Origin of the sequence: Vibrio sp. La 4.2.2 (assembly GCF_027586995.1) — a bacterium.
Taxonomy (GTDB): domain Bacteria; phylum Pseudomonadota; class Gammaproteobacteria; order Enterobacterales; family Vibrionaceae; genus Vibrio; species Vibrio mediterranei.
The window spans coordinates 1-230,686 of the sequence record NZ_JAPPTJ010000004.1 but is presented as its reverse complement, the minus strand read 5'-3'; the positions used below and the strand labels follow the sequence as shown (position 1 = coordinate 230,686).

The 230,686-nt window shown below is 43.8% G+C and carries 213 protein-coding genes and 1 riboswitch (1 of these 214 cut by a window edge); of the genes, 123 read left to right on the top strand and 90 right to left on the bottom strand.

Features of this window, described 5'->3' with window-relative positions:
* The 5 genes from OH456_RS10460 to OH456_RS10440 form a co-directional block, all read left to right on the top strand.
* Positions 1–672, top strand: partial view of an IucA/IucC family protein gene (locus OH456_RS10460; protein ID WP_270033423.1) — the end only. The gene continues 1,071 nt to the left of window position 1, outside the view; 672 of the gene's 1,743 nt are visible here — the last part of the coding sequence; its start codon lies off the left edge, out of view; its stop codon occupies positions 670–672.
* A gap of 15 nt (positions 673–687) precedes the next feature.
* A complete protein-coding gene (locus OH456_RS10455) occupies positions 688–1,533 on the top strand; it encodes a GNAT family N-acetyltransferase (RefSeq protein ID WP_236109341.1) in 846 nt (281 codons plus the stop codon).
* A gap of 3 nt (positions 1,534–1,536) precedes the next feature.
* Positions 1,537–3,315, top strand: coding sequence for an IucA/IucC family protein (locus tag OH456_RS10450; protein ID WP_270033422.1), 1,779 nt, complete (start codon positions 1,537–1,539; stop codon positions 3,313–3,315).
* Between the two features lie 11 nt (positions 3,316–3,326).
* Positions 3,327–4,664: a lysine N(6)-hydroxylase/L-ornithine N(5)-oxygenase family protein gene (locus tag OH456_RS10445; RefSeq protein WP_006070380.1), complete on the top strand. Its 1,338-nt coding sequence runs from the start codon at positions 3,327–3,329 to the stop codon at positions 4,662–4,664.
* A 185-nt stretch (positions 4,665–4,849) separates the two neighbouring features.
* Positions 4,850–6,985, top strand: a complete 2,136-nt coding sequence (locus tag OH456_RS10440) for a TonB-dependent receptor (protein WP_270033421.1) — start codon at positions 4,850–4,852, stop codon at positions 6,983–6,985.
* Between the two features lie 64 nt (positions 6,986–7,049).
* Here OH456_RS10440 and OH456_RS10435 read toward each other — a convergent pair whose 3' ends face one another.
* The gene (locus tag OH456_RS10435) at positions 7,050–7,295 is read right to left on the bottom strand and encodes a hypothetical protein (protein ID WP_270033420.1); all 246 of its coding nucleotides are present in this window, start codon (positions 7,293–7,295) and stop codon (positions 7,050–7,052) included.
* An 83-nt stretch (positions 7,296–7,378) separates the two neighbouring features.
* Here OH456_RS10435 and pcp point away from each other — a divergent pair, with 83 nt between their 5' ends.
* Positions 7,379–8,017, top strand: coding sequence for a pyroglutamyl-peptidase I (pcp, locus tag OH456_RS10430; RefSeq protein ID WP_236109345.1), 639 nt, complete (start codon positions 7,379–7,381; stop codon positions 8,015–8,017).
* Positions 8,018–8,074: 57 nt separating this feature from the next.
* On the opposite strand, the gene OH456_RS10425 is transcribed toward pcp, so the two are convergent.
* Entirely contained in the window at positions 8,075–8,572 is a 498-nt protein-coding gene (locus tag OH456_RS10425; protein ID WP_031494714.1) for a GNAT family N-acetyltransferase, read from the bottom strand.
* An 88-nt stretch (positions 8,573–8,660) separates the two neighbouring features.
* Positions 8,661–9,650, bottom strand: coding sequence for an endonuclease/exonuclease/phosphatase family protein (locus tag OH456_RS10420; protein ID WP_270033419.1), 990 nt, complete (start codon positions 9,648–9,650; stop codon positions 8,661–8,663).
* 83 nt (positions 9,651–9,733) lie between these two features.
* Here OH456_RS10420 and OH456_RS10415 point away from each other — a divergent pair, with 83 nt between their 5' ends.
* The gene (locus tag OH456_RS10415) at positions 9,734–10,921 is read left to right on the top strand and encodes an MFS transporter (RefSeq protein WP_006070386.1); all 1,188 of its coding nucleotides are present in this window, start codon (positions 9,734–9,736) and stop codon (positions 10,919–10,921) included.
* A gap of 76 nt (positions 10,922–10,997) precedes the next feature.
* Here OH456_RS10415 and katG read toward each other — a convergent pair whose 3' ends face one another.
* The 3 genes from katG to OH456_RS10400 form a co-directional block, all read right to left on the bottom strand.
* Entirely contained in the window at positions 10,998–13,202 is a 2,205-nt protein-coding gene (katG, locus tag OH456_RS10410; protein ID WP_242456578.1) for a catalase/peroxidase HPI, read from the bottom strand.
* A 370-nt stretch (positions 13,203–13,572) separates the two neighbouring features.
* Positions 13,573–15,048 (bottom strand): Na+/H+ antiporter NhaC family protein, encoded by a 1,476-nt coding sequence (locus tag OH456_RS10405; protein ID WP_006070388.1) that lies wholly within the window; start codon positions 15,046–15,048, stop codon positions 13,573–13,575.
* Positions 15,049–15,065: 17 nt separating this feature from the next.
* Positions 15,066–16,412, bottom strand: coding sequence for a glutamine synthetase family protein (locus tag OH456_RS10400; protein ID WP_270033418.1), 1,347 nt, complete (start codon positions 16,410–16,412; stop codon positions 15,066–15,068).
* Positions 16,413–16,759: 347 nt separating this feature from the next.
* On the opposite strand from OH456_RS10400, the gene OH456_RS10395 reads away from it, so the two are divergent.
* The 10 genes from OH456_RS10395 (at position 16,760) to OH456_RS10350 (ending at position 28,034) form a co-directional block, all read left to right on the top strand.
* Positions 16,760–17,506: a gamma-glutamyl-gamma-aminobutyrate hydrolase family protein gene (locus OH456_RS10395; protein ID WP_252039198.1), complete on the top strand. Its 747-nt coding sequence runs from the start codon at positions 16,760–16,762 to the stop codon at positions 17,504–17,506.
* Positions 17,507–17,522: 16 nt separating this feature from the next.
* Complete coding sequence (puuR, locus tag OH456_RS10390; protein ID WP_006070391.1) at positions 17,523–18,080, top strand: HTH-type transcriptional regulator PuuR; 558 nt, start codon at positions 17,523–17,525, stop codon at positions 18,078–18,080.
* Between the two features lie 26 nt (positions 18,081–18,106).
* A complete protein-coding gene (locus tag OH456_RS10385) occupies positions 18,107–19,591 on the top strand; it encodes an aldehyde dehydrogenase (protein ID WP_270033417.1) in 1,485 nt (494 codons plus the stop codon).
* A 31-nt stretch (positions 19,592–19,622) separates the two neighbouring features.
* Entirely contained in the window at positions 19,623–20,900 is a 1,278-nt protein-coding gene (locus tag OH456_RS10380) for an NAD(P)/FAD-dependent oxidoreductase (protein ID WP_088877992.1), read from the top strand.
* A gap of 78 nt (positions 20,901–20,978) precedes the next feature.
* Positions 20,979–21,845 carry an N-carbamoylputrescine amidase gene (gene aguB, locus OH456_RS10375; RefSeq protein WP_239913741.1) on the top strand — a complete coding sequence of 289 codons (867 nt, stop codon included), beginning with the start codon at positions 20,979–20,981 and terminating at the stop codon, positions 21,843–21,845.
* Positions 21,846–21,856: 11 nt separating this feature from the next.
* The gene (gene aguA / locus OH456_RS10370; RefSeq protein ID WP_062456067.1) at positions 21,857–22,939 is read left to right on the top strand and encodes an agmatine deiminase; all 1,083 of its coding nucleotides are present in this window, start codon (positions 21,857–21,859) and stop codon (positions 22,937–22,939) included.
* A 66-nt stretch (positions 22,940–23,005) separates the two neighbouring features.
* Positions 23,006–24,433 (top strand): NAD-dependent succinate-semialdehyde dehydrogenase, encoded by a 1,428-nt coding sequence (locus OH456_RS10365; RefSeq protein ID WP_006070396.1) that lies wholly within the window; start codon positions 23,006–23,008, stop codon positions 24,431–24,433.
* 32 nt (positions 24,434–24,465) lie between these two features.
* Positions 24,466–25,740, top strand: coding sequence for a 4-aminobutyrate--2-oxoglutarate transaminase (gabT, locus tag OH456_RS10360; protein WP_270033416.1), 1,275 nt, complete (start codon positions 24,466–24,468; stop codon positions 25,738–25,740).
* Positions 25,741–26,130: 390 nt separating this feature from the next.
* Positions 26,131–27,321 (top strand): mannose-6-phosphate isomerase, class I, encoded by a 1,191-nt coding sequence (gene manA / locus OH456_RS10355; protein ID WP_240206308.1) that lies wholly within the window; start codon positions 26,131–26,133, stop codon positions 27,319–27,321.
* 173 nt (positions 27,322–27,494) lie between these two features.
* Entirely contained in the window at positions 27,495–28,034 is a 540-nt protein-coding gene (locus OH456_RS10350) for a GNAT family N-acetyltransferase (RefSeq protein ID WP_006070399.1), read from the top strand.
* Positions 28,035–28,110: 76 nt separating this feature from the next.
* Here the strand turns inward: OH456_RS10350 and OH456_RS10345 are convergent, their stop codons facing one another.
* A complete protein-coding gene (locus tag OH456_RS10345; protein ID WP_031493992.1) occupies positions 28,111–29,031 on the bottom strand; it encodes an aminoimidazole riboside kinase in 921 nt (306 codons plus the stop codon).
* Positions 29,032–29,196: 165 nt separating this feature from the next.
* Between OH456_RS10345 and OH456_RS10340 the strand changes: the two genes are divergently transcribed.
* From OH456_RS10340 to OH456_RS10325, 4 genes are all read left to right on the top strand, one after another.
* Positions 29,197–30,204: a LacI family DNA-binding transcriptional regulator gene (locus OH456_RS10340; protein ID WP_038227360.1), complete on the top strand. Its 1,008-nt coding sequence runs from the start codon at positions 29,197–29,199 to the stop codon at positions 30,202–30,204.
* Positions 30,205–30,210: 6 nt separating this feature from the next.
* A complete protein-coding gene (locus tag OH456_RS10335) occupies positions 30,211–30,927 on the top strand; it encodes a GntR family transcriptional regulator (protein WP_270033415.1) in 717 nt (238 codons plus the stop codon).
* 199 nt (positions 30,928–31,126) lie between these two features.
* Entirely contained in the window at positions 31,127–32,488 is a 1,362-nt protein-coding gene (locus OH456_RS10330) for a PTS transporter subunit EIIC (RefSeq protein ID WP_270033414.1), read from the top strand.
* Positions 32,489–32,568: 80 nt separating this feature from the next.
* Positions 32,569–33,996, top strand: coding sequence for a sucrose-6-phosphate hydrolase (locus tag OH456_RS10325; RefSeq protein WP_198559189.1), 1,428 nt, complete (start codon positions 32,569–32,571; stop codon positions 33,994–33,996).
* 62 nt (positions 33,997–34,058) lie between these two features.
* On the opposite strand, the gene OH456_RS10320 is transcribed toward OH456_RS10325, so the two are convergent.
* On the bottom strand, positions 34,059–34,241 hold the full coding sequence (locus OH456_RS10320; protein WP_038227355.1) for a hypothetical protein: 183 nt from the start codon (positions 34,239–34,241) through the stop codon (positions 34,059–34,061).
* Between the two features lie 612 nt (positions 34,242–34,853).
* Here OH456_RS10320 and OH456_RS10315 point away from each other — a divergent pair.
* Positions 34,854–35,978 (top strand): carbohydrate porin, encoded by a 1,125-nt coding sequence (locus OH456_RS10315; protein ID WP_270033413.1) that lies wholly within the window; start codon positions 34,854–34,856, stop codon positions 35,976–35,978.
* Positions 35,979–36,434: 456 nt separating this feature from the next.
* On the opposite strand, the gene OH456_RS10310 is transcribed toward OH456_RS10315, so the two are convergent.
* Entirely contained in the window at positions 36,435–37,805 is a 1,371-nt protein-coding gene (locus tag OH456_RS10310) for a YjiH family protein (RefSeq protein WP_062456048.1), read from the bottom strand.
* A 299-nt stretch (positions 37,806–38,104) separates the two neighbouring features.
* Between OH456_RS10310 and OH456_RS10305 the strand changes: the two genes are divergently transcribed.
* From OH456_RS10305 to sigZ, 7 genes are all read left to right on the top strand, one after another.
* Positions 38,105–38,731: a hypothetical protein gene (locus tag OH456_RS10305; RefSeq protein WP_270033412.1), complete on the top strand. Its 627-nt coding sequence runs from the start codon at positions 38,105–38,107 to the stop codon at positions 38,729–38,731.
* Between the two features lie 123 nt (positions 38,732–38,854).
* The gene (locus OH456_RS10300; RefSeq protein ID WP_006070410.1) at positions 38,855–39,163 is read left to right on the top strand and encodes an isoamylase early set domain-containing protein; all 309 of its coding nucleotides are present in this window, start codon (positions 38,855–38,857) and stop codon (positions 39,161–39,163) included.
* A 138-nt stretch (positions 39,164–39,301) separates the two neighbouring features.
* Positions 39,302–40,618: a peptidoglycan DD-metalloendopeptidase family protein gene (locus OH456_RS10295; protein ID WP_006070411.1), complete on the top strand. Its 1,317-nt coding sequence runs from the start codon at positions 39,302–39,304 to the stop codon at positions 40,616–40,618.
* 27 nt (positions 40,619–40,645) lie between these two features.
* Positions 40,646–40,996, top strand: coding sequence for a hypothetical protein (locus OH456_RS10290; RefSeq protein WP_006070412.1), 351 nt, complete (start codon positions 40,646–40,648; stop codon positions 40,994–40,996).
* Positions 40,997–41,121: 125 nt separating this feature from the next.
* The gene (locus OH456_RS10285; protein WP_270033411.1) at positions 41,122–42,483 is read left to right on the top strand and encodes a DUF1800 domain-containing protein; all 1,362 of its coding nucleotides are present in this window, start codon (positions 41,122–41,124) and stop codon (positions 42,481–42,483) included.
* Positions 42,484–42,489: 6 nt separating this feature from the next.
* Entirely contained in the window at positions 42,490–43,623 is a 1,134-nt protein-coding gene (locus tag OH456_RS10280) for a DUF1501 domain-containing protein (protein ID WP_270033410.1), read from the top strand.
* A gap of 94 nt (positions 43,624–43,717) precedes the next feature.
* Positions 43,718–44,254 carry an RNA polymerase sigma factor SigZ gene (gene sigZ / locus OH456_RS10275; RefSeq protein WP_006070415.1) on the top strand — a complete coding sequence of 179 codons (537 nt, stop codon included), beginning with the start codon at positions 43,718–43,720 and terminating at the stop codon, positions 44,252–44,254.
* A gap of 31 nt (positions 44,255–44,285) precedes the next feature.
* Here sigZ and OH456_RS10270 read toward each other — a convergent pair whose 3' ends face one another.
* Positions 44,286–45,458, bottom strand: coding sequence for a MalY/PatB family protein (locus OH456_RS10270; RefSeq protein WP_270033409.1), 1,173 nt, complete (start codon positions 45,456–45,458; stop codon positions 44,286–44,288).
* Between the two features lie 317 nt (positions 45,459–45,775).
* On the opposite strand from OH456_RS10270, the gene OH456_RS10265 reads away from it, so the two are divergent.
* Complete coding sequence (locus tag OH456_RS10265) at positions 45,776–47,368, top strand: ATP-binding cassette domain-containing protein (protein WP_236109363.1); 1,593 nt, start codon at positions 45,776–45,778, stop codon at positions 47,366–47,368.
* A gap of 33 nt (positions 47,369–47,401) precedes the next feature.
* On the opposite strand, the gene OH456_RS10260 is transcribed toward OH456_RS10265, so the two are convergent.
* The 3 genes from OH456_RS10260 to OH456_RS10250 form a co-directional block, all read right to left on the bottom strand.
* Entirely contained in the window at positions 47,402–47,731 is a 330-nt protein-coding gene (locus OH456_RS10260) for a DUF4870 family protein (RefSeq protein ID WP_062456033.1), read from the bottom strand.
* Between the two features lie 139 nt (positions 47,732–47,870).
* Positions 47,871–49,031, bottom strand: a complete 1,161-nt coding sequence (locus OH456_RS10255) for an MFS transporter (protein ID WP_124941439.1) — start codon at positions 49,029–49,031, stop codon at positions 47,871–47,873.
* 306 nt (positions 49,032–49,337) lie between these two features.
* Positions 49,338–50,102, bottom strand: coding sequence for an AraC family transcriptional regulator (locus OH456_RS10250; protein WP_270033408.1), 765 nt, complete (start codon positions 50,100–50,102; stop codon positions 49,338–49,340).
* Between the two features lie 97 nt (positions 50,103–50,199).
* Between OH456_RS10250 and OH456_RS10245 the strand changes: the two genes are divergently transcribed.
* Positions 50,200–51,357 (top strand): multidrug effflux MFS transporter, encoded by a 1,158-nt coding sequence (locus OH456_RS10245; protein ID WP_270033407.1) that lies wholly within the window; start codon positions 50,200–50,202, stop codon positions 51,355–51,357.
* Here the strand turns inward: OH456_RS10245 and OH456_RS10240 are convergent.
* On the bottom strand, positions 51,354–52,226 hold the full coding sequence (locus OH456_RS10240; RefSeq protein ID WP_270033406.1) for a LysR family transcriptional regulator: 873 nt from the start codon (positions 52,224–52,226) through the stop codon (positions 51,354–51,356). The genes OH456_RS10245 and OH456_RS10240 overlap by 4 nt on opposite strands.
* Before the next feature lie 101 nt (positions 52,227–52,327).
* Between OH456_RS10240 and OH456_RS10235 the strand changes: the two genes are divergently transcribed.
* On the top strand, positions 52,328–53,293 hold the full coding sequence (locus tag OH456_RS10235; RefSeq protein WP_270033405.1) for a nitrilase family protein: 966 nt from the start codon (positions 52,328–52,330) through the stop codon (positions 53,291–53,293).
* A gap of 102 nt (positions 53,294–53,395) precedes the next feature.
* Positions 53,396–53,725 carry a 2Fe-2S iron-sulfur cluster-binding protein gene (locus OH456_RS10230; protein ID WP_038227331.1) on the top strand — a complete coding sequence of 110 codons (330 nt, stop codon included), beginning with the start codon at positions 53,396–53,398 and terminating at the stop codon, positions 53,723–53,725.
* A gap of 23 nt (positions 53,726–53,748) precedes the next feature.
* Here OH456_RS10230 and OH456_RS10225 read toward each other — a convergent pair whose 3' ends face one another.
* Positions 53,749–54,660: a DUF808 domain-containing protein gene (locus OH456_RS10225; RefSeq protein WP_270033404.1), complete on the bottom strand. Its 912-nt coding sequence runs from the start codon at positions 54,658–54,660 to the stop codon at positions 53,749–53,751.
* Positions 54,661–54,767: 107 nt separating this feature from the next.
* Positions 54,768–55,484, bottom strand: coding sequence for a GntR family transcriptional regulator (locus tag OH456_RS10220; protein WP_006070428.1), 717 nt, complete (start codon positions 55,482–55,484; stop codon positions 54,768–54,770).
* Positions 55,485–55,788: 304 nt separating this feature from the next.
* Here OH456_RS10220 and OH456_RS10215 point away from each other — a divergent pair, with 304 nt between their 5' ends.
* The 5 genes from OH456_RS10215 (at position 55,789) to OH456_RS10195 (ending at position 60,369) form a co-directional block, all read left to right on the top strand.
* On the top strand, positions 55,789–56,709 hold the full coding sequence (locus OH456_RS10215; protein ID WP_006070429.1) for a siderophore ABC transporter substrate-binding protein: 921 nt from the start codon (positions 55,789–55,791) through the stop codon (positions 56,707–56,709).
* 84 nt (positions 56,710–56,793) lie between these two features.
* Positions 56,794–57,753 carry an ABC transporter permease gene (locus OH456_RS10210; protein WP_006070430.1) on the top strand — a complete coding sequence of 320 codons (960 nt, stop codon included), beginning with the start codon at positions 56,794–56,796 and terminating at the stop codon, positions 57,751–57,753.
* The gene (locus OH456_RS10205; protein WP_270033403.1) at positions 57,746–58,696 is read left to right on the top strand and encodes an iron chelate uptake ABC transporter family permease subunit; all 951 of its coding nucleotides are present in this window, start codon (positions 57,746–57,748) and stop codon (positions 58,694–58,696) included. The genes OH456_RS10210 and OH456_RS10205 overlap by 8 nt, the downstream gene beginning before the upstream one ends.
* A 10-nt stretch (positions 58,697–58,706) precedes the next feature.
* The gene (locus tag OH456_RS10200) at positions 58,707–59,468 is read left to right on the top strand and encodes an iron ABC transporter ATP-binding protein (protein WP_270033402.1); all 762 of its coding nucleotides are present in this window, start codon (positions 58,707–58,709) and stop codon (positions 59,466–59,468) included.
* 217 nt (positions 59,469–59,685) lie between these two features.
* Positions 59,686–60,369 carry a DUF1868 domain-containing protein gene (locus OH456_RS10195; RefSeq protein WP_270033401.1) on the top strand — a complete coding sequence of 228 codons (684 nt, stop codon included), beginning with the start codon at positions 59,686–59,688 and terminating at the stop codon, positions 60,367–60,369.
* A gap of 60 nt (positions 60,370–60,429) precedes the next feature.
* Here the strand turns inward: OH456_RS10195 and OH456_RS10190 are convergent, their stop codons facing one another.
* The 9 genes from OH456_RS10190 to OH456_RS10150 all read right to left on the bottom strand — a co-directional run bounded on the left by OH456_RS10190 (position 60,430) and on the right by OH456_RS10150 (position 71,557).
* Positions 60,430–61,767, bottom strand: coding sequence for a glycosyltransferase family 4 protein (locus OH456_RS10190; RefSeq protein WP_062456000.1), 1,338 nt, complete (start codon positions 61,765–61,767; stop codon positions 60,430–60,432).
* Positions 61,764–63,365, bottom strand: a complete 1,602-nt coding sequence (locus tag OH456_RS10185; RefSeq protein WP_270033400.1) for a hypothetical protein — start codon at positions 63,363–63,365, stop codon at positions 61,764–61,766. The genes OH456_RS10190 and OH456_RS10185 overlap by 4 nt, the downstream gene beginning before the upstream one ends.
* A 30-nt stretch (positions 63,366–63,395) precedes the next feature.
* Positions 63,396–64,496, bottom strand: coding sequence for an ROK family transcriptional regulator (locus OH456_RS10180; protein ID WP_124941431.1), 1,101 nt, complete (start codon positions 64,494–64,496; stop codon positions 63,396–63,398).
* A gap of 117 nt (positions 64,497–64,613) precedes the next feature.
* The gene (locus OH456_RS10175) at positions 64,614–65,729 is read right to left on the bottom strand and encodes an extracellular solute-binding protein (RefSeq protein ID WP_006070807.1); all 1,116 of its coding nucleotides are present in this window, start codon (positions 65,727–65,729) and stop codon (positions 64,614–64,616) included.
* 39 nt (positions 65,730–65,768) lie between these two features.
* Positions 65,769–66,653 (bottom strand): ABC transporter permease, encoded by an 885-nt coding sequence (locus OH456_RS10170; RefSeq protein WP_006070810.1) that lies wholly within the window; start codon positions 66,651–66,653, stop codon positions 65,769–65,771.
* Positions 66,653–67,519 carry an ABC transporter permease gene (locus OH456_RS10165; RefSeq protein WP_038227318.1) on the bottom strand — a complete coding sequence of 289 codons (867 nt, stop codon included), beginning with the start codon at positions 67,517–67,519 and terminating at the stop codon, positions 66,653–66,655. Before OH456_RS10165 ends, OH456_RS10170 begins: the two co-directional genes overlap by 1 nt.
* On the bottom strand, positions 67,512–68,582 hold the full coding sequence (locus OH456_RS10160; protein WP_270033399.1) for an ABC transporter ATP-binding protein: 1,071 nt from the start codon (positions 68,580–68,582) through the stop codon (positions 67,512–67,514). The genes OH456_RS10165 and OH456_RS10160 overlap by 8 nt, the downstream gene beginning before the upstream one ends.
* 263 nt (positions 68,583–68,845) lie before the next feature.
* Entirely contained in the window at positions 68,846–70,207 is a 1,362-nt protein-coding gene (gene cpsG, locus OH456_RS10155) for a phosphomannomutase CpsG (protein ID WP_270033398.1), read from the bottom strand.
* 9 nt (positions 70,208–70,216) lie between these two features.
* On the bottom strand, positions 70,217–71,557 hold the full coding sequence (locus OH456_RS10150) for a glycosyltransferase family 4 protein (protein ID WP_236109371.1): 1,341 nt from the start codon (positions 71,555–71,557) through the stop codon (positions 70,217–70,219).
* Positions 71,558–71,839: 282 nt separating this feature from the next.
* Between OH456_RS10150 and OH456_RS10145 the strand changes: the two genes are divergently transcribed.
* From OH456_RS10145 to OH456_RS10100, 10 genes are all read left to right on the top strand, one after another.
* Positions 71,840–73,537: an alpha-amylase family glycosyl hydrolase gene (locus OH456_RS10145; RefSeq protein WP_270033397.1), complete on the top strand. Its 1,698-nt coding sequence runs from the start codon at positions 71,840–71,842 to the stop codon at positions 73,535–73,537.
* A 66-nt stretch (positions 73,538–73,603) separates the two neighbouring features.
* On the top strand, positions 73,604–74,953 hold the full coding sequence (locus OH456_RS10140; protein WP_270033396.1) for an ABC transporter substrate-binding protein: 1,350 nt from the start codon (positions 73,604–73,606) through the stop codon (positions 74,951–74,953).
* A gap of 103 nt (positions 74,954–75,056) precedes the next feature.
* Positions 75,057–75,920 (top strand): carbohydrate ABC transporter permease, encoded by an 864-nt coding sequence (locus OH456_RS10135; RefSeq protein WP_006070822.1) that lies wholly within the window; start codon positions 75,057–75,059, stop codon positions 75,918–75,920.
* Positions 75,921–75,926: 6 nt separating this feature from the next.
* A complete protein-coding gene (locus OH456_RS10130; protein ID WP_006070823.1) occupies positions 75,927–76,889 on the top strand; it encodes a carbohydrate ABC transporter permease in 963 nt (320 codons plus the stop codon).
* Positions 76,890–76,894: 5 nt separating this feature from the next.
* Positions 76,895–77,992, top strand: a complete 1,098-nt coding sequence (locus OH456_RS10125) for an ABC transporter ATP-binding protein (RefSeq protein WP_038227313.1) — start codon at positions 76,895–76,897, stop codon at positions 77,990–77,992.
* Between the two features lie 39 nt (positions 77,993–78,031).
* On the top strand, positions 78,032–79,882 hold the full coding sequence (locus OH456_RS10120; protein WP_252039166.1) for a hypothetical protein: 1,851 nt from the start codon (positions 78,032–78,034) through the stop codon (positions 79,880–79,882).
* A gap of 7 nt (positions 79,883–79,889) precedes the next feature.
* Positions 79,890–80,909 carry a LacI family DNA-binding transcriptional regulator gene (locus tag OH456_RS10115; protein WP_006070828.1) on the top strand — a complete coding sequence of 340 codons (1,020 nt, stop codon included), beginning with the start codon at positions 79,890–79,892 and terminating at the stop codon, positions 80,907–80,909.
* Between the two features lie 171 nt (positions 80,910–81,080).
* The gene (locus OH456_RS10110; RefSeq protein WP_006070829.1) at positions 81,081–81,437 is read left to right on the top strand and encodes a hypothetical protein; all 357 of its coding nucleotides are present in this window, start codon (positions 81,081–81,083) and stop codon (positions 81,435–81,437) included.
* Positions 81,438–81,440: 3 nt separating this feature from the next.
* Complete coding sequence (locus tag OH456_RS10105) at positions 81,441–81,791, top strand: GlpM family protein (protein WP_031493215.1); 351 nt, start codon at positions 81,441–81,443, stop codon at positions 81,789–81,791.
* 100 nt (positions 81,792–81,891) lie between these two features.
* A complete protein-coding gene (locus OH456_RS10100) occupies positions 81,892–82,584 on the top strand; it encodes a DNA alkylation repair protein (RefSeq protein WP_270033394.1) in 693 nt (230 codons plus the stop codon).
* A gap of 24 nt (positions 82,585–82,608) precedes the next feature.
* Here the strand turns inward: OH456_RS10100 and OH456_RS10095 are convergent, their stop codons facing one another.
* Together OH456_RS10095 and OH456_RS10090 are read right to left on the bottom strand one after the other, a co-directional pair.
* Positions 82,609–83,193: a GNAT family N-acetyltransferase gene (locus tag OH456_RS10095; protein WP_270033393.1), complete on the bottom strand. Its 585-nt coding sequence runs from the start codon at positions 83,191–83,193 to the stop codon at positions 82,609–82,611.
* A 69-nt stretch (positions 83,194–83,262) separates the two neighbouring features.
* Positions 83,263–84,102 (bottom strand): helix-turn-helix domain-containing protein, encoded by an 840-nt coding sequence (locus OH456_RS10090; protein WP_270033392.1) that lies wholly within the window; start codon positions 84,100–84,102, stop codon positions 83,263–83,265.
* Positions 84,103–84,345: 243 nt separating this feature from the next.
* Here OH456_RS10090 and OH456_RS10085 point away from each other — a divergent pair, with 243 nt between their 5' ends.
* From OH456_RS10085 to OH456_RS10025, 13 genes are all read left to right on the top strand, one after another.
* The gene (locus tag OH456_RS10085; protein WP_006070838.1) at positions 84,346–85,065 is read left to right on the top strand and encodes a FadR/GntR family transcriptional regulator; all 720 of its coding nucleotides are present in this window, start codon (positions 84,346–84,348) and stop codon (positions 85,063–85,065) included.
* 91 nt (positions 85,066–85,156) lie between these two features.
* Complete coding sequence (locus tag OH456_RS10080; protein ID WP_006070840.1) at positions 85,157–86,047, top strand: 2-dehydro-3-deoxygalactonokinase; 891 nt, start codon at positions 85,157–85,159, stop codon at positions 86,045–86,047.
* Position 86,048: 1 nt separating this feature from the next.
* Positions 86,049–86,690: a 2-dehydro-3-deoxy-6-phosphogalactonate aldolase gene (locus OH456_RS10075; RefSeq protein ID WP_006070842.1), complete on the top strand. Its 642-nt coding sequence runs from the start codon at positions 86,049–86,051 to the stop codon at positions 86,688–86,690.
* 15 nt (positions 86,691–86,705) lie between these two features.
* Positions 86,706–87,701 carry a TRAP transporter substrate-binding protein gene (locus OH456_RS10070; RefSeq protein WP_006070843.1) on the top strand — a complete coding sequence of 332 codons (996 nt, stop codon included), beginning with the start codon at positions 86,706–86,708 and terminating at the stop codon, positions 87,699–87,701.
* A gap of 57 nt (positions 87,702–87,758) precedes the next feature.
* Entirely contained in the window at positions 87,759–88,304 is a 546-nt protein-coding gene (locus OH456_RS10065; protein WP_006070845.1) for a TRAP transporter small permease, read from the top strand.
* Entirely contained in the window at positions 88,304–89,584 is a 1,281-nt protein-coding gene (locus OH456_RS10060; protein ID WP_006070846.1) for a TRAP transporter large permease, read from the top strand. Before OH456_RS10065 ends, OH456_RS10060 begins: the two co-directional genes overlap by 1 nt.
* Before the next feature lie 8 nt (positions 89,585–89,592).
* Positions 89,593–90,753 carry a galactonate dehydratase gene (dgoD, locus tag OH456_RS10055; RefSeq protein ID WP_006070847.1) on the top strand — a complete coding sequence of 387 codons (1,161 nt, stop codon included), beginning with the start codon at positions 89,593–89,595 and terminating at the stop codon, positions 90,751–90,753.
* Positions 90,754–90,756: 3 nt separating this feature from the next.
* Positions 90,757–92,445, top strand: coding sequence for a dihydroxy-acid dehydratase (gene ilvD / locus OH456_RS10050; protein ID WP_270033391.1), 1,689 nt, complete (start codon positions 90,757–90,759; stop codon positions 92,443–92,445).
* A complete protein-coding gene (locus tag OH456_RS10045) occupies positions 92,442–93,347 on the top strand; it encodes a dihydrodipicolinate synthase family protein (protein WP_270033390.1) in 906 nt (301 codons plus the stop codon). Before ilvD ends, OH456_RS10045 begins: the two co-directional genes overlap by 4 nt.
* 528 nt (positions 93,348–93,875) lie before the next feature.
* Positions 93,876–94,346 carry a TetR/AcrR family transcriptional regulator gene (locus OH456_RS10040; RefSeq protein ID WP_124941417.1) on the top strand — a complete coding sequence of 157 codons (471 nt, stop codon included), beginning with the start codon at positions 93,876–93,878 and terminating at the stop codon, positions 94,344–94,346.
* Positions 94,347–94,514: 168 nt separating this feature from the next.
* Positions 94,515–95,492: a hypothetical protein gene (locus OH456_RS10035; protein ID WP_270033389.1), complete on the top strand. Its 978-nt coding sequence runs from the start codon at positions 94,515–94,517 to the stop codon at positions 95,490–95,492.
* 684 nt (positions 95,493–96,176) lie between these two features.
* On the top strand, positions 96,177–96,458 hold the full coding sequence (locus OH456_RS10030) for a hypothetical protein (RefSeq protein ID WP_124941412.1): 282 nt from the start codon (positions 96,177–96,179) through the stop codon (positions 96,456–96,458).
* The gene (locus OH456_RS10025; RefSeq protein WP_270033388.1) at positions 96,451–96,774 is read left to right on the top strand and encodes a hypothetical protein; all 324 of its coding nucleotides are present in this window, start codon (positions 96,451–96,453) and stop codon (positions 96,772–96,774) included. The genes OH456_RS10030 and OH456_RS10025 overlap by 8 nt, the downstream gene beginning before the upstream one ends.
* Before the next feature lie 321 nt (positions 96,775–97,095).
* On the opposite strand, the gene OH456_RS10020 is transcribed toward OH456_RS10025, so the two are convergent.
* The 4 genes from OH456_RS10020 to OH456_RS10005 all read right to left on the bottom strand — a co-directional run bounded on the left by OH456_RS10020 (position 97,096) and on the right by OH456_RS10005 (position 103,427).
* A complete protein-coding gene (locus OH456_RS10020) occupies positions 97,096–98,604 on the bottom strand; it encodes a DUF3360 domain-containing protein (protein WP_006070865.1) in 1,509 nt (502 codons plus the stop codon).
* A gap of 557 nt (positions 98,605–99,161) precedes the next feature.
* Entirely contained in the window at positions 99,162–100,454 is a 1,293-nt protein-coding gene (locus OH456_RS10015) for an LssY C-terminal domain-containing protein (RefSeq protein ID WP_270033387.1), read from the bottom strand.
* Between the two features lie 54 nt (positions 100,455–100,508).
* On the bottom strand, positions 100,509–101,237 hold the full coding sequence (locus OH456_RS10010) for a glycosyltransferase family 2 protein (RefSeq protein WP_038227235.1): 729 nt from the start codon (positions 101,235–101,237) through the stop codon (positions 100,509–100,511).
* Between the two features lie 210 nt (positions 101,238–101,447).
* A complete protein-coding gene (locus tag OH456_RS10005) occupies positions 101,448–103,427 on the bottom strand; it encodes an acetoacetate--CoA ligase (protein ID WP_270033386.1) in 1,980 nt (659 codons plus the stop codon).
* 225 nt (positions 103,428–103,652) lie between these two features.
* On the opposite strand from OH456_RS10005, the gene phhA reads away from it, so the two are divergent.
* From phhA to OH456_RS09970, 7 genes are all read left to right on the top strand, one after another.
* Entirely contained in the window at positions 103,653–104,444 is a 792-nt protein-coding gene (gene phhA / locus OH456_RS10000) for a phenylalanine 4-monooxygenase (RefSeq protein WP_062458479.1), read from the top strand.
* Positions 104,437–104,772 (top strand): 4a-hydroxytetrahydrobiopterin dehydratase, encoded by a 336-nt coding sequence (locus tag OH456_RS09995; protein ID WP_270033385.1) that lies wholly within the window; start codon positions 104,437–104,439, stop codon positions 104,770–104,772. Before phhA ends, OH456_RS09995 begins: the two co-directional genes overlap by 8 nt.
* A 165-nt stretch (positions 104,773–104,937) precedes the next feature.
* Positions 104,938–106,104, top strand: coding sequence for an efflux RND transporter periplasmic adaptor subunit (locus tag OH456_RS09990; RefSeq protein WP_038227226.1), 1,167 nt, complete (start codon positions 104,938–104,940; stop codon positions 106,102–106,104).
* Positions 106,097–109,225 carry an efflux RND transporter permease subunit gene (locus tag OH456_RS09985; protein WP_038227225.1) on the top strand — a complete coding sequence of 1,043 codons (3,129 nt, stop codon included), beginning with the start codon at positions 106,097–106,099 and terminating at the stop codon, positions 109,223–109,225. Before OH456_RS09990 ends, OH456_RS09985 begins: the two co-directional genes overlap by 8 nt.
* Positions 109,226–109,467: 242 nt before the next feature.
* Positions 109,468–110,529, top strand: a complete 1,062-nt coding sequence (locus tag OH456_RS09980) for a linear amide C-N hydrolase (protein ID WP_270033384.1) — start codon at positions 109,468–109,470, stop codon at positions 110,527–110,529.
* Positions 110,530–110,610: 81 nt separating this feature from the next.
* Positions 110,611–111,336 (top strand): hypothetical protein, encoded by a 726-nt coding sequence (locus OH456_RS09975; protein WP_031494586.1) that lies wholly within the window; start codon positions 110,611–110,613, stop codon positions 111,334–111,336.
* A 13-nt stretch (positions 111,337–111,349) separates the two neighbouring features.
* On the top strand, positions 111,350–111,490 hold the full coding sequence (locus tag OH456_RS09970) for a hypothetical protein (protein ID WP_270033383.1): 141 nt from the start codon (positions 111,350–111,352) through the stop codon (positions 111,488–111,490).
* 51 nt (positions 111,491–111,541) lie between these two features.
* On the opposite strand, the gene OH456_RS09965 is transcribed toward OH456_RS09970, so the two are convergent.
* The 3 genes from OH456_RS09965 to nagE form a co-directional block, all read right to left on the bottom strand.
* Positions 111,542–112,402 carry a helix-turn-helix transcriptional regulator gene (locus OH456_RS09965; protein WP_270033382.1) on the bottom strand — a complete coding sequence of 287 codons (861 nt, stop codon included), beginning with the start codon at positions 112,400–112,402 and terminating at the stop codon, positions 111,542–111,544.
* A gap of 167 nt (positions 112,403–112,569) precedes the next feature.
* On the bottom strand, positions 112,570–113,718 hold the full coding sequence (yiaY, locus tag OH456_RS09960; protein WP_107306556.1) for an L-threonine dehydrogenase: 1,149 nt from the start codon (positions 113,716–113,718) through the stop codon (positions 112,570–112,572).
* Positions 113,719–114,089: 371 nt separating this feature from the next.
* A complete protein-coding gene (nagE, locus tag OH456_RS09955) occupies positions 114,090–115,562 on the bottom strand; it encodes an N-acetylglucosamine-specific PTS transporter subunit IIBC (protein WP_006070906.1) in 1,473 nt (490 codons plus the stop codon).
* 167 nt (positions 115,563–115,729) lie between these two features.
* Here nagE and OH456_RS09950 point away from each other — a divergent pair, with 167 nt between their 5' ends.
* Positions 115,730–116,608, top strand: coding sequence for a LysR substrate-binding domain-containing protein (locus OH456_RS09950; RefSeq protein ID WP_096441940.1), 879 nt, complete (start codon positions 115,730–115,732; stop codon positions 116,606–116,608).
* A 22-nt stretch (positions 116,609–116,630) separates the two neighbouring features.
* On the opposite strand, the gene OH456_RS09945 is transcribed toward OH456_RS09950, so the two are convergent.
* From OH456_RS09945 to OH456_RS09930, 4 genes are all read right to left on the bottom strand, one after another.
* A complete protein-coding gene (locus tag OH456_RS09945; RefSeq protein ID WP_006070910.1) occupies positions 116,631–117,944 on the bottom strand; it encodes a BamA/TamA family outer membrane protein in 1,314 nt (437 codons plus the stop codon).
* Between the two features lie 201 nt (positions 117,945–118,145).
* Positions 118,146–119,066, bottom strand: a complete 921-nt coding sequence (locus OH456_RS09940) for a M14 family metallopeptidase (protein WP_038222200.1) — start codon at positions 119,064–119,066, stop codon at positions 118,146–118,148.
* A 137-nt stretch (positions 119,067–119,203) separates the two neighbouring features.
* The gene (locus OH456_RS09935; RefSeq protein ID WP_038227218.1) at positions 119,204–119,632 is read right to left on the bottom strand and encodes an acyl-CoA thioesterase; all 429 of its coding nucleotides are present in this window, start codon (positions 119,630–119,632) and stop codon (positions 119,204–119,206) included.
* 96 nt (positions 119,633–119,728) lie between these two features.
* Entirely contained in the window at positions 119,729–120,037 is a 309-nt protein-coding gene (locus OH456_RS09930) for a DUF1289 domain-containing protein (RefSeq protein WP_270033530.1), read from the bottom strand.
* Between the two features lie 96 nt (positions 120,038–120,133).
* Between OH456_RS09930 and OH456_RS09925 the strand changes: the two genes are divergently transcribed.
* Positions 120,134–120,412, top strand: coding sequence for a hypothetical protein (locus OH456_RS09925; RefSeq protein ID WP_006070915.1), 279 nt, complete (start codon positions 120,134–120,136; stop codon positions 120,410–120,412).
* 69 nt (positions 120,413–120,481) lie between these two features.
* Here the strand turns inward: OH456_RS09925 and pyrC are convergent, their stop codons facing one another.
* Positions 120,482–121,507, bottom strand: a complete 1,026-nt coding sequence (gene pyrC, locus OH456_RS09920; protein ID WP_006070917.1) for a dihydroorotase — start codon at positions 121,505–121,507, stop codon at positions 120,482–120,484.
* Between the two features lie 134 nt (positions 121,508–121,641).
* Between pyrC and OH456_RS09915 the strand changes: the two genes are divergently transcribed.
* Positions 121,642–123,525 (top strand): MOSC N-terminal beta barrel domain-containing protein, encoded by a 1,884-nt coding sequence (locus OH456_RS09915; RefSeq protein WP_443088629.1) that lies wholly within the window; start codon positions 121,642–121,644, stop codon positions 123,523–123,525.
* A 62-nt stretch (positions 123,526–123,587) separates the two neighbouring features.
* Here the strand turns inward: OH456_RS09915 and OH456_RS09910 are convergent, their stop codons facing one another.
* Positions 123,588–123,833 (bottom strand): YdcH family protein, encoded by a 246-nt coding sequence (locus OH456_RS09910; protein ID WP_006070919.1) that lies wholly within the window; start codon positions 123,831–123,833, stop codon positions 123,588–123,590.
* A 218-nt stretch (positions 123,834–124,051) separates the two neighbouring features.
* On the bottom strand, positions 124,052–124,882 hold the full coding sequence (gene nadE, locus OH456_RS09905) for an ammonia-dependent NAD(+) synthetase (protein WP_270033380.1): 831 nt from the start codon (positions 124,880–124,882) through the stop codon (positions 124,052–124,054).
* A 118-nt stretch (positions 124,883–125,000) separates the two neighbouring features.
* Here nadE and OH456_RS09900 point away from each other — a divergent pair, with 118 nt between their 5' ends.
* From OH456_RS09900 to OH456_RS09875, 6 genes are all read left to right on the top strand, one after another.
* Complete coding sequence (locus tag OH456_RS09900; protein ID WP_038222203.1) at positions 125,001–125,513, top strand: nicotinate-nicotinamide nucleotide adenylyltransferase; 513 nt, start codon at positions 125,001–125,003, stop codon at positions 125,511–125,513.
* A gap of 30 nt (positions 125,514–125,543) precedes the next feature.
* A complete protein-coding gene (locus tag OH456_RS09895; protein ID WP_006070923.1) occupies positions 125,544–126,038 on the top strand; it encodes a hypothetical protein in 495 nt (164 codons plus the stop codon).
* 695 nt (positions 126,039–126,733) lie between these two features.
* Positions 126,734–127,900, top strand: a complete 1,167-nt coding sequence (locus OH456_RS09890; RefSeq protein WP_270033379.1) for a hypothetical protein — start codon at positions 126,734–126,736, stop codon at positions 127,898–127,900.
* A 60-nt stretch (positions 127,901–127,960) separates the two neighbouring features.
* Positions 127,961–129,925, top strand: a complete 1,965-nt coding sequence (locus tag OH456_RS09885; RefSeq protein ID WP_270033378.1) for a beta-prism lectin domain-containing protein — start codon at positions 127,961–127,963, stop codon at positions 129,923–129,925.
* A 190-nt stretch (positions 129,926–130,115) separates the two neighbouring features.
* Positions 130,116–131,120: a hypothetical protein gene (locus OH456_RS09880; RefSeq protein ID WP_252039988.1), complete on the top strand. Its 1,005-nt coding sequence runs from the start codon at positions 130,116–130,118 to the stop codon at positions 131,118–131,120.
* 253 nt (positions 131,121–131,373) lie between these two features.
* Entirely contained in the window at positions 131,374–132,213 is an 840-nt protein-coding gene (locus OH456_RS09875; protein ID WP_240645430.1) for a hypothetical protein, read from the top strand.
* Positions 132,214–132,494: 281 nt separating this feature from the next.
* Here OH456_RS09875 and OH456_RS09870 read toward each other — a convergent pair whose 3' ends face one another.
* The 5 genes from OH456_RS09870 to OH456_RS09850 form a co-directional block, all read right to left on the bottom strand.
* Positions 132,495–133,394, bottom strand: coding sequence for an OmpA family protein (locus OH456_RS09870; RefSeq protein WP_270033377.1), 900 nt, complete (start codon positions 133,392–133,394; stop codon positions 132,495–132,497).
* Entirely contained in the window at positions 133,369–134,076 is a 708-nt protein-coding gene (locus OH456_RS09865) for a fimbrial biogenesis chaperone (protein WP_270033376.1), read from the bottom strand. Before OH456_RS09865 ends, OH456_RS09870 begins: the two co-directional genes overlap by 26 nt.
* An 8-nt stretch (positions 134,077–134,084) precedes the next feature.
* Entirely contained in the window at positions 134,085–136,505 is a 2,421-nt protein-coding gene (locus OH456_RS09860) for a fimbria/pilus outer membrane usher protein (protein WP_270033375.1), read from the bottom strand.
* Between the two features lie 73 nt (positions 136,506–136,578).
* Positions 136,579–137,166, bottom strand: a complete 588-nt coding sequence (locus OH456_RS09855; protein WP_006070936.1) for a fimbrial protein — start codon at positions 137,164–137,166, stop codon at positions 136,579–136,581.
* A gap of 324 nt (positions 137,167–137,490) precedes the next feature.
* Positions 137,491–138,411, bottom strand: coding sequence for a LysR family transcriptional regulator (locus OH456_RS09850; protein WP_124941388.1), 921 nt, complete (start codon positions 138,409–138,411; stop codon positions 137,491–137,493).
* A 336-nt stretch (positions 138,412–138,747) separates the two neighbouring features.
* Between OH456_RS09850 and OH456_RS09845 the strand changes: the two genes are divergently transcribed.
* From OH456_RS09845 to OH456_RS09825, 5 genes are all read left to right on the top strand, one after another.
* Positions 138,748–140,886 (top strand): ATP-binding protein, encoded by a 2,139-nt coding sequence (locus OH456_RS09845; protein ID WP_270033374.1) that lies wholly within the window; start codon positions 138,748–138,750, stop codon positions 140,884–140,886.
* On the top strand, positions 140,879–142,009 hold the full coding sequence (locus tag OH456_RS09840) for an EAL domain-containing response regulator (protein ID WP_006070941.1): 1,131 nt from the start codon (positions 140,879–140,881) through the stop codon (positions 142,007–142,009). The genes OH456_RS09845 and OH456_RS09840 overlap by 8 nt, the downstream gene beginning before the upstream one ends.
* An 11-nt stretch (positions 142,010–142,020) precedes the next feature.
* Entirely contained in the window at positions 142,021–142,620 is a 600-nt protein-coding gene (locus OH456_RS09835; protein WP_124941386.1) for a response regulator transcription factor, read from the top strand.
* A 102-nt stretch (positions 142,621–142,722) separates the two neighbouring features.
* Complete coding sequence (locus OH456_RS09830; RefSeq protein ID WP_006070943.1) at positions 142,723–143,346, top strand: response regulator transcription factor; 624 nt, start codon at positions 142,723–142,725, stop codon at positions 143,344–143,346.
* Between the two features lie 90 nt (positions 143,347–143,436).
* Positions 143,437–143,814 (top strand): helix-turn-helix domain-containing protein, encoded by a 378-nt coding sequence (locus OH456_RS09825; protein ID WP_236111727.1) that lies wholly within the window; start codon positions 143,437–143,439, stop codon positions 143,812–143,814.
* Here the strand turns inward: OH456_RS09825 and OH456_RS09820 are convergent.
* A complete protein-coding gene (locus OH456_RS09820) occupies positions 143,811–144,419 on the bottom strand; it encodes an AraC family transcriptional regulator (RefSeq protein WP_270033373.1) in 609 nt (202 codons plus the stop codon). The genes OH456_RS09825 and OH456_RS09820 overlap by 4 nt on opposite strands.
* Before the next feature lie 199 nt (positions 144,420–144,618).
* On the opposite strand from OH456_RS09820, the gene OH456_RS09815 reads away from it, so the two are divergent.
* Positions 144,619–145,749 carry a 1-acyl-sn-glycerol-3-phosphate acyltransferase gene (locus OH456_RS09815; protein WP_006070949.1) on the top strand — a complete coding sequence of 377 codons (1,131 nt, stop codon included), beginning with the start codon at positions 144,619–144,621 and terminating at the stop codon, positions 145,747–145,749.
* A gap of 92 nt (positions 145,750–145,841) precedes the next feature.
* Here OH456_RS09815 and OH456_RS09810 read toward each other — a convergent pair whose 3' ends face one another.
* Positions 145,842–146,243, bottom strand: a complete 402-nt coding sequence (locus tag OH456_RS09810) for a hypothetical protein (protein ID WP_038222205.1) — start codon at positions 146,241–146,243, stop codon at positions 145,842–145,844.
* A gap of 47 nt (positions 146,244–146,290) precedes the next feature.
* Entirely contained in the window at positions 146,291–147,223 is a 933-nt protein-coding gene (gene lpxL, locus OH456_RS09805; protein ID WP_270033372.1) for an LpxL/LpxP family Kdo(2)-lipid IV(A) lauroyl/palmitoleoyl acyltransferase, read from the bottom strand.
* Between the two features lie 307 nt (positions 147,224–147,530).
* Here lpxL and OH456_RS09800 point away from each other — a divergent pair, with 307 nt between their 5' ends.
* The 3 genes from OH456_RS09800 (at position 147,531) to OH456_RS09790 (ending at position 150,173) form a co-directional block, all read left to right on the top strand.
* Positions 147,531–148,280, top strand: a complete 750-nt coding sequence (locus OH456_RS09800; protein ID WP_124941382.1) for a hypothetical protein — start codon at positions 147,531–147,533, stop codon at positions 148,278–148,280.
* 104 nt (positions 148,281–148,384) lie between these two features.
* Entirely contained in the window at positions 148,385–149,845 is a 1,461-nt protein-coding gene (locus tag OH456_RS09795) for a hypothetical protein (protein WP_270033371.1), read from the top strand.
* Positions 149,846–150,008: 163 nt separating this feature from the next.
* Complete coding sequence (locus OH456_RS09790) at positions 150,009–150,173, top strand: hypothetical protein (RefSeq protein WP_156020246.1); 165 nt, start codon at positions 150,009–150,011, stop codon at positions 150,171–150,173.
* 84 nt (positions 150,174–150,257) lie between these two features.
* On the opposite strand, the gene OH456_RS09785 is transcribed toward OH456_RS09790, so the two are convergent.
* Together OH456_RS09785 and OH456_RS09780 are read right to left on the bottom strand one after the other, a co-directional pair.
* Entirely contained in the window at positions 150,258–150,683 is a 426-nt protein-coding gene (locus tag OH456_RS09785) for a DUF6515 family protein (RefSeq protein ID WP_006074647.1), read from the bottom strand.
* A 126-nt stretch (positions 150,684–150,809) separates the two neighbouring features.
* The gene (locus OH456_RS09780) at positions 150,810–151,475 is read right to left on the bottom strand and encodes a CatB-related O-acetyltransferase (RefSeq protein WP_270033370.1); all 666 of its coding nucleotides are present in this window, start codon (positions 151,473–151,475) and stop codon (positions 150,810–150,812) included.
* A gap of 131 nt (positions 151,476–151,606) precedes the next feature.
* Here OH456_RS09780 and OH456_RS09775 point away from each other — a divergent pair, with 131 nt between their 5' ends.
* Positions 151,607–152,452, top strand: a complete 846-nt coding sequence (locus OH456_RS09775) for a GNAT family N-acetyltransferase (protein WP_270033369.1) — start codon at positions 151,607–151,609, stop codon at positions 152,450–152,452.
* A 17-nt stretch (positions 152,453–152,469) separates the two neighbouring features.
* On the opposite strand, the gene OH456_RS09770 is transcribed toward OH456_RS09775, so the two are convergent.
* Positions 152,470–153,846, bottom strand: coding sequence for an MATE family efflux transporter (locus tag OH456_RS09770; RefSeq protein WP_270033368.1), 1,377 nt, complete (start codon positions 153,844–153,846; stop codon positions 152,470–152,472).
* A gap of 383 nt (positions 153,847–154,229) precedes the next feature.
* Here OH456_RS09770 and urtA point away from each other — a divergent pair, with 383 nt between their 5' ends.
* The 16 genes from urtA (at position 154,230) to dhaR (ending at position 170,461) form a co-directional block, all read left to right on the top strand.
* Positions 154,230–155,519: an urea ABC transporter substrate-binding protein gene (gene urtA, locus OH456_RS09765; RefSeq protein ID WP_088878837.1), complete on the top strand. Its 1,290-nt coding sequence runs from the start codon at positions 154,230–154,232 to the stop codon at positions 155,517–155,519.
* 100 nt (positions 155,520–155,619) lie between these two features.
* Complete coding sequence (gene urtB, locus OH456_RS09760) at positions 155,620–157,245, top strand: urea ABC transporter permease subunit UrtB (protein ID WP_270033367.1); 1,626 nt, start codon at positions 155,620–155,622, stop codon at positions 157,243–157,245.
* A gap of 14 nt (positions 157,246–157,259) precedes the next feature.
* The gene (gene urtC, locus OH456_RS09755; RefSeq protein ID WP_239941517.1) at positions 157,260–158,408 is read left to right on the top strand and encodes an urea ABC transporter permease subunit UrtC; all 1,149 of its coding nucleotides are present in this window, start codon (positions 157,260–157,262) and stop codon (positions 158,406–158,408) included.
* Positions 158,405–159,256 (top strand): urea ABC transporter ATP-binding protein UrtD, encoded by an 852-nt coding sequence (gene urtD, locus OH456_RS09750; RefSeq protein WP_270033366.1) that lies wholly within the window; start codon positions 158,405–158,407, stop codon positions 159,254–159,256. Before urtC ends, urtD begins: the two co-directional genes overlap by 4 nt.
* A gap of 1 nt (position 159,257) precedes the next feature.
* A complete protein-coding gene (gene urtE, locus OH456_RS09745; protein WP_270033365.1) occupies positions 159,258–159,953 on the top strand; it encodes an urea ABC transporter ATP-binding subunit UrtE in 696 nt (231 codons plus the stop codon).
* Complete coding sequence (locus OH456_RS09740) at positions 159,950–160,873, top strand: urease accessory protein UreD (RefSeq protein ID WP_240205595.1); 924 nt, start codon at positions 159,950–159,952, stop codon at positions 160,871–160,873. Before urtE ends, OH456_RS09740 begins: the two co-directional genes overlap by 4 nt.
* Positions 160,874–160,907: 34 nt before the next feature.
* The gene (gene ureA / locus OH456_RS09735) at positions 160,908–161,210 is read left to right on the top strand and encodes an urease subunit gamma (RefSeq protein ID WP_006074658.1); all 303 of its coding nucleotides are present in this window, start codon (positions 160,908–160,910) and stop codon (positions 161,208–161,210) included.
* Between the two features lie 10 nt (positions 161,211–161,220).
* On the top strand, positions 161,221–161,556 hold the full coding sequence (locus tag OH456_RS09730) for an urease subunit beta (RefSeq protein ID WP_270033364.1): 336 nt from the start codon (positions 161,221–161,223) through the stop codon (positions 161,554–161,556).
* Positions 161,557–161,587: 31 nt separating this feature from the next.
* The gene (ureC, locus tag OH456_RS09725; protein WP_270033363.1) at positions 161,588–163,291 is read left to right on the top strand and encodes an urease subunit alpha; all 1,704 of its coding nucleotides are present in this window, start codon (positions 161,588–161,590) and stop codon (positions 163,289–163,291) included.
* 34 nt (positions 163,292–163,325) lie between these two features.
* Positions 163,326–163,778: an urease accessory protein UreE gene (ureE, locus tag OH456_RS09720; RefSeq protein WP_270033362.1), complete on the top strand. Its 453-nt coding sequence runs from the start codon at positions 163,326–163,328 to the stop codon at positions 163,776–163,778.
* 41 nt (positions 163,779–163,819) lie between these two features.
* On the top strand, positions 163,820–164,401 hold the full coding sequence (locus tag OH456_RS09715) for a HupE/UreJ family protein (protein ID WP_270033361.1): 582 nt from the start codon (positions 163,820–163,822) through the stop codon (positions 164,399–164,401).
* 3 nt (positions 164,402–164,404) lie between these two features.
* Complete coding sequence (locus tag OH456_RS09710; RefSeq protein WP_270033360.1) at positions 164,405–165,145, top strand: urease accessory protein UreF; 741 nt, start codon at positions 164,405–164,407, stop codon at positions 165,143–165,145.
* A gap of 29 nt (positions 165,146–165,174) precedes the next feature.
* Positions 165,175–165,798, top strand: coding sequence for an urease accessory protein UreG (ureG, locus tag OH456_RS09705; RefSeq protein WP_063604960.1), 624 nt, complete (start codon positions 165,175–165,177; stop codon positions 165,796–165,798).
* Between the two features lie 99 nt (positions 165,799–165,897).
* Positions 165,898–166,299, top strand: a complete 402-nt coding sequence (locus OH456_RS09700; protein WP_038227197.1) for a DUF4345 domain-containing protein — start codon at positions 165,898–165,900, stop codon at positions 166,297–166,299.
* A 503-nt stretch (positions 166,300–166,802) separates the two neighbouring features.
* Positions 166,803–168,368, top strand: a complete 1,566-nt coding sequence (locus OH456_RS09695; protein ID WP_088878828.1) for a BCCT family transporter — start codon at positions 166,803–166,805, stop codon at positions 168,366–168,368.
* Positions 168,369–168,532: 164 nt separating this feature from the next.
* On the top strand, positions 168,533–170,461 hold the full coding sequence (gene dhaR / locus OH456_RS09690; RefSeq protein ID WP_270033529.1) for a dihydroxyacetone kinase operon transcriptional regulator DhaR: 1,929 nt from the start codon (positions 168,533–168,535) through the stop codon (positions 170,459–170,461).
* A 28-nt stretch (positions 170,462–170,489) separates the two neighbouring features.
* On the opposite strand, the gene dhaL is transcribed toward dhaR, so the two are convergent.
* Both dhaL and dhaK read right to left on the bottom strand, forming a co-directional pair.
* Positions 170,490–171,125: a dihydroxyacetone kinase subunit DhaL gene (gene dhaL / locus OH456_RS09685; protein WP_270033359.1), complete on the bottom strand. Its 636-nt coding sequence runs from the start codon at positions 171,123–171,125 to the stop codon at positions 170,490–170,492.
* Between the two features lie 23 nt (positions 171,126–171,148).
* Positions 171,149–172,207: a dihydroxyacetone kinase subunit DhaK gene (gene dhaK, locus OH456_RS09680; RefSeq protein WP_088878825.1), complete on the bottom strand. Its 1,059-nt coding sequence runs from the start codon at positions 172,205–172,207 to the stop codon at positions 171,149–171,151.
* Between the two features lie 347 nt (positions 172,208–172,554).
* Between dhaK and OH456_RS09675 the strand changes: the two genes are divergently transcribed.
* The 4 genes from OH456_RS09675 to OH456_RS09660 all read left to right on the top strand — a co-directional run bounded on the left by OH456_RS09675 (position 172,555) and on the right by OH456_RS09660 (position 177,606).
* Positions 172,555–174,177, top strand: a complete 1,623-nt coding sequence (locus OH456_RS09675) for a dihydroxyacetone kinase subunit DhaK (protein ID WP_270033358.1) — start codon at positions 172,555–172,557, stop codon at positions 174,175–174,177.
* An 86-nt stretch (positions 174,178–174,263) separates the two neighbouring features.
* Positions 174,264–175,562, top strand: a complete 1,299-nt coding sequence (locus OH456_RS09670; protein ID WP_270033357.1) for an MFS transporter — start codon at positions 174,264–174,266, stop codon at positions 175,560–175,562.
* Between the two features lie 15 nt (positions 175,563–175,577).
* Positions 175,578–176,726, top strand: a complete 1,149-nt coding sequence (locus OH456_RS09665; protein WP_198559132.1) for a zinc-binding dehydrogenase — start codon at positions 175,578–175,580, stop codon at positions 176,724–176,726.
* A gap of 52 nt (positions 176,727–176,778) precedes the next feature.
* A complete protein-coding gene (locus OH456_RS09660) occupies positions 176,779–177,606 on the top strand; it encodes a hypothetical protein (RefSeq protein WP_088878822.1) in 828 nt (275 codons plus the stop codon).
* Between the two features lie 95 nt (positions 177,607–177,701).
* On the opposite strand, the gene OH456_RS09655 is transcribed toward OH456_RS09660, so the two are convergent.
* From OH456_RS09655 to OH456_RS09645, 3 genes are all read right to left on the bottom strand, one after another.
* Positions 177,702–178,055 (bottom strand): RidA family protein, encoded by a 354-nt coding sequence (locus tag OH456_RS09655; RefSeq protein WP_006074666.1) that lies wholly within the window; start codon positions 178,053–178,055, stop codon positions 177,702–177,704.
* A gap of 43 nt (positions 178,056–178,098) precedes the next feature.
* Positions 178,099–179,286 carry a hypothetical protein gene (locus tag OH456_RS09650; RefSeq protein WP_270033356.1) on the bottom strand — a complete coding sequence of 396 codons (1,188 nt, stop codon included), beginning with the start codon at positions 179,284–179,286 and terminating at the stop codon, positions 178,099–178,101.
* 62 nt (positions 179,287–179,348) lie between these two features.
* Positions 179,349–179,504, bottom strand: a complete 156-nt coding sequence (locus OH456_RS09645) for a DUF3012 domain-containing protein (RefSeq protein ID WP_006074668.1) — start codon at positions 179,502–179,504, stop codon at positions 179,349–179,351.
* A 175-nt stretch (positions 179,505–179,679) separates the two neighbouring features.
* Here OH456_RS09645 and OH456_RS09640 point away from each other — a divergent pair, with 175 nt between their 5' ends.
* The 4 genes from OH456_RS09640 to OH456_RS09625 all read left to right on the top strand — a co-directional run bounded on the left by OH456_RS09640 (position 179,680) and on the right by OH456_RS09625 (position 182,923).
* Positions 179,680–180,267: a TetR/AcrR family transcriptional regulator gene (locus OH456_RS09640; RefSeq protein WP_006074669.1), complete on the top strand. Its 588-nt coding sequence runs from the start codon at positions 179,680–179,682 to the stop codon at positions 180,265–180,267.
* Between the two features lie 95 nt (positions 180,268–180,362).
* Positions 180,363–181,394 carry an NADP-dependent oxidoreductase gene (locus tag OH456_RS09635; protein WP_270033355.1) on the top strand — a complete coding sequence of 344 codons (1,032 nt, stop codon included), beginning with the start codon at positions 180,363–180,365 and terminating at the stop codon, positions 181,392–181,394.
* A gap of 116 nt (positions 181,395–181,510) precedes the next feature.
* The gene (locus OH456_RS09630; protein WP_270033354.1) at positions 181,511–182,347 is read left to right on the top strand and encodes a MaoC/PaaZ C-terminal domain-containing protein; all 837 of its coding nucleotides are present in this window, start codon (positions 181,511–181,513) and stop codon (positions 182,345–182,347) included.
* 108 nt (positions 182,348–182,455) lie between these two features.
* Positions 182,456–182,923 carry a hypothetical protein gene (locus tag OH456_RS09625; RefSeq protein WP_006074673.1) on the top strand — a complete coding sequence of 156 codons (468 nt, stop codon included), beginning with the start codon at positions 182,456–182,458 and terminating at the stop codon, positions 182,921–182,923.
* A gap of 55 nt (positions 182,924–182,978) precedes the next feature.
* On the opposite strand, the gene artM is transcribed toward OH456_RS09625, so the two are convergent.
* From artM to OH456_RS09595, 6 genes are all read right to left on the bottom strand, one after another.
* Complete coding sequence (artM, locus tag OH456_RS09620; protein ID WP_270033353.1) at positions 182,979–183,650, bottom strand: arginine ABC transporter permease ArtM; 672 nt, start codon at positions 183,648–183,650, stop codon at positions 182,979–182,981.
* The gene (artQ, locus tag OH456_RS09615; protein WP_038227185.1) at positions 183,647–184,339 is read right to left on the bottom strand and encodes an arginine ABC transporter permease ArtQ; all 693 of its coding nucleotides are present in this window, start codon (positions 184,337–184,339) and stop codon (positions 183,647–183,649) included. Before artQ ends, artM begins: the two co-directional genes overlap by 4 nt.
* A 1-nt stretch (position 184,340) precedes the next feature.
* Positions 184,341–185,072 (bottom strand): arginine ABC transporter substrate-binding protein, encoded by a 732-nt coding sequence (locus tag OH456_RS09610; protein WP_006074676.1) that lies wholly within the window; start codon positions 185,070–185,072, stop codon positions 184,341–184,343.
* 47 nt (positions 185,073–185,119) lie between these two features.
* Positions 185,120–185,848 carry an arginine ABC transporter ATP-binding protein ArtP gene (gene artP, locus OH456_RS09605; protein ID WP_006074677.1) on the bottom strand — a complete coding sequence of 243 codons (729 nt, stop codon included), beginning with the start codon at positions 185,846–185,848 and terminating at the stop codon, positions 185,120–185,122.
* A gap of 217 nt (positions 185,849–186,065) precedes the next feature.
* Positions 186,066–186,398, bottom strand: a complete 333-nt coding sequence (locus tag OH456_RS09600) for a DUF5329 family protein (RefSeq protein ID WP_270033352.1) — start codon at positions 186,396–186,398, stop codon at positions 186,066–186,068.
* Positions 186,395–187,450 (bottom strand): MBL fold metallo-hydrolase, encoded by a 1,056-nt coding sequence (locus tag OH456_RS09595; RefSeq protein ID WP_270033351.1) that lies wholly within the window; start codon positions 187,448–187,450, stop codon positions 186,395–186,397. The genes OH456_RS09600 and OH456_RS09595 overlap by 4 nt, the downstream gene beginning before the upstream one ends.
* Before the next feature lie 153 nt (positions 187,451–187,603).
* On the opposite strand from OH456_RS09595, the gene OH456_RS09590 reads away from it, so the two are divergent.
* Positions 187,604–188,215 (top strand): TetR/AcrR family transcriptional regulator, encoded by a 612-nt coding sequence (locus OH456_RS09590; RefSeq protein WP_270033350.1) that lies wholly within the window; start codon positions 187,604–187,606, stop codon positions 188,213–188,215.
* Between the two features lie 12 nt (positions 188,216–188,227).
* On the opposite strand, the gene OH456_RS09585 is transcribed toward OH456_RS09590, so the two are convergent.
* From OH456_RS09585 to OH456_RS09575, 3 genes are all read right to left on the bottom strand, one after another.
* On the bottom strand, positions 188,228–189,082 hold the full coding sequence (locus tag OH456_RS09585; protein ID WP_270033349.1) for an arginase: 855 nt from the start codon (positions 189,080–189,082) through the stop codon (positions 188,228–188,230).
* A 6-nt stretch (positions 189,083–189,088) separates the two neighbouring features.
* Positions 189,089–189,823, bottom strand: coding sequence for an IclR family transcriptional regulator (locus tag OH456_RS09580; RefSeq protein WP_006074682.1), 735 nt, complete (start codon positions 189,821–189,823; stop codon positions 189,089–189,091).
* A 429-nt stretch (positions 189,824–190,252) separates the two neighbouring features.
* Positions 190,253–190,822 carry a porin family protein gene (locus tag OH456_RS09575; RefSeq protein ID WP_124941357.1) on the bottom strand — a complete coding sequence of 190 codons (570 nt, stop codon included), beginning with the start codon at positions 190,820–190,822 and terminating at the stop codon, positions 190,253–190,255.
* A 373-nt stretch (positions 190,823–191,195) separates the two neighbouring features.
* On the opposite strand from OH456_RS09575, the gene add reads away from it, so the two are divergent.
* Positions 191,196–192,185 carry an adenosine deaminase gene (gene add / locus OH456_RS09570; RefSeq protein ID WP_198559125.1) on the top strand — a complete coding sequence of 330 codons (990 nt, stop codon included), beginning with the start codon at positions 191,196–191,198 and terminating at the stop codon, positions 192,183–192,185.
* Positions 192,186–192,257: 72 nt separating this feature from the next.
* Here the strand turns inward: add and OH456_RS09565 are convergent, their stop codons facing one another.
* The 7 genes from OH456_RS09565 to OH456_RS09535 form a co-directional block, all read right to left on the bottom strand.
* Positions 192,258–194,432 carry a TonB-dependent receptor gene (locus OH456_RS09565; protein WP_124941355.1) on the bottom strand — a complete coding sequence of 725 codons (2,175 nt, stop codon included), beginning with the start codon at positions 194,430–194,432 and terminating at the stop codon, positions 192,258–192,260.
* A gap of 115 nt (positions 194,433–194,547) precedes the next feature.
* The gene (gene fecE / locus OH456_RS09560) at positions 194,548–195,312 is read right to left on the bottom strand and encodes a Fe(3+) dicitrate ABC transporter ATP-binding protein FecE (RefSeq protein WP_006074687.1); all 765 of its coding nucleotides are present in this window, start codon (positions 195,310–195,312) and stop codon (positions 194,548–194,550) included.
* Positions 195,312–196,277: an iron chelate uptake ABC transporter family permease subunit gene (locus OH456_RS09555; protein ID WP_252039957.1), complete on the bottom strand. Its 966-nt coding sequence runs from the start codon at positions 196,275–196,277 to the stop codon at positions 195,312–195,314. The genes fecE and OH456_RS09555 overlap by 1 nt, the downstream gene beginning before the upstream one ends.
* On the bottom strand, positions 196,274–197,272 hold the full coding sequence (locus OH456_RS09550; protein ID WP_270033348.1) for a FecCD family ABC transporter permease: 999 nt from the start codon (positions 197,270–197,272) through the stop codon (positions 196,274–196,276). The genes OH456_RS09555 and OH456_RS09550 overlap by 4 nt, the downstream gene beginning before the upstream one ends.
* Positions 197,273–197,278: 6 nt before the next feature.
* Positions 197,279–198,199, bottom strand: coding sequence for a Fe(3+) dicitrate ABC transporter substrate-binding protein (locus OH456_RS09545; RefSeq protein ID WP_171390356.1), 921 nt, complete (start codon positions 198,197–198,199; stop codon positions 197,279–197,281).
* 164 nt (positions 198,200–198,363) lie between these two features.
* Positions 198,364–198,843: a hypothetical protein gene (locus tag OH456_RS09540; protein WP_198559120.1), complete on the bottom strand. Its 480-nt coding sequence runs from the start codon at positions 198,841–198,843 to the stop codon at positions 198,364–198,366.
* 10 nt (positions 198,844–198,853) lie between these two features.
* On the bottom strand, positions 198,854–200,536 hold the full coding sequence (locus OH456_RS09535; protein ID WP_270033347.1) for an LruC domain-containing protein: 1,683 nt from the start codon (positions 200,534–200,536) through the stop codon (positions 198,854–198,856).
* A 260-nt stretch (positions 200,537–200,796) separates the two neighbouring features.
* On the opposite strand from OH456_RS09535, the gene OH456_RS09530 reads away from it, so the two are divergent.
* On the top strand, positions 200,797–201,375 hold the full coding sequence (locus OH456_RS09530) for a YceI family protein (protein WP_270033346.1): 579 nt from the start codon (positions 200,797–200,799) through the stop codon (positions 201,373–201,375).
* A gap of 59 nt (positions 201,376–201,434) precedes the next feature.
* Here OH456_RS09530 and OH456_RS09525 read toward each other — a convergent pair whose 3' ends face one another.
* The 6 genes from OH456_RS09525 to OH456_RS09500 form a co-directional block, all read right to left on the bottom strand.
* Positions 201,435–203,051, bottom strand: a complete 1,617-nt coding sequence (locus tag OH456_RS09525; protein ID WP_270033345.1) for a methyl-accepting chemotaxis protein — start codon at positions 203,049–203,051, stop codon at positions 201,435–201,437.
* A gap of 395 nt (positions 203,052–203,446) precedes the next feature.
* On the bottom strand, positions 203,447–205,951 hold the full coding sequence (locus OH456_RS09520; RefSeq protein ID WP_270033344.1) for a PAS domain-containing hybrid sensor histidine kinase/response regulator: 2,505 nt from the start codon (positions 205,949–205,951) through the stop codon (positions 203,447–203,449).
* Positions 205,952–206,088: 137 nt separating this feature from the next.
* A complete protein-coding gene (locus OH456_RS09515) occupies positions 206,089–206,382 on the bottom strand; it encodes an ArsR/SmtB family transcription factor (protein ID WP_006074618.1) in 294 nt (97 codons plus the stop codon).
* 53 nt (positions 206,383–206,435) lie between these two features.
* The gene (locus tag OH456_RS09510; RefSeq protein ID WP_051647162.1) at positions 206,436–207,179 is read right to left on the bottom strand and encodes a phosphatase PAP2 family protein; all 744 of its coding nucleotides are present in this window, start codon (positions 207,177–207,179) and stop codon (positions 206,436–206,438) included.
* 153 nt (positions 207,180–207,332) lie between these two features.
* Entirely contained in the window at positions 207,333–207,725 is a 393-nt protein-coding gene (locus OH456_RS09505; protein ID WP_050798655.1) for a DUF2850 domain-containing protein, read from the bottom strand.
* 196 nt (positions 207,726–207,921) lie between these two features.
* Positions 207,922–209,241: an ABC1 kinase family protein gene (locus OH456_RS09500; RefSeq protein WP_270033343.1), complete on the bottom strand. Its 1,320-nt coding sequence runs from the start codon at positions 209,239–209,241 to the stop codon at positions 207,922–207,924.
* Positions 209,242–209,375: 134 nt separating this feature from the next.
* Here OH456_RS09500 and ppnP point away from each other — a divergent pair, with 134 nt between their 5' ends.
* Positions 209,376–209,657 (top strand): pyrimidine/purine nucleoside phosphorylase, encoded by a 282-nt coding sequence (gene ppnP / locus OH456_RS09495; RefSeq protein ID WP_270033342.1) that lies wholly within the window; start codon positions 209,376–209,378, stop codon positions 209,655–209,657.
* Positions 209,658–209,803: 146 nt separating this feature from the next.
* Here the strand turns inward: ppnP and OH456_RS09490 are convergent, their stop codons facing one another.
* On the bottom strand, positions 209,804–210,652 hold the full coding sequence (locus tag OH456_RS09490) for a pirin family protein (protein ID WP_006074623.1): 849 nt from the start codon (positions 210,650–210,652) through the stop codon (positions 209,804–209,806).
* A gap of 260 nt (positions 210,653–210,912) precedes the next feature.
* On the opposite strand from OH456_RS09490, the gene OH456_RS09485 reads away from it, so the two are divergent.
* The 5 genes from OH456_RS09485 (at position 210,913) to mepA (ending at position 216,629) form a co-directional block, all read left to right on the top strand.
* Complete coding sequence (locus OH456_RS09485) at positions 210,913–211,812, top strand: ROK family protein (RefSeq protein ID WP_270033341.1); 900 nt, start codon at positions 210,913–210,915, stop codon at positions 211,810–211,812.
* A gap of 21 nt (positions 211,813–211,833) precedes the next feature.
* Entirely contained in the window at positions 211,834–212,736 is a 903-nt protein-coding gene (locus OH456_RS09480; RefSeq protein WP_270033340.1) for an ROK family protein, read from the top strand.
* A gap of 4 nt (positions 212,737–212,740) precedes the next feature.
* The gene (locus OH456_RS09475; protein WP_270033339.1) at positions 212,741–214,138 is read left to right on the top strand and encodes a glycoside hydrolase family 1 protein; all 1,398 of its coding nucleotides are present in this window, start codon (positions 212,741–212,743) and stop codon (positions 214,136–214,138) included.
* Positions 214,139–214,230: 92 nt separating this feature from the next.
* Positions 214,231–214,330, top strand: a riboswitch (purine riboswitch).
* 94 nt (positions 214,331–214,424) lie between these two features.
* Complete coding sequence (locus tag OH456_RS09470) at positions 214,425–215,432, top strand: adenosine deaminase (RefSeq protein ID WP_270033338.1); 1,008 nt, start codon at positions 214,425–214,427, stop codon at positions 215,430–215,432.
* Positions 215,433–215,792: 360 nt separating this feature from the next.
* Positions 215,793–216,629: a penicillin-insensitive murein endopeptidase gene (mepA, locus tag OH456_RS09465; RefSeq protein ID WP_270033528.1), complete on the top strand. Its 837-nt coding sequence runs from the start codon at positions 215,793–215,795 to the stop codon at positions 216,627–216,629.
* 111 nt (positions 216,630–216,740) lie between these two features.
* Here mepA and OH456_RS09460 read toward each other — a convergent pair whose 3' ends face one another.
* A complete protein-coding gene (locus OH456_RS09460) occupies positions 216,741–217,082 on the bottom strand; it encodes a helix-turn-helix domain-containing protein (RefSeq protein ID WP_124941341.1) in 342 nt (113 codons plus the stop codon).
* Positions 217,083–217,550: 468 nt separating this feature from the next.
* On the opposite strand from OH456_RS09460, the gene OH456_RS09455 reads away from it, so the two are divergent.
* On the top strand, positions 217,551–218,618 hold the full coding sequence (locus OH456_RS09455; RefSeq protein WP_242456592.1) for a GGDEF domain-containing protein: 1,068 nt from the start codon (positions 217,551–217,553) through the stop codon (positions 218,616–218,618).
* A gap of 54 nt (positions 218,619–218,672) precedes the next feature.
* On the opposite strand, the gene OH456_RS09450 is transcribed toward OH456_RS09455, so the two are convergent.
* The 5 genes from OH456_RS09450 to OH456_RS09430 form a co-directional block, all read right to left on the bottom strand.
* A complete protein-coding gene (locus OH456_RS09450; protein ID WP_443088635.1) occupies positions 218,673–221,459 on the bottom strand; it encodes an FAD-binding and (Fe-S)-binding domain-containing protein in 2,787 nt (928 codons plus the stop codon).
* Positions 221,460–221,563: 104 nt separating this feature from the next.
* Positions 221,564–222,229 (bottom strand): LutC/YkgG family protein, encoded by a 666-nt coding sequence (locus tag OH456_RS09445; RefSeq protein ID WP_038227161.1) that lies wholly within the window; start codon positions 222,227–222,229, stop codon positions 221,564–221,566.
* A gap of 14 nt (positions 222,230–222,243) precedes the next feature.
* Positions 222,244–223,677: a LutB/LldF family L-lactate oxidation iron-sulfur protein gene (locus OH456_RS09440; protein ID WP_270033336.1), complete on the bottom strand. Its 1,434-nt coding sequence runs from the start codon at positions 223,675–223,677 to the stop codon at positions 222,244–222,246.
* Entirely contained in the window at positions 223,677–224,432 is a 756-nt protein-coding gene (locus tag OH456_RS09435) for a (Fe-S)-binding protein (RefSeq protein ID WP_270033335.1), read from the bottom strand. Before OH456_RS09435 ends, OH456_RS09440 begins: the two co-directional genes overlap by 1 nt.
* Before the next feature lie 152 nt (positions 224,433–224,584).
* Positions 224,585–226,276, bottom strand: coding sequence for an L-lactate permease (locus tag OH456_RS09430; protein ID WP_270033334.1), 1,692 nt, complete (start codon positions 226,274–226,276; stop codon positions 224,585–224,587).
* A 168-nt stretch (positions 226,277–226,444) separates the two neighbouring features.
* On the opposite strand from OH456_RS09430, the gene OH456_RS09425 reads away from it, so the two are divergent.
* Positions 226,445–227,344, top strand: coding sequence for a LysR family transcriptional regulator (locus OH456_RS09425; protein WP_006074638.1), 900 nt, complete (start codon positions 226,445–226,447; stop codon positions 227,342–227,344).
* 35 nt (positions 227,345–227,379) lie between these two features.
* On the opposite strand, the gene OH456_RS09420 is transcribed toward OH456_RS09425, so the two are convergent.
* The 3 genes from OH456_RS09420 to OH456_RS09410 form a co-directional block, all read right to left on the bottom strand.
* On the bottom strand, positions 227,380–228,984 hold the full coding sequence (locus tag OH456_RS09420; protein WP_270033333.1) for an SgrR family transcriptional regulator: 1,605 nt from the start codon (positions 228,982–228,984) through the stop codon (positions 227,380–227,382).
* A gap of 7 nt (positions 228,985–228,991) precedes the next feature.
* Positions 228,992–229,204, bottom strand: coding sequence for a hypothetical protein (locus OH456_RS09415; RefSeq protein ID WP_006074640.1), 213 nt, complete (start codon positions 229,202–229,204; stop codon positions 228,992–228,994).
* A 114-nt stretch (positions 229,205–229,318) separates the two neighbouring features.
* A complete protein-coding gene (locus OH456_RS09410) occupies positions 229,319–229,921 on the bottom strand; it encodes a hypothetical protein (RefSeq protein ID WP_270033332.1) in 603 nt (200 codons plus the stop codon).
* Between the two features lie 44 nt (positions 229,922–229,965).
* Between OH456_RS09410 and OH456_RS09405 the strand changes: the two genes are divergently transcribed.
* Positions 229,966–230,256: a YnjH family protein gene (locus OH456_RS09405; RefSeq protein ID WP_124941334.1), complete on the top strand. Its 291-nt coding sequence runs from the start codon at positions 229,966–229,968 to the stop codon at positions 230,254–230,256.
* Positions 230,257–230,284: 28 nt separating this feature from the next.
* On the opposite strand, the gene OH456_RS09400 is transcribed toward OH456_RS09405, so the two are convergent.
* Complete coding sequence (locus tag OH456_RS09400) at positions 230,285–230,584, bottom strand: YfcZ/YiiS family protein (RefSeq protein WP_006074643.1); 300 nt, start codon at positions 230,582–230,584, stop codon at positions 230,285–230,287.
* Positions 230,585–230,686 lie beyond the last annotated feature (102 nt).

The following is a 230,686-nucleotide window of genomic DNA, read 5'->3' as shown; positions in this document are numbered from 1 at the left end:
GTTGATGACCGACAGCCGATGAAATCTCATGGCGTGCTTGCAACCCTTTGCCAGCAGACTCCTTACAAGCAAAGCGGCTATGCATTATCCAACGAACTTCTTATGTTGGCACAGCAAAATCAAACAGATGCCGAAACATTGGCAACACAGTGGTTTGAAGCGTTTTGTGACAATGTTGTAGTACCGATTTTCGAGTTGCAAAGCCAGTTGGGTATTGTGTTACTTGCTCATCAACAGAATATCGTTGTAGAGCTAGAGCAAGGTATGCCAACCAAAGGTTACTTTAGAGACTGCCAAGGTGTCGGGTTTACCAAACTCGCATTTGAGCACTTCCCGCAATTGGGGAACCCAGAAACGACAGAAAACTATTGGGATAGAGCAAAAGTAAACCGCTATTTCCCTTACTATCTGATTTTGAATTCATGTTACGGCGTCATAGCAAGCTTATCGCCATTAGTTGAAGAAGCGATTCTATTTGACCTGTTGAAGCAGCGTCTAACTCAACTATACCAATCTGCCCCAGCCGATACAGACTGCCTGCATTATGTGCTCAACTCTGACACTTTGTGCTGCAAAGGCAACTTCTATTGTTACCTGCAAGGTTTCAACGAGAACTCCATTCCCGATCCTTCGGTTATCTATTTTGAACTTCCTAACTATTTATCACGTTGATTAAAGGATTACGTCGTGAATACAGAACAACTTGTGCGTGACGTTGAGACGCAGTTTACTCATCACCCCGACTTAGGGACAGTTTCGCTAACAGAACAAGAATGCCAGCTTTTAGGTTTTCCGATGCAGTGGTTAGATAAAACGGGAATTGATAGAGCTTGTTTCTTCCAAATTAACCTCACCGGCCTTTGCCATCAGCCCTCTGATCGTTTTCCTTATAGTAAGCAGCAAGACGACCCTACGAGAGGCTATTTGGCTACACGTCCACCTAAGCCCGAAGGTGAAGTTTACCGTCGATTTGATGTGGCGTTAGAGAAAGTTATATCGTTTCGAACGTTTGATTTCGACAAAGATCTAGCTCGCTTTACCCAATGGATGAACAACCCTCGAGTCGCTGAATTCTGGGAGCAAGCTTGGACGGAAGACAAGCTCAAAGAGTTTGTTGAAAACCGATTCTCTGATGGTTTTACGTTGCCCTTGATTGGCGAAATTGACGGCCAACCATTTGGCTATTTTGAAGTGTATTGGGCCGCCCAAGATAGGTTAGCGCCTTATTATGATTATCAGGAGTTTGATCGAGGAATCCATCTGCTTGTTGGTGACGAAAACTATCGAGGCAAGCAGTACTTCGATGCATGGTTGCGTGCCTTGTGCCATTACGCTTTCTTAGACGATGTTCGAACGCAACGTATTGTCATGGAACCTAGGTTCGACAACGTGAAGCTATTCAAACGTCTTGCGAGCAGTGCGTTCGAAAAGCAGTTTGAGTTCAACTTTCCACACAAACGTTCGGCATTAATGATGATGAAACGAGAATTGTTTTTCGATCTCGCTTGGTCGATGGATAGTGAGAGGGCATAAGGTATGGATGCTAGTCAGGCTATTTCTCAGTATTGGTCGCGCGCCAATCGGAATTTGGTGGCAAAAATCATCAGTGAGTTTCACTACGAGGGTGCGTTTGAGATAGGCGAGACCTCAGATTCAAACCTCTGTGCCGCTCGTATCGGTAATGCGCAGTATCACTTCCAGGGACGTAAGCAGATATGGGGCAGCTATCGCATTGATACCGACTCATTAGTGCGTGTTTGTGAAGAGCAAAATAAGACCGCTATCGAGGCAAACTTATTATTGGCTGACCTCAAGCTTCATCTCTCAATGAGTGATCATCGAGTCGCTGAGCACGTCGAAGATATGAACGCTACGCTGTATTCCGATTGCTTGATGATGGCTGCGAATGCAAAGCGAACTGCGAGTGACATGTGTTCGATGAGCCTAATTGAACAGCAGGCGGCGATTGCAGGGCACCCTAAGTTCGCCTTCAACAAAGGAAGAAGAGGCTGGGGTGTGAGTGACTTAGAACATTACGCACCGGAATTTAGTGGTCACTTCCAGCTCGTTTGGTTGGCGATTCGTCGCACTAGTTTACAAGTTGGTATTGCCAACAATTTAAACTGGAATCACGATCTTGTAGCAAGCATGCTATCTCCATCTGAAATGGTTCTATTTGAGAACAAACTTGCTGCAGATTTGCTGGATCCAGAAGACTATCTGTTGATACCTGTTCACCCATGGCAATGGGAGAATAAGTTGGCGATGGCCTACATAAAAGAGATAAGTGATAAGACACTGGTTTATCTTGGCGGAGCAGGTAAGCAGGTCTCGCCGCAGCTATCCATTCGAACTTTGAGTGTCATTGATGATTCGAGCGGTATTCCAGCGTTTGATATCAAACTTCCTCTTACTATTATGAACACCTCGTGTTATCGAGGCATTCCAAGTCGATATATCCAAGCGGGACCTTATGCTTCGAGCTGGATAAAGCAGAAATGCGAAACAGATGCTGAGCTGCAACAGCTAGGCACTCAAGCGTTGGAAGAGCCAGCAAGTGCGTATTTAGCGTCCATTGCCTATTCACAGTTACAAGACGCTCCCTATCGATTTCACGAGTTACTCGGCGTTATTTGGCGAGAGTCGGCGGAGAGTAAACTAGAGCAAGGTGAACACGCCTATTTGATGGCATTGCTGTTTGAGATGGACAGTCATGGTCAACCTATGGTGTTAGAACTGATCAAGCAGTCTGGTCTGACGGCGCCCCTATGGCTGGAAAAACTGTTTACCGCGGTTGTGATTCCTTACTATCACTTGTTGGTGAAGTATGGAATATCGCTAATCGCTCATGGGCAGAACGTCACTGTTGTATGTCGAGACGGCATTCCTGAGCGAATTCTATTAAAAGATTTTCAAGGTGATATGCGATTAGTTCAAACGGACATTCCTGAGTTAGATGCACTACCAGATATCGTCAAGCAAGTCACCACACGCCTACCGGAAGACCTGATTATTCATGATTTGCAAACTGGTCATTTCGTTACAGTACTTAGATTTTTATCTCCGCTGCTTGAGAAAATTGAGGTGACAGAGCTGGAGTTTTACTCCGTATTAGCGAGAACCATCCGTCAATATCAAGCCAGACATCCGGAGCTTGCTTCACGTTATGAAGCACTGAACCTATTCAAACCACAGATCCTAAAACTGGGCCTCAACCTGTCTAAATTCAGGCACGATACCGATAACAGCAGCGACCGTATGCTTCCGGATATGGATCTTTATATGGACAACCCACTTTATTTTTCAGAGCGATAAGGACGACTACTATGGCAAATTCAAAGCAACACGAAATATACGATCTTGTAGGGATAGGCGCAGGTCCTTTCAATTTGAGCATTGCTGCGCTGTCTAATGAAGTTAATACACTAAAAACCGTATTCTTAGAGGCGCGAAGTGAGTTTTCATGGCATCCGGGGTTATTACTGGATGGTGCCAATATGCAAACCCATTTCTTAAAAGATCTTGTAAGCGCAGTTTGTCCGACGAGTGAATATTCATTCTTAAATTACCTCGTCTCTAATAAAAAGTATTATCGTTTTTTGAGTACGGAACAGAGTTGTATTAGCCGACAAGAATTTTCTGATTACCTTTCTTGGGCAAGTAAAAATATGCCTAACGTTGTGTTTGATAGTGCGGTACAGAATATTGAGAAGCACGATGGCTTATATCATATTCACACTAAAGATTTGGTTTATCGTGCCCGACATATTTGTCTTGGAACAGGCAAAACCCCGTATTTTCCTGAATGTACTAAGCCTTCTCTGGGCGCCAATGTATTTCATGCGGCCGAAATTGGTTTGAGAGAGCGGAACTTAACAGGAAGAAGAGTCACCATTATTGGAGGAGGGCAGTCTGGTGCCGATATATTCCTAAATGTTTTAAGGGAGAAATGGGGTAAACCAAGTCATTTAAACTGGGTGACAAGAAGAGCGAACTATCAACCTTTAGATGAAGCTGCCTTTACCAATGAATACTTTACCCCAGAATACGTTGATACGTTTATTGGATTAAACGACAAGGTAAAACAACGTGAAATCGCCCATCAAAAACTTACATCTGACGGTGTTACTCAGAAATGCCTATTGGAGATTTATCAAGAGTTATATCAACGATTTGACGTTATGAAGGAAAAGCGTTGGATAGAGCTTCTCCCCCATCGCACTTTGACGGCACTGGAAGAAACATCACAAGGGCTGAAGCTCAAATACGCTAACGCAATCACTGAAACAGACGAGGAAGACAATGCCGACATAGTCATTCTGGCAACGGGGTATCAAGGGCAATTACCTTCCTGTGCTAAAGCACTTGAAAGTAGTTTTAAGCGTGACCAAAACAGACAGATTCGACTCAATGGAGCATTTTCTATTGAAATGAGTGACAGCGATGAAATAGGTAATGTATTTGTGGTGAATGCAGGTTTACATTCACACGGAATTGCTGAGCCACAATTAAGTTTGGCAGCATGGCGTGCGGCGAAAATAATAAATCAAGTTGCCGATCAAGCAGCATTTGATATCGAGGCTGTTAATGGCCTTATGAATTGGGGAAACATTAACATGGAACGTTATGAAGATAGAGCATTAAAAGAATTAGCCACCTCTTAAATAACAAAAATATCAATTATATAAATGGGTTATTAACGACTAATTATTGCAAAACGTGACAAATTAATAATAGAAATAGTAATAATTATCATTTATCATTCGTTTCGCTTGTGGCGCGGACGTGCTACATCAATAGCGCAGTCGATAATTAGAGTTAATAACCAAAAATGTAAAAGAGTCATAAAATGAAAATCAGCTCAAGGAAGTTCCCCCTTAACGCCATTTTGGCGACCATGATAGTGTCAGGTGTTTCAGCTTCAGCAGTGGCGGAAACTGAATCGTCAAATACTGCTACGAATACCGATGAAAAAATGGTGGTGGTAGCGAGCCGCACTCCAAAGAGTATCAGTGAAATTCCAGGTACGGTTTGGTATGTGGGTACAGAGGAAATTGAAGAACAATATCGCGCAGGCAAGAACTTAGATGAAATCCTTGCGGCGACAGTGCCTTCTCTTGATGTAAATAGTGGTGGTCGAACGCATTCGGGACAGAACCTGCGTGGTCGAAGCATAATGGTAATGATTGACGGCGTGTCACTGCAGTCAGTACGTTCTATTAGTCGTCAGTTAGACTCCATTGACCCGTTTAATATCGAACGCATTGAAGTACTATCCGGTGCGACGTCGGTATATGGCGCTGGTTCGAGTGGTGGTGTCATCAATATTGTGACAAAAAAAGCACAAAGCAACGATCTTCAATTTGAATCATTTGTCGGTGGTACTTCAGGCTTTAACTCTAGTGAAGACGGTGATTATAAGCTCGCTCAGTCTGTTTCTGGTGGTAACGATAAAGTGCGAGGTCGTGCGTCGGTTGCCTACAATAAGACACAAGCTTACTACGATGCGAATGGTAAAATGGTGACGCCAGATATCACTCAAGGCTCGACTCAGTTCAACGAGACAGTCGACTTATTGGGTAATATGCAAATTAGCCTTACCGATACTCAAGACCTTAACCTGTTAGCTCAGTACTACAATAGTCAACAAGATTCGCCTTACGGTTTGTACTTTGAGAAGGACAACAGTGGTGTCTATAAGTTTGTTGATGTACGCAAAGGTTATGAAGCTGATCGTCAGCAAGGTACTGAGCGCTATATGCTAAGTGCGCAGTACACCAATCAAAGCTTTCTGAATCATTTGCTCATTGCTGAGCTATCGTATCGTAAGGAAGACCATACGTTCTCGCCATACACCCAAGATGGTGGAACATCACTTAAGTTAAGTTCATCTAACCAAAATACCGATATCTTCGCGCTAAAAACGGCGTTAAGTAAGTCGTTTGATAAACTGCAATTAACCTATGGTGTTGATGGATTTATTGACCGATTCTCTAGCGATCAGGCGCTTTACAATCAAACCATCACGGAAAATACTGGTGGCTTGGTTAACAAAATTGATTCTATTCAAGGACGTTATCCAGGAATTGATACCTATGCCTTAGCGGGTTTTGTTCAAGCTGAATACGCACTGACCACCGACTGGACGCTTCAGGGTGGCTATCGTTATCAGTACATGAACACCAAAGTAGATGACTTCAAGAAAAATGCGAGTACAGCGCTCGTTCCGGGTGGTGAAACGGACTACTCTGCAAACTTGTTCAACTTGGGCACTATTTACCATCTAGATCAAACCTCGCAAGTTTGGGCTAACTTCTCTCAGGGCTTTGACCTAGCAAACCCAGCGAAGTACTACGGCAAAGATCCGTCGGTCAATGTTAACGATACTAAACTAGATGGAATTCGTACCAATAGCTACGAAGTGGGGTATCGTAGCGATTGGGATAAAGTGTCACTGCAAACGGCTGCATACTACTCATACTCTGATGGTTCGGTTGAATACTCGGCTGATCAAAGTATTAAAGGTATATCCAACCCAATCCGTATCTACGGTGCGGAAGCTCAGTTAACGTATTGGGCAACCAACAATCTTCAACTAGGTGCTACAGGGCATTATGTGGTTTCTGAAGAGAAAGCAGACTCTGGTTGGGAAGCGTATAAAGCGATGGAAGCTAGCGTTCCAAAAGCAAGTGCTTGGCTAGGCTGGTATGAAGACAACTACAACGTGAAGCTACAAAGTCTGTCAACGTTTGACTATAAAGATGCGGATGATCGTAAACTTGAAGGTTATACCGTTGTTGATCTAATGGGTAGCTACAAGCTGCCAGTGGGTAGCCTTGGGTTTGGTATCAAGAACCTGTTCAATGCTGACTACCAAACCACTTGGAGTCAGCGTGCAACATACTGGTATAGCGGTACTCCAGCACTGTATGACTACAAAGGTCGCGGACGTACGTTTACTTTGAACTATCAAGTTAAGTACTAATTGTTGTGATAAATAAAAGGTCTAGCGCAGTCTAGACCTTTTTACTTTCTATCAGCCGGCGATATTAGTTGCGTTTTGGGCCTGTTCTCACCAAGTCTTTGCCGTTTTCATACACATCTTGAGATACCCAACGACCTAGCAGGAGCTTGTGTTTGTCGCTTAATACAGCCACAAATGGACGACCATCAGAATTAGAGGTTGCTAACGCGATGCCAGCGACATCTTTTAGTCCCAATGCCCCACTTTCTACTTGAATGAGAAAGTTCTCTAGCTGCTCAAGCGTTTCAATTACATCATTTTCAATATTCATCAGATTCTATCTCTTGCAGATAATGACTGGTGGCGTACTCTACCTAAGTTAAACCAAGAAACCAATAATAGGCTGGGTAGTAAATGAAAAAAGTGTTGATAGCGGGCTTTGATGTGTTTGGAGACAACACGATTAATCCTGCGTTGGAAGCGATCAAGCGATTATCCAATCAGCAGCTCCAGGGTGCAGAAATACAGGTATGCAAAGTACCCGTCACACGATATGAATCTATCGACACAGTGATTGCCGCTATTGAGACCCACCAACCAGACGTAGTTCTAACGGTTGGCTTAGGGGCTGGGCGAGCTGCGATTACACCTGAGCGAGTTGCAATTAATGTCGATGATTTCCGTATCGCTGATAATAACGGTAATCAACCGATTGATGTTCCGATTGTGCGCGATGGGCCTGATGCGTATTTCAGTACGCTGCCTATTAAGGCGATAACACTAAAACTCCAACAACAAGGTATTCCTTGTCAGGTATCTAATACGGCGGGGACGTTTGTGTGCAATCACCTATTTTACGGTGTGCAACATTACTTACGGGGTAGTGGTATTAAACATGGCTTCATTCACGTTCCATTGTTACCTGAGCAAGATATTGACGGCAGTCAGCCGACTATGTCGTTGGATAAGATTGTCGAGGGGCTGAGACTTGCCGCTCAGGTTGCGCTTAATTGTGATAAAGACAGTAAAGTGGGTGCAGGACAGATTTGCTGACAGAAGAGAGGCGAGTACCAAGAACACGGTGAACTCGTGTTCTTGGTAAAGTTGACACTACAATTGATCTTTCAGTCGAGCCATATAATACGTCGAGATAAATTCACCGTCTCGAAAGACTGAGCACAGCGCCTCACCTTCAATCTCAAAACCGAATTTAGAGTAGAGGGCGATAGCTGCTTTATTATCGGCGTTTACTTCGATCTGTACCCTTTGAACATTGAGCCAATTATCTGTTAGGTCTAACACGGTTTCCACCAATCGACTACCAATGCCTAAACCATGATATTCATCATGAACTCCAATCCCAAAGCTTGCACAGTGTGCCGTTCTTGGGCGCTGAGAGTGTTCCAGTCCAATATTACCGACAATTTTTCCGTCTAATTCGGCTACGTAGCTATACACCCCGACAGGCATATTACTTAGTCTTTCTTGCCACATTGCGACCGAAGGTAAAGGCAGTTGCAGGGTTTCTCGTTGTGCTTTTGGTTGCGAATAGAGCTGACTCAGACCCTCTGCGTCTCGTAGTTCTGTTGGTCGAATAATAACGTTCATGTCAGCCTCCTCGCTTGTGATGTTGTTAACCCCTATAACTAATTGAATTTTTTATCATAAGCAAGCGCTTTATCTTATTGGGTTGAGATTAGGCACGTGTTTCAAACGAGACAGAAACCAAAGCATGGTCGGTACTGAGGTCATCAATGCCAAATATGGGGTCAATAATATGCTTGTTAGTAAGCTGATAGTCAGTCACTTCAAACATTGAGCGTTCATACTTAGGGCAAAACTCACTGGATAGAAGAATATAGTCTAATCGACTGCCAGATTCACCATAGTAATGAGTGATAGGTGGCTTAATCTCATCCACCGGGCGAACCGGCTTACCTTTTGGCACTAAATCCCAACTGTCGTGAAAATGATAAGCTTTGATGTCTGCGCGGGTATCTTTCCTTCGATGACGGTATTGGCTTCGAAACGGTTCGAACTCGTTGCTGCCAATACTGTTGTTGAAATCACCAAGCAGTAGAAAAGGTCGGTGGTAGCGTTGTTTATTTTGCACTATTGCTTGGTGCAACGCGCCTGCCTCTTGAATTCGCACCAGCGATGAAAGTGTCTGACCTTGCGTTTCAACGAGCCAAGCATCGACAGTAGACTTGTCGTCTAGATTCTCGTCAGGAAGCGTTGGTCTTTTTGACTTGAGATGAACATTGTACATGTCCAATTCCCCTAACCCCTCAATATTCAAGGAAATATGTAATGCTGGACGGCTGAACTCGCCTTCAAAGGGCGCAAGGGAGGTGAGATTTGAATGGCGGACGATTGGGTAACGAGAAGCAAAAGCTAAAGCAGGGTGAGAATATATATATCCGGATTCTAACCGTGGCTCTGTATTGTAAGTAAAATAACCATAACCCAATGATTTAACTAAAGCCCGCAACGCTTCAACCGAAAACACTTCCTGAAAAGCAACGACATCGGAGTTGAGTTCGCTCAGCGTTTGCTTTAGCCACAGTGTTTTTTGTTGCCATTGTTTTGCCGTGTAGATGTTCTCCATCTCATAATAGGCAAACGGTGGCTCAACAAAATTACATAAGTTGCAGGTGGTGACTTTTAATTTATTTATCTGTGTCAACGTATTAGACTCCACTAAAACTCATGTCTAATCGTGAGCATACATTTCCCAAATTAAAAATAATAGCTCCTTAGGAATTGATAATGTCTTCAACGCAAAGCGCTAGCGGATGGCGAACCCCAAAAAACTTTCTCATCATTATCTCGATTATAGTGCCAATTGCGTTTTCGAGTTGGATGGCATTGCTGAACAACTTCGTAATTGAGAAAGCTAATTTTGATGGTTCCGACATTGGTCTATTGCAAAGTGTTCGTGAGATCCCTGGATTTCTAGCCTTCACTACCGTCTTTGTTTTACTGTTCATTCGAGAACAGAAGTTCATGATTGTTTCTTTGTTACTACTGACCTTTGGCACGGCGATTACGGGTATGTTTCCCTCTGTTGCCGGTTTGCTAATTACTACATTGATTATGTCGACTGGGTTTCACTACTTTGAAACACTAAAGCAATCCTTGTCACTGCAATGGTTAAGCAAAGAAGAGGCGCCTGAAGTGCTGGGTAAACTCATCTCTGTAGGAGCATTAGCTTCGCTCTTAACCTATGGCGCGCTATGGGTGATGGTTGAGGTGTTCAAGCTAGACTACGTATGGGTTTATGGAATTAGTGGCGGTATTGGTTTTGTCTTAGTGCTGTTTATTGCCTTGGCTTTCCCACAGTTTAAAACGGAAACCCCTCAGACTAAAAAGCTGGTGCTGCGTAAGCGTTACTGGCTGTATTATGCCCTAACGTTTATGAGTGGAGCAAGAAGGCAGATCTTTACCGTCTTTGCCGGTTTCTTAATGGTGGAAAAGTTTGGTTATAGCGTCTCTGATATCACACTCCTTTTCTTAATTAACTACTTGTTTAACTTCTTATTTGCTAAAAAAATCGGTCGGTTTATTGGTGTTGTTGGTGAACGTAAGGCTCTTATGTTTGAGTATGTTGGACTGATCTTTGTTTTTGTGGGTTATGGACTGGTTCAAACGGCAGAATGGGCTGCGGCGCTTTACGTTATTGACCATCTTTTCTTTGCGCTAGCGTTAGCTATCAAAACCTATTTCCAAAAAATCGCAGACCCAGCGGATATGGCGTCTACGGCGGGAGTATCCTTTACCATTAACCATATTGCAGCTGTTGTCATTCCTGTTACCTTTGGATTCATTTGGCTGATTTCACCTTCAAGTGTGTTCTATATAGGCGCAGGTATGGCCGCGATTTCACTATTGTTGTCACTTAACATTCCTCGAAAGCCCGAAGAAGGCAATGAGGTAAGAGTACTTAACTGGAATTAGGTTCATGCCGAACCGATCCTAGAAACAAAAAAAGCCACTTGGTAACAAGTGGCTTTTGCTTATGGGTTTATCGTAATTAGATGTCGAAACGGTCCGCGTTCATCACTTTGACCCAGGCGGAAACAAAGTCGCAAATAAAGGTCTCTTTGGCATCATCACAAGCATATACTTCTGCCAACGCACGCAGTTGCGAGTTTGAACCAAACACCAAGTCAGAGCGTGTGGCTTTCCACTTGGTTGCACCTGTTGCTCTCTCTAAACCGACAAACTCCGTAGCCTCTTCGTTACTCGGACGCCACTCGACATTCATATCGGTTAGGTTGATGAAGAAATCATTGCTAAGAACACCTTTACGCTCTGTAAGAACACCATGCTCACTATTGCCGAAGTTTGCGCCTAGAACACGCAAACCACCAATCAAAACAGTCATTTCTGGCGCTGTTAGTGTTAGCAGTTGAGCTTTATCTAGCAGTAAATCTTCTTCAGACACTGAGTAGGCTTTTTGTGCGTAGTTGCGGAATCCATCGACTACGGGTTCGAGAACATTAAAGGATGCTTCATCGGTTTGAGAAGCCATTGCGTCCACGCGACCAGCAGTAAATGGAACCTCAACGTTAGTACCTGCTTCTAGGGCTGCTTTTTCAATCGCAGCGTTACCGCCAAGGACAATCAGGTCAGCAATGGAAACCACTTTGTTACCATGAGCTTGATTGAACTCCTCTTGAATTGCTTCAAGGGTTGCTAGAACACGTTCAAGTTGCGCTGGCTGGTTTACTTCCCAGCTGCGTTGAGGCGCAAGGCGAATACGTGCTCCGTTAGCGCCCCCGCGGAAATCAGAGCCTCTGAAGGTCGATGCGGATGACCACGCGGTGTAAACCAGTTCAGAAATGGTTAGGCCTGAAGTAAGGAGCTTGTGCTTCAATTCTTTAATGTCTGTGTCATCGATCATGTCACCAGAAACTGCAGGTAATGGGTCTTGCCAAATGAGATCTTCACTCGGAGCTTCTTCGCCTAGATAGCGAGATTTTGGTCCCATATCACGATGAGTCAATTTGAACCAAGCGCGTGCAAAAGCATCTGCGAATTGGTCTGGGTTATTATGGAAACGTTTAGAAATTTCCCCGTAGATAGGGTCCATACGCATTGCCATATCGGCAGTGGTCATGATAGTGGTGACTTTCTGTGATGCATCATGAGCTTTTGGGGCCATATGGTCTTCTGGAACCCCTACAGGTACCCATTGCCAAGCGCCAGCTGGACTTTTAACAAGATCCCAATCGTAGCCAAACAACATATCAAAGTAGCCGTTGTCCCATTGGATTGGGTTTGGAGTCCAAGCTCCTTCGATACCACTGGTTGTTGTGTCATCTCCCAAGCCGCTGCCAAAGTGGTTACGCCAACCGAAGCCCATTTCTTCCATTGGTGCCGCTTCCGGTTCTGGGCCCATCAGTTCAGGATCGCCTGCACCATGCGTTTTACCGAATGTATGGCCACCGGCAACAAGTGCAACGGTCTCTTCGTCATCCATGCCCATTCGAGCGAATGTGTCTCGGATATCACGGCCAGAAGCAAGGACGCTTGGCTCCCCGTTAGGTCCTTCAGGGTTAACGTAGATAAGTCCCATCTGTACCGCAGCGAGTGGATTCTCTAGTTGACGATCGCCGGAGTAACGCTCATCGCCTAACCAATCACTTTCCATGCCCCAATAAACGTCTTCCTCAGGTTCCCAAATATCTTCACGGCCACCCGCGAAACCAAAGGTTTTTAGCCCCATTGATTCTATGGAAACATTACCTGCAAGAATAAATAGATCTGCCCATGAAAGAGCTTTGCCATATTTTTGTTTTACTGGCCATAACAGGCGACGAGCTTTATCTAAATTACCATTATCTGGCCAGCTGTTTAGTGGTGCAAAACGTTGGTTGCCTGAGTTAGCACCGCCACGTCCATCCGCCGTACGGTAAGTGCCAGCCGAGTGCCAAGCCATACGAATCATAAAGGGACCATAGTGCCCATAGTCAGCGGGCCACCAGTCTTTTGAATCGGTAAGAACCGTTTCGATAGCTTGCTTAACTTCTTTTAGATCAAGTGTTAGAAATGCCTTCTTGTAGTCGAAGGAAGGATCGTACGGGTTACCTTTTTTATCATTCTGATGAAGAATTCTGAGGTTAAGTTGATTAGGCCACCATTGTCGGTTTTGTGTACCTTTACCACCAACTCGAGTATGACTGCCATGCATCACTGGGCATTGCCCTTTTCCTGCGCCACTATGGTGTTTCATTTTCATCTCCATAATTTGAAATGTCCTTAAAAGCGAATGCGAATAAGGAAAATAACTAACACTGTGCACGTCCATTCCACTGCAATACATCCGATCTTTGTAGTTACAGTATGGTCGTTTGTATCACAATAAAACAACAAAAATGATTGAGTAAAATTGATTTAAATCAAGCAATTAAATAAGAATGATACTCTTTACAATAACTTACAAAATGTAAGGCTATTATGTTTAAATGCTTCAAGAGTGTAAGACACATATTTGTAGGAAAGTGAGAACAGGTGCTATTTTTTCGAAATCAAAAAGCTAGAGAACGGAACAAAAAAAGGGATACCCGCTGAGTAGGTATCCCTTTGGCATTCTTAGATCGCTGTTATGCAACGACTATGAAGAATAGGGTGGTCGCGACAATACCAATCAACGCATATGGGAACTGCGTTACGGCATGTTGCATTGATGTACATCCAGATCCTTGAGCCGATAGCACCGTGGAGTCACTGAAGAAACATGAATGACTGCCTGCTGCTGATGCTGACAACATAGCGGCGATGGTTAAGTGCAGTGGAACACCAATTTGCTCCGCGAGAGGAAGAATAATTGGCATTGCGACCGCAAAGGTCCCCCAGGATGATGCTGATGCAAAGACAAGGCCACCTGTTACTAGGAAGATCAGGGCTGGGAAGTACTGTGCTGACAAGTATGGGCTTACAGTCTCAATTACGTACTGTGTTAGCCCCAATGAGTCGTTAACACTCTTAAGCATAAAGCCGCCAATCACTGTAGCTAGAGGCAGTAACATGACCTTAATGCCATCGTACACTGCATCGAACAGTTCATTCATGGTGACTAGCTTTTGAATGCCGTAGAAACAGATAGTAAAGATAATGGCAACAAACACACCTGCTAATAGGTCAATACCGAAGTACCAAGAGGCTCCGACCAGAACAACCATTGGCAATAGGAAGTTAATTAGTCCCATAGTCGGGTTTGAGTGTGCTTTGATGTCAGCACCAAAGTCGATATCTGTTGCGCCATCTGGTTTAACTTGACCGTTGCGAGCGCGCTCTTCTGCTTTTTTCATTGCGCCTAGGTCTGGCATTTTGCCAATAGCTACGAAGAAAACAATCGCCAACGTTACCCAGCCATAAGCCATATACGGAATGGCTTGAATGTACGCAGCAATACCTTGTCCCGGTTCAGCAACTTCATTGGCTTCCAATAGAGAACTGAAGAAGATAGCCCAAGTAGAAATTGGGACCAGAATACAGATAGGTGCTGCCGTTGAGTCAACAAGATAAGCGAGCTTCTCGCGTGAAACCTGATAGCCATCAGTAATTTTCTTCATTGATGACGAAATCGCAATGGCGTTCAAGTAGTCATCAATGAAAATCAGAATACCTAGAAAAAATGTCATCAATAGCGATTGATTGCGGCTCTTAACTTTGTTCACCAGCATGTCACTGAAGCTAAGGATACTGCCACCTTTTTCTAGAATCGCAATCAGGCCACCCATTAGACCGCAGACGAGAATGATCCATGCGATGGTTTCATTCATCATCACATCCATCGAAATGCCAACGATCTGTTCTACTGCTTGAGTAGGGTCAAGCAGTAGGACACCGGCAATGGTGCCACTGAATAGTGCTTCAACGGTGCGGTGTGTGGTTAATGCAAAGACAAGTACTAACGATGTCGGTAACAGTGCCAACCAGCCGTAGCTTTCGCCTTCGACATGATTGAGTCCAATCGAGGTAAAGGTTATAAACAGGAAGACTATTGTAAGGCTAACCGCCAAATGTTTACTGCTTATTTTGAGCGGCGCCTCCAGCGCCTTTGTCTGCGTAGTCATAAAACTCATTCCTTTCGTTATGCAGAGTGAAGCATCCAATCAATTTCTAACGGTGTAATAATGCGTTCGAATTCGGCCAGTTCACTTCGTTTGCAAGCGAGATACATATCAATAAAGTCTTGAGAGAAAAAGGCACCTAATTCACTGGCTTCAAGCTGTGTCAGTGCATCAGACATACGCGTTGGTAGGTCTACGGCGTTTTCACTAAGAGCTGGTGGACATTGTTCTTGGGTATAGTTATCACTCGCTAATACGGCTGAGAGTACTACTGCAGCGAGAATGTATGGATTGACATCCGCACCTGCGATGCGATGTTCAATACGACGGTTTTTACCATCGCTAATTGGAACGCGAAGGGCTACGCCTCGGTGGTTCTCACCCCAATCCGCTTTTGTTGGTACGTAAGCACCAGGCACAAAACGGCGGTAAGAGTTCACGTTAGGACATAGGAGGGCCATCGCATCCGAAATCTGCGATAACATTGCAGCCATAGTTTGGTAGAACAGTGGGCTTGCAGAGTCATCGTCTTTACTGGTAAACAGGTTATCGCCTTGCTCATCGATAAGGCTGATGTGCATGTGTTGTCCATTTCCTGCTTCTTCAAGGAAAGGTTTTGCCATGAATGTGGCATCAAAACCGTGTTTGTGGGCGATTTGTTTAATAAGACGCTTAGAGAAAATGATTTCGTCACATACGCGAAGTACGTCTTGCGAGTGATTAAAGTTAATTTCAAACTGACCCGGTGCAGATTCTGATAGCGCACCAGCCGTATTTAAACCTTGATCAGCAGCTGCAGCGTTGAGCTCAGCTAGGAAGTCAGCATAATCATCAAGCCCATCGACATCATAAACTTCGGTATCTCTTTCTCGTCGGTTCTTCGTCGGATTAATAGCGGTTTGTAGTTCACCATTTTCACCGCGTTCCTTATCAATGAGGTAAAACTCGAGCTCTAAAGCAACAACTGGAAACATGCCTTTGGAATGCAAAGTATTCAACATACGGTCGATGATGTTGCGGATAAACAAACGGTGAGGGGTTTTTCCGTCATCTTCCATCATGCTGAGTAGCAGTTGTCCGGTACCTTCCTTTGCAGTTGGTAGCAAAGTGCCAGCGACAGGAAAGCAAAGGTTATCAGGTTCGCCAAGATCTTCACCTAATCCTGCTGATTCAACAACAGCACCTTTGGTATCGAGCGTAATAGTAGAAAGAGGAAGAGCAACACCTTTCACTAACTTGTCTAAGGAATCTACTGGTATGCGTTTACCGCGTGGTGTTGCGTTGACGTCCGTGAAAATGAGGTCAACGTACTTAATTTCTGGCCAACTTTGTCGAAAATTTTTAACTTCCTGTAAATAGGTATCCATCTTTACTACTCCTAGTGGCCCCACTCTTTGATGAAAAATTAGCTTAGTGTTTAACAAAAAGAACACAAAAGCCATGTCTTAAATGGGGTTTTTGGCTGTTTTATAAACTTATGTAATTGTTTTTATTGTGATTTGTTTAATTTGGTGATTATTTCGACCTTGTTAAACGTTAACTAATTTGTAACAGTTGATCGCCTTTTGCTCAATATATCGAGCGAAATTAGTGCTTTTTTTGAACAAAATAGAGATCGAAGTCACGATTTGGAACCTATTTTGAACACTTGTGTTGATAATTTTGTACATGGGTTGTACGGTTTTTGTTAAATAAATCGAACGTGAGTGTGACAATGTCTGAGATAAGAAAACCGATAATAGGACTCGTAAGCTGTAAGAAAGAGCTCGCTGGATATCAGATACAGGCATTGAATGAGTTCTACCTTCAAGCAGTGAAAGACTTCGGTGGCACACCAATCATTCTTCCATCTGTAATAGAAGACAGTGAGTTAGATAGAGTGTTGGCGGTTTGTGATGGACTGTTATTCCCTGGTAGTCATTCCAATGTAGCGCCTCATCGATACAACGGTTCACATGAAGAATTAAAGAAAGATGAAGCACGAGATGAATTAGCTATTCAGCTTATACGTCGTGCTATAGATATGAACATTCCGTGCCTTGGTATTTGTCGTGGTTTCCAAGAGATGAACGTGGCGTTAGGGGGAAGCCTAAACCCTGCAGTTCACGAAGCGGGGTTCGATGACCATCGTGAAAACGAATCAAAAGATTTCAATGAGAAGTATGCGCCCGCTCATCCTGTTTATGTTGAAAATGACGGCGTCTTTCAGCAATGGTTAGTGAAAGCAGAGTGGAATCAAACGGAGAAGTTTGAAGTAAATACGCTTCATAATCAGGGGGTTGATAAGCTGGCTACAACCTTAAAAGTAGAAGCTAAAGCACCTGATGGACTTGTAGAAGCTTTTAGTCTGCCTGGTCAAAAATATTTTGTTGGCGTGCAGTGGCACCCAGAATGGCAAGCAAAACACAATCATTTCTCACAAATTTTATTTAAAGAATTTATTATGTCAGCTTCACAGTAATTTAGAGGCTGAATGCATGGATAACCACCAGATTGGTAAAAATATCGCTCAACTAAGAAAAGAGCGAGGACTTTCACAACGAGAACTGGCAGAAAAAGCGGGCATCACCCATAGCGCTATTTCTTCAATCGAGAATGCCAAAGTGAGTCCTTCGGTGAGTTCTCTGCAAAAAATAGTGAACGTTTTTTCGTTGTCTCTTTCAGAGTTTTTTACTCTTGAGCAACAAGAAAACAAAGAGATTAAGGTCGTGGTTAAACCAGAAGACCTCATTGAAATTGGCAGTGAAAATGTCTCAATGAAGTTGGTTAACAATGGCAGCAATAAACAAGAAATCGGCTTTCTTATTGAAGAATATGGGCCTAACAGTACAACGGGCGCATCCAATATCAAGCATGAAGGTGAAGAAGTCGGCACCGTATTAAGTGGTGAAGTTGAACTTGAATATAACGGGGAGACCTACCTAATAAAGGCAGGGGAGTCTTACGTTATTGATACAACGATTCCACATAAATTTACTAATCACTCCGATAAGGCTTGCAGAATGATAAGTGCACACACGCCAAAAGCATTCTAGCGCCTTGAGGTAACCAAGGAGAGCGTATGAAAACGCAGCAACAATGGATTGAACAACGAAATGCTCTAAATATCGAGCAAAGAGCGTTTCTAAATGGTGAGTATACCGCAGCAGCAGATGGCAAGACGCTAGAGGTCGTAAACCCAGCTACCGATGAAATCATTGCTAATATTGCACGTTGCCAAACTGCCGATGTTGATTGTGCTGTAGATTACGCAAGACAAGCATTTAAACAAGGTGAGTGGAGTCAAATTGCTCCAGCGGCGCGTAAAGACGTACTGTTGAAGTTTGCTGCTCTTATTGATGAAAATGTTGAAGAATTAGCGCTATTAGAAACACTTGATACTGGTAAGCCGATTGCACACAGTGTGTCGACGGATATTCCCGGCGCAGCGAAATCTATTCGCTGGTATGCGGAAGCCATCGACAAAGTTTATGGTGAAGTTGCACCTACAGAAAAAGATGTTCACGCCTTTATCTCTCATCAAGCGATCGGTGTTGTCGCTGCTGTTGTTCCGTGGAACTTCCCGCTATGGATTGGTTGTTGGAAGTTAGGTCCAGCCTTGGCTGCGGGTAACAGTGTCATCCTAAAACCATCAGAAAAGTCTTCATTAACGGCAATCTTCTTAGGCAAACTGGCGAATCAAGCAGGTATTCCAGCGGGTGCATTTCAAGTTATTACTGGTTATGGCCATGAAGCGGGAGAAGCGTTGGCACGTCACGAAGATGTAGATTGTATCGCTTTTACAGGCTCAACTCGTGTGGCTGGTCATCTTATGATTGCCTCCGGTGAAACTAACCTAAAACGTGTCTGGGCTGAGGCTGGTGGTAAGAACGCAAATATAGTCTTTGATGATTATGCCGATCTTGACCGCGCAGCTGCAGAAACAGCCGCAGGTTGTTTCTATAACCAAGGTGAAGTATGCGTAGCAGCAACACGCCTTTTGGTTCACGAAAGCATTAAAGATGTATTTATCGATAAAGTGATTAGCGCAGCTCAGGGTTTCATGCCTAAAGATCCAATGGATCCCACGTCTTCTATGGGGGCGCTTATCGACCGTGAACACAAAGAAAAAGTGCTCGATTACGTTAAGTTAGGTCAAGATACAGGGGCTACGCTGCGCTGTGGTGGTGACGCAGGCGGTAAAGGCGCCTTTGTTGAACCAGTGATTCTCGATAATGTGGACAACAGTATGCGTGTGGCTCAAGAAGAGATCTTTGGCCCAGTGTTATGCGTCATTCCATTTAAAACAGAGCAAGAAGCTATCGCTATTGCTAATGACTCCAAATATGGCTTAGGCGCTGCACTTTGGAGTGACAATATTAATCGCGTACATCGAGTCGCAAAGCAGTTAGAAGCTGGCTCTGTGTGGGTGAACAACTACAACGAGGGCGATATGACCGTCCCATTTGGTGGATTCAAAATGAGTGGTAATGGACGTGACAAGTCGATTCATGCCATCGAAAAATTCACTGAAACCAAGACGACATGGATTCGTCTCCAACCTTAAGCCTGAAGCTGTAATCGAAAGGAATATAACCATGAACAAACATACTGATTCATATTATGCTCACTCAATCCCAAATGTAAGTGAGTACCCACAACTGCAAGACAATATTGAGTGTGATGTGTGTGTCGTAGGCGCGGGTTTCTCGGGTCTTTCCTCAGCTCTTCATTTAGCAGAAAAAGGCTTTAAGGTTGTAGTGCTGGAGAATGCGAAAGTAGGGTTCGGCGCGACAGGTCGTAATGGCGGCCAGATTGTTAACAGTTATAGCCGCGACGTAGACGTTATTGAAAGTCGCTATGGTGAAAAGCAAGCTAAGGCACTGTGTGACATGATTTTTGAAGGTGGTGATATCATTCGCGGCCTTATCGACAAACATAACATTGATTGTGATTTCAAGCAGGGGGGAATGTTTACTGCTCTGAATAATAAGCAATTAAAAGGTCTAGAAGAGCACAAAAAGCACTGGGAACGTTATGGCAACGATCAGCTTCGTATGATGGATGCGAGCGAAGTGGAAGCCGCAGTCGGTACCACTGCTTATAAAGGCGCTCTGCTGGATATGCGTGGCGGCCATATTCACCCACTCAAATTGGCGTTGGGCGAAGCAGCAGCTGTAACGGCACTTGGCGGACAAATTTTCGAACAGTCCGGTGTGACCCGTCTGGAAAAAGGCGCCAATCCTGTTGCTCATACAGAAAAAGGCAGCGTAAAAGCGAAATACATCGTTCTTGCGGGTAATGCTTATCTAGGTGGGCTTGCTCCAAACATCAGCAATAAAGCGATCCCGTGTGGTACTCAGGTCGTAGCCACTGAGCCCCTTTCCGAGGCGCAACTTAAAGAGATCTTGCCATCAGATTACTGTGTTGAAGACTGCAACTATCTATTGGACTACTTCCGTCTTAGCGCAGACAAGCGCTTACTATTCGGTGGCGGTGTAGTTTACGGTGCTCGTGACCCAGAAAATATCGAAGGCATCATTCGTCCTAAGATGGAGAAGATCTTCCCACAATTAAAAGGTATCGGTATTGATTATAAGTGGACGGGTAACTTCCTACTGACTTATTCCCGCATGCCGCAATTTGGTGCTTTTGCAGACAATATTTATTACCTACAGGGCTACAGTGGCCACGGTGTTACTTGTACTCACCTTGCTGGCAAACTGTTGGCTGAAGCACTAACCGGACACGCAGAACGTTTTGACGCGTTCGCTGATTTAACCCACATCGCGTTCCCTGGCGGTCGTCATTTTGCTATCCCAATGACGGCGATGGGGGCGGCTTATTACAACTTACGCGACAAACTAGCAATCTAATTCAGAAAATAACAAGAAGTGCCTGCTATGACAGGCACTCAGTCAGCCTCAAACAAAGAATAGATAAAGGAAGATCCGATGAGTAGAGTAGTTAAATTTGCTGCGATGCAGTTAACCAAAACTTGGGATTTAGAAGCGAATCTAGAAAAAATCAAAGGTGCGATTCGCGAAGCCGCGGCAAATGGTGCGAATGTTGTACTACCTCAAGAACTCATGGCAGCGCCTTACTTTTGTAAGAAGCAAGAAGCCAAGTATTTTGAACTTGCTGAAGAAACGGATAACTCTCGTCTGATCAAAGAGCTTAGCGCGCTAGCTAAAGAACTGAATGTGGTTATACCTGTGAGCTATTTTGAGAAAGCGGGAAACACCTTTTTCAACTCTTTAGTGATGATCGATGCAGATGGTACGGTACTAGAAAACTACCGCAAATCCCATATTCCAGATGGTCCTGGCTATAGCGAGAAATACTATTTCAGCCCTGGTGATACAGGATTTAAAGTATGGAAAACCAAGTTCGGTACTTTCGGTGCAGGTATTTGTTGGGATCAATGGTTCCCTGAGCTGGCACGTTGCTTAGTGCTTAACGGTGCAGAAGCTATTTTCTACCCAACAGCAATTGGTTCAGAGCCGCAAGACCTATCTCTGGATTCACGTGATCATTGGCAGCGTACTATGCAAGGCCACTCGGCTGCCAACCTTGTACCCGTTATCGCGTCTAACCGTGTAGGGGTAGAAGTGGATGATGGCATTGAAACTACCTTCTATGGTTCATCATTCATCACTGATCATACTGGCGGTAAGTTGGCAGAAGCTCCAAGAGAAGGTGAAACTATCATCTATGCGGAAATTGACCTAAAGGCCACTGCGCAAGCGCGTCACGCGTGGGGACTGTTCCGTGACCGTCGTCCGGACTTATATCAAGACATAATGAGCTTAGCTAAGTAACGAGGTAGCCGATGAAACTCGATACGACCCCAAAGCAAGACGGTTTCTATTTTCCTGCTGAATATGAACCAGTCAGAGAGGTCTGGTTGGCATGGCCTGAGCGTCGTGATAATTGGCGCGCTAGTGCAAAACCTGCGCAACAAACCTTTGCCAACGTGGCGAATGCGATTGCGGACGCAGTGTGTGTTTCTGTTGCTGTAAGCTCTTCGCAATATGAAACCGCAAGAAGCATGCTGCACTCGTCCGTCAAACTGGTTGAAATGGCATTCAACGATTCTTGGATGCGCGATATCGGTCCTACTGTTGTAGTGAATTCATCGGGAGAGAGACGCGGCGTCAGTTGGAAATTCAATGCTTGGGGAGGCGAGTTTAACGGCCTTTACGAAGACTGGAGTGATGACGATAAAGTTGCCGCATCCGTCTGTGATGTGTTGGGAATCGATCATTATCGCGCTCCTTTTGTTCTGGAGGGTGGCGCGATTCATACCGATGGCGAAGGCACGTTATACACAACTGAAGAATGCTTATTGAGTCCGGGACGTAACCCAGAACTAAGTAAACAACAGATAGAAGCGCTACTAGCCGAATATCTTGGTATCGAAAAGGTCGTCTGGCTTCCAAACGGTTTGTTTAATGATGAAACGGATGGGCATGTCGACAACTTACTTCACGTTGTCGCTCCAGCAAAAGTGGTACTCAGCTGGACGGATGATCCGTTTGATCCGCAATTTAAGTTATCACGTGAAGCGTATGCGGCGCTTAGTGCACAAACTGATGCACAAGGTCGAGCCATTGAGATTGTCAAAATCCCAGTTCCGGGTCCTCTTTACTATTCGCAGGAAGAAGCGAATGGAATTGAATCAAGCGATGGTATGAATCGTCACGAAGGTGAGCGACTGAGTGCTTCCTATGCTAACTTTTTGATGGTGAACGGGCATATCTTTTTACCATTACTTGATGACCAGTATGATGATATTGCTATCGAGATTTTGACAAAAGCGCTTCCCGATTATGAGATTGTTGGCATACCAACACGAGAAGTTTTACTAGGCGGTGGCAATATTCACTGCATTACCCAGCAGATTCCCGCTTAGGATTCATCTGCTTTTTATCCACAGCATTCCTAGCGAAAGCTAGGAGTAGGAACAAAAGGAATTACCATGCAGCAAATAAATAATAAGAGCTTACTCTCCTTTATGGTAACGGCAGCGGACAACGCTGTAGCCGTGACAAACCCAGCAACAGGCGAACTTGTGGGTCATGCTCCTATTTCATCTGAACCTGAGCTGATGGATGCGATCGAGCGAGCTCATGTGGCGCAGAAAGAGTGGGCCAAAGTGCCGGCTAAGTCGCGCGCAGTATTATTAAACCGCTGGTATCAACTAATTCTTGAGAACAAAGACGACCTTGCTCGCATCATGACTGTTGAACAGGGTAAGCCATTGGCAGAAGCTGCGGGTGAGGTTCTGTATGGTGCCAGCTTTATTGAATGGTTTGCTGAAGAAGCCAAACGCACCTACGGTGACTCCATTCCTGGACCAACGGCAGACAAGCGCTTGGTAACCATCAAGCAACCTATTGGTGTCGCATGTGCGATTACGCCATGGAACTTCCCTATCGCTATGATCACACGTAAAGCAGGTCCTGCATTGGCTGCCGGTTGTAGTTTCGTCGTTAAGCCATCGGATTCAACACCGCTGTCTGCATTTGCAATTGTGGAACTCGCGTACCAAGCGGGCATTCCGAAAGACGCGCTACAAGTGGTTCTAGGTGAAAGTTCACGCAAAATCGGTGCGATCTTCACTTCTCACCCACTGATTCGCAAGCTGTCTTTCACTGGTTCTACTCAAGTGGGTAGTGTGTTAATGCAACAAGCCGCAAAAGACATCAAACGCACGTCAATGGAACTGGGTGGTAATGCGCCATTTATCGTCTTCGATGATGCTGATATTGATGCAGCCGTGCAGGGCGCTATGGCCTCTAAGTTCCGTAATGCGGGTCAAACTTGCGTCTGTGCGAACCGATTCTATGTGCATAGTAAAGTGTACGATGAGTTCGTAACGAAATTTGATGCAGCAGTACAGCAGCTAAAAGTCGGAAACGGCTTAGATGAAGGTGTCAACATTGGACCAGTTATCAATGAAAGTGCAAAACAGGGCATTCAAGCACTGATTGACCGTGCGGTAGAGCAAGGTGCAGTGCCTGTCACCCCTCTTAAACAACTTGACGGTTTGTTTATGCAGCCAGTCGTCCTCAAAGACGTGAAACACAGCATGGATATCGTTCAAGAAGAGATATTTGGTCCGGTGGCTCCGGTAATTCGTTTTGATACGGATGAAGAACTTATCGAAATGGCGAACGACACGATTTACGGTTTGGCGTCGTACTTCTACAGCCAGAACATCCACCGTGTTTGGAAAGTAGCAGAAGCACTGGAATACGGCATGGTGGGCATTAATGAAGGTATTATCTCGACAGAAGTAGCGCCGTTTGGCGGTGTGAAGCAGTCGGGTATTGGACGTGAAGGTGCGAAGCAGGGCATCGACGAATATATGGATGTGAAATACCTGTGCTTTGGTGGCAACTAAACGTCTAGCGGTAACAAATAAAGGATTAAACAATGAAAAACCAACAACTACACGAAAGAAGAAGCAAAGTTATCGCTCAGGGTATGGGCGCGCTGTACCCACTTTATGTTGAGAAGGCTGACAACGCTCATGTATGGGATGTCGATGGTAACAAATACATTGATTTTGCAGCGGGCATCGCGGTGACAAATACTGGGCACTCAAACTCGCGCATCACTGACGCTGTAAAAGCCCAGATCGACAACTTCTCTCATACTTGCGCTATGGTGACACCGTATGAATCTTTTGTTGAGCTGGCAGAAAAGCTGACTGACATTGCTCCGGGCGACTCGGAAAAGAAAGCTATTTTCCTAACTACGGGTGCCGAAGCGGTTGAAAACGCGGTGAAAGTAGCACGTGCTCATACTGGGCGTAGCGGCGTCATTGCCTTTAAAGGTGGTTTTCACGGTCGTACCAATATGACCATGGGATTGACTGGAAAAATCGCACCATACAAAGCGGGCTTCGGTCCTTTCCCGAACGAAATCTACCATGCACCTTATCCAAATGCGTTCCACGGCATCAGCACAGAAAATAGCTTACAGGCATTACAAGATTTGTTTGCTTGCGATATTGAACCTAGTCGCGTTGCTGCGATCATTTTTGAGCCTGTACAGGGCGAGGGTGGTTTTTACCAAGCGCCAGCGGAATTTGCTCAGGCACTACGCAGCCTTTGTGACCAGCACGGTATTATGCTAATAGCTGATGAAATCCAAACAGGCTTTGCCCGCACCGGTAAAATGTTCGCAACGGAGTATCTGGATATTGAACCAGATATGATGACGATGGCGAAAGGCATTGCTGGTGGTTTTCCAATCTCTGCTGTTGTAGGTAAAGCGGAAGTTATGGATTCTGCGTTACCAGGTGGTTTAGGCGGTACTTATGCTGGTTCTCCATTAGGCTGTGTTGCCGGTTTGGAAGTGCTTAAGATAATTGAAGAAGAGCAGCTATGCGCTAAAGCCCAAGGTATTGGTGAAGTGGTTAATGCACGTATGGCTGAGCTTCAAAAAACGGTGCCTGCGATTGGTGAGATTCGCACCATTGGTGCAATGATGGCGATTGAGTTTACCGATCCACAATCGGGGCAACCACTTCAAGATGTTACCAAAGCGGTGATTAGCAAAGCACAAGAAAATGGTTTAATTCTGTTGTCTTGTGGCGTTAAAGCCAATGTTATTCGCTTGCTCCCGCCACTAACGATTGAATCAGATGTATTGGCAGAAGGTTTAGACAAACTGGAAGCCATCATCGCAGAAGTAGCGAAATAGAACGACGTTACGTAGGATAATATAAGCCCCCTCGATTCGAGCCCGAGGGGGCTTTTTTAATGTTCATGGCAATTTGTCTAGGAGTGATAAACCAAATTGTATCTTGGGTCTATCACAGTTTTTGTCTGTTCCCTTCAGCGGTTAATACTCTCTAACCGCTTAAGCAATGAAATAAAATGTATTGATTACAGCGGGTTAATGGATTGGTTTCTTCCCGAAGATACCATTTCTGCGTTGAATATCTTTTTTCAATCTCTTACTTAAAAACTATACAGTTTTACTCTAAAGTCTGCTAATTTGTGCTGACAAAATGAGAGTGATCAAAATCTCGACACCATGATTAAGATACATTGCTGCTCAGAAGAATTTAATAATCGCTTGGACTGAAAAATGAAACATCAACATTTCTTACCTATGCAGAACGTAATCCAAGATTATGCTTGGGGTAGCGTGACGTCTATTAACACTCTGTTTGGCATTGCCAACCCAGATAACAAACCACAAGCTGAGATCTGGATGGGTGCACACCCAGGCGGCTGCTCTGAAGTGGTCACCGCAGATAAGACTTTGCGTCTGGATCAGTTTGTTTCTGATAACCTAAATGATGTTTTGAGTGAAGCCATTAGCCAGAAATTTGGTGAGCTGCCTTACCTGTTCAAAGTCCTTGCAGCAGCGAGCGCTTTGTCTATTCAGGTTCACCCGAGCAAAGCTCAAGCAGAACAAGGGTTTGCCAAAGAAGAAGCCGCTGGTATCGCCCGTAACGCAGCAAACCGCAATTATAAAGATCCAAACCATAAACCAGAGTTGGTTTACGCATTGACACGTTACCAAGCAATGAATGGCTTCCGCTCTTATGAAGAGATCTTAAACAACTTCGAACAGCTTAATATTGAGGAGTTAGCGCCTCTTATTAATGCTTATAAAGCATCTCTGGACGCAACAGGTCTTGAGGCGTTGTTTGTTAGTATGCTGAAGCTTGACGGCCAAGCAAAAGATACGGCATTGAATAAGTTGCTTGCTTTCGCTGAGACCAAACAAGGCGACGAAACCTTTGAACTCATCTTATGGCTAAAAGATCTCTACCCTGGTGATATCGGTCTTTTCTCGCCATTATTCTTACACGTATTGACGCTTGAGCCGGGCGAAGCGATGTTCCTTCACGCTTGTACTCCACACGCATACTGTCGTGGTACTGGACTTGAAATTATGGCGAGTTCAGACAACGTACTTCGTGCAGGCCTAACGCCAAAACACATTGATGTTGAAGAGCTGGCTTCTTGTACCATTTTTGAACCTAAACTGCGTGAGGAGTTGTTAACTCAACCAGAAATGGATAATGGTGCAGAGCACTATCCAATTCCGGTAGAAGACTTTAAATTTAGCGTCTACGTTGACCAGCAAGACCGATTTGTCAACGTCACAACACCAGAGATTCTATTTGCATTGGATGAGCCAATCGTATTGACGCATCTAGATGGCGAAACCATTACGGTTGAACGCGGTCATTCAGTGTTCATCCCTGCTTCTGCGGGTAACTACAGCGTGACTTGTGCTGGCAAGTTCGCAAGAGCCTATTGCTAGCGTAATATGCTGCCAGTAGGGCAGTAATCCTACTTATAAAGGGAGATCGTGAAAGATCTCCCTTTTTTTGTGCAACTTGCCTATTACTTATGCAGCATGGATTGCATTTTAGTTGCAGATAATTAGTATGTAATGAAAGGATATGTAAAAACTTAAGCAGTAGGTACTATAAAATGGAATTTAGAGTAGCAGAATATTCTGACTACCAAAGTGTGGCGGAACTACACGCGGTAAGTTGGCAAAAAGCCTATAAAGGTATCATGCGTCAGTCGTATTTAGACGAGTCGGTTCTTGAAGACAAGCAACTGATTTGGCAAACCCGACTATTAAACCCTCCTTTCAGCCAACATGTCATTATTGCCGAGCACCAAGGCGAATTAGCGGGTTTTATCTGCCTGTTTGGTAATCACAATGTCGAGTTCGGTACTATCATTGATAACCTTCACGTTAGGGCAAGTGCGCAAGGCAAAGGTGTGGCGAAGAAACTGATTGCGTTGGCGATGGAATGGGCAAGTAAGTACTATCCGGACAATGGTGTGTTTTTGGAAGTACTGGCGGATAATTCGAACGCCATTAAGTTCTATGAATCCATAGGTGCGAACAGAGCGATGAAACAGCGTGGCGAATCGCCATGTGGGCGCCACGTCGATGAGTTTATCTATGTATGGAAAAATCCAGAAGCGTTGATGGAACAGTGTGTTGTGTCGGTGTAGTTTGCCTTTTCAAACAATAGAACTAATAAAACGCCTAACATGAATCATGTTAGGCGTTTTTGTGTTGTGTCAGGAGCTACTTGATGTATTCCAAAAGTGCTTTTTCATTAGGCAGTGCGGTCATTGCGCCTTTTTGCGTGGTTGCCAATGCCCCACAACCGTTAGCCCATCGTACAGCGTCATGAATAGTTTCATCATTTACCCAGCTTTCTGTTTTCGACAGGCGAGTTAGCAGACCACCAACAAAGGCATCACCTGCACCTGTCGTATCGACGGGTTTTACTGGAGTGCCAGCAATCAACTCTTGTTGTGCTCCACGAATGACCAGTGCTCCTTTCGCTCCTTGAGTAATCAAGACCAATGTATTGCTAAAGGATTCAAGTGCTTCAATACCTGCTTCTAAGGTGTTGGTGTCTGTGAGGAACATGAGTTCGTCATCTGAAAACTTAACTACATCGGCCAGCGCAATAGCTTCTCGGCAAACAGGTTTGATTAAGTTTTGATCGCCCCAGACCTCATCACGTAAGTTGGGGTCGAAGCTAACAAAGCCTCCAGCAGCCTTAATTTGTTTCATTGCGTCAATCGTAGAACTGCGGCTAGGTTCATTGGCAAGGGCGATTGAACAAACGTGCAGCCACTCGCCTTTTTCGAAAGCAGGAATGTCACTTTTTTGCATAAACTGGTCGGCACTAGGCTTAACCATAAAGGTAAAGCTGCGCTCACCGCTGTCATCTAAGTCAACAATAACGGTAGAAGTGCGCTGTTGCTCATCAAGCAGCATATAGTTGGTATCGACGTTTTCGTCGCTCAAAGTCTGCTTCATGAAGCGACCTAGCGGGTCTTGTCCGACGCGACCGAAAAATCCAGTGTTACCACCTAAACGTGCGATAGCTACAGCTACGTTTGCAGGCGCACCACCTGGACATTTCAAATAGGTAGTTGCCGTATCTGGTATTAAATCTACAACAGCATCTCCGGTTACCCACACTTTGCTCATGAGAAAAATCCTGTATTAACTAAGTTGTTTTTAGTTTACTAAATCGATTTAGCAAAGAAAATGTGTTTTAATAGACCTCTAATGGATTGAAAATGAATTTGTGATCTCACACACGATCTTTTAGGAAAACAAGATCAAACTGACCGAGTGGATGAGTAGGAAGGAATGAGCAAAAAATTAAAACTTGCTGACATAGCAAAACTCGCTGGTGTATCGAAATCAACGGTGAGTTTTGTATTGAATGGGCATGCAGAAAAGCATCGAATCACGAAAGAAACCGTGGAGAGAGTACTGCATGTTGTGCAAGAGAATAACTATTCGCCTAGTGTTTATGCCCGAGCGCTAAAATCGAAAAAGAGCTCTACTTTTGGACTTGTGATCCCCGACCTACTCAACCTTGGTTTTGCGTCTATTGCCAAAGAATTAGAACGTCTCTGCTTAGCATCAGGCTATCAGTTATTACTGGCTTCAACCGATGATGACCCTGAAACAGAAATGCGCGCAGTAGACAATCTAATATCACGTCAAGTCGACGGCATCATGATTGCGTCTTGTCTCACCAGTGATGCTTTCTATAGCGGATTACCTGACGATCTTCCGCTTGTTTTCTTTGACCGTTCGTTCGAATCTTCAGATTTTAATATGGTGACCACTGACGCTTACGATGCAACGAGACTGTTATTAACGGAACATACGAAAAACGTGGCAGAGTGTGTTTTTATTGGTGGACAATTAGAACTTTCACCAAGTAAAGAACGCTATCAAGGTTATGTAGATGCGTTAGCTACAAACCAAATTCCGTTGAATCAGAGCTTAGTGTTCAATCGTGATTATCAGCCTTCAAGTGGTTACGACATGATGGCTGCGTGTGTTGATGAACTTGGTCGATTGCCACACTGTTTATTTACGGCATCTTATTCATTGTTAGAAGGGGTGCTGCGCTATCTTAACGAACATGATCTGTTTGCAACAGCAACCAATGCTCGGATGCGAATTGCTACGTTTGATAATTACGCCATATTGGACTGCTTACCGTTACCAATAAACTCTATAGAGCAAAATTGTGTCGAATTAGCGTCGGAGATTTTTGACTGTCTACAAAAGACCTTGTCTAATTCTCAATATCAAAGCAAGATTAGTGTTAAAGCGCACCTTCATCAGCGGAGTTACTAACCGGACATGGAATCAAAATCTCTACAGCCTTTATATATTCAAGTGGCCGATACGCTAAAACAGCGGATTGATGAAGGGCTATATCCGCAAGGCTCGAAGTTGCCTTCCGAGAGTCAGTTAGTAGAGAGTTTAGGTGTAAGTCGTGTCACGGTCAGAAAGGCGTTAGGTCAACTTGCCGATATTGGCTATACCACCTCCGAAAAAGGTAAAGGTACTTTTGTTGCTCATCAAAAACTTAAGCATGATTTCTTAGGGATGGCGGGCTTTGCTCAAGAGTTGCAGGGAGCGGGGCTTGAGGCTCACAACCAAGTGATTCACTTTGAAAAGGTGGAAGCAGATGCATCATTAGCCTCCAAGCTGTCTATAACAGTGGGCGATCTCGTCTATCATTGCGGTCGACTGCGCGTTGTAAATCAACAGGTTGTTTCTTACGAAGATTTCTATATACCATGGGCGTTACTTCCAGATTTAGATGCCCAGTCTCTTTCGGGCTCCAAATTTGCTTATCTTAAGCAACGTGATATTGAAATGGTGAAAACACAACAAAAGATAAAACCAGCGTTGCCAAGCCTATTCATTCAAAAGCAGCTGTCTGTAGATAAGTTAGAGCCGATACTGATCAATGAATCGATCAATTTTCGCACTGAATCTCAGCCTTATGAGTACTCCATTGTCTATTATAAGTCCAGTGTCTATGACTTTGAGATAACTGCCAGACTTTAATAATCTTATCAATTAGTTACCAAGCCACCTCTTAATGAGGTGGTTTTTTTGTATCTGAGCTAACTATTATTGAATGTGATGATAAGCACGTTTCTAAAGTTCAAAAGCACAAATAGATACAACTTGTATTTATCCTGTATTACATTAATACATGTTGAATACAGGTTGTTATCTTGTGCTCTTGGGAGAGAACGAAAAAATGGCAAGAAATGCTCAAATCGTTGCAACAGAAGTGATGGCGCTGCTTGGTGGAGAAAACAATATCGAGCAGTTGACACATTGTGCAACGCGATTGCGGGTCGTGACGAAAGATGACTCTAAAGTCGATGCGGAAAAACTAGGCGAAACAGAAGGCGTTCACGGTTACTTTTTTAAAAATGGCCAACACCAAGTCATACTAGGTACGGGCTTTGTTGGTAAGGTGTTTGCGGTATTAACAGGCAATGGTGATGTTGAAACCAGTGCCGCACCGAAAAAAGAGCAAGCGGGTAGTGCTTTCCAACGAGTGACTCGTACGTTTTCAGATATCTTTGTTGCCATTATTCCTGCGCTAGTTGCGACGGGTTTATTGATGGGATTGCGCGGACTGATCGTTAATGGCTTTGGGGTGGAATTGTCACCTCAATTGACGACGCTGTCTCAAGTGCTTACTGATACCGCGTTTATCTTTATTCCAGTCTTAGTGACATGGTCAGCGATGAGAGTGTTCGGTGGCAATCCAGTACTCGGTATTGTACTCGGATTGATGCTGGTTGCTCCTCAATTAGCAAGCAAATGGGATGTCGCTTTTGGTAATGCAGAAGCACTGATGATTCCTTTCTTTGGCTTTAATATTGCCGTCACTGGCTTGCAGAGTTCTATCTTACCTGCCGTGTTTATGGGTTGGTTTGCTGCAACTGTTGAGAAAACATCACGCAAGTACGTGCCGGAGGTGTTGGATCTTATCCTTACTCCATTCATTACACTGTTGGTGTCGCTGATTGCAGGATTAGTTTTCGTTGGACCATTACTATTAGGTATCGAAAAGCTAATTACCGATGTAGTGGTGTATTTTTTACAAATTCCTTACGGTATTAGCGGTTTGATTTACGGTGGTGCGATTCAGTTCATGGCCGTTACGGGGATGCACCATACTATCGTGCCAATTACCATTGCCATGGTGACAGAAACTGGTTTTGACTATATCAACCCACTAGGTACCGCTGCGATTGCAGGTCAATTTGGTGCGGCGATTGCGGTGATGACTATGCAAACCAGCAAGGTGAAAAAGTCAGGCATGTTTGGAGCAGCGCTACCTGCGTTATTTGGTATTACTGAGCCGGCGATGTTTGCAGTGACCTTACCTCGCGTTAAGCCATTCCTTTATGGATGCGTTGGCGGTGCAATTGGTGGCTGTCTAGGTGCTATCGCAGGAATTGGTTCAGCGGGTACGGGGGCGACGATGCTTCCTGGAATGCTGCTGTACCTCGGTGGTGGTCTTGGTATGTATATCGTGGTCATGTTGGTTGCTGCTTTGGTAGCTTTTGTCATGACTAAGTTGTTCTACAAAGAACCTCAATAACTTATTTCCTTTTTATCCCTTCATGGACGCGACTAGGTGACATGAAGGGATTTTGCGTTTTAAAGCTACAGTGAGTCGTTATGGATTTTTCTAATCGTCAAAACCGCTTCGTGCGGCTAGACGAAGTGTCAGCAGAGTATCTGGAACATATTGAGTCATTGACTCAAAATGACCCCTATTATCCGAGTTACCATATAGCACCCAAACATGGGTTGGTTAATGACCCAAATGGGCTTAGTTACTTTAATGGTGAACATCATATTTTCTATCAATGGTTTCCATTAGGGCCCGTTCATGGACTTAAGCACTGGTATCACGTATCAACGAAGGATTTCGTGCACTTCAAAGATAGAGGAGTCGCACTGTATCCTGATCAGGATTACGACCAACACGGGTGTCATACTGGTGTGGCAGTCGTTGAGGGTGAGCAGCTTAACCTGCTGTATACCGGACATTTGGTATATGAACCAAACAGCGGTCACCCGACTCAAGTTCTCGCTGTTATGGATAAAGAAGGGAAGATAGAGAAGAAAGGAGTCGTTGTTGACTACAACTCTCAACACTACACACATAACATGCGTGACCCTGTCACAATAAAGAGAGAAGATGACTATTATATGTTGATTGGTGCTGAGAGCCATCAACAGCAAGGTAAGTTGGCGCTTTATCACGGGAGACAAATCGATGCCTACCAATACAAGGGGAATGTTGATATAGGCATTGGTGAGTTTGGTTATATGTGGGAGTGCCCTAACTACTATGAGGAGGCTGGTAGTGGCGTCTTTATTTTCTCTCCTCAAGGCGTCACTTCTGATAGTAAGTACGATTTTAATAATGTGTTTTCTGTGGTCTATATCGTTGGTAAACCGTTAGATACTGAGAATCTTAAGCTCGAACATCAGGGCTACTTTGAACTCGATAAAGGCTTTGATTTCTATGCCCCTCAGACTTATTTAGACAACAAAGGACGCCGCATTCTGATTGGTTGGTTAGGTAATTCGAAAAGCGAGTATCCAACGGATAAGAATTACTGGGCGCATATGCTGACATTGCCAAGAGAGATAAGCATAGAAGGTAATAAACTGCGTCAAACACCGCTCGTGGAACTTACTGACCTGCGCGAAAGTAGTGAAGTATTAAGGCCACAGCATGAACTAATTAGTCGAGCTTTTGAACTTGAAATGAGTGTGGAGCAAGACTTCGTTATAGAGTTTGCTAATCAGAGTGGCGACAAAATGACGTTTTCTGGCAATGAAACGGAGTGGTGCTTAGACAGGACACACGTGACGGAAACACATGCTGAGCAGTTTGGCACAGTTCGATACGCTATGCGGCAAAGTAATGACAGCCTAGTGCGTGTGTTTGTCGACCATTCCAGTATTGAAATATTCTGTGACTTCGGAGAGACGGTATTCACATCACGTATTTTCGTTAGCGATTTGAACCAACTTCATTTGTCCAAAGCAACCGGACAGATACATTACTTAAGTGGTATTCATTACGAATAGATGAAAACAAAAACGACCAGCCGAGGCTGGTCGTTTTTGTTAGGTATGGTCATTCGTCTAGGTTAGCGGTAGCTTCGCTTGGATGTGCTTAGTTCCATAATCATGGCTAATTCTTCTTCCGTAACCAAATCGCTGGGCTGTTGGCGTGTTGATAAACGCTCAACAAATCGCTTCACGTCGCGAAGCTGCTCAGTATTTAAATGATGCATAGCGTCGACAATGTCTTTTTCTAGCGCATGGTTCATATCAGCATCACTCCTTTGTTTTTCCTTATCTCTAACTTAGACCATATGAGTCTAATAGCAAGGCTTTTTATGCATATTGTTACACTTGATATCTATAACACTGCATGGATAACGAGAACTAGATTAATAGAAAGGCAATACAAATAGTGTGGCAAAAATAAACATGAGCATTAGAGGTGATATAGAAAATACATTCACACCATTGTTACATTTTGGAAACTGATAATTAATAATTTAAATAGTAGTTAAGAATTACTATGTGTGTGAGCAAGATCACTGAAAGTAATTTATCTGCCAAAAAGTTCCCCTAAATTACCTCAATAAATGTTTTTAAAGCTAAATGTATATTTATTTATATATAAGCCATTGATAAATAAGGTTATTTGCATTTTTATAAAAACGTGATTTAGATAGGCATTTTCAAATTCTTAGGATTGCTGCATGTCGGGATATTAGTGAAAATTTGTCTCGTTCATTCGGTACATGATTTTCAAACTTTTGAGTGATGTGACTGGTGAATGAGTTTTCAAAGTTTAACGACGCTTATTCACGACAACTCAATAGCTTTTAAAAAATAACAAAAATAGTTAATTACAATCCTTGGGGTTAATAATGAAAAATACTTTCAAACTATCGCTAGCTGCAGTACTTGTTTCTTCTGCAATGGCGGCAAACGCTGGTATCGCGATCACTGATACTGAAACTGGTAAGTTCTCTATCGGTGGCGACGTTGAATTTGACTTCAACTTCCAAGACCGTGAAGGCCAAGAAAACAACGAATTCAACCAATCTGGTCGTATTCTTCTTGAGTTTGCTGGCGAGCGTTACACTGATACTGGTCACATTTTCCAAGTAAACGTTCAACCTTTGATGGAGAGCAGCGGTAACGTTGCACTGGATGACGCATGGTTTGCATTCGGTAAACAAGACGGTTGGAACCTACGTATGGGTCGTTTCGAAGCGTTCGATATGTTCCCAGTTGGTCAAGATACGTTCCTAGAGTATTCAGGTGATACTGCTAACGATCTATACCAAGACGGCGCTGCTTACGTTTATCAAATGAAAGAAGGTCGTGGTCGTGGTTCTGATGGTCAAATCATGTACAGCCAATCTTTCGACAACCTATATGTAGAACTTGCTTCTATGATCGGTGACCGTTCAGTATTGTTTGGAACAAGCTCAGTTGGTACTCAAGTTACTTACCATGGTCAACAAGTAGAGAACAACAAAGATTCAGTCCTTCTACGTCCGGTAGTTGGCTACCAAGCTGGTAACTTTGGAATTGCAGCATCTATGGAAGCAAACCTAGTTAAGGATGCAGTAATTGTTAAAAATGGTACTGAAGAAATCGATATCTCAGACCGTATCGGTTACGGTGTGACTGCAAACTACACAACAGCAGATTGGAACTTAATCGCTAACTTCGCATACATGGATGCGGTTGATGAAACCAACATGACTGCTGGTGTGAACGCATTGTACAAAGGCTTTGGTCTAGGTTATATCCACGCTAACAACGACTATGAGAACAAGAAGATCACTGGTTGGGCTGAAGGTAAAGCGAAAGTTGACACAGTATACGCGTCTTACGAGTTCGCTGATGTTCTACAAGTTGATGACTTCTCTATCTACCTAGGTGCTTACTACACGACTGTTGACAACCAAACAGACCGTGCTGACCTATTTGCAGAAGACACAGACAAAGGTGTTCGTGTACGCTTCAAGTACTTCTTCTAAGCGCTTAGCCGTATAGAACAGAAACACTGCCTTATATAAACGGAGCCTTTTGGCTCCGTTTTCTCGTTTAGACTACTAGCTTCAATCATCGCACAACTGCCTGAGATTACGCCGAAACACTCCGCCTGCATCTTGTCTTCGGTGAACGCTTACCATGTCCCACCGTTACCATGATGTTCTCATTGATTTCCTCATAACTTATCTCTTCAAAAAGCCTCTACGTTACGCGATGTTGGCTCGTATCGAATGGCAGTAGAAATCGTCTAACAATCAAAGACAACACTACTGTGTTGCCATATGGGGGCTAAAATTAGCGAGTTTGTTATTGACTACAACAGCTAGTTAGGGGAAGGGTAGAATTATGGTCGATACGATGTCTTGAATGGAAAAGCAAAAGATGAGTCATACAAAAAAAGGCCCACCAAAGTGAGCCTTTTAACTGAGCAATATGTTTTACTAGAAAATCAAATGCGCGACACCAGCGATAACAGGTAACGTAATCAAAGTACGCAGGATGAAGATAGCGAACAGTTCGAAGATGTTTACTGGGATACGGCTACCAAGTAGTAGCGCCCCCACTTCAGACATGTAGATAAGCTGAGTAACGGACATCGCGGCGATAACAAAACGCGTCATTTCACTATTGATTGATGCTGCTAGGATTGACGGAATAAACATGTCTGCAAAGCCAACAACCATGGTCTTGGATGCCGCAACTGCTTCAGGCACACCCAGTAATTCTAGGTAAGGAATAAACGGCGTACCGAGCGTTTCAAACACTGAAGTGTATTCAGCGATAACAAGCGCGACTGTACCTAGGCCCATAACCACAGGAAGAACCCCAAACACCATATCTACGGCATTCTTAATACCTTCGCCAAACACCGATTTTGCAGAGGTAACAGTGCCTGCTCGTTTAAGTGCTAAATCAAGACCCCAAGAGAAAGTAGAATGGCCTTCAGGAATCACTTCAGCATCTTTAGCTGGTTTAGTACCGTCAATGAACACGTCTTTTTTATTACGTAGTGGCGGCAAACGAGGAATGATAATCGCTGCAACAACACCGGCTAAACAGATAGCGCCATAAAACGGTAAAAACAGATGCTCAAGCTCAACCTGAGCGATAACCACTAAGCTGAACGTTATTGATACTGCTGAGAAAGTAGTACCAATAACGGCTGCTTCACGCATGGTGTAGAATTTGTTTTCGTACTGCTTGCTCGTTAGCAGAATACCAACACTACCGTCACCTAACCAAGATGCCATACAGTCGATAGCGCCACGACCTGGTAGGTTGAATACTGGGCGCATGATTTTACTTAGTAACGCACCAAATAGTTCTAACAAACCAAAGTTAAGTAAAAGAGGGAGCAATAAACCTGCAAAGATAAATACAGCAAATAGAGTAGGTAGCAGACCTTCGAGTACCAGGCCACCTGTATTTTCTTCCCAAATCGCTTGAGGACCAACTTGGAAGTAAGTCATTACTACCGCTAAGCCACCGATCAAACGAACTGCTAACCACATTGGGCTTGGATTAAATAGACCGTTTAAAAATTCATTGTTATTAATGAATGCAGGCTTAGCAATGCGGGTGATGACTGACGCGATAGCCATAAATGCGATGATAGCTGTAACTAGAGGTACGATGAAATCGCCAACCGCCGCTTGTAGTGATTTAGCTAAGACAGCTACAGGTATAGTTAAACCGCCGTCAAAGGTGATTGGAGCCATGAACAGGAACAGGCCAATTAAAGACGGGATGAAGAACATCCAGAAGTTGCCTTTCTTTCCAGACTCAGGAACAGATTGAGCGCTATTTTGCATTTTTCTCTCGTGTTACAACTAGTTAATAATGGACAATTCCATTGCCTATTTATTCACTAAACATCCATATTTGCTCATTGCGCGCAAGATTACTGCTTTTTATCAATCAAGGCAATACTATTCATCAACAAAGACTAAATATTCACAATTTAGTACTGATGTCGCAAATGATATGCAAAACAATGTTCGGTGCTAAGGCTAGGTAAATCTGTCTAAGTATAGTGGGTTGTTACTCTTTGAGCTTAGTAATCGAAAGCGCTACACTGAACGAAGAACTTAACTTATTGAGAATCATCATAATGCCTCGCAAGAAACTTCCAGTGCCACTGATTTTATTGATTCCACTTTGTCTTCTCGTCGTTGTCATTGTCGCTGGAGTCTATCGATTTTCGATGAGTGATGAGGAGATACTGGCCAAATTCCCATCTCACCAAGCAGAAAAGGCCGATGTCGTCGTAGAGGCTATTCTAGGCGTTAAAGTGGCAAATCCATGGACAATTCAGGTACCAGAAACCAGCGCGTTCTCTCTGCTTACTGATATCGATGTTGATAAACAAGTGGCTGCAGGTAGTTATGATGATGGTATGGAGCGTGGCAACGTCTACCTACTGTATCAATTTAAGCAACTCATGTTTGAAAACAATAAGCTTCATTTCGCTGTTGTACCATTTGCCGTGAGTAACCAAGGCTCGGGAGTCTTCTATTACCTTGGCTTGTTTAATTGGGACGAATCAAGGCAGCGAGTAATTCTTACAGACGCTAAACTAGCTGGGGATCGAGTGGACATTGAATCTTTAGACTTATCTGGACAGGTTGCAACATTAATGTTCAAAAGCCATGGCCCTGAACAGTCAATGACAGACACGCCGACAAAGGAAAATTCACTGGTTTGCACACTGAAAAGTGGCAAATTGACAGGATGTTAATTGGAATTTGTTTCCAGCCGTAAATGATAAGCATCTTTGTCACTTATTATGTTGAGAATGTGAGCTTGATTACATAATATGACACTTTGATGTTGTTATTTTTTAGACAAACGGAGCTTGCAAATGATCAATAAGCGTTTTTTTAAAACTAAAGATGAAGTGGAAGTCACATTCGAACTGGATGCGACCAATATTGAAAGTGCGGTACTAGTAGCAGAGTTTCACGATTGGCAACCTATGCCAATGAAAAAAGTTGCGAAAACCAAGTCTTTCAAATATAAAACTCGTCTGCCAAAAAACGCGGAATTTCAATTCCGCTACCTTGTGAATGAGAATGACTGGGTTAATGATGCTGAAGCGGATAACTATGTACCAAATGGCTTCGGTGCTGATAACTGTATCGTAAAAACAGAACAAGCATGTGAAGCCTAGCTCTCAGTAATGCTGATTTTGTAGAAAGCGAAGCGACAAGCTTCGCTTTTTTACATTCTCATCACAGGTTTTACCTTAATTTTCCTCTCAATCGGATGCAATTCGCCGAAGAAACGATTAATCTGTTGGCTCTTTTTAATGGAATGCATTGGAACCATTGTGCAATCGAATCAACCTATAGACGGCGTATGCACGGCAAAAGCGCCGTCACGAAAACTAAAACGCGGCCTAGCTTTTACCGTGCCTCTTATCGCGGCGTTTCTGTTTCTTCATAGTCTGCCTAGTTCAAACCTCAACGGAACGGTAGAGCTAGACCTCAATGATTCACCAATCGCCAAAGCCATCACTCCTGAGCCAACCAAAGCTGAACTACCACCTAAATTCGCCTATACCGTAAAGTCAGGTGACAGCTTGAGCCAAATTTTCGACCAACTTGGTTTTCCTTACTCAGACATGATGTCAGTAATGGAAACCGATTTGGATTACTTAGTGCTCGACACGCTGCGTCCCGGTGACAAGATGCGATTTTGGCAAGATGAAGCCACTGGCGCACTCGGTCAATTGGAAGTTCAACGTAGTGTGGCCGAGAAAGCCGTTTATACTCGGCTAGACGACGGTAGCTTTGAATTTAAGGATGTCTCTATTCCCGGCGTGTGGGAAAGCGTGGCTTTGGTCGGTGAAATTCACGGCAGCTTCTCTTCTTCAGCGAACAAATTGGGTTTAAACCCTCGTGAAATTGACCAAGTTGTTACACTGCTTAAAGACAAACTGAGTTTCACTCGCGACCTTCGTGCTGGTGACCGTTTTGAAGTTGTTAAAAACAGCCAGTTTGTTGATGGTACCGCGACAGGTAACTCTGAAATACAAGCGATTAAGATCTTTAATCGTGGCGCGATGTACTCAGCTTACCTTCATACTAATGGCCAGTACTATGATGCCAAAGGTGACAGTTTACAGCGTGCATTTATGCGCTATCCGGTGAAAAATCATCGAATTACCTCAGGCTTTAACCCTAATCGTCGTCATCCTGTAACAGGCAGGATTGCACCGCATAACGGTACTGATTTCGGTGTTCGTACTGGTACTAATGTTTATACCACTGGTGATGGCGTTGTTGCTATGGTGCGCAACCACCCATATGCAGGTAAGTATATCGTTATCGACCATGGTGGTCCGTACAAGACTCGTTATCTTCATTTAAGTAAGATTCTAGTGAAGAAAGGGCAAAAGGTGACTCGTGGTACTCGTATCGGCTTGTCTGGAGCGACTGGGCGAGTGACTGGGCCTCACTTGCATTACGAATTGATTTCTCGTGGGCGACCAGTTAATGCTATGCGAGCGAACATTCCTATGGCAGACTCTGTGCCCAAGAACGAGCTCAAGCAGTTTATTGCTCGTCGCGATGAGTTAGACTCTATGCTTGAGAAACAAGAAACTAAACTGGCGAGCTTGTAGTTCGCTAGGTTAATAACGGTATTGATAATGCAACAACTAGAATTTCAACTACTTGTCATGCAGCTTTGCGAGTTCAAAACGCTCCCAGATGCATTGAATAAGCTTAAAAGCGTCGAGAACCAAGAGATTGTCGAGGCAGCAAACAGTTTAAGCGGTCAATTTGCATTAGCGGATGTCGATGGCGAACAGCGTATTTATCATGTATTCACCGATATCGATGATAACGGTGACGAGCAAGAATACGTTGAGCACATTATGAACGAAGGAGACGACATCATTAAGTTTGTCGCGTGGTTCTTCGATGCTATGTTCGAAATGAAGCAAAGCGACACGTATAAGGCGGCAGGTAAGACTTACAAGCAACCTAAACGTTCTTAATCCTATCCGGATAAAGTCAAAACGGCGCTCAAATGAGCGCCGTTTGTTATTTTATCGTCAGGGCAGGTGTGCAATTTTTGCTTAGTGTGTAATGCTTTAGGTATCGCATACTTACAGAGGTTGCCATGGAGAACAAGGACACTGCTCAATACATTGTTTCGCAGCGATTTGGTTTTGGGCCAAGAGTTGGTGATGCTAAGCTTGAACCTAGTTTAAATGAGCAACTCAAAGCTCAGGCTTATACTCATAAGGCGATTTCATCGCTTCCATCTACCGATGAAATGTTGGCACATTTTGGTGACCTGAATCGAAGACGAAAGGCAGCAAAAAGCGCAGAAGAGAAAAAACAGTTTACCAAAACCAATAATGCGTTTTTTCAAGAAAACTTTCGCAATCTTGTTCATGCGAGAAACATACAAACCCTATACACTCCACTAAGCTTTCAAGAACGTTTAATCCAATTTTGGAGCAACCATTTTGCGATCTCCGCGGATACACGTAGAGTCCGTCCAATTGCTTCTGGTGTTGAAAATGAAGTAATCAGAGAGCTTTGGTCTATCGATTTTCCGAGTATGCTGGTAGGCGTGATTCAACACCCCAGTATGCTGATCTTCCTTGATAACCACCAGTCAGTTGGGCCTAATTCCAAAGCAGGGCAAAAGCGCAATAAAGGACTCAATGAAAACTTAGCTCGAGAGATTTTAGAGTTGCATACCTTAGGCGTGGATGGTGGCTATACACAAAACGATGTTGTTGAGCTCGCGCAGGGTATCACTGGTTGGACGGTGAGCTTTAAACCGGACAGTCCAGGTTATCGCTTTTCATCGACCATGCATGAGCCTGGTGCGATTAACGTATTGGGTAAAGTGTACGATCAGCAAGGTGAAGAACAGGGCATGAGCTGTCTTCGCGATCTTGCAAATCATGAAAATACCGCAAGACATCTATGTGGCAAATTGGTCGAGCATTTCTACGGTGTAGGACACTCTTCATTGGTAGATAAACTCACCAAAGTCTGGATAGATAACGAAGGCATGTTAATTCCGGTATATCTGACATTGATTAATAGCAGCCTCAAAAATAAGGATGAGCGCCTGCGTTTTCGTACACCTCAGGAATGGTATTTTGCCGTGCTCCGCAGCGCCGATTTTGAACCCAACCAGAAGCAGATGCATTCAATGTTGAGACAATTAGGGCAAGAACCGTTTATGTCAGGGTCGCCCGCAGGGTGGCCTGATAACGACGCTGATTATAATAGCTCGGCCGCATTGACTCAGCGTTGGCAAGTCGCCAACCAAGTGGCTAAGCTTTTGATTACCCAGATTGAGCGCAATAAACAGAATCCGGATGACAGGGTGGCACAGATTGCACAACGCCTTTATGGTAATGAAGTCGATGAACACCTACTGACTGCGTTAGAAAAGGCACAAGATGCCAGTTCCAAGTTTGTTGCGCTTTGGATGAGCCCACAGTTTCAATATAGGTAAACGGTTATGACGACACGACGACATTTTTTGAAAGGCGTAGGAGCGGCGTCTCTGGTTACCTTGCTACCCAATTTCTCCTTTGCGTCAACGCAAAGCCCAAATGTACTGATTTGGATAACACTTCGCGGCGCGATGGATGGCCTCAACGTGGTAGTACCAAGTTTTGATGAGCATTACCAAAAATTGCGGCCAACAATAGCACTCACCAAAGATCAGCTTAACCCGTTAGAGAAAGGGTTTGGCTTACATCCAGCATTAAAAAGTGTTCATCAGATGTATCAAGACAAGCAAGCCATGTTTGTTCATGCTTGTGCCACTGGATATCGAAGTCGTTCTCACTTTGATGGTCAGAAGATTCTAGAAAATGGCTCCACGGATCCATTTGATCCGGTGGGGTGGTTGAATCGCTTTTTGTCGACACAACAGAACAACCAAGCGATTGCTATTGATGCCGGGCTACCATTGATTGCTCAAGGTGATGTCAAAGTCAGCAGTTGGTTTCCTCATAAGCTAAAAGCTAAAGAAGAACAAGCCAATTTACTTGCCGAAATGTTCCAATCTGATGCCAAACTCTCTGCAAACTTTGAAGAAGCAATGAAGTTAGAGTCAATGTCCATGGGCGGCAATCAAAATAAACAATTTACCAACTTAGCCAAGCAGGCTGGCAAGTTTGTGAGCTCACCCAATGGGCCTAATATTGTAGTGCTAGAGCTGGGCGGATGGGACACACACTCGTCGCAAGGGGCGGACAAAGGAAGACTTGCCAATCAGCTCAATAAGTTTGATCAAGGTATGGCAGCGTTAAAATCCGCATTAGGCGAAAAATGGCCGTCGACTGTGGTCATTGCAGCAAGTGAGTTTGGACGAACTGCCGCCGAGAATGGGACCAAAGGGACCGATCACGGCACAGGCAATGCGATGTTGGTAATGGGAGGAGCAGTACAACGCTCTAGGGTTTTATCCGATTGGCCAGGATTAGCTAGCAATCAGCTCTATCAGGGGCGTGACTTACAACCAACGTTGGATGTTCGTGCAGTCATCAAAGGTGTATTAGAGCAGCATATGGGGGCGGATCAAACGACGCTCAACAACACTTTCCAAGAGACGCAAGATATTCAGCCTATTCGTGTTTTATCATGACCTTAATGCATCGGCAGAAAAGTTGCGTCTTTTATGGGGTTGCTTCGTCTTAAAGAGATTAACTAAGGCAATGTGGGGTTAGGAGCCTGGGTTTATGCTTGCAGAATGGCAAAATCACAAAACAAAACTAAGAAATTACATCGCGAAACAAGTGGATGATGAGCATTTTGTTGACGACATTTTGCAGGATGTTTACATCAAAGCGAGTGATAATTTACATCAGCTCAAGTCCCAAGGAAGTTTGAGTAGTTGGCTATTTCGCATTGCCCATAATACGATTATGGATCACTACCGTCAGCGTCGTGATTTCGACCAGTTACCGCAAGATCTTGTTCATGAAGAGCCGGATACAGCAGAGCAGGCTCATCAAGAGGTGGCACAATGTTTAAGACCGCTCATAGATGAATTACCAGAGCAGTATCGCACACCTTTAATACTGGCAGAACTTGAGGGAATATCTCAAAAAGAGATAGCGGAGCGAATGGGGATATCGTTATCTGGTGCTAAGAGTCGAATTCAACGAAGCCGAATCAAGCTGAGGGAGCATATCATGCGATGTTGTGATATCGAAATCGGTCACGGCGGTGTGACCGATTATGCTCCAAAGGAAGCGTGGTTAAATCGGCAGTGAATCTCCCCTTAGCCAGTAAGGGGAGTGGGATTTAGAGAGATTTAATTGCGGTGTGCAACCTAGCAAATGACGCTTGGATCTGTGCTCTGTCCACTGCGATATTCATGCGATAGTAATTAGGGTTGGTTTCGCCAAACCATGCACCCGGAGTCAGCCCCATTTTTGCCTCGTTAACCAGCAAAGACTTCAGCGCATCCGGCGCTAGTTGTAACTTGGAAAAATCGAACCAGATTTGGTTGGTACCCTCAGGTTTATACATGGTGATTTCTGGCAAAGATGAGGCAACAAACTCTGCGATCCAATGAACAGTGGTTTGAGTGTATTGTAAGTAGCCTTCAAACCATTCTCTACCTTTCTCGTAAGCAGCGATGGTGGCATAAGTTGTTAGCGCATTCCCATGGTCGATAGCCAATGAACTCACGGTTGATTTGATTTGTTGATACAAAGTGTCGTTATCGGTGTATATATATCCGTTCGCTATGCTGTTAAGTCCAAAGTTTTTAGCGGGTGAGCCAATAATAGAAACCGCTTTCTCGTATCCCAAAGAAACAATTGATGTGAATGTATGAGCGTCGAAAACGATATCGGCATGGATTTCGTCACTAACGATAATCACATCGTAACGGCGGGCAATATCGACCATCGTTTGAAGTTCAGAGCGAGTCCAAACACGACCAACAGGGTTATGAGGGTTACACAAAAGAACCATTTTGGCATTGCCCTGGTTGAGTTGCTGCTCAAAATCGTCAAAGTCGATGGTGTAGTGTCCATCTTCGACCTTGAGAGAATTACCTGCAACCACTCTGCCTGCCGATTCAATCAATCTGCGGAACTGATGATAAACCGGTGTTTGAATCAATACGCCGTCGCCTTGCTGGGTAAATTGGCGAATCAACAGGGCAATAGCACTCAAGACGCCCGGTACTTGCACGAAGTGATTTGGGTCTAATGACAGGTTATGTGCTGTTTCATTCCAGCGCGCAATGGCTGCAAAAACTCGAGAAGAGTCGAACTCGTAAGCGTAAACTTCGCGATCAACAAGACGTTGTAATTCCTGCGTAATTGGATTTGCAATGGGAAAATCCATATCAGCGACCCAATAGGGTACGACATCGTTTGTTCCGTAAAACTGGTTCAACATGGCAGAATCATGTTTGATAAAGTTGTTCTGCGTAGCGGACGTTGATGAGGTTACTTTAAACATAGGTTTCTCTTATCATAAATAAGTGGTCATTAAATTAGACGGTGCTAATTCAAAAAAGACGCAGAGAATTTTGCTTTTTTGAGCAGAACAGTAGTTTTCTCATGCCGCTTGAGTTATAAATTCACTATCACTTTCCTAGGAGTACACGCCTACATGAACAACTAACTCAATTTCGATCGTTTTATACAAGTAACTTTTGAAATCGCAGAGTTAGTGGGCGTTGGCTCGTTCTATCTACACATCTCTATCATCAGCATCATAGCTGACTTAAAATAGTACTATCTGCCAAGCGTCACATGCTCTGTAAAGGAGGATGTATGACTGCATTTCATGCAATTTCAATCTCAAAGCAGTTTCCTGATGGAGACCGACTATTTTCATCGATTAGCTTCTCAACTGAAGAAGGCATCACAGCGTTAGTAGGAAAAAATGGCAGTGGCAAGAGTCATTTGGCGCAGATCCTCGCTAAATTAACCCCACCGTCTGAAGGGCGAGTGGAGTGGGGGAACCAGATCAGATCTGTTGGCTTCTATAACCAATTAGAAAGTGAATCAGACTTGTCTCAAAGTATTGCTCAACTATTAGGTGTGGAAAAAAAGTTGCTCGCCCTTGAGCACATTCAGCAAGGTGATAGCTCTTGTCATTGGTTTGACATGATTGCCGATGATGAATGGGATCTTGCTGAACAATTAGCAAGGCTACTCACGCAACTGCGTTTGCCTACCGATCTCAATATCAAACTCGCGCAATTAAGTGGTGGGCAACGTGCGGTATTAAGGCTTTATGTACTACTGCAGCAAGATTATGACGCATTAGTTCTTGATGAGCCTACTAACCATTTAGATTCTGAGCATGTTGATTGGTTAGTGAAGCAATTGAAAACAATAGACAGACCGGTGCTGGTAGTAAGCCACAATATTGCGTTCCTCAATCACGTTGACAAAATACTCGAGCTGAACTCGTTAGGTATTACCTGTTATGGAGGCAACTACCAAACATTCGTAGCTCACAAAAATGAGCATCTGCAAGCGTTGCAGGACAAAGCAAAATCACTGATTAAGGAGAGAAAGGTAAAAGCAGAGAAAGCACACCAACGGCTAATCACAGCTCAAAAACTCGCGACAAGAGGTAAAGCGCAAAGGACGAGTGGTAGCCAGCCAAAAATACTGATGGATGGTAAAAAGCAAGGCGCACAGAATGCTAACGCCGCGATTGCCGCTCAAAGTGAACGCCAGTTCGCGGTTTTGGATCAAAAACTTCAGCAAGTGACGGATCAAATAGAACAGAATAAAGCGCAGAAATGGTACACCGGAGTGGTTCAAACGAAGGGTAAGACAGCCATCGCGTTTGACGCATTTCAGCATGCTAATGTGCTTGGTGTACCGATTCGTGCGACGGTGCTTACCAGCGAGCATGCGTGGCTAAAAGGTCGTAATGGCTCGGGTAAGTCGACCATTTTAAAGCGAGTACTCGCTGTTAGCCAAAACTCAAGTGATGTGACTGATGGGCTTCGAGTCAATACGCAGTGTTTTTACTTAGATCAACACTTTTCTATACTTAACGGTGATTTAGCGCTGATTGACGCTGTGTGTGAAGGGTGTAATGAGATGACAATTCCTGTTGCTCGTACTCTATTAGCTGGCATCGGTTTTAGGCGAGACAAAGTCTATGACAAAGTCGAGCAACTCAGTGGTGGCGAGAAAATGAAGCTAGCCATGTTGATTGCTTCGCACCAAAAACAGGTGGCTACCCTGTTATTGGATGAACCGGATAATCACTTGGATCTCGAAGCAAAACAACAGTTGATTGTTGCTATTAACGGCTACGCAGGGACTGTGTTAGTTGTCAGTCATGATATGGGATTCATAGAGCAGTTAAGGATAGACAAAGTCATTGCCCTAACTGACTGACGAAAAAGAGAGGCTCAATCGAGCCTCTCTTTTTTAGTTGTAACCTTGATTGTCGAGCACCCTAACGAGTCCTTTCACACAGCGATAGATGACCCAAACGGATGTCCCGACAAGTATTAAGTAGCCAATGCCAAACAGCGGCATGGAGAAGATACCCACGACCGTCAAAATAATGGAGACCCAAAATGTCTGTACTGCGTTTTCGAGGTGATCAGCCAACGGACTACCTGCTGAGGAACTGCGCTTAAGCATGGCCCAGATACCGCCAACGAGATAGAAAATGCCAGTGAAACTTCCTAAAAGTAAACAGGCGTAAGCGACAATGGCGTTAGTTTTAGTTTGTTGGTCTTGTTCGGATAGCATAATCGTTCCCCTGTAATGACTTGATTTAACTATAGTACTTAAAACATGAACCAGAGATGAAACTGAAGGTTTCAAAGTAACAAAGCGGCCTTGAAAGCCGCTTTGTTGTTTACGCTGTACGTGAACTTAAAGTGTGATGTTACTCGCCAGCCACCAAGTGTTTCTTGGTACGAATACTGGCAATGAACATATAGATAGCGGTTGCCATCATGGTTGCAAGTAAATAAGCCATCAAACCTTGTGTACCGTCCATAAACCAATCCGCAAGTACCGGACCAGCGACTGAGCCGATGCTGTAGCAAAACAGCATAACTTGCGTTGCAGAGACAATAAAACTCTCGTCCAATTTGTCACAGCCTAAGTTAATAGCAATCGGGTACAGGGCGAACGTCGCCATCCCAATTAAGAATAAGCTGATCGCCAGTACACTCAGATCATCGCTGAGAATAACTAGGCCGACACCAAATACACCCAATAAACAGAACATGCCCATTAGAGGAGTGCGACCCGCTATTTTAAGTAGTGGAGGTACTAGTGTTTGTACTGCCATACCGCCAAGGATCACTAAGGCCATTAATGCACTTAAACTGCTTTGTGACACGTCGCGGTGCGTTAACTCTACAGGCATCAGACCATAGATAGATCCAAGGGTTAAGCCTGAAACAATACAGCCGATGATTGCAGCATGGTTTAGTTTTGCAATTTGTTTGAACGATAGTGTCGCCGAGTGAGCACTCTGTGGTTGCTGTGTTGGAACGAACATCAGAACCAGAATAGCTGCGCTTAGCATAGAGAGAATCGCCACAAATGGCAGACTACCCTGAACACCGATAAAACCAATCCCAAGCTGACCTAGTGCAGAGCCGCCATAGAGCGAACCCATGTAGAGGCCAAGACGTTTGGCACGGCTTGATTCATCACCTACAAGTAGCCATGACTCAACGATAACGAAGACACCCGCGACAGCAATACCTGCGACAAAGCGTGCAATCAGCCAAGCCCATGCGACAGGCATCAGTGGCAGCGCAACGATCGTAGCGATAAATAGCGCTAGACAGGCAATAAATGCGATACGGTGACCGATATGCTTGACAGCCGGTTCAATAACAACAGCACCAACTAAAAGACCCGCGTAGAACACACTTGCTAGCCAACTTGCGTTGCTTGCATCAATACCGTATTCACCCAGCATAAGCGGGATTAAGCTCATCAAATAACCTGATGCGACGGCATAAAGTGATAGCGCAATAACAGGTACTTTAAAGCCAGTTTTTACTGCGAAATCAGGTGTGTTTTCCACTAGCAGAGCCTCCTAAATAGTCGTTGGAAAATCGAAACAGAATTGAGAAATTGATTAGGTTTTCGCCGCGACTATGAGGCTTGAAAGAGGAGGAGTAAAACTAAAAAAAATGACCATAACGACAACAAATATTTATCGATATATTGGCATTAGTTATCGTTGAAGCGAAGTATAAATGTAGCTAATGTTTAATAAGCTAACGTACTGTTTTTATTAAGTAGTATAGGAAAAATCTCATTGTGAATGTTTGGCGGAAATATCAGTGCTTTATCAAAAAATTAAATCATGGAATATTATTTTCCGACACTAAAAGAGCTGTTTGGGGGTGATCCCCATATGTTGTTTAAAGAAAGCGATAAAAGCACTGTCACTTGAAAATTCCAAAGTATAAGAAACATCTAGAACACTTTGCCCCAGTGCCAATAGCTCTGTGGCTCGCTGCAACCGCCATTGTTGCCGCCAAGATTGAAAGCTCATACCGGTTTCTTTAGCGAAAATTCGACTGACGGTTTTGCTGCTGGCCCCCACATGACGGGAAAACTCCTCTAGTGAAGGGAGGCTTTGCTCTCCGGTCAAAAAATGATTCAAGATGCCCGTGACTCTCGGATCGCTGGGGATAGGTAAGAGGTGCACCTCTGCTAACGCTAATTGAAACTCTTCCCAAAACAGCGCTGTGGTGTTGCAGGTTTGTTCGATACTAATGTCCCAAGACCAAAAGCTCATTCTATCAATCAAGGCTTTCAACAGCTCGTTTACGGTAAGGTACTGTATGGTGTCTGGGGCACTATCAAACAAGTTGGTATCAAAGTATAGCGAGCGATACTCGACGACATTATTCATGCTCGCTCGATGTTCTGTGTTTGGTGGTATCCAAGCGGCTTGAGTTGGCGGCAAAACCGAACGACATCCTTGAAGTTCGATAGTCATGCAACCTTGAGGTGCGTAGAGCAGTTGTCCTTTCTGATGCTGGTGCATGCCTGAATCATGTTTGCCCACTCTTGCTGCAATACCAATAACAGGTGCACTCAATGCGTCAGCATCGAAACGTGTCTGGTGATCAATTAGTGCCATTTGTCTTATTTTCGATGTTTTTTGTTCTTATGATGATATTAGTACAAAATCCATTAAGGCTAAACTCCTCAACATCAAATTAAGAGGAGGAATCACAATGATTCAACAAACGAAATATGGGGAAACAGCGAAACCCCCTTTGTGGTTAATGGTACTACTTATTATGTTTCCTCAAATTGTTGAAACTATCTACAGCCCGGCGCTAGGAGATATTGGGCAACATTTTGGGGTGAGTGATAGTCTCGCGGCAGCAACCATTGCAACGTATTTTTATGCATTTGCGATAGGAGTTGTAGCTTGGGGTATTCTGTCTGATGTATTAGGACGTCGAGCAAGTATGCTATTGGGTTTAACAACCTACGCTATCGGTGTTTTTACGGCTATATTCGTGACATCGTTCGAGATGCTGTTGGTCGCTCGTGCTATTAGTGCTTTTGGCGCAGCAGCAGGTTCAGTGGTCACACAAACCATGCTGCGTGATAAATTCTCCGGTGAGGAATTAGGGAAAGTATTTTCTTTAATGGGGATGGGCATCGCCATTAGTCCGGTTGTTGGCATGTTCGTGGGCGGACAGCTCACCCAGTTAGGCGGACACACCTACGTATTTTGGGCGCTATGCCTACTGGCAGTGATACTGCTTGGTAAAAGTGCGTTGCGATTGCCAGAAACAGGCTGCCAAGAGTCGCGCAAAACGTCCTTAACCCAGACGGCTAAACAGATGCTGCTTGATAAACATATCTGGGTGTCGGCACTATTGGTCGCTGGTTTTAATATCGTAGTATTCAACTATTACCAGATTGGCCCGTTTTTATTTCGTGAACTGGGTTTTGACGCTCAACAGTTCGGATACTCAGGTGTGGTATTGGCGTTTGGAACGTTTTTAGGCAGCTCTATAAACAAACGGCTTCTCACCAAAGGTAGAACCTCGGCATCGTTAATCAAATTGGCTGTTACTTTATCTGCCTTGGGCTCTTTAGGTGTTTACATGACGCAAGACAGCCTATGGTTCTTACTGCCTATGATGGTCGTGGTTATGGCGTTTGGTGTTGGTATTCCTAACGTACTAAGTCAAGCGTTAGTGAACTACAAACAAGCGGTTGGTAGTGCGAGTGCGATTTTAGGTCTGCTGTACTACATACTGATTGCTGTTGGATTATCGGCATCAAGTGCAGTGGCTAACTTAGGGTTATCACTTGTTGCGGTCTCAATGCTTATGATCGTCACTCTATGCTTCAAAGTCCATCGTCAACTTTAATCTAGAATAAGGCCGTTTTCTTTCAACATATCGAGAAAGTGGTCTTTTACCGGATTGATAACATCGGGGTTCCAAATAACGCCAATATCCCAATGATTATCTGTCGAGGGGATCGGGAGGAAACGTATCGTGTCATCAACCAAAGAGCGTGCACTTTCTGGAACAATGATAAATCCTATATTGGCTTTAACCAATGACAGCAAGGTCAAGATATCATCGGCAAATTGGCTTGGTGTGAACTGCCAATTTAGCTCCGCAGCAACCTTTGAGATCTGTTGGTGTAACCCCATTCCTCGCTCTGGTCTCAATGCTAAGTAGGGAAGAGAAGTAAGTATAGACGTCAGTGACGACTCACTATGGCTGCGGTTGACCGCTACGCAAAGTCGATCACTGGAGAGTGTGATTGAAGATAGACTGCTTTCACATGGGAGGCGTGAGTAGGCGATATGCAACTCGCCTGACAGGAGTTGCTCTGTCTGTGTCTGAGATGGGAGATCGTTAAGCGTGACATGGACATCGCTGAAACGCTGCTTGAACTCGGAGATATGTCGAGGTGCAATGTCAAAACTCGAAATACCGAAGCCAACATTAAGATAACCGGATTGCCCAGCTGCAACTTGGTTGGATAACTGATCAAACTTCTCAGCGCTCGCAATGACGCGCTTCGCTTCGGGGAGCAGGCACTCTCCAACAATGGATAATTTCGTCCCGCCTCGATTACGGTCAAATAAGGTCGCGCCAATATCACTCTCTAGCCGATATATTTTTTTCGTCAATGCTGACTGAGTGATAAACAGTGCCTCAGCAGCACTGCGATAGGTATCGCTGCGAGCCAAGGTCACGAACGCTTTTAGAAGGTCGATATTCATGATTCCAAATGGTAATCAATTTGTGATTTAAATTCATTATACGGAATCAACAGTATTTTTTACACTGTGACTTCACTGTTAAGCTCTCATAAGGAGAAAGTATGAAGTCGGTAAAAGTAGCCTCAGTTCAGTTCAATCATAAGTCGGGAGATAAATCTGCCAATTTAGCGATAATAGAGCAATTTGTGACTCGAGCCGCTGCTAACAAGGTAGATATCATCAGCTTTCCCGAAATGTGCGTTACTGGTTACTGGCATGTTTCAGCGCTTACTCGTGATGAGATTTCTGAACTCTCAGAACCTGTGCCATCGGGCGACACGAGCCAAGCACTGTTGGCACTCTCACAACGTCATAATATGAGTATTGGCGCGGGGCTGATTGAAGAGGGTGAGTGCGGTCAGTTATACAACACCTACGTGTTTGTGATGCCGAACGGTGTGGTTCAAAAGCACAGAAAGCTGCATACATTTGTCAGCCCCCATATGAGTAGTGGCGATGAGTATACGGTGTTTGACACCCCTCACGGCTGTAAGGTTGGAATCCTGATTTGTTGGGATAACAACTTGGTTGAAAACGTGAGAATCACGGCGTTAAAAGGAGCGGATATCTTAATTGCGCCCCATCAAACAGGCGGTTGCGACTCTCGAAGCCCAAATGCTATGGGGCTGATTGATCCTCAGCTTTGGCATAATCGACATCAAGATCCACAGACTATCTACAGTGAAATGCAAGGTAGGAAAGGCCGTGCTTGGTTAATGCGCTGGTTGCCTGCTAGAGCTCATGATAATGGACTATTTGTAGTATTTAGTAATGGGGTTGGGGTGGACATGAATGAAGTGCGCACGGGACACGCGATGATTCTTAACCCTTATGGTGAAGTGATTACTGAGTCAAAGAGTCTTGATGACGACATGGTTGTCGCTGTACTGGACGGTCAGGAATTAGAAATGTGTACTGGCCGTCGCTGGATTCGCGGTCGCAGGCCAGAGCTATACCAAGAGCTAACCGAAAAGCAGGGAAATGAGCTCGACCCTTATCATGCGAGATTCTCGCGAGATAAGATCTGAACTTGTTCTAAACACTAAATTGAATAATATTTCGAGAATTGGTCGTCTTTTTTGATTTTGCTTCGTCTTATTAAGAGAGTTAAAACAGAACAGTTGAGAAATATGTTTCAGATTAAACCTGCCACCTTGACTATTGATGGTCAAACGACAGTTATTGGTGCTTCAGAAAAGAACTTAGTCGAATTAGCGAGCAGAGTAGGGGTAAGGATCCCAGCTCCATGTTTGAAAAATAAACGCAAGCATGGTTGCTGTAAAGCGTGTTTGGTTGAAGTGGATGGCCAGCAAACTTATGCTTGTTCAAGTAAGCCTAAGTCGAATACAGAAGTGATAGTTAAGCGTCGAGACCTCGACCAAATCCGAAAAGTGTCGCTGCAAAATTTCAAGCAGCAAGTGAAGTCGGGTGATACGTCATCATGCGGTTGTAGCTGTTAGTCAGCTACAACCTCAGTCAATTGTTAAGAAGCGGCGGCTTTAAGTTTGCCGATTACGCTAAATACAGCCACAACAATGAGGCCTGCGATGATACCGATAACGCCGTTGAGCAGAGCTGGGATAATGGCTTGAGCAACGGATAGGTTGGGTATATCCATGATGATAGGTTCAATAAGATGGTGAATGGCGGGTACGTTATGGACAACAATACCGCCGCCCACTAAGAACATAGCCGCAGTACCAACGATAGTGAGCGTGCGCATCAGTTTAGGGGCAAAGGCAATCAATCCTCTACCAATGCTGGATAATAGTCCTTTTCCTTGAGACTTTCGTTCTAAGTAAAAACCTAAATCGTCGAGTTTAACAATACCCGCAACCAGTCCATATACTCCAATAGTCATTACAACGGCAATCAGACTAACCACCATGATTTGGATGCTGGTGGACTGTCCTTGGACCGTCCCTAAAGCAATAACAATAATCTCCGCCGATAGGATAAAGTCAGTGCGAATCGCGCCGGCAATTTTCTTTTTCTCGTATTCCTCAACGGAGTCACCACCAAGATCCGGTGTGGTTTGATCATCAGTGTGTTCTTTGCTGTGGAACAGCTTTTCCAGAATCTTCTCAGCACCTTCGTAGCAGAGAAACAGTCCCCCAAGCAGCAATAATGGATTGATCAGCCAAGGAGCAATAAAACTGATAATGAGCGCGGCGGGTACAAGAATGCATTTGTTCTTAAGGGATCCTTTCGCGACGGACCACACAACAGGGATTTCACGTTCGGCGGAAACGCCAGAAACTTGATGGGCATTAAGGGCGAGATCGTCACCCAATACCCCAGCGGTTTTCTTTGCTGCTACTTTTGAGAGCAGCGCAACATCGTCCAATACCGCAGTAATATCATCGAGAAGAGTTAATAGACTCAAACCAGCCATAAGCGTTACCTGTTTGCGAAAAAGTCGTCATGCCTGTAAGCAAATGTAACACTAATTAGGACTTTAACAAGCTAGCAAGCAAATGTCGGTGTTCAACCAGATAAGTCTTACAGTTTCACAAAGTTAGTGGCGAACTTGTAACCTTCCCATCGATGCTTCACATTGGAGTACTCGAAAATTTCGCCATTATCGAGGTAAACAATCTGTTCTACATTGACTAAAGGTTCGCCTAGTTTTATGTCTAACTCAGTGGCATAAAACTCATTCGCTTTGACGACCGTGATTTCCATCGTTGAACTGTGGATCTTGAGACCTAGTGTGTCTGTGATATAGCTATAAATAGAATCTTGGGCATGTTCACGCTTTAAACCTTGAATGACATTAATAGGCATATAAGTCTCCTCAACCGCACCCGGTATGTCATCAATGATGCGTACCCGCGTTGTTTTGTACAACATATCTTCAATGTCGCAGTTCAATCTCTCTGCTAAGAAGGTGTCTGCAGGGACGACGGAGAACTCCAGTACTTTTGTGGTTAGGGTTTGACCACTGTCTTGCACATTGGCTTTGGTGCCGTAAAGATGCTTATAACCGGAGTTACCAAGAGGACGTTTCACATACGAGCCAGACCCTCGTTTTCTCACCACTAAACCGTCGGTGACAAGAATATCGAGTGCTTTCTTTATGGTGAGCTCGCTGCATCCGAATTCTACTGCTAACTCACTACCACCAGGTAATTTTTGGTTAGTTGTGTACTGTCCAGAGAGAATCCTCTCCTTGATCGCCTGATAGATATCAGAATACTTAGCTTTGGTGGTGGACATAGTGAATAGATTCTCGCAACATGATAAACATTCTTCATACTAAGCCAAAAAAACCACCAGTTAAAACAATATGGTTATTTTTATTAAATTATATTGTTATTGATCGAGTTTTTTTCTTGCCTCTTATTTGTTTGTCTTTCCGCCAATGATTATCACTGGTTACACCATTGAGCTAAAAATCCGTATTTCTTTGCGTTATAACAATAAAAATGCAATTAGCTATGAAAATGATATTGATTCCCATTTGATCGTAAGTGATAATGATTCTGTTTAATATAACCATAAAATATATAAGGAAAACGGAATGAGTCAGTCTATGAGTTTCATCAAGCGTGTCGCGCTGACACTAACGGCCAGCTTCGCCATGGTTGCGAACGCTAGTGCAGTAACTATTCAGCACTTCAAAGGCACAGCAGAGTTTGATGAAACCCCTAAGCGAGTAGTGGTGTTAGGTAATGGTAGCTTAGATGTTCTAGACCGTTTAGGTGTACAACCAGTTGGTGCTCCACATTCATTGCTTCCAGACTATTTAGCGCAGTACAAAGCGTCGACGGGGAATACAGGTTCAGTAAGCGAGCCTGATTTTGAAGCTATCTTCACGTTGAAACCTGATGTGATTATCGCTGAAAACCGCATGCTTCGCGTTTACGATGACTTAAATAAAATTGCGCCAACAGTGATGTTTTATGTTGATAACGGTGAGTATTGGCAAGATACGCAAGCAAACTGGCGTATGCTTGGCAAACTGTTTGATAAAGAAGCGGAAGCAGAAAAGTTAATCGCAGAGACTCAAGCTCAATTTGATAAAGCAGCTGAGGCGGTTTCCAAGCAAGATTTGGACGCACTTATGTTGATGAACAATGGCAACAACGTGGCGATGTTCAACAAAGGTAGCCGTTTTTCTATCGTATTTGATGATTTTGGTTTTGGTGAATCGACTAGTCAAAATGTTGCGCCGATCCAAGGGTCTCACGGTAACTTGATCTCATTTGAATATGTGGCTGATGCAAAGCCTGAAGTTATTTTCATTTTAGACCGTGAACAAGCCATTGGTCGCAGTGTGGGTAAGGCGAAAGAGTTATTTAACAACCCTCTAGTGAACTCAACGCCTGCGGCGCAAAATAAAAAAATCGTCTATATCAATCCAAATGCTTGGTATATCTCAGGTGGTGGTGTAACCGCTACACAGACCATGATTGCTGATATCGATAAAGCTCTGAACTAATTAAAGTATTCAAAAAGTCTCTCTTAGTTCTCTAGGAGAGACTTTTCTAATTCTTGTTGTTAATTACTGGCCATCATATTCTCAATGACCATCCATAAATACATTCTTGCATGCACATTACTGGTCGCATTAGCGGTTAGTTCCCTCGTACTCGGTGCTGCTCACGTGTCCATTGCGGACTTGTTCCGTGGCGATGAACATGCTTATTCCATCTATGTTGTCAGTCGAGTTCCGCGACTACTAGCAATAATTCTGGCTGGTGCTGGTCTTAGCGTTGCGGGTCTTATCATGCAACAGATCGTGCAAAACCGCTTCGCTTCTCCATCAACGACAGGCACTATCGATTGCGCTCTTTTAGGCTACGTTGCTGGGCTTATCTTTTTGGGTGGTGCCAGTCAGTGGATGCATCTTGGTGTTATCTTCTTTTTTGCCGTTGCAGGCACATTGATCTTTGTGAAATTCTTGCAACGATTGCAATTCAAGAATGCGGTTCTTGTACCTCTTATCGGTATTATGTATGGCAATGTGATATCCGCACTGACAACCTTTATTGCCTATAAGCACGACCTAGTGCAGACCATGTCTTCTTGGACGGTGGCTAACTTTGCGAGTGTGCTGCAAGGGAATTACGAAATCCTGTATCTTGCGGTTCCAGCATGCGTACTTGCGTATTTATACGCACGTCAGTTTAGCGCGGCTAGTGTCGGTGAGAGCTTCGCTAAGAATATAGGTCTCGATTACCAAAAAATCGTTTTCATTGGCGTTATTTTGGTGGCGGTGAGTTCATCAACAGTGGTAATGATTGTTGGTGTGATTCCATTCTTAGGGCTGATCGTACCGAACATTGTCTCTCTATTTATGGGGGACAATATGAAGCGCATTCTACCTTGGACGGCGTATTGGGGCGTTATTCTGGTTCTCGCCTGTGACATCTTAGGTCGCTTAATTATTTTCCCTTACGAAATGCCAATCTCGATGATCATCAGTATTTTCGGTGGTGCTGTGTTTATTTATCTAGTGTTGAGAGATAAAGCCAATGCGTGATTCGTTGAAAGTAACTCTACTTATCGCAGGTTGTTTGGTGATCATTGCGTGGTTTATTGGACAGGGGCTGACAGCGGATAACTACCAGTTTTTCTTGTCTCGTCGTATTCCTAAAGTATCGGCCATTATTCTGGCGGCCGTTGCGATTTCAGCATCGTCTTTGGTATTCCAAACCATTACCAATAACCGCATTTTAACGCCATCCATACTCGGGTTTGATAGCTTGTATCTTATGGTACAGGTGCTAATGGTGGTGATTCTAGGCAGTACAAGCTTTTGGGTTATCCATGCGATGAGCAACTTTATGTTGTCCACTGCAGTGATGATTGGTTTTTCACTGTTGTTGTTCCATTTCTATTTCAAACGCCAGGATAGCAATGTGTTTACCTTATTGCTCATTGGTATTGTCTGCGGAAGTTTGTTCAGCAGCGTCACAGGTTTCTTGACGATGTTGGTTGATCCAAATGAGTTTGCTTCCATCCAGAGTTCTATGTTCGCGAGCTTTAATAACGTCAACGCTAAGCTGGTGTACTGGAGTTTGATTCCACTGTCTCTCTGTTTGGCGATTCTGTTCTACTATGCTCCGAAATTGGATGTGTTGTGGTTAGGCATTGATAATGCGACCAGTTTGGGTGTTAACACCAAACAGCTTACTCAGCGGATTATGATCTTGATTACTATTATGATCGCGATTTCAACGGCGCTGGTGGGTCCTGTCCTGTTCTTCGGACTTATTACAGTGAGTCTGACCCGAGAAATGTTCAATCACTATCAGCATCGCTTTCTTATTATCGCGAGCAGTTTACTCGCGGTATTACTGTTAGTTAGCGGTCAATGGTTCGTAGAAAAAGTTCTCGCATTCGAAACCACGATCAGCGTGATTATTAACCTCGTAGGTGGTTCTTACTTCCTGTTCTTACTACTAAGAAACAGAATTAATTAAGGGTAATGAAGTGATTAAGTTAACAGGTCTAAGTAAAAAGTACGGGAAGACATTTGTTGTTAAGGATGCCGATGCACTATTTCCTAAAGGTGAAGTGACGTCTATTATTGGCCCAAATGGTGCCGGTAAAAGTACTCTATTGTCTATGGCAAGTCGCCTCACGGAGAGTGATGCGGGTGAAGTTGTGATTGGAAACAAGTTGCTCGCTCAGTGGGACACCAAAGAACTGGCTAAACACTTAGCGGTACTGCGCCAATCAAACAACATCAACATGCGCTTCACGATCCGAGAGTTGGTCTCTTTTGGTCGCTTTCCACATTCTCAAGGTCGACTAACCGATGAAGATAATAAAATTATCGATAGAGCACTAGGGCATCTAGGTATTGAAGAGATCCAAAATAAATACCTCGACCAACTCAGTGGCGGTCAGCGTCAAATGGCGTTTATCGCTATGGTTGTCGCTCAGGACACTGACTACGTGTTCCTTGATGAACCGTTAAACAATTTGGATATTAAACACTCTGTAGAGATCATGCATACGCTGCGTAGACTGGCTCATGAATTCAACAAAGCTGTAGTAATTGTGATTCATGATATCAACTTTGCATCCTGTTACTCGGACAACATTGTGGCGATGAAAAAAGGGCAGGTGGTTAAATCGGGTAAAGTCGAAGAAGTAGTGCAGCAAGGGATTATGGAATCCATCTACGAGATCCCATTTGATATCCGTGACGTAGATGGTCGTCGAGTGTGTTTGTACTTCAATAGTTGATCGAGCACGATGTAAAGTCTTACCGTGTTAACGAAATACAAGAATTCAAAGCGTCCCATTTGGGGCGCTTTTTTAGTATTCACAATATGGACTGCCTAGTGCATTGACGCGGAATTATGCAGCGCTCACAAAATTACCACGATGATAGTAATTAAATTAACTAGGTTAATTTAATTACTATAGAATGTGTCAATAGAAACAATTTGGAGAGAACCCTATGAATTATGCTCCGTCTGTCGGTGTCAAATTTAATGAGGACGGCACCGTTCGCCGATTCCCCGGCAACACCTTCCTTTGTCACGTTGTTAAAACCAGCCCGGTATACCAAGAAGTGTTATGGGCACAGCAGCAGTTAAAAGCGATGAAGTGCGCAACTAACTATGCCTTCTTGCCAGAAGCTAGTATGCATATGACGGTTATTGAAGGTTTGTGCGATCAGATTCGAGAGACGACACACTGGAGCTCAAAGTTGGCCGAAGATGTGAATATTGAATCGGCAACAGAAAGTTTCCAAGCTTGGTTACAAGAGGCTGCAGCGACACCTAACTTCCAAATGAAGTTTGATTACGTGTACAACAGTCGCGCGGGCGGAACCGTATTAAGGCTTAAGCCTGCGAACGACGAAACTAAGTCTGCACTTAAAGTATGTCGTGATAATTTGAGTGAACTGACAGGTATTCGTCACCCAACGCATGATGAGTACCACTTCCATATTACGCTAAGTTACAAGGTTATTAATCTTGACGAAAAGCAACAAGCCGAATTGGAGCAAACTTGCCAGCGTATTGAAGAAAGGCTCAATCAGTCTTTTGGAGTGCTTACTCATGGCGCGGTGGAGTTCTGTGTCTTTGAGGACATGTTTGAGTTCAAACCAGTAAAACTGTTGTCGTTGGAAAAGTAACTTACTGACATATAATAAAAAACGGAGTCTATCGACTCCGTTTTTTCATCCCACCTTAACTCAATTAAAGACCTTGCCTAGAATTTCGCCAAGTGCTCGATAAGACAAATGCGTTTGCCCAATAACAAAGTTGTCATTCATCGCTTCCTGGCGGTACTCTGCATCAAATAGATATTGTTTGGTTTGCTCAGCAGCCAGTGACAATTGTTCATCAGATATCGTGGCTAAGCCTTGTGAATCCCACGAATGGTTCTCTCCAAGATCGATGATATTGAAGTTGAACTGCGCAATATCGGTTTCATAAACAGGATAGCGATAAACGACTTGTGGTACTTTAGCCACTAACCCTTCTAAGAACTGATTACCCCAACCTTCAAGCCAGCTCGGGTAGGTAACAATATCCGCATGAACATAAGCGTCCCAGAGGGAATAGCATTTTTCGCCATTTATTTCACAGCGACTGTGTTCGATATAATCATTGATAAACAGCATCTGCACATTGTTTTGATCTGCTTTTTGCTTCAGCTTATCAAAGTACTCTTGTTCTTCGTTCATACCTGCTAGAACAAGGACAATTCGACTCTCTTTAGTGATGGTTTTGTCGTTGTAAAGTGCTTGTCCAACCCAGTTTGGCAGTTGCCGATTGAGCTTCGCAATAAGGTCAATCGCCAGTTCAATACCTTTGCGTGCAACGATTCGAGTGGCTTGTAGAAAGACGATGTCGTTATCGGTTAGTCCGATTTTCTGTTTCAAGTCTCGGTTATAGTCGTCAAGGCACCAATGACTGTTGTCGAAATCAAACACATTGGGGACGACGGTGGCATGCTTGCCAGTTTTGTTCTTGAGTGACTCAAAAGCAATCTGATTGATGACGCAGTGTTGGTCGGCGTCGCGACGTGGAGGAAAGTATTCGTCTAATATGTCTTGGATTTCTGGGTACACGGGTTTAGCGAATTTCTCGCGTTCCCAGTGGAAATCGTGATGGTGATTGACAACTTTAACATGAGTGTTGCGAATGGCTTTCTCCAATCCAATTGCGGCAGCGAGGCTGTGCCCGACTGCGAAGATATTATTAGGAACGATAATATCTATTTCAAGGTCTCGAATGATAGCCGTTACTGCGTGTTCAATATCATCAGCTTGAGTGTGGATGGCAGTGAGTAGGTCATCTGAGCTAGTGAAAAACTTAGGCTCAATAAAAGCGTCGTGAGTAATTTTAGCGTTCAATTCATCTTCATAACGAAGTGCTTCGACACAAGAAGCATTAACATTTCCAGCACTGCCGGCCAGATAGAAAACCTGGTGACCCTGCTGCTCTAATGCCCACTTCCATTTATCCATTTCTAGCGAAACACCGTCGGTTTCGCCAACACGATAGTGCGTTAGTAGTATTCTCATGCGTTATTGAGTTCCAAGATGACCGTTGAATACAAGTTGAGGCCTTGAGGATCGTTTCCTGGAGCGTTCCTACCTCCGGCCGCAACGCGGTTAAGTAAATCCATTGTTGGTGCTTCAGTGGTGCTTGTTTTTGCGGCGTATACCTTCATCGCTGAACCACCGTCGATGGAAATCGCGTTAATGACAGATTCGCCATCGAAGAAGTCGATATCGGGTTGTGATAAACGCTGAACAAGGTTGGCAACGTCAACAATGTTGGCGCCAATACTCATCTCGTGTCGACCATCAAACAGCAGGTAACCGATGTGGTTTTCAGTTTCGATAAATAGACCAGAAGGTTCTCGGATGAGCGCATCAAAATTGTTGGTTTCTTTTCCTGAACGTGATAGAGGGGAATCGGTGTTGGCGACAGCATCTAGTGCGGCTTCTGCTTGCATTGCGGATACTGTAGGACCAGTTGGAACCAACGATTGTCCGTTAATAACAGAAGGAACTAGGCCACCTAAAATCTGTTTATAGTCGCAAAGGTCAATCTCGTTTGCGACAGGGATAACCTTAACCGCTTGCCCGACTTGAGGTGTCTCAGAGAACAGCGATTCAAAATACTTCTCCTCAATGGATATGAGTGTTCCGAAAGAAGGAAGAGGGCATGTGCCATTCCATATCGCGACAACCTCTTCGAATGGCTTAGTGCCGTCGCCTTGATTGGCTAGAAACAGGTTCACTCTTCCTTCTAACTCAAGCATTGGAGAGAACTCAACTAGGTCGCCTTGGTGCTGCATTGGGAACTTAACATTAAACAGAGCGACATCGTGCTGTGAAAGTAACTCTAGCGATGGGTTAAAGCAATCAACATCAAAGTTTGTCCCGCCAATAGTGACGTTAAATTGGCGAAAAGTCAGAGATGGAACGATCTGCACATTGCCTGCATGGTCTATGGCAACAGCGGCGTCATGGGCACTTGGGAAACCGGCAGTTTCAACCTTGCCATTTTCATCTGAGAAATAGTAAAAACCTAGGTATGACAGCACTTCTGGCAGTTGATGGTCTGGGTTTGGAAAGCGGCGTCTGTGTGACCAAATATGGTCTCCGATATTCAGCTCTTTAGTCATAAAGTAGCCAAGGTTACCAATCAACCCATCCAGATTGTTTTCTGATTCAAGTCGATCTCTCAGGTCCTCTAGCTTATTGCCCTTGAAGTGATAGCCAATGCGCGCTTTATCGATGTCTGCTTGTGGTGCTAACACTAAAGAAACGGATGTAGAACATAGTGAACGAGGCTCGCTAATTAGCTCGTAATCCGAGGCGCTAGGAAGTTGCGCAGCGTCAAGCTGCGGCATTGCAAAATGCGCTCTTTTTACCTTTAAAGATGGCTTTTCATGTTTCAACTGTTGGTATCGTTGTGCCAGTCCTTGTTCAAAGGCGGGCTCAACACAACCATGTAAAGGGTTGCCTTTCGGGCCATGTTTAATTTCGTAGCCAGGCACCACTGATGGGTTGAAGTAACGATTTGGCTCGATATCAATAGGCTCCCAACATTGGGAATTCATGCTTGTGACGTTGTTAGAGACTCGCTCTGGAAAACATTTGGTGTTCATGGTTGTTGTTCTTATTTCGTGCTAGTTGTTTTAGTAAGCGAGGTTGTATAGAGGTAGCATAGCCGCACCTGTGGCTGCAATTTTGTCACCGGAAATGGCCGCCGGAACAATGTTAGGCATGGCTTCATCAGGTTCGAGATACTGTTGAATGGATGCAATGGCAGCAAGGTGTAGTTCTTCGACTAATTGTGGTGGTAACAAACCGCCAATGATGATCTCGTTTGGATCGCAAATAGAGCGAATAGCTTGCAGCGCAGACGTTAGTTGCAACTGAGCATTACTTTTCCATTCGACCACTTTTTCCGGTTTCTTTTCTAACAAAGTCGCAAGCGTATCGGCTCGGTGAGCGCTAGGCTCCGATAGCCCTAGTTTTTCATACAGACAAGACAGAGAAGGACGATTGTCACGCTCAGGAAACAGCTTACCAATGCGACCCGCATTGCCTCGTGCACCGCGATAGACTTCGCCTTCAAAGAAGTGACCGCCACCAATACCATAACCAAGATATAGATAGAAAAAGTTCGCACCAGTACTTCGGCGGGAGCGCACAGATTCACCCAATGCTGCGGCTATACCGTCGTTCTCAATCCAGCATGGCAAATTGAATTTAGCTTCTACCGCGGCTTTGATGTCGATTTGCTCCCAGGCTTTTAAGTGAGGAGGCATGGTGAGGGTGTTAGACTCTTTGTTGAAGTTGCAACTGGTCGTAACGCCAACTCCAATTAGCTTAGAAAACTCGCTACCAAAGGCAACAGAAGTGACATCGATAAGACTAGATAGTTCTTCAAGTGCGCTTTGAGGGTCTGAATAGATGCCTTGAATGGCTTTAGAGAAAATAGCTTCTCCTTCAAGGTCTACCAATTCAATGCTGATTTTTTCCAGCTCTATGTTTACTCCTAAGCTATAGGCTGCTTGAGGGTTAATACCTAGCTCAATACCAGGTTGACCTCTGCCCCCCTGTTGCTTACCAGTGACGACAATAAGACCTTCATCAAGCATCTTCTTGGTGATCTTTGTAATGGCCGCAGGCGTTAAACCACTGGTCTCAGCAAGGGCTGCTCGTGTGGTTGGTGCTTGTTGACGGATCAATGCAAGAATTGAACGCTGTGTGTCTGTTCCGAAATCTATCAATGGTGTTTCCTTAACTGAAAATCTCTTTCTATTTGATTTGAAAGCTAAATCAATGACATACATTGACACATTTAACCTTCAAACCAAATAGGCCCGGCCAAAGACCGGGCAAAAATGTTACATAAGTACGTTTTGAACAAATGCTTTCTTGGCTTCCGTTGCGTACTCTGATGTAAAGAACTCAGAGCTGTACTTACGCTGTGCGTTGTCGATAAGTGCGTTGGAGTCATCAGCATCTGGGTGCTGCGGTGCTGCACCAAACGTTGCGTTTAAGCCCGTTTGTGCTTGTGCCGACGTAATCCAGTGGATGAATACCGCAGCCGCTGCTTTGTTCTTAGCATTTTTCGGCATTAGGATGATGTTACCGCCACCTGGCATACCAAACTCTGGAATATAGAACTTGATACGTTTAGTGATCGCCCCTTTTTTCTGTAGACCTGCTAGATGATCTTCCCAAGCTGGTGCCATAGAGATTTCGCCATCATTGATGCGCGTTAAGCTGTCTGCATTTGAAGCGGTAATAACGATGTTGTCTTGATTACCTTCAAACCACTCCCACGTTTTTGACCAAGTAGGAATTACAGACTTGTCCATTTCATTTTGGAAGTAGACATCGTTGTTGCCTGATGCGTAGTAAATTGCACGTTGAATGAAGGCATTACCTGCACCGCCTTTGTTTGGATCGTTCACACCAAACTGTTGTTTGTGTTCTTTGATCCAAGTTGTCAGGTCATCAAAAGACTGAGGCAGGTTGTTTTCATCGACTCGAGTTGGGTCATAAGCAAAACCTGTTTGGTTGCCCCAGAACGCATAGGCATAACCTTGAGTGTCGACGCCAACAAGATTAGTTCTTAACTTTTCGCTACCCGGAATAATATCGGTCAGTGGACCATAAACGACGTTGCTTTGCAGTAGCATCGGCAGTTTCACAGTATCGAGTGCCATCACATCGATGCTGCCTTGGTCGCGGCGTGCTTCAGCAAGTAGCTTATTGCGGTTACCTGATTCATTACCTTCTGGCACGCGAACTTTAATGCCGTACTCTTTCTCAAATTCTTTAAAGAATTTTCTGAATTCAGGCTGTAGATACCAGATGTAAGCGTTCACCATTTTTTCTTGTTTCGCTTGCTCGACAATTTCATCCCATGTCATGTCGTTTAGGTCATAAGCCAATGCATTGGTAGAAAGACCTGCAAGTGCAGTCATGGCTGCGGTTAGAACTAATTTTTTCATAAATCCATTCTCTTAATATCTTTATAGTTGTAGGTACAGTTAGGCTTTACCGGTAGAGTCCGCCAGATAGTTGCCTTTAAGCAAACGCTCGATAATGAGCATCAAAATTACGTTTGGAATCACAAGGATGAGTGATACCACCGCCGCGTTTGGACGGATGAAAGAGTAACCTAAGTAGGAATACAGGATGGTCGGTACGGTGACATAATCCGGTGATCCAAGAACAAAGGCGATGTTGAATTCTTCAATACTGATCACCAGACAGAAGATCAACGATGCCAATAAGCCAGGTTTTAGCATTGGCAGATACGCGTGTTTAAATGTTGTCCAAGGGCTGCCACCTAAGTCACGGCTTGCCTCAATAAGATCTTGAGGAACGCTTTTGAAACTGGCTGACAAAATACGGATAGCATAAGGCAAAGCCAGTACCGTATGGCCAATCACAATGCCAAGGTAGGCGTTAGACAAATTAAGGTTGATCAGCATCGAGCTAAAGAAGACACCGATGATCATACCCGGCATAACAAGCGGTAGAAGTGTGACAACTTCGGCCACTTTCTTGCCCGGAAAATCCTTGCGGCCTAGTGCGTAAGCCGTTGGAAGTGCGAGCAATACTGTCAAAAGAGCGACTGCTGGAGCAATCGAGTAACTGTTAGTTAGTGCTTCCACTAGACCTGAGTTTTCCCACATGTCTGTCCAACGTCCGAATGACATCACCGGTGGAAGAACATCTGGATAGCTCCATGGGTGTTCCGGGTCTACGAGTGACCAGATGAGCGCCATAATAAATGGCACACCTAACCAGAAGAAGTTGACCGCAAGAAACAGTCCAATAGCGATTTTGTTGATCAGTTTGCCATTTGCCGTTCTTATTTTCGGCAGTTTGCGGCGTGGTGCTTTTGCTGTTGAGGCGAGTGCAGTCATTATTTCAGCTTCCCTTTCTTAGTGGCTAGTGGGGCAGTCAGTAGAGAGATAGCCAGTGAGGCGATTACAGCGGTCACCATGATGATGACGGCCACAACAGCACCTTTGTTCCATTCCATAAACTCTGTTGAGGTAATGTGCATTAACATAGATAGCGAGTAAGTGTTCTTAGGGCCCGCAATCGAGTAGAACGAGTAGTCACCTAGAGCACCGATGAAAATTAGAATCAAAGATACTTGCAGGGCTGGTATAGATAGTGGGAACACGATGCCAGTGAAGCGACGCCATGCGTTTGCGCCAAGATCTGAGGCGGCATCGAGAACATCATTTCGAATTGAGTTCACCGCACCCGCAAGTAGAATCATTGCAAACGGCAGCTGTTTCCAGATTTGAAGAATAATAACTCCCCAACCGAAGTTGTCGTTTTGCATACGAATCGGTTTTTCAGTAATGCCAAGCCACATCAAGCCTTGGTTAACCACACCATGGTACGAAATCACGTTAACCAACAAGAAAGCGGCAACCAAACCTGGAATGAACATAGGAGCGCGCAATAGACCTGTAATCGTGGTTGAACCGGTAAAGGGCTTACGTAGCCAGAGCACAAGCGGGTAGGCCAGAGACACCGCGCCAAGAGCGCCAATGACTGATACTTTAATAGAGTAAATCAGTGACTTGTGAAGTGTTGGGTCAGCAAGTGCATCACGCCAAAATTCAGTGGAGAAGCCACTCTCTCCCATCATGTTATGAAAACCAAAGCTCTGGGCAACCACCATGTAAAACGTTGAACCCATCAAAAGTAAGATGGTGCCTACGCCAGGCAATAGCATGAGCCAGGTTTTCCAGTGGGTGCGTAGACTAGTCATGCGGCACCTCTTCAAGGAACCTAATGCCAGTCTTAGGGAAACTGAATGTTAACTGGTTATCTTGGAACTTAGGCTGTTTTGGTAATTGAATACGCATTTCTAGTGGAACTTCATTAAGTGATTCCACTAGAAGGTCGGTGACATTACCCATGAAAGCCATTTGATTGACGCGCACTTGGAAGCGGTTGATATCGCTATCTTCAGCTAAGCGAGCGTCTTCTGGTCGCCAACAAACAAAAATATTGTCTGACTTTGGTGGTTCATCAGATTCAACGATGAAATCACCAATTTCTGTTGTGACCGAGTAAGTGTTGGCTTGCTCCGTCTTGTTTACTTGTGCAGGTAGAATGTTAGCGGCACCAATAAAGTCAGCAACAAAGCGGTTTGCTGGACGATAGTAGATGTCTTCCGGGGTACCAATCTGTTCGATACGGCCACGATTAAGCACAACGATCTTGTCTGACATGGCTAGTGCTTCTGCCTGATCGTGTGTCACGTAGATAGCAGTAAGATTGTAGCGTTTTTGAAGTTCGCGGATCTCAAAACGAACCGACTCTCTTAATTTCGCATCTAGGTTAGATAATGGCTCGTCGAATAGGATTACAGCAGGTCGAGTCACCATCGCGCGAGCAAGTGCGACGCGTTGTTGTTGTCCACCTGACAATTCGCTTGGCATTTTATGAGAATGTTCACCCAGATCGACCTGTGCGACGGCTTCTTGAACGCGCTCAATCTGTTCTGCTTTTGCTACGCCTTTTTGGTTCAAACCGAAGGCAATGTTGTGCTCAACGCTCAAGTGAGGGAAAAGCGCGTAAGATTGAAAACACATAGAGGTATTGCGCTTTTCTGGAGAAACATTAGTGATGTTTTCATCGCCAATTAGAATCTCACCAGAATCGGGAGTGTGGAAACCACCGATCATTTTTAACAACGTTGTTTTGCCGCAGCCAGAAGGCCCAAGAAGAGTAACCATCTCTCCCTCTTCCGCCACAAAGCTAATGTCTTTAGATGCGACAAAATCATCAAAATTTTTACAGATATTTTTTAGTTCTAATCGGGACATTGAGTTGCATTCCGTTTCAGTAGAAGTTTGCACAGATTTGGAGTCTAGCGCTTCATTATTGCAATTACATTAACTGAGTTAATTTAATTGATCTGTGAAAGTGGTCACGTGATAAGCGTTATTGACGGATTTACTGATGAGAAAGGTTAGATAGTGTGATCTTACGCATGTAAATAGTTGGCTTACATTAATCTAGTTAATTTAATTGAGGTGTTTTTGAGGAAGAGAAAAGAGAGAGGGAGTGGTCACTCCCTCTCTGAAGGCTAGCTAAGCAGATCGAGAATCTGCTGAGTTTTTGAGGACATTAATTCGGTATTGTGTCGTGACTCTACGTTCAGTCGCACCACTGGTTCAGTATTAGAGGTACGTAAGTTGAATCGCCAGTCATTAAACTCCATGCTGAGACCATCGGTATAATCGACAACAAGGGCATCGTGTTCAAAAGTTTGTTGAACGCGCTTGATGGCAGCTTTTGGATCTTGCAGTTTGGCGTTGATTTCGCCCGAAGATGGGAACGCGACAATACGATCGGCAACCAACTTAGAGAGCGGCTGCTGCTTCACACAAAGAAGCTCACTGACAAGCAGCCAAGGAATCATTCCACTGTCACAGTAGGCAAAGTCTTTGAAGTAATGGTGCGCACTCATTTCGCCGCCATACACTGCATCTTCCAAACGCATACGCTCTTTGATGAAAGCATGTCCCGTTTTAGACATTATCGGAGTACCGCGATTCTCTGTGACGATGTCGATGGTATTCCAAGTTAAACGAGGATCGTGGATGATTCGAGCATTTGGATTCTTCTGCAAGAACGCTTCTGCTAATAGACCCACAATGTAGTAGCCCTCAATGAACTCACCTTGCTCGTCAAACAAGAAGCAACGGTCAAAGTCACCATCCCATGCAATACCCATATCAGCACCGTGTTTTACAACTGCTTCAGAAGTGGCGGCACGGTTTTCCGGTAGTAGTGGATTAGGAATACCATTTGGGAAACTAGAGTCAGGTTGGTGATGAACTTTGATAAATTCGATGGCAATGCCCAACTTGGCGAATTTTGCTTCCAGATCGTCAATAACATGACCTGCAGCACCATTGCCTGAATTTACTACCAGCTTAAGTGGCTTGATGTTGTTCGGCGTAATGTAGCCAAGCAAATGCTCGGTGTATTCATCAAGGTTAGACAGTTTTTTGTATTGTCCAACTTGAGCAATTGACTCAAAGTCATTTTGTTCAGCGAGCTGCTTAATGTCGTTCAAACCAGTATCACCACTGATTGGCTTACCGTTATCTCGAACCAGTTTCATCCCATTGTAGTTAATAGGATTGTGGCTTGCGGTGACTTCGATTCCGCCATCTACGTCCAGTGACTGGGTCGCAAAGTAAATCTCTTCTGTACCTGTCATACCGATATCAACAACATCGGAACCTGCATCCATAATGCCACGCGCCAAGGCAAGTTTAAGACTTTCTGATGTCTCACGAACATCGCCACCCACAACTACGGTTTTAGGTTTTAGAAATTGCGCATATGCTCTGCCAATGCGGTAGGCGATATCCTCGTTGAGTTCGTCTCCCAACTTGCCGCGAATATCATAAGCTTTAAAACAGCTAAGTGCTTTCATGACTAGACCTTATCCTTGAAAAATGTCCGAAAGCATCGCTTTTAATGCGCCATAAGACAAGTGCTTTTCGCCAATGTCATAGTTTTGTTGCATACCGGATGATCTCAATTCAGCATCAAACAGATACTCAAGTGTTGAATTGACGGCGCCGTTTAACGTTTCTGGAGCGATGACAGCGAGTCCAGATTCATCCACTTGATGGTCATTGCCAAGGTCGATAATGTTAAATTGGTAATCGGCGATATCTAAGTCAAATACAGGATAGCGATACACTACCATAGGGACTTTAGCGACAAGTCCTTCTAGAAATTGATTTCCCCAACCTTCTAGCAAACTAGGGTAGGTGATGATGTCTGCGTGTGAGTAGACGTCCCACAAAGAATAGACTTTTTGCCCTTCTTTCTCACCGCGAGAATGACCTACCCAATCATTGATAAACAGTAATTCCACGTTGCAGGCCTTGGCTTTATTCTTCAATAAGTCAAGATAACTGTCTTCTTCACACATTCCTGCAAACATAAGGATTAAGCGACTGTCTGCACTAAATATTTCTCCGTTATAGAGCGTTTTTCCAACGAGCTCTTCACGCTGTCTGCTCATTGCATCAATCAAGTCGATTGCCAGTTCGATGCCTTTTCTTGCAACAATACGTGTTGCTTGCAGAAACAGGATATCATTTGCGCCGACACCGAATCGTGCTCGCAGATCTTGATTGTATTCATCAACTTTCCAATCACTGCCCTGAAAATCGAACACATTAGGCACCACCGTAGATTCGATGTCGCGGCGTTTTTGAAGTTCTGTTTGCGCGATACGGTTGATCACACAGTGCTCAACCAGTGGGTGTTTAGGAGGAAAGAGGGTGTTGAGCAGTTGCTGAATGCCTGGAGACGTTGGGTTTGAGTATTTAACACGTTCCCAATGAAAATCATGATGATGGCAAATAACACGAGTCTGCGTGGCTTCGACCGCTTTCATAATACCGAGTGCGGCTGGTAGGTGATAGCCAAGTGACAGCATGTTATTTGGGACAATAATGTCAATATCTCGTTGGTCGATAACCTTGATGATACCTGCGGCAATGTCATTGGCTCGATGTTCAATGGCGTCTAACAAAACCGATTCTGATGCGTAATCATCGCGGCTCACATAAGCGTTGTGAATGATTTTGTCGTTGAATGGCTCTAAATAATGTAACTCTGGCACGAGATCAGCGTCTGTACTGCCTGAACTCCCGGCTAGATAGAAAACCTTATGGCCCAAGCTCTCCAGAGCCCATTTCCATTTGTCCATCTCAAGAGATACGCCATCAGTTTCGCCTACACGAAAGTGTGTAAGGAGGATATTCATGTTTCACTTTCCCTATAATTTCTGAATGTGGTTGGACGTAATTTAGAGGATTATATAAACGGATATAATGATAGTTTTACAAATTAGTGATCGAATTCACGATAATCCAAAACCGGTTTTGGTTATCTGAAAAAATGAGACTTGGCTCAATTAATAATCAATAAAGCCTGTTTAGACTAGGTGCAAGTCGCAATTATCAAGTGGTTAAATTAAAAGCCACTATTTTTTGGAAAAGTATCAAAACCGGTTTTGGTTGTTTGATTTGTAATAATGGATATCAACATGGCTCAGGAACAGACGGCTAACTCTCAAGTTAAAAAAGACCTGCAACAAATCTTGGCAGGTGTGTATTCGCCAGCTCAACTTAATGAACTCATCCCCAACCTTCTCAATGTTATTGCGAATCAGCCTGAGTATGTGGGCAAAAAGCAATGGGTAGATCAAAACGACATCATGCTGATTACGTATGGTGATTCAATCAAAAAACAAGGAGAAGCACCTCTTCATACCCTAAGAGAGTTCTTAAACGATAATGCTGCGGATGTGCTCTCTGCGGTGCATATTCTCCCGTGTTATCCCTATACCTCAGACGACGGATTTTCTGTCGTTGATTATTGGAAAATCAACCCAGAATTGGGTGATTGGCAAGATGTTCAATCATTGTCGAACAACTATGACCTAATGTTTGATGGGGTGATCAACCATATTTCAAAATCCAGTGATTGGTTTCAAGGGTATTTAAAAGGGGAAACGCAGTATCGAGAGTTTTTCACCGAAGCTAATCCAAACCGAGACTACAGTTCAGTTACACGCCCTAGAGCATTACCATTACTGACGACTTTTGAAACCGCAAACGGTACAAAACATATCTGGACTACGTTCAGCGAAGATCAAATTGACCTTAATTTCCGTTGTCCTGAAGTGTTTCAGAAAATTGCCGAGCTACTGCTGTTTTATGCTCAGCAAGGAGCCTCTTTTATTCGCCTTGATGCGATTGGATTTATGTGGAAAGAGTTGGATACCCCTTGTATTCATCAGCCCCAAACTCATGCCATTGTTCAGGCGCTGCGAGCATTAATGAGTGCCGTGGCTCCTCACGTTAAATTGATCACTGAAACCAATGTACCGCATAACGACAATATTAGTTATTTCGGCAATGGTGAGAATGAAGCTCATTTGGTGTACCAGTTCCCGCTACCGCCATTAACACTGCATACATTGCAAACTGGCAACAGTGAAAAGATTGTTGAATGGATGTCGAGCTTAGAGCCGTGTTCGGAACAGACCACATTCTTCAACTTTTTAGCCTCTCATGATGGCATTGGTGTGCGTCCTGTAGAAGGTATCTTAAACAAAGAGCAAGTCGACCATTTACTATCGGTAGTGCAGACCAATGGTGGCCGCGTTTCATACAAAGATAACGGTGACGGTACACAAAGCCCTTATGAGCTGAATATCAACTATTTCGATGCCATCCGTGATGCGAATTCGGATGACCAAACTAACCTAGATCGCTTTATGGCGGCCCAGTCCATTCTCATTTCGATGGCGGGGGTTCCTGGAATATATGTACACAGTCTATTGGGGTCGGGAAACGATATAGAAGGATTGGAACGCCTAGGGTATAACCGCGCGATTAACCGTGAAAAGCTCGAACGTACTGAAGTGGAAACTGAGTTGGCTAATCCAGAATCTCGTCGTGCCCAAGTGCTATCTCGCTTTAAACATATTCTGGGTATTCGTAAGCAACAGAGAGCATTTGCTCCTAGCGCAAGTCAGCGTGTAGTGGCAACCAGTGAGCAATTGGTCACTTTTGTGCGTGATGAGCAAGTATTGGTGGCTATTAATATTTCAAATCACGCGGTTGAGCTAGATACCAATGCAGTGCTTAAAGGAGTCTCTCACGATTTGATTTCTGGTAACAACTTAAGTGGTGTTGTTACTGTACAACCATATCAAGTGATGTGGTTAGCTAAGTAGAAAATAGAGCCAGCCTGGCTGGCGACTCATAAATTACATGAATCCTAAATCGTAAAGGATATAACGATGAAACTAAAAACTCTGACCCTTGGACTTGCCGTAGCTGGTTTAGGCTTATCCAGCCTTGCACAAGCGACTACAGTTGAGTATTGGACAACACAAACCCAATCAGACCGCCTTCAGACGATAGAAGTGATGGCTGATGTGTTCGAAGCATTGAACCCAGGTATCGATGTAAAAGTAGTGGCAGTAGATGAAAATGACATGCCCAAGCAGATTGCTGCAGCTGCCGCATCGAATACGCTCCCCGATATGATTGAAGTAGGCTCTAACCTGTCATTAGCGTTTGCTGAGCAAGGCATTGTTGATGTAGACGCCACGACCGCAACCATAGAAGCAGTAGGTAAAGACCGTTTTTATAAAGGTTCATTGAAGTTGGTAGAAGACCCGGACAACAATAAATTTGTTGCTCTACCATATCGTGGTTGGGTTCAAGGTATTTGGTATCGTGCTGACTGGTTTGAGGAAGCGGGTTTAGAGCCACCGACAACATGGGAAAACATTCAAAAAGCGGCGAAGTACTTTAATAAGCCTCAGGAAAACCAATACGGCATCTTAATTGGCACTAAAGCGGATAGCTATGCTGAGCAAGTTTATACGCAGTTTGCCCTATCAAACGATGCAGGTCAGTTTGATAAAGACGGCAACCTAATATTCAACTCTGAAGCGCAAAAAGAAGTTTTAGACTTTTATAAAGATCTTTCAAAGTACACACCTCCGGGTCCACAAACATGGCGCGCACGTGACTACTATTTGCAAGGCAAGCTAGCGATGTTCTTCTACTCCACGTATATCATGGATGACATTGCACTCGCCGAAGCTGCGGCAAGTTCATTGAGTAACGAGAACTTCAAAGATCTTAAAGGCGCGACATTTGATCCTAATCTAGCGAAGAACACGCGTTTAGCTCCAGCAATCACTCATACTTCTGCTTCTACATTTGGTACCTTGGTTGGTTTCTCTATCATGAAGAACGACAACAAGGATGAAGTGGAAGCGACTAAAGCGTTCATTGAATACATGAACGAGAAAGATCAGGTTGTTGCATACTCTCATATGGCACCTGGTGGCCACCTTCCTATGCTTCGAGACATCGCTGAAACTGATGAATTCCTTAATGATCCAAAAGGCATTTTTGCTAACTATGGTAAAGAGTCCATTAAGGAGATCATTGCCGGTTTTGAGAACATCAAGAACTTCTCCATTGTGGACGGTAAGGCGTTCCCTGAATCTGGTGAAATCTTCTCGAAACAAATCATTCCACGCATGATCTATAGCTCTGTGATTGAAGGACAAGACACGCAAAAATCGTTGGATTGGGCTGAAAACGAGATGCAGCAGCTTATCAAAAACTAACTCTGCATAGCGAAAGACGTCGCTGGCTAACCAGCGGCGCACCTTCACTAAGAACCTTTACGGGGCAGCATGGTGCGCTGCCTCAGATTAACAAGGAATTACCATGACACCATTAGAGAGAGCAGAAGCGCGGTTCGGGTGGAAGCTTGTCGCTCCGACCATTGGCATTATTGGGCTTTTGATACTCTATCCAATCGTTTTTAATGTTTACCTAAGCTTCTTTGATGTAAAGCTGAACGGTGACAAAACTTTTGTCGGGATTGCCAACTACGCTCGCTTACTGGCAAATCCAGACTATTACTCATCAATTGCAACAACCGGTATTTACCTATTTGGCACTGTTGCTGGCACTACGTTGTTAGGACTCGCAGTCGCATTATTGATGCGTAATCCGTTCCGAGGTCGTGGCCTAGTGAGTGCCGCTATCCTTATGCCATATTTTGCGCCGGTTATTTCCGTTGTGTTTGGTTGGCAATTTCTTTTTGACCCTGTCAACGGTGTCTTTAACTGGTTAATGGTTGATGTACTGCATATCTGGAATCAACGAACCAACCTCATTGGTGAGCCGGGTTCGGCTGTTTGGGTCGTTATTATCTTTGATGTTTGGAAGCATTTCCCAATTGCATATCTATTGATCCTATCCAAGTTGACGTCGATTCCTAAAGATCAATACGAAGCGGCGGCGATTGACGGTTATGGACCAATTGGACGTTTCTTCCATGTGACGCTGCCAGAGATTTATTTCGTATTGGCAACGGTAGTGATTCTACGTTTGATTTGGAACCTGAACCGCTTTGAAGACGTGTTCCTTTTAGCGCCCAATGTTCAAACTCTTCCAGTATTTACGTACTACCAAGCCTTCACCGGGGTCATTGATCAAGGGCTTGCTGCTGCAACCTCCGTGATTCAGTTCAGCGTCTTGTGTGTGCTGATTTGGTTCTATGTTAAGAAAATTCTTAAGTGGTAATTCATTATGTTAGGAAAACCAACAATTAAAGGACGTATTGGATTTGCGTTAGCAATTTTCTTACTGGTGAGCTTCTGCTTACTTCCATTTGCGCAAATTCTGTCGACTTCACTAAAACATCAGTTTGACTGGGGCAACCCGTCATTGATTCCGCAGGTCGTTAATCTCGACGCCTATAAGGAATTATTAGGTTTAACTGAGCAAAAACAGGTAGAGATACCGGCAGCAATACAAAAGATTCTTGAGAACCCTAAGCTGCCTCAAGATAAGAAAGACGCCATTATGGCGAAATACGCCAGTAACTCTGATGTGTTTCCCTTTGGCCGGTTTATGCTGAATAGTTTCGCCATATCTGCGGGAGCGGCTACGGTGTCACTCATATTCGCAGTCATGGGGGCTTATTCCATTTCGCGCCTGCGATTTACTGGGCAGGTAATTGTTCAGCGCTCGGTGCTCTTCGTTTATATGGTGGGCGGCGTACTGTTGATGGTACCGCTGTATCAAATGGCGGTAAACGTCGGGTTAGCGACCAGTATGTGGGGTAGTCTGTTCTGTCTCTTCGCCATCTATATTGTGCAAACATTGCCAGTCGCGCTGTATATGCTGGGTAACTACTTCCGCACGATTCCTTTTGCGTTAGAAGAGGCGGCGATGATGGATGGTTACTCGCGCAAAGAAGCAATATGGAAGGTGGTATTGCCGCTATCGGTACCTATGCTCGCAACCGTATTTATGTACTGCTTTATTATCGGCTGGAATGAATACCTGTTTGCGTCTGTATTCTTAAAACAATTCAAAGAGTTCTACACATTGCCACTCGCGCTACAAGAGCTATTTGTATCGAAAAATGCGATTTGGGATCGAATCATGGCAGCGTCCATGTTAACTCTGGCTCCAGTCGTAGTGTGTTTCTTGTTTGCTATGCGTCATATGGATGGTGGCAAAACTGATGGTGGTGTGAAAGGTTAATAATTATGGCTTCTATTTCATTAAAAAATATTGTTAAAAACTACGGTGACACCAAGGTTGTAAAAAACATCAGTCTTGATATCGAAGATGGCGAATTTGTGGTGCTAGTTGGCCCATCGGGTTGTGGTAAATCGACGACGTTACGCATGATTGCAGGTCTTGAGCAGGCGACATCAGGTGAGATCTCCATTGGTGACCGAGTGGTTAACGATGTCGAACCACAACATCGTAATATCGCAATGGTGTTCCAAAACTACGCACTGTATCCGCACAAAACCGTTGAAGAGAACATCGTGTTTGCTCTACGCCGCTTAAAGATGGAAGAGTCGGAGATCCAGCGCCGGTTGGAAGATGTTGCCAAAATGCTCAAGCTGGAAGATTATCTCAAGAGAAAGCCTGCTGATCTTTCTGGTGGCCAGCGCCAACGTGTTGCTATGGGTCGTGCAATTGTACGTGATGCTGACTGTTTCTTGTTTGATGAACCTTTGTCAAATCTGGACGCCAAACTGCGTAACCACATGCGCACCGAGATTGCGCAAATCCATAACCGATTTGGCCGCACCAGTGTTTATGTTACCCACGACCAAGTCGAGGCAATGACGCTAGCGGATAAAGTGGTGGTATTGCGCGATGGTATTATTGAGCAAGTCGGCTCTCCGATGGAGATTTTCCTCAATCCAGTTAATATTTTCGTTGCGACCTTTATTGGCTCTCCGTCAATGAACATTATGGACGGTACACTGTACAACGACTATCTGGAACTAGGAGGATATCAACTGCCTAGAAAGCTGCTGACCGGAGTTCATTTTGATGAGGCAGTACCGGCGGAGGGACTTGCTGTAAAAGTGGGCATTCGTCCAGACTTTTTCAATGACAAGGAGTTCTTTGGGGAGAGTGACACAACCTTTAACTTCGATAACATCAACATCGACCTAGTTGAACCGATGGGGTTTGATAAAGAAGTGTTGTTTAAGTTGGGAGAAGAGAACGTGAAAGCACGCTTGGACCTTCGTTCAGAAGTAACACGCGGCCAAAAAATGGACTTGCTCGTCGACTTATCTCGTGTCCTTCTGTTTGATGTGAAAACAGAGCAACGCCTTTAATTGCTAATCCCCTTCATAGGTTTGTGAAGGGGATTTTTTATGGATGCCAATATGTCTCTATTGCCGAAAATCTGTGAATATCTCAACGTTAATAATCAGTTTTCTTTATTAAAAGGCTCTGATCTTTCAAGTCAGCTTTGTCACGCGTGGTTCATTAGCCAGCAGCTTGACCATGTTGAATATCATGTTGCCTGTGAACTTCTTACCATAAATAAACACCATCCTGTCTTGGAGTTTTTAGATGCGTTTGTACCGGACGCTGAAGCCGAGCTTTCACATAACTATGATGAGTTACCCAAAGGCGATAATCCTCTGTGGCAACTATTCAGCCCCGAAGCTATAGTGGCTAAATCGACACCCGAAAAGGTAAGAGAGGATATTCACCGCAATCGAACTCTGCATAATATGACCAAGTCGTCACAGGCGATTACAGATGTCGCTGAACAGGTCTTGTTCACGAGCAATGTGTTATTGGGTGTGCCACTCCGAGGGGATGATGTTAGCCACTTAACTTTGGGGGAGTGCTTCCATCAAACCTTACAGCAGGCTCAAAACCAGCAGCAACAGTATTGGTACGATCATCCAATTCCTGTTGGTATCTCTGCCGAAGAGAATGAGATCCTTTACGGTTTAAAGCACCTTGATAAAGCGTTGTCTGGGGAAGTAGACCGAGGCAACCTTGCACCAGACGCTAAGGCAACTATCGTGCTCTCATGCTCGGTGACACACCCTGCGCTGGCCGACATTGCGAAGCAGTATGTCGAGTTTGAGATCAACACGCACCTTAACCTCAAACACCTCAATGTAGCCGTTTTTGGTGAAAGTGAATGTCTTGAGGTGCTGCGTCATGCATTTCCAGAGGCGAGTGATGATCTTAAAGGTGTATTTGGAGTAAACGGGGCATATGGAAGACACTATAGCTTCCTCAAAGCTGTTGCGCCTTTGTGGCAAAAAGCAGTGAACCCAGAGCTCAAAGCCACATTCAAAATTGACCTTGACCAAGTGTTCGACCAAACCATGCTCATCAACGAAACGGGCAAATCTGCGTTTGAACACTTTTTGGATTCTAATTGGGGCGCTAGTGCAGTTGATAACAATGGTCACAAAGTCAAACTGGGCATGATTGCTGGTGGACTGGTCAATGAATGCGATGCTCACTTGGGTCTGTTTACCCCTGATGTGACGTTGCCGACGGGCAGTGATTATGCCATGTTTGAGCAACTGTTCTGTGCTCGTTGGGGGCAGGCTATATCCACTCAAGAAGAAGTCATCAGCCAGAGAGATGACATCCAGCGTGTGCATGTCACTGGCGGAACCAACGGAATCTTGATCGACGCACTGTATGAGTTCCAACCTTATACGCCAACGTTTATCCATCGAGCTGAAGACCAGGCATTTATATTGTCTGCCTTAGCTAACCCAATCGATGATCATTACCTTGCGTACAGTCATCAACCCGGGCTGATTATGCGCCACGATAAAGAAGCGTTTGCGGGACGAGTCATGGAAGTATCGGAGGCTGGAAAGGTGCTCGGTGATATCGAACGAGTGCTGTTATTTAGTGGCTACGCTAAACAGCATCCATTAGGAATTGAAGCGCTAAAAGAAAAACTGTATCCCTTTACCGGTACGTTTGTCTCGAAAACGCCAATCGCACTTGCACTGCTGAGGTTTATGTTAGAAGGTTGCTATCGAAACAAAGATTACTTAGATGATGGTGCACACCGCTTGGTTAACTGCTTGAATTATTGTAAAAATGATTTAGAGAATGAGGTCATCTCCAATCAAAAAGGTTGGCAAGAGTACTATTCACAACTGAAGGACGGAGTGTTGACGCCACAAGCAGTTACCTCCGTCGGTCGTTGTCAGTTATTGGTCAGTGAGTGCTAAGGATATTATGTCGATAAAAAAACTAGCAGAACATTTAGGGCTCTCTAAATCTACCGTTTCGCGGGCGTTAAATGGATACAACGATGTAAACCCAGAGACTCGACAAAAGGTGTTGGCTGCGGCAAAGGAGATAGGCTATAAACCTAACCCAACAGCGAAGCGTCTCGCATCTGGTAAATCAAGAAACGTTGGTATCATTCTACCGGCGAACTCGCGGATGTTCGTTTCACCCGCCTTCTCAAAAGTATTGGCGGGAGCTTCAGCATTTCTTGCTCGTCATGATTACCAACTGATCGTAACAACGATTGCTGATTGCCAAGATGAGAATAAGGTCTACTCAGATTTCATTGAAAGTGGCCTGATCGATGGGCTTTTTATTGTTCGTACACGCAGCAATGATGAACGTATTGCCATGCTAAAACAAAAGCAGTTTCCTTATATCTGTCATGGTTACGATATCGGCTTTGAGGAAGATTGCTTTGTCGACGTTGACAATGAACATGCCTTTTATCAAATGACAAAACGTCAGCTAGAGCATGGACATACGCGTATTGCTTTCCTAGACGCGCCTATTGAATTGACGCTCTCTCAAGCTCGTAAGCGAGGGTATGTTAAAGCTATGGAAGAGGCCGGTCTATGTGCGGATGACCGTTTATTGCTCAACGGTGAACTGAACGAAGAAGATGCGATCAAGATGGCAAAAGAGGTATTGTCATTAGCTCATCGCCCAACGGCGATCTTGTGTGCTGATGACACCATGGCGTTAGGTACTATAGCTGCTTGTGAGGAGCTTGGTTATCAGCCTGGTGTCGATATTGCGATTGCCGGCTATGGTGACTATGAGCACAGTCGTTACAGTAAACCTTCCATCACAACCTTGCATTACGATACGCATAGTGTGGGCGAAGAAATGGCCAAACTGATGCTTAATCGTTTGGAGAACAAGGGTTTTGAGATTCAAAACTGGTTCGAAGCGGAAATTGTGTCTCGTCAATCTGACAAAATCACAAACAAGTCATTAACCTAATCCAAACTGGGCAGCCTACAGCTTAAACATTGGTAGGCTGCCTCATTAATGCTACGATTGTTTGCATGTTTTACCATCGGCTGAGAATTCACCTCTACCTATTCCTCGCTAGTCTTTACCATCCGCTCTAACCTGATGCTTGTTATGACCGACAATCATGGATCGCAAGCAATGAACTTAATCGTCAACGTGCACAAAGGTGTTCGCAAACTCGGCTTTGAGTGGGCTACTCGTCAAGCATGGAAGTGTGGAATGAAAGCTAACTTGGTGAATCGAGTGATTGGTGTTGCTCGTGGGCAAGTGGTGTGCGTGATAGATGGCGCACGAGCCGAACTCTCTACCGAGTTGAATAACCCTCACCACCATGAAGAGAAGCAAGGGCGATATGTGTTTGTTGGTGGAGTAGTGTGGGAGCCAAACGACCTGCTAGCTCCAGCTTTCCCGGAATTTATGTTTATGCATGTTCGCAACTTAGGCAGTAAGCATAAATACATGACCGACGACGAGCTATTCTTCAATTTGGCTTAACCAATGATCGCCTTGTTTATTAAGTGCTTGATTGGATCTCTAGCGGTTTTGATTATTGCGATTCTTTCGAAAAGTAAAAGTTTCTATATCGCTGGGCTAGTGCCTTTGTTTCCTAGCTTTGCGCTTATTGCCCATTACATCGTGGGTACTGAGCGCAATATGGAAGCGCTTCGTATGACGGCACTGTTTGGGATCTATTCATTACTCCCGTATGCCGCCTATCTATTGGCTGTGTACTATTTCAGCTACTTCTTAACCCTAAGTGGGACCTTAGTTTCCGCTGTTATGGTATGGGTTCTTTTCGCAACCATTTTATTGGGAGTGTGGAACAGAACCATGGTGGTTGCGGCTTAATTCAGGTGGTCTTTAGTCATAGGGGTAGTGTACGCTCTAGACAGCTTTTTTCCTCAGATTGGTAGATGGTTGAATAATTCGTAGGAGGAGTGTTGAAGATATGCACCCATGGAATCAAACAGTAAAAGCAGTATTAGAACCATTGGCAAACGCTGAAAACGCCAGCTTTATGAAAGCCTACATGCGTGACCAGTATACCTTCTACGGTATTCAGTCTACGCCACGAAGAGCAGCTTTAAAGACGTTATTTACCAAGAGCCAACTTCCTTCTTTGGATGAGCTTTCAGGTGTGATTGATGAGCTATGGTTGCAGCCCGAGCGAGAGTTCCAAATGGTCGCAGTTGACTTGCTTATCAAACTCAAAACTCAATTACCGTTAGCGATGTTAAAGGACTTAGAGCACTGGTTAACCACGAAGTCATGGTGGGACACTGTCGATATGCTAGCAACACATATTTTGGCGAGTTATTTTGTTCGCTTTCCCGAAGAAACTGCGCAAGTCATAGGGAATTGGCGGCAGTCGGAAAATATCTGGTTGCGACGTTCAACGCTCCTCTATCAGTTAAAATTCAAGCAAAACACCGATAGAGCTTTGCTTTTTGAATTGATCCGAGAAAACCAATCAGATAAAGAGTTCTTCATCCAAAAGGCAATAGGTTGGGCATTACGAGAATATTCAAAAACCGATGCAGAATCTGTCGTGCGATTTATTGAAACAGAACGAATTGAAGGGATAGCGAAGCGAGAAGGGCTGAAGTGGTTAAAGAGTAAGCAGCTTGTTCGAACACTTTAACCACTCCATATGCTACAGAAACGTTTAGGTACGTTTTAAGTACTGTTGTTTCGTCATGCCATAAAACAACTTAGAGTCAAAACCTTGCGTGGTTTTGTAGTAATCAGCATGCTCGCCCTCTCTGACATAGCCACACTTTTCTAGCGTTTTATATGAGCCAACATTTGAACCATAACAGTCGGCACAGACTTTATGACTGCCTAGTTCATTGAATGCCAATTCCGTCATAAGTTGGCATGCACGGGTAGCAATACCCTGTCCCCAAGCGAGCCTTGGAAGCTGATAACCTACCTCGTGGTTACCCTCTAAGAACATAACTTGGGTGATGGCAGTCATCCCCATGTATTGCCCTTGATGGTCTCGAATGACAAAAGTTGGGTTATCGGGCCAGCGCTGCTCTTCGAGTGCTTTTTCAGTATCTTCAACAATGGGAGCAAAAAATCCCTGGTATAAGGCTTGGTCTGCTGGGGCAAAAAACAGGTATTGATTTACTTCTTCGTCATCAAACATCTTGAAGATATCGACGAGATCCTTTTGTTGGATCAATTGTATAGATAGCATTTCATTAAACGGTACTGACTCGCCGTGTTTTAATTTTGAATATGACATAGTTTACCTCGTTATTTGCAGGCCATGTTAATGAACTCTTCCAAAGATGAATTGTACTTTTGCGACAAATTACGTCTCAAAGTCGCCATAGATGTCTATAGTAAGGTCGCGTTGATTCAGGTAGCGATTCGGTGTTCGTTTAATCTGCTGTTTGAGTTGTTTTATGAGGTGCGATTGGTCGCTAAAACCAAATCGTTGAGAGAATGCAGCCCAATCCACAGGCCCTGGTTCTTGGTATAATGCGAGCACCATCTGTTCCAGCTTTAGCATTGATTGGTATTTCTTAATACTGAGCCCCATAACTTGGCGAAAGTGCCGCTCAAGCGTGCGCCGAGTGCTATTGCAATCTTGCGCCAGTTGTTCAACATTTAGCTCGCTGGCTTCATCACTATTTAGTTGGTTAGCGATAACGGAGAGAGCCTTAGAAACTAATGAATGGGCTTTGTCTTGTTGATAGCTTAATCCTAAATATTCAAGCTGCTTTTCTATGCAACCGACGACTTCTTGTTGAGATATACAGTCGAGTAACGAAGCCTGAAATGACTTGTCAAAGCATAAGGCTAACCAATCGTACCAGCCACATTGATTTAGTATTTCAGAGGATTGTGGATTGAGTAAATAAAGTGCGTCAGGTTGAAAGGTGATGCCAATGCGCCTTAAAGGAGCAACATCATCCATTAGCAACAAGTGTTCGGAGGCCGAGAGTAAATGACTACCTTGCCCATTCATTACCTGTTCGCCATTGTCATAATGGTACCGCTGCTCCGGTGGCGTAAATAGCAGATGAGCCCTCGGGTTTGGGATCAATTGTGGAGGCGAACTAATTACCTCGTTAGGTTTAACCTCTAGATACCAAACTTGATGAATTAACCATTCGTACCCTTCAAGGGACTGCTTCCAAGTGATCATTGATACCGTATTGTTGATTTAGGGGCTTTGGGTTAATTGTAATTTAATTTGTGGGGAGCTGGTATGGGTATGTGTTGTAGTACTGTGCTCTTCTGCTGGATGGTTTCGTTTATGTGTTACACGTTGAGCGTAGTACTGATACCTTGTTGAAAGTAGGTTGTCTTTTTGATATTCCTGTCACATTATATCTTCATATAAATAGCTACCATTTGTATAACTAGAAACGAACACTTGTAACACAAGATGGCATTAACAAAAACACAAATCGTAGCAAACCACCTCGCAGAAAAAATCCTCAAAGGCCAGTATCTTCCTGGTGACTCCATTGCTGGAGAGAACGAACTAGCGACCACGTTGGGCGTGTCTCGAACTTCAATTCGCGCAGCAATACAAACTTTAGCAGGGAAGGGCATTTTATCTACCGTTGCCAAAATGGGCACCATAGTTAATGAACGTAACAGATGGAACTGGCTTGATATAGAACTGTTACGCTGGATCTCTGAGTTTGATGTTGACCACGAGTTGATTCCAAGTTTGATGGAAGCAAGACTTATTTTTGAACCTAATATTGCTGCATTAGCTGCGTTAAATGCGACTTCAAGAGATTTAGTTGCGTTAGAGGAAGGCTATGAATTAATGGTTAAAGGTGAAAAAACAGTTGACCGAGATTTATTTAATGAAGGTGATATTAAATTCCACAAAGCACTAATTGCATCGAGCAACAACTGTTTTCTTCTTTCAATGGGGGATGCATTAATTACTGCATTGGGTATGACATTTAAACATACGCTTGAGCAAGAGGTGGAATTAAGTGCACCAGCGATTAAAATGCACTTTGATTTAATGGAAGCAGTTAGAATGCGGGATGTGGAAAAAGCTCGATCTGTAATGAGAAATATTATTATGGATGCTATTGGCAAAACTATTGGTAAAGATGTGACGTTCCCCAAGTTCATCTTGTAGACTTTTTGACCATCATCACAACAAAGTCAAATTTTTTTACTTATTCTTCTTGTCATACAAAGATGTGCTCATTGTCTGACTTGGAGGTTGAATGGGTAATACATGGATTGCTGTTGATTGGGGAACCACCAATTTTCGCGCCTTCTTGATGAACGAAGATGGCGCCTGTATTGGGGAAAAATCAGCAGAGCTAGGCTTGTTATCTGTAGCCGATAAGCGGTTTGATAAAGCGTTGAAAGCCCAATTAGGTGATTGGTTAAACCAGACGACAAATATCTATATGGCTGGGATGGTGGGCTCCAAGCAAGGTTGGATAGAGGCAAGATATGTCTCCCTGCCGGCGACGCCTGAACAGTTTTTACAACACAGTGTCACTATCCAACAAGATTGGGCGTCGAGCGTAAAAATTGTCGCTGGAGCGACATGCATAAATGCATGTGGTCAGCCGGACGTCATGCGCGGAGAAGAAGTCCAGTTGATTGGTTTATCACGTATTGCTAACCAGAATAACTTCAGTGCAATTCTACCTGGGACGCATAGTAAGCATGCAATTTGGCGCCAAGGGAAACTAGATTCTTTTTCTACTTATATGACTGGAGAGTTATTTAGCTTACTCAAGAAACACTCCATCTTAGGGCTAAACCTTGACCAACAATTACTCTCTAGAGAAGCATTTTATTTAGGATTAGAGCTTGGGTATGGACACTCATTAAATAGTATTTTATTTAGTGCCCGCACTAATCGTCTGTTTGATAAAATAGCTGAAAAAGATGTTCTTGAGTATCTGTCTGGGCTTCTGATAGGCAATGAATTAAGTAATTTAAATAGAGAGGAAAAACACTACATTATAGGTAGTGAATCGCTGTCTGATAAATATTCTATAGCGTTAGACTTTTTAAATTACCAAGGTGAAATAGTTTCTGGGCAAGCATGCTTTCTAGAAGGTATGTATCAATTTTACCGATTAGATTTGGACAAATAATATGAACTCAATTGAACTTCGAAACAATCCATGGTTTAAAAATAACCCTCTTATTGCGATTTTGCGCGGAGTGGAGAGTAACGAGATATTAGAACTAGCCAGCAAATTAATTGAGCATGAATTTCGGTTGATTGAGATCCCATTAAATAGTCCGAACGCACTAGAGAGCATAGAGCTGCTAGTCAATAAATTTGGTGATGAAGCCATTATCGGAGCGGGAACTGTTACCGATGAAGAGAAGCTTGATGCAGTGTTAGATGTTGGTGCAAAGCTGATCGTTACACCCAATATGAATCCGCAGGTAGTTAGAAAGGCAGTAGAGCATCAGTGTCTTGTCTGTTGTGGTGTCGCGACGCCGACAGAGGCATTTGATGCGATTGCCAATGGTGCGACAGTGCTAAAGCTCTTTCCTGCTGAAGTAATTAAACCTACAGGTCTAAAAGCAATCAAGTCGGTTCTTCCGCCTGAAGTTATGTGCTTGCCTGTTGGGGGAATAAATCCAGATCCAGCCATAATGCGAGAGTACCTTGACGTTGGGGCAGAAGGATTTGGACTCGGCTCCAATCTTTATAAGCGCGGTACCTCGCTTGCTGAAGTGGAGTTAAATGCAATCGCTTATCGCAATGCTTGGAATCAACTATAACAACAAGGTGAAACTATGAAACTCAAAACCCTACTAACCGCATGTGCGCTACCTATGTTAGCGGTCTCTATTCATGCAAATGCTGCCAAAACAATGCGTATTGGTATTGGTGTTCCGGAGTCGCACTTTGAATATGCGGCAATGGAAAAATTCGAACAATACGTTGAGTCGGCAACCAATAACTCTATTGAGGTAACGGTTTATCCGAGCAACCAACTTGGCAGTGACCAAGAAGCACTGGAACAGATCAAATTTAATGCTGTGCAAATGAACCTACCTTCTCCTGCTGTTCTGGGTAATATTGTAAAAGATTTCAACATTTTAACGCTCCCTTTTATTTTCCCAACAGAAGAAATTGCTAACCAAGTTGTTGATGGTGAGTGGGGGCAAGAATTGTCATCCAAACTAGATAAGGCGGGATACGTTGGTCTGGGTTACGGGAACTTTGGTTTCCGTCACGTAACCAACAATGTTCGACCAATCCATACATTAGAGGACTTTAAAGGGCTTAAGCTGAGAACGATGCAAAACAAAGCGCATTTAGATGCGTTCCGAGCATTAGGAGCCAACCCAACGCCAATGGCGTTTTCAGAACTGTTTTCTTCACTGCAACAAGGGGTAGTTGATGGTCAAGAAAACCCATATACCAATATCTACTCTCAACGTTTATACGAAGTACAGAAATATGTTTCTGATACTGGCCACGTCTACTCTTGGGTTGTGTTTGTGGTAGGCAAAAAGTTCTATGACGGTCTCACTGAGCAAGAGCAAACTGCATTGCAAGAAGGAGCTAAGATCGCGATCAATCATATGCGTTCAGCGGTGAAAGATACCGATGCACAGTCATTGAAAAATATGATTGATGCTGAGCTGACATACACTCCAATTGATCCAGCAGTTAAAGCCGAAATACTAGAAAAGGTAGCACCAGTGGTTCAAGAGTATGCGGATAAGATCAATCCCGATCTATATAAAAAGCTAACTCAGCAAGTAGCACAATTACAAAAATAAAATCTCTTTATATAGGGCTGTGCAACGCAGCCCTACTTTAAAACTATCGGTGTCTATATGAGTAATAAGAAAACATCTTTCTTAGACAATATAGAAGAATATATTAGTACCTTACTTTTTATTTCTCTTATTGTTCTATGTTTCCTACAGATTTTATTTCGCTTTGTTTTTAACTTCTCTTTGTCTTGGACAGAGGAATTATCTCGCTATGTATTTATCGCACTAGTTTATTTTGCCGCTAGCTTAGCCGTAGTAAGAGGTGCACATGTACGTGTCGAGGTTATTGACGGAATAGTGAAAGGTAGAAACAAAAAAATCCTAGATTCTATTATTGACCTTTCATTTGCAACCTTTATGGCATGGATTGGTTACTATGGATTGGAAATATCGGTTGATGCGCTCAATATTGAGCAAACAACACCTGCGCTGGAATGGCACGCAGGATGGGTGTACGCAATTATTCCAGTTTGCTTTTATTTGATTTCTCTACGCCTGATTCAGCGTGTATATCGCCGTGCAACGGGCAAGTTAGAACATGAGTATGCACTTTCTGAAGCCGAAGAAGCGCTGCAAAAAGTACAACAAGAGCGAGGTGATAAATAATGGACGCGTTTCTATTAACTATGCTGGTGTTTGTCATCCTGTTGTTTATCGGGATGCCAATTGCGATCAGTATTGGTATGTGTACCGCTTTTGCCTTGGTTATCGCAGATATCCCAATGTCATTTATTGCACAGACTGCTTTTACCTCATTAGACTCCTTTACTTATCTCGCGATACCGATGTTTATTTTAGCTGGTTTCGTAATGGAGAAAGGGGGTTTGTCGGCTAGGATAGTCAACTTTGCCTCTAGTTTAGTTGGTCGAGCATCTGGTGGCCTTGGTATTGTAACTGTCGTTGCTTGTATGTTCTTTGCGGCAATTTCTGGCTCTTCGCCAGCTACCGTGGCGGCAATCGGATCAATGATGGTACCGTCCATGATTGAAAAGGGCTACAACCGTCACTTTGCCGGTGCACTGACCGCATCAGCGGGCTCATTGGGCATTCTAATACCGCCATCTATTCCGATGATCATTTATGCGGTGACGGCTGAGATCTCGATTGGCGATATGTTCCTAGCGGGCTTTGTACCTGGCGGTATGATTGGCTTAGGTTTGATCCTTGCGGTTTACATCATAGCGAAAAAGCGTGGTTATAAAGGTCAGGATGAAGGCTTTAATCTAGAGCGAGTCAAGACTACCTTTTGGGAAGCTAAATGGGCACTATTGACACCGATCATTATTCTTGGTGGTATCTACTCAGGGATATTCACTGCAACAGAAGCCGCGTGTATTACTGTTATTTATACTCTTATAGTTAGTTTCTTTATACATAAGGAAATGACCTACGCTGATTTAATACCTACTATTTCTCGCGCAGCATTAACTACAGGTTGTGTCATTATTATTCTAGGCTTTGCTACAGCATTTGCACGTTATCTTACTATTAGTATGATTCCACAAATGATAGGTGAAGCAATTCTACAGATTACTGATAACCCAACAATTATTTTATTGATATTTGTTGCGCTTATTATGTTTACAGGTTTGTTTATTGAAACCGCAGCACAGATATTAATATATACACCGCTTTTTTTGCCGATACTGGTTCAGCTCGGCATCAGCCCATTCCACTTTGGTATTATTTTGATTGTCGGTACTGAGCTTGCACTTATTACTCCTCCTGTTGGTGTTAACTTATTTGTTGCTAAAGGTATTACTGGCTCCTCTATGGTTCAGTTAACCCGCGCCGTTATTCCATTCCTGATCAGCATGCTTCTGGTTCAGATCGCGTTGGTATTTATGCCTGGTGTTATTACTTTCCTCCCAGATTTATTTAAGTAAGGTGAAATATGAAGATTATTGGTTATGAAACATTTATCGTCGCGCCTCGATGGGGCTTTCTAAAGATCATTACAGACGAAGGTATTGTTGGTTGGGGGGAACCTTGTTTGGAAGGTCGAACACATACAGTGCACACTTGTGTCGATGAGATGATGGAATATCTTATTGGTAAAGACCCCTTTGATATGGAGTTGCATTGGAACTACTTACATCGCTCGACATTCTATCGAGGTGGTCCGGTGATGATGTCTGCGTTGTCAGGTATTGATCAAGCACTGTGGGATATTAAGGGCAAAGCCTTGGGTGTACCTGTCTATGAACTGACGGGAGGTAAGTGCCGCGACAAGATCAAAACGTACTCTTGGATTGGTGGAGATCGCCCTGACGATGTGGTCAATATGGCGAAAGATCGTGCTGAACAAGGTTTTACCGCTATCAAGATGAATGGTACCGATGAGCTTAACTTTATCGATAACTACAGCAAAGTGGATGCACTACTCGAACGTGTTCAGAGCCTGCGTGATGCGATGGGCAAAGATTTTGGTATCGGTATCGATTTCCACGGCCGAGTGCATAAGCCGATGGCGAAAATCTTAATGCGTGAGCTTGAGCCGATGAAACCTATGTTTGTTGAAGAACCTGTCCTACCTGAGCACTTTAGTGAATCAATTCACGAGATTGCCCAATATGGTGCAATCCCAATCGCAACAGGTGAGCGTTTGCATTCTCGTTGGGAGTTTAAGGAGTTACTCAAACATGGTGGTGTAGATATTATTCAGCCAGATGTGTGTCATTGTGGCGGCATTACTGAATTGAAGAAGATTGCCTCGATGGCAGAAGCATACGATGTGGCATTAGCGCCGCATTGTCCGTTAGGGGCGATCGCGTTAGCTTCGTCAGTGCATATCGATACCACCTGTCAAAACGCCATTATTCAAGAGCAGAGCGTGGGTATTCATTACAACCAGGGCAATGATGTGCTGGATTATATCAAGAACAAAGACGTGTTCCAGTTTGATAACGGTTACTGCCTCAATCTTGAAGGCGACGGTTTGGGGATCGAGATTGATGAAGAGTTTATGCGTGAACAAAACCAAAAAGCGCAATCCTTACCAGCGTGGCGCAATCCACACTGGACTAACGAAGATGGTTCATTTGCAGAGTGGTAAACTATGACCTGTAATTCTTGTAAAGGGTGTGGAACAGCACACCATAATCGAATCTTACAGGGTGATGATGGTGCGCTTAAACGCGCACTATACAAGTCGATGGATCACTCTGATGAAGATTTAAGGCAGCCGATCATCGCGGTTGTGAACAGTTATACCAATGCAACCGCTGGCCATGCCAACCTTGATGTGATTGGACAGCAAGTGATTAAGGGCATAGAAGAGGCTGGTGGTACAGCGATGACGTTTGGCACCATTGCACCGTGTGATGGTATTGCAGAAGGTCACCTAGGGATGCGTTATATCCTGGCCGCGAGAGAGATCATTGCTGCCTCTATTGAAGTGATGGTCAGAGCACACCGCTTCGATGCTATGGTACTGCTTGGCTCGTGCGACAAAATTGTCCCAGGGATGCTAATGGCTGCCGCGCGACTCGATATCCCAGCAATTTTGGTCAATGCAGGGCCAATGTATCCTGCGGAGTATAAAGGCAAGCATTGGGACGGCAACATTGTCACGGAAGCCATCGGCTGGAAGGCCAAAGGTGAAATTGACGAGGAGGAGTTTCGTAAGATCGAAGACCTCGCAGAACCAACAATCGGTTCATGTACCATGTTTGGTACAGCCAATACTATGTGTTGTCTTGCGGAGTCTTTAGGTATGTCGCTACCCGGCAGTGCGACGATTCCCGCTATTGACCCCGAACGTTTACAGGTGGCTTATCAAAGTGGTCAGCAAATCATGACTTTGGTGGAAAATGATGTTACCGCTAGGCAGATCATTACCAAACAATCGATTGATAATGCAATCTGCACCTTGCTTGCAACGGGTGGTTCAACCAATGCCATTATCCACCTACAAGCGATTCACTATGAAGCGGGGCTTGGACCTTTGCCGTTAGATAGGTTTGCTCAGCTGAGTGACAAGGTGCCACTACTTGCTTCTATTTATCCTGCGTCAGAGTATGACATGATTGATTTCCATCTCGCTGGTGGCGTTGCTGCGGTGGAGCGAGAGATGAGCACGTTACTTGACCTCGACACGCTCACTGTAGCGGGGCGAAAAGGTGATGTATTGGAGCAGACCCCAACCACCACCAACCGCAATATCATCAAGCCTCTAGATAAGCCATTTATGCATCAGTCCGGTGTCGGGGTCATGCGCGGTAATGTGGCGTATGAGGGCTCAGTGATTAAGCCTGCGGCAGTACCTAAGCATATGTTTCAGTTTAGCGGCAAAGCGGTGGTTTTTGACTCTGAGCAAGCGGCTATTGATGCGATCGTAGCCAATCAGATTGTATCTGGTTCTGTGATTGTGATTCGTTATGAAGGGCCTAAGGGTGGAGCAGGATTACCTGAGATGTACAAACCAATGAAACTACTCGAAGGGATGGGCCTCTCTGAGTCTTGCGCTCTGATCACCGATGGTCGATTTTCTGGCTCTAATCGAGGTTTGTTTGTTGGTCATATATCACCAGAAGCGTACGAAGGCGGTGTGATTGGGCTGATTGAAAATGGCGACCAAGTCTCGCTTGATATTAGTGCTCGCACTATTACGCTTGATGTCGCAGAGGAAGAGATTAACAAGCGTCGTCAGCAATGGGAACCGGTAGAGAAAACTATGCCAAATGGGATTCTTGGTCTCTATCGTGACCGTGTTTCGTCTGCGGCAACGGGGGCACTACTACGATGATCAAACCACAAGATATTTATGGTGTTAACCCGATAGTCGCGATGCCATTTGATGATAACGGTGAAGTTGATATGCCAAGTTTTACGAAACTGGTCATGCACTTACTGTTAAGTGGCTGCCAAGGAGTAACTTTATTTGGCATCGCAAGTGAGTTTTACAAACTTAGTGACGTTGAAAAAGATGAACTCGCCGAGTGTTTTTGCCAATTGACCAACAGCAGTTCTGTGTTTAGCTCTATTTCGGTTACGGAGCATTCAACTGAGCTTGCAGTGAAACGTGCGCAACGATATCAACAATTGGGTGCGCAAAGCCTCATGTTGCTTCCACCGCATTTCCTGAAACCAGATAACGACAAAATTATCGCTCATGTTAAGGCGGTATTGAGTGCGGTTTCTATTCCAGTATTGATTCAATATGCGCCGTCGGAAACTGGTGTACCAATTGAGCCGCAAGTAATGAAGGCGATTACAGATGAGCATGACAATGCGGTTTTTAAGATCGAATGTAATCCTCCAATGGACTATACGGCGCATTTGCTAGCGCTAAGGCCTGATGCTGTGGTGATGAATGGCTATGCCGGACTTTACATGCTGGATATGCTCTCTATTGGGGGGAAAGGTGTAATGCCAGGCTGCTCTTTCAATGAAGTCTACATCGCTATTTACGACCTGTGGCAATCGGGTCAGCAACAGCAGGCTAAGCAGCTGCATAGTAAACTGCTTGAGTATATCTCTAAATGGATGACTCACTGTGAATACATCATTGAAGTTGAGAAAGTGATACTGCAAAAACGCGGGTTAATTGAGTCGAGTTATTGTCGTAAGCCAAACTATGGGTTGTCGCCAAGTGACTATCAAGATATTGACGCGTTTATATTGGAGTTTCGAGACTATTTTAGTTGAGCGTTCTAGGTTCCATAGCTAAAGCACAATGATGCGGTTTATTTGAGGTGAACGGTGTTGTGCATACTTGGTTACCCACTTTGCTTTTTCTTCATAACGCAGATTAGGTAATTAGATCAGTTGCTTATCTTTAAAGTAATAAGAAAAAACGCGAGCTTGCACTAGGGCACTATAGTGCCCTATCTGTTTATCTATGGATAAAAGTCTGCCATTGAACTTTCTAATCTCGTAAATCTTGGTTGACTTCAGATAATGAAAAGCGTCAAGGTCGAGTAGAATGAAGTGTTGTCTGAACGCGCATACTTGATATCACCATAACTGGTTACGTAGCACTGATCTGAGAACCCTGTGCTGCGTGCTATACGGGGGGCTATTGACTTTCAGCGTCTTTACTCCCAATCAGATACTTCTTCTAATTCCAAATCCTATTTGCTATATCAGAGAACTGTTAATTTTTAAGTACTAGCACGTATTAATGGTTTGTATCTGTTATCATCATACGATAACAGTAACAAACAAGTATTCTATATGGCCAAGATATCCGCTGAAGAAAAAGCAAAAAAGAAACAAAGCATGGATGATAAGATTTTCTCAATCTTTATTAATGAAGGTTGGGGATCAGTCACTTATGATCGATTAGCAAAAGAGTTTAGTGTACGAAAGAGTAGTATCCAAGCCTACTACCCAAGCAGCATTATGTTCGCTACGGCTCTCCAAGGAAAAGTGTTTCCATTAGTTATCCCTCTTTTAGATTTTTCTACAAAGCAAGGGTTCATCGATTCATGGCTAAAAGCTTACAAAGATGAAGAGCAGCATTTATTCAAAGAAGTCGTGGAGATGCTATTCGACAATATCTTGAAAGATGGGACAAGCCCTCACTCTAGAGGTTCAGTACTTCGACTACAGCAAATACTGGCACAAAATATCGGTGAAGATGATGCAAAGATGGCAATAAAAATAGTCTTTGGTGAAATAATTTACCTAAAAATGCAGATATAAAACAAAACGTTAAGAATAAAAGCACATGTTCACTGATTATTTTTATAAAAAACCGCTTGTAATGCGTACTGGTACCAATTAGAATTGGTCTCATCAATACGGAGCAGGAATGTCCTTCTTCGTTTTTTTTAAAATTTAATGCGTACTAGTACGTTTATGGGTGTGTGTATGAAACAAGTAATTCTAACTTCAGTATTCATGGTAGCGACTTCTTTCGGTACAAGTGCTACTGAATTAACAAAAGAAAAAGGTACTGAGCTATGTCCTGTTGCTACATACGCTTCAGGAGGCATCTGTTTGATGGAAGAAGGCGGTTCTACATATGTCTACACTAAAGACATTGAACCTATTATCGTTCCTGAACCAGTAGTTCCTCCTCGTGAACCAAAGCTAACTGATGAGCAGAAGTTCAAGGTATTGGCTGTCGCTTATATTGCTAACAACAATGGTGATACTGGTACTGACCCAATAGAGGAACCAATTGTTGTTAATCCTCTTCCACCTGAAGATGTAATAATCGAACCTATTGATGTGGTGATTACTCCCATTGACCCTGGTTTCGGTGTAGACCCAATTGAAGTTATGCCTGGTGAGCCAGTGGATGAGCCTATCAAGGTTAATCCAATCAAGGATGAGCATGACTTGGATATGAGTTGGAAGAGTCCTCTTAAGATCTTAGACCCTCGCGACCAAGCTGGTTGGAACAAACTTTATGCATTGGCTCAGAATGATGAGACTCGCTCTTCTATCCAGACAATGATGCAGTATATGGAGCGTTGGGCTACCTGTAAGGATTGTACCGAGACTACTCCAGAAGAGTTCGATAAAGCTGTAAAAGATTTGTTCACTAACATTGATGCTCTTCAACCTGTCCAAAAAGTACTCGCTATGGCAGCAATTAACAACATCAATGTTAACCATACTGACTATGTTTCACTGCTTGACCAGTTAGTTAATGGTTTCGGTAAAGGAACTCCTGAACAGAAGACTATGTACAACAAGTTCCAATCTCTACGTTATAGTAAAGGTATCCGTGACGCTGCACGAAACAATGCCGATGGGTCTCGTAGTGACATTCGCCAAGAGCGTCGAACTAAGAATGGTTGGACGCGTGAGAAAGCTAAAGCAGCTTACGCATCACGCTAATAACTAAATTTGAATAACCATATATAATACAATTGATTACAAACAAAAAGAGCCTCATGATGAGGCTCTTTTTGATTTATGATACTTCCTGTATCCGTAGACAATTCCTATCTGCAGTATCTTTACAGATATCCAGATCATCAAAATCTCCAGTAACGATGTATCAAAGTAGATCTAGCAGGAACAGTCCGCAGACTCAATTTTCCTCACTATCTAAATCAAGTGATTTATAATCCCTCAGTCAATACTGGCCATAACGAGAAAAATATACACCTAGCACCAATTGAAAAACGTCGAATCTGCGTACTTCAGTTGTCATATGGTCAACTATAAATATCAAAATTCGCTGCATTTCCAATAAGATCCAAGGAGTGAAGTTCGAATGGTGATGCGAGTATTGCTTAGAGTATTAGCTTTATAAAGTGTTTTTATTTGGATATTTAATATGAAGTCAATCTCATATTAAGCAATATAAATATTATTTGATTCTGCGCACATTGATGGGCGAGTAGTCGTGATGCAATACTGGGTTCTGCTATAAGTGTTATCACAGTGTACCTATACAATGATATCGCTCGTATGAAAGAAATGAACAGGCGCTCCGGACCAACAACTTTAAGGGAAATTAGAGGGGGAATTTCAAATATCAGTAACACTACAGATGGTATAGCTACGGCTTGTCTTATGGTAGCAAATATACCTTGTGCTACAGTGTTTGGTGCAACGTCGTTAGTCTCATCGGGCACTGCATTGCTCATAGATGTAGAACTTGATGATGCGAATTTGGTCGAGGGTGTGAGTTACATGAATAGTGTGGTTTCCGGGGTACTTTTGCCTAAATATGCAGTCGAAGCGTTACCTAATAAGTTTGAATTACCAACTCTAATAATCATGGATTCTTATGGTAAGTTTACAGGATTTATGTTCTCTGAAGCGGCAAACAATTATGAGGGAACTAATGATTAAAGTTAAGGCGATATACCAGAAAGCAGCTTTACAAGCAGTAAGCGTATTGTCTATCCCATTTGGGATCCTATATTACGAAAAAAGAGAATTGTACTTGTTGATAATTGCAATGCTTTTATCAATAGGATTATTTCAGGCGCATGTATTAAGTTTGGCTAAAAGAAATTTAGTTTATCTAGGCCGATTAATCTCAATCTTGATTGTGACGTTTATTTTTGGATGGATGGTATCTCCTTCTGTCGTAGCGATACCATCCAGTTTAATGATGGGGTGGCTATCATGGAATGGATTAAAAGAGTTAGAAGCTAATAATTGATTTAGAAAAACTCCGGTACAATTAAAATACATTAGCACCGATGCTCAAAAACTATAGTTAGAGATAAAGGAGCCAAATCATCTATTTTGGCTCTATTTCAAGGAAGTTAAATGAAAACTATCATTGTTTTGATAACCGCCACCTTTGCTCTGTTCGGTTGAGGTGGTGGGGATAGTAGTGGCATTACATCGCCAACACTTAGACTTGAAAGCTTACTGGTAGGTAACATCAAAGAAGCCGAAACGATTCAGAACCACTGAACTAAACCGTTTCTATCAGGTTAGAAAAACTATTATCTCGTATAATGAGATTGTCTAAAGGTTAACGAAAACTTGGGATAATCGCTGGTATCCCTGGTAGAAGACCAACCAACGCCATCACACTACTTAGCACTATAAACATAACTCCGGGCAATACCCATCTGCTCATTTTACTCAGCTCACCGCTACGTTCTTTACAACCGACTAAGCCTAAGTTATCTAACAACATGGTTAGAGACCAGCCAAATGCTGGGTTAACTAGTGCGGAAGAAAAGACAACGATAGCCGCTGATTGTGTGGTTTTCCCTTCGCGCGTCATTTCCATTCCTGCTTCTAGCAATGGAACAAATACTCCAACAACTAACGCAACACAAAGTACAGGTTGCCATATAGCTAAGTCCATAGGGTAGCCCCAAACAGCCGCTATGATACAGAACAGTGCTGTCAGCAAGGCGCCGGCAGGAATAGGGCGTTTAGCTATAGCGGCTGGCACGATATAAGTGCCCCATGAAGAAGTAAAATTAGTACCACCGAGCAGAGAGCCGAATGTTTGACGAATTGAAGCCGTGGTCATGGTATCGTCAATGTTCATGTGTACTTTTTCTGTACGTTCGGGATAGCTGATTTTTTGAAACACTTGATGTCCTAAAAAATCTGGCGACCACATGGCCACTGCTAAAATAGCAAAGGGCAGTACCACCATGAAATGTTCAATCGTTGGTAAGCCGAGCATCCAGCCAGTATCTTCTCCCCACCAATACATAGGGTTCATATTGGGTAACCCAGGCTCGGTTTGAAAAGAAAACGGGGCACCCATGGCAAAAGCTAACGAACCACCTAACAAGCAACTAAGAGGAACGGCTAGCCAACGCTTGCGAAAATGTTCCAACAAAGCATACAAAATAATAGTGCAAAAGATCACGACAAACGCAATATGACTCATGCCTATTCCCTCAGCCCAAGCGAACAGTTTTTTAACTTGAGAAACGGTTCCAACAAAGCCAAGGTAGAGTAATAGACCACCACAAACGCCTTTACTAGTGAGACTTGCTAGCATGCTGCCGCCTTTACTGATGGCTAAGATTAAGCCAAAAGCGCCAATCAGCAACCCAAAAGCCATGGGATGCCCGCCTGCTGCGACGACAATAGGAATTAAAGGGATTAGTGGACCGTGTGTGCCTGCGAGATTAGCAGTCGGTAATAAGAATCCTGAGAAAAGAATAATGAAAACTGATGCAATGAGTAATTCATAACGAACATTTTCCAAAACAAAGCCTTCATTTAGCCCAAGCGCTCCGGCAAAGGTGGCTGCAATGGCGCCCACCATAACCACTTTACCAATGGTCGCCGCCATAGCTGGGATGGTATCTTCGAGCTCAAATCGATAATCCTTAAACGGCAGATTGGCACGCCAGCGTTTGGGTGCCATGATTTGTAATTCATGCTCTAAATATTGTTCTCGGCTATCAAACTTCGATCTTGGTTTATGCTGTTGTTCATAAGTTAGTTCATCCTCGTTGACCTGAGGCTTATCTGTTCGTATATGCACGGACTCTATAGTACTGCTCATTTTGATTCCTTTCGTTCACACTCTAAGGTGTGTTTTTCCAACCAACGTTATTTATTCACTGTACGAAGACTACGCGAGTAGTTGTCTATATATTTTCTGCGGCAAAGACTCGAGGACTCTTTTTGTGACGCCTGAAAATCAGTTGTTAGTACCTTATACCAATCGAAAAAAAACAAATAGTCTCAGACAGTTAGACATTAGTCGTAGAGTGCGGCTGCCAATGTTAGCTTTGTTGTGGAGTTCTATGGAACTGAATCAGGAAATTACGAACTGGTTGATTACATTAGGTAAGCACCGTAATACCATGCCGGAATCTTGCTTAAAAACTAACTGAGGTGGAGCATATGGTTCAGCGGGGGCTTGTAGTTAGATTCCTGCCTCTGCAGGAATGACTTAATCCTAAAGAAGTTGTGTAGCTGCGTTCTTAAGGGAACACAGGTTTTGGTATGAACATTGAGCTCGAAATAGGACAAGAGATTTACAGAAATCTTATGCCCCACTTGAAGCGTTTCGAGTGACTTCGAAGGAGTATGAGTTTGTTGTAGATTCCCTGCACATTAAAAGACATTCGTAAAACTCTTAACAGGCATTTGTTGAGACACAACAAGCACTTTGCCATCGGTATAATAATCGTGACTGTCGTTTTTTGCTGTCACAGTAGCAAGCTTAAGATTCTCAGCATTCCACTGAGCGTTTAGTCGAAATACATTTTGCTTGAGCTTGTCACGCTCGGAGTCGACGTCAGGAGCCACGCTGTGCAAGATGGTGATAATACCGCCATATGGTGTGATTGTTAGGCCGTTATCATAGCTAAGTGCTCCTACCCATACAGTTTCTCTGGTTTGCTTGTCTATACCTGCATTCCACCATCGAATATGCGAGCGTTTAGTTAGCGTTCCCGGTAATTGAAACGCAAGATCTTGTGGCTGCCCGTTCCACATCAAATCGGAGACCGGTGGTGTTTTAGTTTTCAGCAAATTGACGTAGTCGGAGAATTCAAGTTCGCTGCGCGAGAATGTTTTATTTTCAATCCACCCTAGCTGCTTCATTAGGCTCTTGGGAGTTTCACCCAAATAGACCACGTTTACTGCTTGAGCTGAGTATATCGACGACTGACCCGCGAAAACCTTAAAGTTGAGTCCTTTGACATCAACCTCTTTATTTTGAGTGTCGGTAGTGGTGGTGACGACGGTATCGTCGCTGAACCAAAAAAAGTGCGAGTAGTTGAGTGCTAACATGCCTACTAGCAGAAAGCTGCTCGCTTTTAGCCAAGCATAACGCCACTGCTTTTTAAGACCAAAATAGAATAGAGTTAAGGACGCTATGCTTAGTCCTAACGTGTATTTGTGTTCTGAGATGAAGGTCGCCATCTCACCTAACACTGGCACATTGTCCACACCAGCGGCTAACAGGTAGCCCCAAACAACAAATTGCCCCACACCCAACAATAAACCTATCAAGGCATACAGAGAAAATTTACGCCAGCGAATATGGTTGGTCCCTGCCATAAATGGCACAACCCAAGCGATAGGGCCTAGTAGCCTTGCAAAGGCAATCACCCAGAATGAATTGCGGTTCATAAGAAGGCGGCATCGAGCTAGCGGTCTGCGTATTTTTGGTTGCCAGCGAAGGAGCTTCTTTTGTGCGCTAAAACCGTAATGACGACCAATGAAGAAGCTCAGTTGATCACCGAGTAAGCCGCCAATTAGTACCGCGATAACAGCGAGATATCCACCGCTATAAAGTTGATATCCCGCGGCAATCATAAAGGGTTCTCCCGGAACCACGAGGTTAGGGCCAATGACTGCGTCAAAGAAAGAGCCGAGAAACAGTCCCAATGTCTCAAACATAACGATTCCTTACGTCCTTAGTTTTTGTCGTTTTGATTGGATTTGTATGATTGGTTACTGCTGTTGGTAGTGACCGAACTTGTATTCCATCTCGTTGTTGCGCATTTCGCCAAAGAAAAATCGGCGAACATTGGCTTTGAAATAAGTGAATCCCATTTTGAAGAAACCATCTTGCTCAAGACGGCGTGGGTCAAACTGGAAGCTCAGCGGTAAGAATCTAAAGCGCCATGTCTTAGCGGCTTTTTTGACGTAGTTACAGTCTTCGCATAGCACGATACTTTCATCAAATCCGCCGATTTCCTCATGAGCACGTTTGGTAGAGAAAATACATGCACCCACGGCGGTTGGGAAAAAGAACTGTGTGGTAAATAACCCTGCATTGAAGAGTCCGTAACCTGCTTTGTAGGCGGGAGCAAGCTTACGCGAACCCATATAAATGCCCGCAACTTCAAGCTTCTCTTCTTCAAGCTTGGTCATTGCTTTCTCTATAAAGTCTTTGTCTAAGCGGACATCTGCATCTAAGAATAATAGTCGTTCATGTTTGGCTAACTTAGCGCCGGTATTGCGTCCTAAGCTGACACCACGTGTTTCCATTGTGTGAACAGTCAGTTCAGGAAGGGCTGGACGATATTTTTCGGCCACTTCACAAGTGCGGTCATCACTGTTGGAGTCAACGACAATCACTTCGAAGTTTTGGTAGGTTTGACAGCTTAAGTCACTGAGTAGACGAGCGATTCTTTTCTCTTCGTTAAGAGTGATAATAACAATGCTTAGTGGTTTCATAATCCAGTCCCTTTGTTCATTAGGTGTTTGTTGATGATTGGATTATGAGGTGGCTGTGCTTAACCTTTGATGAGAAGGCAATTCATATTCGGTTAATTTTCAGAGGAATAGTTGAAATTTTCCTGTTATCTGTCCTTTTTTCTTTTTTATGTTTCGTTTGGGTTCGTTGTAAAAAATGGAAGAACTCATAAAAAAGGGCTTTTATAAGACCTAAGGAAGTGAGAGAGATTTTACCTCATCCAACACCCATGGGTTTGCTATCGCCCCTTTGTTTTTCACGTGCTGCCCATGAAGTGTTTGTTTCACCGCCAACTCCACCAATTTGCCTGATTTGGTGCGTGGTACTTCACTAATGGTATAAATTTCAGAAGGAACATGGCGAGGGGAGCAATGTGCTTTTAAACGTTGTTTAATCTGTTGTTTAAGGTTGCCGTCTAATGTCTCAGTATCTTTGAGTTGCACAAACAACACCACGGTTTCGTTCCCATCTCGGTTTCTACCAACGGCAATTGAATCGATCACCTGCGCAAGTTGATTCACTTGCTGATAGATTTCAGCTGTGCCGATCCTTACGCCCCCTGGATTAAGAGTAGCGTCACTTCGACCAAAAAAGGTCATACCGCCAGTAGGACTTTGCATTACATCGTCGCCATGATTCCAAACTCCTGGGAATTCAGCCCAATACGCATTGTGATAGCGTTCGCCCTTATCGCTCCAAAAACCGATAGGCTGATTGGGAAAACTGTTGCGACATACCAGCTCTCCACGCTGTTCAATCACGCTATTACCCTGTTCATTGAATACTTTTACATCCAGCCCTAGTCCCGGAGCTTGGCATTCTCCTCTGTAGACTGGGGACACAGGGTTACCCAAGACAAAACAGCCACAAATATCGGTTCCCCCTGATATAGAAGCCAGATGCAAGTCTGGTTTTATCGCGTCATAGACGAAATCAAACTGTTGCGGATAAAGGACGGAGCCTGTTGAACACAGTGTTTTGAGTTGTGGTAAAGCGAAGTGTTCGTTGGGTTGGTAATGGAGCTTTTGTAAAGTCTCAAGGTACTTTGCAGATGTGCCAAACAGAGTGACCTCAGTTTTATGAGCGAGTTGCCAAAGGGTGTTTACTTTGGGATAGACAGGGCTGCCATCAAATATCACCAATGTTGCCCCCGATGCCAAGGCAGAGACTTGCCAGTTCCACATCATCCAACCACAAGTGGTGTAATAGAACACGCGGTCTTGGGGCTTGATATCACAATGGAGTTGATGCTCTTTCAAGTGGTTGATAGTAGTGCCACCGACAGAATGCACAATACATTTTGGCTTGCCTGTTGTTCCCGAAGAGTAGAGAACGAACAAAGGTGCATTAAACTTAACGCGATGGAAGGTGACTGGCATAGGCGAAAAACGCTGTGCTAGGGAGTCCCAATCCACGGCATTTTCCATTTGGGCATCGTGCTGGTCAGAATAGCGAATCAGGCAAGGTTGTTTAATCGAAGGCAGAGCGTCGATAAGGCTTTGGTTTTTCTCAATCATTCCGAAAGCCTTGCCATTGAAATGGTAACCGTCGCAACAGAATAGGATTTTAGGTTCAACTTGCCCAAACCGTTCGATGACACTGTCCACGCCGAAATCGGGAGAGGTGGAAGTCCATATCGCACCTAAACTGGTTGCTGCGAGCATGGCGATAACTGTATGAGGAATATGTGGCAAATAGCCCGCTACGACATCGCCTTCAGCAATACCCAACTCAATAAGCCATTGTTGGACGATGGAGACCTGCTCAATTAACTGCTGCCAAGTAAGGTAAGACGACTGATGATTTTCGTTCTGAAAGTAAATAGCAAGTTCAGAAGGGTGAGCCTTGCCGTAGGCTAGGAGATTTTCGGCATAATTTAATGTCGCATTGGGGAACCAGAGCGTGTCTCTAGCGACGACAGGTTTGTCCCATTTTGGCGAACCTAACTGGCAACTCGGCGCATGCCTGTCTCCAACTACACCACAATAATCCCATACTTCATTCCAAAAGGACTCTGGCTGGCTGATAGACCACTGATGCAAATGAGCATAATCACTAAAGCTGAGCCCTTGTTGTTCCAGTACTTGCATAAAGGCTTTGAGATGAGAACCCTCGACTCGCTCGAGAGAAGGCGACCAGAGTGGGATGTGATCCATGTCGTTATTTGGCATGCGCTTCCTGTGTACTTAATGCGATGAATTGTGATTAAGTTTTGGTGCGAATCCTCAATACGTCAAATTGGGGGAGCTGAAAACAATATATTGATAAGTCGAAAGAATTCGTTCAAATGTAAATAAATTGTTACACCGCGATGCGCATTAGAGTCTGATTGAATTATTGTCAGCAAATTTCTCCGCACATAGGCTTAATGTAACAAAGTTGTTAATGGTGACGAGATGACTCAGTACGTATCAAAACCTGTGAACGAGCTCGGTTTTGTGGAGTGGAGCAGCGAGGAAGATCAGATATGGCATGACTTGGTTGTTCGACAGCTCGATTTGGTGAAAGAGAGAGCGTGTAAGGAGTATTTGCACGGCCTAGACTTGTTAGATCTACCCCTTGATCGTGTTCCGCAGCTACCTGAAATTAACCGAGTGCTACATAGAGAAACGGGGTGGCAAGTGGAGCCAGTACCGGCGCTTATTGATTTTGACCGATTTTTCGCGTTATTGGCCGACCGCAAGTTTCCTGTTGCAACGTTTTTGCGGTCGAGAGAAGAGTTTGACTACTTACAAGAGCCCGACTTCTTTCATGAGGTATTTGGTCATTGTGCCATGTTGACCAATCCGCAATTTGCCGAATTTACTCGAATCTACGGCAAGCTAGGCAGTGATGCTGACGCCAAACAGCGAGTATATTTGGCTCGACTGTACTGGTTTACCGTTGAGTTTGGTTTAGTGGAACAAAACGGTCTAACTAAAATTTACGGCGGTGGAATTCTCTCTTCACCGGGAGAAACTCTCTATGCGTTAGATGATGAACGAGCACTGCGCCAAGCTTTCGACTTAGATACCGTGTTAAGAACTCCGTACCGCATTGATATCATGCAGCCGACCTACTTTGTACTGGACGATATTGACCAACTATACCAACTACGATCGGGCGGTCTCACCGAATACGTTAATCGAGCGATGAACGCTGGATTGTTGCCACCACTATTTGAACCAAAGGATAAGACTCATGCTTAATGAACTGCGCTGTGAAGCGTGTAGTAGCGATGCACTGGCATTAACGAAGGAAGAACAGCAACAACTACTGACAGAACTGAACGGCTGGAGCATTATCGAGAGAGATGGGATTCCTCAGTTAGAAAAACAGTTTAGTTTTAAGAACTTTAAGTTGGCTTGGGCCTTTTCTAATAAGATTGCTGAGCTAGCAGAAGATGAGTTTCATCACCCTGCAATTCTTTTGGAGTGGGGGAAGGTCACCGTGACTTGGTGGAGCCACTCAATAAAAGGATTACACCAAAACGATTTTATCTGCGCGGCTAAATGTGATTCGCTGTCGCAATCATAATCCCATCGAATGAATCTAGTGTAGAAGGTATGTTGTGATGCATACCTTCTTGTTCTTATTGCTGCTCTTCACACAAACACAGAAAAAGATGAGGTTTCCTTACAGTTTCTCTAGCTGAAATTACGTACAATAATCAAAGCAGAAGAATATAAATCAAGGGAAGCTATGTTCAAGCGCAGTATTAAATGGATTCTACCATTCGCGATTTTAGGTGTGGCCGCTGGTGGCTTTATGCTAGTGGAGCAAACGGCTCCAGAAATTGAAGACCAAAAACAAGTCGATACCGTCCCAAGAGTTAAAACCCAAATCCTAAAAGCCGAAAATCATCAGGTGCAAATCTCAAGTTTTGGTGAGGTAGTGCCACTTGAGCGCACTGCGTTATCAACACAAGTTTCCGGTGAAGTTACCAGTTGGCATCCGAACTTTGTGGCAGGCGGCGTGGTAAAACGCGGCGAAATACTTTTCACCATCGAAAAAGATAACTATCAAGCAGCGGTGCTGCAAGCCCAAGCACAACTCGCGCAGGCGCAAGCGGCCTTAATTGAAGAGCGTGCTAAGGCGAAAGTTGCCGAAAGACAGGCAAAGAAAATCAAAGATACCCAAGTCTCGGACCTCTATCTGCGTATTCCTCAAGTGCTAAGCGCAGAGGCCAGCGTTAAATCGGCGCAGGCTGCATTGCGCAGAGCCAATCGTGATCTTGCCAACTGTGAAGTTGAAGCGCCTTATGATGCGTTGGTGGTCTCCAGAAGCATCGGTGTTGGCCAGTACATTACTTCAGGCGCACAAGTTGCGGAGCTGAATAACATTGAATCAGCAGAGGTAATGGTACCCATTGCAGGCTTCGACGCGCCTTTCTTACCTGACAATATTGTAGGAGTGAAAGCCGACGTCATTTCTAAAGGTCGCACTAACTCGGTTCGAGATGGTGTGATTATGCGAGATCTAGGAGTAGTAGACAGTGCTACGCGTATGGCAAACCTAGTGATTCGAATCAAGGATCCTTATGCGCTGACAACGGATGCCAAACCATTACCTTTTGGTTCATATGTTGAAGTGGTCTTCAACGGTAAACAGATCCCAAACCTGTTTAAAGTGCCGCAAGAGTTGGTCACTGATGAGCGAGTCTGGGTTGTCGATCAAGAAGACAAGCTCGTCCCTAAAAGTGTCCATGTTTTGCGTGAAGAGCAGGCAAACTTCTTTATCGATTCTGGTGTGAAAACAGGCGATGAGCTGGTATTAACTGTGCCCGAGTTCCCGCAAATTGGAATGTCGGTGATTCGCTCGAATAGTAATTCAGAGGTATTGGTGAACCAAGGAGAAGCCAGTGAGTAAGTCCACTCAACGCGGCATTATCGCCCTTTTTGCCAATAACTCGGTAGCCGCCAACCTTTTGATGGCGTTTATCTTGATCATGGGAACCGTCAGCTACTTTCTGATTCAGCGCCAGATGTTCCCAAATTTTGAAATCAACTACATTAATGTGACAGCGTCTTACCCAGGGGTTTCTGCTCAGGAAATTGAAGAGACGATCCTAATCAAAGTGGAAGAGTCGCTGAAAGATGTCACCGAGATTAAAAAAGCGGTGACTGACGCTTATCGAGGTGGCGGTGCGGTAACTTTGGAAATTGATACCAAGGCAAACCTTATGGAAGTACTGGATAAGGTAAAGCAGCGAGTCGATGCCATAGCTAGTTTCCCCAAGGCTATGGAGCCGATTAAGGTCACGCAGATAGAGTTTAAGCAAGACGTTATTGGTATGGTGCTGTCAGGCAATACGTCGTTATCAGAGCTGAAAACCATTGCGAAGCAGGTAGAGAAAGAACTATTACAGCTTAATGACGTTTCTTTGGTTGAAGTCAGCTCTCCACCCGATGAAATCGGTATTGAAATTCACCCAGATGAGCTACGAACCTATGATCTAACGCTTGACGACGTAGTAGCGGCGATTCAAAAATACTCGGCAAATTTTTCCGCAGGACAAGTCAGGACTAGTACGGGTTTAGTGTCGATTCGAATTGAGAACCAGTACTACGATGGTTTTGAATTTCGGCAGATACCCGTCAAAGTTGGCGCCAATGGCTCCAAGGTCTTATTGGGTGATATTGCCAAAATAAAAGACGAGTTTACTGAAGGGCAACACTACTTTAAGTATTCAGGTGAGAACGGTATCTATTTGACGGTTAAGGCAACCAAAACCCAAAATATGGTGCCTGTGGCCGAGACGGTGAAGCGCTTTATTGACGCAAGAAATCAAACGTTACCTCATGGTATTCAACTCAACACTTTGATGGATATGACGTTCTATTTGAATGCTCGACTGGATATGATGCTTAAGAACCTGTTACAAGGTGCGGTTCTGGTAGCGGTTTTGCTGACTATTTTCCTGCGATTCCGCTTAGCTATGTGGGTTATGGTTGGTTTACCGGTCTGTTTCTTAGGAGCGGTTATGCTGATGCCGCTGTTTGATGTCAGTATCAATATCATCACACTGTTCGCGTTTATTATGGTGCTCGGTATTGTGGTAGATGACGCCATCGTCATAGGAGAAAGTGTCTACACCGAGGTTGAAAAAGAAGGTGGAGGGGTCACTAATGTCGTGCGTGGCGCTCAGCGTGTCGCAACCCCTGCAACATTTGGGGTACTGACAACTATTGCTGTGTTTGTTCCGTTCTTATTCTCGACAGGACCAGAGAAGGCTTTTTTCTATGGTCTTTCTATCGTTGTTATTTTCTGTCTGATTTTCAGCTTGATAGAGTCGAAACTCATCCTGCCAGCGCATTTGGCTCATACCAAATTTACCCCAGTCAAAGAGAACAGTTATCGTGCCCGTTTCAATCGCTCATTTTTCCGCTTTGTTAATGGGCCATACAAGCGCACCGTGTCGTGGTGTGTGGAGTGGCGTTGGTCTGTGATGGCTGGCTTTATCGCAATTTTGGTTATCAGTGCGGCAATGCTGACGTCAGGGCATGTACGTATGATCCCTAGCCCTAAAGTTCCGTCTGACTTTCCAATGATCAAAATTGAGATGAACAGCAATGCGTCCGATGAACAAACGATTGATGCCTTACTCACTCTTGAAAAAGTGGTGAGTGAGGTCGACAAGGATATAGAGCAAGAGTACGGGCAGCCTGTTATTCGCGACATGATGACGATTAACACGAGTCGCACCGAAGGCATGATCATCCTTCCTCTTGTTGATGAAGACGTGCGTCCAGTTGATGCGTTTGAGCTGTCTCGTCGTTGGCGCGAAAAAATGCCGACGATTGTTGGTCTGAAATCCATTGTTATTAACGATAATGTGGCTGGTGGCGAAGAGGGCGACGAGTTTGGTTATTTGCTGTATGGCCCTGATATGGAAGTGCTGAATGCCGCTGGACGTGAGCTGATTTCAAAGCTTCAGCTCCAGACGGGGTTGTTTGATATCAGTTCTTCGATGGATACGGGCAGTCGCGAAGTACAACTTTCGCTGAAACCTGTGGCTTATGATCTCGGACTGGATCTCGCTAATGTAGCGTCGCAGGTTGGAGGCAGCTTTTATGGTGGAGAGGCGCAGCGAGTACTTCGGAATACTGAAGAAGTCAGGGTAATGGTTCGCTACCCTAAGTTGACCCGAGAAGCGTTCTCTTCACTACGCTATGCCTTGATTAATACCCCATCAGGCAAAAAAGTGATGTTGGGCGATGTGGTTAACATCACCAGTAAGCCGGGCATCAACCAAATACGACGTGAGAATGGTTTTAGAACGGTTTATATCTATGGTTCTATTGACGAAGCGGTGATTGAACCCGATAGAGCAGTGAAGAATATTGAAGATAATGTGCTTCCGGAACTACGCGCTCAATTCCCTGAAGTGAAAACTGAGTTAGGTGGCACGATTGAAGAACAACAAAAGCAAAAAGCAGAGCAGATAGTGTTCTTTATTGCAGGGATGATAACGGTTTACATTCTATTAGCTGTGCCATTAAAAAGTTATGCCCAGCCGTTTATCATTATGTCTGTTATTCCGTTTAGCCTAACGGGTGCGATATGGGGGCACTATTTCTATGGCCTTGATATGAGCATGATGTCCACATTTGGTTTGATTGCGGCGGCGGGGGTTGTGATTAATGACTCGTTAGTGATGACTGATTATGTCAACCAAATCAAAGCGCGGTGTGATTGTGCGAAGCAAGCCGTGGTTGAAGCTGGCTGTGCGAGGTTTAGGGCGATAACGCTGACCTCTATCACTACGTTCTTTGGAGTGTTGCCCATCATGTTCGAGACCAGTCTTCAGGCGGCGTTTGTTAAACCTATGGCCGTTGCTTTAGGCTTTGCTGTGATGTACGCCACCGTGGTAACTCTCATTGCCGTTCCGTGCTTATATGTGATTCTTGAGGATATAGGCAAAGCTTTTAGCAAACTGAAACGAGTGTACTTTCCAGTTAAAGATAATCAAAACACAACAGCAGTATGATTGTTGTGATGGTTTTCGATTTTAATTCATTGTAATCATTAAAACTAACCTTTCCCTTTGGTGCTGTATGCCAGAGGGAAAGGATTGATGTTTCCTACCTTACTACTTCCTCTTTCTGATTGACCTATTCGATATTTATATACTAATCACTTTGATGTACTTCTACTCAGCGATTAAAGTTCGCTCTATCAACAGGTGACAAAACACGGTTTTGCTACCGTGAACATATTAGAGGGTTGAAAATGAAGAAGACAATTATCGCGCTTACATTAGCTGCTACAGCATCAAGTGTACTCGTTGGAACCGCCAACGCATGTTCTCGCATCACGCTTGATACGCCATATGGTGTATCTCAAGTTAGAACACTTGATTGGGGACAGAAACTTGGTACGTATGCGATTATGTCACCAGCGGGTGTTGAGGTGGCAACTAAAGCGGTTCCATCGTACAAAACTGCGGCGAAATGGACGGTGAAGTATCCGACATTGAACTTAGAAGAACGTGCCGTGTTTGTTGATACATCGGGTGAGGCTATCAACAATCAAGGTTTATCTGCTTCAACTTTATATATGTACGATTCGCAAGCATTCATCAAGGATTACAAGGACACCGGTGCACCGGCAGTTAACTGGGGTGATGCCGCAGCTTTTATGGCGCAAAACTTTAAAACGGTAGAAGAAGCGGTCACTGCGTTTGAAGCAAATGAATTCCAGTTTGCTTGGGCCGATGGTATTCATGGTACCCAGCATGGCTTGCATATTTCAGTACAGGACAAATCTGGTGACATTGCTTTGTTTGAGCTCAATGAAGGCGGCAAAATGATGGTGCATCGCGGTTCTGTGAACGACAAACTGCGAGTAATGGCTAACGCCCCTTTGCAGCAATATCACGATGAGAATGCGACAAAAGTAGGTGACTTTAATCATGTCGAAAATGGTCATAACATCGGTTCTACCATCTCATCCCCAGAAAGAATGCTACGAGGCTTGTACAACTCTGCTCATGTTAAGTTTGACCCACAGGCTTCATGGGCACAGACAGAAGGTAAGCTCCAATCCACATTCGATTCAGGGAATCTGGTGCCCCAAGACATTATTGACCCAGCAAACGGTGAAACATATGCCAGCTGGATTCAATATACCTACAACTTCGAAAATGGCTCATTCAAGATGCGCAACTTTGATACGTACAGTGAGATTCGCATCGACCTCAATCAGCTTAACGACATCAAAACCGTATCGTGCGCTGATTTAGTAGAACAAGCTGAGCTATCAAATATCGCTACCTTCTCTACGTGTAGTTAACCCTTCTTATCACTCTGGCAATGCCTTGTGAAATCCACGGATGACCTAATTAAAGGGATTTTTGTTTAATTAGGTATAAATATGAAAAACACTATAACTGCCATGGCTCTAAGTTTGATTACTGCGGGCGTTTGGGCAAATGAAGTGACATCGACTCACCAAAAAGATGTCGCTCCAGAAGCTTCGGTTCAAGATATTAATTATGGCGATCCGACGGCTCTATTCTCAATGGTTGGACTGTCTAGATCAAACGATCGTACTCAACTCAACAGTGTGTTTGGTTGGGGGCAAGGGCATATGGTCTTCGCTGATTTAGGTATCGGTGACAAGAAAGATATTGAAGGCAAGACAGATATAGATTACCGCGTTCGCTATTTTAAGGTTAACGACGGCCTAGGTTATTCCTTGGATGTCATCGGAAATCGAAATACCACGACGACGCTAGCGGGTGCTATCTATAAGATCGAACTTACCCCTAATATCTCTGTGTTTCCAATGCTCTATGGTGGCTATATGGATAGCAAACACGACATCGCGGTAGAAGGTAAATCGTCCTTTAAAAACTCCGCGTTAGTTCAAGGCGGTCTTTATGCGATGTATGGGTTTGATGCTGGTCACTGGCTCTATGCCAACCCTAAAGCGACATACATTACTCGCGCCAAAGAGTTTGTTCCACAAATAGAAATTGGCGGCGGCTATATGGTGACTGATTATGCGTCCATTGGTTTCAAAGTTGAGCATACCGCGGACAATAAAGTGAGCAAGAAAGACACGGTCAGTTGGCTACAAGCCAGCTATTACTTTTAGTTGAGGTAAACCTGTGGAAGACACACTAGACATTGTTGCCATGTGTGTCATGGATGATCGCAGTTTTATTTTGGCGTTTCTAATTGGTGCGGCCTTTATGATGTTTTGGTTTGAACTTCGTCGCTGGAGTTCAGACAAGAGTAACGCTGAATAGTGTTCTAGCGACGATTAGAACAGGAGGTGCCTTTTAATTAAGGCACCATTTTTAATGACTGCCATGAATTAGCGAACGTTGGTATTGCTTTGGAGTTAGGCCGTAAGCATTCTTAAACAGTCTTATATAGTGAGAAATATTGTCATATCCGGCTTCATAGGCAGCATCAGTAACACTCAATTTGTTGAGACTTTGTTTTGAGGACTGCAGTCTAAGCTGAGTGAGGTATTGCTTAGGGCTTAGCTGTGTTGCTGCTTTAAACTTTTGTGAAAAACTCGACTGAGACAATCCCACTTCTTCTGCTACCTGAGCTAACGTCATCTTTAGTCCCATCGGTGAATTCATAATCCTAATCGCTTTACTGATTGGATGAGAGCGATGGTTCGAGATAATACTTTGGCAAGTATTATTGCGCAGCAACTCAAACACCAATTCTTGTCCGGTCAGGTCGATCAGAAAGTCCATGCAGGCTTCATGTTCTCGAAGGATCTCTTGCATTCGAGTGTGTAGTTTGTCGATTCTTTTGTCGATGGAATTGACTGCGAAACTTTGTGATTCTAATGCTGTTGGTGAATCGACTTCTAGAGTATCAGCAACACGTTGACTGACGCCTTCAATCATTTGTTCATCGAATTCATACACCAGTGCTTTGGTGTACTCAGGCATCTTCATGTAGATGTTCGAATTAGGTGGTAACAGAACAAATTGGTCACGGTTGTATTGGAAGCTCTGCGACTGATTGACACTCACCGATTTGGTGCCTTTTAAAATGGTACACAGGCGAGGAGCATCGTAAGAGCGGTACTCATCGTGAAAGTCTTTTGGAAGATCGTAATAGAGTAAGTTTAAGCTACCGGTAGATAGTGCGTACTCACGTTCTGCCACTCGACTAAAGCTGTTTAGTTTATGCATAAATAATGCGTCTTTCTGTTTTCATCGCCTGAAAGCTAATAGTAGGGAGATGGCAAGAAGGTAACATTGATCTGAGTTAGGAAAGGCGGGAGCTTTTTAAACGCAAAAATGCAGGCAATCGGTTGGCCTGCATTTTTGTGATGTTGCACGTTAAACGTGTCGAATAATTACAGCGCTGAATCTAAGATGGCTACGATTTCTTCGTGGCTTGCTTGTTTAGGGTTGGTGAAACCACAAGCGTCTTTTAGCGCGTTCTCTGCAAGTACATCGAAGTCGTCGCGTTTTACACCAAGCTGTTCAAGACCAGCCGGAATGTTCACATCTTTAGATAGCTGACGAATAGCATCAAGACCTGCATTCGCGGCTTGCTCATCAGTCATGCCATTAGTATCAACACCCATGGCGCGCGCGACGTCAGCTAAGCGTGCAGGTACTACCTTAGCGTTATATTGCTGAACGTGTGGTAGCAAGATTGCGTTACATACACCATGAGGAAGATCGTAGAAGCCACCAAGTTGGTGAGCGATAGCGTGAACATAGCCCAGTGAAGCATTGTTAAACGCCATACCTGCCATAAACTGCGCATAAGCCATGTTGTCACGTGCAGTTAGATTGTCACCGTTTTGCACCGCCTCACGAAGGTTTGCTTGCACCATTTCGATAGCTTTGATCGCAACGGCATCCGTGACTGGTGTAGCTGCGATAGACACATAAGCTTCAATCGCGTGCGTAAGTGCGTCCATCCCAGTTGCCGCTGTAAGAGACGCAGGCTTAGCCAGCATCAACTCAGGGTCGTTTACAGAGATAATTGGCGTCACATTCTTGTCTACAATTGCCATTTTGATGTGGCGAGCCTCATCTGTGATGATGCAGAAACGTGTCATTTCAGAAGCAGTGCCTGCCGTTGTATTGATTGAGATCAGCGGTAACTGAGGCTTCGCTGATACATCAACACCTTCGTAGTCTTTGATTTCTCCGCCGTTAGTCGCAAGCAATGCGATACCTTTTGCGCAATCATGAGGGGAGCCGCCACCGAATGAAATCACACAATCACACTGATTGCCTTTTAGTAGCGCTAAGCCATCGTTCACGTTCTCGATAGTTGGGTTTGGTTTAGTCTCGTCAAACACAACCGCTGCTACGTTTGCACTATCAAGCAAACTAGTGAGTTTACTTACTGCGCCCAGCTCGTTTAAAACCTTGTCGGTAACGATAAGAGCTTTAGTAAAGCCATGTGATTTGATAGCGTTTACCGCTTCTTCAAGACAGCCGACACCCATTAGGTTTAATGATGGAATATAGAAAGCGTTAGACATGCTCTACCTCGTTCAATGTTTAATAATATTTTTGACCGCACATCTCAAGAAACAGTGGCATTACCGCGGGGGCAGTAATGCACTCGTACTACCACTTTAGAGGTGCTTTTTATCGTTGATTGAAGAGTAACAGTAGGTTTGAATAGCAAACTAGCGCAGATTTTATAGAAATAGTCGAAATTTGATTAGCCTGAATGTTATGAGAATATTCATATTATAAATTAGTAGGTTAGCGGATTAAAAAGAAGTGCAAAGTCGGTGACTAAGCGACTCTGCACTTCGAGGGGGAGGCGGTAAGGTGATACCGCCGATTTTTCTCTGTTGAAGGTGATTCAACAAATTGAGAAAGGGTTTACATCACGAGTCCGTTATCATTGCGCTAAAGCGACTTTCATCTGTTCGGCGACTTTGTCGACCTTTCCTAGTCCTATGATGACTTGAATACCGTTCTTACCAACTGGAACAACGCCTGCGGCACCAAGTTGTTTGAGTTTTTCTTTGTCTACAATGCCAGAGTCTTTTACTGATAGGCGTAGGCGAGTAATACAATTGTCTACTTCAGTAATATTGTCACTACCACCTAGGGCTTCAATATACTGGTGAGTTAAGCCTTCGATACCTTGATCACCGTCTACCGCTGTTTCTTGCTCTGGAGCCATGTCTTCACCACGACCTGGCGTTTTTAAGTTGAATTTCAAAATAGCGAAACGGAACACGCAGTAGTAAATGGCGAAGAAAACTAAGCCCTGCACAATAAGCATATACCACTGAACAGCAAGCGGGTTTTGACTAGACAGGACTAGGTCGACAAAACCGGCGGAGAAACCAAATCCTGCGATCCACTGCATACTTGCAGCAATATATAGTGAAATACCAGTCAGTACGGCGTGAAGTAAGTACAGACCTGGAGCTAGGAACATAAAGCTAAACTCTAGTGGCTCAGTAATTCCTGTAAAGAAAGAGGCCATCGCAGCAGCAAGCATGATAGAGAACACGGCTGATTTGTTCTTTTTATCTGCACAGTGGTAAATCGCCAATGCTGCACCAGGAAGACCAAACATCATGATTGGGAAGAAGCCCGCTTGATACATGCCAGTCACACCAACCGTAGCCGTTCCGTTAGCAATAGACTGAGCACCGCCTAAGAAATTAGGAATGTCATTAATGCCAACGACATCAAACCAGAAAACAGGGTACAGGGCGTGGTGCATGCCAACGGTCAACATTAATCGGTTAAAGAAGCCAAATAGACCTGCTCCTAATGCACCCATAGATTGAAGTTTAACGCCGAACACGATAAGAGCGTCATACACTACAGGCCAGACATATAGAAGCACGAAGGCTAACAGCATACCCGCAATAGAAGTCAGAATAGGGACTAGGCGCTTTCCACTGAAGAATGCCAGCGCTTTAGGTAGCGTTACACCTGAGTAGCGATTGTAGATTTCAGCAGAGACTATACCGACAATAATACCAACAAATTGGTTGGAGATTTTGCCAAAGGCTGCCGGAACTTCGTCAGCACTAATACCTTTAAGTTGTTGCACGGTTTCTGGAGAAAGAAGAGTTGTCAGTACTAAGAAGCAGATAAAACCAGACAATGCAGCAGAGCCATTCTTGTCCTTGCTTAAACCAAATGCAACACCAACGGCAAACAACACTGCCATGTTATCGATGATTGCACCGCCGGACTTAATTAAAAACGCAGCAAGGGTACTGTCTGCTCCCCAACCTGTTGGATCCAACCAATATCCAACCCCCATTAAAATCGCAGCGGCAGGCAGGGTGGCCACTGGAACCATTAACGCCTTACCTACTTTTTGCATATAGCCGAGTATGTTCATTCAAACCTCTTTGTGTTTATTATCCACGGAACTTGCGCCCTGTACTTGCTTGCAACGACAGGGTGTTTATTCGTTTTCTAGTTGCTATTTGAAACTTATTTATCGATGCGAACAAACTAATTTTCGGGTACTATGGATTAAAATTTTTAATAAGTAGAGGCCGTGTTATGGCGAATGAACAAACCTTATTGAGGAATCTGCATACCTTCCATGTCGCAGCAAAAGTACTGAGTTTTACCCTTGCAGCGAAGGAATTGCACTTGACTCAGGGTGCGGTGAGCCATCGAATTAAGGTGCTTGAGAAGTCGCTTGGTTTTAATCTATTCACCCGAGGAACAAGGAAGCTGGGGCTTACAGAGGAGGGCGAACGGTTTCATCAAACGCTTTCAAAATCGTTGTACTCCATTTTTGGTGAGATCGAAGAAATTAAATCGACGGATATGAGTGGGGAGATCACGATAGCCAGTTCGCCAAATTTTGCCTCGTCTTGGTTAGTACCAAGACTCAAAGATTTTAATCAGCGCTACCCCAACTTTAATGTAAATATTCTTGTCCACGAAGAGCAACAGAACTTCGAGAACGACCAAGTTGATATCGCGTTTTACTATGGCGATGACAAACCAAAGGACTGCTTCGTTAAACCTCTCTTTGGTGAGCGCTATATTCCTATTTGTTCGCCTGAATACGCTCAACGACTTAAGCTCTTTGAACGTGGCCTAGATGGACTGAAAGAGGTCAATCTTATACATGCATTAGGGTCAAATGTCTGGGAGCGCTGGATTAAATATCACGACTATGATCTCAATATCTTTAGACACTTTTATTGTGTTGGGCATCGAGGGTTAGATCTGACCGGAGCCCTGAACTCACTTGGCTTAGCGATGGGGAGGTATTATTTTGTTAAAGACTATATTGAGAGAGGCGAGTTGGTTTGCCCTTACCCTTCAATGAGCACTAGCCAAACTTATGATTTGGTATGTCTAAATGGTCATGAAGAAAGACCAAAAATCCGGACATTTATTCATTGGATCGATAGCCAACTATAGTGTTGGCTATCGGAACGAAAATTTAGAATGGATGATCAACCATAATCCAGAAGTTAGTGCTTTCTGGAGACTTAGCTAAATCGGCACGAACGACCAATCCGGCCATCAATGCACGAACTGATGCGCCGCCATCGTACTTGAGATCGGTAAGAAGTTCGTTCGCCGTGTAGGCAGAACCTACGCGACCTACCTCAACAAAGCCTACAAGTTGGATCCAGTCTACTCTCAAGAAATTCAACCAAGAGATATCTTTAATAGGGTTATAGGCCAACGTATAACGATATTCTGCAGAGCCATAAATCACGGCTTTGTCGTGGAATCGGTTATTGTCGTAGCCACGCATACGAGTAAAGCCACCTAAAGTTGCCCCCTCATTATAAGGTGCATTTCCGTTTATAGACTGAGTGCCATTAGGGTTATCCGTTACTTCCCAAGTAGGTGAATAACCGGTCCAGAAGTTCATCGCGATAATTCGTTGTGATGCCCAATCCGACTTGCCGAGCGAAAAGTATTTGCTCATATCAAGTTCGTTGAACGACCACTGCTTTTTAGACTCAAACCAGCCCCAATCGTGAGAAGTTGCGATGTATTGTCGGCTACCGTAGGAAGGGTTGGGGGCAAAGTCGGTATTATCGTAGAGTATGCCAAACTCCATCGCATGAATCGCGCCGTCGACGTCCCCTTGTTGAAACTCAAAAGATTGGTATCGATTAAATTGGCGAGCTACAAAGATAGTTGAGCCGCTGGTCAACGGATTCCACTCTTTACCTCCGGAAGGCTCTGAGACTAACAAACCGTTGCGGATCTGATAGTCAACGAGTCCTTTGTCTCTGGTTACACCAATAGGAAGTACATACTCCATCTTGATATCAAACCAGTTAGATGCGCCATCCGCTTCCAAATAATCTAGATTAGATGAGCCATTGCTACCGGGACGAGGTGGGGTGTAATAGGCATTACCTGAAGTATAAGCACGTTGTTTTGGGTAATACCCAAACATGCCGTATGCACTCAAGAACACGCGTTCGGTTCCTGGAATCATGTAGTTCCAAACACCTCCAGCTAGTGCATAACTGGTTTCACCTCCAAAGACAGTGCCACCTATGGTCATCTGGTCTTGGTAGATACCTTTTATCATGCCGCCAACACCGACATTAAGCCCCATGGTCTCTGTACTAAATAGGTAAGGCAGTACCATGGATTCTCTAATTCTGTCTGGCGTTTCCTGTCGGTCAATACGCGACTTGACGTTAGTTGGTGTCGCTCCTTGCGCCACCACTGCAGTGAGTGAGCACGATATAGCAGCGATGACACTTATAATACGGCGATATGTCATACGAGTTAGACTTCCTTGTGAGATTTTTCATTCTTATTATGGTGTAACGATAAATAGCCTAACGTTATTTTAGGAGATAGAAAACACTAAGTGGTTATTTTGGCGGCTTTTTAACAATGGTTTTGTAAATTTAGTGGTTATACGTGCAAATATAGAAAACCCAAGCCGTGGCTTGGGTTATAGAGTCGCGAGTGAAGATTACTACATACGCGCCTTTAAATATTCCAAAGCCCCAACCACAGACGCTACTTGAGCATCGTTACACTCTTGTGAGGTGACTTTTGGACTGTCTGGATAAACTTCAGTTGTGGTTGAGTACTCACAATCCGTCATGCCGGTGCAAAGGCTGAGCTTTTTCAGTGGGTAATTGATGACGCCATTCTGAACGACTTTAGAACCGATAATATTGCCATTTTGGTCTGGCGGGGCAATATGAGTCACTTTTTCTACATGTTGGATAATCGTCGCTTGAAATTCATCTGCGGGATTCTCGGTATTGCCGACAAGATAGAAACCGTCAGGAACATTGTCCTCGATGTAGTCGAGACCATCGCGTGCCGCTAGTGCTGGTCGAAACTCGCTTTCATCTGTATCCGTTGTTTCATGTAAATCGATATGTGCCCAAACAGTGGTATCTAACGATGCAACCATCGCCATGAGGTTCGCAGACTCTTCTGCTGGTGAATCTGTATAGAAAGAGCGATTAGGGTCGACAGCATTCGGGTTCCAACGATTGATCGTTTCATAACCCCAAGGACTGACACATGGTGCGATAACGATGTTGAACAGAGACTCGTAGTGAGAGGCGTTTTCTCTGGCGAACTGAAGCGCACCGTGGACGCCAGAAGTCTCATAACCATGAACACCACCAGTAACAAGAACCGTTGGCTTCTGTGAATCCCAAGATTTGGTTTTTAATACGAAGAGTGGGAATCGATCAACATCATATGAAAGCGCACCATATTGCTCAATATTGAAGGTATCTTTTAACGCTGCGATCTTTGGGAGTACATCTTCGCTGTACAGACGCTTAACAGTAGTCGATTCGCGCCATTGGATAACGTTTTCCTCAGTCCACTTCTGTCCTGGGGTACCGATAGGGTAGTGAAACTGGTTTTTCATGGTTTCCATTCTCGATATTGTTTGTGCTGCAAGAATAGCTTTGCAAGGTTTAACGTGCAACGAGCATGGTGTGAAGATTGTGACAAATCATTTTCGGACCACTGAGCTAGCGGTTCAAACGGCTCGTTTGATCGCGTTTAATCGCGGTTTGCTTGTTCAATCGCTGACATGAGTTTGTCAGAAATCAGGGCTTTTTGATTGGTGGTGAAATCAAACATGACGATCGTGGCTGTCCCCGTCGTGGTGACTTTGCCAAGCTTCTTGCTGACCACTTGATATTCCATCTTAAAGCGGTCTTCTTGTACCTCAGTAATTCGAGAGCCGACAAGTAATGTATCGGGGTAGGTGACAGGCAGTTTATAGCGGCAATAGGTTTCCCCAAGTACTGGGCCTATATTCGTGACTGCCATGTCTTCCATTAGATTAATGTGACTGAAGTAGTCGAGTCGCGCGGTTTCAAAGTATCGAAAATACACTGCGTTATTGACGTGATTAAGTGCATCCATTTCGCCCCAAGCGACAGGGATCTCTGTAACGACAGAGTAGTCCTTAAGTAACGATTCCATATTGTTATCCCTTATTAAGTTTGTGCATTTACTCTATTTTGGAATTAACAATAATGCAACATCAACGGTGCGAAGTTGAGTACCCCGTTTGGGGGTTTATTCAATAGGTAGGGTTGAGAGGCATTTTCGGCACAAACACAGATCGGATTTTTCGATAGAAGACGTATCGCGCTTGTCCAGTTCAAAACACCAACAGGTATCGTGGCCCGCAGAGATGTCACAATAGGCGGCTTCTCCACATTTGGGGCAAACGTGTGTAGTTGCAGAACCTGCTAACTGCTCCATTTTGTCATCGCGTTCTTCTTCTTTCATTAAACGCCATGCAGACAATTCGTCCATGGTACGAAAGCAACCAGAACAAATGCCACCTTCGTTTTTACAGGCGGCTTTACAGGGAGTGGCGATAGCAATAGTTTTAGTCATAGATTTAAATCAATAGGTTGCACAGTTTGTTCTAGAGCGTTAGAATTAAATGGTAATAATTATCATTTGCAAAAATAAATGACGACACTCTTTTTAATTATTGGCGTGATGTTTATTCTCGCCTTAGCTCGCAAGCTTGCATTCTCCAACATAGCGCTCGCTTTGTTAAGTGGATATTTAGTGTTGTGGCTCTATTTGGATAACTCCACCCTAACGGCAATCTGTTTGCTGCTGTTTGCACTGTCGCCAATTTTGGTGCGAGTAAAAAGCCGCAATATTAGTTTTATCTTGTTCATTCAAGCTTTAATTTTGCCAGTTGCGATTCATTTTGGGATGACGTCGCTGCCGATTCAGTAACGTTCCCTAATCAATAAAAAAGGCTCCCATTGAGAATGGGAGCCTTGACGATAAGTACATCAGTAAAAATTACTTCACTTGCCAGTTGACCGTTTCTCCGCCACGGATAGGTACAACAATGTCATTACCGAATGGCATGGTTTCTGGCACGTTCCATTCAGATTTCTCTAGCGTGATAGTATCTGTGTTACGTGGTAGTCCATAGAAGTCTGGGCCGTTGTGGCTTGCGAATGCCTCTAAATTCTCTAGCTTGCCTTCTTGCTCGAATACTTCTGCGTATAACTCTACTGCTGCGTGAGCAGTGTATGAGCCAGCACAGCCACAAGCGGCTTCTTTTTTGCCTTTAGCGTGTGGTGCAGAGTCAGTACCTATGAAGAACTTCTTACTTCCGCTAGTTGCCGCTTCTACTAATGCTTGTTGATGCGTACCGCGTTTTAGAATTGGTAGGCAGTAGAAGTGTGGCTTGATACCGCCAACGAGCATATGGTTGCGGTTATACATCAAGTGGTGTGCGGTAATTGTTGCTGCTACGTTGTCGTTGGCATTTTTAACAAACTGAGCTGCATCGGCTGTCGTAATATGCTCAAGAACAATCTTAAGGTTAGGGAAGTCGTTAACGATTGGAGCCAGTACCGTATCGAGGAACTCTTTTTCACGGTCGAAGATGTCAACGTCGTGAGTAGTCACTTCACCGTGAACCAAAAGTAGCATTCCAACTTCTTCCATTGTCTCTAATACAGAGTAGATGTTCTTTGCTGAAGTCACGCCAGAATCTGAGTTCGTTGTTGCACCTGCTGGGTACAGTTTTGCCGCTACCACACCTGCCGATTTGGCTTTACGAATTTCTTCTTGAGAGGTGTTGTCGGTTAGGTACAGCGCCATAAGAGGCTCAAACTGCTCAGATGGTTTTTCGGCCATGATGCGCGCTTTATACGCAAGTGCCATTTCAGTGTCAGTGACAGGTGGGATAGTGTTAGGCATGATCAATGCGCGGCCGTTGTAGCGACTGATGTCACGAACGGTATCTTTTAGTACTTCGCCATCGCGAAGGTGAACGTGCCAGTCGTCAGGACGAGTAATAGTCAATGTAGTCATTTGGGCTCCCACCAAGTTAGATTCTTCTTGAAACGGAGCCTAAACGGCCGCGAAAAATGTGAATGCAATCGCTTACGTTTAGGCGACAGGATGATAGAGGAAAACGACTTAGATTTCACTATGTTTCTGGGACAATGTGCAAAAAGGCGTTAACATTGTGCTCTGCAAATGGACATAACAACAAAAAGGGCTCAGTCGTGGCAAAATCTACTCTGCTTTCCCAAATCAATATCTATCCAGTTAAGTCAGTTGGAGGTATTTCTCTTTCCTCTTCATGGGTTGAAAAACAAGGGCTTTGTTTTGACCGTCGTTTTATGGTGGCATTGGCCGATGGTTCAATGGTGACCGCACGCAAATACCCTAACATGGTAAAAGTGTCATCCAGCCTTCTACCGACAGGTATTATCTTCACTTACCCTGGACTGCCTCCTTTAAAGCTGCAATACAGTACATTTAAAATGCAGGATACGACCGCTACAGTATGGGCAGACAGTTTTTCTGCTTACACGACAACAGATGAAGCGGATGATTGGTTCAGTGAAGTATTGAATCAAAGGGTTGAGCTACTTTTCACTGGCGAGCAATCAAACCGGGTAAGAGAAAAACTGGGTCATAATGTGAGCTTTGCAGACGGCTATCCTTTACTTATCATTAGCTCCGGTTCACTAGCGGAATTGAATAAGCGAAGCAGTGAAGTACATAGTATGGAGCAATTCAGAACCAACTTAGTGGTTGACTCGGACGAGCCATTTATCGAGGACTCATGGAAGAGAATTAAGATCGGTGATGTAGAGTTTGAAGCTGTAAAGCCATGTGAGCGTTGCATTCTGACAACAGTTGATGTCGAAAAAGCGGAATTCAGAGCCAGCAAAGAACCGCTAACGACCTTCTCACGCTTCCGTGCCAATGAACGCGGTGGCGTGTTCTTTGGTCAAAACCTTGTGGCAAAGAATGAGGGTATGATTCGCACTGGTGATGCTATCGAAGTACTGGAATACAAAGACAAAGAGTACTACGAGGATCTGGATGCGAATAAACAAGAATTTGTTTGTGTCGAGCGAGAGCATGTCGCGAGGAATTTTGAAACTTTTTGGTTAGAACCTCAGAAAGGTGCAATGCCAAGCTACAAAGCAGGCCAGCATTTACCGATAGAACTCAATATGGATGGTAAAGCGGTCAAGCGCTTGTATACCTTATCATCAAGTCCAAGTCGTCCTGGACGCTTAGCGATATCGGTGAAACGAGTTGATGGTGGAGAAGTATCGAATTGGCTGTTTGATCATTTTCAAGTAGGTGACACCTTGATTGCCGATAAGCCTAACGGTTCATTCCATATTGCCAACTCTGAACATGAGCCGCTGTTATTATTATCTGCAGGAAGTGGTGTAACTCCGATGATGTCGATGTTGCGCGACCTTACCGACCAAAACGATATACGAGATGTGGTGTTCTACCATCAATGTTCGACTTACGCTGATATCCCATTTGCGAATGAGTTGAAAAACCTAGAGAAGCAAAATAACAATCTCACGGTGATATTGGCACTGACGCAACCATCAGAGGATTGGCAGGGATTAAAAGGACGTTTTAGTTTGTCCCATCTAAAACAAATTGCCGACCTTACTGAGAGACAAGTCTTCGTTTGTGGACCTGACGGCTTTATGCAAAAAGCAAAGAACTTGATGTTGAAGAAAGGACTACCTGAAGATCACTACCACCAAGAGGCTTTTGGGGTCGCTACTGCAACGGAACAAGTGGTTAAAACCGTACAAATTAGTTTAGATGGTACGGTGTTTGAGGGGGACAATCAGCAAACGATTCTAGAGCAAGCAGAAAAAGCCGGTCTTGCAGTTGCTCATAGTTGCCGTGCGGGGTTTTGTGGCGCGTGTAAGGTTACGGTAGAGTCGGGCCTAGTTCATCAACCTGACGTACCGGCGATTCAAGACAGTGAAATTGCAGAAGGAAAGGTTTTAGCTTGTTGCGCGGTACCACAGACAGATGTGGATATTGTCAGTTAAATAGAGAATTGCGAGGCTGTTTGGTGCCAGTGTCCAACTGGCACCGACTTTCTATTTATTGCCTACTTTGAAGCACTCACTATACGTTGATGCAACGAATCTTTTAGTACCGCTCTATTGTGTTTCAGTTGATGCATTTCGGTATCTTCGATGGGAGAACCGTTCAGTTCTAACACACGAATTTCTTTATCCAGCGCGTTGTAGTTTTTCGTGTCAGCTGCAAAGCCTTCATCGCTTGCCGCAAGGGCATGAATAACGTCTTGATGCTCTGGAAATTCCTTCAGAAGAGAGTGATCTTCGCCTAACATAGCAACCCCTTTTATTGGTGAACAATAGTTTTCGCTTGGGCATTCGCACAAGTGACTCTGGGCGCCAACGGCACTTGTGATCACTAGTGCTGTTATAACAATGGCACATCTTTAAGCTGATTAAAAGTTGAGCGATGGCAAGATCTGATTTCAGAGAGGTAAATCACAGGGTTAAAAAAAGCCAGCAAATAATTGCTGGCTCTATGAAGGAAATCAACTTAGTCGTAGATCGTTGGGATTGGCTCGCGTTTATGTTGTGTTGCTTTATAAATGGCAACGAGGCGATCACTGACTTCTTGAGATACAGGCTTACCTTCGAGGAAATCGTCAATCTGATCATAAGTCAGGTTGAGCGCATCTTCGTCCGCTTTTTGTGGTGCGAGTTCTTCCAGATCTGCAGTCGGTGTTTTCTTAACGAGTTGCTCTGGCGCGCCAAGGGTATCTGCTACTTCACGAACTTGGCGTTTGCTCAGGCCAAATAACGGGGCAAGGTCACAAGCACCGTCTCCAAATTTGGTGTAGAAACCAGTAATGTTTTCTGCCGAGTGGTCCGTACCTAGCACTAACCCTCCCACGTATCCCGCGATTTCATACTGAGCAACCATGCGAGCACGAGCTTTTACGTTACCTTTTACAAAGTCGACCTTTGCGCTGTCTTCTGGTAGTAGACCTGTGCCTTCTAGAGCTATATGTGAAGCGGCGTGCAAACCGTCAACGCCCACTTTAATGTTCACAGAAACAGAATGAGTTGGTTCAATGAAAGACAAGGCTAGTTGTGCTTCGTCTTCATCTTTTTGTTCACCATAAGGTAGGCGAACAGCGATAAACTGATAGTCGCTAGAATTACTTTCTTCATTCAGTTCATTCACTGCAAGTTGAGCAAGGCGACCACAAGTTGTTGAGTCAACACCACCACTGATACCCAGGACGATAGATTTGCAGCCAGATTGCTGAAGTTTTGACTTGATAAAAGCAACGCGGCGTTCAATCTCAAAGCGTGGGTCAATAGACGGAAGCACGCGCATTTCGTCTCGAATTAGTTGTTCCATGTGGGATCCCTTTTCCTGCAAGCAAAAAATATTTTCTCGTATGATACCTACGAAAATCGCTGAAAAAAAGTTACAGTTAGGGTCAATCTATGCAGAGAGACGATTTATTGAGATACATATGACAAAAATAGCGATATTTGGTAGCGCTTTTAATCCTCCTAGCTTTGGGCATAAGAGTGTTATTCAATCTCTGAATCATTTTGACAAAGTACTATTAGTTCCTAGTATCTCTCATGCATGGGGAAAAAGTATGCTCGATTACAGCATACGTTGCCAGTTAGTGGACATGTTTATCTCTGACATTGGACAAGCCAATGTTGAACGTTCCAACATTGAAGAGTCTCTTTACGAACCAGGAACCTCTGTGACAACTTTTGCTGTATTGGAGGCGTTAGAAAAAAGATACCCAGAAGCTGAACTAACTTTTGTTGTTGGTCCCGACAATTTCTTCAGCTTTAGCAAGTTTTATAAAGCGCAAGATATTGTTGAGCGGTGGTCCATTCTCGCTTGCCCTGAAAAAGTGAAGATCCGCTCGACGACGATACGATATAGTTTGTCACAAGGTTTGAATGTAGATCACTTAACGACGCTTAGCGTCGCTCAACATTTGGTCGCACATAAGCTATATTGATAAAGATTATAACAAGGACGAAAAATAAAAATGAAAGCAAGGTGGAGTTGTATTGCTTTAGTAGTAGTGGTGAATAGTCCTCTCGCATTCGCATTTTGTGAGAGCAATACGAACAAATCTGTTGTTTTAAAAGCGACGGAGGAAGAGTCGTTTTGCTCGCTTATTTCTAAACCCTTCAACTATATTGGCAACCAAGTTATTACGCTTGGTGGTTTAATAGAAGACGAACCTCCTATCAACTCTCTACAAGATTCTTATTGGGATCAATGGCTTCTTACGCAAGAATCCGAACCTGTGCTAACAGGTAACATAGAAAATAGTTTTGTTGGTATTGGTTTATGGGTACCTGAGGAAATCGCTCGTCATAAAGACGAAATGTCGATGCAAGAATGGCTGATGGCACAAGGGCTTCATTTCGGCGTTGGCTTTGGTGAAAAAGGTAAAGAACCACGTTTACGCTTGGACTACCGTTGGCATCAAGACTACCAAGGCGATATGATGATGCAGGTGGAAGTGCCGTTTTAGTATCTAAGAAGGTAACTCTCTTCATTACTATCCAATCTCTTTAAAGCAGATTACTTCAGTAATCTGCTTCCTACATAAGTACTAATTCTCTCTAAAAAATACCCATATTAAATAATCACTTATTGAATCGTGAGAAAAATAATATTTATTAATCTATTTATATGTAAGAAATAACTTGCTTACGTGAGAATATTTGCTAAATAATAGATGTAGGAAAAATATAAGGTGTGTAAGAAATGAAGTATTTGTCATTATTTTTGCTTTTAACCTCTACATCTGTACTATCAGAAAGTATGTTAAATAAGCCAGTTAACGAGGCTTCGAAGGTGAACAGCAACCCTGTTAGTGGCCAAATTACCTTTAAAGGAAAGATCATGCAGGAACCTTGTGCGTTAAATGTAAGGGATTTCTCAACCAAGATACAAAAGAAAACAAATAACTGTGTTGAGTATACAGCTGAAAAAATCGAGGTATTTAATGAGAGAACAGTCGAAAGTGCTTCTGTTCTAATCGTTAGTTATATCTGATAAATAGAGCTACTACTTAAATATTGAAGTCAATTGAGTGATGTTGATCTCTGTTTTGGATTAATAATAATTAACACCGAATAATAGGATGGTTTGTTATTTTCTTGTGTTTAAGCTTGGATATGTAAGTCGTTTCGATTTACATTGAATCTTAAATATGAGGTAAGTATGAAAAACTACATATTAGTATTTGGTAGTTTAGTAAGTTCGTCTTTAGTTTATGGGCTTGAAATTGAATCAGTAACAAGAGGGGATGAGTTTACTACTGTAGGATTTCCTATTATTGCGTCAGATAATTCAGACTTAATCTATCATTATAAAGAAGATGGTAGTGTTAATGACTATGTTTGGATGGTCGATGATAAAATCATATCGAAGGGAGTGGTTTATACTCCAAGTGAGAGTGATACAAATAAAGACATAAAACTCTGTTTAATTGAAAAAGGTGATTTTAACTGTTCAAATACATTAAAGATAATTACTAAATTTGGTAATAACGATGCTCAGCTTCGAAACAGCAGAGCACCTAATACTGATATTAATGATTACTGGGAGGTGAATAATACGATAACCAATGAAGAGATTATCAATGACGAAGATACCTCTGTAAAAATCAAATTAAGTGTGGATTACATTGGAGCAGCAAGTATAGATGAATTACCATCTGGCTCTCCATATGTCACAGATCTATTTTATACACTGAAGTCTGATACTACAGTACTTCAGTCAACCTCTCGTTTGCCAGGTTTTACTCATAATACCTCCAATCAATCTACAAGTTATAACACAACAATCTCACAGTTGAACCTTTCATCGGTACCTTTGGTTAGTCTTTGCACTTTTGGCTTATCCTCACATGGGGCGAGTCCTACAATCGAACCTTCGTCTTGCAGCACTAGACTCGTAACAGAAAGACCGGAAAACCTTGGTAATTGGGTACAGCCGCCAACAAAAGAGCAATTCACTCTGTTGTTCCCTGGTCAGAGCTATCTGCAGGAAACCGTCGGCAGTAAAACGTATGTAGCATCACCACGTTTGACCAATACAGGTATCAACCTTGTTGAAAGCTACTGTAAATACATTTCGCCACGCGCCACTCCACCAACAAGTAGTGAGCTTAAGTCTTTAGCTCAAAACACATCGATATTTGATGATAGCTGGCCTGGAATGACCAACTATTGGACCAATACTACAACGACTAATGGTCCGTTTACCTTTGCTGGAATTACTTGGGCTGAAACAGTATCTATCTCAGGCACGAATACAACCCAAATTGCCCCAAGCGAAGTCTATAACGGATATCTAAGTTGTATTGTTAAAGATGAGTCTAAATAAAAGCTTTATGTCTCATTTAAAAGAGCTTTGGAAATAATAAAACCAAAATTGGAGTTAATGATGAATAAAACATCGTTATTGTTCCTCTTGGGTGCAATTGGCCCTTTAGGAAGCGCTTACGCAATGTCAGTTGATATTGAAAGTAAAGTTGAAGACAGTGAAATATTGTTAGGTAGAATAAATAATGAGCTTGCAACAAACTATGTCGGCGATAAGCTCATTGAACTTAAATGGGTGACGAAAGAAGGAAAAACGATTTCCACTAAACCTTATTTAATTCCCAACAGTTCGATGAAAGATATACGTTTTTGTGTGTCAAGTGAACAGACAGCAACCTGTTCGACATCATGGTCGACTAGCCATGCGTTAAGGTCAGCTTCGTCGCCTAAGTTCACAGCGGGAAATACCGCTAATCTAACAGTGCGCGTACTCGATAATGATTCGTTAAAATATGAGGAACCTGCTACCTCGATTAGTAACTTCGACATTATTAGTGGAAGGTTTGGTTTTCACTATACCGAACAACTCGATCAACATGGTCATGTGGTAATGAATATGATCAGCTACAGCCAACCTTCAATTTTCCTCACGCTGCCGTCTATTGAGTCTAATATGAAGACCATTAAAGCGTGTTCGGTCGGTGGTTTCTATTTAGATGAGCCGACTTACATTGAATCATGCACACCAAGTTATGAAATTGATAGTTCTCCAGTAGAACCGGAGCCTGAAGAATCTGTTCTATGCTTGTATCAGCACCCCAACTATAAGGGCAACAAGAAGTGCTTTGATGAAGAAGAGATAAACCACTCTAAGGACATGACCTCGCCGAAGTTTCCACACTCAATGGCAAATTATGGATTGGTAGATTCGAGCAGCCTTACTATCAAATCAGGGTACCGAGCAACGGTCGGTAATTTTTCTGGCCATAACTCAACGATTAACGACACATGGAATAAATCCGCTACTTACCTAGGTAATACAGTTGGGGATAAGGGTAAACACGTTTTTCTTGAGAGAGATGACACTTATGGTTGTTTCTTTCAGCACCATGCATTGCATTATGGTGAATTCGAACGGGCAATCAGCCAGTGTGTAGAAGTTGGAGAGAAAATCGAGCAACTTACCCCGCTGAAATCTGGACTTCAGCGTACGCTCTCTACCATCACAATGCATCCGGGTCTTACCATTACTTTATATTCTGACCTTGGTGGTAACAGTAAGCTCGGAACTTACAACCAAGCACGATTTTGGACTGGCTCTGGCTATCCAAATGATCGCGCGAAGTCGTTTAGTATTTCCGTAGATAAAAACTACAGTTTTTACCTAGTCAACGGTAATACGCTGTTACGCAGTCTCGAAAACAGTAGCCTGGCTTTAAAAAACCTCATCACTGAGAAGGGCGATCTACACCTGGTCACGTCTGATGGGCATTGGACTAGAAACTTTGTACTTCCTGAGGGCGTTCCAGAATTCACCCGTTTGAAGTTTGAGCGTAAATCTACATACCACTTTAATGTGGTTAATGGTGATACAACTTACACACCTAAACGTGGTGAAACCTTAGTCGTTACCTATATCAATAATCAGTGGGTGTTAAGTGGTGATAAAAGCGGTAGCGAGGTTACTTGGAGTTCGGTTTTAGGCGTAAAAAGTAACAACGCAGCTACGCAGTCAGTTTCCTCTTCGAAAGTGCTATATATTCGAGCGGGAGCTGCCATTGATGCCATAGGAACCTCTCGTAGTAACCTTCATGGTGGCTCAGGTGGCGGCTTGTATCAAGTTAGCCTAACGGGTCTAAAATCGGTTACGGCGACAAGAGGTGATTTTCGATGGGGTGGCCGTCAGTTAGTTGCTCTAACATTTCACTATCAGAATGGTAGTCAAAAGTTGATCGGTTCTAAGCGCTATGCGACTAATCGTACAGAGCAAAGTGCGGCTGTGCCTGCGGGGCAGGAGGTCAAAGGTTTGAACGTTTGGTCCAATGGTTGGTTGGTAAGTGGTTTACAACTCAAGTTTGGGGATTGATTCAAGATTTACCTAGCTTAAACATTTAAAAGGTTCCTATTAAGGAGCCTTTTATTTAGTAATACTAAGCGTACGATATGATTTAGTGAAGGAAAATGCCGGCATTCAGGTGGGAAAAATCTTACTTAAAGATAATTGCACAGAATATATAATAGACATGTATTCTTAGACCAGAAGCGATTGACAATCAATGAAATTAATTAAATTCGTACTATTTTCGTTGTCGTTATTTTTTTCTTACTATACTTATGCACTAAATAGTGGTGAATGTACATACTCTAATCAAAAACTAACATACTCAGGGGTTAACCTTCCTAGTTCAAATGACGTGTATAAAGATGGTGAGGTTTTGGGGCAACTTATATTGTCAACCAACTATTCTTGTAAGACAAACTCGATAACAAATAATAGTGTGGTACTCCAAGTTGGAACTAGAGGAGCAGGAAACAGTCACATAAGTGCTAAGCGGTATAACAGTAATGTTGCTGGGATTGTTCTTGAGGCAAAATTCACAGTAGCACAGGCGGCAAGCTTTAGTAATGAGGTTATATTCAAACAGTTCAAAAAGCCGCAATATTCTAACAATCAAAATGTAAGTGGAACGTTCAACCAACCATTATTTGATGTCATTAAATCTGGTGAAATAAGCAGTGCTACATCGGTAACACTAAATCTTCAAAATCCATTTAGGTTAGTCAGTTTTATCTACAATACGGCGACAACTGGTGGCGTCTACTTTAGTCCAACCAATGTTCCAGATACCGCTCCCATTCCAGTTTATAATGCATCATGCAGTGTGACACATCCTACAAACGTTCAAGTCCCCGCTCTGGTTAAAGGTATTAGAGATGAAGTAAGCAGTTACTTTAACATAGTCCTCAATTGTGTCGATAAATCCGTCATGCAAAATAACGTGCAGCTAACTGTCACTCCAGTAAATATGACGAACGTAACAATGACTGGAGACAAGACGACATTGGTTTTTAATGACCGCAATCAGATGGTTTTAATGAACATCTTTAATAGTGTTAATAGTACAGAAGCGATGATGCAATTTTCAACAATGTACCCATTCAGTAACAGTAGTCAGGGAAGTAGCTTTACAATCCCTATGCGAGCAAAGTTCCAATTAGGTTCTTCATCAGGTTATGGAAATTTTAGTTTTCAGACTCAGGTTGCTGTTAGGTATAACTAATTATCCTTCTGCCTACATTGAAGTAAGAATAATCGTACTTTGAAGTGTTGATTTCGAATATATAATGGCATGCGTTTTATAGAACTGAGCATGACATTTAATGAACCTATCTAGATTTTTAATTCTACTGTTGGTCTTCGCTAGCAAAGCAGTCTTAGCCTTAAATAGCGGCGAGTGCACTTTTACAAATCAAAAGCTAACATACTCCGGTGTTAACCTACCTAGTTCGAATGAAGTCTATAAAGATGGCGAGGTGTTAGGTCAATTAATCCTTTCGACGAATTACTCCTGCAAAACTCAAAGTTTTACTAACAATGGCGTGGTACTACAGGTTGGTACCCGAGGGGCAGCTGGAAGCTATATTGGAGAAAAGAAGTTTCGAAGTAATGTAGAAGGTATCGTATTAGAAGGCACTTTTATGGTTGGAGGTGTTGCAGGTGTTAATAACGAAATAATCTTTAATCAGTTCAAAAAACCAACATATGGAAACAACCAAAATATCAGTGGCACGTTCAATCAACCAATGTTCAACGTCATTAAGTCTGGTGAGATTCAGAACGCCAGTTCAGTAACACTAAATCTTGCTACTCAATATAATCTAGCAAGTTTTATTTATAATACCGGTGGTAGTGCATATGTTAGCCCATCTAGTGTCCCTAACTCTCAACAAATCCCGGTATATAATGCTTCTTGCAATGTTACCCATCCAACTAACGTCGAAGTCCCTGCGTTAGTAAAAGGTGTGAGGGATGAAGTTAGTAGCTACTTCAACATAGCGTTAAACTGTGCAGATAAGTCTGTGATGCAAAATAACGTTCAGTTAACTGTTACTCCAGTCAATATGACTAATGTGTCTTTAAGCTTGGACAAAAGTTCACTTCTATATAATGGTAACGGTCAGATCGTATTAATGAACATTTTCAATAATCTGGGTTCGGAATCGCAGATGTTGTTCTCTACAATGTACGAGTTTAGTAACGATGCTCAAGGAAGCAGCTTCACTATTCCAATGCGTGCTAAATTCCAATTGGGATCGTCATCGGGATACGGGAATTTTAGCTTTCAAACGCAAATTACGGTTAGATATAACTAGTTTCTTCTTTCTTACATCAACAGTCACGGATAGTGATTGTTGATGGTCTTTAGAGCTTCAATCATCACATCTTCTGTCATTATGATCCTTAGGCTACATCGAATTTAATTCTCATATTACGTCTGGCTTATACTATCCTCTAAAACAATCAACGATATTATTGGCTGATAGCAGGTAATTGACGTGAAGACATTTGGAATCCAACATCATAGGAGAAATTAAAAGCCTACTATCAAGTAGGCTTTTAACGTTACGTATGAATAGAGGTAGTGAAGAGTGTACTAATTATCTTTGGTTGTTTCGAAATACGAGAACTGTACCAATGGTTGGCCAAGTTTATCTTGATCTTTAAATGAAGACTTAATATCCATCCTTTGTTTATCAATACCATTTTCGGTATAAAAAACACGCAATCTTTCTACTCTTCTTTGTCCCAACCATTTATTATAAGCCGCGGTTCCGCCTATCGAGTGCTTGTTGACAATTCGAATACTCATATCTGGATGTTGGTGAAGATACAGGATACTTTCTTTAAGCACTTTTTCATTGCTTATATAGCTTGAGTTTACTTTGAACACATGTGTTGCTTCGACAATGGCTCTTTCTGGTGGGAGCGTTGATTGTACTGCCACTTTCTCAGATGTTTGCTGTATTACAGCAGGTCGGGGATCTAGAGGTCTAGCGCGAGTTGGCTCTGGTCCAGGAATTGCCCAAGTAATGCCCAATATAAATTCTGGAAGAACTTTGACATCCGATTCTTTTTTGATAACCGCAGATACACCGCCAAACAGTGCCACATCGCTGTCTAAATGATGTTTAATAACACTGGAAAAGCCGGTTCTAAATGGATGCGTTTCATCTTCATATTGAATGAATGGTCCGTATAGTAGGGCAGTGCCAGAATCGAGTTGAGAGCGACCAAACAAGGAGATTCGAGCTAACAGGTGTTTGTTATCGAGTTGTGTGTTGTTATAACCAAGACGTGATTCAACTACCAAGTCTGGTGTTATGTTTACTCCATATATGATGTTAGGAGAAAAATAATCATTAGTAGGCTGATAGCCCGCGGCAAACCCAAGATAGTCGTTCTCGTCATTGATGGGAGAAACGGTATCGGGAGCAGTCCATGCTCCCGGAGAGAGTGTTAAACAGATACTAAAAGTTAACAGTTTGAATTTCACTTAAACCACCATAATCATTGATAATGCCGTATTCCAAGGACATATTTTTAATGTCCATTCCCTTAGGTACCGCATACTTTTGTTGACCAAAAGGTGGCGTCATTTTGAACCTATCATCGAGTATTTTAGATACACTGCCATTAATGACCTTTAGGTGACCAAGGCTTAGGTAATAAGGGGTATTGTTCGTTGATTGAAGGTATTTTTTCCCGTCTTCTTCAATGATGTTCCAAGACAGCTGTTTAGCTGCATCAAGAAGCCCGGTCATATCCAATTGGTCGGGACGAACGATGACCTTGATCCGAGTTCTGACGGCAATATTTAGCTGGTTCTGGTCAGTTTCCGCTTTCTTAGGGATCTCTTGTACCGAAAGGAAGAAAATGCTCTCTCTATCTTTGGCTAGTTTGTTTTCAATCGGTAGAATTCTCACAAAACCTTGTTCATTAGCGCCTAGCTTAAAGATAGGTGGCGTAAGTACTAGCGGCAGGTCCCGAGTGTTGCCATCGCTATCCTCAATCCAAGATTGCACCAGATATTCACTTGCAGAATCATTGATGATGTCAACTTGATGTTCTTTGGTTGTTGCAATTATCTCCCTAGTATTAATAGGGCGCACTCCCGCGTGCGCTTCAATAATTGGAAATAGACTAACAACAATGACTAATAACGATCTCAATAACATATTTGTACCTAATTACAGCTTCGCTCAACGATGTCCTGCAAACTTTTAGAGTCAGGACTTACACTGATTGAAAATTCACAAAGACCAGAACCAACAACAAAAGTTGCTGATTGGTCAGGTTTAATCCCTGACAGATAAACAATATTGTCAGTACCAACAAATGACATCTCATCTGATTGGTTATCGAGTGAAACAACAGGTTCTCCAAATAGGTTTGCGTCTGTATTAAGTTTCACCAGTACACGTTTACCTACACGAGCTTTCAGATCTATAAGGACCGTAGAGCCTCGTCTTGGAACGTAGTTTTTGCTGAACTCCACTAATTGAACGTCTGAGTTCTCTTCTGCATTGATGTAGACTTTATTAGAGCCGTAATCATTTGAGTAAGGAATAACAGCAATACCGTCCTTGTTTGTCCTGAGTGTTGGGTTGTGATTAACAATCAGATTCTCCGCATCATCCACCTTTACAACTGCGGTGGTTTCCCCTAGATACTGAGCTGCAACAATTCCCCCGTCATAGATGAGTAAACCACCGTTGGCGCTGAGACTCCCTGACGTTGTCTCTCCATTAGATTCGACATTTGCAGAAAACTGACCGTAAGGTGTCGAGTTTCTTACCATGGCCGAGACGGAAGTATTGCCAGTTTTTGTATCATTTGAGGTTTGACTGACTGTCGTGCTGTAGTCGTAATTTCCGGTTCTACCGTTGTACGACAACTGATTATTAAGTGCACCAGTGTTTTGCTCGTGTGTTGATGAGAACACCACACTAGAGTCGTTGTTTTCCCCAAATGGTAACGATAGAGATAAACCAATTCTCTTATCACTAGTCACACCATAATTGGTTTGCACAGTGTCACTAATCGTGTAATTCATACCAACGGAAACACGACCAAGATTAAAATTCAAAGATGAGTACAGTGATGTGCCACTCAAGGATGAATTGTGGTAGGTGTCATACTTATATGATAAGTACAATGTTGCTTCACTAATGGGTTGGTTCACCGATACCTCAAATCGGTTACGCAGTCCAAGTCGAGTCTGTTCATTACTGTCCATGTCACTTGCTGTAGAGACAAACTCTTCGAAGCTTAGAAAATCGGGCGATCGGTATTGATAACCAACCAACTGTAAACTGGTTGCTGAACGGTAGAATTGTTTCGCATACAAGCTCTTTAAGATAAATCCGCTGTGTTGTTGGTTATCCTCAAAACTCGTATAACGTGTTGCGCCACTTTCAAAAGACATAGCTCCAAATTGGCCTAAGTCATAGGTCACGCCCAGTTCGCCGTAATAATATTGCTCGGAAAGTAATGATGAGAATTTAGGCGTAATCACGCCCAGTCCATACTCTAGACCGCCTGTTAATACCGCTGGCTGAACAGAAGAGTTCGAATTGCGGTATTGACCTGCTGAGACGGAGTAATTAAAGCTGCCCTCACGAAGTAGGGATGGTAGCTTAGTAAATGGAATAGTTCTGCGTCGAATTTGACCGTTACTTTCTTCGATGACGAGCTCTAAATCGGCACCTGTACTTGAAACGTCAAGATCATCAATTTCAAACTCACCAGGTGGCACAACGCGACTGTATAGTACGAGTCCGTTTTGGAGCACGGTAACTTTGGCCGAACTTAAGGCGACATCTTTAAGAACGGGAACGTAATTATTCCAGTGAGATTTATACATTCCGGTTGCTTTAGCAAGACTAAGGCCCGTTAGTGGTAGTGAGCCGTTAATTGCGGAGATGTTGCTTGAACGAATTTCACCGAAATTGGCTCTAGAAGTAATGCTATCTATATCTCTATATACAAAGAAATCACTCAAGTTCGAGCTAAATGCATCGCCATTCTTATAGAGGTTACCGCCGCCTTTGAGTCGCCACATGCCAAATGTTGCCAACCCTTGAACACCGAGGTAGCCATTAACGGCGGATGAATTGCTTGTTCCGCTAATATAAGAGTTGTAATTCAGCTTAACGCTGTTGACACCCTGATCCCATTTAGATGGAGGTGTCTTCAATTTACCGTCTTTCTTCTCGATGTTAATGTCGGGTACAGTAAGCACGAGCAGCGATTGTGAAGAAATATAGTTAGCCGTCGCCATCGGGCTGATGTCTGTGAGGGTATAGCAGCTTTTTCCAACTTCCGGCAGTTTAATATTTAAATCCAGCAGTTGAATTTTCGAAAGACAAGGTTGGATATCGTTGGCAGCAGATTGTTTGAACTCGACAAGCATACGTTGAGAACTAAGCCCATTGAGCTCAACATCGATCATGTGCTCACCAGGTGCAATAGCTTGTTCAAACCAGCGTGTATCAAGTTTTTCACCAGAAATATCGCTATTCATAAAGCTCAAGTCGAAGTCTGAACCGAATACTTGATATGAAAACAATAGTGGGATGAAGCTTAAAAATTGATGATTCTTCATGCTGTACCGACAGAAATCAGGGAGTCAGCTCCGAAGAGGAACTGACTCCGGGTGGTATGCGAACGCGTAAGCTTTAGTTATATTCGATGGTGTAGTTTGCGACTGAAGTTACGGTACCTGCAGTAGGTGCAGAGCCACTTACATTGACATAAGCTGCGTTGAAATTGAGGATGTAAGATTCTGCAGTTTCTGCACTTGTTGGAAGCGTTGTTTCGTCAGCTTTATTGCTACCACCGTTAATGTCGATGATGCTAACGCCATCTTCCTTGAGTAGTTGGATACCCACACCACCAGCAGGAGTAGTGCTAGCTGTGTTTTTTAGTACGTATTGGTTTGCTGGGTCACCAACACCGGAAAAAGCAACACGCATTTTTTCAGCTGTGGTTGATTGGCTCTTACAATCGGTTAGCGTGATGGTAAATGCTGTCATACCAGCTAAGTCACCTTTAGTTGTGCCAATACTTCCTGTAGTAATGCTCGGTAGTGTCACGTTTAGATTAGTAGATGCGCTACCACCACCGGTTGCACCACCAGTAACGGTACATGAAGCAGCAGTTACTTTACCGTTGAAAGTAATAGTGCCATCAGCGGCGTAAGAACCTGCACTAACTAGTAATATGCTGCTAGCTAAAACACTTTTAATCAGAACACTTTTTTTCATTCGATATATCCTTTTGGAATTTGAAATTTACAATAATACCTAATAACACTGATATAGTTTTCTGCCTCCCATAACAAAGGCATGTTCTATTTTACTTAACGGTTTAAAGATATTAATGAGAATTGACGTGTCTGGGTGTAGTATTATTCTCACACAGGTGTCAGATAACTGTGTGCAGTGTTTTTTGGGGATGTATAATTGATTGAAACTCGGAGAGTTTACTTTAGAATAGATAAGAAATAGTGTGGTTTATATCAGAGAGTTTTTACCAATAGCTTCCTTTTGGACACACGCTAAAGAAAATTCAATGACGTTACTCTTATACTACTCATAAATACTATCAAACAAACTACAAGTGGCAGGAGGAGACTTAAGAATCTGTGATATGCTGTCATAAAAAATATTGGTTAACATTTCATTCTGTTGAGCATGATGGTAGAGGCCAATGATTATACCTCTTGTAGGAAGTTGCCATAATATATGTGGTGAACGGTAATAGTCGGCGATGATTTTTGGTACTATAAAACACAGCTTCTGTTGGTTAACTAATTTCATCGCAGTACTTAAATTATCTACGACGAAAGAATGTTTTATTGGAATACCATTCTTTTCTGCTATATCGAAAAAGTTGGACTCAACATCATTCCAGTCTTTGAGTCGAAGAAACATAAATTCACGTTCTTGTGATAGTTGCTCCAAAGGTTTGTTAGTATCTTCTCGAGGACAAATCACAACCAGTTTAGTTGCAGTAATGCGCTTGTATCGGATTTTTCCCGGGTGGTAAACAAGATTCAAGTGAATGCCAAAATCTATTTTCTCATCTTGAAGGTGTTGATTTGTTTGAGAATCCCATGTCATTAGTTCGATCTTTGCACTGGGGAATTGTTTTGACAACTGCAGTGATATCTCGTCACCATATAGCTCCATTAGTATGTGTGTAATAGCTACTTTTATAGGTTTACGATAATTTTCATTTGAAATAGTATTTCTAGACGTTAAAGTGTGACGTATGTCACTTAGCATTTGCTCTATCTCGGGAGCAATATTTTTGACATATTCGGTAGGAAGCATCCGATTATTCGAGCGTACAAAAAGAGGATCATCTAATTGCTCTCTGAGCTTAGAAATATCCTTACTCACAGAACTCGTCGTTTTACCAAGCTTTCGCCCCGCCTCGGATAAACTCTGCGTGTAATATACTTCAAGTAGCGTATATAGTAACTGAAGGTTTTCCACCTGTTTCATAGGTTAAGAGTTCTCAAATAATAAAACATAGTGTTATGTAGTATATTTCGTACTTGACGAGTCATCCAGTCTTACATCGAAATTTAGCACAACAAGATAAGATTAAGGAATATTATTTCTTGTAGGCGTTATGTAATGCGAAAGCCATGCGGTTCATTTAAGACTATAGCTTTTATAGCTGTCTGTCTTATCCCATCATTAGGATATGCATTTGGTGATTTTTCTTTAACTATAGATGATAAACCTAGTGATAGTGGACTCAGCCAATCAAATTACATTCGCTTCTTGGGGCAAGACTTTCTTAGTCTAAGGTCCTCACTCCGGGAGGAAGTAAGAATGTACCTACTTATTACACTGGGTTTAGCAATTTCGGCACTATCAGTATTGGTATTCTCGGTAAGAAATCGTTCGAAATTAGACACTGGCCGTAATGAAATACCGTCTTGGACGGAAAATATTATTTCCCAGCTTCCTAGCTTAATATTCCTAGAAAGTGACAAAGGTTTAGAGGGGTGTAACTGCCCTTACTATGATTCATGTCTAAAGTCTGGTGGTTGTGGCATTCACCAACAGATAGATGGACAGGAAGACAGTATTCACAATCTTAAAAATGCCCAATATAAAAAACGATGTGAATTTGGTTTTATCGACAAAATCCGCGTGACTAAGCGGACGATACCAAACAGTGAAAAAATGCTGACGGTAGTTGACGATGTTACCTCTGAGTACCAGCAGCGCTCGGCACTTGAAAAAGCACACTGGCTTGCAGAGCAAGCTGTGCAAAGTCGTGAGCGTTTTCTGGCGACAATGAGTCATGAGCTAAGAACGCCAATAGCATCAATGATTGGTTTATTGGAATTGTTGTCTTATGAAAATCGAAACATTGCTGATGACTATAAGCTCAAAAGCCTTATGTCCTCGGCAAAGAACTTACAATTATTGGTTAACGATATTCTTGACTACAGTAAGTTAGATAGCCAAGGCATTTCTTTAGTCGAGGAGTTTGTTTCATATACTGATCTTCTTGGGGACTTGGTTCGATTGCATGAAGCTTCAGCGAGAGAAAGGGGTCTTGTATTTGAAACTCAATGGGATAGTAGTGAGATCGAATTTATCCTAACGGATGCCTTAAGGCTTAGCCAGATAGTCAACAACGTCCTTTCTAATGCAGTTAAGTTTACAGAACAAGGAAAGATAAAAGTAACGGTACGAGCTACTAAACAGAACATCAGTATTATCGTTGATGATACGGGTATCGGGATCAGTCCAGATAAATTGGAATCGATATTCGACCCATTTCGTCAGGCAGATGATTCAATTGAGCGAAAATATGGCGGCACAGGTCTTGGCTTAGCGATCGTTAAAAAGCTCACCACGTTGATGTCAGGCTATATCTCGATTAATTCAACAGAGGGTGAGGGCACGAGTGTCATGATCTCTTTGCCACTGAAAAGTTACGAGTATAAGAAAACGAAAATATGCTTTAACTACACAGGACAAAATACCCATATTAGTAACTGGTTCTCTTCATGCGAAGAAAAAGATAAATGCATAAAAATAATCGACTCTATCGATGAATTGAAGAGTAAAGATGACAGAGACAGCTACATCCTGATCAATGACAAACGTTTAGGAATGGGATTCAACGAAAAGTACGGAATCTGGGAAATTAGTACTGAACCTTTCTATCCAGATCTGTTTTACAAGTGTAAAGAGAAAATCGGTACCAAAAATCGAGGCTTTACTAGTGGTGGTGTCAACAACTTGGCAGGGCTAAAGGTATTAATCGCGGAAGATAATCCTATTAACCAATATATGTTGAGTGAGCAAATGGACCTGTTGGGCATTAATGCGGTGATTGTGTCAGATGGCCTTGAGGCAAAAAAGGAGTTGCAAGTAAATGGAGAGCACTACGATATGTTGATTACGGATGTCCACATGCCGAAGATGGATGGAATATCGTTAGTTAGATGGGTGAGAGAGAATTTATCGTCATTCAAGTACAAGCCTATCGTCGGCTGTACTGCGGAGCATTCGAAGTCATTGCGCAGAAAAATGCTCGATTTTGATGACATTATTTTAAAGCCTTTCGAAGTTAAAAGGCTATTCGAAGTAATATCAAGTAACAAGGCGAAGTACAAAACTTCATCTGGGAAAAACCAGAAAATATCCAGTTATATGTCCACGTTATCTGATGATAAAAGAAAACGATTGGTCCAAGTATTTAGAGAAACAATGACCAACGACTTATATCTTCTAAAGTCGGCAGTTGATGAAGAGATAATTAGAAAAGTCGCTCATAAAATAAAGGGTGGAGCTAACTCAATAGGGGAGTTTGAAGTGGGCGATGTGGCAGGGCAATTAGAGAGTCAGTGTTTAGAATCGAGAAATATTGAGGAGATTCTTGAGGGTAAAAAGGTCTTGATCGAGGTTCTATCAAATAAATTGAGAGAAGTTGGAAGTAGTAATGTATAACAGCGTTTTGTTGATTGACGATAGTAACATCGATAGAGAAGTAACCAGCGTTTATTTAAACGATCTAGGAGCCGACACGATACAGCACGCAGCAAATGGAGAAGTTGCGTCTAGAATCTTAGCAACCGAGACATTTGAACTGATCATTTGTGATGTCGATATGCCTGTTTGTGATGGCCTAGACTTCATAAAAAGACTGGCTTCGATTGATAAATCTGTCCCGATTTTGATGATCAGCTCTATTGCTCAAGGTTTTTCTCAATCGGTGGTACTAATGGCGAATCAGTTAGGGTTTAAGCACGTAAACTTTCTACAGAAGCCATTTTGTATTGATACGTTAGAAGAGACTCTGCAGTCACTGATGTTGAGCGAAAGTATCCGGCCTAATGGACTCGATGACGACTTTCAACTGCATGAGTTACTTACGGCGTTATACCGAAACCAGATAGTGAATTACTACCAAAAAAAGGTTGCGCTGGATTCACAACAAGTCGTTGGGTATGAGGTACTTTCTCGTTTCGAGCATCCTATTCAAGGCACAATACCCGCGGCACGATTCTTAACGGATGACCTACCAACAAGTTTCTATTGCCAACTCTTTTTACTCAGTTTGGAGAAGGCGATTCGTTACTGGAAATCAAATAATGTCGATGTGACGTTTTCTATTAATGCACCGCCGGATATTTTCTCTAATCCAGGAATGGTGAGCTCCATCATTGATTTAGTCGAATCGTTTGGTTTTGATTTTAACAAAATCATTATCGAAATTACGGAGGGGAGAAGTTACTTGTTGGATAGTGCATTTCTATACGCATTCAACAAGTTATCTCTAGTGGGTGTGAAGTTCTCAATCGATGATTTTGGTGACGACCATGCGACTTTTAGAAAGCTAGCGAATCTTTCGTTTCATGAGCTAAAGATATCTAGGCAGCTTTTGTTGGCAGGAAATGAAAATGAAAAAACGTACGCGTTGATAAAAAATATAGTCTCAGTTTGTCGAGAACTGAATATCCAAACGGTGGCAGAAGGAGTAGAAAATCATGACCTGCTTCAATTAGCCCAAGAGCTAAGGTTTGATATATGTCAGGGTTTTTTGTTGGGTAAACCAAGCCCAAAAGTATAGAGGTTTAATGAATGAATATTTTGATCGTTGATGATCATCCGCTAGTGTGTGCGGCGCTCGAAAATGTAATTGAAGAGAACTTTGAAAATGTTGTTGTTGAACAAGCGTTTAATGCCAAAAAAGCGTTGTCTTTTTTGGCTGAGAATAAGATTGATATCCTCGTATTAGATATTGAGTTGGGTGATGATGATGGTTTCGATTTACTTCACAAAGCAAAACGGTTTGGCTTTGATGGTAAAGTCATTGTTATTTCGAGTAAAGATGAAAAATTGTGTTCTGATTTAGCAGTCAGTGCAGGAGCTTCCGGTTACTTGGACAAAAAAGAAAGTGTTTCTCGAGTTGCTGATGCGATTAAAGCAGTAAATAGTGGTTACACCTATTTTCGCCAAATTAATACGACCACTTCTCACGGCAGCGGAACAATCAAGCTATCTACTCGTGAGAGTGCTGTGCTTCGACTGTTACTGGATGGGCATACAAACAAAGAAATTGCCCGAAGGATGAACATTAGTGAGAAGACGGTTAGTACTTACAAACGTCGAATTCTGGATAAATACGATGTGCGTTCTGTGTTTATGCTAGTCAAAAACTCGAGCTATATCTTAAAGTGATTTCTTTTTAGGAAAACTAGCTTTTCCCCGCAGTGAAACAAATTTAAATACTATGGCGCCTCGGTAATGGATTACTCAAGTTAATTAATCTACGAGGTAGTCATGTTACAAGAAAATTCTATCAACTTTATTGTTGTCGAACCCCAACCATTATTACGTCAGTCATTAACCGAGCTTATTACCAATCAGTCATTCGCAGGTAACATCTATAGTCTTCGAGATTATTCTGATGTTCATACCATCACTCAAACTAAATCGGTGCACTGTATCCTGTTTGATCCAATGAGTGACCTATCTGCTGCGTCTGAGTTGATGACCTTTCTGTCAGAATCACGACCTCATATTTATACCATTGCTTATAGTATGAATACGTCTATGTCTTACATGCGACTATTTAACACTATGGGGATTATGGGCGTCGTATCTCGTCTAGATTCAATCGAAACCCTAGAAGCTTGTCTAATGGCTGCGGCCAATGGCTATGCATTTAAAAAACATCAGAACCATGAGCAAGTTAATGAAGTTCAACTCTCAGACCGAGAATTAACAGTACTTAAATTACTTACTGAAGGCCATAGAAATAAAGAGGTAGCTCGTCGACTGAATATCAGTGATAAAACTGTCTCAACCTATAAAAAGCGAGTGTTAGAGAAATTTGACGTATCCAATATCATGGATCTTGTACCGAAAGTGAATGCTTGTGAGAGCTTTCTTACAGCGAGGTAGCATAACTCCTATGATATGCATATCGACTATTAGCTATCATAAAACCAAGATAAAAATGGTAGCTAATAGTCAGCTTAAGGTTATATTTCGGTGAAATGTGAACATGTGTGTGATTTGAGTTCTTGCACTGGGTGTGAGCAACTAAATAAGCTTCAAATGTATTTAGGGCTGAAACTAAAAATTGATGAGGAAAAAGTCGTTGAGATGAACTCCCTCACCAATATGTCGATGCTTACAGTTCGTACTTTATGTGTTTTTTCTCGTTATGGAGAAAACCACATAGTTTCGAAATACAACATCAAAGACTATGTTTGGCAACGTCCGGTGACGGATAATAACTTAACGCATACGATTCACAAATGCCGTAATGTTCTAAGGGAGTCCAAAACCGAGTTTGACGTCGTTAATATTCGCGGTTTTGGTTACTGTCTTATGAACATAAATTTTGTGGGTGGTAATATCGGTTAGTCTAGTTCGGTATTGCCTAGTAGATTTAGAGAAAGCAGCTGCAATTGTTCTCTATTTCCTGCAAAAAGATTGTCACAGATGACGTCTAACTTCGTACCTGACAATCGTTGTTTGCGAGCTTCTCTCACCAATAGCACAAGTGATAACTCACCAGAAATACTATCGTTCTTAGGCTGCCATTTGCTTATCGCCAAGCATTCTGGCGTTTGAGCGAGCTTAGGTTGCAGTTCAATAATCTCACGTCGCACGACTTGCAGTAAGTCTTTAACGGTCGCTAAATCGCTTTCATGAAGTAGTTTATCTAGCAGTGCTTTAGAAAGTGGGCTCAAATGAACCTTGCCTGCTTTCTTAGGAAACTGATCTGCAAGTCTTACCGATAATTTAACCAAGCTTAGTTGACTGTTTGGAAGGATGGTTAAGCTCATCAAACACTCGATAGGCAGCCAAAAAGCATCACCGGCGTTAAAGACATATTCATTTTTTCCAAGCTTCAACAATACCTTTCCACTTTCAACTCTGAACAGCTGATTATGTAGTGTCTTTTTACGAGATGTAATGGTCAGCAAGTCGTAGCTGATGGATTGAAAGTCTATGGCGTGGTTCATGATGATCTTTGGTAGTTAAACTGCGCGTAGATTACCGTGAGTGAATCCCAAATCCAACCAAAGATCGCACTTTTATGTGCGCTGTGCTGAACAATCATGCAAAAGTGTGGTCTGACCTTAACAAAAATAGACTTAAGTTAGCTGCGGTCTTTATACACTAAGCGTAGAATAGTGCAGCTTTTAATTTGATGTAACAAACATGACAACACAAAACGACCCATATATTGATATTCGTCCGTACAACGACGAAGAGATTCCTGCAGCGATTGATCGTTTGATTAATGATGCAGAGTTTATAGATGCAATTTTGCAACATCGCTTTTCAAATCATGCCCCTTGGTTCAAAGCTCTTATGAGCCCAATGGTAAAAGTGTACTTAAAGTTCAAGTGGGCGAAACTGGATAGCGTTGAAGCTATTCAACTAGAGGTAAAAAAATACCTAGAGCAAACCTTGGATACGACGACGAAAGGCGTGGTGTACAAAGGTCTCGACAAACTAGACAAAAATACGTCGTATCTATTTGTCTCCAATCACCGAGACATTGCGATGGATCCGGCTCTAGTCAACTATGGTCTGCATGAAGGGAACCATAGAACAGTTCGTATCGCGATTGGTGACAACCTGTTGAAGAAGCCTTGCGCTACAGAACTGATGCGTCTAAACAAGAGCTTCATTGTAAAGCGCTCCTTGAAAGGCCCTCGTGAAATGATGAAGGCGTTGGGTACTTTGTCGTCATACATTAAGCACTCACTGGACACAGGCAATTCCATTTGGATCGCCCAAAAAGAAGGCCGAGCAAAAGATGGTAACGATTTTACTGATCCGGCTATTCTTAAAATGTTCCACGTAGAAGGGCGTAAGCAAAAGATACCTTTTGCTGAGTACATCCGTTCTTTAAAGATTGTTCCTGTTTCGATTTCGTATGAAAACGATCCATGTGACATCGCGAAAGCTAACGAGCTTTACGAGAAAGCGACGCATGGTAACTACGAGAAAGGAGAATTTGAAGATATCGAGAGTATCGTTCAAGGTATTGTAGGCCGTAAAGATAGTGTTCACGTTGTGTTTGGTGACGTAATCGATCAAGATTTTGATACGCCAGAAGCGCTTGCAGAAGAGATTGATCGTCAGATTCACGAAAACTACACATTGTTTCCAATCAATAAGTTGGCTGCAGGTTTGGAAGATGAGTTTATCACTGGAACGACTCGCGCGACGCTTCAAGATAAATTGGATGCTTTACCAGAGGGTGCTCACCCGTTCTTAATTGATAGCTATGCGAACCCGGTAAAAAACATCATTAAAGAGCGCGAGAAACTCTCCGCTTAATTTTTGTTGTAGGGCACGAGCTCAAAGTTAAAAAAAACCAGTCGTATTGACTGGTTTTTTATTTTTAGAAAAGGCAAGCGGCTAATTGACGCTTAGTGTCTTGAATAGATCGATAAAATTGGAAATTTGTTCCAACCAAAGTTAATAGTGAGAGAAGTGGTTTTGTTCGGACTGACTGACTCATGGAAGTCTTCAGCAAATATACGTTCGCCATTAGCCAAGATAGCAACTAACTGTGTTTGATTGATAGTACGTTTAGCTGAGGACGTATTGGTAACAGTAATGACCGCCCACCGCTCACCTGACTCGCTGCTCATGAGAACATAGTTATTGACAGAGAAGTCACTGCGATTAGGTTGGATGTTATCGTTATTTGGAAACGCCAACTCGGAATAGTGTATCGCTGGCTGATCGATACTTAATGTCTCATACTCCATCGACCTAACTGGTGAGGTTAAGGCGATGCTTAATAGTAGGAGTAGGGGGCGAAACATACAACAAATGTCCTTTCACTTTAGATATTGTTTTCTTAGGGAATCGATCATGAAGAGTACAGACTGCTCTCACCTTCTGGACGAGTCTTAAACCGTTTGTGCAGCCACATCCAACCGGGAATATCGCGCTCAATCATTCCTTCTAGTTCCTTGTTTAGTACCTTGGCTGCAGTTTCAGGGTCACGTCTTGGGATTTGCTCACTCAAATCCTCGCCAATATGCAACGTATAATGATTGTCTTGTACGACAGTAACCCCTGAAATTACGGCACAGTTTGTGGCATCAATGAGGACGCTAGGGCCAGCGGTTACAGCGGCTTGCTTCACTGCGAAAAACGGTGCAAATACTGAGTTGTGATGACCATAATCATGGTCTGGTAAATACCAGAGTCGGCATCCCTTTTTAAGCGCTCTAAGCATGGTTCTAACATCTGTTCGGTCAATCATTTGATGGCCACTTCGGGTGCGACCTCGATGTTGGACGAACTCGTAAACCAGGTTTGAATGAGGTCGATAAACGCCAAAACCTTGAGCAAACTGACCGAATATTGAAGCGGTCATTTCTAGATTTAGGTGATGACTGCACACTACCAAGGTTCCTCGCCCCGCCGCCTCTTGTTCTAAAAGGACTTCCCTGTCGACAACGGAAGAGATTCTGCGTAGTCGCCATTCAGGCCAAAACCAAGCCATACCCGTTTCAAACAGGGCGATGCCAGTGCGTTTAAAGGTGTTTCTCAGTATTAAATCGCGTTGTTGAGCTGTGTAATGAGGAAAACAAAGTGCTAGATTTTGGGCGGCAACTTGGGACCGTTTCTTGAGTATTTTCATCGCCAATAATCCAGTTCCAGTGCCTAGTCCGCGCAAAAAGGAGTAAGGAAGGACGTTGACGATGAAAGCGAGAAATCCAAAGGCGCACCAGATTCCCCAGTATTTAGGGGCTAGCATTCGCACTGAAAATAACGGTCTTGGTACAATATTCATAGTTTGAGTATTCGCGTTTAGTTGCCAATGATCCCTATTGGTAATTTGGGCAATCTATAATGAATATAAAATCGAGCAGTTCAGTGAAGAAATGACTCGGAGAAGCATTGAATACCGTCAGTACTACTAATATTTCTTGATGAGAGCGCGTTCCATTGATTGGTAGTTACTATTCTCTATATTGAATGTTTAATACCGACTGGTTATGAAATTATAAAGATCTATCGATTGACTTGATGTCACGTAACGTAGTGATTTGTCGGAGGTTGTCTATAATCAAATCAAGTTTGTACATTTAGGTGACCTAATGAACTACCCAGAAGCGTTACCCCATGGTGAATTGACTCAGGTACTAGAAAATATTTATTTAGTCACAGGGTCTGTTTCCATGAAAGCGCCACACCCTAAATGGGGACCGTTTAATCTCGTCTTTAGTCGAAATATGATTGTGATTAGACAAGGAGGAGACCTTATTTTAATAAACTCGGTGAGATTGAGTGACAAAGGCATCGCTGAGTTAGATGAGTTAGGCGACGTCAAACACGTTATTCGATTGGCGGCCTTCCATGGTTTTGATGACCCTTTTTACAAAGAAACGTTTGGAGCAACCTTATGGTCAGTGGATGCGCCTTATATACGAGGGTTTTCAAGTGAAGAAAGTGCAGAATACTATCGTGCTGATCGAATTCTAAAATCGAGTGATGATCTTCCTATTCATGGTGCGTCCTACCATGAGTTTTCCACCAGTACCCCAAAGGAAGGCTTGATTTTGCTGCAAAGGGGGAAAGGCATTTTGGTATCTGGCGACAGTATGCAGAATTGGTCCCGACCTGATGAATATTTCAATTGGTTTGCAAAGTGGATGATGCCCAAAATGGGTTTCATTTCTTCAAGTAACTTTGGCCCTGGATGGTTGAAAATGGCTAAACCAACGACCAAAGAGCTAATGGAGAAGGCGATGTTGAACTATGATGCTTTGCTACCAGCACATGGCTTTCCAATTATAGAAGACGCTCGAGAAGGATTTGTTTCAGCCGCTAAACGGCTACAGGATTGAATCAAAGCTATTAATATATGCTAACAATTGATTGAATCGGTGTCTTATGATGAGACGTAGCGCACAATAAAGTAGGCTGCCCTCCTTTTGACTTGGGGTCCGCTATGCACAGCAAACATCCATACATTGTTGCATTGAGTCTATTGACACTGGCAGGTTGCAGTTCTTCCATTCCTCCAGAAGAGCGCCAAGCGGTCCGCGAAGAGATTAATGCCACATCAGATACGCTGATCAACCAGCTCAGTGAACGTTACCCTGACTTACCTGAGCAACTTGCTTATGCTGATGGTTATGCTGCTGTCTCTATGTCTAACGTAAAGATCCCAGTTTTAGGTGGTGGTACAGGAGTTGGTGCAATCTATGACCAACGAGATGGCTCAGTCACCTATATCGACGTTAATCGATACGAAGTGGGGGCTGGCCTTTCACTGGGCACGACTCAAGCGTTGGCCATCTTCAATGATGCTTCAACATTAAAGGAATATCGTAGTGGATCTTGGGAACCTTCAGTCGGAGCAGAGTGGTTTTTAGGTGAAGATGGCCAGTTTAGCAGTATGAGTTTAGCTGGTAGAGACGAAGACGTACCTATCTATCTTATTTCTAGTTCAGGTGGCGGCGCTGTCGGTAGTGCCAAAGTTGTGTCGGTTTCGGTCAACTATGACCTAACAGAGACAGGGCTTGGAGAAAATCGAGTACCAAATAAAGAGCCTGTTCCTACCAGCGATGTACCACCTAAAAAGTGGGACCGAGCACTACCTTTCTATGCTCAGAATGTTATTGATAAAGGATTTAGCTTGCCTAAGCCATTTGGTATTAGTGTGATTTATGCCGATACATTCCAACAAATGCAGCTTAATGATTTAGAAGTAGGCTTTCGAGGTTCTAACAAAGTACCGATTGACTTCGTGTCGTTTGATAACAATACCAGCCATACACAAACTCCACAGTTAAAGTTAGATGCTTGGGTATTCCCGTTTATGAATGTCTTCGCAACAGTTGGTAAAATCAGTGGTGAAGCCGATATTCAATTTACTATTGATGGGAACGACTTTATCAATCAAGCAGGTATAGATTGTTCCAAGCTGGTGAATAAGCCAATCTGTAACAGGGTAGAAGACAAGGCACTTACAGTGCCCGTAGTCGCCGATCTAAGTGGTACCAACTACACTGTTGGTACTATCCTAGCTTCAGGATGGAAAGACTACTTCTTTACGGTGCCAATTTCGGCCTCTTATGCGGATATGCGTCGCAGTGATGCTGAAGGGTTTGTTCTTAATATTTCCCCTCGTGTTGGTAAGCAAATTCCACTTAAAGGCACTCAATCCATTGCCATTTATGCTGGGGCAACCTATCTGGATAGCCGTTTGACCATTTCAGGATCACAACCTATCCCAGGAACCAGTGAGTCTATTGATTACAAGGTTGAGCAAGAGAATATCGATAAGTGGTTAGGGCTAGTGGGTGCCAACTATAACTTCAATCGAGATTGGTCTCTTTCTATGGAGTATGGACAGAATGGAAGTAAAAAGCGTCAGTTTGTTTCGAGTCTAACCCGACGCTTTTAATCATCCAACGAGGTGGCGATGATTAAGCCGGATTGGATTAGATAAACTAATCGACAATTCATAAAATTATTTGTAATTAAATTACTTAAAACATTTGACCTTCGTCACGAAATGAGTAAAATTCGCTCTGTCTTTTGAAATGTTATTACATGAGGTAGAGAAAATGAACGCAGCACTTCTATCAACATTGGACACTGAGAAAACTACAGAAGTAGAAAAAGCATCAAAATCTTCAACTTCTACTCTAGGTGAGATCGCAACTATCCTAACTATGTACCTTGCGACTTCAGCTGTAGTTTTGTTACTTAGCCTAACTTGGGTTATGTAACCAGCCTTTCAAGGATTTGAAAAGTAAGCGATACTCCCTAAAGCAGTTCATGTGAGTATCGCCTAAGTCCTCCTTCTTTAAGAGCTACGGCTCAACCACAACGTACTTACCATTGCTCACCGCAAGAAACCAATTTCCTCTCGAAACAAAGTACTGTTGTCCTCTTTTATTTACTGCTGTCGCCCCTTCAGGGAGCTTTTTCACCATTTGCCCTAGTCGATAACGCCTCTTTGGTGACTTCTCTACGATAATGTATTTGTGCTTCTCTTTTTTGTAGTAGTGACCATCAATCAACGCATAGGTAACGCCTGCGATGGCTAGCATAACGGCGGAGTCCGGCAATCTATGTGGCTCATAGTGGTGTACAATGTGAACTTCTTTCTTATGATGTTTGTGCTTTTTCCTCGGTTTGTCGAAGTGTTTATGCCAAGGATCAGCAAAGGTAGGGGAGGACAAAACGCTCAAGAATAAGATGAGTAATAGCGCTTTTTGGGAGAATTTTTTGTTCATGAATGACCTAAGAGATGTGTGTTCTCAGGTCATTGTCTATGTATTCACGATTGTCGAGTTAACGGCCTGTCAGCAGCTGGTAGGTTTTACATGAAGCGACAATAAGTTAACTTACTTAAATAGTTATCATGAATGCGTTAAGTCTGGATGTGATTGGTAGTATTGATACAACGCATCAATATCAGGGCTACACATTACGGACATAACTTGCTTTAGTGTATCTAGAGGCCAGTTCCACCATTGCATCTCAAGCAATTTATTGATCTGATCTTCGCTGAAACGTTTTTTGATCACCGTATTATGTCCAACCACAATGGCATAGGGCTCTACGTCTTTGGTGATAACCGAACGAGCGCCAATGACAGCGCCATCGCCGATTTTGACACCAGGCATAATCATCGCTTCACTGCCAATCCACACATCGTTGCCAATGACGGTATCGCCCGCTTTCTGAAAGCCATCTTTGACATCAGTACCGAAGGTTTCTTGTGAGAATGGGAAGGTAGAAATCCAATCAAGTCGATGCCCTTGGTTGCCCGCGAGCATAAACGTTGCCCCTGAAGCAAAAGAGCAAAACTTACCGATGATCAGTTTATCGATATCGGTATAAGCACCGCTTTCCCAAAATTCTCTCGTGGGTTTATCGCCCAGTAGGTAGCGAACTGCGATATCTTCGAAGCTCTTGCCGTGGTAAAAGCCAGAGTAATAGGAGTAGTCGCCAACCTGAATATTAGGGTTAGTAACCTTGTCTTTGATGACTTCACCTTGAAGCCAGTTAGGAAATGTATTCATGTCTTTCGTTCTTTTTGGTAATGACTCACAAAATCTAGCACGACCTTTAGTCGCTTCCAATGAGCTTGTTGTAGAAGTTTGTATTGCCCACTAAGTTACTTATAACAGTAGACGCAATGAAAGGTGCCAATATGAAGGGATTTCATATTAGACAAATGAATTTGGAAGAGGTGCAGTTAGCGGTGGATTGGGCGGCGAAAGAGGGTTGGAACCCAGGGCTCAATGATGCGCATCAGTATTTCCTTGCTGATCCGTCCGGCTTTTTGATAGGGAGTTTAGACGGTGAGCCGATAGCATGTATTTCTGTAATCAAATATGATCATAGCTTTGGGTTCTTGGGGTTTTATATCGTCAAACCAGAGCATCGGGGGAAAGGGTATGGAATACAAATTTGGCGTAAAGGTATGGCTTATTTAGAGGGTTGCAATGTTGCTTTGGATGGCGTCGTAGACCAACAGGACAACTACAAGCGCTCTGGATTTGTCTTGTCACACCGTAATATTCGCTATCAAAGCCTGACCGCATCATCGCCATATAATCAAGAGACTATCAAGCCTTTGCATAGTGTAAGTTTGGATTTAGCTCAACAGTACTTGCTCCCATTTTTCCCGTCACATCGAGAGGCGTTCTATCAATCATGGCTGTTTCAACCAAACAGTGTGGCTTTGTATGCTGGTACACCTTCTGATATTAAAGGTATTGGGGTTATTCGGCCTTGCAAAGACGGGTATAAAATAGGACCGTTATTTGCTGACTCAATGAGTATTGCAAACATGCTCTATACTGGACTTACTTCGAGTGTTAATCCAGATCAGCCGGTTTTTCTAGATGTCCCTGAAACCAATAAAGCAGCGCTAGAGTTGGCATCAAATCATCAAATGACCGCCTGTTTTGAGACGGCGCGCATGTATACCAAGGGCAGTCCTGATATTGCACTTGGTAGAACCTTTGGTGTGACTTCTTTTGAAATTGGTTAGTTGCCTGAAAGCTCATGTTAAGCGGTGGGTCGTGCTTCGCTATCAGTCAGATTGTTGACCCATCGATGGCTGAAAACACGCCAAGTAGCGGGGAAAGCTTTGACGATCTCTTCTGATGTCATCATTAACAACACTACCGGAAACGACCAGTCAAAGAACATCGCACCCAAAGCGCTGAGTGGAACTGCCCATACCCACTGGCAAACAAAGTCCATATTCATACAGAATTTGTTGTCTCCGCCGCTACGCAAAATCCCTACAATCAAGGTGATGTTGATGCTGCGCATCAAGATACTCAACGCGACAACTGGGAAGCTTAGTGTCATCAAGTCGATAACGTCTAACGATAGCGCTCCATAGAGTTGCAATATGGCAGTTTGCATTATCAGTAATAGTGCGCCGAGTACAGCGCCCAGAAGAATGGCGGATTTGAATGCCCAGCGTGCGTAAATGGTGCTGAGTCCAAACTGATTCGCACCCAAACTGTTGCCAATCATAATACCCACAGCGCTAGACAAACCATGAGCCACAGAAAGTCCAATAGACTCTAACGGCGTAATCACAGCTATAGTCGCCAGTTCAGTTTCGCCCATACGGCCAAGAATCAAGTGGAAGGTAAAGATCCCCGCGCACCAAATAAAGGTTCCGACAACAATAGGGTAGGTAATCGCGAAAAACTTACCAACCAGCACCGGTTTAAAGGCATTGGATATATGCTCAAGGCGAATGGCAAGTACTGGGTATCGATAATAGATAATCGTAATGACGGCAATAAGACGAATACTACGCGCGATCACACTGCCAATGCCTGCGCCAAGTAAACCAAGTTCTGGGGCACCAAAGTGGCCGAAGATGAGTACGTAGTTCAACGTAACGTTCAGGCCAATCTCCATGATGGACAAATAAAGATTGATGTGCGTTTGTCCAATGGAGCGCAGTGCCGTATCCGCGGCAATGGCTAATCCTGATAGCAGGGTTGCGATGCCCAGTAGCTGTATATATTGGCTAGAGAGTGTAAGTACTTCGCGACTTGGATTAAACAGTTGAGGCAGTAACTGCGGCGTAAAAAAGCAGATAGAGAAGCAAAGAAAGGCAAATATTTGGGTCACAATAGTGCCTAATGCAAGGCTGTTCTTTAGGCCATGCTCATCTTGTGCGCCCCAATATTGAGCAAGTAAAATCCCCATTCCGGAGCTTAATCCCCAGATAAAAACGATAGAAACCCAAAATATCCTCGCACCAATACCTGCAGCAGCGACTTCCTGAGTACCTAATTGACTGATCATTAAACTATCAACAAACCCCAAGCTGCTCATCAGTAAGCTTTGCAAAGCGATAGGCACGCCGAGCACCAAAACACGTTTGATAAATTCGCTAAAGGTTTGTTGTTGCATCGCTTTCTCCCTGCTGTCTGTCTTATTAAATTAATAAGAATCAACATGGTATGCAATCAGTTACCTTAGATGAGATGTCGAGTTAGTCGCAATTTTTCTTATATGGAAGCGTTAACCAAGGAGGCTTTTTCTAGCTTGAGGCTAAAGAACAAAGACAGGTGATAAATATTGCGAGAGATATCGCTAACTTGGTGAAATTCTACCTATGATTGCACCAATATGCAGCGCACTAGAATGAGTATTAAGCTTCAATCTGGAGTTGGTTGAGATAAAAGCTTTAATATTCAGTTGGTTGAGGTTGTGTAATTATTCTTATCATATCTGGCATTCTTCTTGAAATATGAAAGTTAAACATAACTATTCATAATAAGGAGATATCCAACATGAACATGACGTTCAAACTTAAACTTGCTGCAGTGAGTGCTTCAATGGCGCTTGTATCGGGTATAGCAGTGGCTGAGGAAGAAACGATTAAAGTCGGAGTATTGCACTCCTTATCTGGCACCATGGCCATCAGTGAAACCACACTAAAAGATACCATCTTAATGCTGGTGGAAGAGCAAAATAAAAAGGGCGGTTTACTCGGGAAGCAGCTAGAAGCTGTGGTTGTCGATCCTGCTTCCAACTGGCCATTGTTTGCGGAGAAAGCTCGCGAATTAGTGGAAAAAGAAAAAGTGGATGTGGTGTTTGGTGGGTGGACATCGGTCTCTCGTAAGTCGATGTTGCCCGTTTTTGAAGAGTTAAACAGCATCTTATTTTATCCAGTGCAGTACGAAGGTGAAGAGTCTTCGAAGAATGTGTTCTACACTGGTGCCGCGCCAAACCAGCAAGCCGTTCCTGCCGTTGACTACCTGATGACCGAACTGGACGTCGAGCGTTGGGTGCTGGCAGGGACGGACTATGTTTATCCACGCACGACGAATAAGATCTTAGAAGCTTACTTAAAAGACAAAGGTGTCAGTGAGAAAGACATCATGATCAGTTACACGCCATTTGGTCATTCTGATTGGCAGTCGATTGTTTCAGACATTAAGAAGTTTGGCTCTGAGGGTAAAAAAACGGCGGTGGTTTCTACGATTAATGGCGATGCGAATGTCCCCTTTTATAAAGAGTTAGGCGCGCAAGGTGTCTCTTCGGAGGATATTCCCGTAGTCGCATTCTCAGTGGGTGAAGAAGAGCTATCTGGGATGGATACGTCGGCGTTAGTCGGGCATCTGGCAGCCTGGAACTACTTTATGAGTGTCGACACGCAGGCAAATGAAGAATTTGTAGAAACTTGGCAGAAGTTTATCGCGAGTGACAAACGAGTGACGAATGATCCAATGGAAGCACACTACATTGGTTTCAATATGTGGACTCAAGCGGTAACCAATGCGGGTACGACGGATGCAGAACAAGTTCAAGATGCGCTAATTGGTGTTTCGGTGCCGAATCTGTCTGGGGGCTACTCGACTATGCTACCTAATCACCACATTACCAAACCTGTTTTGATCGGTGAGATTCAAGACGACGGGCAGTTTGATATCGTTTGGGAAACTACGGGCTTAGTGGCTGGTGATGCATGGTCAAACTTCTTGCCAGAATCTGCAAAGCTCTATTCTAGTTGGTCTAAACCATTTTCTTGTGGTGCGTTCAACGTCGAAACTGGTAAGTGCTCAGGAAGCGCAAACTAGTTGCTAGACAGTATGGTGCTTTCACGGTTTCTCGTGAAAGCACCTTTTAGATCTTGTCCTCAATGTATTTCAAGAGAGGGCAACGCAAAGGACGCATTTCATGAAAAACATAACTCAATTATTGAAAGTGGTCGTGTTCTTAATTTTGAGTACGAATGTCGCGTTGGCAAACGTAAGTGACCGAGAGTCTTTCTCAAAAGTGCTCATAGGAAAAAGCACCCCTCAAAAACAAGCGGCGATGTCTTGGCTCGTGGACCACGAACCCAACGACGTCGCTAAATCTGTGTTAACCGCTTGGCTACATGGCAATCTGTATTATTTCAATGACAAATCGAGTGACCAATACCAACAATTATTTCTATCAAGCGATATCCGCAATGCGGCTCAAGTCGTCAGTGCATGGAGCGATACTACTCTCGATGTCGAGTCTTCTCGTCAGTTCAAAAAAATTCGAGTAAACAACAAGCTACGAAGTTTAATTCGTCTAGAAATTGCCTCGCTCGGATTGGATCATGCCGATGCGACGATTCGTTTAAATGCAGTAACGGCATTAGTGGGGCAAACCGACGATGCAGTTATCTCCCGTCTTAAACAAAGAGCCAGTATTGAAACGGAGCAAGAGATTGCAAGCCTGTTGCGTCTCGCACTATCCATTGATGAAGCTCTAACAGGCAACACCACTGAGCAGCGGATTGCCGCCATTGATGTTCTATCTGACTACAAACAATCGGTAGTGTTATCAACGCTTAATCAAGTGCTGAAAACGGAGACTGACGAACTCGTGCGCAGTGCAGCAGAGCGCGCATTAGACCGCTATCAACAGAGTCAAAAATTCTACTCAGGGGTTGAGACGGTATTTTTCGGGCTCAGCTTAGGCTCGGTTTTGGTACTTGCTGGGATCGGGTTAGCCATCACCTTTGGTGTAATGGGGGTGATTAATATGGCGCATGGTGAGCTGATTATGATTGGCGCGTACACCACCTATGTCATGCAGCAGTTAATGCCAAACCAAATTGGTCTAGCGCTGATTCTTTCTATCCCTATGGCGTTTATTGTCTCTGGACTAGTAGGTATTGCCATTGAGCGAAGCGTCATTCGTCATCTTTACGGTCGACCACTAGAAACCTTGTTAGCGACTTTCGGGATCAGTTTGATCCTGCAGCAAGCTGTGCGCTCCATTTTCTCTCCACTTAATCGCTCAGTGAGCACACCTGATTGGATGTCAGGTGCGCTGCAAGTCAACCCAATGTTGTCACTTACCTATAACCGTCTTTACATCATTTTGTTCTGCATCATGGTGTTTATCGGCTTGGTGATGGTGCTTAAGAAAACCCCACTGGGTTTGCAGGTTCGGGCCGTATCACAAAATAGAGCTATGGCGAGAGCAATGGGCATTCGCTCCGAGAGAGTGGATGCCTTGACGTTCGGGCTAGGGTCTGGAGTAGCAGGAGTGGCAGGAGTGGCGTTATCCCAGCTCACCAATGTGGGCCCGAATATGGGACAAGCCTACATCATAGACTCGTTTATGGTGGTGGTGTTCGGTGGCGTTGGTAACTTGTGGGGAACGCTCGTTGCGGGATTAAGCCTTGGCCTATTCAATAAGATCCTTGAACCTTGGGCTGGGGCGGTATTGGCCAAAATCTTGGTATTGGTATTCATCATTTTGTTCATTCAAAAACGTCCACGTGGTTTATTTCCACAGCGCGGGCGAGCGGCTGAAGGTTAAGGATAACTGACACTATGCAATCTAAATCTTTTGTTCTATCGGCATTAAGGGGAGATAGGGGTGGTCAGCTTACCATTTTGGCTCTCCTAGTTGCTGTTGTTGTCGTGCCACTGGCGAACACCTTGTTGCCAGTAGGTCACCCACTTCATGTTGAAACCTTCACCATTTCACTTATGGGCAAGTATCTCAGTTACGCCATGTTGGCACTCGCTGTGGATTTAGTCTGGGGTTATCTAGGGATTTTAAGTCTTGGGCACGGGGCTTTTTTTGCTTTAGGTGGTTATGCCATGGGCATGTACTTGATGCGTCAAATTGGTGATCGGGGTGTCTATGGTAATCCTATTTTACCGGACTTTATGGTGTTTCTAGACTGGCAAGCTCTCCCTTGGTTTTGGCAGGGCTTTGACCAATTCTGGTTTGCTTGTTTGATGGTAGTGTTGGTGCCTGGTGCTTTGGCTTACGTATTTGGATATCTCGCTTTCCGCTCTCGTGTGTCGGGCGTGTATTTATCCATAATGACTCAGGCTTTGACCTACGCATTAATGCTGGCTTTTTTCCGTAACGAGATGGGGTTTGGTGGCAACAATGGTCTCACTGACTTTAAAGACATCTTGGGCTTTAGCTTACAGCAGGATGCCACCAAAATTGCGCTATTTATGATTACTGGCATCGCTTTGGTGGTGAGTTATGTGGTCTGTCGAACCATCATTAGTAGCCGATTAGGGCGTGTTTCGATGGCGATTCGTGATACTGAGTCACGAACCCGATTTATGGGCTATGACGTTGATGGTATCAAGCTTTGGATCTTTGTGTTATCGGCAGTCATAGCAGGTGTTGCGGGCGCTTTATATGTCCCACAGGTGGGCATCATTAACCCTGGTGAGTTTGCACCTCTCAACTCCATTGAAGTGGTTGTCTGGGTTGCCCTTGGCGGTCGCGCTACCTTGTTCGGTGCCATTGTAGGGGCATTGGTGATCAACTATGCAAAGAGTTGGTTTACGGTCGAGTTTCCAGAAGTGTGGTTGTTTGCGTTGGGTGGGTTGTTTGTCCTCTCAACGATGTATTTCCCTAAAGGCTTGATTGGCTTCTTCTCCGACAAAGTTCAACAAATCCGCAAAAAGGCATCTAACCCGAAAACTAAGGCTGAGGAGGTCACAGTATGACGACGCTGCATCGAGCCCAACAACTGAAAAGCTCAGTTCAAGAATTGACTCGTCGAGACGAAGTGTTCTCTTTTTTAAAACCGGATCATCACCCCCTAATTGATACTCGTCATAACGTCCTTCTGTACGTGGAAGGGGTCAACAAAAGCTTTGACGGGTTTAAGGCCATCAACGATCTCAACCTATATATCAAAGAGGGAGAGTTACGTTGCATCATTGGTCCCAATGGTGCGGGAAAAACCACCATGATGGACATCATCACGGGCAAAACGAAGCCAGACACAGGGCAAGTCTGGTTGGGCTCTAATATTAACTTGTTAAAAATGAACGAGTCTGAAATTGCCAATGCAGGCGTTGGTAGAAAGTTCCAAAAACCGACCGTTATTGAATGTCTAACCGTCTGGCAGAACTTAGAGTTGGCTATGTCCGGCGTTCGCGGGGTTTGGGGGACGTTTGTTGCCAAACTGTCTGGCGAGCAAAAGGACAAGTTAGAGTCAGTCTTGACGCTGATTCATTTGCAAGATCATGCCACGTTAACGGCTGGCAACTTATCGCATGGACAAAAGCAATGGTTAGAGATCGGCATGTTGCTGATGCAAAACCCCAAGTTGTTACTGGTGGATGAGCCTGTAGCAGGCATGACTCATCAAGAAATGGATCGCACCTCGGAGCTATTGAACTCGCTGGCGGGTAAACACTCGGTGGTCGTGGTAGAGCATGATATGGATTTTATTCGTTCTATTGCCAGTCACGTAACTGTGCTCCATCAAGGACATGTCTTGGCTGAAGGAACCATGGATCAAGTGCAATCTCATCCAGAAGTAAAACAAGTGTATTTAGGGGAATAATATGTTGCAGATCCAGTCATTGAACCAGTTTTATGGTGAAAGTCATACCTTGTGGGATTTGGACATGTCGATTCCGAAGGGTAAGTGCACCGTACTGATGGGACGAAATGGCGTGGGCAAAACCACGCTACTTCAGTGTGTTATGGGGCTTGTGAAAGTCTCAAGCGGAGATATTCAATTAAACGGAGAGTCGCTACTTAAGCATGACGCAGAATCTCGACCTCGTATGGGTATTGGTTACGTTCCTCAAGGTCGACAGATATTTCCCATGTTGACCGTTCAAGAAAACCTCGAAGTTGGTCTGCCGATTCGTGACAAAGGCGATAGACGCATTCCTGAATTTATCTTCGATTTATTCCCAGTCTTGAAAGAGATGTTATATCGTCGCGGTGGCGATTTGTCGGGCGGTCAGCAGCAACAGCTAGCTATTGGTAGAGCTTTGGTCGTTAATCCAAAACTGTTGATTCTCGATGAACCTACCGAAGGCATACAGCCCAATATCGTCCAGGAGATTGGTGACATCATTAGAATGTTGAATGAAAAGCTTGGCCTAACAGTATTGCTGGTGGAGCAAAAACTGCCTTTTGCCAGAAAAGTAGGAGACCAATTCTGCATTCTGGATCGTGGCAGGCAAGTTGCGGCGGGTGAGATGTCGACCCTAGACGATGCGTTAATTAAGGAGTACCTCACAGTATGAGTTCACCAGCGACAAATCAGAAAGAAATGGACGTCAATTCAAGTACGGCACTTCAGGGTTCGCTTGGACAAGTAATAGACGCTCACACTCAATTTGGTTGGAAAGCAAGTCTCGACTTAACCTTTATTGATCGCGGCGATAAAACGGTACTAAAACACCGCTCTCAACAAGGTCCACTCGCCATTCAGCGCCCTCTGTATCCAGAGGGCAACCCTTGTCATACCTACTTGCTCCATCCTCCCGGAGGAGTCGTTGGTGGAGACACTCTACAGATCAGTGTGCATGCCATTCAAGGAGCCAAATCACTTATTACAACCCCAGGAGCGACCAAATTTTATCGTTCGGAATCTAAATACGCCAAGCAAAAGCAGACATTGCATGTTGCTAGCGGCTCTCGCTTGGAGTGGCTACCGCAAGAGAACATCTTTTTTCCTGATGCACACGTCCGTCTTGATACCGAAATCCATTTGGAGCGTGGTGCACAGTTTTTGGGCTGGGAAATGCACTGTTTTGGGCGGCCTGCACTAAATGAGGGATATAGTGCAGGTCATTTGCTTGGAAAAACAGAGGTTTATCTTGATAAGCAGTTGCTACTGACTGAAGGTTTGAATGTTCGTGGTAATGATAAATTATTGAAAAGTAGAGGCTTATTGAATTATCAAATGATGGGGACGGTTTACGTTTCAATTGATGATGAGGATTTTTACCAATTGGTACAGACCTTGCTCAATAACATGCAACAAGAACACAACGAAGGTGCAGTGTTGATTGCTGCGAGCCAGTTGGAAAATTTACTGGTTATTCGTGCATTGGGAAACTGGAGCGAAGTGATCTTGGCGTGCTTCCAAAAGATCTGGCAGTTGGTTCGCGAGCATTGGACTGGCGACTGTCCTCAGCCTCCAAGAATCTGGGCAACTTGATCTAAATTCAATATTCACGACATAAGGTTATTAAATGGAATTAACCCCAAGAGAGAAGGACAAACTGCTGATTTTTTGCGCCGGGATGTTGGCAAAACAGCGTAAAGAGAAAGGGCTAAAGCTTAACTATCCTGAATCGGTAGCGTTTATTTCAAGTGCCATTTTAGAAGGAGCACGTGAAGGAAAAACTGTCTCAGAATTAATGGACTTCGGACGTACTTTACTCACATCTGACCAAGTTATGGAAGGAGTACCTTCGATGATTCCTGATGTGCAAGTTGAAGCCACGTTCCCCGATGGGACCAAGCTCGTCACTGTCCACGAACCAATTGTTTAGCGGGGGAGTTATGGCAGTGTCGACAGCAAAGTACTCGGGCTTTGTCCCGGGACAAATTGAAACCGCAAAAGGCGATATTAAGCTCAATGCGGGGCGAGATACAGTAACGGTGACCGTTGAAAACCTTGGTGACCGTCCGATTCAGATAGGCTCTCACTACCATTTCTACGAAGTTAACAATGCACTCAGCTTTGATCGTGAAGTGACGCGAGGATTTCGTTTAAACATTGCCGCCGGTACAGCAACGCGTTTTGAGCCCGGACAATCACGTACAGTGGAGCTGGTTGCCTTTGCGGGTAAACGCGAAGTCTACGGATTTCAAGGTAAGGTCATGGGCAGTTTATAAGACGCCTAACTCAAAACAACAAGGAAGAATAATGGCGAGTATTTCTAGGCAAGCCTATGCAGAGATGTTTGGTCCTACAGTGGGTGACCGAGTTCGTTTAGCGGATACTGAGCTCTGGTTAGAAGTTGAAAAAGATCTCACGGTATACGGTGATGAAGTTAAGTTTGGCGGTGGCAAAGTCATTCGTGATGGCATGGGGCAAAGTCAATTGCCTAGCAGTCAAACGCCAGATCTCGTTATCACAAACGCGCTGATCCTCGACTATTGGGGAATCGTTAAAGCCGATGTGGCGGTGAAAAACGGCCGTATCGCAGCGATTGGTAAAGCGGGGAATCCCGATATTCAACCCGGTGTCGATATTATTGTTGGCCCCGGAACCGAAGTGTTGGCAGGAGAAGGCGCAATCCTTACCGCTGGGGGCATTGATTCACATATCCACTTTATCTGTCCGCAACAAATCGAAGAAGCGCTTGCATCTGGTGTTACTACCATGATCGGTGGTGGTACCGGGCCGAATACTGGTACTAACGCGACAACTTGTACTCCGGGCCCTTGGAATATGCATCGTATGTTGGAGTCCCTCGACCAATTCCCAATGAATTTTGGTTTGCTAGGGAAAGGCAATGCCAGTCAGCCAGAGGCATTACGTGAGCAGGTAGCCGCAGGTGCGGTTGGTTTAAAATTGCATGAAGACTGGGGAACCACACCTGCTTCTATTGATACTTGTTTGACCGTCGCGGATGAGATGGACGTGCAAGTGGCGATTCACACCGACACATTGAATGAATCGGGCTTTGTTGAATCGACATTGAGGGCGATTGGTGACCGAGTTATTCATACCTATCACACTGAAGGGGCGGGTGGTGGTCATGCACCAGATATCATTAAGGCGGCAGGGGAGTCTAACGTGTTGCCTTCTTCTACCAATCCAACTAGGCCTTATACCGTAAATACGGTGGATGAACATCTGGACATGTTGATGGTGTGCCATCATCTTTCCCCTTCGATCGCAGAAGATGTTGCCTTCGCTGAGTCGCGTATCCGACGCGAAACGATCGCCGCTGAAGACATTCTTCACGATCTTGGGGCGTTCTCTATGATCGCTTCAGATTCGCAAGCGATGGGACGAGTTGGCGAGGTGGTTACTCGCACATGGCAGACTGCGCATAAGATGAAAGTACAACGTGGAAGTTTGCCGCAAGACTCAAGCTATAGCGATAACTTCCGACTGAAACGTTATATCGCCAAATACACCATTAACCCTGCTATTACCCATGGTATGGCTCATGAAATTGGTTCAATTGAAGTAGGGAAGTTGGCTGATTTGGTACTTTGGAAACCGGCTTTCTTTGGCGTAAAACCAAGTGTCATTCTTAAAGGTGGCATGATTGCTATGGCGCCAATGGGAGACCCTAACGCCTCGATTCCTACCCCTCAACCTGTTCATTATCGTTCGATGTTTGGTAGCTATGGAAAGGCTTCTCAGCACACGTCGATGTTGTTTGTATCTCAAGCGGCACAAAACGCTGGAATAGCTGAGGAACTCGGATTGGGTAGCGTCATCGGTGTAGCTAAACAGTGTCGCACCATCAGTAAGGCGGACATGAAGCTGAATGATTGGCAGCCAAATATTGAAGTGGACTCCCAGACTTATCAAGTCCGAGCGGATGGCGAATTGTTGGTCTGTGAACCAGCGGATGTACTGCCAATGGCGCAGCGCTACTTCTTATTTTAATAAAAACAGATAGTTAAGCATTGAGGACAACACAGTGATAGAGCTAGTAGAAATTACCCAAAAACCCACGACTCGGCCCCATGCCTTCTTAAGCTTGCCGATAGACAGTCGAATCAAGAGCCGTTTGAAAGTGATTCTCGATGACGGTCGTGATGCAGGATTGTTTTTGCCCAGAGGTCATATTCTGCGGGGTGGTGAGCAATTAAAAAGCCGCTGCGGCTTAGTGGTAGAGGTTAAAGCAGCGCCGGAAAAAGTCTCTTCAATCTATTGTAGTGACCTACATCTGCTAACCCGCGTCGCTTATCACCTAGGCAACCGACATGTCCCACTACAAGTCGAGTTTGGTTGGGTTCGTTACCAACATGATCATGTACTGGATGAAATGGTCGAAGGGTTAGGCGCAACTGTCTCAGTAGAGCTTGCTCCGTTCGAGCCAGAAGGTGGGGCCTACGGCGGCAAGAGTGGCGGTCATCGCCATCATCACTAATTAATACCTATTAAGCCCAATAACAAGAAAAGGAATATTCAATGAAATCAAAGTTCGCCAAATCAGTTTTCAAGACAACAACAGCGCTATCGTTTTTAACCCCAGCGTTTGCTTTTGCTCATCCGGGTCACGACTCAATGGCATTCACCAGCGGTTTGCTACACCCCATCACTGGTGTTGACCACCTTATTATGCTTGTTGCTTTCGGTTTGTTGGTTGGCTGTTTAACGGTAAATAAAGCTCAGAAGATTGGCTTACTTGTGGGAGCACTGATAACTCTTATGGCTGGTTTACTCGCCGGGAAATGGTTTGGTCTAGTCTCTGGTGTGGAGATGGCCATTGTCGCCTCTCTGTTTGTCGTTAGTGCGGCCATCTGGCAAGTATTTAGCGCATCGCAGCAAATGGTGAAGCTGGCTGTCGGTTTGTGTATCGGCATGATGTTCTTTCACGGCTACGCTCACGGCGTTGAAGCGCAAGGTACACTTGTTCAGTTTTCTGTGGGAATGGCGATGGGTGCGACGGTGTTAATGGCTGTCGGAATTCAAATTGGCCATTTAGTCGCTTCACGTTGGATGGCGGTTGGTGTTGCGGGGCTGAGTTCTGCGTTCTTAATGGCATCTTAGTTTATGACCTCAAACGCAGCAGAAGACGACGCTACGGTGTCAGACAGAGGCACACCAAATGCCGTCAATGTGAGCAGTGATGTCTCTAGTTATCGACTTTTTCAGCTGATAAGCCCATCACTGCCGATTGGCGGGTTTACATACTCGCAAGGATTAGAGTGGGCTGTAGAGGCGTGCTGGGTGACTAATCGCGAGTCAATGGAAACCTGGTTAGCCAACATGCTGTTTAACAGTGTTGCTACGTTAGAACTGCCCATCATTGAACGTTTGTATGCGGCAGTAGAGTCAAAAGATAGCGAACAAATACAGCGGCTTACGGAACGCATCTACAGCAGTCGAGAAACCAAAGAGTTACGGGCAGAAGAGAAGCAGCGTGGCCTTGCTTTGAATACGCTACTCAAGCGTCTGGACGTTGAACTACCAGACATTGAACTCAGTGACTACCCAGCGACACAGCTTCTCGGACTATGCGTCGCTGCAGTGTACTGGAATATCGAGTTAGCCGAATTGAAGAAAGGCTACCTATGGAGCTGGGCCGAAAACTTGGTGATGGCTGGCGTTAAACTGGTGCCACTAGGTCAGACCGATGGACAGTTGGCACTTATCAATTTATCAAACCATTTTGCTGAAACATTAGCAATTGCACAGGCGACCGAAGAGTGGATGATTGGCAGCTTCACTCCTGCGGTTTCCATCGCCAGCAGCCTACACGAAACACAATATACCAGACTGTTTCGTTCTTAGACGAAACAGCGGAGGAGATAGGAAAGACTATGGAAAGTTACAAACAACCATTACGAATTGGCATTGGCGGTCCTGTTGGCTCGGGCAAAACAGCACTACTAGAAGTACTCTGTAAGGCGATTCGCGATAAGTTACATATCGCCGTAGTAACCAATGACATTTATACCCAAGAAGATGCCAAAATCCTGACACGAGCAGAAGCATTGGAACCCGATAGAATTATTGGTGTAGAGACAGGTGGTTGCCCCCATACGGCAATTCGTGAAGATGCGTCGATGAACCTTGCAGCGGTAGAGGAGTTAGCAAAGCGCCACAAAAATCTCGATGTGGTCTTTGTTGAAAGTGGTGGCGACAACTTGAGTGCGACCTTTAGCCCAGAGCTTGCAGACCTTACCATCTACGTTATTGATGTGGCGGAGGGTGAAAAAATTCCCCGTAAAGGTGGCCCCGGTATTACCCGTTCAGATCTATTGGTTATCAATAAGATTGACCTTGCCCCTTATGTTGGAGCTTCACTTGAAGTGATGGAACAAGATACGCAAAGAATGCGTCCTGTGAAGCCTTATGTGTTCACTAACCTTAAAGAGAGCAAGGGGCTAGATACCATCATCGATTTCATTTTGACACAAGGTATGCTTGAGTTTCATAGTTAAGAATCCGCTCTCTTAATAACCAAGAGCAAAACGAAAATCCCGCATTATTGAGAGTTGTGACTTACACTTCTGATAGTTAGCTTCTCTAGCGGGACTTTTATGATACAAGCAAAATTGATGGTCTGGATTACGGCTCTGATTTTTTTCGGTTACGGTGTCTTGTTTACACTCTCTCCCAATACTCTATTCGAACGCGTCACCGATAGCGCTCTATTTTCTTATTCTGCCAGCATTGATGTTCGCGCAACATACGGAGGTATGTCTGTCGCAGTCGGTATCATTCTCATTCTGCTCGTCATAAAAAATGAAACACTGAAAGTGTCGGTGGTCGCATCCACGCTGTTGGCGGGCTTTATGGCACTAGCTCGCACGGTTGGTATCGCAATCGAGTCTCAACCCAACGATACCATGCTACTTTACCTACTTGCAGAAGCCTTTTTCACAGTTTGGGGGCTATTTATTCTTTGGAAGCTGCCAAAGCGGAGGTTTTACTTTAAGTAAGCGTATCTAGAGGGTGTTTCAAAATGGAATTATCAAACAAGAGGTGTGTTTCAATCTGAAACGGATGGGGGCGGAAGTGCGCAATTTAGTGATCGTCTTGGTAGTTTCCAAAAGAGGTAACCCGATTGTTGGGTAAATTGACATAACCATCAAACTTTAGCTGTAAATAGTCGATAGTTTCTTTTTTTATAGAGCTTTCATGAATAGGATAGCTCTCGATTAGAATTATTCGCGGGTAGATGGTTCATAATATGAACGTAATATTGGACGTAGTTTAGGCACAGCTAGACAATATTATAAATCACAACATATAAACCAAGATTCATATTGGTTTCCTGCTTTAAAAATCAACGAATAGTTAATTTAAAGGGTTTCTCGCTCGATATGCCAGGTTATGTCACGCCTTTATTCATGAGGGGTAGAGAGCGTGATTAATTATAGAATTGCAATTGCATTTATTATTAATCGCCTGCAGCGAAGATCCTAAAATAAAGGATTGATTCATGAGCAACATATTAAGGCTTAAGATCTTTTTGCCGCCACTCTTTTTTCTTATCGTTGCGGTACTTGTTAGTCTTGTTGACCTACCGGCTTTTCTAGAAATCACAACCAGAATCAACGCTTGGATTTTAAACACATTTGATTGGCTGTTTTCAGCTGGGGCATTTGTGATGGTCTTGACGTGTATTGTGGTGTTCTTTTCTCCTTTAGGTCGTGTCACTATAGGTGGCGAGGGTGCAAAACCGATACTAAGTAAATGGCGTTGGGGAGCGATTACGATTTGTACCACCACTGCGGCAGGTATGTTGTTTTGGGCTACGGCAGAGCCGTTGTACCACCTCTATGCTCCTCCGAAGTCACTTTCCCTACTTCCAGGTTCAGCGCAAGCCGCGGATTTTGCTCTTTCTACCATGTATATGCATTGGTCATTTACACCATTTGCAATCTATGCAATTCCAGCTCTGGCGTTTGCATTGGCGTTCTATAACCTAAGCAGTCGATTTTCCATTAGTGCGGCACTGCAACCAATATTAGGTAAGCGATATTCGGTCAAAGTAGGTGGCGTTGTTGATTCAATATCCATGTTTGCTCTGGTAGCTGGAATGGCTTCTTCTTTGGGAACAGGAGCTTTAGTGCTTTCTAGTGGTATTGAAAAGGTCACCGGTTGGGAAAATAGCGCATTGCTATTGGGCTTTGTTATTGCAACCATTGTGGTGTGTTTTGTTGCCTCTTCTGTTTCAGGGTTACACAAAGGAATCGCACGCCTATCTTCTGTGAATACTTGCATCTTCGTAGTGATAGCTTTAACCGCGTTTTTCTTTGGACCAACTGACGTCATTTTTCACAATGGCAGCCAAGCGTTAGCCAATTATCTGTCTGAGTTTGTAAGCCGAAGCTTCTCACTAAACCTTCAAGATGGAGATAACTGGGCTAAGAGCTGGACGGTATTTTATTGGGCAAATTGGTTAGCGTGGGCTCCGGTCGTGGCATTATTCCTAGGCAAAATAGCCAGGGGACATTCGGTTCGCACATTTTTGATTGTGAACCTGGTTATTCCCGCAACATTCTCAATGATGTGGATGGCGATATTCTCAGGAATGATTCTAGAGCTCGATATGAGCAGCAATGGCGCTTACTTTGCTCTGCTGAACGAGAATGGACCCGGAGCAGTAATTTACGGCTTGCTTGACCAGTTACCTCTGCCGATGTTGTTTATCTGCCTATTTATCTTTATTTCTTTCCTAGCTTATGTGACGGCTGCGGATTCGAATACAGAGGCAATCTCTTCTTTATGTATCGAATCGAATGATGAAGACAATGAACGAGCTAAGAAAGCGAAGGCTCAACTAAAGGTGCTATGGGGAAGTGTGATTGCTTTAGTTGCTTGGTCAATGACGGCATTTTCCGGCGTAGATGGCATAAAAATGATGTCTAATTTAGGAGGTTTGCCGGCTTTATTTGTTGTGATTGGGATGAATGCGTCTTTGTTAGTGTGGCTGTGGAAGAGCTACAAAGACCATTTTTCGACATCAAGCTCCATGAATCCTCAAAGGTCGACCAGTCCCTGATATCGTAGATTGTTAATGTATGAATCTAGCGACATAGTACCTTTTGCATAAATTCTGAGCATTAGGAAATAGGGTATCTTAACTGTGATTGAGACACCTAAAAACAGAACACTAACCTTATATACTGTCGGCAATACGGTCTTTCTCCTATGACATCTCATTCAATGCAGTCTATTGAAAATTGCAAAAAGCGCTGGGAATTTTTCCAGAAGCATTTATGGGTCTCCCCTGAGTTTGCTACATCACCTATCTTCCTATCATGGGAGAAGTGCGTAAAGCAGATGAGCGCCTATAAATGGTCTCGTCCTCACATTGCTTCGGGCTATACCTTAGCTTCTTTGAAACGACGTACAGAGCGCATTATTAACTGTGCAGCGACGGTAGTTGAAGATACTTATGATCTATTGCGCGAAGAAAAATTGCTATTGCTAGTGACCGATGACAACGGCTGCGTAATGTTCACGATTGGGCATGAAGAGCTTGAAGCGAAGATGGAGGCGCTCGGCATTAAGGTCGGCTGTTTTTTAAGTGAAGATAAAATTGGTACCAATGCGGTTAGTTTTGTTATGGAAACAAACATGCCAAGCGAGGTCTTTGCAAGCGAGCACTTTAAACGAGATTTGCACGAAATAGGCACCGCAGCAGCACCCATCATAGACGCATATGGCAAGCTTTGTGGAACCATAATGTTGGTGAGAAATGCGCAAGACTATAATAAGGAGAATCTGGTCATTGCATCCTCATGTGCTAGAGAGGTGAGTCTTCAACTGCATATTCAGAATGAACAGGAAAGCATGAATCGGCTCCAGTCTGCTCATAGTGCTGCATTGGATTATATTGATGACGGAATCTTATCTTGGGATGGTGATAACTTAATTTCTTACACTAGCCAGCAAGCAGAGAAGCTGCTGAGTATCAATAACAACGACTTACTTGAGCGAGATGTATTTGACGTTATTCGTTTTGCTCCAAACATCATGTCTTCAATCGAGAAAGGCGAAACAGTACTGCGTAAGAAAACCACTTTTGAAGTCGATGGGCGCTTTATTGAAGCGATTGTTACTTTTCGCTGCATGTCGGATGGGACCAATTTACTCTTTATCCACCCCATAGATAAGTTCAAAGATATGATTCAGCAGCAGGTAGGCGATAATGCTAAATATTCATTTAGCAGTTTGCCATTTGTCTCCAAAAAGATGAAACATGTGCTGAGAGTGGCTAAGCGCGCTATCAACTCTGATATGCCGATACTGATATCTGGTGAAGAAGGTGTAGGGAAGATTGATCTTGCCAAAGCCATTCATAACGAAAGTGATTATAGAGAAGGACCATTCATTACGTTTAATTGCCGTTCGACGAACGCACATCAGCAATTAAGAGATGTTCTTGGATTCGATGAAGGAGAAGGACAACTTTCGAAATTCGAATTGGCTCAAAACGGCACTTTGTATGTAGAGAACATCGAATACCTTGGAAGTGAATTGCAAGCAGCATTCCTGAAGCTATTAAAAACGGGACTGACCAGCCGTAGTGATAGCCAACGACTTATCACGGCAAAGTTCCAGCTAATCACCAGTACAACATCAAACGTGGCTGAATATGTGTCTCAAGGCGGTTTCTTGAGACAGCTTTTCTATGATATTTCTGCAAATGAATTGACGATACCTCCTTTAAGAAAACGAAAAGACGATCTAGAGCATATGATCTTAAAGTTGGTCAGCACTTACGAGCAGCGCCATAACATAGCGGTCAATATCGACAAAAATGTCATGCCAGTGCTCCTTGATTTTCCTTGGCCTGGCAACAATTCGCAGTTACGCAATCAGATAGAGCGAATACTGCTGAATCGAAGTTCAAATCTAGTAAAACTGAGCGACATTCCGGATGAGATTAAGGTGCGTTCTATTACTTATGAAGAGGTAGCTGCGCCAATTCTTACTCTCGAAGAAGTAGAAAAGCAGACGATCATTCAAGCTTGGAAAGCATATGAAGGATGCATGCAAGACATCGCCAGAGCGCTAAACATTGGCCGTACCACCTTGTGGCGCAAAGTGAAAAAGTATGAGATCAGCAGTATGATGGAACGAGGTTGAGTGGTTAGCCAACCTCGTTTGCGGTTGGTTAACCTTCTTTTATAGCTTGAACCAGAGCCTGAATCATCATTAGTGATGATGTGGCACCGGGATCTTGGTGGCCGACACTAGCTTGTCCTAGATGGCTAGCAAGTCCCTTCTTAGCCTGCATTTCTATCGTCGATACAGCACTTCTTTCCGCGGTAGACAGCATATCATCCAGCAACTCATCTATCGGTAGCCCGTTAGCCACGTGCATTTGAGCGCGCTCTATCGTTGGTACCCAAACATCGCATAATGTCTTGTCGCCTAGGCGGGCCTTTCCTCTGCTAAGCATCCCATCTACGCCTTTGGTTAGGCCATTGAGGAGCTCTTGAAAGGATAGTTGCTCACGGCTGCCAATGGTTGCAGCAGCACGAACGAACAGCGTGCCATACAATGGGCCACTGGCACCACCTACATTAGACATTAGAGCCATTCCCGTATTCTTCAATATCGTAGCTATGTTCTGTTTCTCAACCGAAGGTAGGTTTTCAGCGACCACTCGAAAGCCTCTATTGAGGTGTTTGCCATGATCAGCATCACCAATATCACGATCTAAGTTGTTGAGAAATAATTGATGTTCGCTATAAGCTTCCGCACATAAAGCAAGCCAATTAACAATGTGCTGTTTTTCGATTTGCATGAGTTGTGTATCCTTACTGCTCGTTACCATCTAAGAGCTGGTGTATCTACGGGGGCATCAAATAGTTCGATCATCTCCTTGTCGGCTTTCAGAAGCGTAATGGAGAGACCTTCCATATCGAGAGCAGTACAGTAGCTTCCGACCATATTTCTTACAATGTTGAAATTTTCCTGCTGGCAACACTTGGCAAGCTGTTGATACGCTACGTATAGTTGCGAAACTGGAGTGCCGCCAAAGCCATTAACGATAACGATATAGTCATGGTCTGGTTCAAATTGTTCAGTGGTGAACTCGGTTTCGTTCCAGTGACTCTCTTCACGATCCCAGACGTTGATGAAGCGCGAATAGGGAGCGTCTTGTACTAAAGTTGTGAACATTTGAGTGACTAGCTCATTCGCATTGGTGTATTCGATGCGTCTCATACCAGGTTCCCCATGAATACCAACTCCAAACTCGACTTCGTTGTCAGCAAGTTCGAAGCATGGATTATCTGCTTCAGGCACGATAGGAGCATTGAGTGCGATCCCCAAAGTTCGACAGTTATTGATCACTCGACGGCCTAGTGTTTCGCACTGTTCCAGCGAATAGCCACGCTCGGCTGCTGCACCAACTATTTTTTCAAGTAAAACGGTGCCAGCACCTCCACGGCGTCCCGTGGTATATAAGCTATTCTGCACTGCAATATCATCATCAATTAAAACTGACCCGACTTTAATGCCATCTGCCTGCAGCAGTTCTACGGCCAGTTTGAAATTAAGTACATCTCCGGTGTAGTTCTTAATCAAAAACAGCACACCTTTGTCAGTACTGACGCGACTTGCACATTCGTAAATTTGATCAGGTGTCGCTCGAGTGAAAATCTCGCCGGGACATGCTCCTGTTACCATACCTTTACCTACAAACCCAACGTGCATGGGTTCATGTCCAGAAGCGCCGCCTGATACTAAAGCAACCTGGTTAGGTGAGAGGTCATGCCAAACATAAAGAGGACTCTCATTAACTTTGATTTCTGGGCGAGAGGCAGTGAGTCCAGCCACTTGATCGAGCACCACTTGTTCGACGTCATTTATTAGTTGTTTCATGTTTTTTATCTAAACGCTCTATTTGTAGGGACTGAGACCATCTTATGTCTAGCTAGGAATAGTGGCAATGATTTTGATTTGTTCCTAAATGAAACGGCTGTTTTTTTACTTGAGTTTCAAGTTGAAACGACAGGGTTGCGGACATCAAAAAAACGTGACGACATTAAAAGTCACCCCAATAAGAAAATAGCAATGAGTGGATAATTGAAACAACAATCAAAATTCAAAACCAATCTCAACGCTATTACTTCTTAATTTCCAATCTGGCTATTTATTATGACTCCAACGCTAAACGGCACTTGGAAATTTACCAATACGTAACGCCGTCAATTAACCAAGGGATTAAAATGTCAGATCTTATTTTGAACACAAAGCAATCATTTGTTTTAGATTCTATTTCTGGTTCGCTTTACGCGGCGAAAAACAATAACTTGACCTTATTAGATTTCAATAACGATATTAAAGTCGTTGCTCGTAGCGATTGGCAAAAAGACAAGGTTGCTCTTATCTGTGGTGGTGGTTCTGGGCATGAGCCTGCGCATGCGGGGTTTGTTGGCAAAGGTATGCTTACGGCTGCGGTTTGTGGTGATTTGTTTGCAGCACCGAGTGTTGACGCTGTGCTTAATGCCATCCTTCATGTAACAGGAGACTCGGGCTGCCTTGTCATTATCAAGAATTATACTGGTGACCGTTTAAATTTCGGGCTTGCTGTAGAGAAAGCAAAAGAGATGGGGTACAAGGTTGACCTGATTGTCGTTGGTGATGATATCTCTATTCCAGAAAACCCTCAGCCACGTGGCATCGCTGGAACCCTATTCGTACAGAAAGTCGCGGGATTCGTTGCGGAGAGTGGGGGTTCGTTAGAGCAGGTGAAGCAAGCGGCGATGGATGCGCATGAGAACACGGCATCGATTGGAGTCGCTCTGACGAGCTGCTCGCTTCCAGGAGAAAGCAAAAACAGAATTGAGCTCGGTAAAGCAGAGTTAGGTCTGGGTATTCACGGCGAGTCGGGTATTGAAACGATTGAGCTACCGACAGCAAATGAGCTTGTTGCTTTGATGGCTAACAAGTTAAATCAAGCGAAACCTACGACGGAAAATGCGCTACTTCTTAATAACTTAGGTGGATTGTCGCCGATAGAAATGAATGTTGTTGCGAAAGCGCTGATGGAGTCTGAAGTCGGTCAGAAAGCCAAGTTTATTGTAAGTGGTGCGCTAATGACTGCGGTTGATATGAAAGGTTTTTCGATTTCAACGATTCAACTTTCAGAAACTATTGAGCCAGCACTTATTGCTGATGTAGAGACAGAGTCCTGGCCAGGTATGGTTGCACATCGTGAGTTGCCAACTTTGGCTTGCGAAAACAGAGTGACTAAGAAGGAATATACCGCTTCCTACGATGAAGAAACTGCGTTGGTGCTGAGAAAAGTCTGCCATTCTATTATCAACATTGAGTCACAGTTGAATCATCTAGACTCGATCGTTGGTGATGGCGATACAGGTTCCACCTTCTCTGCTGGTGCGAGCAAAGTGCTGGCTAAACTGGAGGCCAAGGAGCTACCTCTTCAAGACATCGCTAAATTGATGACAGCGATTGCCGATTGCTTAACGTCTGTGATGGGCGGTTCTTCTGGCGTGTTGCTCTCTATTCTGTTTACTTCAGCTGGTCGTGACTACGACCTTAATGGCTCATTACCAAAAGCTTTGCAAGCGGGTCTTGATCAGATGATGAAATATGGCGGAGCCAAACCAGGCGACCGCACCATGATTGATGCCCTTTACCCCGCTTTAAATCAGTGGGTAGAGCAAGGGTTCGATGCAGCAATTAAAGCAGCAAAAGCGGGCGCAGAAGCGACCGCTAATATGACAAATGCTAACGCTGGCCGTTCTTCATATCTGAATAGCGACAGCTTATCAGGAACCAAAGATCCTGGCGCATTTGCGGTCGAAACAGTATTTAACCAATTCTAATAATAAGTTAACTCCAATCCAATAATAAACGCGTCAATTAGTGCTGACTAATTGACGCTCATAACCGATGAACAAAAGGTAATAATATGAATAAGTCCAATTTGGCGCGATATTTCCAATTCGCGCTCGTAATATTAGCCGCCGGGGCAGTATTTCCCTTGGTTTATTTAAAAGCGCAATATCAAGAAACAATTCTTGAAGTGTTCCAAATGAGTGTTACCGACCTAAACAATATTTACTCCATTCTTGGTTTGGTATTTATCGCAGGTTATTTCCCTAGTGGTGTATTGAGCGATAAGTTCAGTGCTAAATCATTATTGGTCGTAAGTTGCTTAGGTACTGCGGCAGGTGGTTTTTGGTTTGCTCAAACACCTGAATTTGGTGGCGTAGTAGGGTGCTTTATTGTTTGGGGTATCTTCGCGGTACTTACTTTTTGGTCAGCTCATATGAAGCTCACCAAAATGCTGTCAACACCTGAAGAAGAAGGTCGTTTCTTTGGCTTCTTGGATGGAGGGCGCGGTCTAGTCGAGGCAGCTCTGGGTAGTATCGCTCTAGCTCTGTTCACGACGACACTTGGTGAAAGTGTTGCGCTGGCAGATAAAGAGACAGCTCTGAAGTCTGTTATCTACATGTATGTGATTGCGCTAGTCGCTATTGCAGTGCTGGTGGCTTTGTTTGTAAAGCCAGCGGAAGATCGCAATGTAGAAGCTGGGGAAGACGAAAAATTCCGTATGGCTGATGTATCTAAAATCATCCGCAATAAGTTCGTCTGGCTCCAAGGTCTGATTATTTTCTGTGGCTACACGGTTTTCTGGTCAACTTATTACTACGGTGGTCACCTTCAGACAAACCTCGGAATGAGTGCCGTTACGGTAGGTTCAATGATGGTAGGTGTGCTTTGGATGCGTCCAATTGGCGGCTTCTTAGGCGGTTACCTAGCAGATAAAATTGGCAAAGCTACAACGGTTGCGTCTAGCTCAATTCTAGCCTGTATATGTTTATTTTCGCTAGCCATGGTTCCCAACTCTGCGGGCACTACAGTTATCGGCGGCCTAGTGCTTCTAACGGCGGTGTTTGTCTATGTTATTCGCGGCACATACTGGTCTTTACTTGGTCAGGCAAAAATCCCAACAGCACTTACTGGTACCGCAATCGGTGTTATCAGCCTAATTGGCTATCTACCAGACATTTTTATTCCTCAAATGAACAGTGTCCTATGGAGCATGTTCGGCAACGAAGGCGGCTATCGCGCTTACTTTGTGGTCACTGTGATCTTTGGCGTTATTGGCGCTGTCATCGCAATTGCGTTCAATAACATGACTAAGAAAGCAGAAGTCCAATCCAAAACTACACAAGCTCGCAGCGTTGAGCTGCCATCATCATGATTAGAGAGAAAACACATGAAAGTTAATTTACATATCAATAAAGACAAGAATCGTTTTGAAGTTAAAGAAGGCGACAAAACAATGAAGGCAGTGGTCACTATGGGCAATGGTGGCTACGAGATGCTGGAATACAAAGATGTTCCTATGCCGGTTATCAGTGAAGGCGAAGTGCTTATTAAAGTACTTGCAGCTGGCGTGAATAATACCGAAATCAACACGCGACTGGGTTGGTATTCACAGAAGGTGACACAAGGCACGAACAACCTATCTGACGATGAGCATGAGATTGGTGATGCGGCTGAAGAGAAAGACGGTGGCTGGAACGCAGAAACGCCATTCCCATTTATTCAAGGCACGGACTGCGCAGGTCTGGTCGTAGAAGCCAAGGATGAAGCTGACCAACACTTGGTCGGGAAACGTGTACTTATTCGCGCATGTATTCGTCACGAAGGCTTCGATTCTAAAGAAAATATCTGGATGGCTTCTGATTTTGATGGCGCGTTTGCTCAGTACGTGAAAATAACGGCAACGGAAGTCTTCCCTGTGGAATGCGACTGGAGTGATGCTGAGTTAGGCACAATTCCGTGTGCGTATGGCACGTCTGAAAACATGGTGCAACGTTCTGGTGTGAAAGCAGGTGACCGCGTTTATGTGGCGGGCGCATCAGGTGGTGTTGGTTCTGCTGTAGTGCAACTTGCGAAACGTCGTGGTGCGTATGTCATTGGTGCTGCAGAAGGCGAAGATAAAATTGAACGTGTACGTTCATATGGTGCGGATGAAGTGATTGATTTTGGCCGACATGCACTTGAGGTTCTTGGTGAAATGTCGGTAGACATCATCATAGATAACGTTGCAGGCGAAAACTTCGCAAACAATCTAAAAATGCTGAAACGTGGTGGCCGCTATGCATCTTCAGGTGCGATTGCTGGACCTTTAGTAGAACTTGATTTTCGCACCATGTATCTACGAGATCTAACGCTTATCGGTTGTACTGGTTGGGATGAACCAGTGTTCCCAAGTTTGATTGAAGCGATTGAAAAAGGCGAGATCAAACCTGCGCTCTCTAAAACATTCCCGCTTTCTCACATCGTTGAAGCTCAAGAGGAACTTCAGAGTCGCAAACATGTAGGTAAGCTTGTCCTTATCCCTGACCACGAAGATTAATTTATTCTGGCCGGGGCTCTCAATGCTTCGGCCTTTTTGAGAGGAAATTAAGATGTCTATTTTTGAGAAAGTTCACGAGCTCAAACACCCAACTTTGACTAAGGAGAACTGGGGGGAAGAGCAGCCGCTTGTGCGATTCAATTTTCTTGGTAAAGAGCTGGATATTAGTCAGCCTTCATCAACATTCTGGGTATATTTACTTGGTGTGATCGTTACGCTAGTTGGTGTTCAATTCCTTGTTATGCAAGATGGTCAAATGTCCCGTATTTGGTGGGGGATTTCGATGATCCTTTGGGGTGTTGGCGCGATCATCGCTGGTACCAGTTATCAGGCATTCGGTTATGAGCTTAAGGCCAAACACAGAGAAGAGTGTTCATGGACGACATGGTGGGAAGTGATCTATCTTATCTTCCAACAAGTTAGTATGAATGCAATGACAGTTGCGATTGCCTACTCCTCAATACCTCCCGAGTCAATTTGGTTCGATATCTTCATTTGGTATGCCGCATTAATGACAGTTGGCTACACCATTATTACGTTCTGGGGAGCGTTTACGGCAACTAAGTCGGTCATCACGTTTGAGTTTATGATGTTCGCATCTTTGCCAAGCTTCATCGCTTTCATTTTCATCAATACTGTTAGCTACATCAAAACGGGCGCGACTTACGATTTGTTATGCATGATTTCATGGGCACTCATTTATGCCTCTTACTACTTCTATGATAAGTACTGGAAAATGGGTATCGGTGAGGTTCTTTGGAAACAGAAGAAAATCTGGTTCTCTGAGAATGATGTGCTTCATGTCATCCTTGTCGTCTGGTCGTTGGTTATGATTGCTGTTCCGTTTTATACATTGGATTACGTTAACTTGATTCAATAATCAGCTTGGCATACGACTAAACTAAAAACGCCTGATGAACGTCATCAGGCGTTTTTGCCAACTATGTTTATTTGAGCATTCAATTTCGAGCCAAGTTACTGACGCTCAGCTGCAACAAACGCAATCTCAACCAGCAAGTTAGGGTCTGCGAGCTCAACTTTCACACATGCTCGACTTGGGGCAGTGCCTTCAGCAAACCATTCATCCCATACTTCGTTAAATGCATCAAAATTGGCAAAGTCAGTAAGAAAGATGGTAGCGGATAGAATGCGTGATTTATCGCTGTTCATCTGCGTCAACATCTGTTCTGCTTGTTCGAAAATCTGTTGTGTCTGACCTTTAACGTCGGCAGAGGTGTCCGCTTCTGCGACTTCCACAAAGTGACCGATTCCATTAAATACAGTGATATCAGACCAACGTTTACTTGGGTTTATTCTATTGATTGTCATGGTTTTTTCTCATATCAAAAAGACGTTGTATTGTACTTTAAAGTTACAAGTAGGCTAAGCTAATTTCCTGCCACTTATCATTTCCAATAATACCGATGACATGGTTTACAAAGGCATCGGGAAGGTTGAATTCGTTGCCTGTTTGTAACAATGGGACGAGTGTATCGAGAGAGCTTTGATTCGCTTGTAGTTGCTCGTCGAGCGTTTGCCAGAACGCGGGACCTTTAACATAAAACAACGGGTAATATTGCATGTCGTTCTCGATGGATACTTTTTTACCCGCTTCTATCAACCCTACATTTCCAAGGTGCTGAAACTCTTTCGATGCCTTTTCCCAATTTTCGACGGGCGAAGGTTTGTTGCTCAAGTCGGTAAATTGTAGGGATTTGATAGCGTAATATTCAGCTAATCCCTCTTCTGCCCATGCGGGTAATGAGCGAGACCCCATGAAATGTACGGACTCATGGGCTGTCACTTTTGCAAGGTGAAACATACTGTCCTTGGCAAAAGCTCCCTTGTCAGTGAGCACATTGCTTAAGAGGATATTGTATCCAGCCGCACCTGAAACATTGCGTTGGCTTTTGTCTTTAGAGAAATAGATGAGCTGCCACTGATGCGGTTGTTTGTCGTTAAAGACGGTGCTTAGATAATCTAACTGTTGCGTTAAGTTTTGAAACCATGAACTGTTAGATTTGAGTAGTGGCAAGGCATTACTTTTCACTACGACGGTAGAAGAACCGATATTCATACGCTCATAAGGCATACCCCAAACCACAAAAAGAGGCGGCTGATCTGAGTTGGGCATTGTGCTGCAGACGTTGTTTGGGTCGCAAACTTCAATGTCTTGCCCTTGAATGGTGGGCAGTGAGTTCCATTCGCTCAAAAAGTGCCAGCCTTCATTTGGCTCATAGGTATTAACTTGTTGTGCAGGTTCGAATTCGTCAGATGTTTTTGCTTCAAATCTGACAATCCAGGATATTTGGCGACAGGAAATAGGAGAGTCAAAACTGACGGTTGTACTTTGTTCATTGTTGGAGAGGCAACGGATGTCAGAGAGATCTGACGAGCTGGTGGTTCGTGGCTTGGAAAGTTGGAATGTTCCAATGTCAGAGGTATCCGCCTGAATTGTGATTTGCTTTGGGTCGGCGTCGTGAGTAGTTATTTGATACTTAACTGCGGCATGAGTAGAGAAGGAGAGCCACGCTAAGGTGACAATAAGTGAACGTATCATTTTGAAGTCCCATTGTTTTTTTAATGGGACTATCTAAGGCTACTTTGGTTCAGTTAGCTTGACTAAAAGATACAATGTTTAGCGTAATCGCTTGCTTCGTTCGCTGTCCAGTCGCCTTTGGGTTTCTCTTTCATGTCTTTACACCACGCTTCGCTGCCGACTTCAGTACAAGCCATCAGTGGTAAAGTGAGCAAAAACATCAATACAATTTTCTTCATCATTCCCTCGTTTTTCTGAAGATGTCAGATTGAAAGGGATTGTAACTCAAAAAACAAATGTAAGTCATGCTTGGGTCACTGTGGTTGCAGTAACAATACGTTTGTACCGAACTGTGGAAGATGAAGATATTACAAATTACTAGACGACTGGTCTAATTGTTTGTATGGTAGCGGCATGAATGCAAAAACAAACGAAACAAGACAGCATATCCTTGATGTGGGGTATCAGTTAATACTATCGAAAGGCTTTACTGCGGTGGGTTTGTCGGAGTTATTGAGAGCAGCAGATGTACCGAAAGGGTCGTTTTATCATTACTTTAAGTCTAAAGAGCACTTCGGAGAAGTTTTGATTGCCTGTTATTTTGAAGGCTATATGGAACGTATTGAAGCTCTGTTCTGTAGTGAAAACGGCACCGGTTATGAACGTTTAATGAGCTATTTCAATCGCTGGCTTGATGTTGAATCGGGACGCTGCAATGCACATAAATGCTTAGTAGTTAAGTTAGGTGCTGAAGTCTCTGATTTGTCTGAAACCATGCGTTCGGAGCTACTGACTGGAGCGGAGCGAATCGTTGCAGCAATTGCAAAGTGTATTGAGTTAGGTATCGAGGATGGCTCTATTACTGTTCAAGATAGCTTAAGCACTGCCAGTACCGTCTACCAACAATGGTTAGGTGCAAGTCTGCTGAGTAAGCTCAGCCAAGACACGGCACAGTTAAGGGTAGCTCTATCAATGACCGAGCAGCTGTTAAAGCATAAATAATTAATTTATAACCTGTTTATACAACAGGTTTTTTTATCAAACAAAACTAGACGACTGGTCTAATATTAAAAGCAAAGGAACAAAAGGGAATCAAGATGTCACAAGAAAATAACCGAAGAATTGTCTTAGCTTCACGCCCTGTGGGTGCACCGGTAAATGAGAACTTCCGTTTGGAGTCGGCGGTAGTTCCTGAGCCAAAAGATGGGGAAATGCTATTGAGAGCGATTTATCTGTCTCTTGACCCTTACATGCGAGGTCGAATGAGTGCTGCAGAGTCCTATGCGGATCCGGTTGCCTTGGATGAGGTCATGGTCGGCGCAACGGTTTGTCAGGTTGAGCAATCAAACAATGAAAACTTTGAGCAAGGCGATTGGGTTCTGGCTTATACAGGATGGCAAGATTACGCCATCTCTAATGGTGAAGGGCTAGTGAAACTGGGTAAGAACCCAAGTCATCCTTCATTTGCACTTGGTATAATGGGTATGCCTGGTTTTACCGCTTACATGGGCCTTTTGGATATTGGTCAACCTAAAGCGGGTGATACTGTGGTTGTGGCTGCCGCAACTGGGCCAGTTGGTGCAACGGTAGGTCAAATCGCGAAACTTAAAGGTTGCAAAGTCGTCGGTATTGCGGGCGGTGCCGAGAAGTGTCAGCACGCAAAAGAGGTACTAGGTTTTGATGAGTGTTTAGACCATAAATCAGATGACCTGGCGCAGCAACTTGCTGAAGCTTGTGGTAATGGCATCGATGTCTACTTCGAAAACGTTGGTGGTAAAGTATTCGATGCGGTGTTGCCATTGTTAAATACGGGTGCGCGCATCCCTGTATGTGGTTTGATTTCTCAATACAATGCAACGTCACTACCTGAAGGACCTGATCGTATGTCAATGTTGGTAGCAACTTTGCTTATTAAGCGGATCAAGATGCAAGGCTTCATCATTTTTGATGACTACGCAAACCGTTATGATGAGTTTGCAACTCAGATGGGACAATGGCTTGCAGAAGGTAAAATCAAGTACAAAGAACACCTAGTTGATGGTTTTGAAAATACACCAGAAGCTTTCATGGGCCTATTGGAAGGTAAGAACTTCGGTAAGCTGGTTATCAAGATGAATGAGCCGAAATAATCGACCTGAATTCAGATAAATAATCTAGCGCCTCTCATTTGAGAGGCGCTATTTCATTGGAGCAAGACAAGGTAAACTAGGCCTAATCAGTAACAGCCACGTTTACGGTATTTTCAATGCACATTGATGCTTCTCGCTCCAGTCGATATTCCACTTTACTATTCAAAGCCTTACTGAAAAGGATCGATGTCGATGCTATTACTTGTATTGGGCCGCTATCGCTAACCAATTCAAATTTCCATTTTGATACAGAAAAGCTTCAGCGTTATAAGGACTATTTCGGCTTTAGCAAAGGCTCCGTACCATTACCGTTTCTATTTGTTGCCACTCAAAATGAGCAATTGCAACTGTTCACTCATCCAAATACCTCTATTCGCCCTCTAGGGTTAGTTCATACCTCTATAGAGTTTGAGCAGTTTGATGAGCTTGACGGCGAACAAAGTTACGAGTTTCAATTGGAGTTACAGGCAGAGCAAAAAACTGACCGTGGATTGAGTTTTGAAGTACATGGAGTTTTTTACCGCTCAGGGCAGATGATTGCGAGGTATCGGTCTGGTTACTTGATGCCGACTAAACGAAAAAACGTGAGATCCAAAAATACTCATCCTGTGCTGTCGACTCCGTTGCCTGAGCTATCCACGTTTACTGTTAGTGTCAGCCAAGCACGCGGGTACGCAAAATTATCGGGAGACTATAATCCAATCCACCTGGCTCGATGGTCAGCTAAATTGTTTGGATTTAACAGGCCTATTATTCATGGGATGTATATGGTGGCAAAACTTTTGAACTTTGGATCTGACTCAACTGCTCTTCATCATGTGGGCTTTGTATTCAAGAAGCCTATCTTAATGCCGACAGACGTAAAAGTGGTTCAAGATAAAGCACAAATCCTATGTATTAACAGCGAAGGAAAATGCTTTATTGAGATGGTGCCTAACAAAACATGTAAATAGTCTGTGTCAGTACTGAGAATGGCGACATTAACATACAATAACGGACAATAAATCGAGCAGACTTTTTGTAGCATAGCACCCCTCCACATAGTATTCGGAAAAACTGGTATGGTAAGCCGCATCGCTTTACTCATTGTTCTTATCGCAACTAGCTCTACTGTGTTTGCGACAGAAGACTCTGTCAAAGAAGAGAATCATCAAGTTGATGAATGGAAAGGCAATGTTGACGTCACGTTTGCAGGGTGGACTGAGCACTTAACCTCAACGGGCAGAAACCAGGATAACTATATCGTTGGTGTTCGTTACAAGAGATGGGAAGCATTTACGCTACTAAACAGTTTTGATACGCGTTCGTACATCTTGTCTTACCACCCTCAGTTCGACTGGACCCCTTGGGCAAAAGTTGGCTTAAGAATAGGGGGAATTACCGGATATACAAAAGAGCAGAACAGCGTACAGCTTGGTGGTATCACGCCAGTGTTTGCTCCGACTCTAACATTACATTATAAACATCTGGGGTTTGAGACAGCCCTGTTTACTGATGTGTTGGTATTCTCAATGAAAGTAATGATTTAAAGTGGAGCGCTTGCTCCACTTTTTTAGCTGCTAATCTTTTTCAGCGCCAGTGGATTTAGCGTGCTGCTTCAAAAGCCAGAGCTTTTTTCTCAACTTGTCTGAATATCAAAGTAAGAATGCCATTGACCCCAAGATAGAAAAGCCCTGCCACGCTGAAGATGACGAGTGTGTCGTAAGTTTGAGCATTGATACGCTGTGCGTAGCCCATAATATCCATAATGGTGATGGTACTGGCCAGCGATGTGCCCTTAAATACTAAGATCACTTCATTAGAGTAAGCTGGTATCGCTCTGCGAATCGCAAACGGAAGCAAGACACGCAGCGTTGCTTTCATATCCATCCCTAGCGCACGACATGCCTGCCATTGACCTGATGGAATAGCATTGAACGCACCTTTAAATAGCTGAGTACTATACGCCGCTGTATTAAGTGCAAGGGCAAGCATGGCACAGAACCAAGGTTGGCTTAGCCATGTCCACAAAAAACTTTCTCTAATGACTTCAAACTGCCCCGGCCCGTAGTAGACCAGAAAGATCTGAACCAATAATGGTGTACCAGTAAAAAGAGTGATGATTCCACGCGTTAGCCAGTGAACTACTGGTGTTCGAAGGATCAAGCTAAGCGTCATCAGCAACGCAAGCAGGCAGCCTACGATCAGTGCTACTACAGTGAGCTGTAGGCTTGTTTGCAAGCCATCGACCATTTGCCAAACATGTTGTTGATTCATGCTGTGACTCCTTTGCTACCGACGGCCATTTCTTTTGAGGAGAACTTTTTATCTAGTACTTTTACTGCTTTTTGAGTAATCAATGTGATGACAAGATAAATCGCCGCTGCGGTCGCATACCAAGTAAACGCTTCATGTGTCGCCGCAGAGGTTAATTGTGCTTGTTTCATTAAGTCTGTAACGCCAATTAGTGAGACTAAAGCAGTATCTTTTAATAGTACGAGCCATTGGTTGGTAAGTCCGGGTAGGGCATGCTTAACCGCTTGTGGCAGTACTATTCTAAAGAAAACACGTGCACGACTTAGGCCTAATGCACTGCCAGCTTCACGCTGACCACTGGGTACCGCTTTTAGTGCTCCACGAATGGTTTGTGCTGCATAAGAGGCAAAAATTAACGAGAGTGCGATGACACCAGCTAAGAACGGGCTAACCTCAATGAAATCTCCCGTAATCAGAAACAAGACTTGTGTAGAACCAAAGAAGATAAACAGAACGACTAGAAGTTCTGGCAAGCCACGAATAATGGTGACGATTGCCGTGGTTGGCCAAGAGATGATTTTGTGGCGAGACATCTCGCCACCAGCAAAAATGATCGCCAGTACTAAGCCAACCAAAAGGCTGACGAAAGCAAGTTGGATGGTTACCCAACTTGCTTGTACGAGTGACGCCGAGTAACCCGTTAAACCCATATTAATTACCGAAGTACTTATCGAAAATAGCTTGGTATTCGCCGTTTTCTTTTACTGTTTTAAGTGCTGTATTTAGCTGGTCAACCAATGCTTGGTTGTCTTTGTTTACGGCGATGCCGAAGCCGTTACCAAAATATTTTTGGTTAGTAATTTGGTCACCAACGTAAGCCAGTTTATCGTCTTTCTTAAACCACTCTGCGACAACTGCCGTGTCACCGAATACAGAGTCAATACGACCATTTTGCATATCGATAAACGCATCTTGGTAACTGCCATAAGGTACGGCTGTTACGCCTGGCATTTGCTCTAATAGGTAGCTTTGGTGCGTTGAACCGTTTTGAACACCTACACGCTTACCTTCTAGTGCTGCTTGTGACGCAACCTTACCTGTCATCGCTACGAAAGCCGCTGAGTTGTCGTAATAAGCATTGGTAAAGCTAACCTGCTGCTGACGGGCCTCAGTAATATCGATACCAGAAATCGCTGCGTCGTAGCGTTTGAACTTAAGTGCAGGAATTAAGCTATCAAATGCTTGGTTATGGAAACTACATTTGGCTTCAATCTGTTTACATAGCGCGTTAGCAAGGTCGACATCAAAACCTTGGATCTGGTTATTTTCATCGACATATTCGAATGGTGCGTAAGTCGCTTCCATTGCAAATTTAATTTCTTGTTGTGCCATTGCGCCGTAAGAAGCTAGACCAATCAGTGAAGCAAGTAACATCTTTTTCATAATAATTCTCCTTGTCAGATTGCGATGAAGGCAATCTCCATTGTTATTTAGTGTGTTAAGTAGTCAGCAAAAGCTTGAGTAGTTGGGTTTTTAAATGCGTCTTTTGTGCCATGTTCGATGACTCGGCCTTTTTCGAGATAAAGAACATGACTGGCAATTTTCTTCGCAAAATCAACTTCATGTGTAACAACCACTTGAGTGATGCCTGTTTCACTCAATTCGTTGATAATATTGACGATCTGAGTTGTGATTTCAGGATCAAGCGCTGCTGTTGGTTCGTCAAAGAGCAAGACTTCAGGTTTCATCATCAATGCTCTTGCAATAGCAACGCGCTGTTGCTGACCACCTGATAGTTGTAGTGGCCACGCATCGGCTTTATCAGCGAGTTGAAGTGTAGAAAGCATTTTTAAGGCTTCTTGTGTGGCTTGCTCTTTCGAGACGCCTGCTACCTTAGTGGGCGCTTCAATTAAGTTCTCCATTACCGTCATATGAGGCCAAAGGTTATACTGTTGGAAAACCATCCCGACTTGTTTACGAAGTGCTAAACCTTGTTTTTCAGATACTTGTTGATCGAAGTCGTAGTCATTATTCGCAATACTGAGCGCCCCGCCATCTGCCATTTCCAGCAAATTTAACAAGCGAAGTAGAGAGCTTTTACCAGCACCACTCGGACCTAAGAGAACCAAGGTTTCACCCTTGCCGCAATGAAAGCTGACATCGTGCAAAACTTGAGTCGTGCCGTAGAACTTATTGAGGTTGTTTGCTTGAATACCCATGCTGATTTACTGCATTAAAAATCATTGTGTGAACTATACTATCAGAAGTGTTATTTATGCAATAAAAATGTATAAAAATTTTAATTGTTAAAATTATGTATCGATTTATGGTTGAAAAGTAGACATCTCTATTGTGTGGGTCAGGGTGGATCTTAGGGCTAGTGGGTATAAGAAAAGCGCTTGGCTTTCAACCAAACGCCTAGTAATCAAAAGAATATTACTTCAGTTTCAATTGCTGAGTTAACCAGTCAGCACTTGTAGTTTGTTTACCTTGGCAGATAACGTAGTAGGGTGTTCCGGTGAACCAACTTTTCGACGCTACTTCTTCAACAAACACCTGAATGGAGGCTACATCATCCTTAGCGTAGTTCCATTTTCGGGTTAAGTGTTCTGCTGCTTCTTTACCATTATGGCTATCACCGTTACGTATGAAGTCGCAATCAGATTGTCGCATTTGATTGATCAGATATCGTACATCTTCCTCAGTATTGGCGAAGGCGTTGGAGCCTATCAGTAGTCCACCTATCAGAAGTAAATGAATTAGCTTCATTGATTCCACCATTGCTTAACTGGCGTTGGATTGTGAATTTCTAAACGCTGTCCAATCTCTGGCGAGACCATAGTTACGCCACGCTCCTGACTTATCTCAAGAGCTCTGTTCATCGGTTCATGCCAATCGTGCATGGACAAATCAAAAGTGCTGTTGTGAATAGGCATCATGACCTTACCTTTGACGTCGATATGGGCTTGCACGCTTTCTTCAGGGAACATGTGGATTTGTGACCACAACTTGTTGTAGGCGCCAGTTTCAATCATAGTAAAATCAAAAGGCCCATATTTCTCGCCAATTTCAGCAAATCCTCCAAAGTAACCAGAGTCTCCAGAAAAGAACACGTTGGCTTGTTGACTGTTAATGACCCAGCTACCCCAAAGGGTAGAATCACGGTCCGTTAAGCCACGACCAGAGAAATGCTGAGTCGGTGTCAGGGTATATGTGATACCGTTGACCTCATGCGATTCCCACCATGCAAGTTCGGTAATCTTGTTTTTAGGTACTCCCCATTTGACAAGATAATCACCTACTTTTAGTGGCACAACAAAGTGATTAACTTTATCTACCAGTGCTTTGACTGAGGCTTTGTCTAAGTGGTCGTAATGGTCGTGACTGATGATAACCACATCTATCTGCGGTAAATCTTCTAGGGATATTGGCGTCTTATGAAAGCGTTTAGGCCCAGCCCATTGCACCGGAGATGCTCTATCGCTGAAAACTGGATCTGCCATGACCAACTGGCCATCTAGCTTCATAATAACGCTAGAATGTCCAAGCCGATAAACCACATCTTGTTGCTCACTCAACAATTGTTCTGATGTCATCACATGTACAGGTAAGTCGAAGGTCGGAGTTGGGGCATCGCGCTCAGTGGTGAAATAAGACTTCATGATCTTAACGATGTCGCTAAAGCTCGATTGGTATTCCAACTCAGTATTGACGTATTTATCTGGATAACGCTCGGGGTCTTTCTCTGTGTTGCTGCAAGCGGTTAAGGCAGTGGTACTCATTGCTAGAACTCCTATTGAGGCGATTAGTGACTTTCTCATGATGTTTCCTATCGCGATTAAAAGACTGGCTGTAATGAGATCGATAGCTGAAGTCTTTTGTAAACTAACCAGTGTAGTTTACTTTTAAAATGTGAAAAGTAAACTGATTAGTGTAAAATACGGGAAGAAAAATTTGAGTTGTCGAGTAACCCAATGACAGAAAAGAAAAAAACGCGAAGCGAGATGAAGCGCGAGGCAATTGTTGAGGCGGCTAAACACGCGTTTCACGAGTTTGGCGTACATAATACTAGTATGGATAAACTCGCGGCGATGGCCGGTGTATCGAAACGAACGGTATATAATCACTTCGAGTCAAAAGAAGTATTAGTTATGAGTTTGCTATCCGATTTGTGGCGACAATCTATGATGGATGTTGACTTGCAACCTTTGGCGTCGATGGATCTCAAACAACAACTAGTCTATTTACTGTCGCATGAGATAGGTATCTTGAACAATCCTGCTTATATTGATTTGTCGAAGGTTGCGTTTGGACATTACTTTTATCGACCAGAGGAACTGAAAGCCCAAGCGGATAAAATGTCGAAGCAAGAAACTGCCTTATACAAATGGTTAGAGCACAAGAATGATCAACAACAACTGACTATTCCAGATATTAGTGTGGCAAGCGTTCAGTTGCATAGCCTAATTAAAGGTAGTTGCTTTTGGCCACAATTGATGGGAATGACGGATACATTGCCCGACGAAGTTGCTCAGCAACTTGCGCTGTCTACTGCCGAGCTCTTCTTGGCTCGCTATCAGGTGTAACGATTGATTTATCTAGGAAAAGAATAGCCCTGTTTCTTGGACAAGAAGCTGGGTTGGTTTAGAGTAAATGTGTTGTTCCTTAGCACCCACAAGCTGAACTAATAGCACCTTATCTGAAGCTAAACACTGACGTAGCACTCGCAATACCATAGCCACATCGAGCTTGTGCTTCTCTAGGTTTGAGTTGTGTCTCGAAATAGAAGGTAGATCGATGGTTACAACCAGTCTGTCGCAGTGACTGATAAATCGCGCAAGCTGCTCTTTGATCATTGCTCGATTTCTGTACACCACCTCATTTGAAAGAAGCCAATCACATCCCATATCTTCCGCGTACTCTAACTGTTTTTTGTTGCAGCGATTATTGTCGATGCCGATATGAAAGGCGCGGCACTCATTATATCTGTTAAGTGCGAAATGCAGCATTGAACCGACTGTGACATCAAGACATTGATCGAGTAGCAATTCTGCGTTGATGTTTACAATACCAATTTCATCTTTGTCGATCAGTAGATTGGGAATAATGTCGAGCAAGGTTTCGTGGCAATTGGTAATGACGAGCGGCATTGCACCAACCGCAAGTTGTTGGTTGAGCTGACCGGTGAAGTCGCGTTTTGCAACCGGGCTTTCGAAGTAAGGTCTTTCGGAGCAGTAACCACCCAGAATTGGATAATGGCCAATTTTTCTCATTGAATGAGAATTTTGTTGTGAGCTTAGCCAGTCGTAGGCGGTTTCTAGGAGGGAGTCAGCGTCTTCAAACTGGGCATTATTCATAGGCTTGATGGCTTCCGATACCGTGAATACGGAAAGTTGGCTCTCTAAAGCAGGATGATAACGACGTTTCCAGATTTGTTTGAAGACGTTGAGCATGATGAATTACCTTTCTGGTGGCAGCGCCCTTGCTGCCTGCAATACATGTAGAATGAATCTGTCCTTGTTGGCTTCTACACGATAGGCAGGAGCCATAATGGAAACAGCACCAATTAATTTCGAGCCTTTCATTACTGGCGCACTGATGCCCGTTACACCCGGGTCGAACTCAGACGTACTGATGGCAAATCCCTGACGACGAATCTGCTCCAGCTCCTTATTCCAATCAGTGACGTTTTCGTGTTCACCGAAATGACGCAGTATTTTTTCGCAACGAGATTCTGGTAAATAAGCCAGCATCACTTTAGATGAAGCCCCGCGAAGCAAAGGTTGGCTCTGTCCTCTTACATAGCTGCAGCGAAGTGCTTGCGCACTCTCTTGCAAGCTTACACATAGAGCACGATAGCCAACTGGTACCATGTAAGCTGACATCTCACCAGTCTGCTTTTGTAGTCGGAACAATATGCTCTCTATTGCTTCCAGGTTGTGTGTACTCGATTGATAGCTGTGCATCAACATCAGAGCAGCTGGACCAACAATCAGTGTTTTGTCGTGTGGACTCTCTTCAATAAGGTTCCACTCTTTAAGCAGCTTTATATGACGATAAAGACTGCTGAGAGGAACGCCGAGTTGAATGCTTAAATCTTTTGCTGAAACAGGCGTATCAGACACGGCAACTTGCATTAAAAGTTGCAGTGGCTTTTCATTAACCTGAGTAGTGGGTTGCTGTGTATTTCCCATATCTGTGTTATCTATTATCAAAACCAATTACGCAATTTATATTCCTACTGAATAAGAAAGGAAACAAAAATCTTGCGGCTCATTCTCATTAGATGATAAGTACAGGTTTTGGAAATGAACGAGCGAAGAAAGACTTAGGTGAGCTCATAATGAGCACACTACATTAATGGCTTGTTTATCAATAGGGAGCTGTGACTGCTTCTTCTTCACAAATACTCGGTCTCGCTACATAGGCACGACTCCCTACGTCTATTTTGTTGCCGAAAATGAAGGTTGAATGGAGAGTGTTGTCGTTAGTTAGATTCTTTTGTTTGGCGACCGCGAGACAGCATTTATCTATAAAGCAGGTTGGTCTTTTTAGGTCGATATAAAAAAAAAGCCACTTCAGAGAAGTGGCTTTGTTAAGCTAACTGACGTGCTTGAGATAGCTTAGAATTTGTACGATGCGCCTAGGTAAAGAGAACCTGCGTTAATCGTATCACTGTCATTACCACGAGCACTTTCAATTCGGAATGCGTCGGCTTCATATGCTAAGCGAATACCTAAGCCCTCAACTTGTGCTGGCATGTACTCTACACCAACACCGTAACGGAATGCTGTACCCGAATCGCTACTAAAAACTTTAGCGCCTGATTCGTTTAGATCTAGGTAAGATAGACCAACAGTAGCAAATGGGCGGAAACCGCTATCAAATGTGTAACCTAGGTTCGCGGTGAGTGCAAGTGCACTTGGATCCCAAGAATACTGTGGGCTTAAATCTGTTTTTCCGTATTTAGTGTATGAACCTTCTAAAGAAACGATACGGTTAAATGCGTAGCCGCCGTAAACTCTTAGTGAGTGACCTGCGTCTAAAGTTTCGCTGCTATCATTGTCGAGGTTTTTAAGCTTGCTTTTAACTAGGCCATAACCACCACCCACGTAAAAACCTGGATCTGCCGCGCCTGCAAATGCGCTAGTTGCGAATAGACCTGTTAAAACGAGTGCCACTGCTTTTTTCATTCTGATACCTATTAAATAGTCTTGTAAATTGTTTCGGGGCGTACTCTAAAGATTTTCGAATCTGATGTCTGTGAGGAAATGTCGTGAATTGTGTGGGAACTGTCTGGATGTGTGTGGAGTTAATATCTGTGAACTCCACTTTTCAAAAGCAAACGTTTAACCTAAAAAAAGTAAACTATCTCACTAAAAAATAGGCAGTTGAGGTGGCTTTATATTAGATTAATCAGTATAAATGCTCTCCATTTCCTTGAGCTCTTCGACGCGGGTCATGTATGTTTATGTAACAAGTGCATACACTTGTCGCCTTTCTGCATGGACCCGGAGTGAGTAAATGGAAGAATGAGGCTTATCAACTATTCCAAGAGAGGTAACGATGAACTATAAACAACTACCAAAAATCGACCTTCACTGTCACTTAGATGGCAGCGTGCGACCTGAAACCATCATCGAACTTGCCTCTATCCAAGGTGTTGATATTCCCTCTCAGGATATTGAAGTTATTCGTGACTTGATGATTGCCCCTGAGACGTGCTCAAACCTACTCGAGTATTTAAAGCGTTTTGATCTACCTTTATCTGTGATGCAGACCAAAGAAGCCTTGGAACGTATCGCCTTTGAAGTCTATGAAGATGCGGCACTTGAAAATGTTAAGTATATGGAAGTTCGTTTTGGCCCTCTCTTACACAGAGAGCAAGGTCTGAATATTGAAGAAATCATCAGCTCAGTAGTGGCTGGCATGAAACGAGCAGAAGAAGTACACGGCATTAAAGGCAACATTATTCTGTCTTTGCTACGCCATATGCCAACCGATGAGATTAATGATGTTATTGATGTTGGTGCTGCGTACCTAGGTAAAGGTGTAGCAGCATTTGACCTCGCGGGTGGAGAAGAGCTTGGATTTTGTGAGAAATTTGTTCCGTTTGCGAAATATGCAAAAGAGCAGGGTTTGAACGTCACGATTCACGCTGGTGAACAAGGCGAAGGGCAGAACGTTTACGATGCCATTACCATGTTAGGTGCAGAGCGTGTGGGACATGGCATTCATATCGCCACTCATCAACAAGCGTTTGACTTAGTGCATGAAAAACAAGTGGCGTTAGAAACGTGTCCGAGCAGTAATGTACAGACAAAAGCGGTGGAAAGCATGACTGTACACCCGATTGAGGATTTCCGTCAGCGTGGTATTCCAGTTACCATCAATACTGATAATCGCACTGTATCGAATACGACAATGACGAAAGAAGTTCAGTTGGTGATTGAGCAGTTTGGATTATCCGAAGAAGACTATATGCATATCTATCGCAATAGCGTTAATGCTGCTTTTACTGACGATGCGATTAAGCAACAGCTATTAGCTGTATAGCAGTTGCTGGTTCGAATGTAAAAAGCCCGCTTCATTGAAGCGGGCTTTTTTATTGTTCAGTGTTGTCAGCAATCAAAAATCGATTTCGTAACCGAGACTGAATGTTCGACCACGGCCAGAGAAGTAATACGCATTGTGGTGGCGTATCTGGCTAAAGTAGTTGATGTACTGCTCGTTCAATAGGTTTTCAATACCGACACTGATACGACCGTAACGCTGCATATCGTAGAACATAGATACATCCATTAAGCCATAGCCGTCAAACTGCTGTGCACTACCGGCATCGTTTTTCTCTTTACTGCGAGAAAACATATGGTTGTATTGTAGACGACCATTCCAACGGTCAGAGAAGCTGTGGTTGACTGCCATCAATAGGCGATCAGGAGATAGGTTCTTAAGATCCATATCACTATCCACCGAGCCATCTTGATTGGTATCTACTTGACCTTCTACGTGAGCATATAGTGCCTGAATCTGTGTAGTAGGCAAAATATTGTAGGTCGCGGTGAACTCGTAACCTTTAATATCGGTGCGTTGGCGTACAACATCATAAGTACCGCCGCTGTTAAGGCTTAGGTTCGCACCATCTTTAGCGATGGACATGTAAGTACTACCACTGACAAACCATTTGTCATCGCTGTAGCTTAGCCCCACTTCGTAGTTATCCGTTACAACAGGTTTCACCGCCGGCATGGTGTTGAAGTCGATAGGTGCACCGCCTACAGGAGCAACGACGGCTGGACCACCGATCCAGTTACCACGCAGCACACGTCCAATGTCTGGTAAACCGAAGCCTTGGCTAAAGCCAACGAATGAACTGATACTTGGGGTAAAGTCATAAACGGCGCCGGCATTAAAGACGGCCTGAGAAAAGTTTTGTTCGCCGCCAATAATATCAACCTGACGATGCCCTGCGTTACCATAGCCCCACAAGGTTTGACCATCTGCAACCGTTACTTTGGTATTTTCAAAGCGAACACCACCTGAAAGGCGTAGAGAATTGGTGACTAGCATATCGCCCTGAATAAAGGGAGCTAAGCTCTGGTACATCATATCTGGAGTTACATCTTTACCAGATTGAGTGAGTGTTTGCTTTGTGGTGTCTTCCAGACCGTCTAGACCAATGACCCAGCTATCATCCCAGCCAAGAAGATCGGTTTTGACATAACTTAGCTTAAAGCCTTTTTTGGTCGATACGATAGCGCCTTGATCATATTGTTTGTTTGCTGTTGGCCACCATGATGCTTCACCAAATACCGCTTCAAAGTCTTGGTAAAAGGCTTGGAATTTCAGCTCGCCACCAAAGAAGTCATAATGGTCATAACCAAAGTTATACAGTTCCGCATAGTTTGACGTAGGATCGCCAGAAGGTGTGCCCGGAACTACGGTTCCCGGAACGCCATTTTGCCAGTCGCCAGGAACACTAACGTAGTTCTGGTTGCCTTTTAGTTGGTAGCGACTAGCACTGAAGCTGACGCGTTGATTGCCGCCATCAAAGTTATAGCCGCCTTTAGCGAGAAAGTTTGTGGCATTGGAATCTTGCGTTTCACCTTGGATGGAGTTCATGCCGATCGGGTTGCCATTACCATCGTAATACAGCCCTTGTTGCTCCCACGCACCGCCAATAAAGAGATCGTAATCTTCGTCATACTGACTCAGATTGTAATAGACTTTACCACCTGTACCATCTTCCTTTAGGTTTGAGGTTACGCGTGTTCCAACGGTCTGCTTCCAATGGTCGCCTGGTTTAGCACTTTTTGTCACGTAGTTAATGATACCGCCAGTGGCGCCGTTACCTTGTACGGCACTTGCCCCTTGAACCACTTCCACACGCTCTAGCATTGAAGAATCTACGGTGTAACCGTTACGGTTACCATTGCGAAGTGGGTTATTTTGCGGAACACCGTCGACCATGATAAGTGCGGTACGTCCACGAAGGTTTTCGCCTTGGGTAGAGAGCTTTTGTCGACTTGGCGTCATGCCCGGAACTAGGTTGGCGATAACACTGGTTAGGTCATCGGATACCGCAGTTTGTTGTTCCAGTTCTTTTTCTGAAATGACATGAACTGAGCCCGGAATTTTATCTGTATCTTGACTGTAGCGGGTCGCAGTAACGACCATATTTTCGTCAGTTTTCTGTTTGTTTGTTGGCTGTGATTCGTTTACTTCTTCTGTCGCAAATGCTTGTCCGATTGACAGAGCGAGAAGCGAAAGGGAGACGACTTTCTTCCCAGTTTGATTTGCCATGTGTCCTGATTACCACTGTGTTTCTCATTAGGGTGGTGATATTAATGCTTCTGATAATAGTTATCAATAACGTTATTATTATTAACAAAAGGCGATCTATAACCTATTGATATAATTATCGTGCTACACACATAGGTGAACCAGAAATAGGGTCTTCAATCACCAACGCATCAAGGTCAAAGACTTCTTTTAATAACGATTGGGTAAACACGTCTTTTGGAGTGCCATGGGTTACGAGTTGCCCTTGCTTTAGCACCACCAAATGATCACAGTAACGACAGGCTTGATTTAAATCGTGCAGTACCACAATGACCGTTTTTCCTTGTGTATGCATCTCTTGCATCATCCGCATGAGCTCAATTTGATGAGATAGATCCAAATAAGTCGTTGGCTCATCAAGCATCACAATTTCAGTATCCTGAGCGACGATCATTGCGATCCAAGCACGTTGTCTTTGACCTCCAGAGAGCGCATCAATTGGGCTTTGTGCAAGTGTATCTACACCAGTTGCTTGCATTGCATTCGCTACAATCGCTTTATCTTCAGGGGACAATTTGCCCCAGTGAGAGGTATAAGGCGCGCGACCATACTCCACCAGTTTTTGAATCGTGATTCCTTCCGGGCTGGTATGGGTTTGTGGGAGCATAGAAAGGCGTCTGGCCAAAGACTTGGAGCCGTACTCATCTAAGGGCGTAGAATCAAGTAGGACTCTTCCAGATTTAGGCTTGTTTATCCGAGCTAACGTTTTCAATAACGTGGACTTTCCACATCCATTAGGACCAATAAGCGCAGTAATTTTGCCTTTCGGAATCGTCAAATTCAGATTTTCAATAATGGTGTTATTGCCATAGGCAACGTTCAATTTCTCGACAGACAGCATTACCAGCCCTTGTAACGTTTGAGTAGGAAGATGAAATAGGGTGCGCCAATAACAGAGGTTAGAACGCCGGCAGGAAGTTCGATCGGCGGCGAGATCCCTCGAGCGATGGTATCGGCAGTAAGGACAAGAAGAGCACCAATCACAGCGGAGCCCGTCAGCAAAGCTTTATGATTATGTCCGAACAGTAGCCTAGCGAGATGCGGTGCGAGAAGACCAACAAAGCTTATCGTTCCGGCGATAGACACACTCAAACTGGCAAGCATGACGGCGCAAATCAGTGCCATGGCTTGCACTTTATCAAGCTCTACACCAAGGGAGATGGCGGATTCATCGCCGAGACCAACAATGTCTAGTCGCCATGCGAGCCACAATGAAAGAGGCAGTAAGATAGCAAGCCCCATCCAGATATAAGGCATTTGCTCCCAGCCTCGTCCCCATAGACTGCCGGTGAGCCAAATCATTGCAGTATTGATCTCGATTGGGTGCACCACTAGCAAATAATCGATGCCGCTAGCAAGAAAGGCACTGATAGCAATTCCAGTGAGTGCCATTCTGGCTGGTGGTAGTTGAACTGAGCGCGCGATGATGATCAGCAATAACCCCACAGATACGCCACCAATCATTGCGGCAACTGGCAGCATCCAAACTGGTGCATTGGGGAATACTGTCAATAAAAGTGTGGCAACAAACCCAGCACCAGCACTTACGCCGATTAAATCTGGTGAGGCGAGAGGGTTGCGGATCACGCCTTGGACCAACGCTCCAGAGATTCCTAATCCAGCACCAACACCAATGGCGAGGAAGAGACGTGGAAGTCGATAGTGATTGACAACGAAATCGTACTCGCCACCTTTAAAGGCTGTTAAGGTTATTTGCGACAATGATAAGTCAGCGACTCCTACTAACAAACTGAAAACAGACAGTGCGAGGGTCGTCGAGATAAGGACTAGCCAAGTTCTACTCATGAGCTAAACCGACTTTTTATAGAAAGAAAAATGAAAAAGGGCGTGCCTATCAGCGCAGTAACGATACCAACCGGTGTTTCTGTGGGAAAGGCTATACCCCTGGCAAGTACATCTGAACACATGACTAAGATTGCCCCCAATAATGCACTCGCGGGAATGAGAGCGAAGAAACTGTGTCCAACAAGTTTGCGTGCAATATGAGGAATTAACAGACCGACAAAGCCAATAGGGCCTGCAATGGAAACACTGATACTGGTTAGTAAAATAATAGCCACGAAAGCCAGTAATCGAATCATGCTGGTGTTTACGCCTAAGCCTGTAGCGACATCGTTACCAAGAACTAGCAGGTTGAGAGGATGAGCAAGCGCCCACGCTAACGCTAACCCCACAACACTAATTGGCAATAACTGGTGCAGGGCAGACCAATCTAAGTTACTAATTGAGCCAATGAGCCAAGATTGCACGCTATAGGCTTGATCGTCAGCAAGAATAATCGTTGCGCGTGTGAGTCCTAGCAACAAAGCGTTGATAGCGATGCCCGCTAGTACCAGTTTCACAGGGTGTGGACGATCATCAAAAGCGCCACCAAGAAACATAACCAACAGACCACTTAACGCGCTGCCAACCGCACCCATTACCGCGGTTGGCAAGGATAAAGATAGGAAGCCAAAGCTACTCAACACGATAAATAGTGCTGCTCCAGAATTGATAGCAAGCACGGATGGTGAAGCGAGGGGGTTACGAGTCAATCCTTGCATGAGAGCGCCTGCAACAGCGAGGTTAGCTCCAATTAATGCACCGCTGAGTACACGAGGCATTCTTAGCGTTGCGATGATTTGATGCTCCATGCTAGCTGAGTCAAAGTGTAGCCAGAAGCCCTGCAATGATTGAAAAGATAGGTCAAAGCTAGACCACGCCACTAAAGAGAGATTTAGGCTCAGCAACGTACCAGCAATAAGTGCAAGCCAGAGCTTGCACTGTGTTGATTGAAGCATATTGAATTAGTGCTGTTGATTAATAATATCAGAGAGGTTTTTGGCGATGCCTTCAGCTGCCAAAATACCTCGGTTTAATGACCAGAGCTGTGGAGAAACCTTAACGGCGTGCTCTGTTTTCTCTACCTTCAGCATTTTGCTTAATGGATTTGATTGCCAGTCATCATAAACAGTGTGGGGCTTATAGGGACCAAGCAATAACCAATCAGGGTTAATCTTGAGTAGTTGCTCAAAGCTGACTTCAATGTAGGCTTTGTCGGTTTTTGGCACCGCTGGACCATGTAATCCAAGCGCAGTAATCACACCCCCAGCATATGAGTTTGGACCATGAAGCCACATACCTTTATCGGTTACCACAGCAAACTGAAACGACTCGTTCGAAGAAAGCTTGGCTTTGTATTGATCCATGATTTTATGGTGTTTTTCGATACGTGCTGCCATTTCATCGGCTTTATTGACCGCAACACCAATTTTCATTGCAGACTGTAAGTTCTCTTCGTAAGTTTCGCCGCGACTTTTCAACAATATCGTCGGTGCGATGGCCATAAGATCGTTGTAAATCGTGCTATGGCGCTCAGCATCGGCAATGATGAGATCTGGCTTTAACTGTGAGATTGCTTCTAGGCTTGGTTGAGGCCTAACTCCTACTGATTGCCAAGGTTTAATCAGTTCGCGTATCTCTGGAAGAATTCGCTCGATGTTCTTGTCGTCAGCGACGCCCACCGGTGAAACACCAACAGCAGCTAAAGCGTCCACAAACGAGTATTCAAGAGCGATGACTCGGGTTGGCGTGCCTTTGATGGTGATACTGCCTTGTTGGTCGGTTATGACGCGTTGGCTCTGTGCATGTGCATGTGCAGATGCACCCATAAGAGCGAACGAAAGTAGAAAAACCGTGCTTAATCCTTTAGCGAGTAGTGATTTCATTGATTGGCTCATTCTGAAAGGGAGAAACAAAAGAGCGCAATCGTATCTCAAACAATAATGGTTATCAATACTATTATCGATAGCCTGTGGTGATGAATGAAGTGTTAAACCGAACCAAACGTTATATGGGCTCAGAAATTCAGCTGAGCCCAATACAAGCCTAGTCAAAAAGCGAGATGGTAAGCGTTCTGGGTTTGGTTCAAGTCAATAGTCCAGGTTTGCTCTTGTTCATTACTTGTCATTGGCACCCATTGAGCGTAAATCTTGGTCCAGTTGTTGTTAACTTGCAGTGTGACTTCATCGGTTTCTGCTGGATAGATGGTCGTTACTCGTGAAGTTGGATCCGCAGCGATATCTCCATTTTCAAAAGTGTGTGCGGCTTGACTATAGACATGCAACGCGCCTTTTCCGGCATTACCTTTATCAATTGACAGTGTGATTAGCTGACCAACATCGAATGAAAATGTTCTATCTGCAACAAGATCTGCAGTTCGTTCAATTGGTGTTTCAGTTGGGGCTTCAACGGGTTTTGCTGGAGTTGTGTTCGCAGTATCTTGACCGCCACCGCCACCGCCACCGCCTCCACAAGCAACAACTGAGGCTAGGGCAGCAAAAAGAGTGAGAGGTTTTATTGGGTTTATCATGGGATACTCCTTACTGTTCCGAACTTGAGATTACTTGGTTTGCGCTAGCGTAGTTGTACCAATCGCTATCTTGTTCTCCAGCACTCGTGACCCAGTTAGGAAAGTTAGGGTAGGCGACGGTAATATCAACCAGCTCTTTTGGGTGTTCCCATTGGTCACGAATATTAATCACCCAAGGCATATTGTTTTCTGATAGAAACGATTGTGCTCCGCCAGAGCGGTCATCATGAAGTCCGAATAATGCATTATCCATAAAACTTGTACCACCGAATGCTTTCATGTGTGTTTGCCAAGACATACCTGGTGGTGTCTGAACAAAATCACCATGATATTCTCCTTCAGAGGCAAATATGAAAGGATCATAGGGCGGGTAACCAATTAGGTCGCGCGATACAGGATTGGTTAATTCAACAGTAAGTTGATAAGACAAACTGATGCCCTGTTGCATCGCCAGGCACGTGTCATCCGTTTTGTAGAAATGACAACCGAGAGGCAATCCCCCTAACGCGGATAACTCTGCTCGTAAGTCTTCGGCTATGATGAAGATAGTTTCGTCGTTGGACGCTTGTTGAACAGTATGGGTGACGCTTTGTCCATTTTTTGTCAAGGCAACCGAAGCAAGGTTATTTGGATCGACGTTAGGTAATTGGAGCGCAAACCCATTAGAGTACCCGGCGCCCATAGCTTGCAGTGTGTAGTCGATGGTGATGTTGGTCAGCTCGCGCTGTCCATTGATTTGCTCGGTAATCTTATAACTCCATACTACGTCATTGAAATCGTAATCCCCCATTAATGGCCAGCGATCTTCAAAAGCGATAGTGGCCATAGAGTCTGAGCTAGGGTAGACAGAAGTGACAGAGATGTCAGGATCGTTTTCTTGAACAAGAGTTTCATATTTGGAGTCGGTTGTACCATCACTGTTTACGCCATCAATGGCTTCAAAAGGAGTGACCGCAACGGTAAAAATGAGATCGTTGAAGTCGTTATCGCCAGATGGACGTTTTATATCTTCAAAACTCAATACCAAAAACTCATTTTGAACATCAAGGAAAGCAACGTTATGCCTTCTATGTTCCATGGTAGTTTCTGGATTCAAAGCTGGGTAACTATAAAAAGGTGTTCCCCAATTCCCAAAGTTCGCAATATTGTTGTAGCTTCCCTCCCAGCCCCAACCATTCGGAATCAAGAAGAAAGCGAGCGTTTGATTAGCAGTCAGTTGTACGCCAAGGTCAATCGTATCGCCTTCTTGCATTTCTCCTTCTCCAGGTTTTGAGGCATTAGGAAAGACAACAATATGAGCGTCGATATCGTCTTTATCGGTAGGGGGATTGTTAGTGTCGAAAACAAAATAGCCAAGAGTGTTTCGATATCCAGCACCTTCGTTAAGGAATGTAATACGGGCAGTCGCATATTCTGCTCCATTTAATTCATCATCAATATCGATGCTTGAATATTTATCTGGCGCAATGAAAGCGCTGTTGACGACACTACCTTCTGGAAGCATAGAGTAGACATTGGTTAATACATCTTGGGGCAAAGTGTCTGCGACAGAATATAAGTTACTCGGCTTTCCTTTAGCTGAATAATTTGATGCCTCCGCGCCAGACTCGAAGGTTAAATCTGCTACAGAAAGAGCATAGACTTGCCATGATAGGAGTAAACTGGCTATTGTGATGACGTTCCTTGTACTCATCGCTTATTCCTCTATTTTGACGTTTAAAGGCGAGTTCTTCACAGGTAAGCAAATTCGATGCCTAGTAATAATTCTATATATTTCAATACAATAGAATTAATTCTTACGATGTTCGCAATGTGAGAACCATTATGGGAATAGTGAAAGCGATGGGACAGTGACAGATTGTGTCGATTATCTAGGCTAGCGGTGAGCAAAATGGCGTTTTTTGGTAGGTTAGACTAAACCTAACTAGGTCAGTGATCAGTTAGGAGAAAAAAATGATAGTCAGAATGGTAACCATGTTGTTGGCCTTCATAGTCGTGCTTCCAGTGCAGGCCGAATGGATGTTAGATGGCAATAACTCGTCATTAAAATTTGTGTCGACCAAGAAAAACAGTGTAAGTGAAGTGCATCACTTTTCCTCAATGACGGGGACAATCAGCGATGATGGTAAAGCTACGGTAGTCATTGACCTATCCAGTGTTGAGACCAATATTCCTATTCGTAACGAACGCATGCAAACGATGTTGTTTAATGTCGCAGAGTTTGCCAAAGCGACGATCACCACTGTGGTCGATATGAGTCAACTGGACAATAGCCAAATTGGTGGAGTGTACTCAGTTGTTAATGATCTTACTTTGGATCTACATGGCGTGCAGAAAACTTACGCAGCCAAACTAACGGTGATGCGATTGACTGAAAACAAGATCGCCATTGTCTCGACGGATCCTGTGATTGTGCAAGCATCAGATTTTGGACTAGAAGCTGGCATTGAAAAGTTACGTGAGGTGGCAGGATTGCCGTCAATAGCCACGTCAGTGCCCATCACTTTTATCATGGTGTATAACCAAAAATAACTGAGCTTAACAATTGATAATGAAAAACGCTCCATCTTAGATGGAGCGTTTTTTGGGTTTTAGACCCGGAAGTAAGAGAGTTTGTGATTCAGCTCGTCAGATGCTGCTGCCATAGATTGAGATTGCTCCGCAAGGCTCTGACTCGCCTGACGTATTTCGCTAATCGACATATGCACGATGCTGACATTTTCATTCACTTCATTTGCAACCGTTCCTTGCTGTTCTGCTGCTGCCGCAATTTGTGCCACCATGTCATAAGTATCGTTGAGCTTAGCGACAGCAGTATCAAGTTTGTCTTGAGTTTGCGAAGCAAGATCCACGCTCTCTGTCACTTTAGTTTGGTTTGAAGCCATAACAGACAGCACGCTTTCGGTACGTTCATTGAGTTTGTCGATGGTAGTTTGTACTTGAGCTGTTGACTCTTGGGTTCTGCTTGCCAAGTTTCTGACTTCGTCTGCCACCACAGCAAAGCCGCGCCCTTGTTCACCAGCTCGTGCTGCTTCAATCGCTGCGTTAAGCGCGAGTAAATTGGTTTGCTCCGAGACCTCATGAATAACATTGACGACATTGCTAATATCATTGACGCCTTGTTTCAACGCTTCCATTAACTGGTAGGTACTGGAGATGTCATCGGAGATACCAGCTATGTTGTTAAGTGTATACCCCATGCTTCGGCTACCTTGAGCAGCAAAGTCTTTGCTTTCCTCTGTGGTCGCTGATGTTCTTTCAGAGTTACCCGCGATATCTTGAATGGTTGATGACATTTCATTCATCGCGGTAGCAAGTTGCTCAAGTTGTTGGCTTTGTGAGTCTATACTCGTTGACGTCTCTTCACTTGCTGCTGCAATGCTACTGGATAATTGACCAGAGTAGTCCGCTGAACGTTTGGCAGCACTAATGGTCTCTTTGAGTTTGTCCATCATTCGACTCAGTTCGTTACTCAAATAACCAATTTCGTCGCGTCGTTCTGTTTTCATATCGACCGTGAGATCGCCATCTGCGACTTTATGAACCTGCGTTACAAGTGATTCAATGGGTTTGATGATATTGCGTGCAACAACCAAACAAATGACGATAAGTACAAGTGCTGCTACGGAGTCTACGATAAGCTCTTTTATAAGTTGGCTCTGAAACGCTTTATCAATATCAGAGGTTTGGACGCCTGAACCAATAATCCAGTCCCATTCCGGGATATAGTTTACGAATGAAATCTTTTCGGACTCCTCACCATCCGGACCTAGCCAGTAGTAGGTAAGAAAACCACTGCCTGTGGTTTTAGCAATGGATGACATTTCTTGCCAAAAATGATTTCCTCTGGAATCTGTTAAGGTGTTTGTACTAGTGCCGTTAAGCTGTGGCTGAGTAGGGTGCATTACAATTGTATTAGAAGCACTCGCTATCCAGAAATAGTTACTGCCGTCGTATCTAATTTGGCTAATTGCATCTATCGCAGCTTGTTGTGCAGCTTGTTTGCCAAGCGTAGATTCGAGTTTTTGATAATGTTTCGCAATCTCGTAGGTGATTTGCACATTTGAACGGACTTGCTCTTTTCTTTGCTCGTAGCTCGCATCTTTTTGTATTAATAGATTAAATGTACCAAGAGAAAATAGAATTAAAACTGCGAAGATGACAATAGCTTGCAGCTTAGTACGAATAGACAGATTGTTCAGTTTCACTGAAGGTTTCCTCTCCAACTTATAATTAGACCAAATTCCATTTGGCTGACGAATGAAAGCAGGTTATTAATATTATTTAGATGCATCTTAACGAACTAATAGATATATTTCTCATTAAATATAATGCCTTACGTGCTAGTTGCGTTATTTTTAGCCAATGGTGAGTTATATTTGTGATGCAAATTAAATTTTCTATAGGTGAATATAACCACATGATTTGAGAGGTAAATGCACCTGTTGATAATATTGTTTTTATATTGAAAGGTAATAAATAGGACAGAATGTCATGCTATATGTGGATTATTGATAGAATGAGTCCTTTGCTATTAGCCTATATCAATGAATATCTGGCGTTACATAACATTCAGACTCGTCCAATTTACAATCTGTCGCGGTTATTCTTTATAGCGATTATGCTCTTGAGTATCAGAAAATTGCATAATGGCATCAAACAGTTCGTCTTTCTTAAGTGGTTTGTGCAGAACACAATTAGCACCAGCGTCGATAAACGCCTGTTTTGAATCAGCGAAAACATCAGCAGTCCATCCAAAGATTAGTAAATCAGTTCCAAATTGTCTTCGAATACGTGAACAGGCTTCTACACCGTCCATAACTGGCATATGGTTGTCCATCAATACAAGGTCATATTTGTTTTCACTTAGCGCCTCCAATGCCATCGCACCATTGGTGACGGTGCTGGTTGTATGTCCTTCTGACTCTAACAACTTACGGGCGACAAGAGCATTAACATGATTGTCTTCAACAATGAGAATATTTTGCGTTGTGAGAGGGGGGCTTTGGTGTGCCTTGTGGCCTACTAATGTAATGCGCTCACCATACGTTATTGGAAGTTCAAACTGGAAGTCAAACCGCGTTCCTTGACCAACTTTGCTGGTCGCATGGATCGTGCCGCCCATCTTCTCTATAAGTTGTTTAACAATCGCTAGGCCGAGTCCTGTACCACCATATCGTCGAGTCGTGGAAGCATCAGCTTGGACAAAGGGTTCGAAAATTCTCTCTAGCGCATTTGGCTCAATTCCGATGCCGCTATCTTGCACGGAAAAGTGTAATAGTGAAGGGTGGGAAACATTGTGAGTGACTTTGACAGTTATTCCTCCTTGCTCGGTAAATTTGATGGCATTGTTAAGTAAATTGTATAAAACCTGTCTTACGCGACTACGGTCTCCAAGATACGTTATCTTAGAGTCAACATGGCAATCAATATTGAGGTCAATTCCTTTCTCCTGGCATACGGCTTGATAAGTAGAACGTAATGGGGCAATTATTTGTTCGATAGTGAAAGGACGGTTTTCTAGCTCGATTTTGTTTTGTTCCACTTTGGTGAGATCTAGAATATCGTTAAGTATGGATATCAAGTGATTGCCGGACTCCAGAATAAGTGACAAATTTTCCTTTTGTTGCTGATCATTTGTCTCTGACAGCATAACTTGCACCATGCCTAGTACTCCATTCATTGGCGTACGAATTTCATGACTCATTGTGGCGAGAAACTGCGTTTTGGCGATATTTGCCGAGTCAGCGGCCACGACGGCATTTTCGAGCTTTTCTTGCAGCTGTTTGGTGGCGGTGATGTCGCGTTCGACCGCAATAAACTTATCTAGCTCTCCTTGAGAGTCAAATACTGGCGAAAGCTCTATATCGACCCAGTAAGGTTGCTTTGTTCTTGAGAAATTAAGGATCTCCACTCTAGTCGGTCGGTGAGTTTGCACCGCTTTTCTTAATTGCTCGATGGCTTCTGTATTTGAACCTTCACCTTGTAAAAGAGTGCCGGGTTTTATGCCTATAATTTCTTCCTTTATGAACCCCGTCATGGTTTCAAAAGCTTGGTTAACCCATTCGATACGACCTTGCTTATCGGTAATCAACACCGCGTCACGCGTGTGTTTAACAACGTTGGCTAAACGTCTTGCCTCGCGTTCTTTTATTGCTAGTAATTCAGTCTGCTGTGTTAACTTCGCTCGAGATTGCTCAAGCTTTTGGAACGGATTAATTATCATCCTACGTCCGAACATGTAGACAATAATTGAACTGGTAAAAAGGGCTATGACTAATGCAATAGCAAGGCTACTAAGTAGTTCGTCTCGCTGTAAATCTGATGCTGCATTATTAATCCCAAAGACTAACGAGATATTGGACTTCGCTAACCGAATACTCTCCGTTTTCCAATTCCCCTCTGGTGGTGTCTCTAGCCAATTAGAACCGGGTTGTGTCAAAGAAAACCAACGGGAGTTGTTACTACTTAGCTTACTGAAAAAGCTTTCGTTGAAGTACGGAAACGCCCCTACTACAACGCCTCGAAGTTGGGTGTCAACGTAAATAGGCTTATAGAACTTAATGATTTTCTGATTGTTGTGTTCTTTCAGCAGGTAAACCGTTTCTCTAGTTGCATTAGACTTGATAACCTCTAGCAGTTTTAGTCGCTGTTCAATCGGTCCTTCTTGAGGAAGTGTGTTAAAAACAACACTTCCTGATGAGTTAAACAAACAGAATTTTACTTCAACATTGGAGAGATGAAATTGATGGAGGTGCTTGAATACATCTGGTCCAGTCGGAGTCGTGTTAGTGCCATGAGAATGGCCATTATGAGAGTGATGCTGGTGGTCACCTAGATATTCGTCACCGCTAACTGCAGCGATAATGGCAGGTTCTTCAACTAGGTGAGATATATGCATATCGGTCGCGATAAAAAACTGATCCATAAAGTTCTTAGCCGCTTGGATTTCAGTCTTTGCACTATTGGACTGAAGTTTAGCAATGGTTTTCTCTGCTTCATGATCGACCACTAATAACACAGCAATCGCAGTGATACTGAACGTTATCACCATAAACAGAATAAGAAGTGTTCGACCGGAATAATCGGCCACTTTTGAGGCTCGCATGGACACATCTCCCTGTGGTAGTAGTAAAACTGTACGAACCTAAGGGGATTACCGCTAAGTAAAGTCAGGACTAATGATGCGAAGTCTTAATTATAAGAAGAAAGGCCTTACGTAAACGTAAGGCCTTGAGTTAGGGTTTAGCAAGATTCGTCGATACAACATTCATCTTGTAAGAAGCTAATCACACCTTCTAAGTGTTCATAGTTGGCAACGCAATATAACGTTCTTCCTTCTCGGCGCTGTTGAATAAGGTTTGCCGATGCTAGGCTTGAGATATGGTGTGACAACGTAGACCCTGGGATATTCAATCGATCTTGAATCTCACCGACAGGCGTCCCTTTGTGTCCAGCTCTCACAACCTGTCTGTATATCGCCAAGCGAGTAACATGGCCAAGTTCTTTTAGGGCTTTCGCAGCGACTTCTATTTGCATACAACACTCTCCAAAATCAGTATTTCGATAATAATGGAAATTTATTGCAGTCTCTAGCGATTTTTGATCTTGAACAGCACCTTGTCGAGTATGGGGTAGTGAGAAGGTATGATGATATAGAGGATAAGCCCAAAGAACATCGAAGCAAAAAGGTCGACAGGTCTATGCATACCTAACCACAAACGGCTTGCTGCCACGCCTACGCCCCATACTATGACCGATGAAGCGAGTACATAACGGCCTTGGCTTGCGAAAAGCCCCCCAAAAAACAGCACACATACAGAAACGAAAATAGTATGACCTGATGGAAACGAATAGTCAGTCTCTCCAATCCAGTGCTTAGTACGCCATTCACTAACCTGTTCTTCCACTTGATGAATCCTGTCATTTTTCTCATCAACGGTGAGATTGTAGAAGCTCTGTGGTGAGTCGATGACATGAAGCTCAGCGAGTGTTTCCGTGTAAGGTCGCGGGCTTTGAGTAAATTCTTTAAGGAAGGTTTTTGCTCCGAAACTCAGAACAAGCAGTAATCCCAACTGAATCAATAGGTGTAGATTGTTAGTCGCTTGACGACGATGCCACGCAATAAGTCCCATGAAGATAGCCAATGAAATCAGAAAACCTTGATGCCCGGCAGAATAGGTAAGGTTTTGCATCAGCGCTCCAATTGCCTCTGTAACAATGGATGTTAGATGACTAGGAAAAAACACCAGCGAAATGATGAATGTTAGGGAAGCAAATGCTGCAAGACAGAGCATGCCTGCAATCTTAGATTCTTTTATGGATGTGAACTTCATATTATAGGCTGGGTCAATTGTAAATGGCGCTATCATAGTAAACTATCAAGCGTTGTAATTCAGGGTTCTGTCATAATGTAATGCAAAGACATTGTTTTTCACAGGCTTAGGTAGTTTAGGAGAAAAAGGTTTACCGAACCTGATGCCGAAGGGCTATTTAGTGGAGAAATGTTCCCTAAGCGCTGAACGTCGATTTTGCCCTGGGTTATAGCCATCCATCGGTACTGTGTGTTCATAGCCTTCAAAAATGAATCGTTGTGGGGGTAGAGCAGGGGAGATTCTGCGTAACTGCGGTGACCTAGGAGTGCCCACTCGTTCATAAACCCATAAACCACTGCCTGTTTTCAACTTGACGACTCGTCCATCAAATTCGAAAGAAGTTGCTATCAATCTGTGGTTACGCAAAGCTCCATAATCCGTAAAGGTCAAAATTTCGGTGCTTTGTTTGGGAGCTCCGATTTCTATCCAATTACCATACACGCGGCTAGGCGAGATATGATTTTGATGGCTAGTGTAGAAAGCATACCCCAAAGCAGATGCCAGCATAATCGAAATCACCAAAATGACAATTAATACTAACGAGTCATTGTTGCTGGATGTCCTGCCTAGTTTTGTCATTCAAGCACTTCCTTGTGGGCTTTCAAATGGTATCGGCAATTGTGACGATTACTTAAGAATAAAACGCGTCGTTTTATAAATGTATCGATTGTTTGTAACACATTGTTGTTTGTGAGTTGGCACTTTAAGGCTGGGTGAGAATGTAAGGCGTAAACAAGTCTTGCACGTCTACCTTTGCTTTTAATCTGGCCGCTAACAGATAGAGTCCACCAATTTTACGGTGCAAAAATAGAGCATCAGCAGGCGGTGTGTGCCAGTAGTCTCTTTCCATGCTAAGCACTGTACCAGCTTGACTCAAGCGCTGCGCTAAATTACTAGAACCAAAATCATAGAGGCCAGATGTCATTAACGGTTCACAAGCTAAGGTGACGAGGTCAAAGATTGCACTTTTCTGCTCTGGAAGAATGTCTTGATTGAAGAAACCAATCTGCTGCAACGCAGCGTCCAGTCGTTTTGTATCGGTATCTAAAATCGCACTGAACGCATGGCGATATCCGTTGCTGATATTGTCGCTGTAGCTTCGAGTAGCTCCAAAATCGAGTAATACGATTTTTCGTTGCTCCGAATTAAACAGAAAGTTGGCAAAGTTTGGGTCAGTTTGGACCAATTTAAATTCAAATATCTCTTTGAAAAGCAATTGCAACAGTAGCCGCATTGCTCGGTCTCGAGTGTTTTGGTCTGCATTGATAAGAGACTCGATGGGCATGCCTGATACATGAGTCATCGCCAGTACATTATCAGTGGTGAGGTTTCTTTGCACTGTGGGTAAGATAAAATCTGGGTCGTCACCTAGATAGTCGCGATAGCGCTCTAGAAGCTCAGCTTCCAGAAGATAGTCTGCTTCAGCATGAAGCTGCTTTTTTGCTTCTTCAAGTAAGCCACGATAATCGACGCCTTTCGGGATCAAACCGACGACATTGAGCAGAGTACCTACGTTGTCGACATCACTATCGATGCTCTTTTTGATGCCTGGATATTGAACCTTGATAGCCAATTTAGTGCCATCATCAGAGTGAGCCTGATGAACTTGGCCTATAGAGGCACTGGCTATAGGTTTAAAATTAAACTCAACAAAATTATGTTTCCAGTCGCTCCCTAGCTCTTGAGTTAGCACAGCTGCGAGTTGCTTGGCGGGCATCGGGGAAGCGTCGGATCGTAAGCGAGCAAGAATTTCTGCAAGCTCAGGGCTAATGAGGTCGCCTGCGTCCATAGACATGAGCTGTCCTACTTTCATTGCTGCTCCTCGCAAATGCGCTAGTTGGTCGGCCACTCGCTTGATATTGCCAGGGGTGAGCAATAAATCCTTTGCGACAGGGCGCTTGCCTTGAGCTAATTGTTTTGCGCCTTCCGTCACCATTGCTCCCGTCACACGTGTGGCCAAAGACGCCAACTTGCCTAAGCGACTTATGCGATGAGTGGGTACTCGAGTTGCTTTGTCCGACATATCAAAACCTTGTTAAATCATGTTACTCGTTTATACCAATTGATCTTAGCAATTGATCATTCTCTTGTTTTACGGCAATTTGTGAGGTAAAACCATGCTTTTACGATGATTAACTAACAAGGAAGTCAAAAAAGATGATTAAAGAAAACACCTATTTCGAAGGCTCTGTGAAATCACTGGGTTTTACCCAAGCAGATGGCGACAGCAGTGTTGGTGTGATGGCTGCAGGTGAATACACGTTTGGGACGGCTGCCCCTGAAAAAATGACGGTAGTGAAAGGAGCGTTAACAGTGCGCCTTGCTGGAGAAGAAGAATGGAAGAGGTATTCGTCGGGTGAACATTTTAATGTGGCTGGTGACTCTAGCTTTGATCTAAAAGTGGAACAAGCGACTGCATACCTGTGTGAATATCTATAGAGATTTACAATGTAAAGCACCAGTATCGCTGCGTCTGGCTCGATATTAAAATGCGTCAGAAAAAAGAACGCATCGACGATCTCGTCGATGCGTGACACACAGGCAGTGGATTGGGGTGTCAAATTAAAATCTTCAACTCGGATTGGTTAGTAAGTATCGAATACGCCTGAATTATAATCATTAATCGCCTGTTGAATCTCTTGCATGCTATTCATGACAAAAGGTCCGTAGTGAACGACGGGTTCATTTATTGGCTCACCAACAAAGACTAATACCCCGGACTCGGAACTCGCTGTCATCTCCATTGCTTCTCCTTTTGAAACTAGTGCAAGTTCGCCTTCTTTCAAACTTTTATCCGCAACACTCACAGCTCCTTTGTAAACGTAAAGCATCATATTGTGTTCTGAAGGGACGTTTAGTCTTACCGAATCTCCTCGATTGCTGCGCCAGTCCGCCACTGTTGCAGGGACTCCAGTTTTCGTCAGTGGCCCAGCGAGTAGGGAGCCATTTACCCTGATTTCACCGGAGAGTAGACGAATTAAGCCACTCCCTTGTTGTTCATATTCAGTAATGGTCTCTGGTTGAAAGTCATGGTATTGCGCCGGTGTCATTTTATTTTTGGCTGGCTGATTGATCCAAATTTGAAATCCGTGTAGGTCACCTTCCTCCATGATTGGCATTTCACTATGGATAACACCTCGACCTGCTGCCATCCATTGTGCTCCGCCTGAGCGTAATTCGCCTACGTTGCCCATGTGATCTTTATGCTGAAAGTGACCTTTCATCATATAGGTTAGCGTTTCTATACCTCTATGTGGATGCGGAGGAAAGCCGCCCACATAGTCTTTTTTGTCATCGGACTTAAGCTCATCGATCATTAAAAACGGTGAAAATGCCGCATTATCGAAGCCGTGTACTCGGCGAATTTTTACACCATCACCATCTGATGTGGCATGAGATGGAATGACTTGTTCAATTGTTCTAACCAGTGTCATCGCTGACCTCCTTTGTTGATATCAACTATAGGCGGGTAATGAAACAATCTAGAGGGGGAAAAAATGAAAGAGTCGTTCAATAACTTCGAATGAGTATGTCTTGGTAATATCTATATAGTTTTAAAAATGAAAAGTATATAGTTTTTGTGACGACGCCGAGGTTTTAACAGACACGTGCTTTAGATCCGCAATGAAATTTGATTAAGTAAAGTAAATCGCTGGGTTTAATTCGGCGCAATCTACTTTAGAGAGAATCCATCATGATCGTAGGACTGGACATTGGCGGCACTAAAATTGAAGGTGTTGCACTCGATTCTGCTAGTTATCAAACCATTGTGAAGCATCGTGAACCGACAGAGACTGGTTCGTATGAAGGCTTTCTCGCTTCCGTGATGTCAGTAATTAACACAGTATCAGAGAAGGGTGAAATAGAATCTATTGGTATTGGATGTTGTGGCTCAGTCGGTAATGACGGGCTAATGCAAGGCGCGAATGTCACTGTGCTAAACGGCCATGACTTTATCGGTGACATTCAAAGACAAATCGATGTACCAGTTGCCATTGCTAATGACGCTGACTGTTTGGCGCTATCGGAGTTTAAGGATGGGGCTGCCAAGGAGGCCAAGCACTCTTGTGTTGCCGTAATCATAGGTACTGGCTGCGGTTCAGGCGTTATTATCAATAACGGCATTGTCACGGGGCTAAATCGATTAGGTGGCGAAATCGGCCATAATCCACTGCCTAACTACAGTCCAGAAATTGATGGTCAACCGGTTAAATGTTATTGCGGGTCGATGAACTGTGCTGAGTCGTTTGTTTCCGGTACTGGGTTTGGTCGCACCTTCTCAGAAAAGTATTCGCCAGCAGATTCGAAGCAAATCATGGCGTTACATGCATCGGGTGATAGCAGAGCCATTGCGCACTTGGAGCTCTACTGTGACCAGTTAGCAAGGACACTCGCTAACGTGGTGAATTTTGTTGATCCCGAGGTAATAGTACTAGGCGGTGGAATGTCTAATGTCGATGAAATCTATCCTCTGGTCCAAGATAAGCTATCTCAGTATACGTTTACTAAATCGGTAAAAACCAAGGTAGTGAAGAGTGTTCATGGTGACTCTTCCGGTGTACGCGGCGCTGCGTTCTTACACTCTTTATCATAGTCTGACAGGAAAAATACGTCGATGACTGAACGTTACTATCTGGTCTTAGATTTTGGAGGCACATCGGTAAAGTGTGCGGTAATGAATCAGGAAGCAAAGATTTTCGAAAGCTTCTCTTTGCCAAGCCAAGTAGCGTCTTATAACGCTTGGTTAGACTCTTTAGCTCCGAAGTTGGAACAGCTGAAACACGATTACGCGATAGCAGGTATAGCTGTTAGCACTTGTGGCGCTGTGAACGTTGAAACGGGTGTGATCGAAGGCTCAAGTGCACTCGATTACATCCATGGTTTTGATGTTAAGTCGCTATACCAAGAACGCTTTGGACTACCGACAGAGCTTGAGAATGATGGTTGTTGCGCTGCACTAGCAGAAGATTGGTTAGGCGCAGCCAGTGAGTCAAACGACTTTTGTTTATTGGTACTAGGCTCTGGTGTCGGCGGCGCCATTGTCAAATCAGGTCATATCCTAAAAGGACATCATCTTCATGGTGGAGAGTTCGGCTATAGCATTTTGCGTTTTGAACAAGGGAAACCATTAACATACTCTGATTTGGCCTCAACGCGGGGCATCATTGAACAAACCGCTCGCGCTAAAGAGATATCACCAAAAGAGTTAGATGGCCTTATAGTTTTTGAGCTTTACGAACAAGGTGATGAGGCAGTTATCGCTGCCGTTGAGCAATGGTATTTTGACTTGGCAACCGTACTTATCAATGTCCAATACTCAGTAGATCCGCAATACATCCTTTTAGGCGGTGCTATCAGTCGTAGTTCGGGTTTGATCGACAAGCTTAATCAAAAGCTGGATGCCATATTGGCGCAACACCCTATAGCGAAAGTCCGTCCAAATCCAAAATTGACCCAATTTGGCAACGATGCCAATTTGATTGGGGCATTGAAACATTTTTTGAATACACAAGGTTAGCAACATGACTAAGTACACTTTTCCACAGAACTTTATGTGGGGCGCAGCTGCGTCTGGCATTCAGACAGAAGGCTCTACCAATAAAGCAAACGACTCTATTTGGGATCTTTGGCACCAAAAGAGCCCTGAGCGTTTTTACCGTGGAATTAGCTCAGAGACTGTGACGGATACGTATCACAGATACCAAGAAGATGTTCAGAACATGAAGAAGGTTGGTTTTAACTCGTTCCGAACTTCTATTCAGTGGTCTCGACTGATCAAAGATTATGAAACGGGCGAAGTATGTCAGGACGCAGTGGCATTTTATAACAACTACTTAGATGAAATGATCGCTAATGGCATCGAGCCAATGATGAACCTATATCACTTCGATATGCCTGCTGAGCTGCAAGAGAAATTCGGTGGTTTTGAATCGAAAAAAGTGGTCGATATGTTTGCCGATTATGCCGAGACAGCGTTCAAACTGTTCGGTCATAAAGTGAAGTACTGGATCACGTTTAATGAGCCTATTGTTCCGGTAGAAGGCGGCTATCTGTATGACTTCCATTATCCATGTAAGAAAGATGGCAAGTTGGCGGTGCAAGTCGCGTTTAATATCATTCTTGCTCATGCAAAAGCAGTTCATCGCTTCAATGCGCTGGAACTTAAGAGCTCAAAGATTGGTATCGTGCTTAACCTGACGCCGTCCTATACGCGCAATGACAGCGAAGAAGACAAGAAAGCGGCATGGTATGCCGACCTACTGTTTAACCGCAGTTTCCTTGACCCTATGGTTAAAAATGAGATTCCGAAAGAGCTTTGTGAAGTTCTGGCGGAACAGGGCGTCACACCGAAAACGACGCCGGAAGAGATAGAACAGATCACGTCAGCAAAAGTTGAGTTCTTAGGTGTGAACTACTACGTTCCACGTCGCGTGAAAGCACGTGAAGCGAGCTATGACTTGGATTACTTTACGCCAGAAGTTTATTTTGAGAACTATGTGAATCCAGAAGGCCGATTCAATCCTTATCGTGATAATAACGAGATTTTACCAACTGCCGTTTATGATATTGCTAAAAATATTCAGGAAAACTACGGTAATATCCCATGGTATTTAGCTGAAATCGGTATTGCTATGGACGTCGAGTCAGAAGGTGAACCGGGTGAGGATGGACTGATTGACGATTCATTCCGCACAGGGTTGATGAAAGAGCACTTAGTTCAGCTGCACAGAGCAATCCAAGAAGGTTCAAACTGTTTTGGTGTTCATCAGTGGACATTCATCGATAACTGGTCTTGGTTAAACTCGTTTAAGCGTCGATATGGCTTCTATCGTTTGGATTTAGAAACGGGTGACCGAATTCCGAAAAAACACGGTTTGTGGTTCAAAGAACTGGCAACAACGGGCAGCTTTGAAGACTAAGCTCAATGGTAACAAGTTGATGAAAAACGGTGTCCAATGTGACACCGTTTTTGTTTGTCCGTCGCGACTATTGAACGTAAGTGACGGTCGTGTACAATACCAATCGTTTGCTTCGTATAACCCCAATGATATGGTTTGGGGGTCTCTACCAGCTCCCGCAAAGTGCTGATTACGAAGAGTCAAGATCACATTAGTGTCTTGCTCTTTGTATTGGCGTTCGAAAATTACCTCAAATTATTCCTATACTTAGAGTAAGTGCACCCACAACAATCATAATAGGTGGAATATGAACGCATTTATTCAAGATCTTCCCAAAGTAGAGTTGCACCTCCATATCGAAGGGTCATTAGAGCCAGAGCTTCTGTTTAAACTAGCACAACGAAATGGTATCTCACTTCCTTATGCCTCACCTGAAGCACTGCGCACGGCCTACGACTTTGAAGATTTGCAGTCGTTTCTCGATATCTATTATCAAGGTGCGAATGCTCTTATTAGCGAGCAAGATTTTTACGACTTAACATGGGCCTATTTGGAGCGCTGTAAAGCAGATAATGTTATTCATACCGAGATCTTCTTTGATCCTCAAACACATACAGAGAGAGGGATAGCCTTTGAGACGGTGATTAAAGGTATTCACCGTGCACTGCAAGACGGTGAAACGACACTGGGTATTACCTCACAAATCATTATGTGCTTTTTAAGGCATCTTTCTGAAGATTCTGCCATCGAGACGCTCAAACAAGCTTTGCCACACAAAGATCTGATTGTAGGGGTGGGGTTGGATTCTTCTGAGCAAGGCCATCCACCAGAGAAGTTCGCACGTGTGTTTAAAATGGCTAAAGAACATGGCTTTTTGACTGTTGCTCATGCTGGAGAAGAGGGGCCTGCTCAGAACATCGTTGATGCCATAGAGCTATTAGGCGTAAGCCGGGTTGACCATGGTGTTCGCTGTGTGGAAAGTGACGAACTCGTTGCGCGTCTTATTGAGACGAAAATGCCGTTAACCGTCTGCCCACTATCAAACATCAAGCTGTGTGTATTTGATGATATGTCGCAGCACAATATTGTGAGCCTACTTCGCAAAGGTGTCGCGGTTACTATTAACTCAGACGACCCAGCTTATTTTGGTGGTTATATGACAGACAATTTCAAAGCGGTAAGTGAAGCGCACGATATGACCTACCAAGAACTGGCGCAATTGACAATTAACGCCATTGACGCAAGTTTTATTGATGAGTCCATGAAGCGAGAGTATCGCAGCAGAGTTATTGATTATGTGGCGCGTTTTAGTTAAAGGGATTCATCGGTAGGAAGAGCAAAGTCGTCACTCCCGAAAAAGGTGGCAGCCTCAAAAAAGGAATGACGACTTATACAGTTACTCAATTGTCATTAGGGCAATTGAGTTCCTTATTTTTAGCGCGTTACTCTTTTGGCTTCAATAATAACCAGCACAATAAAGCTGTTTTTCTTTACATTTGTGAAACATTTCAACTTCTGTATATCAAATTCGCTCCACTACTCGGATTGAGATCACGAGCCAACTCTTTTCTCTCATTTACTTTATTCTCGAATGTGAGCAGGCAATCGTATCGGGTTCACACTATGCTTTTAGTGGTCTGTTCTAGTTTCATATGGAATGCAGGGGAACATGATGATGAAATATGGACTGTTGCTGTCGATACTAATACCAATCAGCAGTTATGCGCTTGACCGTTCTTGGGATGAAATTACGGTTCCTAGTAAAGGCGCTTCCTCATCAATTGGCAGCTACGCCAACGGATGTTTAGCTGGGGGAGAAGAGCTCTCTCTAGATGGCACTGGATATCAGGTCATTCGTGCTCAGCGTAACCGTTATTACGGGCATCAAGATATGATCCGCTACCTAACCGATCTAGCTAGCAAGGTCGATCGGCTGGGCATGGGGCAACTTCTGGTGGGGGATATTGCCATGCCACGAGGGGGGCGATTCACATCAGGACATGCCAGTCATCAAACTGGGCTGGACGCCGATATCTGGTTACGACTACCTAATGAGCCACTTTCAAAGCAAGAATTGCAAGACCCAGAACCCTATCCGGTGGTCGACATCGACAAGTATCGTTTCAAAAAGGACAAATGGACCAGTAATCATTCATTACTGATTCAGGTTGCGGCGGTTGACGATCGTGTCGCGAGAATTTTCGTTCACCCTCTAATCAAAAAGCAGTTGTGCGAAGTGTCATGGAAAGAACGAGACTGGCTGCGAAAGGTACGGCCATGGTGGGGGCACTATTACCATTTTCACGTAAGGTTGCATTGTCCAGAAGGGGATGAGCAATGCGTAGCGCAAAATGCGCCTCCACCCGGAGATGGCTGTGGTGCGGAGCTAGCTTCTTGGAAACCGTATATTCCCGCGAAAAAAGCTTCGAAGCCCGAGAAAGTAGTAGTGAAGAAAAAGAAAACACCTCGACCCAAATACAACGAATGTGTAGCGCTGCTTAGTGAGCCATAATGCAAATTCAGGTTTCTAACTAAGCAGGTTGAAGGGGAGTGATCCCCTTCGGTGCTTGTTCCAGCCAGAAGACGGCTGGACATTAGTGTAGTGGAAACACTGAAATAACAGTTAGATACGGTACTCTATCGTTACTTGATTTCCATCGACACGAATGTTAGTGATGTCGCCATCTACTGTGAGGCGCGTATTATAAAGGCGATCAGTGCTAGACACTGCCTCAACTGAGCCGCGAAGAGATGGCAAGTGGTAAGTTGGATCAATGTGCAGTAGCTTACAAAATCGGTCTATAAAAGTGGTATCTAGTGGCACATTTCCGTTAAGGCGGTTGGATAGTTCAAGTTGACTCAAATTCAAACGTTTAGCCACTTCCATTTGCGTGATATGCATCTTTGCCTTTTGAGACATCCAGACCCGATAAAGTGCTTCGGTATCCTGTTGTGTAAAGTTCATTATTTGTTTAACCCCTGCAATATCGAGAAGGTAGGTTCCCTCTTCATTTAATCGCCGCCTATTCAACCCTAGATGCCTAAAACGGTTGTCAATAACGTGCAAGCCAAGTAAATACTGCGTGCGAATAGTGAAAGGATTCTGCAATTTCGGCTGAAAGTGGATACCGTGTCGAAAGTCGAAGCGATAACTTGATCAATCTAATGACATCTTTATTAGTGAGGTGGATCTCATTTCCTATGAGTCACAGACAAAACCGGCCTATTTATTCTAGTATCCCTGAGTATATTCAATTTGTTTGATGAATGAATTGTTGTTAATTGATAAGGAATAGTACTTCGGGCGGTGGTTATGGATGCGTTTTCTCTCGATATGAGGACGCTTAATTTTATCATTATACTTTTTAGTTGCGTCTACTGTATCGGGCTTCTGCTCTATCAACGTTCTCAGCAAAAGGTTGCGGGTTTGACTATGTTTTCATTGGCTTTGTTGGTAATGGGAACGGGACCGCTTTTGATAAGCTTTCGCGGGCTTTTGCCCGAGTTTCTCACGGTCATTACGGCTAACATGCTGATTGCCTGTGCATTTCAAATGATACTGCATAGCCTATGTGAGTTTAGGCAATCCAAGCTGCAATACTCTTATTGGTGTATGACGACGATTCCCTTAGTGTTTTTGTCTTTTGTTTATTTTACCTATTACCAAGCATCTATTGAGAACCGAATTGTGGCTATAACGAGCTATTTAGCTTTAGTTACTCTGGTGTCGGCGAGAGTTATGTCAGTCGGAAAGCAACAAGACTTACCTCTTGCAGTAAGAACCATGGTGTTGACGTTTGTGCTGTATGGCAGCTTCATGGTTTATCGAAGTTACTACGCCATTTCGGGGGAGGCAATCGTGCAGTTTATGGACGCTGGGTTTGTACACTCGATGGCTTTCTTACTTAGCATTTTTCTCATCGTTTCTATTAGCTTCAGTATGTTGTGGATGATCAATGGCAGACAAGTGAAAGCTATTAACGCGCTTTCTTATTTTGACCCCTTAACTCAGCTCGGTAATAGACGAGCTCTTGAAGTTTACATTGAAGAAGATTTACCAAAGCAGCTTGCTCGAGGAACCAATGTGAGTGTCATTATGCTCGATATTGATTTCTTCAAGATGATCAATGACAGATACGGACATATCGCTGGAGACAAAGTAATTCGCAAAGTATCAGATATCATTCAAGATTCGTTAAATGGTGGCAATACGACGTTTCGATTTGGTGGGGATGAAATTATGGTGGTGCTTTACGACATGGATTTGCATCAAGCTCGAGCATTAGCTGAACAACTACGCCTTCGAGTCGAAAAGTACGGCAACATTAAGGGTGAAGAATTTTCTATTAGTTGCAGTTTTGGTGTTGCTCAGCTTGTCGATGATGAATCATGGGATTCATTGGTTGGGCGAGCGGATAAAGCGCTTTATGAAGCTAAAGAGTCAGGGCGAAACAAGGTGTGCTCATGCACTTTGACGTCTTTGGACATGCGCTATGCGTAGTTGGCATGTGGGATATAATTAAAGAAACGCCCCTCATTAGTGAGGGGCGTTTTGCTATTTAGTTTGGGCAACTTCATCCACTAAATAGAGGATGGATTGGTAAGGAATACCGCTGTGATGAGACAGGCCTATTTCACAAGTAATACTGTTGCTAAAGCCTCGTGTGCATCCACTTGGAACTTGCTGCTTAAGCGGAGCAACCGCTGCTTCATTAAGCTCTGGAGTGGTAAACCCTTTGTCTCCTGCCCAGCCACAACATTGAATGTGTTCGGGTAACACCACATCGCTGGCGCAAGCCTTAGCGAGATTTAACATTGATTGCTCTAAACCCATACGTCTAGAACTGCAGGTCACATGAAGCATCACAGTTTCGTCTATCGGTGCCAATGCCAAAGTATCTAACAAGTAATCGTGGGTAAACTTGACTGGCTCAACAATGGTCATGGGTTTGGTGAATTGCTCAATACTACGTTTTGCGCATGGGCTGGTGTCCATGAGGATAGGGTATGTACCGTTTTCGCTGGCTTCCCATAACGCATCTTCAAGTTGAAGACTCTTTTGTTTTGCTATATCCACCATGCCTTTACTGTCGTAGGGCATACCGCAACATTGGTCACTCAGTTTTTTAGGCGTAACCAATTCAAATCCAGCTTTTGAAATAAGTGACAATGTCACTTCTTCTAGGGGGCGTTGATCCCTTGCTGCGGGTTGAGTTTGCATATTGCGACTTGCACACGATGGGAGATACACGACTTTCTTTATCGTTGAGTTTGCAGCTGGCTTGTCATCGAGCGCTTTTTCAATATCGAAGTTACTTCCGTTTGGTGTCTCTGCGAGCCATGCAGGTGTGGCGTCTTTAGTGATTGAGCGCATTCCTTTGGCGATATTCGCCACTCGTTGCGCCCCAAGGAGATTAGAGGCTACGTGACCGCTCTTGAGGCCAAACCTTGCGATAGTGGTTGTCGCACTAAAATGATCAGCTGTCCATTTTGCAATGGGTCGAAACTTCTCATACTTAGGAGCTCGCAGCTTCTTCACCAATTCCCCTGTATTGATACCGACGGGACAACGATCAGCACATAAACCAGTTGCTGCACAGGTATCCAAGCCTTGATACTCAAATACCTTTTCTAGCTCGCTAGCTTGAGTTGATTCGCCATTGGCTCGGCGACGTTGCAGCTCCCGGAATAGAACAATACGTTGTCTAGGAGAAAGGGTGAGGGTACGTGATGGGCATACGGGTTCGCAGAAGCCACACTCGATGCAACGATCAACAATATCGTCGGCCGCGGGCATAGGTTTGAGGTTTTCGATGTGCGAATGTGGGTTGTCATTGATGATGACGCCCGGATTCAATAACCCTTGAGGATCGAACAAGGTCTTGATGCGTTGCATTAAGGCATAGCCTTCTTCTCCCCATTCAAGCTCGACGTAAGGCGCCATGTTTCGCCCTGTACCGTGCTCGGCTTTTAATGAACCTTGATACTTTACTGCGACTAAATCAGCCACATCATCCATAAAGCCACCGTAGCGTTCGATTTCCGATTGACTATCGAAACCTTGAGTGAAGACAAAGTGCAAGTTGCCTTCAAGCGCATGGCCAAAGATGATGGCTTCATCGTACTGATATTTGTCAAACAGTTGCTGTAGATCTCGAACTCCAGCGGCCAAATTTTCTACTGGGAATGCAACGTCCTCAATAATGACGGTGGTACCCACTTCACGCACAGCACCAACAGCAGGGAACATGCCTTTGCGAATACCCCAGAGCGTTGCGACAGTACTCGGGTCAAGGGTAAATGGCACCGACTCAATAATGGTGTAATCCGAAAGTGATGCCATCACGTTCGTAGTGTGAGCATCCAGTGTGGTTTTGTCTGAGGCGTGGACTTCGATAAGCAGAGCGGTTGCTTCTAGGTCGAGTTGCTGAATAAAGCTTGGCATACCCGGTTTGTCGGCTACTGAGCGCAGCGCTCGACCATCCATCATCTCCACGGCAGCGACTGGGGTACTCGATAGTGTTGTCACAGCTTGGCTTGCTTCTTCAATGTTAGAGAAGACCAGCAAAGTAGAGGCTTTGAACTCATGTTCTACAACCGTGTTGTAAGTAATTTCAGCAATGAAACCTAATGTACCTTCTGAACCAATCATAAGGTGCTCAAGGACTTCGATAGGATCAGAATAATCGACGAGTGCGTTTAAAGCGTATCCAGTGGTGTTTTTTAATCGATACTTGTGGGCAATTTTACTAGCCAGTTCGTTATTGGCTTGCGTTTCTTCGGCTAATGTTTTGAGTCCTTCAATCAAACTCGGGTTGGTCTGTTTAAAACTCTCAATACTTTGTTGACTCCCCGTATCCAAAATTGAGCCATCTGCGAACACTAATTTCATGCTTTCAACAGTACGATATGAGTTTTGTGCCGTACCACAACACATGCCGCTGGCATTATTAGCTGCAATTCCGCCGATTTTACACGTATTGATCGACGCTGGATCTGGCCCGATTTTTCGTTGGAAAGGCAGTAGATATTTATTCGCATCAGCGCCAATGACACCAGGTTGCAGTTTTATTTGTGCGCCATCATTGATAATGGTATGACCGCGCCAGTCGTCAGTAAGAGCAATCAATACGGAGTCTGATACCGCTTGCCCTGAAAGGCTAGTCCCTGCCGCACGAAACGTGAAAGGGACGTTGTGTTCTTTGCAGCATTGGATAGCGAACACCACCTCATCGAGATCTTTGAGTCTTAGAACGATCTGAGGAATGAGTCGATAGAAACTGGCATCGGTACCATAAGCCAGACGTTGTGCATCGTCTGTGATGATGCGTTCGCTATCAATTTTGGTGGCGAGTTGCTGTTTTACTACTGAGTAGCGTTGTTCTTTGCTATTGAGTTCTTGTTGTGTCTTAGCGTCTACATGGCTCATTCCAGTGTCCTTTATTCTTATTCGTCTTCCAGCAGTAACACGATCAGCTGGCTTGGTCCGTGTGCGCCATAGGCGAGCGTTTGTTGGATATCTGCAGTTTTCGAAGGGCCAGATATTAATAGCGCGTTTGTCGGCATGTAATGATTCCAGTTGTTCTCTTGCATCACCTGCAAGAAATGACCATACAATGCTGATTTCTTAACGACAGCAATGTGGCTCGGAGGCACTAGCGATAGTGTTCTAGGCTCATGCTCTGTAGGCCAAAGTATCAAAGCACCAGTATCAGCGATACCTCCAAGGGTGTGTGTGATACCTACATCAATATCGTTAAACAGTTCAGATTTCCATTGCTCAATTTCTTTATTGAATGTGGTAACGTTTCGTGTGCTGGTGGCGACTTCAAAATCGTTGATGTATTCACCAGCCGTGCCAATTGCGATGTTCTGAAATTGATATTGCTCCATAACGGATTGTAAAGTAGGGCTTAATTCCGCTCTTGTGGTGACTCGAACATCGGCGTGGTTTGCTGTCATCATGTCAAAGAAGCGTTGGGCTTTATCATCTGCCGTAATATCTGGGTGACTACCCCAAGGAAAAAACGCCATCTCTTCGGCTGTTTTGGGGGTTCGCTTTGCCTGTTTTAGGCGCCCAAGAATGTTATCTTTCGCAAGTCTTGTATTCATGCTCATTTCCTCTGTTACTTCTTAGGCTCGGTCTTATTTTTCTCAACCATAATTTGATGCAGTGTTCTCTTAGCTGGTTTAGGACTGGTTCGACATTGTGTCCAGGCACCCAGTTTATTTGGAATTAAGCTCTGCATTTTTGTCGCCATAAATGTCCCTGCATGGTAGAGATGGGATGAACTTGCGGCTAAAGCAAACCCTTTCATCGCCGCAGACTCCATTTTGCTGTGTGCTGCGTTCTGTCCGTTGAGTTCTAGGTTATCTTTACTCACTTTGTTCTTCGCTTCTTTACGCAGGCGCAACAGCATTTCTGGAATAGGGATGCGTACTGGACACACTTCACCACACGCACCACATAGACTTGAAGCCGTCACGAGATCTTTAGTTTTATCGATTCCCAATAGGTGAGGAGAAATGATCTTGCCAATTGGGCCAGGATAAACGGTGCCATAGGCGTGGCCACCAATCTTGGTATAAACAGGGCAGTGATTCATGCATGCTCCACAGCGAATACATTGCAACGTTTTGCGTAGCTCTTCGTCTTGGAAGGCTTGGCTACGGCCGTTGTCGAGCAGAATTAAGTGGACTTCCTGAGGTCCGTCTTTCTCTCCTGCTTTACGAGGAGAGCTGATCATATTGAAGTAGGTCGTAATTGCCTGCCCAGTGGCAGAACGAGTCAACGCGCTATACAAAGGCGGCACGTCTGCGAGGTATTCAACGACTTTTTCGATACCGGTAATCGCGATGTGGACGTTAGGTACTGTGGTAGACATCCTGCCATTGCCTTCATTTTCTACCAAACACAGCGTTCCCGTTTCAGCTACGGCAAAGTTCACGCCCGATAAGCCGATGTCGGCTTCAAAGAACTTTTGTCTCAAGCGAGTACGTCCGGTCTGAATCAAGCTATCAACGTCGGTGGTAGGACTAAATCCCTCAAGATTTGCTTCGAATGTGTCACTGACTTCTTGCTTATTCTTGTGGATAGCCGGCATGATGATGTGCGATGGTTTGTCACCATCAAGTTGCACTATGTACTCGCCCATGTCGCTTTCAAGACATTCGATACCCAGTTTTGCCATCTCATGGTTCATCTCAATCTCTTCACTGACCATAGACTTACCTTTGATGATGCTTTTGGCGTCATGCTCGGAAGCAATAGAGGCGATAATCGCATTAGCTTGCTCTGGATTTTCTGCCCAATGGACTTGGATACCGTTTCGATAACAGTTGAATTCCAGTTGTTCGAGCAGCTCCGGTAACTTACTAAGACAGCGCTGACGAATGGCTTCGGCCAGGTCGCGGGTCTGCTTCTCTTCATCCAAATCAGAGAAAGCTGTTTTACGTTTATCGCGCAGGTAGTCCATTGCGCCACGGAAATTAGCTCTAAGCTGCTTATCGGCTAGAGCATCTTTTGCTAGGGCGTGAAACTGTTCAGGAGTCTGGCTCATTAGGATTCTCCTTGGGTACGTTCTAGCAAAAATGAGGCTATATGGCGGCCTTTGATGGCTTTGCCTTGATATTCAAAAGCGCCGTTAATATTGAGTAAGCAACCCCAGTCAGCACTTACTAAAGTATCTGATGCTGTTGCTTCGATGTGTCGAGTTTTGTCTTCAACCATCGCTTGGGAAATATTTGGATGTCTGACCGAAAAGCTGCCACCAAAGCCGCAACACTCACTCTCGTAATCTTGCATTCTCAGTTCGACATTGGACAGTTGGCTGAGCAAGTCTGTGGCGGTAACGTGGACGTTCATTTCTCGCCTAGCAGCGCAAGAAGTATGCATGACAACACTCGTTGGTTGACCTTTATCATCTAGCCTCACACGGCAAACATTTACTAAGAATTCAGTGAGCTCATAGACACGGTCACAAAAGCTATCCACTTTGGCTTGGTTCTTATCGCCTTTGAATAATCGACGATAATGATGGTGCATCATTCCTCCACAGGAACCGGATAATACGATCACAGGAATTTCTTCTGTGAACAGGTCCATTTGGCTTTGCGCGACTTGCTTAGCTTCATTTTCATAACCTGAGGTATAAGCTGGCTGACCGCAGCACGTTTGTTTTTCAACAAACTCTACATCGATACCTTGTTGCTTCAGCAGTGTCATCGCATCAAGACCCGCTTCAGGGTCAAATACATCGACGAGGCAAGTGGCATAAAAATAAACTTTGCTCGGTTTTGAGGGATAGATTCGCATTGCTTTGCTCCAGCACCAGACCCATTTTTATGGGTTTATATTCTTATATAGACTAGATGTAACATTCTGAAAAATAAGCGCACTTACCTTCTTGAGATAATTCACAACTTCACTCAAAAAACGAGGTAAGTGCGTGGTTAATTGAACCTAAATCAGTTCATCAAGGCATCGGTGAAATGGAAGCCGTAAACCAGAGCCAATCCAATGAGACCGGTAACGACTAAGTAATAGAATGTGGGTATAACCGTCCTGCGCAACGTTAGGCCTTCACGTCCCAGTAGTCCTACGGTAGCAGAGGCAGCGACGACGTTATGAATAGCGATCATATTACCGGCTGCTGCTCCTACCGCTTGCAATGCAATCACAGCAGTGGTTGAAATAGTAAGAGTTTGTGCAACTTCGAACTGGAACTGGCTGAACATCATGTTAGACACCGTATTTGAGCCCGCAATGAATGCTCCTAAAGCACCGATTGTGGCACTTAGCGCAGGAAAAGCTTCACCAACCATGGCAGAGGCTAAATTAGCCGTGGTTACTGGCATGCTCGCTAGATCGGCACCGTTTACCCCAGAGTTAATGAAGATACGAACCATCGGGATGGTAAAGACAAGAACAAAGCCAGCTCCTATAAGCGTTTTGCTCGATTCACCAAAAGCGGCGACCAGTGGTTTCGCACTGCGTGATTGAATAATGACTGCCAACAAGGCAACGAACACTAGGATTCCGCCCGGCAAATATAGAGGCTGAATAGCGGTGCTAATACCAGTCTCTCCAAGAATATTGCTGAACGATAGACTCACACTGGTCAGGAAGCCTTTAAACTCAGAGCTGACTCGGCTAGCCACCAAGATGACGGCTAACAGCACATAAGGTAGCCAGGCGACGGCTATCGACATTGGCTTTCCGTTTGATTCGGAAAGATCCATTTTCAACGAACCTAGCCACTCAGTTGGCCATTTATCTTCGCTTTCAAAATCCCATTTTGATTTCGGTACTAGGAAGCCCTTTTTTGCCGCACTGACGACGATGGCTAGGCCGACAAGCCCGCCAATGAGTGATGGGAACTCAGGGCCGAGAAGAATGCCTGTAAGCGCATATGGAATAGTAAACGCAACACCAGAAAATAGTGCAAATGGCAGGATGTCTAGACCTTCTGTCCAGCTGCGATTCTTACCAAAGAAACGGGTTAACATCATTGCCATAAGCACTGGCATGAGGGTTCCAACACAGGCATGAATAATGGCAACGTTAGCCGTAATTTGCTGCAAATACATGTCCCATGAAGCGCCGTGAGAAACCAAAGACTCGGTGATATTGTGGGTATCTAGACCTTTGTTTACACCGACTATGATAGGGGTACCTACCGCGCCAAAAGAGACGGGTGTAGATTGAATCATCATACCCATTAATACCGCAGCTAGCGCAGGGAAGCCAATGGCGACAAGCAGCGGTGCTGCAATTGCTGCAGGGGTTCCAAACCCAGATGCGCCCTCAATGAAGGAGCCAAAACACCACGCGATGATGATAGCTTGCACTCGACGGTCGGGGGAAATGTCGGTGAAACCGTTACGAATTGTGGTGATGGCTCCTGTATGTTTGAGGGTGTTGAGCAAGAAAATTGCACCAAACACTATCCAGAGTACGGAGACGGTAATTCCAAAGCCTTGAAATACCGACGCGAGAACGCGAGTGACCGACATATCCCAAGCAAATAGGGCAATAATTACGGTAAGTCCAAATGCAACAGGCATAGCTTTTTTTGCGGGCCAATTGAGACCGACCAGTAAGATGGCCGCGACAACGATAGGCGAAAATGCCACGAGGGCTAATAGAGTTTCAGACATGGGTTACTTCCTTTTGTCTTAGCTCATCCACTCCAACTATGTGAATGGGCGAAGTTGTCTTTATTATTTTTGTAATAGGGTTGTTAAGGTTGGGTGAATTTATCCCTTTATTTTTTGTTGATATAGAGAAATAATGAAAATGATTATTTCCAAAATTGGCATAATGTGATGCGAGCAGATGACTTAATTCTGTTCTACCAGGTGGTAGAAACAGGTGCTTTTAGCCGAGTGGCAGAGCAAAATAACCTTACAAATTCAGTAGTTAGTAAAAGAATTGCGCGTTTAGAAGAAGAATTGGGTGTCCAATTATTATATCGAACAACGCGTAAATTAACGCTCACTGAGGCTGGTAAAGCACTTGTTCATGGTGCGAAAAATGTGAAGCAAGCCACCCAAGAGGCTATGGAATCAGTTTCAGGGTATGGTGAGAATATTAGTGGTCACATCAAAATGTCCGTGCCGTCTATCTCCGGTGATTTGATCTTAGCCGATGCTGTGGCCGAATTTTGTAACATGCACCCCGGTCTCACCGTTGATATGTCGTTAGATAATCGATTTGTAGACTTGGTGGACGGAGGGTTTGATCTTGTTATTCGTACAGGATATCTAGAGGACTCAAGCCTAATAGCGCGTCATATCTTGGATTCTCAATGGGTAGTTTGTGCTTCTCCTTCCTACATTGCGAAAAACAGCAAACCTCTCAAGCCTGAAGATCTTACGCAACACAATTGTTTGCAATACGCTTATCAGACCACCGGAGCTTCAGAGTGGGAGTTTAAGGCAAATAAAGGTAACTATATCGTGCGCGTTTCAGGCTCATTTTCTACAGATAATGCCACTGCACTGCGAAAGGCGGCGTTAGGTGGGCATGGTATCGCGTATGTCCCGCGCTGCTTGGTATACCATGACATACGCAATGGTCAGCTGGTGGATATTTTTCCTGACCAAGTGGGTAAGCGTTTGGGAATCTATGCCGTTTACCCTTTTACTCGACAACCGCCAAACAAAGTGAGGCTGTTGATAGAACATATCCGAACCCGTTATTTAGCGATATCTCACTACTTCTGATATCTCACTATTTCTGAGTAAGAGCGAGTATTGACTTAGTGAGAATGTATCATTCTCTGTTTGATCCACAGTTTGGAAAAGTCGCACCAGCCAATGGAGTTGATTTCCACGCCTCGAATACGAGAAGGGATACTCAAAGAAAGATCTTCTGACTTAATAATCGTCAGTACATGGTTTTTGTGTAACCAGGTAAGCAACGCGTCGAGAATCTGCTTTTGCTTTGATGTGTCTGCCTCCGAGCGTGCGGCCGATAGAGTGTGCTTCAAGTGGTCTTGTTGTTTCCAGGTTAGGTTTGTTTGCCAATATGGATAGAGCATAAAAAAAGCGATTAGACTTGTGGTTCTATCTCCTTCTAAGCGAATGCCACCAATGGCTAGGTCTTGTTTAGGTGCTGGATGACCATAGACGACTTGCGTACCGTTTGCCGTAACGTCTTGCTGTTTGAGAGCACTAATGAGTTTGCGTGAAAACCAACGGTTTTCGTTGTTGTTTTCAAAACAAAAGTCGACATGTGTATCACAGGGGATCGGTGAGTCTAGTCGACCGTTAAATAACCTCTCCAAACTGTGTTGAAACGACGAATTCTGTAGGGCTTTATTATTGATGAGCAGGAAAAAGTAGCCAATATCGGATGTTGACGCCGTGTATTGAACTTGCTCATCACTAAGGAAGAAGAAATTTTCAGCGCATTTCTTATCTTCTGCCCACTCCTTGTGAATCCAAAGTTCGATATGTTCGACCAGAGCCGATTGACCACAAAAGTTCGGATTGCGTTTCAAGCGAAGCAGTTTTTCGGAACTCACACCCACCATAAATGGGCCTGAGCCTATCGGTTTGAAATGACTCTCGGCACGATAGATAAAATGCTTAGGCATAATGGATGCCTCGGCTCTGCTCAGCAGCTTAGGTAGATGAGGGTCAGGGTACTTAAGTGTTATCTGGATTTGGTTAGCAGTATGACTAGTAATATCAGCGATATGATCGTATAGCGCACACCAGTAAGGTGAGAGAGTTAGTGACTTTAGGCTCTCTACTACGTCATTGGTGGTGACTGGAGACTGATCGTGAAAGACGACGCCACTACGCAGATAAAAGACCCAGCTAATTTTCTCATCATCGCTTTCCCATGCATGGGCGAGGTTACCACTGAATTCAGTCCCTTTAACATTGACTAGGGTCTGGAAAACCTCGTGAATGAGGTGGCGTTCAGTACGCTCCATAGTGTGATGAGGGTGGAGCCAACTGAGTCTGCGATGAAATGGAGCAAAAATGGTATCTTCACTGGCTGTTGTTGCATGCGTCAGGTAATGTTTTAGGCCACTAGCGACATTACGATTGTTAAAGCCAATCAGTTTATGCGCCAAATCGTAGTTGCCTTCTACAGTAGCCTGTTCAACCTCTTTGTAGCAGGCCTCAATAGGTTCTTGTAGGCAGACGAGTTTGCCCTTCATTCCTCTGCCACGGAGAGGAGTCCAGGATAACCATTGCTTAGTTTCCATTTGATTAAGTAACGTTCGCGCATGTCGCTCGCTGCATTGAAAATGTTCTGCAATCGAGCCGATAGTAATACGGTGATCTCCCGGCCCTAATTGCTTAAAAAGGTTTTCGTAGAGCTCAAGTTTACGCCTGTCTGCTGCCATTGAATATTTAATCTCGTTGTTCCGGTTTTTCTGTGATGGAGTCTTTATGTTGCTCTGAATATGTGGATATCCCCCAAAATGCATCAGTACCAAACAGCTCATTAAGTCGCTCGGCACGCTCTGCTGGAGAGACGTAAAACAGCTTTCCAAGTAAGCTATTGTTGTCCTCATATTTATAGGTGGCTTGAAAGTAATTAGCAACGAAATTGAAAAATGTCATAGTGTAAAGCCTCTGTCGTTTCGGTAGTAAAAGCTTACACTTGGTAGAATTTGAAAAACCGGAACAGATTTTTACACTGTTCCGGTTTTATAAATGAGTGGTTAAGTTAATGCATTAACGAGCGACGGCACCACCTAAGGTTAAGTCGTCTGGCCATTGAGTAATGGTGTTACCGCCTAGATAGATATTTCCTTTGACCGTGAGTTTTTTGGGAAAAGTGGTTATTTGTGAACCACCCAGATAAAGGTTGCCTTCTATGACCAAACCATTGGGCAGTTCAGTTAATTTAGTGCGAATGACACTTAGGTCGCCTTTGACATACATACCATTTGGTAGTTTGGTTACCGGCGTATCCGTGAGGTTGATATAGCCACCGGGAACAACACCAGCTGGCCACGCTTTTAATTGGCTTCCGAGAAAGTTAGCGTATCCTGTGATTTTGGTTCCTCTTGGCATGAATTCCACTAAACTATCTGAGGCATCTAAGCTACCTTTGATTTCAAGATTATTAGGTAGCATTTTAATAGGTGTCTTTGCGATATTGAGGTTGCCTTTTACGATTAATCCCTCAGGGAGTGTCGTATACGGCTTATTTCTCAGGTCAAGGTTGCCATAATTATCAAGATGGTTAAGTAGCTTATAATGATCGAGGTCTTGCGCCACTGAGTATGTGGTGAACAAAAGGGCTGCAACTATTGCAGCAAAAAAACGAATCATAATAACGAGATACCATACAATCAGAGCGACGTAGGTAGTTTGCAATGGAAATTAAGAGAAAACAATGGAAATCACTGGGCCTTGTGACGGCGATAATGTGTGCTTTCGCCTCGCCCTTATCGGCTAAAACCATCACCACGCCTGGGGCAGATGTTGGAGCTGCGGTATTGTTATCGGATTCCAAGCTCGGTAAGCGAGTCTGTTATTACAACGACAAAGCGTACTCATTAGGATCGGTGATTAATGTCGAAGGTGTAGTATTGCAATGTGTGGCGGAGCAGGACTTTGAAATGAATGGTCAACTTAAGTGGAAGCAATTAAAAAGCGAGCAATAATGCTCGCTTGATGTTACGTAAGCTCTAGTTATCTTGCCAGAGAACGTGTTTTCAGTTCGAAGATCAGTTTTTCAGCACTGACTTCAAACTTGAATCGAGCAGTGAGCTCTTTTGAGCTTTCTTCAAGTGGTGAAACTTCAAACTCAACGTTCTTACAGACAGCCTGAGCAAGTTCAACATACTTTTGAAGTTCAACTTCTAACTGTGCTTTTGAATCACTGAATAGCTGTACCTCGGCGACGTCGTCGCCTTCTTTGATGATAAAGCCCATTTCACCAGCTACACCACATGCATCGCATACGGTTGGCTCTTCATATGTATTTGACATAACGATACCTCTTACAAAATCTGTGTTTATTCTATATCTGTGGAAATAAGGTATCCAGTAATAAATACATGCTCAAAGGATTAGGTCATTGCGTTAAGATAT

Excerpts from the sequence above, each read along its gene's own strand:
- OH456_RS09810 (WP_038222205.1), bottom strand. The coding sequence starts at position 146,243 with ATGTTTCGCCCCCTACTCCTACTATTAAGCATCGCCTTAACCTCACCA.
- OH456_RS10040 (WP_124941417.1), top strand. The coding sequence starts at position 93,876 with ATGGCCAAGATATCCGCTGAAGAAAAAGCAAAAAAGAAACAAAGCATG.
- OH456_RS09830 (WP_006070943.1), top strand. The coding sequence starts at position 142,723 with ATGTTACAAGAAAATTCTATCAACTTTATTGTTGTCGAACCCCAACCA.
- OH456_RS09415 (WP_006074640.1), bottom strand. The coding sequence starts at position 229,204 with ATGACATTTTTCAATTTCGTTGCTAATTACTTTCAAGCCACCTATAAA.
- OH456_RS09515 (WP_006074618.1), bottom strand. The coding sequence starts at position 206,382 with ATGCAAATAGAAGTCGCTGCGAAAGCCCTAAAAGAACTTGGCCATGTT.
- OH456_RS10335 (WP_270033415.1), top strand. The coding sequence starts at position 30,211 with ATGGAATCAAAATCTCTACAGCCTTTATATATTCAAGTGGCCGATACG.
- OH456_RS10300 (WP_006070410.1), top strand. The coding sequence starts at position 38,855 with ATGATCAATAAGCGTTTTTTTAAAACTAAAGATGAAGTGGAAGTCACA.
- cpsG (WP_270033398.1), bottom strand. The coding sequence starts at position 70,207 with ATGAAAGCACTTAGCTGTTTTAAAGCTTATGATATTCGCGGCAAGTTG.
- OH456_RS09790 (WP_156020246.1), top strand. The coding sequence starts at position 150,009 with ATGAACGCAGCACTTCTATCAACATTGGACACTGAGAAAACTACAGAA.
- OH456_RS10405 (WP_006070388.1), bottom strand. The coding sequence starts at position 15,048 with ATGACTACGCAGACAAAGGCGCTGGAGGCGCCGCTCAAAATAAGCAGT.
- OH456_RS10285 (WP_270033411.1), top strand. The coding sequence starts at position 41,122 with ATGGAGAACAAGGACACTGCTCAATACATTGTTTCGCAGCGATTTGGT.
- OH456_RS09670 (WP_270033357.1), top strand. The coding sequence starts at position 174,264 with ATGAATAAGTCCAATTTGGCGCGATATTTCCAATTCGCGCTCGTAATA.
- OH456_RS09645 (WP_006074668.1), bottom strand. The coding sequence starts at position 179,504 with ATGAAGAAAATTGTATTGATGTTTTTGCTCACTTTACCACTGATGGCT.
- OH456_RS10220 (WP_006070428.1), bottom strand. The coding sequence starts at position 55,484 with ATGTCCACCACCAAAGCTAAGTATTCTGATATCTATCAGGCGATCAAG.
- OH456_RS09780 (WP_270033370.1), bottom strand. The coding sequence starts at position 151,475 with ATGAATACATTTCCTAACTGGCTTCAAGGTGAAGTCATCAAAGACAAG.
- OH456_RS10440 (WP_270033421.1), top strand. The coding sequence starts at position 4,850 with ATGAAAATCAGCTCAAGGAAGTTCCCCCTTAACGCCATTTTGGCGACC.
- OH456_RS10015 (WP_270033387.1), bottom strand. The coding sequence starts at position 100,454 with ATGTTTGAGACATTGGGACTGTTTCTCGGCTCTTTCTTTGACGCAGTC.
- OH456_RS09610 (WP_006074676.1), bottom strand. The coding sequence starts at position 185,072 with ATGAAAAAGATGTTACTTGCTTCACTGATTGGTCTAGCTTCTTACGGC.
- OH456_RS09505 (WP_050798655.1), bottom strand. The coding sequence starts at position 207,725 with ATGCTGGCATCTGCTTTGGGGTATGCTTTCTACACTAGCCATCAAAAT.
- OH456_RS09900 (WP_038222203.1), top strand. The coding sequence starts at position 125,001 with ATGACAAAAATAGCGATATTTGGTAGCGCTTTTAATCCTCCTAGCTTT.
- OH456_RS09640 (WP_006074669.1), top strand. The coding sequence starts at position 179,680 with ATGAATGCAAAAACAAACGAAACAAGACAGCATATCCTTGATGTGGGG.
- urtA (WP_088878837.1), top strand. The coding sequence starts at position 154,230 with ATGAACATGACGTTCAAACTTAAACTTGCTGCAGTGAGTGCTTCAATG.
- OH456_RS09820 (WP_270033373.1), bottom strand. The coding sequence starts at position 144,419 with ATGAACCACGCCATAGACTTTCAATCCATCAGCTACGACTTGCTGACC.
- OH456_RS10260 (WP_062456033.1), bottom strand. The coding sequence starts at position 47,731 with ATGCTATCCGAACAAGACCAACAAACTAAAACTAACGCCATTGTCGCT.
- OH456_RS09455 (WP_242456592.1), top strand. The coding sequence starts at position 217,551 with ATGTTTTCATTGGCTTTGTTGGTAATGGGAACGGGACCGCTTTTGATA.
- OH456_RS09555 (WP_252039957.1), bottom strand. The coding sequence starts at position 196,277 with ATGAGTAGAACTTGGCTAGTCCTTATCTCGACGACCCTCGCACTGTCT.
- OH456_RS09980 (WP_270033384.1), top strand. The coding sequence starts at position 109,468 with ATGAAGAAGACAATTATCGCGCTTACATTAGCTGCTACAGCATCAAGT.
- OH456_RS09425 (WP_006074638.1), top strand. The coding sequence starts at position 226,445 with ATGCGAGCAGATGACTTAATTCTGTTCTACCAGGTGGTAGAAACAGGT.
- OH456_RS10090 (WP_270033392.1), bottom strand. The coding sequence starts at position 84,102 with ATGATCACTTGGAAGCAGTCCCTTGAAGGGTACGAATGGTTAATTCAT.
- ureC (WP_270033363.1), top strand. The coding sequence starts at position 161,588 with ATGGCGAGTATTTCTAGGCAAGCCTATGCAGAGATGTTTGGTCCTACA.
- nadE (WP_270033380.1), bottom strand. The coding sequence starts at position 124,882 with ATGGAACAACTAATTCGAGACGAAATGCGCGTGCTTCCGTCTATTGAC.
- OH456_RS10395 (WP_252039198.1), top strand. The coding sequence starts at position 16,760 with ATGTCTGAGATAAGAAAACCGATAATAGGACTCGTAAGCTGTAAGAAA.
- dhaK (WP_088878825.1), bottom strand. The coding sequence starts at position 172,207 with ATGAAACAACTAATAAATGACGTCGAACAAGTGGTGCTCGATCAAGTG.
- OH456_RS10265 (WP_236109363.1), top strand. The coding sequence starts at position 45,776 with ATGACTGCATTTCATGCAATTTCAATCTCAAAGCAGTTTCCTGATGGA.
- OH456_RS10105 (WP_031493215.1), top strand. The coding sequence starts at position 81,441 with ATGATCGCCTTGTTTATTAAGTGCTTGATTGGATCTCTAGCGGTTTTG.
- OH456_RS09880 (WP_252039988.1), top strand. The coding sequence starts at position 130,116 with ATGAAATTAATTAAATTCGTACTATTTTCGTTGTCGTTATTTTTTTCT.
- OH456_RS09430 (WP_270033334.1), bottom strand. The coding sequence starts at position 226,276 with ATGTCTGAAACTCTATTAGCCCTCGTGGCATTTTCGCCTATCGTTGTC.
- yiaY (WP_107306556.1), bottom strand. The coding sequence starts at position 113,718 with ATGTCTAACGCTTTCTATATTCCATCATTAAACCTAATGGGTGTCGGC.
- OH456_RS10400 (WP_270033418.1), bottom strand. The coding sequence starts at position 16,412 with ATGGATACCTATTTACAGGAAGTTAAAAATTTTCGACAAAGTTGGCCA.
- OH456_RS10010 (WP_038227235.1), bottom strand. The coding sequence starts at position 101,237 with ATGAAACCACTAAGCATTGTTATTATCACTCTTAACGAAGAGAAAAGA.
- OH456_RS09475 (WP_270033339.1), top strand. The coding sequence starts at position 212,741 with ATGACTAAGTACACTTTTCCACAGAACTTTATGTGGGGCGCAGCTGCG.
- OH456_RS09590 (WP_270033350.1), top strand. The coding sequence starts at position 187,604 with ATGACAGAAAAGAAAAAAACGCGAAGCGAGATGAAGCGCGAGGCAATT.
- artQ (WP_038227185.1), bottom strand. The coding sequence starts at position 184,339 with ATGGGTTTAACGGGTTACTCGGCGTCACTCGTACAAGCAAGTTGGGTA.
- OH456_RS10170 (WP_006070810.1), bottom strand. The coding sequence starts at position 66,653 with ATGACTGCACTCGCCTCAACAGCAAAAGCACCACGCCGCAAACTGCCG.
- OH456_RS09580 (WP_006074682.1), bottom strand. The coding sequence starts at position 189,823 with ATGGGAAATACACAGCAACCCACTACTCAGGTTAATGAAAAGCCACTG.
- OH456_RS09935 (WP_038227218.1), bottom strand. The coding sequence starts at position 119,632 with ATGGAATCGTTACTTAAGGACTACTCTGTCGTTACAGAGATCCCTGTC.
- katG (WP_242456578.1), bottom strand. The coding sequence starts at position 13,202 with ATGAAACACCATAGTGGCGCAGGAAAAGGGCAATGCCCAGTGATGCAT.
- OH456_RS09650 (WP_270033356.1), bottom strand. The coding sequence starts at position 179,286 with ATGATACGTTCACTTATTGTCACCTTAGCGTGGCTCTCCTTCTCTACT.
- OH456_RS10175 (WP_006070807.1), bottom strand. The coding sequence starts at position 65,729 with ATGAAAAAATTAGTTCTAACCGCAGCCATGACTGCACTTGCAGGTCTT.
- OH456_RS10020 (WP_006070865.1), bottom strand. The coding sequence starts at position 98,604 with ATGAGCAGTACTATAGAGTCCGTGCATATACGAACAGATAAGCCTCAG.
- OH456_RS09470 (WP_270033338.1), top strand. The coding sequence starts at position 214,425 with ATGAACGCATTTATTCAAGATCTTCCCAAAGTAGAGTTGCACCTCCAT.
- add (WP_198559125.1), top strand. The coding sequence starts at position 191,196 with ATGAACTATAAACAACTACCAAAAATCGACCTTCACTGTCACTTAGAT.
- OH456_RS09835 (WP_124941386.1), top strand. The coding sequence starts at position 142,021 with ATGAATATTTTGATCGTTGATGATCATCCGCTAGTGTGTGCGGCGCTC.
- OH456_RS09575 (WP_124941357.1), bottom strand. The coding sequence starts at position 190,822 with ATGAAAAAAGCAGTGGCACTCGTTTTAACAGGTCTATTCGCAACTAGC.
- OH456_RS10380 (WP_088877992.1), top strand. The coding sequence starts at position 19,623 with ATGAACAAACATACTGATTCATATTATGCTCACTCAATCCCAAATGTA.
- OH456_RS09995 (WP_270033385.1), top strand. The coding sequence starts at position 104,437 with ATGCTTAATGAACTGCGCTGTGAAGCGTGTAGTAGCGATGCACTGGCA.
- OH456_RS09800 (WP_124941382.1), top strand. The coding sequence starts at position 147,531 with ATGAACTACCCAGAAGCGTTACCCCATGGTGAATTGACTCAGGTACTA.
- OH456_RS10205 (WP_270033403.1), top strand. The coding sequence starts at position 57,746 with ATGCGTGATTCGTTGAAAGTAACTCTACTTATCGCAGGTTGTTTGGTG.
- OH456_RS10295 (WP_006070411.1), top strand. The coding sequence starts at position 39,302 with ATGGAATGCATTGGAACCATTGTGCAATCGAATCAACCTATAGACGGC.
- OH456_RS10185 (WP_270033400.1), bottom strand. The coding sequence starts at position 63,365 with ATGAACACCAAATGTTTTCCAGAGCGAGTCTCTAACAACGTCACAAGC.
- OH456_RS10195 (WP_270033401.1), top strand. The coding sequence starts at position 59,686 with ATGAATTATGCTCCGTCTGTCGGTGTCAAATTTAATGAGGACGGCACC.
- urtD (WP_270033366.1), top strand. The coding sequence starts at position 158,405 with ATGACGACGCTGCATCGAGCCCAACAACTGAAAAGCTCAGTTCAAGAA.
- OH456_RS09925 (WP_006070915.1), top strand. The coding sequence starts at position 120,134 with ATGACGACACTCTTTTTAATTATTGGCGTGATGTTTATTCTCGCCTTA.
- ureA (WP_006074658.1), top strand. The coding sequence starts at position 160,908 with ATGGAATTAACCCCAAGAGAGAAGGACAAACTGCTGATTTTTTGCGCC.
- OH456_RS09585 (WP_270033349.1), bottom strand. The coding sequence starts at position 189,082 with ATGCTCAACGTCTTCAAACAAATCTGGAAACGTCGTTATCATCCTGCT.
- lpxL (WP_270033372.1), bottom strand. The coding sequence starts at position 147,223 with ATGAATATTGTACCAAGACCGTTATTTTCAGTGCGAATGCTAGCCCCT.
- OH456_RS09785 (WP_006074647.1), bottom strand. The coding sequence starts at position 150,683 with ATGAACAAAAAATTCTCCCAAAAAGCGCTATTACTCATCTTATTCTTG.
- pyrC (WP_006070917.1), bottom strand. The coding sequence starts at position 121,507 with ATGACTACATTGACTATTACTCGTCCTGACGACTGGCACGTTCACCTT.
- OH456_RS10035 (WP_270033389.1), top strand. The coding sequence starts at position 94,515 with ATGAAACAAGTAATTCTAACTTCAGTATTCATGGTAGCGACTTCTTTC.
- OH456_RS09945 (WP_006070910.1), bottom strand. The coding sequence starts at position 117,944 with ATGACATATCGCCGTATTATAAGTGTCATCGCTGCTATATCGTGCTCA.
- OH456_RS09915 (WP_443088629.1), top strand. The coding sequence starts at position 121,642 with ATGTGCAAAAAGGCGTTAACATTGTGCTCTGCAAATGGACATAACAAC.
- OH456_RS10160 (WP_270033399.1), bottom strand. The coding sequence starts at position 68,582 with ATGTCCCGATTAGAACTAAAAAATATCTGTAAAAATTTTGATGATTTT.
- OH456_RS09420 (WP_270033333.1), bottom strand. The coding sequence starts at position 228,984 with ATGGCAGCAGACAGGCGTAAACTTGAGCTCTACGAAAACCTTTTTAAG.
- aguA (WP_062456067.1), top strand. The coding sequence starts at position 21,857 with ATGAAACTCGATACGACCCCAAAGCAAGACGGTTTCTATTTTCCTGCT.
- OH456_RS10210 (WP_006070430.1), top strand. The coding sequence starts at position 56,794 with ATGACCATCCATAAATACATTCTTGCATGCACATTACTGGTCGCATTA.
- OH456_RS10100 (WP_270033394.1), top strand. The coding sequence starts at position 81,892 with ATGCACCCATGGAATCAAACAGTAAAAGCAGTATTAGAACCATTGGCA.
- OH456_RS09975 (WP_031494586.1), top strand. The coding sequence starts at position 110,611 with ATGAAAAACACTATAACTGCCATGGCTCTAAGTTTGATTACTGCGGGC.
- OH456_RS09435 (WP_270033335.1), bottom strand. The coding sequence starts at position 224,432 with ATGCGAATCTATCCCTCAAAACCGAGCAAAGTTTATTTTTATGCCACT.
- OH456_RS09630 (WP_270033354.1), top strand. The coding sequence starts at position 181,511 with ATGCACATTGATGCTTCTCGCTCCAGTCGATATTCCACTTTACTATTC.
- OH456_RS09990 (WP_038227226.1), top strand. The coding sequence starts at position 104,938 with ATGTTCAAGCGCAGTATTAAATGGATTCTACCATTCGCGATTTTAGGT.
- urtB (WP_270033367.1), top strand. The coding sequence starts at position 155,620 with ATGAAAAACATAACTCAATTATTGAAAGTGGTCGTGTTCTTAATTTTG.
- OH456_RS09740 (WP_240205595.1), top strand. The coding sequence starts at position 159,950 with ATGAGTTCACCAGCGACAAATCAGAAAGAAATGGACGTCAATTCAAGT.
- gabT (WP_270033416.1), top strand. The coding sequence starts at position 24,466 with ATGAAAAACCAACAACTACACGAAAGAAGAAGCAAAGTTATCGCTCAG.
- urtC (WP_239941517.1), top strand. The coding sequence starts at position 157,260 with ATGCAATCTAAATCTTTTGTTCTATCGGCATTAAGGGGAGATAGGGGT.
- OH456_RS09480 (WP_270033340.1), top strand. The coding sequence starts at position 211,834 with ATGACTGAACGTTACTATCTGGTCTTAGATTTTGGAGGCACATCGGTA.
- OH456_RS09890 (WP_270033379.1), top strand. The coding sequence starts at position 126,734 with ATGAAAAACTACATATTAGTATTTGGTAGTTTAGTAAGTTCGTCTTTA.
- OH456_RS10125 (WP_038227313.1), top strand. The coding sequence starts at position 76,895 with ATGGCTTCTATTTCATTAAAAAATATTGTTAAAAACTACGGTGACACC.
- pcp (WP_236109345.1), top strand. The coding sequence starts at position 7,379 with ATGAAAAAAGTGTTGATAGCGGGCTTTGATGTGTTTGGAGACAACACG.
- OH456_RS09855 (WP_006070936.1), bottom strand. The coding sequence starts at position 137,166 with ATGAAAAAAAGTGTTCTGATTAAAAGTGTTTTAGCTAGCAGCATATTA.
- OH456_RS09700 (WP_038227197.1), top strand. The coding sequence starts at position 165,898 with ATGATACAAGCAAAATTGATGGTCTGGATTACGGCTCTGATTTTTTTC.
- OH456_RS10150 (WP_236109371.1), bottom strand. The coding sequence starts at position 71,557 with ATGAATATCCTCCTTACACACTTTCGTGTAGGCGAAACTGATGGCGTA.
- OH456_RS10345 (WP_031493992.1), bottom strand. The coding sequence starts at position 29,031 with ATGAGCAAAGTGTGGGTAACCGGAGATGCTGTTGTAGATTTAATACCA.
- OH456_RS10305 (WP_270033412.1), top strand. The coding sequence starts at position 38,105 with ATGCCTCGCAAGAAACTTCCAGTGCCACTGATTTTATTGATTCCACTT.
- OH456_RS10320 (WP_038227355.1), bottom strand. The coding sequence starts at position 34,241 with ATGAACCATGCGCTAGAAAAAGACATTGTCGACGCTATGCATCATTTA.
- OH456_RS09595 (WP_270033351.1), bottom strand. The coding sequence starts at position 187,450 with ATGAGAAAGTCACTAATCGCCTCAATAGGAGTTCTAGCAATGAGTACC.
- OH456_RS09695 (WP_088878828.1), top strand. The coding sequence starts at position 166,803 with ATGAGCAACATATTAAGGCTTAAGATCTTTTTGCCGCCACTCTTTTTT.
- OH456_RS10065 (WP_006070845.1), top strand. The coding sequence starts at position 87,759 with ATGAGTAATAAGAAAACATCTTTCTTAGACAATATAGAAGAATATATT.
- OH456_RS09675 (WP_270033358.1), top strand. The coding sequence starts at position 172,555 with ATGTCAGATCTTATTTTGAACACAAAGCAATCATTTGTTTTAGATTCT.
- OH456_RS09770 (WP_270033368.1), bottom strand. The coding sequence starts at position 153,846 with ATGCAACAACAAACCTTTAGCGAATTTATCAAACGTGTTTTGGTGCTC.
- OH456_RS09565 (WP_124941355.1), bottom strand. The coding sequence starts at position 194,432 with ATGGCAAATCAAACTGGGAAGAAAGTCGTCTCCCTTTCGCTTCTCGCT.
- OH456_RS09540 (WP_198559120.1), bottom strand. The coding sequence starts at position 198,843 with ATGATAAACCCAATAAAACCTCTCACTCTTTTTGCTGCCCTAGCCTCA.
- OH456_RS10030 (WP_124941412.1), top strand. The coding sequence starts at position 96,177 with ATGGTAGCAAATATACCTTGTGCTACAGTGTTTGGTGCAACGTCGTTA.
- OH456_RS10225 (WP_270033404.1), bottom strand. The coding sequence starts at position 54,660 with ATGGCTGGTTTGAGTCTATTAACTCTTCTCGATGATATTACTGCGGTA.
- OH456_RS10060 (WP_006070846.1), top strand. The coding sequence starts at position 88,304 with ATGGACGCGTTTCTATTAACTATGCTGGTGTTTGTCATCCTGTTGTTT.
- OH456_RS10130 (WP_006070823.1), top strand. The coding sequence starts at position 75,927 with ATGTTAGGAAAACCAACAATTAAAGGACGTATTGGATTTGCGTTAGCA.
- OH456_RS10075 (WP_006070842.1), top strand. The coding sequence starts at position 86,049 with ATGAACTCAATTGAACTTCGAAACAATCCATGGTTTAAAAATAACCCT.
- OH456_RS10245 (WP_270033407.1), top strand. The coding sequence starts at position 50,200 with ATGATTCAACAAACGAAATATGGGGAAACAGCGAAACCCCCTTTGTGG.
- OH456_RS10140 (WP_270033396.1), top strand. The coding sequence starts at position 73,604 with ATGAAACTAAAAACTCTGACCCTTGGACTTGCCGTAGCTGGTTTAGGC.
- OH456_RS09665 (WP_198559132.1), top strand. The coding sequence starts at position 175,578 with ATGAAAGTTAATTTACATATCAATAAAGACAAGAATCGTTTTGAAGTT.
- OH456_RS09490 (WP_006074623.1), bottom strand. The coding sequence starts at position 210,652 with ATGACACTGGTTAGAACAATTGAACAAGTCATTCCATCTCATGCCACA.
- OH456_RS10350 (WP_006070399.1), top strand. The coding sequence starts at position 27,495 with ATGGAATTTAGAGTAGCAGAATATTCTGACTACCAAAGTGTGGCGGAA.
- mepA (WP_270033528.1), top strand. The coding sequence starts at position 215,793 with ATGAAATATGGACTGTTGCTGTCGATACTAATACCAATCAGCAGTTAT.
- OH456_RS10415 (WP_006070386.1), top strand. The coding sequence starts at position 9,734 with ATGTCTTCAACGCAAAGCGCTAGCGGATGGCGAACCCCAAAAAACTTT.
- OH456_RS09485 (WP_270033341.1), top strand. The coding sequence starts at position 210,913 with ATGATCGTAGGACTGGACATTGGCGGCACTAAAATTGAAGGTGTTGCA.
- ppnP (WP_270033342.1), top strand. The coding sequence starts at position 209,376 with ATGATTAAAGAAAACACCTATTTCGAAGGCTCTGTGAAATCACTGGGT.
- OH456_RS10425 (WP_031494714.1), bottom strand. The coding sequence starts at position 8,572 with ATGAACGTTATTATTCGACCAACAGAACTACGAGACGCAGAGGGTCTG.
- artM (WP_270033353.1), bottom strand. The coding sequence starts at position 183,650 with ATGAATCAACAACATGTTTGGCAAATGGTCGATGGCTTGCAAACAAGC.
- OH456_RS09600 (WP_270033352.1), bottom strand. The coding sequence starts at position 186,398 with ATGAAGCTAATTCATTTACTTCTGATAGGTGGACTACTGATAGGCTCC.
- OH456_RS10190 (WP_062456000.1), bottom strand. The coding sequence starts at position 61,767 with ATGAGAATACTACTAACGCACTATCGTGTTGGCGAAACCGACGGTGTT.
- OH456_RS09530 (WP_270033346.1), top strand. The coding sequence starts at position 200,797 with ATGATAGTCAGAATGGTAACCATGTTGTTGGCCTTCATAGTCGTGCTT.
- OH456_RS10230 (WP_038227331.1), top strand. The coding sequence starts at position 53,396 with ATGTTTCAGATTAAACCTGCCACCTTGACTATTGATGGTCAAACGACA.
- OH456_RS10080 (WP_006070840.1), top strand. The coding sequence starts at position 85,157 with ATGGGTAATACATGGATTGCTGTTGATTGGGGAACCACCAATTTTCGC.
- OH456_RS10025 (WP_270033388.1), top strand. The coding sequence starts at position 96,451 with ATGATTAAAGTTAAGGCGATATACCAGAAAGCAGCTTTACAAGCAGTA.
- OH456_RS09445 (WP_038227161.1), bottom strand. The coding sequence starts at position 222,229 with ATGAATACAAGACTTGCGAAAGATAACATTCTTGGGCGCCTAAAACAG.
- OH456_RS09940 (WP_038222200.1), bottom strand. The coding sequence starts at position 119,066 with ATGAAAAACCAGTTTCACTACCCTATCGGTACCCCAGGACAGAAGTGG.
- fecE (WP_006074687.1), bottom strand. The coding sequence starts at position 195,312 with ATGCTGTCTGTCGAGAAATTGAACGTTGCCTATGGCAATAACACCATT.
- OH456_RS10450 (WP_270033422.1), top strand. The coding sequence starts at position 1,537 with ATGGATGCTAGTCAGGCTATTTCTCAGTATTGGTCGCGCGCCAATCGG.
- OH456_RS10340 (WP_038227360.1), top strand. The coding sequence starts at position 29,197 with ATGAGCAAAAAATTAAAACTTGCTGACATAGCAAAACTCGCTGGTGTA.
- OH456_RS09510 (WP_051647162.1), bottom strand. The coding sequence starts at position 207,179 with ATGAAGTTCACATCCATAAAAGAATCTAAGATTGCAGGCATGCTCTGT.
- OH456_RS09730 (WP_270033364.1), top strand. The coding sequence starts at position 161,221 with ATGGCAGTGTCGACAGCAAAGTACTCGGGCTTTGTCCCGGGACAAATT.
- OH456_RS09710 (WP_270033360.1), top strand. The coding sequence starts at position 164,405 with ATGACCTCAAACGCAGCAGAAGACGACGCTACGGTGTCAGACAGAGGC.
- OH456_RS10070 (WP_006070843.1), top strand. The coding sequence starts at position 86,706 with ATGAAACTCAAAACCCTACTAACCGCATGTGCGCTACCTATGTTAGCG.
- OH456_RS10270 (WP_270033409.1), bottom strand. The coding sequence starts at position 45,458 with ATGTTTAAAGTAACCTCATCAACGTCCGCTACGCAGAACAACTTTATC.
- dgoD (WP_006070847.1), top strand. The coding sequence starts at position 89,593 with ATGAAGATTATTGGTTATGAAACATTTATCGTCGCGCCTCGATGGGGC.
- OH456_RS09550 (WP_270033348.1), bottom strand. The coding sequence starts at position 197,272 with ATGCTTCAATCAACACAGTGCAAGCTCTGGCTTGCACTTATTGCTGGT.
- puuR (WP_006070391.1), top strand. The coding sequence starts at position 17,523 with ATGGATAACCACCAGATTGGTAAAAATATCGCTCAACTAAGAAAAGAG.
- OH456_RS10325 (WP_198559189.1), top strand. The coding sequence starts at position 32,569 with ATGGATTTTTCTAATCGTCAAAACCGCTTCGTGCGGCTAGACGAAGTG.
- sigZ (WP_006070415.1), top strand. The coding sequence starts at position 43,718 with ATGCTTGCAGAATGGCAAAATCACAAAACAAAACTAAGAAATTACATC.
- OH456_RS09400 (WP_006074643.1), bottom strand. The coding sequence starts at position 230,584 with ATGTCAAATACATATGAAGAGCCAACCGTATGCGATGCATGTGGTGTA.
- OH456_RS10365 (WP_006070396.1), top strand. The coding sequence starts at position 23,006 with ATGCAGCAAATAAATAATAAGAGCTTACTCTCCTTTATGGTAACGGCA.
- OH456_RS10085 (WP_006070838.1), top strand. The coding sequence starts at position 84,346 with ATGGCATTAACAAAAACACAAATCGTAGCAAACCACCTCGCAGAAAAA.
- OH456_RS10110 (WP_006070829.1), top strand. The coding sequence starts at position 81,081 with ATGAACTTAATCGTCAACGTGCACAAAGGTGTTCGCAAACTCGGCTTT.
- urtE (WP_270033365.1), top strand. The coding sequence starts at position 159,258 with ATGTTGCAGATCCAGTCATTGAACCAGTTTTATGGTGAAAGTCATACC.
- OH456_RS09850 (WP_124941388.1), bottom strand. The coding sequence starts at position 138,411 with ATGAAACAGGTGGAAAACCTTCAGTTACTATATACGCTACTTGAAGTA.
- OH456_RS10145 (WP_270033397.1), top strand. The coding sequence starts at position 71,840 with ATGGCTCAGGAACAGACGGCTAACTCTCAAGTTAAAAAAGACCTGCAA.
- OH456_RS10215 (WP_006070429.1), top strand. The coding sequence starts at position 55,789 with ATGAGTCAGTCTATGAGTTTCATCAAGCGTGTCGCGCTGACACTAACG.
- OH456_RS10095 (WP_270033393.1), bottom strand. The coding sequence starts at position 83,193 with ATGTCATATTCAAAATTAAAACACGGCGAGTCAGTACCGTTTAATGAA.
- ureG (WP_063604960.1), top strand. The coding sequence starts at position 165,175 with ATGGAAAGTTACAAACAACCATTACGAATTGGCATTGGCGGTCCTGTT.
- OH456_RS09795 (WP_270033371.1), top strand. The coding sequence starts at position 148,385 with ATGCACAGCAAACATCCATACATTGTTGCATTGAGTCTATTGACACTG.
- OH456_RS09410 (WP_270033332.1), bottom strand. The coding sequence starts at position 229,921 with ATGATTCGTTTTTTTGCTGCAATAGTTGCAGCCCTTTTGTTCACCACA.
- OH456_RS09885 (WP_270033378.1), top strand. The coding sequence starts at position 127,961 with ATGAATAAAACATCGTTATTGTTCCTCTTGGGTGCAATTGGCCCTTTA.
- OH456_RS09895 (WP_006070923.1), top strand. The coding sequence starts at position 125,544 with ATGAAAGCAAGGTGGAGTTGTATTGCTTTAGTAGTAGTGGTGAATAGT.
- OH456_RS09660 (WP_088878822.1), top strand. The coding sequence starts at position 176,779 with ATGTCTATTTTTGAGAAAGTTCACGAGCTCAAACACCCAACTTTGACT.
- OH456_RS10280 (WP_270033410.1), top strand. The coding sequence starts at position 42,490 with ATGACGACACGACGACATTTTTTGAAAGGCGTAGGAGCGGCGTCTCTG.
- OH456_RS10045 (WP_270033390.1), top strand. The coding sequence starts at position 92,442 with ATGATCAAACCACAAGATATTTATGGTGTTAACCCGATAGTCGCGATG.
- OH456_RS10005 (WP_270033386.1), bottom strand. The coding sequence starts at position 103,427 with ATGCCAAATAACGACATGGATCACATCCCACTCTGGTCGCCTTCTCTC.
- OH456_RS09950 (WP_096441940.1), top strand. The coding sequence starts at position 115,730 with ATGGCGAATGAACAAACCTTATTGAGGAATCTGCATACCTTCCATGTC.
- OH456_RS09655 (WP_006074666.1), bottom strand. The coding sequence starts at position 178,055 with ATGACAATCAATAGAATAAACCCAAGTAAACGTTGGTCTGATATCACT.
- OH456_RS10385 (WP_270033417.1), top strand. The coding sequence starts at position 18,107 with ATGAAAACGCAGCAACAATGGATTGAACAACGAAATGCTCTAAATATC.
- artP (WP_006074677.1), bottom strand. The coding sequence starts at position 185,848 with ATGGGTATTCAAGCAAACAACCTCAATAAGTTCTACGGCACGACTCAA.
- OH456_RS09440 (WP_270033336.1), bottom strand. The coding sequence starts at position 223,677 with ATGAGCCAGACTCCTGAACAGTTTCACGCCCTAGCAAAAGATGCTCTA.
- ilvD (WP_270033391.1), top strand. The coding sequence starts at position 90,757 with ATGACCTGTAATTCTTGTAAAGGGTGTGGAACAGCACACCATAATCGA.
- dhaL (WP_270033359.1), bottom strand. The coding sequence starts at position 171,125 with ATGCAAATCGAAAAACAGCACATTGTTAATTGGCTTGCTTTATGTGCG.
- OH456_RS09845 (WP_270033374.1), top strand. The coding sequence starts at position 138,748 with ATGTACCTACTTATTACACTGGGTTTAGCAATTTCGGCACTATCAGTA.
- OH456_RS10290 (WP_006070412.1), top strand. The coding sequence starts at position 40,646 with ATGCAACAACTAGAATTTCAACTACTTGTCATGCAGCTTTGCGAGTTC.
- OH456_RS10115 (WP_006070828.1), top strand. The coding sequence starts at position 79,890 with ATGTCGATAAAAAAACTAGCAGAACATTTAGGGCTCTCTAAATCTACC.
- OH456_RS09715 (WP_270033361.1), top strand. The coding sequence starts at position 163,820 with ATGAAATCAAAGTTCGCCAAATCAGTTTTCAAGACAACAACAGCGCTA.
- OH456_RS10135 (WP_006070822.1), top strand. The coding sequence starts at position 75,057 with ATGACACCATTAGAGAGAGCAGAAGCGCGGTTCGGGTGGAAGCTTGTC.
- aguB (WP_239913741.1), top strand. The coding sequence starts at position 20,979 with ATGAGTAGAGTAGTTAAATTTGCTGCGATGCAGTTAACCAAAACTTGG.
- OH456_RS09405 (WP_124941334.1), top strand. The coding sequence starts at position 229,966 with ATGGAAATTAAGAGAAAACAATGGAAATCACTGGGCCTTGTGACGGCG.
- OH456_RS10235 (WP_270033405.1), top strand. The coding sequence starts at position 52,328 with ATGAAGTCGGTAAAAGTAGCCTCAGTTCAGTTCAATCATAAGTCGGGA.
- OH456_RS10330 (WP_270033414.1), top strand. The coding sequence starts at position 31,127 with ATGGCAAGAAATGCTCAAATCGTTGCAACAGAAGTGATGGCGCTGCTT.
- OH456_RS09840 (WP_006070941.1), top strand. The coding sequence starts at position 140,879 with ATGTATAACAGCGTTTTGTTGATTGACGATAGTAACATCGATAGAGAA.
- OH456_RS10240 (WP_270033406.1), bottom strand. The coding sequence starts at position 52,226 with ATGAATATCGACCTTCTAAAAGCGTTCGTGACCTTGGCTCGCAGCGAT.
- OH456_RS10165 (WP_038227318.1), bottom strand. The coding sequence starts at position 67,519 with ATGACTAGTCTACGCACCCACTGGAAAACCTGGCTCATGCTATTGCCT.
- nagE (WP_006070906.1), bottom strand. The coding sequence starts at position 115,562 with ATGAACATACTCGGCTATATGCAAAAAGTAGGTAAGGCGTTAATGGTT.
- dhaR (WP_270033529.1), top strand. The coding sequence starts at position 168,533 with ATGCAGTCTATTGAAAATTGCAAAAAGCGCTGGGAATTTTTCCAGAAG.
- OH456_RS09775 (WP_270033369.1), top strand. The coding sequence starts at position 151,607 with ATGAAGGGATTTCATATTAGACAAATGAATTTGGAAGAGGTGCAGTTA.
- phhA (WP_062458479.1), top strand. The coding sequence starts at position 103,653 with ATGACTCAGTACGTATCAAAACCTGTGAACGAGCTCGGTTTTGTGGAG.
- OH456_RS09460 (WP_124941341.1), bottom strand. The coding sequence starts at position 217,082 with ATGAACTTTACACAACAGGATACCGAAGCACTTTATCGGGTCTGGATG.
- OH456_RS09535 (WP_270033347.1), bottom strand. The coding sequence starts at position 200,536 with ATGAGTACAAGGAACGTCATCACAATAGCCAGTTTACTCCTATCATGG.
- OH456_RS09625 (WP_006074673.1), top strand. The coding sequence starts at position 182,456 with ATGGTAAGCCGCATCGCTTTACTCATTGTTCTTATCGCAACTAGCTCT.
- OH456_RS10445 (WP_006070380.1), top strand. The coding sequence starts at position 3,327 with ATGGCAAATTCAAAGCAACACGAAATATACGATCTTGTAGGGATAGGC.
- OH456_RS09815 (WP_006070949.1), top strand. The coding sequence starts at position 144,619 with ATGACAACACAAAACGACCCATATATTGATATTCGTCCGTACAACGAC.
- OH456_RS09910 (WP_006070919.1), bottom strand. The coding sequence starts at position 123,833 with ATGTTAGGCGAAGATCACTCTCTTCTGAAGGAATTTCCAGAGCATCAA.
- manA (WP_240206308.1), top strand. The coding sequence starts at position 26,131 with ATGAAACATCAACATTTCTTACCTATGCAGAACGTAATCCAAGATTAT.
- OH456_RS09860 (WP_270033375.1), bottom strand. The coding sequence starts at position 136,505 with ATGAAGAATCATCAATTTTTAAGCTTCATCCCACTATTGTTTTCATAT.
- OH456_RS09500 (WP_270033343.1), bottom strand. The coding sequence starts at position 209,241 with ATGTCGGACAAAGCAACTCGAGTACCCACTCATCGCATAAGTCGCTTA.
- OH456_RS09545 (WP_171390356.1), bottom strand. The coding sequence starts at position 198,199 with ATGAAATCACTACTCGCTAAAGGATTAAGCACGGTTTTTCTACTTTCG.
- OH456_RS09865 (WP_270033376.1), bottom strand. The coding sequence starts at position 134,076 with ATGTTATTGAGATCGTTATTAGTCATTGTTGTTAGTCTATTTCCAATT.
- OH456_RS09635 (WP_270033355.1), top strand. The coding sequence starts at position 180,363 with ATGTCACAAGAAAATAACCGAAGAATTGTCTTAGCTTCACGCCCTGTG.
- OH456_RS09520 (WP_270033344.1), bottom strand. The coding sequence starts at position 205,951 with ATGCGAGCCTCAAAAGTGGCCGATTATTCCGGTCGAACACTTCTTATT.
- OH456_RS09965 (WP_270033382.1), bottom strand. The coding sequence starts at position 112,402 with ATGCATAAACTAAACAGCTTTAGTCGAGTGGCAGAACGTGAGTACGCA.
- OH456_RS10310 (WP_062456048.1), bottom strand. The coding sequence starts at position 37,805 with ATGCAAAATAGCGCTCAATCTGTTCCTGAGTCTGGAAAGAAAGGCAAC.
- OH456_RS10120 (WP_252039166.1), top strand. The coding sequence starts at position 78,032 with ATGGATGCCAATATGTCTCTATTGCCGAAAATCTGTGAATATCTCAAC.
- OH456_RS10315 (WP_270033413.1), top strand. The coding sequence starts at position 34,854 with ATGAAAAATACTTTCAAACTATCGCTAGCTGCAGTACTTGTTTCTTCT.
- OH456_RS10435 (WP_270033420.1), bottom strand. The coding sequence starts at position 7,295 with ATGAATATTGAAAATGATGTAATTGAAACGCTTGAGCAGCTAGAGAAC.
- OH456_RS10250 (WP_270033408.1), bottom strand. The coding sequence starts at position 50,102 with ATGGCACTAATTGATCACCAGACACGTTTCGATGCTGACGCATTGAGT.